General features: G+C 59.3%; 213 protein-coding genes, 5 tRNA genes, 1 pseudogene and 1 other annotated feature (1 of these 220 only partly in view). Of the genes and pseudogenes, 132 read left to right on the plus strand and 87 right to left on the minus strand.

What is annotated here, in order from left to right:
* The 3 genes and pseudogenes from ACQZ48_RS11140 to ACQZ48_RS11150 form a co-directional block, all read right to left on the minus strand.
* A pseudogene (locus ACQZ48_RS11140) lies at nt 1-651 on the minus strand (IS3 family transposase); the annotation flags it as partial.
* Nucleotides 251-367: a sequence feature (AL1L pseudoknot), on the minus strand. (Overlaps the previous pseudogene by 117 nt.)
* Nucleotides 652-759: 108 nt before the next feature.
* A complete protein-coding gene (locus ACQZ48_RS11145; RefSeq protein WP_448728823.1) occupies nt 760-2,139 on the minus strand; it encodes a tyrosine-type recombinase/integrase in 1,380 nt (459 codons plus the stop codon).
* A gap of 105 nt (nt 2,140-2,244) precedes the next feature.
* A tRNA-Asn gene (locus tag ACQZ48_RS11150) sits at nt 2,245-2,319 on the minus strand.
* Between the two features lie 176 nt (nt 2,320-2,495).
* On the opposite strand from ACQZ48_RS11150, the gene ACQZ48_RS11155 reads away from it, so the two are divergent.
* Nucleotides 2,496-2,774 (plus strand): hypothetical protein, encoded by a 279-nt coding sequence (locus ACQZ48_RS11155; RefSeq protein ID WP_173988834.1) that lies wholly within the window; start codon nt 2,496-2,498, stop codon nt 2,772-2,774.
* Between the two features lie 3 nt (nt 2,775-2,777).
* Here the strand turns inward: ACQZ48_RS11155 and ACQZ48_RS11160 are convergent, their stop codons facing one another.
* On the minus strand, nt 2,778-3,422 hold the full coding sequence (locus ACQZ48_RS11160; RefSeq protein ID WP_077982481.1) for an exopolysaccharide biosynthesis protein: 645 nt from the start codon (nt 3,420-3,422) through the stop codon (nt 2,778-2,780).
* Nucleotides 3,423-3,943: 521 nt separating this feature from the next.
* On the opposite strand from ACQZ48_RS11160, the gene ACQZ48_RS11165 reads away from it, so the two are divergent.
* Nucleotides 3,944-4,531, plus strand: coding sequence for a YqaA family protein (locus ACQZ48_RS11165; protein ID WP_077982480.1), 588 nt, complete (start codon nt 3,944-3,946; stop codon nt 4,529-4,531).
* Between the two features lie 138 nt (nt 4,532-4,669).
* Nucleotides 4,670-5,224, plus strand: a complete 555-nt coding sequence (locus ACQZ48_RS11170; protein WP_162520445.1) for a dual specificity protein phosphatase family protein — start codon at nt 4,670-4,672, stop codon at nt 5,222-5,224.
* Nucleotides 5,225-5,528: 304 nt separating this feature from the next.
* On the opposite strand, the gene ACQZ48_RS11175 is transcribed toward ACQZ48_RS11170, so the two are convergent.
* From ACQZ48_RS11175 to ACQZ48_RS11185, 3 genes are all read right to left on the minus strand, one after another.
* Nucleotides 5,529-5,732, minus strand: coding sequence for a hypothetical protein (locus tag ACQZ48_RS11175; RefSeq protein WP_191217787.1), 204 nt, complete (start codon nt 5,730-5,732; stop codon nt 5,529-5,531).
* A gap of 222 nt (nt 5,733-5,954) precedes the next feature.
* Entirely contained in the window at nt 5,955-6,215 is a 261-nt protein-coding gene (locus tag ACQZ48_RS11180) for a phosphopyruvate hydratase family protein (RefSeq protein ID WP_191217788.1), read from the minus strand.
* Nucleotides 6,216-6,353: 138 nt separating this feature from the next.
* Nucleotides 6,354-6,430, minus strand: a tRNA-Pro gene (locus ACQZ48_RS11185).
* Between the two features lie 218 nt (nt 6,431-6,648).
* Between ACQZ48_RS11185 and ACQZ48_RS11190 the strand changes: the two genes are divergently transcribed.
* Nucleotides 6,649-7,185 carry a DUF1269 domain-containing protein gene (locus ACQZ48_RS11190; RefSeq protein WP_077982476.1) on the plus strand — a complete coding sequence of 179 codons (537 nt, stop codon included), beginning with the start codon at nt 6,649-6,651 and terminating at the stop codon, nt 7,183-7,185.
* 59 nt (nt 7,186-7,244) lie between these two features.
* Here the strand turns inward: ACQZ48_RS11190 and ACQZ48_RS11195 are convergent, their stop codons facing one another.
* From ACQZ48_RS11195 to uppC, 6 genes are all read right to left on the minus strand, one after another.
* Nucleotides 7,245-7,898: a hypothetical protein gene (locus tag ACQZ48_RS11195; protein WP_191217792.1), complete on the minus strand. Its 654-nt coding sequence runs from the start codon at nt 7,896-7,898 to the stop codon at nt 7,245-7,247.
* A 172-nt stretch (nt 7,899-8,070) separates the two neighbouring features.
* Complete coding sequence (locus ACQZ48_RS11200) at nt 8,071-8,220, minus strand: hypothetical protein (protein WP_003521552.1); 150 nt, start codon at nt 8,218-8,220, stop codon at nt 8,071-8,073.
* Between the two features lie 77 nt (nt 8,221-8,297).
* Complete coding sequence (uppF, locus tag ACQZ48_RS11205) at nt 8,298-9,539, minus strand: polysaccharide biosynthesis O-antigen ligase family protein UppF (protein ID WP_077982473.1); 1,242 nt, start codon at nt 9,537-9,539, stop codon at nt 8,298-8,300.
* A complete protein-coding gene (uppE, locus tag ACQZ48_RS11210) occupies nt 9,536-11,089 on the minus strand; it encodes a polysaccharide biosynthesis glycosyltransferase UppE (RefSeq protein ID WP_137410175.1) in 1,554 nt (517 codons plus the stop codon). The genes uppF and uppE overlap by 4 nt, the downstream gene beginning before the upstream one ends.
* Nucleotides 11,090-11,312: 223 nt before the next feature.
* Complete coding sequence (gene uppD / locus ACQZ48_RS11215) at nt 11,313-12,455, minus strand: polysaccharide biosynthesis type 4 glycosyltransferase UppD (RefSeq protein WP_162520438.1); 1,143 nt, start codon at nt 12,453-12,455, stop codon at nt 11,313-11,315.
* Nucleotides 12,456-12,471: 16 nt separating this feature from the next.
* On the minus strand, nt 12,472-13,044 hold the full coding sequence (gene uppC, locus ACQZ48_RS11220) for a polysaccharide export protein UppC (protein WP_080790905.1): 573 nt from the start codon (nt 13,042-13,044) through the stop codon (nt 12,472-12,474).
* A 210-nt stretch (nt 13,045-13,254) separates the two neighbouring features.
* Here uppC and uppB point away from each other — a divergent pair, with 210 nt between their 5' ends.
* A complete protein-coding gene (gene uppB / locus ACQZ48_RS11225; RefSeq protein ID WP_191217670.1) occupies nt 13,255-15,522 on the plus strand; it encodes a polysaccharide biosynthesis protein UppB in 2,268 nt (755 codons plus the stop codon).
* A 28-nt stretch (nt 15,523-15,550) separates the two neighbouring features.
* Here the strand turns inward: uppB and uppA are convergent, their stop codons facing one another.
* Both uppA and ACQZ48_RS11235 read right to left on the minus strand, forming a co-directional pair.
* On the minus strand, nt 15,551-16,777 hold the full coding sequence (uppA, locus tag ACQZ48_RS11230) for a polysaccharide biosynthesis GNAT family N-acetyltransferase UppA (protein WP_077982467.1): 1,227 nt from the start codon (nt 16,775-16,777) through the stop codon (nt 15,551-15,553).
* Nucleotides 16,778-16,874: 97 nt separating this feature from the next.
* The gene (locus ACQZ48_RS11235) at nt 16,875-17,087 is read right to left on the minus strand and encodes a DUF2842 domain-containing protein (protein ID WP_020811154.1); all 213 of its coding nucleotides are present in this window, start codon (nt 17,085-17,087) and stop codon (nt 16,875-16,877) included.
* A 141-nt stretch (nt 17,088-17,228) separates the two neighbouring features.
* On the opposite strand from ACQZ48_RS11235, the gene ACQZ48_RS11240 reads away from it, so the two are divergent.
* The gene (locus ACQZ48_RS11240) at nt 17,229-18,332 is read left to right on the plus strand and encodes a COX15/CtaA family protein (RefSeq protein WP_165691202.1); all 1,104 of its coding nucleotides are present in this window, start codon (nt 17,229-17,231) and stop codon (nt 18,330-18,332) included.
* Between the two features lie 6 nt (nt 18,333-18,338).
* Here the strand turns inward: ACQZ48_RS11240 and ACQZ48_RS11245 are convergent, their stop codons facing one another.
* From ACQZ48_RS11245 to ACQZ48_RS11270, 6 genes are all read right to left on the minus strand, one after another.
* The gene (locus ACQZ48_RS11245; protein WP_448728824.1) at nt 18,339-19,181 is read right to left on the minus strand and encodes an aminoglycoside phosphotransferase family protein; all 843 of its coding nucleotides are present in this window, start codon (nt 19,179-19,181) and stop codon (nt 18,339-18,341) included.
* Nucleotides 19,182-19,191: 10 nt separating this feature from the next.
* Nucleotides 19,192-20,124, minus strand: coding sequence for an N-acetyl-gamma-glutamyl-phosphate reductase (gene argC / locus ACQZ48_RS11250; RefSeq protein WP_191217667.1), 933 nt, complete (start codon nt 20,122-20,124; stop codon nt 19,192-19,194).
* Nucleotides 20,125-20,194: 70 nt separating this feature from the next.
* Nucleotides 20,195-21,148, minus strand: coding sequence for an agmatinase (speB, locus tag ACQZ48_RS11255; RefSeq protein ID WP_077982463.1), 954 nt, complete (start codon nt 21,146-21,148; stop codon nt 20,195-20,197).
* 131 nt (nt 21,149-21,279) lie between these two features.
* A complete protein-coding gene (gene rpsI / locus ACQZ48_RS11260) occupies nt 21,280-21,747 on the minus strand; it encodes a 30S ribosomal protein S9 (RefSeq protein WP_003521540.1) in 468 nt (155 codons plus the stop codon).
* Nucleotides 21,748-21,749: 2 nt separating this feature from the next.
* The gene (rplM, locus tag ACQZ48_RS11265) at nt 21,750-22,214 is read right to left on the minus strand and encodes a 50S ribosomal protein L13 (RefSeq protein WP_077982462.1); all 465 of its coding nucleotides are present in this window, start codon (nt 22,212-22,214) and stop codon (nt 21,750-21,752) included.
* 252 nt (nt 22,215-22,466) lie between these two features.
* A complete protein-coding gene (locus ACQZ48_RS11270) occupies nt 22,467-23,303 on the minus strand; it encodes an EamA family transporter (RefSeq protein ID WP_191217666.1) in 837 nt (278 codons plus the stop codon).
* A gap of 905 nt (nt 23,304-24,208) precedes the next feature.
* On the opposite strand from ACQZ48_RS11270, the gene ACQZ48_RS11275 reads away from it, so the two are divergent.
* The 3 genes from ACQZ48_RS11275 to ACQZ48_RS11285 all read left to right on the plus strand — a co-directional run bounded on the left by ACQZ48_RS11275 (nt 24,209) and on the right by ACQZ48_RS11285 (nt 26,357).
* Nucleotides 24,209-24,643, plus strand: coding sequence for a CoA-binding protein (locus ACQZ48_RS11275; protein ID WP_173988916.1), 435 nt, complete (start codon nt 24,209-24,211; stop codon nt 24,641-24,643).
* A 73-nt stretch (nt 24,644-24,716) separates the two neighbouring features.
* A complete protein-coding gene (locus ACQZ48_RS11280; RefSeq protein ID WP_077982459.1) occupies nt 24,717-26,000 on the plus strand; it encodes an O-acetylhomoserine aminocarboxypropyltransferase in 1,284 nt (427 codons plus the stop codon).
* A 12-nt stretch (nt 26,001-26,012) separates the two neighbouring features.
* On the plus strand, nt 26,013-26,357 hold the full coding sequence (locus ACQZ48_RS11285; RefSeq protein ID WP_077982458.1) for a cupin domain-containing protein: 345 nt from the start codon (nt 26,013-26,015) through the stop codon (nt 26,355-26,357).
* Nucleotides 26,358-26,395: 38 nt separating this feature from the next.
* Here the strand turns inward: ACQZ48_RS11285 and ACQZ48_RS11290 are convergent, their stop codons facing one another.
* Together ACQZ48_RS11290 and ACQZ48_RS11295 are read right to left on the minus strand one after the other, a co-directional pair.
* Nucleotides 26,396-27,649, minus strand: coding sequence for a cytochrome P450 (locus tag ACQZ48_RS11290; RefSeq protein WP_173988918.1), 1,254 nt, complete (start codon nt 27,647-27,649; stop codon nt 26,396-26,398).
* 82 nt (nt 27,650-27,731) lie between these two features.
* Nucleotides 27,732-28,979: a GGDEF domain-containing protein gene (locus ACQZ48_RS11295; protein ID WP_137410187.1), complete on the minus strand. Its 1,248-nt coding sequence runs from the start codon at nt 28,977-28,979 to the stop codon at nt 27,732-27,734.
* Nucleotides 28,980-29,431: 452 nt separating this feature from the next.
* Here ACQZ48_RS11295 and clpP point away from each other — a divergent pair, with 452 nt between their 5' ends.
* From clpP to ACQZ48_RS11320, 5 genes are all read left to right on the plus strand, one after another.
* Nucleotides 29,432-30,064 carry an ATP-dependent Clp endopeptidase proteolytic subunit ClpP gene (gene clpP / locus ACQZ48_RS11300; protein ID WP_004441299.1) on the plus strand — a complete coding sequence of 211 codons (633 nt, stop codon included), beginning with the start codon at nt 29,432-29,434 and terminating at the stop codon, nt 30,062-30,064.
* Nucleotides 30,065-30,355: 291 nt separating this feature from the next.
* Entirely contained in the window at nt 30,356-31,633 is a 1,278-nt protein-coding gene (clpX, locus tag ACQZ48_RS11305) for an ATP-dependent Clp protease ATP-binding subunit ClpX (protein ID WP_063951205.1), read from the plus strand.
* A gap of 410 nt (nt 31,634-32,043) precedes the next feature.
* Nucleotides 32,044-34,461, plus strand: a complete 2,418-nt coding sequence (gene lon, locus ACQZ48_RS11310; protein ID WP_077982456.1) for an endopeptidase La — start codon at nt 32,044-32,046, stop codon at nt 34,459-34,461.
* A gap of 288 nt (nt 34,462-34,749) precedes the next feature.
* On the plus strand, nt 34,750-35,025 hold the full coding sequence (hupB, locus tag ACQZ48_RS11315) for a DNA-binding protein HupB (protein WP_003496481.1): 276 nt from the start codon (nt 34,750-34,752) through the stop codon (nt 35,023-35,025).
* 255 nt (nt 35,026-35,280) lie between these two features.
* Nucleotides 35,281-37,479, plus strand: coding sequence for an esterase-like activity of phytase family protein (locus tag ACQZ48_RS11320; RefSeq protein ID WP_191217663.1), 2,199 nt, complete (start codon nt 35,281-35,283; stop codon nt 37,477-37,479).
* A 204-nt stretch (nt 37,480-37,683) separates the two neighbouring features.
* Here ACQZ48_RS11320 and ACQZ48_RS11325 read toward each other — a convergent pair whose 3' ends face one another.
* Both ACQZ48_RS11325 and ACQZ48_RS11330 read right to left on the minus strand, forming a co-directional pair.
* Entirely contained in the window at nt 37,684-37,821 is a 138-nt protein-coding gene (locus ACQZ48_RS11325; protein ID WP_165691159.1) for a hypothetical protein, read from the minus strand.
* Between the two features lie 319 nt (nt 37,822-38,140).
* Nucleotides 38,141-38,216: transfer RNA gene (locus tag ACQZ48_RS11330), tRNA-Val, on the minus strand.
* Between the two features lie 208 nt (nt 38,217-38,424).
* On the opposite strand from ACQZ48_RS11330, the gene ACQZ48_RS11335 reads away from it, so the two are divergent.
* The 26 genes from ACQZ48_RS11335 (at nt 38,425) to dnaE (ending at nt 66,147) form a co-directional block, all read left to right on the plus strand.
* Entirely contained in the window at nt 38,425-38,574 is a 150-nt protein-coding gene (locus ACQZ48_RS11335; RefSeq protein ID WP_191217671.1) for a hypothetical protein, read from the plus strand.
* Between the two features lie 89 nt (nt 38,575-38,663).
* Nucleotides 38,664-38,740: transfer RNA gene (locus ACQZ48_RS11340), tRNA-Asp, on the plus strand.
* A 41-nt stretch (nt 38,741-38,781) separates the two neighbouring features.
* A tRNA-Asp gene (locus tag ACQZ48_RS11345) sits at nt 38,782-38,858 on the plus strand.
* A gap of 434 nt (nt 38,859-39,292) precedes the next feature.
* Entirely contained in the window at nt 39,293-39,658 is a 366-nt protein-coding gene (locus ACQZ48_RS11350; protein WP_003496469.1) for an NADH-quinone oxidoreductase subunit A, read from the plus strand.
* The gene (locus ACQZ48_RS11355) at nt 39,649-40,233 is read left to right on the plus strand and encodes a NuoB/complex I 20 kDa subunit family protein (protein ID WP_003496467.1); all 585 of its coding nucleotides are present in this window, start codon (nt 39,649-39,651) and stop codon (nt 40,231-40,233) included. Before ACQZ48_RS11350 ends, ACQZ48_RS11355 begins: the two co-directional genes overlap by 10 nt.
* Before the next feature lie 21 nt (nt 40,234-40,254).
* Nucleotides 40,255-40,857 carry an NADH-quinone oxidoreductase subunit C gene (locus ACQZ48_RS11360; protein ID WP_003496465.1) on the plus strand — a complete coding sequence of 201 codons (603 nt, stop codon included), beginning with the start codon at nt 40,255-40,257 and terminating at the stop codon, nt 40,855-40,857.
* Nucleotides 40,854-41,282, plus strand: a complete 429-nt coding sequence (locus tag ACQZ48_RS11365; protein ID WP_077982454.1) for a GFA family protein — start codon at nt 40,854-40,856, stop codon at nt 41,280-41,282. Before ACQZ48_RS11360 ends, ACQZ48_RS11365 begins: the two co-directional genes overlap by 4 nt.
* Before the next feature lies 1 nt (nt 41,283).
* Nucleotides 41,284-42,474: an NADH-quinone oxidoreductase subunit D gene (locus ACQZ48_RS11370; RefSeq protein ID WP_020012326.1), complete on the plus strand. Its 1,191-nt coding sequence runs from the start codon at nt 41,284-41,286 to the stop codon at nt 42,472-42,474.
* On the plus strand, nt 42,474-42,734 hold the full coding sequence (locus ACQZ48_RS11375; protein ID WP_077982452.1) for a hypothetical protein: 261 nt from the start codon (nt 42,474-42,476) through the stop codon (nt 42,732-42,734). The genes ACQZ48_RS11370 and ACQZ48_RS11375 overlap by 1 nt, the downstream gene beginning before the upstream one ends.
* Before the next feature lie 16 nt (nt 42,735-42,750).
* A complete protein-coding gene (locus ACQZ48_RS11380; protein ID WP_137410192.1) occupies nt 42,751-43,848 on the plus strand; it encodes an NADH-quinone oxidoreductase subunit E in 1,098 nt (365 codons plus the stop codon).
* Between the two features lie 10 nt (nt 43,849-43,858).
* Nucleotides 43,859-45,163, plus strand: coding sequence for an NADH-quinone oxidoreductase subunit NuoF (gene nuoF / locus ACQZ48_RS11385; RefSeq protein WP_077982450.1), 1,305 nt, complete (start codon nt 43,859-43,861; stop codon nt 45,161-45,163).
* A 149-nt stretch (nt 45,164-45,312) separates the two neighbouring features.
* Nucleotides 45,313-47,394, plus strand: coding sequence for an NADH-quinone oxidoreductase subunit NuoG (gene nuoG, locus ACQZ48_RS11390; RefSeq protein WP_448728825.1), 2,082 nt, complete (start codon nt 45,313-45,315; stop codon nt 47,392-47,394).
* Nucleotides 47,395-47,407: 13 nt separating this feature from the next.
* Nucleotides 47,408-48,454: an NADH-quinone oxidoreductase subunit NuoH gene (gene nuoH, locus ACQZ48_RS11395; RefSeq protein ID WP_077982448.1), complete on the plus strand. Its 1,047-nt coding sequence runs from the start codon at nt 47,408-47,410 to the stop codon at nt 48,452-48,454.
* Nucleotides 48,455-48,490: 36 nt separating this feature from the next.
* Complete coding sequence (gene nuoI / locus ACQZ48_RS11400) at nt 48,491-48,982, plus strand: NADH-quinone oxidoreductase subunit NuoI (RefSeq protein ID WP_077982447.1); 492 nt, start codon at nt 48,491-48,493, stop codon at nt 48,980-48,982.
* A gap of 136 nt (nt 48,983-49,118) precedes the next feature.
* Nucleotides 49,119-49,733 (plus strand): NADH-quinone oxidoreductase subunit J, encoded by a 615-nt coding sequence (locus ACQZ48_RS11405; RefSeq protein WP_448728826.1) that lies wholly within the window; start codon nt 49,119-49,121, stop codon nt 49,731-49,733.
* A gap of 27 nt (nt 49,734-49,760) precedes the next feature.
* Nucleotides 49,761-50,069, plus strand: a complete 309-nt coding sequence (gene nuoK, locus ACQZ48_RS11410; protein WP_448728827.1) for an NADH-quinone oxidoreductase subunit NuoK — start codon at nt 49,761-49,763, stop codon at nt 50,067-50,069.
* A 7-nt stretch (nt 50,070-50,076) separates the two neighbouring features.
* Nucleotides 50,077-52,074, plus strand: coding sequence for an NADH-quinone oxidoreductase subunit L (gene nuoL, locus ACQZ48_RS11415; RefSeq protein WP_077982446.1), 1,998 nt, complete (start codon nt 50,077-50,079; stop codon nt 52,072-52,074).
* Nucleotides 52,074-53,585, plus strand: coding sequence for an NADH-quinone oxidoreductase subunit M (locus ACQZ48_RS11420; protein ID WP_063951192.1), 1,512 nt, complete (start codon nt 52,074-52,076; stop codon nt 53,583-53,585). Before nuoL ends, ACQZ48_RS11420 begins: the two co-directional genes overlap by 1 nt.
* 18 nt (nt 53,586-53,603) lie before the next feature.
* Nucleotides 53,604-55,046 (plus strand): NADH-quinone oxidoreductase subunit NuoN, encoded by a 1,443-nt coding sequence (gene nuoN, locus ACQZ48_RS11425; RefSeq protein WP_142912117.1) that lies wholly within the window; start codon nt 53,604-53,606, stop codon nt 55,044-55,046.
* 26 nt (nt 55,047-55,072) lie between these two features.
* Entirely contained in the window at nt 55,073-55,813 is a 741-nt protein-coding gene (locus ACQZ48_RS11430) for a biotin--[acetyl-CoA-carboxylase] ligase (protein WP_165691158.1), read from the plus strand.
* A 204-nt stretch (nt 55,814-56,017) separates the two neighbouring features.
* Nucleotides 56,018-57,685, plus strand: a complete 1,668-nt coding sequence (locus tag ACQZ48_RS11435) for a ribonuclease J (RefSeq protein ID WP_191217654.1) — start codon at nt 56,018-56,020, stop codon at nt 57,683-57,685.
* A 131-nt stretch (nt 57,686-57,816) separates the two neighbouring features.
* Nucleotides 57,817-58,122: a DUF1467 family protein gene (locus ACQZ48_RS11440; RefSeq protein ID WP_162520361.1), complete on the plus strand. Its 306-nt coding sequence runs from the start codon at nt 57,817-57,819 to the stop codon at nt 58,120-58,122.
* A gap of 636 nt (nt 58,123-58,758) precedes the next feature.
* Nucleotides 58,759-60,081, plus strand: coding sequence for a proline--tRNA ligase (proS, locus tag ACQZ48_RS11445; RefSeq protein ID WP_137410197.1), 1,323 nt, complete (start codon nt 58,759-58,761; stop codon nt 60,079-60,081).
* A 125-nt stretch (nt 60,082-60,206) separates the two neighbouring features.
* The gene (locus tag ACQZ48_RS11450) at nt 60,207-61,514 is read left to right on the plus strand and encodes a lipoprotein-releasing ABC transporter permease subunit (RefSeq protein ID WP_077982442.1); all 1,308 of its coding nucleotides are present in this window, start codon (nt 60,207-60,209) and stop codon (nt 61,512-61,514) included.
* Nucleotides 61,515-61,529: 15 nt separating this feature from the next.
* Nucleotides 61,530-62,213, plus strand: coding sequence for an ABC transporter ATP-binding protein (locus ACQZ48_RS11455; protein WP_077982441.1), 684 nt, complete (start codon nt 61,530-61,532; stop codon nt 62,211-62,213).
* Between the two features lie 433 nt (nt 62,214-62,646).
* The gene (gene dnaE / locus ACQZ48_RS11460; RefSeq protein ID WP_173988928.1) at nt 62,647-66,147 is read left to right on the plus strand and encodes a DNA polymerase III subunit alpha; all 3,501 of its coding nucleotides are present in this window, start codon (nt 62,647-62,649) and stop codon (nt 66,145-66,147) included.
* 22 nt (nt 66,148-66,169) lie between these two features.
* Here dnaE and ACQZ48_RS11465 read toward each other — a convergent pair whose 3' ends face one another.
* The 3 genes from ACQZ48_RS11465 to ACQZ48_RS11475 all read right to left on the minus strand — a co-directional run bounded on the left by ACQZ48_RS11465 (nt 66,170) and on the right by ACQZ48_RS11475 (nt 69,236).
* A complete protein-coding gene (locus tag ACQZ48_RS11465; protein ID WP_137410199.1) occupies nt 66,170-67,408 on the minus strand; it encodes a L,D-transpeptidase family protein in 1,239 nt (412 codons plus the stop codon).
* A gap of 166 nt (nt 67,409-67,574) precedes the next feature.
* Nucleotides 67,575-68,858 carry a DNA polymerase IV gene (locus tag ACQZ48_RS11470; protein WP_142912123.1) on the minus strand — a complete coding sequence of 428 codons (1,284 nt, stop codon included), beginning with the start codon at nt 68,856-68,858 and terminating at the stop codon, nt 67,575-67,577.
* A gap of 69 nt (nt 68,859-68,927) precedes the next feature.
* Nucleotides 68,928-69,236 carry a DUF3572 domain-containing protein gene (locus ACQZ48_RS11475; RefSeq protein WP_077982437.1) on the minus strand — a complete coding sequence of 103 codons (309 nt, stop codon included), beginning with the start codon at nt 69,234-69,236 and terminating at the stop codon, nt 68,928-68,930.
* 131 nt (nt 69,237-69,367) lie between these two features.
* On the opposite strand from ACQZ48_RS11475, the gene ACQZ48_RS11480 reads away from it, so the two are divergent.
* Together ACQZ48_RS11480 and ACQZ48_RS11485 are read left to right on the plus strand one after the other, a co-directional pair.
* A complete protein-coding gene (locus ACQZ48_RS11480) occupies nt 69,368-69,739 on the plus strand; it encodes a response regulator (protein ID WP_003521498.1) in 372 nt (123 codons plus the stop codon).
* Nucleotides 69,740-69,757: 18 nt separating this feature from the next.
* Complete coding sequence (locus tag ACQZ48_RS11485) at nt 69,758-71,128, plus strand: PleD family two-component system response regulator (RefSeq protein WP_142912124.1); 1,371 nt, start codon at nt 69,758-69,760, stop codon at nt 71,126-71,128.
* Nucleotides 71,129-72,022: 894 nt separating this feature from the next.
* Here ACQZ48_RS11485 and rpmG read toward each other — a convergent pair.
* From rpmG to topA, 6 genes are all read right to left on the minus strand, one after another.
* A complete protein-coding gene (gene rpmG / locus ACQZ48_RS11490; protein ID WP_003496403.1) occupies nt 72,023-72,190 on the minus strand; it encodes a 50S ribosomal protein L33 in 168 nt (55 codons plus the stop codon).
* A gap of 89 nt (nt 72,191-72,279) precedes the next feature.
* Nucleotides 72,280-73,446, minus strand: a complete 1,167-nt coding sequence (locus ACQZ48_RS11495; RefSeq protein WP_162520391.1) for an MFS transporter — start codon at nt 73,444-73,446, stop codon at nt 72,280-72,282.
* A 17-nt stretch (nt 73,447-73,463) separates the two neighbouring features.
* Complete coding sequence (locus ACQZ48_RS11500; RefSeq protein ID WP_173988931.1) at nt 73,464-74,090, minus strand: NUDIX hydrolase; 627 nt, start codon at nt 74,088-74,090, stop codon at nt 73,464-73,466.
* A gap of 62 nt (nt 74,091-74,152) precedes the next feature.
* Nucleotides 74,153-74,596 carry a DUF983 domain-containing protein gene (locus ACQZ48_RS11505; RefSeq protein ID WP_142912126.1) on the minus strand — a complete coding sequence of 148 codons (444 nt, stop codon included), beginning with the start codon at nt 74,594-74,596 and terminating at the stop codon, nt 74,153-74,155.
* A gap of 42 nt (nt 74,597-74,638) precedes the next feature.
* On the minus strand, nt 74,639-76,993 hold the full coding sequence (gene rnr / locus ACQZ48_RS11510) for a ribonuclease R (RefSeq protein ID WP_173988932.1): 2,355 nt from the start codon (nt 76,991-76,993) through the stop codon (nt 74,639-74,641).
* Nucleotides 76,990-79,674 carry a type I DNA topoisomerase gene (gene topA / locus ACQZ48_RS11515; protein WP_448728828.1) on the minus strand — a complete coding sequence of 895 codons (2,685 nt, stop codon included), beginning with the start codon at nt 79,672-79,674 and terminating at the stop codon, nt 76,990-76,992. The genes rnr and topA overlap by 4 nt, the downstream gene beginning before the upstream one ends.
* 259 nt (nt 79,675-79,933) lie before the next feature.
* Between topA and ACQZ48_RS11520 the strand changes: the two genes are divergently transcribed.
* On the plus strand, nt 79,934-80,167 hold the full coding sequence (locus ACQZ48_RS11520) for a hypothetical protein (protein ID WP_142912129.1): 234 nt from the start codon (nt 79,934-79,936) through the stop codon (nt 80,165-80,167).
* Here the strand turns inward: ACQZ48_RS11520 and dprA are convergent.
* From dprA to ACQZ48_RS11545, 5 genes are all read right to left on the minus strand, one after another.
* Nucleotides 80,120-81,262: a DNA-processing protein DprA gene (gene dprA, locus ACQZ48_RS11525; RefSeq protein ID WP_191217650.1), complete on the minus strand. Its 1,143-nt coding sequence runs from the start codon at nt 81,260-81,262 to the stop codon at nt 80,120-80,122. The two genes, ACQZ48_RS11520 and dprA, sit on opposite strands and share 48 nt — an antisense overlap.
* A gap of 21 nt (nt 81,263-81,283) precedes the next feature.
* Nucleotides 81,284-81,901, minus strand: coding sequence for a glycerol-3-phosphate 1-O-acyltransferase PlsY (gene plsY / locus ACQZ48_RS11530; protein WP_170985485.1), 618 nt, complete (start codon nt 81,899-81,901; stop codon nt 81,284-81,286).
* A 48-nt stretch (nt 81,902-81,949) separates the two neighbouring features.
* Nucleotides 81,950-83,242 carry a dihydroorotase gene (locus ACQZ48_RS11535; protein WP_191217649.1) on the minus strand — a complete coding sequence of 431 codons (1,293 nt, stop codon included), beginning with the start codon at nt 83,240-83,242 and terminating at the stop codon, nt 81,950-81,952.
* On the minus strand, nt 83,239-84,180 hold the full coding sequence (locus ACQZ48_RS11540) for an aspartate carbamoyltransferase catalytic subunit (protein WP_173986855.1): 942 nt from the start codon (nt 84,178-84,180) through the stop codon (nt 83,239-83,241). The genes ACQZ48_RS11535 and ACQZ48_RS11540 overlap by 4 nt, the downstream gene beginning before the upstream one ends.
* Nucleotides 84,181-84,418: 238 nt before the next feature.
* A complete protein-coding gene (locus ACQZ48_RS11545; RefSeq protein WP_077982426.1) occupies nt 84,419-84,850 on the minus strand; it encodes a DUF4440 domain-containing protein in 432 nt (143 codons plus the stop codon).
* Nucleotides 84,851-85,186: 336 nt separating this feature from the next.
* Here ACQZ48_RS11545 and ACQZ48_RS11550 point away from each other — a divergent pair, with 336 nt between their 5' ends.
* The 7 genes from ACQZ48_RS11550 to ACQZ48_RS11580 all read left to right on the plus strand — a co-directional run bounded on the left by ACQZ48_RS11550 (nt 85,187) and on the right by ACQZ48_RS11580 (nt 89,818).
* Nucleotides 85,187-86,839 (plus strand): acyl-CoA dehydrogenase family protein, encoded by a 1,653-nt coding sequence (locus tag ACQZ48_RS11550; protein WP_077982425.1) that lies wholly within the window; start codon nt 85,187-85,189, stop codon nt 86,837-86,839.
* Between the two features lie 137 nt (nt 86,840-86,976).
* Complete coding sequence (locus tag ACQZ48_RS11555) at nt 86,977-87,588, plus strand: GNAT family N-acetyltransferase (protein ID WP_137410212.1); 612 nt, start codon at nt 86,977-86,979, stop codon at nt 87,586-87,588.
* Nucleotides 87,589-87,651: 63 nt separating this feature from the next.
* Nucleotides 87,652-87,948: a type II toxin-antitoxin system ParD family antitoxin gene (locus ACQZ48_RS11560; protein WP_077982950.1), complete on the plus strand. Its 297-nt coding sequence runs from the start codon at nt 87,652-87,654 to the stop codon at nt 87,946-87,948.
* Nucleotides 87,945-88,316 carry a type II toxin-antitoxin system RelE/ParE family toxin gene (locus ACQZ48_RS11565; RefSeq protein ID WP_173988945.1) on the plus strand — a complete coding sequence of 124 codons (372 nt, stop codon included), beginning with the start codon at nt 87,945-87,947 and terminating at the stop codon, nt 88,314-88,316. The genes ACQZ48_RS11560 and ACQZ48_RS11565 overlap by 4 nt, the downstream gene beginning before the upstream one ends.
* A gap of 154 nt (nt 88,317-88,470) precedes the next feature.
* Nucleotides 88,471-89,115, plus strand: coding sequence for a TetR/AcrR family transcriptional regulator (locus ACQZ48_RS11570; protein ID WP_191217647.1), 645 nt, complete (start codon nt 88,471-88,473; stop codon nt 89,113-89,115).
* Nucleotides 89,116-89,363: 248 nt separating this feature from the next.
* Nucleotides 89,364-89,525: a hypothetical protein gene (locus tag ACQZ48_RS11575; protein WP_170985418.1), complete on the plus strand. Its 162-nt coding sequence runs from the start codon at nt 89,364-89,366 to the stop codon at nt 89,523-89,525.
* The gene (locus tag ACQZ48_RS11580; protein ID WP_191217646.1) at nt 89,522-89,818 is read left to right on the plus strand and encodes a DUF6105 family protein; all 297 of its coding nucleotides are present in this window, start codon (nt 89,522-89,524) and stop codon (nt 89,816-89,818) included. Before ACQZ48_RS11575 ends, ACQZ48_RS11580 begins: the two co-directional genes overlap by 4 nt.
* Here the strand turns inward: ACQZ48_RS11580 and ruvX are convergent.
* Together ruvX and ACQZ48_RS11590 are read right to left on the minus strand one after the other, a co-directional pair.
* Nucleotides 89,791-90,270, minus strand: coding sequence for a Holliday junction resolvase RuvX (gene ruvX / locus ACQZ48_RS11585; RefSeq protein ID WP_191217645.1), 480 nt, complete (start codon nt 90,268-90,270; stop codon nt 89,791-89,793). The genes ACQZ48_RS11580 and ruvX overlap by 28 nt on opposite strands.
* A gap of 14 nt (nt 90,271-90,284) precedes the next feature.
* Nucleotides 90,285-90,587: an alkylphosphonate utilization protein gene (locus ACQZ48_RS11590; protein ID WP_165691157.1), complete on the minus strand. Its 303-nt coding sequence runs from the start codon at nt 90,585-90,587 to the stop codon at nt 90,285-90,287.
* An 84-nt stretch (nt 90,588-90,671) separates the two neighbouring features.
* Between ACQZ48_RS11590 and ACQZ48_RS11595 the strand changes: the two genes are divergently transcribed.
* The 3 genes from ACQZ48_RS11595 (at nt 90,672) to gatA (ending at nt 93,326) form a co-directional block, all read left to right on the plus strand.
* Nucleotides 90,672-91,376: a metal-dependent hydrolase gene (locus ACQZ48_RS11595; RefSeq protein WP_191217644.1), complete on the plus strand. Its 705-nt coding sequence runs from the start codon at nt 90,672-90,674 to the stop codon at nt 91,374-91,376.
* A 125-nt stretch (nt 91,377-91,501) separates the two neighbouring features.
* Nucleotides 91,502-91,789 carry an Asp-tRNA(Asn)/Glu-tRNA(Gln) amidotransferase subunit GatC gene (gene gatC, locus ACQZ48_RS11600; protein WP_077982421.1) on the plus strand — a complete coding sequence of 96 codons (288 nt, stop codon included), beginning with the start codon at nt 91,502-91,504 and terminating at the stop codon, nt 91,787-91,789.
* A 55-nt stretch (nt 91,790-91,844) separates the two neighbouring features.
* A complete protein-coding gene (gene gatA / locus ACQZ48_RS11605; protein ID WP_137410216.1) occupies nt 91,845-93,326 on the plus strand; it encodes an Asp-tRNA(Asn)/Glu-tRNA(Gln) amidotransferase subunit GatA in 1,482 nt (493 codons plus the stop codon).
* 58 nt (nt 93,327-93,384) lie between these two features.
* On the opposite strand, the gene ACQZ48_RS11610 is transcribed toward gatA, so the two are convergent.
* Complete coding sequence (locus ACQZ48_RS11610) at nt 93,385-93,642, minus strand: YjhX family toxin (protein ID WP_006698014.1); 258 nt, start codon at nt 93,640-93,642, stop codon at nt 93,385-93,387.
* 275 nt (nt 93,643-93,917) lie between these two features.
* On the opposite strand from ACQZ48_RS11610, the gene ACQZ48_RS11615 reads away from it, so the two are divergent.
* A complete protein-coding gene (locus ACQZ48_RS11615; protein ID WP_191217643.1) occupies nt 93,918-94,427 on the plus strand; it encodes a GNAT family N-acetyltransferase in 510 nt (169 codons plus the stop codon).
* Here the strand turns inward: ACQZ48_RS11615 and ACQZ48_RS11620 are convergent.
* The gene (locus ACQZ48_RS11620) at nt 94,409-94,741 is read right to left on the minus strand and encodes a DUF1294 domain-containing protein (RefSeq protein ID WP_077982417.1); all 333 of its coding nucleotides are present in this window, start codon (nt 94,739-94,741) and stop codon (nt 94,409-94,411) included. The two genes, ACQZ48_RS11615 and ACQZ48_RS11620, sit on opposite strands and share 19 nt — an antisense overlap.
* Before the next feature lie 151 nt (nt 94,742-94,892).
* Between ACQZ48_RS11620 and gatB the strand changes: the two genes are divergently transcribed.
* From gatB to ACQZ48_RS11645, 5 genes are all read left to right on the plus strand, one after another.
* Nucleotides 94,893-96,398 carry an Asp-tRNA(Asn)/Glu-tRNA(Gln) amidotransferase subunit GatB gene (gene gatB / locus ACQZ48_RS11625; protein WP_191217642.1) on the plus strand — a complete coding sequence of 502 codons (1,506 nt, stop codon included), beginning with the start codon at nt 94,893-94,895 and terminating at the stop codon, nt 96,396-96,398.
* 207 nt (nt 96,399-96,605) lie between these two features.
* A complete protein-coding gene (locus ACQZ48_RS11630; protein ID WP_077982415.1) occupies nt 96,606-97,103 on the plus strand; it encodes a GNAT family N-acetyltransferase in 498 nt (165 codons plus the stop codon).
* Nucleotides 97,100-97,573, plus strand: a complete 474-nt coding sequence (locus tag ACQZ48_RS11635; protein ID WP_191217641.1) for a GNAT family N-acetyltransferase — start codon at nt 97,100-97,102, stop codon at nt 97,571-97,573. Before ACQZ48_RS11630 ends, ACQZ48_RS11635 begins: the two co-directional genes overlap by 4 nt.
* Before the next feature lie 109 nt (nt 97,574-97,682).
* Nucleotides 97,683-98,081 (plus strand): NADH:ubiquinone oxidoreductase subunit NDUFA12, encoded by a 399-nt coding sequence (locus tag ACQZ48_RS11640; protein ID WP_077982413.1) that lies wholly within the window; start codon nt 97,683-97,685, stop codon nt 98,079-98,081.
* Nucleotides 98,082-98,213: 132 nt separating this feature from the next.
* Nucleotides 98,214-98,651 carry a DUF2155 domain-containing protein gene (locus tag ACQZ48_RS11645; RefSeq protein WP_077982412.1) on the plus strand — a complete coding sequence of 146 codons (438 nt, stop codon included), beginning with the start codon at nt 98,214-98,216 and terminating at the stop codon, nt 98,649-98,651.
* 15 nt (nt 98,652-98,666) lie between these two features.
* Here ACQZ48_RS11645 and aat read toward each other — a convergent pair whose 3' ends face one another.
* From aat to ACQZ48_RS11670, 5 genes are all read right to left on the minus strand, one after another.
* Entirely contained in the window at nt 98,667-99,281 is a 615-nt protein-coding gene (gene aat / locus ACQZ48_RS11650; protein ID WP_191217640.1) for a leucyl/phenylalanyl-tRNA--protein transferase, read from the minus strand.
* Nucleotides 99,282-99,287: 6 nt separating this feature from the next.
* Nucleotides 99,288-100,634, minus strand: coding sequence for an acetyl-CoA carboxylase biotin carboxylase subunit (gene accC / locus ACQZ48_RS11655; protein ID WP_191217639.1), 1,347 nt, complete (start codon nt 100,632-100,634; stop codon nt 99,288-99,290).
* Between the two features lie 12 nt (nt 100,635-100,646).
* Nucleotides 100,647-101,138, minus strand: a complete 492-nt coding sequence (gene accB / locus ACQZ48_RS11660) for an acetyl-CoA carboxylase biotin carboxyl carrier protein (protein ID WP_077982409.1) — start codon at nt 101,136-101,138, stop codon at nt 100,647-100,649.
* A gap of 25 nt (nt 101,139-101,163) precedes the next feature.
* Nucleotides 101,164-101,601, minus strand: a complete 438-nt coding sequence (gene aroQ / locus ACQZ48_RS11665) for a type II 3-dehydroquinate dehydratase (protein ID WP_077982408.1) — start codon at nt 101,599-101,601, stop codon at nt 101,164-101,166.
* 125 nt (nt 101,602-101,726) lie between these two features.
* Nucleotides 101,727-102,494: a DsbA family protein gene (locus tag ACQZ48_RS11670; RefSeq protein ID WP_173988970.1), complete on the minus strand. Its 768-nt coding sequence runs from the start codon at nt 102,492-102,494 to the stop codon at nt 101,727-101,729.
* 173 nt (nt 102,495-102,667) lie between these two features.
* On the opposite strand from ACQZ48_RS11670, the gene ACQZ48_RS11675 reads away from it, so the two are divergent.
* Nucleotides 102,668-103,825, plus strand: coding sequence for a pyridoxal phosphate-dependent aminotransferase (locus tag ACQZ48_RS11675; RefSeq protein WP_269834602.1), 1,158 nt, complete (start codon nt 102,668-102,670; stop codon nt 103,823-103,825).
* 24 nt (nt 103,826-103,849) lie between these two features.
* On the opposite strand, the gene ACQZ48_RS11680 is transcribed toward ACQZ48_RS11675, so the two are convergent.
* On the minus strand, nt 103,850-104,533 hold the full coding sequence (locus ACQZ48_RS11680) for an ArsR/SmtB family transcription factor (RefSeq protein WP_269834473.1): 684 nt from the start codon (nt 104,531-104,533) through the stop codon (nt 103,850-103,852).
* 74 nt (nt 104,534-104,607) lie between these two features.
* On the opposite strand from ACQZ48_RS11680, the gene ACQZ48_RS11685 reads away from it, so the two are divergent.
* The 3 genes from ACQZ48_RS11685 to ACQZ48_RS11695 all read left to right on the plus strand — a co-directional run bounded on the left by ACQZ48_RS11685 (nt 104,608) and on the right by ACQZ48_RS11695 (nt 106,126).
* Complete coding sequence (locus tag ACQZ48_RS11685; RefSeq protein ID WP_003521451.1) at nt 104,608-104,934, plus strand: NIPSNAP family protein; 327 nt, start codon at nt 104,608-104,610, stop codon at nt 104,932-104,934.
* Nucleotides 104,931-105,290 carry an antibiotic biosynthesis monooxygenase family protein gene (locus ACQZ48_RS11690; RefSeq protein WP_077982404.1) on the plus strand — a complete coding sequence of 120 codons (360 nt, stop codon included), beginning with the start codon at nt 104,931-104,933 and terminating at the stop codon, nt 105,288-105,290. Before ACQZ48_RS11685 ends, ACQZ48_RS11690 begins: the two co-directional genes overlap by 4 nt.
* Nucleotides 105,291-105,421: 131 nt before the next feature.
* On the plus strand, nt 105,422-106,126 hold the full coding sequence (locus ACQZ48_RS11695) for an SDR family oxidoreductase (RefSeq protein ID WP_374637710.1): 705 nt from the start codon (nt 105,422-105,424) through the stop codon (nt 106,124-106,126).
* Nucleotides 106,127-106,262: 136 nt separating this feature from the next.
* Here ACQZ48_RS11695 and ACQZ48_RS11700 read toward each other — a convergent pair whose 3' ends face one another.
* Nucleotides 106,263-109,151, minus strand: coding sequence for an Rne/Rng family ribonuclease (locus tag ACQZ48_RS11700; protein WP_374637708.1), 2,889 nt, complete (start codon nt 109,149-109,151; stop codon nt 106,263-106,265).
* 645 nt (nt 109,152-109,796) lie between these two features.
* Between ACQZ48_RS11700 and ACQZ48_RS11705 the strand changes: the two genes are divergently transcribed.
* The 4 genes from ACQZ48_RS11705 (at nt 109,797) to ACQZ48_RS11720 (ending at nt 115,606) form a co-directional block, all read left to right on the plus strand.
* A complete protein-coding gene (locus ACQZ48_RS11705) occupies nt 109,797-111,056 on the plus strand; it encodes an N-acetylmuramoyl-L-alanine amidase (protein WP_191217637.1) in 1,260 nt (419 codons plus the stop codon).
* A 327-nt stretch (nt 111,057-111,383) separates the two neighbouring features.
* On the plus strand, nt 111,384-113,831 hold the full coding sequence (locus ACQZ48_RS11710; protein WP_077982401.1) for a penicillin-binding protein 1A: 2,448 nt from the start codon (nt 111,384-111,386) through the stop codon (nt 113,829-113,831).
* Between the two features lie 98 nt (nt 113,832-113,929).
* Nucleotides 113,930-115,061, plus strand: a protein-coding gene (prfB, locus tag ACQZ48_RS11715) for a peptide chain release factor 2 (RefSeq protein WP_162520364.1) whose coding sequence is annotated in 2 segments (ribosomal slippage) — nt 113,930-113,998 and nt 114,000-115,061 — 1,131 coding nt in all. Because the reading frame shifts where the segments join, the coding sequence is not laid out codon by codon here.
* 74 nt (nt 115,062-115,135) lie between these two features.
* Nucleotides 115,136-115,606 (plus strand): hydrolase, encoded by a 471-nt coding sequence (locus ACQZ48_RS11720; protein WP_448728829.1) that lies wholly within the window; start codon nt 115,136-115,138, stop codon nt 115,604-115,606.
* A gap of 27 nt (nt 115,607-115,633) precedes the next feature.
* Here the strand turns inward: ACQZ48_RS11720 and ACQZ48_RS11725 are convergent, their stop codons facing one another.
* A complete protein-coding gene (locus tag ACQZ48_RS11725) occupies nt 115,634-116,134 on the minus strand; it encodes a hypothetical protein (RefSeq protein ID WP_137410228.1) in 501 nt (166 codons plus the stop codon).
* Between the two features lie 21 nt (nt 116,135-116,155).
* The gene (locus ACQZ48_RS11730; protein WP_077982398.1) at nt 116,156-116,929 is read right to left on the minus strand and encodes an NAD kinase; all 774 of its coding nucleotides are present in this window, start codon (nt 116,927-116,929) and stop codon (nt 116,156-116,158) included.
* A gap of 304 nt (nt 116,930-117,233) precedes the next feature.
* On the opposite strand from ACQZ48_RS11730, the gene ACQZ48_RS11735 reads away from it, so the two are divergent.
* Both ACQZ48_RS11735 and ACQZ48_RS11740 read left to right on the plus strand, forming a co-directional pair.
* Nucleotides 117,234-118,151 (plus strand): PhzF family phenazine biosynthesis protein, encoded by a 918-nt coding sequence (locus ACQZ48_RS11735; protein ID WP_077982947.1) that lies wholly within the window; start codon nt 117,234-117,236, stop codon nt 118,149-118,151.
* Nucleotides 118,152-118,400: 249 nt separating this feature from the next.
* Nucleotides 118,401-120,350 (plus strand): GTP-binding protein, encoded by a 1,950-nt coding sequence (locus tag ACQZ48_RS11740; RefSeq protein ID WP_448728830.1) that lies wholly within the window; start codon nt 118,401-118,403, stop codon nt 120,348-120,350.
* Nucleotides 120,351-120,536: 186 nt separating this feature from the next.
* Here the strand turns inward: ACQZ48_RS11740 and ACQZ48_RS11745 are convergent, their stop codons facing one another.
* Complete coding sequence (locus ACQZ48_RS11745; RefSeq protein WP_448728831.1) at nt 120,537-126,869, minus strand: apolipoprotein A-IV repeat region-like domain-containing protein; 6,333 nt, start codon at nt 126,867-126,869, stop codon at nt 120,537-120,539.
* A gap of 476 nt (nt 126,870-127,345) precedes the next feature.
* Between ACQZ48_RS11745 and ACQZ48_RS11750 the strand changes: the two genes are divergently transcribed.
* Together ACQZ48_RS11750 and ACQZ48_RS11755 are read left to right on the plus strand one after the other, a co-directional pair.
* Nucleotides 127,346-127,714 carry an Hpt domain-containing protein gene (locus tag ACQZ48_RS11750; protein WP_142912154.1) on the plus strand — a complete coding sequence of 123 codons (369 nt, stop codon included), beginning with the start codon at nt 127,346-127,348 and terminating at the stop codon, nt 127,712-127,714.
* A 130-nt stretch (nt 127,715-127,844) separates the two neighbouring features.
* Complete coding sequence (locus tag ACQZ48_RS11755; protein WP_003502527.1) at nt 127,845-128,165, plus strand: 2Fe-2S iron-sulfur cluster-binding protein; 321 nt, start codon at nt 127,845-127,847, stop codon at nt 128,163-128,165.
* Between the two features lie 302 nt (nt 128,166-128,467).
* Here the strand turns inward: ACQZ48_RS11755 and ACQZ48_RS11760 are convergent, their stop codons facing one another.
* Nucleotides 128,468-129,094, minus strand: a complete 627-nt coding sequence (locus tag ACQZ48_RS11760; RefSeq protein WP_137410232.1) for a DUF922 domain-containing Zn-dependent protease — start codon at nt 129,092-129,094, stop codon at nt 128,468-128,470.
* Nucleotides 129,095-129,273: 179 nt separating this feature from the next.
* Between ACQZ48_RS11760 and folP the strand changes: the two genes are divergently transcribed.
* From folP to folK, 3 genes are all read left to right on the plus strand, one after another.
* Nucleotides 129,274-130,059, plus strand: coding sequence for a dihydropteroate synthase (gene folP / locus ACQZ48_RS11765; RefSeq protein WP_448728832.1), 786 nt, complete (start codon nt 129,274-129,276; stop codon nt 130,057-130,059).
* Nucleotides 130,060-130,134: 75 nt separating this feature from the next.
* Entirely contained in the window at nt 130,135-130,500 is a 366-nt protein-coding gene (gene folB / locus ACQZ48_RS11770; protein ID WP_063951134.1) for a dihydroneopterin aldolase, read from the plus strand.
* Nucleotides 130,501-130,504: 4 nt separating this feature from the next.
* A complete protein-coding gene (folK, locus tag ACQZ48_RS11775) occupies nt 130,505-131,020 on the plus strand; it encodes a 2-amino-4-hydroxy-6-hydroxymethyldihydropteridine diphosphokinase (protein ID WP_170985571.1) in 516 nt (171 codons plus the stop codon).
* Nucleotides 131,021-131,034: 14 nt separating this feature from the next.
* On the opposite strand, the gene ACQZ48_RS11780 is transcribed toward folK, so the two are convergent.
* From ACQZ48_RS11780 to ACQZ48_RS11795, 4 genes are all read right to left on the minus strand, one after another.
* Entirely contained in the window at nt 131,035-131,595 is a 561-nt protein-coding gene (locus tag ACQZ48_RS11780; RefSeq protein ID WP_077982391.1) for a hypothetical protein, read from the minus strand.
* Between the two features lie 129 nt (nt 131,596-131,724).
* Nucleotides 131,725-132,804, minus strand: coding sequence for a TIGR01620 family protein (locus tag ACQZ48_RS11785; RefSeq protein ID WP_448728833.1), 1,080 nt, complete (start codon nt 132,802-132,804; stop codon nt 131,725-131,727).
* The gene (locus ACQZ48_RS11790; protein ID WP_448728834.1) at nt 132,801-134,279 is read right to left on the minus strand and encodes a YcjX family protein; all 1,479 of its coding nucleotides are present in this window, start codon (nt 134,277-134,279) and stop codon (nt 132,801-132,803) included. Before ACQZ48_RS11790 ends, ACQZ48_RS11785 begins: the two co-directional genes overlap by 4 nt.
* A 128-nt stretch (nt 134,280-134,407) precedes the next feature.
* Complete coding sequence (locus ACQZ48_RS11795; protein WP_244614236.1) at nt 134,408-134,884, minus strand: SixA phosphatase family protein; 477 nt, start codon at nt 134,882-134,884, stop codon at nt 134,408-134,410.
* Nucleotides 134,885-135,186: 302 nt separating this feature from the next.
* On the opposite strand from ACQZ48_RS11795, the gene dksA reads away from it, so the two are divergent.
* Nucleotides 135,187-135,606: an RNA polymerase-binding protein DksA gene (dksA, locus tag ACQZ48_RS11800; RefSeq protein WP_003496274.1), complete on the plus strand. Its 420-nt coding sequence runs from the start codon at nt 135,187-135,189 to the stop codon at nt 135,604-135,606.
* A 111-nt stretch (nt 135,607-135,717) separates the two neighbouring features.
* Here dksA and ACQZ48_RS11805 read toward each other — a convergent pair whose 3' ends face one another.
* Nucleotides 135,718-136,965 carry a flagellar biosynthetic protein FliO gene (locus ACQZ48_RS11805; RefSeq protein WP_191217629.1) on the minus strand — a complete coding sequence of 416 codons (1,248 nt, stop codon included), beginning with the start codon at nt 136,963-136,965 and terminating at the stop codon, nt 135,718-135,720.
* 234 nt (nt 136,966-137,199) lie between these two features.
* Between ACQZ48_RS11805 and ACQZ48_RS11810 the strand changes: the two genes are divergently transcribed.
* From ACQZ48_RS11810 to ACQZ48_RS11835, 6 genes are all read left to right on the plus strand, one after another.
* Nucleotides 137,200-137,478, plus strand: coding sequence for a hypothetical protein (locus tag ACQZ48_RS11810; protein ID WP_077982387.1), 279 nt, complete (start codon nt 137,200-137,202; stop codon nt 137,476-137,478).
* Nucleotides 137,479-137,652: 174 nt separating this feature from the next.
* On the plus strand, nt 137,653-140,241 hold the full coding sequence (gene cckA / locus ACQZ48_RS11815; RefSeq protein ID WP_191217627.1) for a cell cycle histidine kinase CckA: 2,589 nt from the start codon (nt 137,653-137,655) through the stop codon (nt 140,239-140,241).
* Between the two features lie 283 nt (nt 140,242-140,524).
* Nucleotides 140,525-140,881 (plus strand): ATP-dependent Clp protease adapter ClpS, encoded by a 357-nt coding sequence (gene clpS / locus ACQZ48_RS11820; RefSeq protein ID WP_003502541.1) that lies wholly within the window; start codon nt 140,525-140,527, stop codon nt 140,879-140,881.
* 10 nt (nt 140,882-140,891) lie between these two features.
* Nucleotides 140,892-143,405, plus strand: coding sequence for an ATP-dependent Clp protease ATP-binding subunit ClpA (gene clpA, locus ACQZ48_RS11825; protein WP_142912160.1), 2,514 nt, complete (start codon nt 140,892-140,894; stop codon nt 143,403-143,405).
* Between the two features lie 167 nt (nt 143,406-143,572).
* The gene (locus ACQZ48_RS11830; RefSeq protein ID WP_020810567.1) at nt 143,573-144,331 is read left to right on the plus strand and encodes an AzlC family ABC transporter permease; all 759 of its coding nucleotides are present in this window, start codon (nt 143,573-143,575) and stop codon (nt 144,329-144,331) included.
* Entirely contained in the window at nt 144,328-144,672 is a 345-nt protein-coding gene (locus ACQZ48_RS11835) for an AzlD domain-containing protein (RefSeq protein ID WP_020810566.1), read from the plus strand. Before ACQZ48_RS11830 ends, ACQZ48_RS11835 begins: the two co-directional genes overlap by 4 nt.
* A gap of 12 nt (nt 144,673-144,684) precedes the next feature.
* Here the strand turns inward: ACQZ48_RS11835 and ACQZ48_RS11840 are convergent, their stop codons facing one another.
* Nucleotides 144,685-145,548, minus strand: coding sequence for a LysR substrate-binding domain-containing protein (locus tag ACQZ48_RS11840; protein WP_443387061.1), 864 nt, complete (start codon nt 145,546-145,548; stop codon nt 144,685-144,687).
* Between the two features lie 110 nt (nt 145,549-145,658).
* Between ACQZ48_RS11840 and ACQZ48_RS11845 the strand changes: the two genes are divergently transcribed.
* Nucleotides 145,659-146,510 (plus strand): urea carboxylase-associated family protein, encoded by an 852-nt coding sequence (locus tag ACQZ48_RS11845; RefSeq protein WP_448728835.1) that lies wholly within the window; start codon nt 145,659-145,661, stop codon nt 146,508-146,510.
* Between the two features lie 122 nt (nt 146,511-146,632).
* On the opposite strand, the gene ACQZ48_RS11850 is transcribed toward ACQZ48_RS11845, so the two are convergent.
* From ACQZ48_RS11850 to ACQZ48_RS11865, 4 genes are read right to left on the minus strand one after another with little or no spacing between them, the layout of a single operon-like run.
* Nucleotides 146,633-147,064 carry an HIT family protein gene (locus ACQZ48_RS11850; protein WP_448728836.1) on the minus strand — a complete coding sequence of 144 codons (432 nt, stop codon included), beginning with the start codon at nt 147,062-147,064 and terminating at the stop codon, nt 146,633-146,635.
* 22 nt (nt 147,065-147,086) lie between these two features.
* Nucleotides 147,087-148,280 carry a GNAT family N-acetyltransferase gene (locus tag ACQZ48_RS11855; RefSeq protein ID WP_448728837.1) on the minus strand — a complete coding sequence of 398 codons (1,194 nt, stop codon included), beginning with the start codon at nt 148,278-148,280 and terminating at the stop codon, nt 147,087-147,089.
* Entirely contained in the window at nt 148,277-149,017 is a 741-nt protein-coding gene (locus ACQZ48_RS11860) for a glycerophosphodiester phosphodiesterase (protein ID WP_269823991.1), read from the minus strand. Before ACQZ48_RS11860 ends, ACQZ48_RS11855 begins: the two co-directional genes overlap by 4 nt.
* Nucleotides 149,014-149,484 carry a RidA family protein gene (locus tag ACQZ48_RS11865; RefSeq protein WP_137410241.1) on the minus strand — a complete coding sequence of 157 codons (471 nt, stop codon included), beginning with the start codon at nt 149,482-149,484 and terminating at the stop codon, nt 149,014-149,016. Before ACQZ48_RS11865 ends, ACQZ48_RS11860 begins: the two co-directional genes overlap by 4 nt.
* Nucleotides 149,485-149,600: 116 nt before the next feature.
* Between ACQZ48_RS11865 and ACQZ48_RS11870 the strand changes: the two genes are divergently transcribed.
* The 19 genes from ACQZ48_RS11870 to ACQZ48_RS11960 all read left to right on the plus strand — a co-directional run bounded on the left by ACQZ48_RS11870 (nt 149,601) and on the right by ACQZ48_RS11960 (nt 167,703).
* Nucleotides 149,601-150,443: a cell envelope integrity EipB family protein gene (locus tag ACQZ48_RS11870; RefSeq protein ID WP_191217625.1), complete on the plus strand. Its 843-nt coding sequence runs from the start codon at nt 149,601-149,603 to the stop codon at nt 150,441-150,443.
* A 193-nt stretch (nt 150,444-150,636) separates the two neighbouring features.
* Nucleotides 150,637-151,404 (plus strand): 30S ribosomal protein S2, encoded by a 768-nt coding sequence (gene rpsB / locus ACQZ48_RS11875; RefSeq protein WP_003496241.1) that lies wholly within the window; start codon nt 150,637-150,639, stop codon nt 151,402-151,404.
* Nucleotides 151,405-151,762: 358 nt separating this feature from the next.
* On the plus strand, nt 151,763-152,689 hold the full coding sequence (gene tsf, locus ACQZ48_RS11880) for a translation elongation factor Ts (protein WP_077982378.1): 927 nt from the start codon (nt 151,763-151,765) through the stop codon (nt 152,687-152,689).
* A gap of 97 nt (nt 152,690-152,786) precedes the next feature.
* On the plus strand, nt 152,787-153,509 hold the full coding sequence (pyrH, locus tag ACQZ48_RS11885; protein WP_077982942.1) for a UMP kinase: 723 nt from the start codon (nt 152,787-152,789) through the stop codon (nt 153,507-153,509).
* A gap of 61 nt (nt 153,510-153,570) precedes the next feature.
* Nucleotides 153,571-154,128: a ribosome recycling factor gene (gene frr, locus ACQZ48_RS11890; RefSeq protein WP_004441558.1), complete on the plus strand. Its 558-nt coding sequence runs from the start codon at nt 153,571-153,573 to the stop codon at nt 154,126-154,128.
* Between the two features lie 65 nt (nt 154,129-154,193).
* Entirely contained in the window at nt 154,194-154,937 is a 744-nt protein-coding gene (locus tag ACQZ48_RS11895; protein WP_077982377.1) for an isoprenyl transferase, read from the plus strand.
* Nucleotides 154,937-155,770, plus strand: a complete 834-nt coding sequence (locus ACQZ48_RS11900) for a phosphatidate cytidylyltransferase (protein ID WP_077982376.1) — start codon at nt 154,937-154,939, stop codon at nt 155,768-155,770. Before ACQZ48_RS11895 ends, ACQZ48_RS11900 begins: the two co-directional genes overlap by 1 nt.
* A gap of 49 nt (nt 155,771-155,819) precedes the next feature.
* A complete protein-coding gene (rseP, locus tag ACQZ48_RS11905) occupies nt 155,820-156,941 on the plus strand; it encodes an RIP metalloprotease RseP (protein ID WP_165691200.1) in 1,122 nt (373 codons plus the stop codon).
* A 199-nt stretch (nt 156,942-157,140) separates the two neighbouring features.
* Nucleotides 157,141-159,465 (plus strand): outer membrane protein assembly factor BamA, encoded by a 2,325-nt coding sequence (gene bamA, locus ACQZ48_RS11910; protein ID WP_077982374.1) that lies wholly within the window; start codon nt 157,141-157,143, stop codon nt 159,463-159,465.
* Between the two features lie 49 nt (nt 159,466-159,514).
* Nucleotides 159,515-160,582 carry a UDP-3-O-(3-hydroxymyristoyl)glucosamine N-acyltransferase gene (lpxD, locus tag ACQZ48_RS11915; RefSeq protein WP_173989004.1) on the plus strand — a complete coding sequence of 356 codons (1,068 nt, stop codon included), beginning with the start codon at nt 159,515-159,517 and terminating at the stop codon, nt 160,580-160,582.
* Nucleotides 160,575-161,042: a 3-hydroxyacyl-ACP dehydratase FabZ gene (gene fabZ, locus ACQZ48_RS11920; protein WP_065653924.1), complete on the plus strand. Its 468-nt coding sequence runs from the start codon at nt 160,575-160,577 to the stop codon at nt 161,040-161,042. The genes lpxD and fabZ overlap by 8 nt, the downstream gene beginning before the upstream one ends.
* Nucleotides 161,039-161,854: an acyl-ACP--UDP-N-acetylglucosamine O-acyltransferase gene (gene lpxA / locus ACQZ48_RS11925; protein WP_077982372.1), complete on the plus strand. Its 816-nt coding sequence runs from the start codon at nt 161,039-161,041 to the stop codon at nt 161,852-161,854. The genes fabZ and lpxA overlap by 4 nt, the downstream gene beginning before the upstream one ends.
* A gap of 3 nt (nt 161,855-161,857) precedes the next feature.
* Nucleotides 161,858-162,730: an LpxI family protein gene (locus tag ACQZ48_RS11930; protein WP_161596350.1), complete on the plus strand. Its 873-nt coding sequence runs from the start codon at nt 161,858-161,860 to the stop codon at nt 162,728-162,730.
* A gap of 4 nt (nt 162,731-162,734) precedes the next feature.
* On the plus strand, nt 162,735-163,919 hold the full coding sequence (lpxB, locus tag ACQZ48_RS11935; RefSeq protein WP_191217624.1) for a lipid-A-disaccharide synthase: 1,185 nt from the start codon (nt 162,735-162,737) through the stop codon (nt 163,917-163,919).
* A 161-nt stretch (nt 163,920-164,080) separates the two neighbouring features.
* On the plus strand, nt 164,081-164,791 hold the full coding sequence (locus tag ACQZ48_RS11940; RefSeq protein WP_448728838.1) for a GntR family transcriptional regulator: 711 nt from the start codon (nt 164,081-164,083) through the stop codon (nt 164,789-164,791).
* 6 nt (nt 164,792-164,797) lie between these two features.
* Entirely contained in the window at nt 164,798-165,583 is a 786-nt protein-coding gene (locus tag ACQZ48_RS11945) for a transporter substrate-binding domain-containing protein (RefSeq protein ID WP_191217623.1), read from the plus strand.
* A gap of 80 nt (nt 165,584-165,663) precedes the next feature.
* Entirely contained in the window at nt 165,664-166,335 is a 672-nt protein-coding gene (locus tag ACQZ48_RS11950) for an amino acid ABC transporter permease (RefSeq protein ID WP_077982368.1), read from the plus strand.
* The gene (locus tag ACQZ48_RS11955; RefSeq protein ID WP_142912170.1) at nt 166,332-166,991 is read left to right on the plus strand and encodes an amino acid ABC transporter permease; all 660 of its coding nucleotides are present in this window, start codon (nt 166,332-166,334) and stop codon (nt 166,989-166,991) included. Before ACQZ48_RS11950 ends, ACQZ48_RS11955 begins: the two co-directional genes overlap by 4 nt.
* On the plus strand, nt 166,969-167,703 hold the full coding sequence (locus tag ACQZ48_RS11960) for an amino acid ABC transporter ATP-binding protein (protein WP_080790806.1): 735 nt from the start codon (nt 166,969-166,971) through the stop codon (nt 167,701-167,703). Before ACQZ48_RS11955 ends, ACQZ48_RS11960 begins: the two co-directional genes overlap by 23 nt.
* Before the next feature lie 76 nt (nt 167,704-167,779).
* On the opposite strand, the gene gltA is transcribed toward ACQZ48_RS11960, so the two are convergent.
* Nucleotides 167,780-169,069 carry a citrate synthase gene (gene gltA / locus ACQZ48_RS11965; RefSeq protein ID WP_003502585.1) on the minus strand — a complete coding sequence of 430 codons (1,290 nt, stop codon included), beginning with the start codon at nt 169,067-169,069 and terminating at the stop codon, nt 167,780-167,782.
* 307 nt (nt 169,070-169,376) lie between these two features.
* Between gltA and ACQZ48_RS11970 the strand changes: the two genes are divergently transcribed.
* A complete protein-coding gene (locus tag ACQZ48_RS11970; protein ID WP_448728881.1) occupies nt 169,377-171,806 on the plus strand; it encodes a ComEC/Rec2 family competence protein in 2,430 nt (809 codons plus the stop codon).
* 19 nt (nt 171,807-171,825) lie between these two features.
* Here the strand turns inward: ACQZ48_RS11970 and ACQZ48_RS11975 are convergent, their stop codons facing one another.
* The 9 genes from ACQZ48_RS11975 to ACQZ48_RS12015 all read right to left on the minus strand — a co-directional run bounded on the left by ACQZ48_RS11975 (nt 171,826) and on the right by ACQZ48_RS12015 (nt 182,862).
* Nucleotides 171,826-172,503 (minus strand): glutathione S-transferase family protein, encoded by a 678-nt coding sequence (locus tag ACQZ48_RS11975; RefSeq protein ID WP_448728839.1) that lies wholly within the window; start codon nt 172,501-172,503, stop codon nt 171,826-171,828.
* A gap of 253 nt (nt 172,504-172,756) precedes the next feature.
* The gene (lexA, locus tag ACQZ48_RS11980; protein ID WP_077982364.1) at nt 172,757-173,479 is read right to left on the minus strand and encodes a transcriptional repressor LexA; all 723 of its coding nucleotides are present in this window, start codon (nt 173,477-173,479) and stop codon (nt 172,757-172,759) included.
* 298 nt (nt 173,480-173,777) lie between these two features.
* Nucleotides 173,778-174,500 (minus strand): ABC transporter ATP-binding protein, encoded by a 723-nt coding sequence (locus tag ACQZ48_RS11985; RefSeq protein ID WP_077982363.1) that lies wholly within the window; start codon nt 174,498-174,500, stop codon nt 173,778-173,780.
* A complete protein-coding gene (locus ACQZ48_RS11990) occupies nt 174,497-176,269 on the minus strand; it encodes a branched-chain amino acid ABC transporter ATP-binding protein/permease (protein ID WP_191217622.1) in 1,773 nt (590 codons plus the stop codon). Before ACQZ48_RS11990 ends, ACQZ48_RS11985 begins: the two co-directional genes overlap by 4 nt.
* Nucleotide 176,270: 1 nt before the next feature.
* Nucleotides 176,271-177,305, minus strand: a complete 1,035-nt coding sequence (locus ACQZ48_RS11995; RefSeq protein WP_191217621.1) for a branched-chain amino acid ABC transporter permease — start codon at nt 177,303-177,305, stop codon at nt 176,271-176,273.
* 150 nt (nt 177,306-177,455) lie between these two features.
* Nucleotides 177,456-178,604, minus strand: coding sequence for an ABC transporter substrate-binding protein (locus ACQZ48_RS12000; protein WP_191217620.1), 1,149 nt, complete (start codon nt 178,602-178,604; stop codon nt 177,456-177,458).
* Nucleotides 178,605-178,671: 67 nt separating this feature from the next.
* Complete coding sequence (locus tag ACQZ48_RS12005) at nt 178,672-180,264, minus strand: acyl-CoA dehydrogenase family protein (protein ID WP_269825705.1); 1,593 nt, start codon at nt 180,262-180,264, stop codon at nt 178,672-178,674.
* Between the two features lie 4 nt (nt 180,265-180,268).
* Nucleotides 180,269-181,030, minus strand: a complete 762-nt coding sequence (locus ACQZ48_RS12010; protein ID WP_191217618.1) for an SDR family oxidoreductase — start codon at nt 181,028-181,030, stop codon at nt 180,269-180,271.
* Nucleotides 181,027-182,862 carry a feruloyl-CoA synthase gene (locus ACQZ48_RS12015; RefSeq protein ID WP_191217617.1) on the minus strand — a complete coding sequence of 612 codons (1,836 nt, stop codon included), beginning with the start codon at nt 182,860-182,862 and terminating at the stop codon, nt 181,027-181,029. The genes ACQZ48_RS12010 and ACQZ48_RS12015 overlap by 4 nt, the downstream gene beginning before the upstream one ends.
* 143 nt (nt 182,863-183,005) lie before the next feature.
* Between ACQZ48_RS12015 and ACQZ48_RS12020 the strand changes: the two genes are divergently transcribed.
* A complete protein-coding gene (locus tag ACQZ48_RS12020) occupies nt 183,006-183,803 on the plus strand; it encodes a crotonase/enoyl-CoA hydratase family protein (RefSeq protein WP_191217616.1) in 798 nt (265 codons plus the stop codon).
* A gap of 58 nt (nt 183,804-183,861) precedes the next feature.
* Here the strand turns inward: ACQZ48_RS12020 and ACQZ48_RS12025 are convergent, their stop codons facing one another.
* On the minus strand, nt 183,862-184,782 hold the full coding sequence (locus tag ACQZ48_RS12025) for a methylenetetrahydrofolate reductase (RefSeq protein WP_191217615.1): 921 nt from the start codon (nt 184,780-184,782) through the stop codon (nt 183,862-183,864).
* Between the two features lie 284 nt (nt 184,783-185,066).
* Between ACQZ48_RS12025 and ACQZ48_RS12030 the strand changes: the two genes are divergently transcribed.
* Nucleotides 185,067-185,801, plus strand: a complete 735-nt coding sequence (locus ACQZ48_RS12030; protein WP_448728840.1) for a GntR family transcriptional regulator — start codon at nt 185,067-185,069, stop codon at nt 185,799-185,801.
* A gap of 155 nt (nt 185,802-185,956) precedes the next feature.
* The gene (gene ligM / locus ACQZ48_RS12035; protein ID WP_448728841.1) at nt 185,957-187,372 is read left to right on the plus strand and encodes a vanillate/3-O-methylgallate O-demethylase; all 1,416 of its coding nucleotides are present in this window, start codon (nt 185,957-185,959) and stop codon (nt 187,370-187,372) included.
* 287 nt (nt 187,373-187,659) lie between these two features.
* Here ligM and ACQZ48_RS12040 read toward each other — a convergent pair whose 3' ends face one another.
* Together ACQZ48_RS12040 and ACQZ48_RS12045 are read right to left on the minus strand one after the other, a co-directional pair.
* Nucleotides 187,660-188,535, minus strand: a complete 876-nt coding sequence (locus ACQZ48_RS12040; protein ID WP_077982354.1) for an amidohydrolase family protein — start codon at nt 188,533-188,535, stop codon at nt 187,660-187,662.
* Complete coding sequence (locus tag ACQZ48_RS12045; protein WP_077982353.1) at nt 188,525-189,004, minus strand: MarR family winged helix-turn-helix transcriptional regulator; 480 nt, start codon at nt 189,002-189,004, stop codon at nt 188,525-188,527. Before ACQZ48_RS12045 ends, ACQZ48_RS12040 begins: the two co-directional genes overlap by 11 nt.
* A gap of 242 nt (nt 189,005-189,246) precedes the next feature.
* On the opposite strand from ACQZ48_RS12045, the gene ACQZ48_RS12050 reads away from it, so the two are divergent.
* The 11 genes from ACQZ48_RS12050 (at nt 189,247) to lipA (ending at nt 200,626) form a co-directional block, all read left to right on the plus strand.
* Complete coding sequence (locus ACQZ48_RS12050) at nt 189,247-190,152, plus strand: VOC family protein (RefSeq protein ID WP_191217612.1); 906 nt, start codon at nt 189,247-189,249, stop codon at nt 190,150-190,152.
* On the plus strand, nt 190,152-190,997 hold the full coding sequence (kdsA, locus tag ACQZ48_RS12055) for a 3-deoxy-8-phosphooctulonate synthase (protein WP_269823975.1): 846 nt from the start codon (nt 190,152-190,154) through the stop codon (nt 190,995-190,997). The genes ACQZ48_RS12050 and kdsA overlap by 1 nt, the downstream gene beginning before the upstream one ends.
* Nucleotides 190,998-191,133: 136 nt before the next feature.
* Nucleotides 191,134-192,408, plus strand: a complete 1,275-nt coding sequence (gene eno, locus ACQZ48_RS12060; protein WP_077982352.1) for a phosphopyruvate hydratase — start codon at nt 191,134-191,136, stop codon at nt 192,406-192,408.
* Between the two features lie 313 nt (nt 192,409-192,721).
* Nucleotides 192,722-193,039 (plus strand): FtsB family cell division protein, encoded by a 318-nt coding sequence (locus ACQZ48_RS12065; protein WP_077982351.1) that lies wholly within the window; start codon nt 192,722-192,724, stop codon nt 193,037-193,039.
* A gap of 153 nt (nt 193,040-193,192) precedes the next feature.
* Nucleotides 193,193-194,236 (plus strand): pyruvate dehydrogenase (acetyl-transferring) E1 component subunit alpha, encoded by a 1,044-nt coding sequence (gene pdhA / locus ACQZ48_RS12070; RefSeq protein WP_077982350.1) that lies wholly within the window; start codon nt 193,193-193,195, stop codon nt 194,234-194,236.
* Nucleotides 194,237-194,253: 17 nt separating this feature from the next.
* The gene (locus tag ACQZ48_RS12075) at nt 194,254-195,675 is read left to right on the plus strand and encodes a pyruvate dehydrogenase complex E1 component subunit beta (protein WP_077982349.1); all 1,422 of its coding nucleotides are present in this window, start codon (nt 194,254-194,256) and stop codon (nt 195,673-195,675) included.
* 14 nt (nt 195,676-195,689) lie between these two features.
* Nucleotides 195,690-197,048 (plus strand): pyruvate dehydrogenase complex dihydrolipoamide acetyltransferase, encoded by a 1,359-nt coding sequence (locus ACQZ48_RS12080; RefSeq protein WP_077982348.1) that lies wholly within the window; start codon nt 195,690-195,692, stop codon nt 197,046-197,048.
* 12 nt (nt 197,049-197,060) lie between these two features.
* Nucleotides 197,061-197,705: an SGNH/GDSL hydrolase family protein gene (locus ACQZ48_RS12085; RefSeq protein ID WP_077982347.1), complete on the plus strand. Its 645-nt coding sequence runs from the start codon at nt 197,061-197,063 to the stop codon at nt 197,703-197,705.
* A 57-nt stretch (nt 197,706-197,762) separates the two neighbouring features.
* Entirely contained in the window at nt 197,763-199,208 is a 1,446-nt protein-coding gene (lpdA, locus tag ACQZ48_RS12090) for a dihydrolipoyl dehydrogenase (protein ID WP_077982346.1), read from the plus strand.
* Between the two features lie 95 nt (nt 199,209-199,303).
* Complete coding sequence (locus ACQZ48_RS12095; RefSeq protein WP_063949028.1) at nt 199,304-199,552, plus strand: GlsB/YeaQ/YmgE family stress response membrane protein; 249 nt, start codon at nt 199,304-199,306, stop codon at nt 199,550-199,552.
* Between the two features lie 102 nt (nt 199,553-199,654).
* Nucleotides 199,655-200,626 (plus strand): lipoyl synthase, encoded by a 972-nt coding sequence (gene lipA / locus ACQZ48_RS12100; protein WP_077982345.1) that lies wholly within the window; start codon nt 199,655-199,657, stop codon nt 200,624-200,626.
* A gap of 201 nt (nt 200,627-200,827) precedes the next feature.
* On the opposite strand, the gene ACQZ48_RS12105 is transcribed toward lipA, so the two are convergent.
* The 3 genes from ACQZ48_RS12105 to ACQZ48_RS12115 form a co-directional block, all read right to left on the minus strand.
* Nucleotides 200,828-201,757, minus strand: coding sequence for a DMT family transporter (locus tag ACQZ48_RS12105; RefSeq protein ID WP_077982344.1), 930 nt, complete (start codon nt 201,755-201,757; stop codon nt 200,828-200,830).
* 94 nt (nt 201,758-201,851) lie between these two features.
* Nucleotides 201,852-202,586, minus strand: a complete 735-nt coding sequence (locus ACQZ48_RS12110) for an AraC family transcriptional regulator (protein ID WP_448728842.1) — start codon at nt 202,584-202,586, stop codon at nt 201,852-201,854.
* Nucleotides 202,587-202,712: 126 nt separating this feature from the next.
* Entirely contained in the window at nt 202,713-202,889 is a 177-nt protein-coding gene (locus ACQZ48_RS12115; protein WP_003496171.1) for a hypothetical protein, read from the minus strand.
* 240 nt (nt 202,890-203,129) lie between these two features.
* Between ACQZ48_RS12115 and ACQZ48_RS12120 the strand changes: the two genes are divergently transcribed.
* The gene (locus ACQZ48_RS12120) at nt 203,130-203,699 is read left to right on the plus strand and encodes a P-loop NTPase family protein (protein WP_137410264.1); all 570 of its coding nucleotides are present in this window, start codon (nt 203,130-203,132) and stop codon (nt 203,697-203,699) included.
* A gap of 9 nt (nt 203,700-203,708) precedes the next feature.
* Nucleotides 203,709-204,164, plus strand: coding sequence for a type II toxin-antitoxin system RatA family toxin (locus ACQZ48_RS12125; RefSeq protein ID WP_191217606.1), 456 nt, complete (start codon nt 203,709-203,711; stop codon nt 204,162-204,164).
* Here the strand turns inward: ACQZ48_RS12125 and ACQZ48_RS12130 are convergent.
* A complete protein-coding gene (locus ACQZ48_RS12130; RefSeq protein WP_191217605.1) occupies nt 204,146-204,655 on the minus strand; it encodes a CinA family protein in 510 nt (169 codons plus the stop codon). The genes ACQZ48_RS12125 and ACQZ48_RS12130 overlap by 19 nt on opposite strands.
* The gene (locus ACQZ48_RS12135) at nt 204,652-205,839 is read right to left on the minus strand and encodes a bifunctional 2-C-methyl-D-erythritol 4-phosphate cytidylyltransferase/2-C-methyl-D-erythritol 2,4-cyclodiphosphate synthase (protein ID WP_077982341.1); all 1,188 of its coding nucleotides are present in this window, start codon (nt 205,837-205,839) and stop codon (nt 204,652-204,654) included. Before ACQZ48_RS12135 ends, ACQZ48_RS12130 begins: the two co-directional genes overlap by 4 nt.
* Before the next feature lie 276 nt (nt 205,840-206,115).
* Here ACQZ48_RS12135 and dusB point away from each other — a divergent pair, with 276 nt between their 5' ends.
* The 8 genes from dusB to hflX all read left to right on the plus strand — a co-directional run bounded on the left by dusB (nt 206,116) and on the right by hflX (nt 216,872).
* Nucleotides 206,116-207,132: a tRNA dihydrouridine synthase DusB gene (dusB, locus tag ACQZ48_RS12140; protein ID WP_173989048.1), complete on the plus strand. Its 1,017-nt coding sequence runs from the start codon at nt 206,116-206,118 to the stop codon at nt 207,130-207,132.
* Nucleotides 207,129-208,277, plus strand: a complete 1,149-nt coding sequence (locus ACQZ48_RS12145) for a two-component system sensor histidine kinase NtrB (protein ID WP_077982339.1) — start codon at nt 207,129-207,131, stop codon at nt 208,275-208,277. The genes dusB and ACQZ48_RS12145 overlap by 4 nt, the downstream gene beginning before the upstream one ends.
* Entirely contained in the window at nt 208,274-209,725 is a 1,452-nt protein-coding gene (ntrC, locus tag ACQZ48_RS12150) for a nitrogen regulation protein NR(I) (protein ID WP_077982338.1), read from the plus strand. The genes ACQZ48_RS12145 and ntrC overlap by 4 nt, the downstream gene beginning before the upstream one ends.
* Before the next feature lie 150 nt (nt 209,726-209,875).
* Nucleotides 209,876-212,137, plus strand: coding sequence for a sensor histidine kinase NtrY-like (locus ACQZ48_RS12155; protein ID WP_077982337.1), 2,262 nt, complete (start codon nt 209,876-209,878; stop codon nt 212,135-212,137).
* Nucleotides 212,127-213,491: a nitrogen assimilation response regulator NtrX gene (gene ntrX / locus ACQZ48_RS12160; RefSeq protein ID WP_003521348.1), complete on the plus strand. Its 1,365-nt coding sequence runs from the start codon at nt 212,127-212,129 to the stop codon at nt 213,489-213,491. Before ACQZ48_RS12155 ends, ntrX begins: the two co-directional genes overlap by 11 nt.
* A 48-nt stretch (nt 213,492-213,539) precedes the next feature.
* A complete protein-coding gene (trkA, locus tag ACQZ48_RS12165; protein ID WP_077982336.1) occupies nt 213,540-214,916 on the plus strand; it encodes a Trk system potassium transporter TrkA in 1,377 nt (458 codons plus the stop codon).
* Between the two features lie 184 nt (nt 214,917-215,100).
* Nucleotides 215,101-215,343, plus strand: coding sequence for an RNA chaperone Hfq (gene hfq / locus ACQZ48_RS12170; RefSeq protein WP_003496145.1), 243 nt, complete (start codon nt 215,101-215,103; stop codon nt 215,341-215,343).
* 92 nt (nt 215,344-215,435) lie between these two features.
* The gene (hflX, locus tag ACQZ48_RS12175; RefSeq protein ID WP_191217604.1) at nt 215,436-216,872 is read left to right on the plus strand and encodes a GTPase HflX; all 1,437 of its coding nucleotides are present in this window, start codon (nt 215,436-215,438) and stop codon (nt 216,870-216,872) included.
* Nucleotides 216,873-217,101: 229 nt separating this feature from the next.
* Here the strand turns inward: hflX and mazG are convergent, their stop codons facing one another.
* Both mazG and ACQZ48_RS12185 read right to left on the minus strand, forming a co-directional pair.
* Nucleotides 217,102-217,947 carry a nucleoside triphosphate pyrophosphohydrolase gene (mazG, locus tag ACQZ48_RS12180; protein WP_191217603.1) on the minus strand — a complete coding sequence of 282 codons (846 nt, stop codon included), beginning with the start codon at nt 217,945-217,947 and terminating at the stop codon, nt 217,102-217,104.
* A 77-nt stretch (nt 217,948-218,024) separates the two neighbouring features.
* On the minus strand, nt 218,025-218,657 hold the full coding sequence (locus ACQZ48_RS12185) for a deaminase (RefSeq protein WP_420836195.1): 633 nt from the start codon (nt 218,655-218,657) through the stop codon (nt 218,025-218,027).
* Between the two features lie 218 nt (nt 218,658-218,875).
* Here ACQZ48_RS12185 and cysG point away from each other — a divergent pair, with 218 nt between their 5' ends.
* From cysG to ACQZ48_RS12210, 5 genes are all read left to right on the plus strand, one after another.
* Nucleotides 218,876-220,339, plus strand: coding sequence for a siroheme synthase CysG (gene cysG, locus ACQZ48_RS12190; protein WP_077982931.1), 1,464 nt, complete (start codon nt 218,876-218,878; stop codon nt 220,337-220,339).
* Nucleotides 220,332-220,646 carry a DUF2849 domain-containing protein gene (locus tag ACQZ48_RS12195; protein ID WP_191217602.1) on the plus strand — a complete coding sequence of 105 codons (315 nt, stop codon included), beginning with the start codon at nt 220,332-220,334 and terminating at the stop codon, nt 220,644-220,646. The genes cysG and ACQZ48_RS12195 overlap by 8 nt, the downstream gene beginning before the upstream one ends.
* An 8-nt stretch (nt 220,647-220,654) precedes the next feature.
* Nucleotides 220,655-222,325: a nitrite/sulfite reductase gene (locus tag ACQZ48_RS12200; RefSeq protein ID WP_077982332.1), complete on the plus strand. Its 1,671-nt coding sequence runs from the start codon at nt 220,655-220,657 to the stop codon at nt 222,323-222,325.
* A gap of 10 nt (nt 222,326-222,335) precedes the next feature.
* Nucleotides 222,336-222,842, plus strand: coding sequence for a DUF934 domain-containing protein (locus ACQZ48_RS12205; RefSeq protein ID WP_077982933.1), 507 nt, complete (start codon nt 222,336-222,338; stop codon nt 222,840-222,842).
* 146 nt (nt 222,843-222,988) lie between these two features.
* On the plus strand, nt 222,989-223,801 hold the full coding sequence (locus tag ACQZ48_RS12210) for a ferredoxin--NADP reductase (RefSeq protein WP_077982331.1): 813 nt from the start codon (nt 222,989-222,991) through the stop codon (nt 223,799-223,801).
* Nucleotides 223,802-223,859: 58 nt separating this feature from the next.
* Here ACQZ48_RS12210 and ACQZ48_RS12215 read toward each other — a convergent pair whose 3' ends face one another.
* Nucleotides 223,860-224,024 carry a hypothetical protein gene (locus ACQZ48_RS12215; RefSeq protein WP_191217662.1) on the minus strand — a complete coding sequence of 55 codons (165 nt, stop codon included), beginning with the start codon at nt 224,022-224,024 and terminating at the stop codon, nt 223,860-223,862.
* Here ACQZ48_RS12215 and ACQZ48_RS12220 point away from each other — a divergent pair.
* Nucleotides 224,023-224,478: a hypothetical protein gene (locus ACQZ48_RS12220; RefSeq protein WP_321186469.1), complete on the plus strand. Its 456-nt coding sequence runs from the start codon at nt 224,023-224,025 to the stop codon at nt 224,476-224,478. The two genes, ACQZ48_RS12215 and ACQZ48_RS12220, sit on opposite strands and share 2 nt — an antisense overlap.
* Before the next feature lie 38 nt (nt 224,479-224,516).
* On the opposite strand, the gene ACQZ48_RS12225 is transcribed toward ACQZ48_RS12220, so the two are convergent.
* Complete coding sequence (locus tag ACQZ48_RS12225; RefSeq protein ID WP_448728843.1) at nt 224,517-225,323, minus strand: endonuclease/exonuclease/phosphatase family protein; 807 nt, start codon at nt 225,321-225,323, stop codon at nt 224,517-224,519.
* A gap of 154 nt (nt 225,324-225,477) precedes the next feature.
* On the minus strand, nt 225,478-226,443 hold the end of the coding sequence (gene gcvP, locus ACQZ48_RS12230; RefSeq protein ID WP_191217601.1) for an aminomethyl-transferring glycine dehydrogenase. Its footprint extends 1,899 nt past the window's final position; the window shows 966 of its 2,865 coding nt (coding positions 1,900-2,865); the start codon falls outside the window, past its right edge; it ends in the stop codon at nt 225,478-225,480.

Raw genomic sequence — 226,443 nt, forward strand, 5'->3', positions numbered from 1 at the left:
CGGTGGTTTTGACGGGCTTGCCGCGAATGATGCCTTGAAGACCCATCATTCTCATGAGCCGAGCGACGGTGCAGCGGGCGATGTCGTGACCCTCTCGCTGCAACTGTCGCCAGACCTTCCGCACGCCATAGACCTGGAAGTTCTCGTTGAACACCCGGCGTATCTCGACCTTCATCGCCATGTCGCGACGGGCGCGGGCCGACAGGCGGTCCACGTCCGTGCGCTTGGCAACGACCTCATAGTAGGTGGACGGGGCAATCGGCAGCAGCCTGCAGATCGGCTCGACCCCGAGCACCGTGCGGTGTTCGTCGATGAAGGAAATCATCGCTTCAGTGGGCGGTCGAGCTCCGCCTGGGCAAAATATGCCGAGGCTTTGCGCAAAATCTCGTTCGCCTGACGAAGCTCCCGGTTCTCCCGCTCCAGTGCCTTCATCTTCTCGGCCACGTCGCTCGGCAGGCCAGCCCGCTTGCCGCTGTCGACCTCGGCCTTCTTCACCCATTCATGGAGGGTATGCGCCGAGCAGCCGATCTTGGCCGCTATCGATGATACCGCTGCCCAGCGGGAGGGATGTTCGGCTTCATGCTCCGTCACCATACGCACGGCACGGGCGCGGACTTCAGGGGAGAATTTGTTCGTCGTCTTGCTTGTCATAGACCCTACTTCTCACGAGTTGGGGTCTCCGGTAAATCCGGTGCGGTTCATTGCGATTTGGTGGCGACATGCCAAAAACTCCATTAGCTCAGGTCTTTTCGGCGTCGTTCAACGGTCGAGTTCGAACACCTTTTTCATGGCATCAGTTGCAACCTTCAACCGGGCGTCATCTCCCCCATAGTTGTCCCCAATCTTCCCAGATGAGTGGCCTAGAACAAGTTCTCGGTCGGCTGCTGACACGCCAGATGCCCTGAGCCTATCAGCCATCAGGTGACGCAGTGAATGCACGGTTATCTTCTTGTCGGTCACGCAAGCGCGGACATGCTTCATTAGCGCCGCACTGGCTGCGTCCGGGCCTCTGTCGCGGCAGTATGCCGAGAATAGCAGTTTGTCGCTCCCAGCGGCAGCTATGGCCTCTCTAGCGGCATTCAGTGCATCCCCAAGCAACGGTACCTTGCGAATAGAGCCTTTGGTCTTCAATCTGCGGTGAGGGTGAAAGACTAGATTCAAATGCGGTAGCGCGCCTTCGGTCACGGTGTCTGCCACCATCAGGCCAGTAACCTCAGCAATGCGGCATCCAGTTCCCTCTAGAATGCGCCATATCCGTCTCAGGTCTTCGTTCCCACGCTCTAGGACGCGTTTGCGCACCTTAGATAGTTGGTCAGGTGAGAAGGGGAGCCTGTCGTCTTTCGCTGCTGTCTCCTTCGTCACCGTGAGACCAGCGAACCTATTAACGGTGTCTAACTCAAATTCTTTAATCGCGTGGTTTATCACGGCGTTGATTGTGTTGAGGTAGCGTTCGGCTGACGATGGCTTGACCCGGTCAAGAAGGGTGTCGCGTACTTCTCGCGCATCCTGTCGGGACAATGCAATAAGCTCAGGGTCGCGCTCTAATGTGTCAGTGATAAAGGCGAGGGCGCGCTTAGTCTCTAGCTCTTTTTTCTTCTCGTTGGGGCGACCTGAAATCTTTTCCGAAAGATAAAGCCGTTCCGCATCTTTGAGGGTGGGGTTAGGTCTAGGCAAACGCGCGCCGCCTAACAGGCTCCGTGCCAATGCTGCGTCCTGAGCAGACACCCCAATCGGGTAGCCTTCGTCATCCACCGTGTATTTGCTCATGATGGATTCGGCTATGACAGAGCGCGCCAACTCTTCAGAGCCATTTCCGTCCGGGTCTCCTTCACCTGCCCAGTTCCGATCAAGCTTGAATGAGCGAATCTTTATTGAGGCAGACTGCGCTAGTTCGAAAGGAGTCGGTTCCTCGGCGTATAACACGGCACTCTTAGCTTGCTTTGCAGTAGGTCTCTTTAGGGCGGCGGCTAGTTGGCGTTCGGCTTCTGCGTGGGCACGGTAATAATTTTTGATCGCCTCTGTCTCAGACGAGCCAAGCGGTATGACAATCTCAGTCTTGTCTAGAATTTCACGGAGATGAGCAGGGACTTTGCGGCGATAACGCCAGCCAGATTTTCCACGTTTCTGAACGTATTGCACTTCTAATCTCATTCTCAGGGTACCAATCGGTGTACCGCATGAGGTACCTCTAACGAAGCTGCTTTCCTTGCGAGGCAAGGCTTCTAGGCGCTGTCAGAAGAAAAATGGCTCCCCGGGCCGGATTCGAACCGGCGACCTGTCGATTAACAGTCGAATGCTCTACCGCTGAGCTACCAGGGAACGTCCACCGCTTGGCGCGGTGTGAGCGGGGTAATACAAATGCTTTTCCGATTTGCCAAGCGGTTTTTTCAAAAAAAACGCATTCCTCTTGTTTTATCTCGTCAGAGTGCCGATTTTCCGGGCTTATCGCCGATGAAAAAAATATCCACAGGCCAGATGTTAAAGGGCAGGATGGAATGAAATTCGGAATCGACCACAGAACGCAGCGCCTCCATGTCGGAAAATGGAGCCTTGCCATGCCGCGTTCCCGCGTTGGCAGGATTGCGACGGGCTCGGCGCTGGTGGTGGGCGGAACGCTGGGGTTCCTGCCCGTTCTCGGATTCTGGATGATACCGCTTGGGCTCATTGTGCTTTCGCACGATCTCCCTGCGGTTCGCCGCCGGCGGCGACGGATGGCGGTGTGGTGGGCGTCGCGACAGAACCGCCGCGACACTCGCAATAACGGTCGGCACTAGGTCTTATGCGCCGATGGAGCTGCTGATGCCTTGGCCGGCCCACAACGCCGCATAGGCGAGCGCGGCGAAATAAATCGATGTCAGTCCCAGGAAAAGATAGCCGCCAAGCACGGTGACGCCATCCCGCTGAATCATCCCGGCCGAAAAAAGCAGGATCGCAACGCCTGGAAGGGTGTTGGAGAAAGGAATGAAGCCAAGCGGCATCATCAGCAATACGCCCGCCGTCATCAGCGCAAGTCCGTTGATCCGGTTGGCGATGATGCCCGTCGTCAGCGCGGGAATGCGCGGGCGGATGAAAGCATCGAGCTTGGAGACAATGGCGATACCTTTTTGAAGTGCCGGGACGAGCTTTGCCGTCTCCATCTTCCGGTCAAGGATTTTCGCTGGCAGCCATGGCAGGCGGTTGAGGGTAATGGCCAGGCTGACAAGGATGATCGCCGCGCCAAAGACGGTGCTGACGCCGGGAATGGAAACCGGAATGAGAAAGGGCAGGGAAGCGATAGCGCAGATGAGCAACAGGCCCTGTTCGCCGATCGCTTCCATCAACTCGCGCAACGTAATCGTCTGGCCCTGCAATTTTCCTATCAGCTTCTCAAGCGTCGTGCTGAGCTTTTCAGACGTATCAGTGAATGCGAATTCGTTCGTCATGCGTCGTCCCGGAAGTTGATTTAACTCCGGGATTGATACCATTCATCCGGCCCGATGCCTATCGCTGATAGAAACGAGCCTCTTCACATTTGGTCGTGCGGTTTCGCCCTGTTTAGTGCGAAACCCAGCTGCTGTATGCGCCTGCAAGAAGAACGACCAGCAGAATGACAAGTATGACCGGATTGATCGATGTAACGAAGTTTACATAGTCCATGATAACTTCCTCCTCTTTCCGCCATTGCTATTCTACAGCAAAAAGGCGAGTTCATCTACCGTAGGATGAAATTTTGCATTGCAACAACCGGCCTTCGGAATAGGCCGGAAATGCGCGTCTTTATGATTTTTTGCGATGCAAAAATAAATCTTCCAACATTTGCCATTCTCTTGCGTTGTCTCTAATCCTCATTCAGGGTTCGGTTCTCCGCCCTCCGGTAGCTGTCGGTAAACCGCATGAATCACCGCCGATATGCCTTGGCTCCCGCCTGCCTTCACTCCGCAACACTCTTCCCCGGAGAAACCACATGCTGAAAAACATCTATGCCTGGACGATGGCGCTCGCCGCGCGCAAAACCGCCGTGTGGTGGCTGGCAATCGTAGCTTTCGTGGAAAGCTCCGTCTTCGTCGTGCCTGCGGATGTGCTTTTCCTGCCCATGGTGCTGGCAAAGCCGAAAAAGGCGATGTTTTATGCGCTCGTGGCAACTGTCGCCTCGGTTCTCGGCGGTATCGCCGGCTGGTTCCTCGGTCATTATGCCTTTGAGAGCATCGCCCGGCCCATTCTCGAATTTTACGGCAAGCTCGACAGCTTCGAGCATCTGAAGAACTCGGTGGACTACGAAACCATCGTTCTCCTGCTGGTGACATCAGGGCTCGCGCATCTGCCGCCGATCAAGGTCGTGACGATCCTTTCCGGCGCGGCCAATATCAGCCTTGGCCTGTTCATTCTTTCTGCCGTCGTCACGCGCGGCGCGCGTTTTTTCATCCTTGCCGGATTGCTGCAGAAATACGGGGAATCGGTACGTCATTTTATTGAGAAACGCCTTGGCGCCATCACTGCGGCGGCCGCCGCTGCACTCATCGCGGTCTATGCAGTTTACGTTTTCGTGCGTTGATCAAGCGCAATTTTTCTACTCTTACAATACTGTCGCAGAACTTTCAGCTTACTGTCAGAATCCACCTGTATCGGTTCTCTCGTCGAATAGGGGAACCGTTTTATTATGCGAAGATTCTGGAAGTGCTCGCTTTGGGGCATGGGTTTTGCTGTGCTTGCCGCAGGCTGTTATCTCTACGCCATTCAGCTTCTGGGCAATTTTCACGAGGTTGTCGCAGGGCAGCTTTATCGCTCCAATCAGCCGAGCAATGAGCAGCTCGTCCGCTATACCAAAGATCACGGTATCAGGACGGTCATCAATCTGCGCGGCGCGAACGAATCCAAGGCCTGGTATCGCGATGAGGTCGAAACCGCCCGCGATCTGGGACTTAATCATATCGATTTTGGCATGTCGGCAAGCCAGGAGCTCGATATGAACAGGGTCAACGAACTGGTCGCCATCATGCGCGATGCGCCGAAGCCCATTCTCATTCATTGCAAGGCCGGTGCGGACAGGACAGGCCTCGCCACCGCGCTCTATCTCAGCCGCGTGGCAAAGCTTGACGAGGAACAGGCGGAAAGCCAGCTTTCCTTCCGCTTCGGCCATATCGGCATTCCCTATCTCTCGCAAACCTATGCCATGGACCGGACCTGGGAAAACGCGGAAAAGATGCCCGTCGTCGACGATTTCGCCATCGCCTCTAACGAATATTGAATGTGTTATTGGCAGGCGACGCAGGCAAGGATGTCGGGCCGCCTGTTTCCGGTCTCCGGTCAGTTGTTAGGCAGCCTATGACTCATCCCTTCGCCTCGGCAGCATCGGGACAAAATGGCGGGGGCGCGACGCCTTAGGTCCAATCGTCCCCCAGAGCACGTCCGGTTTAAGCGGAATCTGTGGACGTGCTCTCCCTTTTTGTTTTCACGCATTTCCGGACGTAAAACCGCTTCGCACTTTTACGGGAAGTGCTCGAGCTCGCCGCATGTATCGTCGCGTCCAAAAAAGGCTGGCGAAGACGATTTTAATCGCGTCCGATATCCGGCGTCCATCCGCGCGTATATCCCTTTCCCATAATGGCGACCGCCAGGGAAAGCTGTTCCTGCAGATGCTCGATTTCGCCGAGAAGGGCTTCGACAGCCGCTTTCGCATCGCCGTCGTGACACTGGATGACATAGCCCGCTATGTCGTCAGGCCGTATGGGGGTGACTTTTCCAGCGTTGGACATATCGGATAACCTCTCTTTTGTTCACTAAATGTTCTAATTTTAGCGAGGAGTCAACAACGGAGAGTCGACAAAGCAGTAGGGATTGCCCTTCGGTGGTCGGCGACTTTACAGTGAAGACTGTATTTTCAAAAACTATGCGGAGAATGTTCTCCCTCACCACAATGGTCGCAGTACGGGATTTTGCCCCGGACCCCCAACGGTCCGGCGTCGAGCATTCGAACGTCAGTGGATGGACGGATCCTCGCCATCCAGAAAGCTGCGAATCCCGTCCTTCTCACACGTTGCCAGGAATTCTTCCCAGGCATCTTTATCGGTCGCGAAGGGTTCGTCCCAGGTGGTGACATCGTTATGCTCGCTGATGACTTCGAGCGTCCAATCCTGCTGGGTGCCGGCGGGCCGGTAGATATCAACCAAAACCGTGACGCCGTCGTCTTCAAACTCGCCCGAGAATTCCGAGTGTTCTATTTTCGTTTTTTTGGCCATCTCGGCGCACCTCATTCTCAGGCCTGGACAAATGTATAGCCGAATCCGGTCTTTTAAATTCGCGCATGGCGCGGGTTACCAGATGGCTGAAACAAATATAGCCAGCTCTGGGGGAACTGGCTATCTATCTGATTTTAATGGTCGGAGCGGCGGGATTCGAACCCACGACCCCTTGACCCCCAGTCAAGTGCGCTACCGGGCTGCGCTACGCTCCGAACCTGAAAGCCGTTTATATATAAGCCTGTTAGGGCGCAAGCGGAAAATGGTCTTTTCATAAAAAAAGGAGCAAAGGATGTGGATGGTGTAGAAGGCCTGAAGCAGTCCGGACGGGCGGTCGTCAAACGCATGACACATCCTCTTTCCATCATTGCCGGAACAAGCCGCCCGCTTCGGCGTTCAATCGCAGCGGAATTGAAACTCAGGGAGACGAACTATGTCTGAACTTGTCGTTGTTGGTTTTGACGGAACGGAAGTGGCCGACAGGGTGCTTCTGAAGCTTGCTGGCCTGAAAAAGGAATATCTGGTCGATCTGGAGGATGCCGTGGTTGTCGTTCGCGATGACGACGGCAAGGTGCATCTGAAGCAGAGCGTCAATCTGACTGCGATAGGTGCAAGCTCCGGTTTCCTGTCCGGCGGCCTCTGGGGCGGCCTTGTCGGCCTGCTGTTCCTCAACCCGCTGGCGGGATTTGCCATCGGCGGCGCGATCGGTGCGGGCACGGGCGCTCTTGCCGGTTCGCTGACGGATTTCGGTATCGATGACGATTTCATCAAATCGCTCGGCGAGACCATTCCCAATGGTTCTTCGGCGCTGTTCGTGCTGATCCGCAAGGTGCAGCCGGAAAAGGTACTGGCGGAATTCGAAGGCCTGCGCGGACGGGTCATCAAGACGTCGCTGTCGCCGGCGCAGGAAGCGCAGTTACAAAAGGCGCTTTCCGGCGGAGCCGAACCTGCTGCCGCGCCTGCCGCCTGAACGGGCGTTGAAAGCGAGGCTGCGGCATGTTCCATGTCGCAGCCATCCGGGAATGCGGCTTATACGGTCAAAGTGCCGTTTTTCGCCTGTGGCCAGGTGAGATAATAATAGCGGCTGCCGACGCTGCCGAAAAACGCGTTGTCGCCAGAGATGGTATCGACATAGGCGCCGGTTTCGCTTCTCGCATAGGTCGAGCCGTCGCGTTTGAGATGGTCTTTCAGAAAGTCGCTCCATCCCGTCACGGCGATAGTCATAGCAGGGCCGGAAGTGGTTTTTGTATCTGCGGCCACGTCCCAGGCTTTGACCTGCGCGCCTTCGGCGGGATCGGAGACGGTCAGCGTGCCGGCCGTCAAAGCCTCCAGCATGGCCTTGGCCTGCGAAGCCTTGTCCGGATCCGCGGTCAGTTCTTCCAGCGTCTCCTTCAGCGCCTTCATGAAATCGGCCTTGGTAATATCGCCGGAAGAAAGCCGGGTATCCGTGTCGTCGGTCTGCGTATCCTCGTTCGAGGTCTGGGCATATTGCGCCAGAAGCTGCGTGAGCCTGGTATTGGTGGACGAGGAGGAGTTGGTGGTGTCGAGCCCGTAGGAACCGAGCAGAGACGTCCGAGTGGAGGATGAGGACGTGACGGCGGGATTGTCTTCCTGCTCCTTGATGGCCTTGAGGGCCATTCTGGTTGCGGTGAGGCGTGTGGACAGGTCGATGGAGGAGACCATTGCGCTAGCTGTTTCCTTGATCGGGCGATACGCATCATTCGTACCGAACCGGCTCGGCGGGCATCGATCCCGCCTTTCGTCTCCTCTCATAAGAAGACCGGGCGAATCCCGGCCGCGTTCGGCTTGGGATGCACCCGGTCTTAATGGCCGGACTTTGCGCGACGCTTGCGGATCAGTTCTCCTGAACGGAGACGCCGTTCGGGCCGATGTTCATCTCGATTCCCTTCGGCTTGCTTTCCTCGTGCCAGACATAGATGCCGAGACCGGCAATGACCACGATGAGGGCGCCGATAATGAGATAGAGATTATTGGTCTGCGTCATAAGATGTCTCCCCGTTTGACAATCGGAATCGGGGGCTAAACGCATGAAATGGTGTAAGGTTCCGTAAGGGTAGGTCTTTACGCGGCGCGTGCGCGGCGGCGCAGGCTTTCACGTTTCTCCAGCGCCATGCACCCCCACAATATGCCGAGCAGCAGGAAGAAATGCCGCCAGTGGTCGGTATCGATGACGGCGCCGATCATCACATGTCCCACGAAAGTAACCCAGGAAATGATGAGGAACGGCTGCCAGGGGCGTGGCCGCAGCAGATGCCTGAAACCGGCGGCAACGGTCCAGCAGATCAACACGAGATAGATCACGAAACCGAACCAGCCATGCGTCGTCAGGCTCTTCAGCCAGATATTATGTTCGGCAGCGGGAAAGATATTGTCGAACACCATCGGGCCAATGCCGAGGGGATGATCCATTGCGAGCAGGAAGCCGAGATAGTGGCGGGCAAAACGGCCGAGATGCCCACCATCATAGGATTGCACCGCAGAGGCGCGGCTAAGGAACAGATCGGCCACCTGTTTGAACTGCAGCGCGATGATAATAGCCGCGACCATGAGGCCCGCGGCGACGAGAAACAACACGAGTATCTTCAGACGGAAGGCGGCCGTTCGTTCTTTCAGCAGCATGACGAAAACGAGGAGGATGGTGGAAAACAGAAACAAGCCCCAGGCCGCGCGCGAGAATGACAGAAAAATGCCGAGCGACAGGATGAGTAGCCCGACGATCCGTAAAGGCGCATGCATCGCCTTGCCGGTGAGGAGGCCGTAGATCAGATAAAGCGACGGGGTCACCAGAAAGGGACCGAAAACATTCGGGTCCTGAAATGCGCCCTTGGCGCGGTCGTAGAGGGTGAAGACCTCGAAACCCGGAATAGCGTGGAAATATCCGATGATGCCGAGCAGGGCGGTGATCAGCGCCGCGGCAAGCCAGGCCCGGAAAATCAAAAGCAGCCGCTGATATTTGTCCTCGATGATCGCCGCGTAAAAAACCGATGTCAGCGCCAGAAAGGTCGAGACGGCGAGATAAAGCGGTCCCTCATCCAGATCGGCCATGGTGGTGAGCGAAAGATAACCGCCGACATTGAAGGCAAGCAGCAGGCACAGAAGCAGGACGACGGTGCGCGAAAGGCGAAGGCCGAGTAGGAACCAGAGCGCCACCTGTCCCACCATCATCAACTCATAAGGCGCCGGCTCGGAGATGACGAAGCCGGAAAGGAACACGCCAAACGCGATGAAGAACGCACCGATGAGCCGCATGGTGGCCAAAGGTGCGTCAAAACCCGCCGCGTGCTGGTAACCGGTGTGGGTCAATAGGCGTTTTCCGATTTCAGCAGCCGTATCGGCGTGAGGAACAGAATCTTTAAATCGAGAAACAGCGACCAGTTCTCGATGTAATAGAGATCATATTCGGTCCGGAACTTGATCTTGTCGCCATGGTCGATCTCGCCGCGCCAGCCGTTGATCTGCGCCCAGCCGGTGACGCCGGGCTTTACCTTGTGGCGTGCGAAATAGTGCTCCACCACCTCGGTATATTTCAAGTCGCCCGTCTGGGCGTGAACGGCATGCGGGCGCGGCCCGACGAGCGAAAGATCGCCGTAAAGAACGTTGAAAAGCTGCGGCAATTCGTCCATCGAGGATTTGCGCAGGAAGCGGCCGACGGGCGTCACGCGCGGGTCGTTCTTTGTCACGGCCTTTTTCGCGGTCGGGTCGGCGAGCTCCGTATACATGGAACGGAACTTCCAGACATTGATCGTCTCATTGTTGAAGCCGTGGCGCTTCTGCTTGAAGAGGATCGGGCCTTTCGAGGTGGTTTTCACGGCAATTCCCGCCCCCACCATCACCGGCCATAAGAGGGCGATGCCGATGAGGCTGAAGGTGATGTCGAACACCCGTTTCGCCACCGAATCCCAGTCGCGGATCGGCTTGTCGAACACATCGAGCATCGGTACCTTGCCGACATGGGAATAGGCGCGGGGGCGGAAACGCAATTTATTGGCATGCGCCGCAATGCGGATATCGACCGGCAGCACCCAAAGTTTGCGCAGAAGCTGGAGAATGCGCGCCTCGGCGCTGAGCGGCAGGGCGATGATCAGCATGTCCAGCTTCGTCAGGCGGGCGAACTCCACCAGCTCCGCAAAGGTTCCGAGTTTGGGATAACCGGCGACAACTTCGGGGGAGCGGGCGCTTTTCCGGTCATCGAAGATGCCGCAGATGCGTATATCGTTGTCGGACTGCTGCTCCAGCGAGCGGATAAGGTCCTTGGCGGTATCGCCGCCGCCAACGATGACGGCGCGGCGTTCCATGACGCCGTTGCGGCCCCAATGACGAATGGCGAAACCGAGGATCAGCCGCCCGGCGAAGATCGCGACCGCAGCCGTTGCATACCAGACGCCAAAGGCTTGCCAGGAATGCAGCGCATCGGGAAAGAAAAGGAGAAGGAAACAGGCAATTCCCACGAAGGAGAGGCACACCGCGCCCTGAATGCGGGCGAACATCTTCAGCGGCGTGCGCAGCGTCGGAAGCTGATAGCAGTCACCGGCCTGCAACAGAAACACGCAGAGCGCCGCCCCCAATACGCCGCCGCCGAAAACCGACAGAAAGGTTTCGAGACCGCGATCGGCCGCGATGCCGTTGACGATGGCGGCGATGACGACGAGCATCGTGAATTCCAGAAGCCGCAATTGCCCGATCACCATATTGGGCGAATGGTTGCCGGCGCGAAGCTGGTTGGCGATCTGCCGTGCAAGCGGATTGAGAACGACCGTTTCGGACGCCGAAGACCCGCCGGCTTCATGGTCAGAGAGTTTCTTGCGCAATGACGCCAGATCGAATTGCATTCTGTCCTTGTCAGTCTTGGTCATTGCCTTGGTCCGCACCCTCCAGCACATCGGCCTGAAAATCGCATTGAATTTTCGAACGGAACGATGCGCAACCTCAAAGTGGCAGAGCGCCTTTTATGCATCCGAATGGGCGCACGCGCTCTACGAGCAGGAAACTAGCCGAAACATGCTAAGAAACGTTTATGATGATTTTCTACAGGATGGCCGGAATATACAATTAAAAATCGTGTTTTTGAAATGACTATCAGGTGGATAACAGGTCGCGATAGAGTTTCATCATCTCATCCGCCATGACCGGGGTTGAAAATTTCGCTTTGAAGCTGTCGGGACGAGGCATGATCCGCTGCGCCCAGTCGGCGTCCTCGGCATCCTTGACCATGATCCGCGCCAGCGCGTCGGCGTCACCAGCCGGTACGAGCGCTTCGCTGTCTTCTCCGAGGACTTCGGGAATGCCACCGACATGTGAGGCAATGACCGTCTTTCCCGATGCAAGCGCTTCCAGCACGATATAGGGCATGGCTTCGGCGCGCGAAGGCACCACCACCGTCGTCGCCAGTTCGAAGGCCTGTCTGGCGGGCATGGCCGCATGCATGGAAATGCGCCGGGAAAGCCCAGCCTTGTCGATCATCGCCGCATATTTGTCCCTGTCCGGTCCGTCGCCGACAATCACGCCGGACATGGGCTTGCCGAGACTGCGTTCCATCTTTGCAAATGCCGTGATGAAGACATCCGGCCCCTTGAGGTCGCGCAACATGCCGATATAGAGAAAACGGGCTGCGTCTTCGCGCGCGGGTACGGTTTCGAACTCGCTTTCCTGAACGCCGTTATAGATCATCGCGGTGCGGGTGCGCGGCCTGCCGACCTTGGCTTCATACGTCGCCTGCTCGAAATTGCAGACGAAACAGAGCGCATCGGTGAAATGTTCCTGGAACCGCTCCAGCCGCAGGAAGAGCTGCCCTTTGAGGCTGTTTCTGGCGTAATGCAGGCTGCCGCCATGCGGTGAATAGAGGCGGGCTACGCGATACCTGTTCGCCCGCAGGAGTGAGCCGATCAGCCGGGCAAGAGCGCCACCCTTGGCGCTGTGTCCGTGCAGAATGTCCGGCCGCAAACTTTTGATGTGCTTGTAGGATTTCCACAGCGCCATGAGGTCGCCGGGGCTGATGGACCGCCTGATGGGCAGGCGGGTGAGGCCGAGTTCCAGCATCGGGGTGATCTGTGCGAAAAGCCGCTCCTCATGCGCGCCGCCGGTGGAACTGTCGCAAACGATGCCAACCTTGTGGCCCTGCTTCACATGTTCTTCGATGAGGTCGCGCACATGGCGGAAAACACCGCCCACCGGGGAGCGGAAGCAATGAATGATACGCAGGGGAGGGCCGTCATCCGACACGTGCGCCACTCCGTTCTTAGAAGAAGCGTTCACGCACATAGACGGTATCACCCGCCAGAATGGGCGCGGTGATCCCGATCCGGCCGGTCATCACCTCGGCGTTGATCTTGCGGGTAATGTCGACATCGGCCTGATTGGCGCGCGGAGTAAAGCCGCCGGCAATGGCTATGGCGTTTTGCGCGGTCATGCCCGGCACATAGGAATATTGGCCGGGACGACCGACTTCGCCCATGATGAAGACCGGGCGATAACGGTCGATCTCGATCGTCACGTCTGGATCGCGAAGGTAACCCTGCCGCAATTTGGCGGCTATGGCGGCTTCGAGCTGCGGCAGCGTCTTGCCGCGTGCGGGAACCTGACCGACGAGCGGGAAGGCGACATAACCGGCCTGGTCGACCGTATAGGTGTTGGTCAGCCCGGCCTGCTCGAACACGTTGATGCGCAGCCTGTCGCCGCTATCGACATGATAGGGTTGCAGCGCAGCCTCGTTAAAGGACCTCGGCGCGGGTTGATATGCCGCGCAGCCGGAAAGGGCCGTCAAAACGGCGAGCGTCAGTGCGGTGACATGTCGTGATCCGGCGAGCGGCATCTCATCTGGCTCCGAGTCGATCTTTGATCATTCTTATCGTTCTGTTAGGGTTAATGTGCGGTAAACAGCCGGCGCGAGCGATGGTAATATCGGCTTTATTTCGTCGGATTCTCCGGGATTAACTGTTGTGTTACCCGCAAGACTTAAGCTTCGCGAAAATTGACCATCTATATTTGAACGCCCGAGGTTTGTCTCGGTTACGGAGCCTGCATGAACGGCGATCGCATTGACGACAGGGATGTGGATATCGATCTTGCGCAGCTTGTCGCAGCCATATGGCGGCGCAAGGGGCGGATCGCGGCGATCACGCTTCTGGCCGGAGGCGCCGCCTTCGTGATCTCAAGCATGATGTCGCCCGCCTATAAGGGCGAGGCGCGCGTGCTCATCGAATCTCGCACGGCCTCCTTCGGCGCCTCGCAGCAGTCCAATGCGCCCGCCGAGCCGGTTCTCGATGAATTGACCGTTTCCAGCCAGGTGCAGATCCTGCAATCGGTCGATCTCATCAAACAGGTCGCGAAAGACATGAAGCTTTATGAGCTTGATGAGTTCGATCCGGAGGCCCATCCTTCGCTCATCTCGCAGCTGCTGGTCGCCGTCGGCGTCAAGAAGGACCCGCTTCAGGTGTTGCCTGAAGAGCGGGTGCTGAAGGCCTTCCGGGAGAAGTTGCAGGTCTATCAGGTCGAAAGTTCGCGCGTCATCACTGTCGAGTTTTCCTCGCAGGACCCGAAGCTCGCCGCCGCCATCCCCAATGAGATGATGAAGGCCTATATCGCCCTGCAAAGCGGCGCAAAGCTGGATACAAGCACGGAAGCGGCGCGCTGGCTGGAGCCGGAAATCGCCAATCTGCGCGAAAAGGTGCGCGAGGCCGACAGGAAGGTCGCGGATTACCGCGCCTCCGCCGATCTTCTCTCGGCGGGGCAGGGCGAAACGCTTGCCACCCGCCAGCTCAGCGATATCTCCACCGAACTTGGCCGTATCCGTGGCGAGCGCGCCAATGCGGAAGCGCGGGCGGAAGGCGTGCGCAGCGCGCTTGCTAACGGCCGTCCGCTTGATACTTTCCCCGATGTCGTTGGTTCCCCGACGATCCAGAGGCTGAAGGAAAACGAGACGACGATCCGCAGCCAGATTTCCGATCTCTCGTCTTCGATGCTGGAAGGCCATCCGCGCATCCGTGCGCTGCGCAATCAGCTTGACGGCATACAGCGGCAGATTCAGGAAGAAACCCGCAAGGTGCTGGCAAGTCTCGAAAACGAGGCCAATGTTTCGCGTCTGCGGGAACGGCAACTGGTTCAGCAGCTGAACATGCTGAAATCGGAAAGCGTTCGTGCCGGCGAACAGCAGGTCGGTCTCAACGATCTGGAGCGGGAAGCTTCTGCGCAAAGGCAGCTTCTGGAAACCTATCTTGCCCGTTACCGCGAAGCGACTTCGCGCGCCGGTTCGGTGGATTCCACGCCGGCCGATGCGCGCGTCATCTCGACGGCGGTGGAGCCGCGCGAACCCTATTTCCCGAAGACCGGCGCCATCACCATCGTCGTGACGTTGGCGGCCTTTCTGCTGTCCTGCATCGTCGTCATGCTGGTGGAGCTCTTCACCGGCCGGGCCTTGAAGCCGTTGGGCAGGAACCAAGTTCCGCCGCTCTCCGATCCGCCTTCTCCTTCCCGTTCCCCAGCCGATCCGGACAAAACGACGGACGTGTCGGAACAGCCTGTAGTCGCGCGCCATGAAGCCATACAGCCTGCTGCGCGAGCCATGCCGGTCGCCGCATACCAGCCCGTTGCCGAAGAGGAAGAACGGCGTGTACCGGCCGCCGCTGCGGCCGCCATACCGGCCCTGCCGGTGGAGGATGTCACGGCTGCGAAAGAGGAGGCAGTGGAGGAGGAGGTCGACGCCAATGACGACTTCTCCATTAGCGCCGTTGCAGGTTTCCTGGCTACCCGCCTTGCCAAGCCGGTCGCCGCGATCGTGTCTCCGGCCGGTGATAGCGGTTCGACCACGACCGTCATGCTGGCGCGTGCTCTGTCCGAAATGGGTCGTTCGGTCGTTCTCGTCGACATGACGGCGTCAGCCTGTCCGACGCGATTGATGGCGCCGGAGGCTGGACTTCCCGGTGTGATGGACCTTCTGGCGGGCGCGGCCGCCTTTGGTGAAACCATTCACGGCGACCGCCTGTCCGACGCCCATATTGTGCCGCGTGGCAATGCGCAGCCGCGCGAGGCCATGCGTGCGATTGACCGTCTGACGATGATCCTCGGCGCGCTCTCCGACGCTTATGATACCGTCCTCGTCGAGTGCGGCGCGGTACAGATCTCGAGCCTCGGGAAAATGCTGCGCAACCTGCCGGCGGAAATTATCGTCTCGGTTCCGGGCAAGGATAGCGAATTGTTGGAAAAGACGCTCGGTGAACTGGTTGCCGAGGGTTATGGACAGGCGCTGCCGCTGACCGGCATGCGCAAGCCGGACCATCTGAGCGCGGCCTGAGGCGCCGCATACCTACAGCGCCGGCAACTCAGTCGGCGGCGCTGTCCATCTTCGGCCGTCCGGCGCGAAACCGCTGTATCAACGCATAAAGCGCCGGATTGGATTTGATCAGGCTCTTCGTCCGGGCGATGGCGACATAGGCCGAGGCCGCAACGCGACCCTTCAACGTCACCGGCAGGAATATATCGTGCTGCACGGTGAAAAGCGGGCACCAACTGCGCTTGTAGAGCTGGTCGCCGACGCCGAAATCGAAGATTGCCGCCTTTTCGCGGCAGGCCCTTTCGATCATCAACCAGAACAGCAATTCACCGGGGCTGAGTTCCGAAACGGATTCATCGATCGAACCGAACTGGCAGATGATGTGATCCTGCTTGCGTGAAAGGCCGGCTATCGCGGCGATGACGCCCTCGTTTTCGCCATGCAGGCGAATGGCGTGCAGCTCCAGCAGGCTGTCCGTGCCTGTCTGTGGGAAATTGGCGAGATCGTAGAAGAAATCCTTCACCGATTGATCGCGAAACACATCCGGAATGCCCTGCGAGGCGAAACGGGCGGCCTTTTGGCGGAAAAACGCCTGCAACATTTCGCATTTTTCCTGTGGCGATTGAGCGATCACATGGCTGTAGCCGCCCATTTCCTCGGCCCTTCGGCTCTGGATACGGAATTTCTTCCGTCGCCTCTTGGCATTGACCTGCCGAAGCGTGGCCTCGAAACTTTCGAGCAGGGGAAGCTGGAAGGCCGGATTCTGGTTCTCGACGGAAGCAAGATGCGAGAGGGGATTGGTCCTGTCGCGCCACCTCAGCGGTATGTTCTGCAAAGCCAAAATATCGACTCGACCATGCAACAGCTTCCGCGCCTCCCGGGCAATCGCCGCCGCGATTTCCTGTCCGGCCTGTCCGGCAAAGGAGGGGTCGAAAAGCCCCGTATTGATATTGTTGAAACGGCCGCCGGGAAAACGCGCCTTGCGAACGCCGCCTTCCATTACGATTTCGAGAGGCAGCAGAAAGATCGTCTTGCCGCGTTGCCGGCCGCGAAGCGTCAGGAGCGCGCTATCCTGCGTTTGTGCCCAAATGGAGCACCAGCCGAAACTCTGATGCAGCGAATTGAGCGGATCGTTTTCCAGCCGCTCCCAGTCGACGCGGATGGTGGAGGCGTCATCGACCAGATCAATCAACAGACGATCAGCACCCCGCCGCTCGTTTTGCACGGCGGTCGGCGCTTGCTCGTCGCTGATAAAGACCGGCCCCTCAGCCGCCATCCACTCTCTCCGGTTGTTTCGGTCGGACTATATCGCTGAGCGGCAAACAATCGGTTTATAAAATTGCGACCTCAGGGTGTCATGCAATGGCCGGCGCTTAACCCTGTTTTTTGGGTCCGGCCATCCATTTGATGATCAGCATCGCCGGCAGAACCCACAGGATTCCGGTCAGCACGAAATAAGCGAGATGCACCCACCAGGGCGATTGCGCCAGCGCCGCCGATGCAATGGCCGTCGCCACCACGGCGTAAACGACGACGAGGCAGATGATGACGATAGTGCCGATGAGCGATCTGAGGCGAGGGTGCATGAAATCTTCCGTGATTGAACAACTGGCCGACTATACCGCCGCGACCGGATGCCGCAAACCCTGAGGCCTTGTTTTGTGGTGCCGGTTGGGGCTAATCAACATGACTGTATGAGGGAGACCTGAAAGATGCGTTCGAGCGGCATGACGATGGCAAATGGTTCTGCGGACATGGTGGTGGAGGCTGCCCTGCAGAAACAGGAGAAGGACCGCCGCCTGCTGCGCATCTGGCTTCGCGTCGTGCTCTTCACGCTCTTCTGTCTGGTCCTCGTCGGCGGCGCCACGCGGCTTACCGAATCCGGCCTGTCGATTACCGAATGGAAGCCGATCCATGGCGCCATTCCGCCGCTTTCCGTGGCCGAATGGGAAGAGGAATTCCAGCTCTACAAGCGCATTCCCCAATATCAGGAAATCAACAAGGGTATGTCGCTCGACGAGTTCAAGACGATTTTCTGGTGGGAATGGGCGCATCGCCTGCTTGCCCGCACCATCGGCCTCATCTTCGCTTTGCCGCTCGCCTTTTTCTGGCTGACCGGCCGCGTCGAAAAGCGCCTGCGCCTGCCGCTCGTTGGCCTTCTGGCGCTTGGCGGTTTTCAGGGCTTCATCGGCTGGTGGATGGTATCGTCAGGCCTCGTCAACCGCACGGATGTCTCGCAATATCGGCTTGCTACGCATCTGACCATTGCCTGCCTCATCTTTGCGGGCTGCATGTGGATATTGCGCGGCCTGTCGCACCACTCGCCCGACGCCGCCGACGAAAAGACGGGCAGGGGCTTTGCCGCGCTGCTGACTGTGCTCTGTCTCTTCCAGATCTATCTCGGCGCATTGGTGGCGGGGCTGAATGCCGGCCTTTCCTACAATACCTGGCCGCTAATGGACGGCTCACTGGTGCCGGGCGACCTCTTCCTGCAACAACCCTGGTGGATCAACCTCTTCGAGAACCCCAAGACGGTGCAATTCGTCCACCGCCTCGGCGCCTATACGCTGTTTGCCGCCACGCTTTGGCATATGGTGTCGATGGCCCGCGCCTTGCCCAGTACGCCACACGCCCGCCGGGCGGTGCTGTTCTTCGTGCTCGTCTCCATTCAGGCGGGGCTCGGCATCACCACGCTGCTCATGCATGTGGATATTCACGTCGCGCTCGCTCATCAGGGCATGGCGCTGATCGTGCTTGGTTTCGCCGTCGCCCACTGGCGCGGGTTCATCGGCGAATATCCGGCGCCCGTTGCCGTGGAAGTCAGGGACTGAAGCGGCTTAGAACTGCCCGAGTACCGTTTTGATGGTGGCCGCGACGGCGAGTTCGTTGTCGCGTTCCTCCGCATTGCCGTCCTCTTCATGCCACGCGGCAGAAAGGCAGCCATAGGCAAAGGCGTATTGCAGCAATAGCCGTTCGTCCCGTTGCAGAGCCTTTGCAAAGATCGCCGCCATGGAGGCGATGCGCGCCTCGCTGCGGGTAAGGTCGAAACGGTCGAGCGGATTGGAGAACATATTGGCGACATCGAGCGCCGCATCGCCGATCAGGCCAGCCGGATCGATGATGATCCAGCCGCGTTCACTGCGCATGATGTTCTCGTGATGCAGATCGCCGTGCAGCGGCTTCACATCCCGCTGCCGGTCGATCAGCGCCTGCGCCAGCGTGGCCGCCTCGATATAGCGGCTGTCCATGCCGTCGGTGCGATCCAGCTCGGCCTTGCGAAACAGGCTCTCGAAATAGAGCGGCAGCGTCAGCAGGCTCGAAGGCGGCTTCTGCTGCGATGGCTGATGATATTTTAGCAGGACATCGGCGGCGATTTCCGTCGTGGCGTCGTCGCCGTCGCGAAACAGCAGGTCGCGCAGGGTCTCCGTACCGGCGTGTTCCATCAGCAGAATATCGTCGGAGCGGTCGAGCAGTTCCACACAGCCGATGCCGGCGCGCCATGCGATGAAATCCGCGCCGCGAAGGCTGTCCTTCAGGACTTTCTTTTTCAGAACCTTGGCAACAGCGAGGGAACCATCGCCGCGCGTAAGCTCGTACACCACCCCGGCCGGCGTATCGGCAATAGACTTCGCGGCCTCGATATTCCACGAGGCCGGAAAAGAGGGCGGGGCAATCTTCATGAGAAAAGTCTCATGCAGAGAGCATCAGCTCCATGTTCTGTACCGCTGCGCCAGACGCGCCCTTGCCGAGATTGTCGAGCAGCGCCACGAGGTTGATATGCTCACCGCCGGGCGTACCGAAGACGAAAAGCTTCATCGTATCCTTGCCCGCCAGTTCCTCCGCATCGATGCGGGAGAGCCCCTTGCTTTCAGCAAGCGGCACCACACTGACGATGTCCTGGCCCGCATAATGGGCGGTCAGCGCCGCGTGGATCGTTTCGATGGTCGCGCCTTCCTTCAGGTCAGCGGCAAAAAGCGGCACCTGCACGATCATCCCCTGCGGGAAACGACCGACGGAGGGCGAAAACAGCGGTGCACGGTCGAGCTGACCATGAATGGTCATCTCCGGCACATGCTTGTGCTTGAGCGTCAGGCCATAAAGGAAATTATTGGCGCTGATGGCGTCATCGCGGCTCTGGTCTTCCATCTGGGCAATCATCTGCTTGCCGCCGCCAGTGTAACCGGAAACCGCATTGACGCTGACCGGATAACCGTCAGGCAGAACGCCGGCGGCGCGCAGCGGGCGCAGAAGGGCGATCGCGCCGGTCGGATAGCAGCCCGGATTGGCGACGAGGCGGGCGGAACGAACCTTCTCGCCCTGTTCCTTATCCATTTCGGCAAACCCATAGGCCCAGTCCTGATGGACACGATAGGCGGTCGAGGTATCGATAATGCGGACATTGTTATTGCCGGCCACCATCGAGACCGCTTCCCGGGAAGCATCGTCCGGCAGGCAGAGGATCGAAATGTCGGCATTGTTGAGCATATCCTCGCGCATCGCCGCATTGCGGCGCTCGGCCTCGGGAATGGACAGCAGCTCGATATCGCGGCGACCGGCAAGGCGCGTGCGGATCTGCAGACCCGTGGTGCCGTGTTCGCCATCGATGAAGATCTTCGCTGTCATGTCCTTGTCCTGACTTTTCAGAGTGTTGCGAGGGTATTCGGAATCAGTTTGGCAAGCGCCGTTATCTTTGTCAGCCAGCCTTCGCCAGCCGTTCGGCACGCAGGCCAAGCATATACATTGCAACGGTCGCTCCGGCAATGGCGGTAATATCCGCATGGTCGTAGGCGGGCGCGACCTCCACCACGTCCGAGCCGCGAATATCGAGCTGTCCAAGCCCGCGCAAAACGGAGAGAATTTTCGCACTGGTCGGCCCGCCAGCGACTGGCGTGCCTGTTCCCGGCGCAAATGCGGGATCGAGGCAATCGATATCGAAGGTCAGATAAGCGGGCATGCCGGCCGTGTGCTTGACGATCAGCGAGGCGATATCGCTTGCCCGCATTTCCTCCACCTCGTAACCATGGAGAATGCGAATGCCGAAATCGTCGGGCGCATGGGTGCGGATACCGATCTGGATCGAGCGGTCGGGGTCGATCAGCCCGTCGCGCACGGCGCGCGCCACGAAGGAGCCGTGGTCGATGCGCTTGCCGTCGTCGAACCAGGTGTCCTGATGTGCGTCGAACTGCACCAGCGCCAGCGGGCCGTGCTTCGCGACATGCGCCTTCAAAAGCGGCCAGGTAATGAAATGATCGCCGCCGAGCGTCAGCAGATAATCTGTCTTGGAGATGATCTTTCGCGCTTCCTTTTCGATCGTATCAGGTGTCTTCCAGTGATTGCCGTAATCGAGCAGACAGTCGCCGTAATCTATGGTCGGCATTTGGGCAAAAAGATCACGCGCGAAAGGATATTGCGGATCGTTGTCGAAGATCGCTGAAGCCCGGCGGATCGCCTGCGGCCCGAAACGGGCGCCCGGCCGATTGGAGGTGGCAGCGTCGAAAGGAATGCCCCAGATGGCCGTCGATACACCCTTGAGGTTCTTGGTATATTTGCGCCGCATGAAGGAGAGGACGCCCGCATGGGTCGGGTCGGTGGCGGCCGATGTCAGGGTCGTTGCGGTGAAGGCATGGTCGATGGTTTTGGACGGCATTGATCACCCCATTGCGATTTGCGCCGAGGTTGCTGTCTTCCTGCTAAAAAAACAAGGGAGGAGAGCCATGAAAAAAAGCGGAGCCGAAGCCCCGCCTTTCGAAGTTCTGAACGAACAGTTCTGAGAAGCGATTAGCGCTTGGAGAACTGGAACGAACGGCGGGCCTTGGCCTTACCGTACTTCTTACGCTCGACAACGCGGCTGTCGCGGGTCAGGAAGCCACCCTTCTTCAGAACGGAGCGCAGGCCCGGTTCGAAGTAGGTGAGGGCCTTGGACAGACCGTGACGAACGGCGCCGGCCTGACCGGACAGACCACCACCGGCAACGGTGGCGATGATGTCGAACTGACCCGTGCGGGCAGCGGCGACGATCGGCTGCTGAAGGATCATCTGCAGAACCGGACGGGCGAAATACGTGGTGAAATCGCGGCCGTTGATGATGATCTTGCCAGAACCGGCCTTGACCCATACGCGGGCTACGGCGTTCTTGCGCTTGCCGGTCGCGTAGGAGCGGCCGAGGGTGTCAACCTTGCGGACATGCACGGGAGCCGAAGCTTCCGATGCCGGGGCGAGGTCTTTCAGAGAGGAAAGATCGGCCATTATCAGGCGCTCCTTACGTTCTTCTTGTTAAGCGCGGCCACGTCGAGAACGGTGGGCTGCTGTGCTTCGTGCGGATGGTTCGAGCCGGCGTAAACGCGCAGGTTCTTCATCTGGCGACGGCCGAGCGGGCCGCGCGGGATCATGCGCTCGACGGCCTTTTCAACGACGCGCTCCGGGAAGCGGCCTTCGATGATCTGGCGAGCCGTACGCTCCTTGATGCCACCCGGATGACCGGTGTGCCAGTAGTACTTCTTGTCGGAATACTTCTTGCCGGTGAGGGCAACCTTTTCCGCATTGATAACGATGACGTTGTCGCCATCATCAACGTGGGGGGTGTAGGTAGCCTTGTGCTTGCCGCGCAGGCGGGTTGCAACGATGGTGGCGAGGCGACCAACAACGAGGCCTTCGGCGTCGATGATGACCCACTTCTTCTCCACCTCAGCGGGCTTCTGAACGAAAGTAGACATGAATTTCACTTTCTAACGTGGACCCGTCATCCTCTTGCATGAAGAGCATACGGGCGTTTCTTGTTGCTTGGTTTGGTTGCCGTGAAAGACAACCGCAAATGACCCAATTCCGGCTGGAATCCGATCTGGCGCGCTTATACGGTGCGCGAACGAAAGCGTCAATATGACGGATTTTGGAGGCCATAAAAATAAGATAGAAAAAACAATGACTTGATAATGGGGTATTATTTTACCCCATCAAGCGGGCCCGTTTTATCCCAGTCGCATCACCAGAACGCCTGCTGCAATGATGCCTCCGGCAAGATAACGCCAGACGCTGGCGCGTTCCTTCAGGATCACCACGGAGATCACCAGTGCAAAGAGAATAGAGGTTTCCCGGAGCGCCGCGACGACCGCGACAGGCGCCTTGGTCATGGCGTAGAGCGCCAGCCCGTAAGAGAGAATGGAGCCGCCGCCGCCGATCAGTCCGCGCCGCCAGTTGCGCCGGGCATGGTTTGCGACCGGGCCCACACCGCGCCGGTAAAGGGCAAAGCCGAAAAGCAGCACGGGCGGCAGAAGCGACATCCACAGCGTATAGGAGATGGCGTTGCCGGAAAGCCTTGCGCCGACACCGTCGACGAAGGTGTAGGATGCGATCACGAAGGCGTTGAGCAGGGCGACCATGATCGCCTTTCCGCCGCCGCGCCGCGCCTCGAAAGCGAGCGTCAGGATGCCGACTGAGATGACGGCGATACCGGCAAGCGCCACCGGGCTCAAAATCTCGCTCAGGAACAGACTGCTCGTCGCAGCGACGATCAGGGGCGCCACGCCGCGCATGACGGGGTAGACAAGGCCGATGTCGCCGATCGTATAGGCGGCGGCGACAAGCCGGAAATAGGCGAATTGCAGAACGGCCGAGGCGATCAGGAAAGGAATGGCGACCGGAGCTGGAAATGGCAGGAAAGGCAGAAACGGCAGCGAACAGGCCGCAGCGCCCGCCGCGATCAGCGAGGCGTCCAGCGATTTGTCGGATCCGGCTTTGACCAGCGCATTCCATCCGGCATGCAGCATCGCGCCCATGAGCACCAGAAGAAGAATGTCAAATGTCACAATAGAGACTCGCTCGCGGGCTACTTTGGGCAACCTACAGCATCGGTTTGAAAACCGGAATCGATTTTCGCTACACCCGGCAAGCCTTTCCCAATTGTTCGCGTACACGTTTTGCGCGGTGGAGCCGCCCGCAAATAGCCTGTGATTGCGGCGGATACTGCAACGCGCGTAAACTTTATGCTTTGTGCATGTCACGGATCAGTGGAATGATTTTGCGTCGGGGCGATATGGCCTTCTGCTCACAATTTCATCCGCCAGATGGAGGTAGGAGCGTCGCATGCACAGCTTCTAGTTTCGCGTCGGGATCAATTTTCGCTTAAAATACTACCTGTTTTGTCAAATACCCTGATGGATATCCGACGGCTCCTCGGGCTCTAACTGTATCAATCGGGGAGAAGCGCGCATGAAAAAAAATTTCAAATCCCTCCTGAATCAGGCTCTGTAACGTTGCAGTTTCATATAAGGATTGATTTACTGAATAACTTTTTGAAAATTAGACATGTCTAATTTTCCTGCGAACGGAATGAAAACAAACAGGAGACGAAGGGCGCATGAATTTCACGCTAATGTTGTTTAAGCCCGCATTTGCGACAATTCGCGTCATTTCGAAAACTGGGCAAGAATAGTCAATAAAACTGGCGTTCTGGCGTTTGGTGAAATCATTTTGCGTGAACGAAAAAAGCGCCTCTTCGCGACATGGAGTCTGCGGTAATGGCGGTCAAACAGATCGGCAGGGGTTCAAGAAAGCAAAGAACCTACCTAAATGGAAAGGACGGGCGCAACCGGCAGCGTCAGGAATGCGTCGGTGGAATTATGCATGAGGCGCCATGCTCGGGCGCTTTTAAATGGCGCACCTGCATTGTTATTCTTCAAACCATGCGATGCTCCAGAAGGGATAAGTTGACATGCAGCATGATAGTTATGAACCCGAGTACCTCAGAAAAATTCTGACTGACGTCAAAACCATCGCCCTGCTGGGTGCTTCTCCCAATCCCGACAGGCCCAGCCACGGCGTGATGCGCTTTCTGTTGTCCAAGGGGTATCGCGTGTTTCCGGTCAATCCTGGCCAGGCGGGCAAGGAGATATTGGGGCAGAAGGTCTATGCCAAACTCGCCGATATTCCCGAGCCGGTGGACATGGTCGACGTTTTCCGGGCGCCGGAATATTTGTTGGCCATTGTCGAAGAGGCGATATTGCTGCCTGACCGCCCTTCGGTGATCTGGGGCCAGCTCTCCGTTCGCGATGACAATGCCGCCGCCAAGGCGGAAGCCTATGGCATGGACGTGGTGATGGACCGTTGTCCCGCAATTGAGTATCCGCGTCTCAATATTGCGCGATAGTTGGTACGGATTGCACTTATCATTTGGCGCCAAGGCATTATGATCCCTCCAAAATTCCAATGGAGGAAACATCATGCCGAGCAACAATCCCGGTTTTTCGACGCTGGCCGTTCACGCAGGCGCGCAGCCTGATCCGACCACCGGCGCGCGCGCCACGCCCATTTATCAGACCACGGCCTATGCTTTCCGCGATGCCGATCACGCCGCCGCCCTGTTCGGATTGAAAGAGTTCGGCAATATCTACACCCGCATCATGAATCCCACCCAGGCGGTTCTGGAGGAGCGCGTGGCGGCGCTCGAAGGTGGCACGGCGGCGCTTGCCGTTGCTTCCGGCCACGCGGCGCAATTGCTGGTGTTCCACACGCTCATGCAATCCGGCGATAATTTCGTCGCGGCCCGCCAGCTTTATGGCGGCTCGATTAACCAGTTCGGCCACGCCTTCAAGGGTTTCGACTGGCAGGTGCGCTGGGCGGATGCCGCGGACCCGGCAAGCTTCGAGGCGCAGATCGATGATCGTACCCGTGCCGTCTTCATCGAAAGCCTCGCCAATCCGGGCGGTACTTTCGTGGATGTCGCCGCAATCGCCGATGTCGCCCATCGTCACGGCCTGCCGCTCATCGTCGACAACACCATGGCGAGCCCCTATCTGCTGCGGCCGCTGGAACACGGCGCAGATATCGTGCTACATTCGCTGACGAAATTCCTTGGCGGACACGGCAATTCCATGGGCGGCATCATTGTCGATGGCGGCACCTTCGATTGGTCGGCGACCGATAAGTTCCCGGCGCTGTCGCAGCCGCGGCCGGAATATTCCGGCGTCGTGCTGCACCAGACCTTCGGCAATTTCGCCTTTGCCATCGCCTGCCGCGTTCTGGGATTACGGGATCTCGGCCCGGCAATTTCGCCCTTCAACGCCTTCCTGATCCTGACCGGAATAGAGACGCTGCCGCTGCGCGTTCAGCGCCATTCCGACAATGCGCTCGCCGTCGCGAAATGGCTGAAGGCACATCCCAAAGTCGGCTGGGTGCATTATGCGGGTCTGGAGGACAGCGACAACCATGCCATCCAGCAGCATTATTCGCCGAAGGGGGCGGGCTCCGTCTTCACCTTCGGCGTCAAGGGCGGTTATGCGGCCGGCAAGGCATTGGTGGAAGGGCTGCAGCTTTTTTCGCATCTCGCCAATATCGGCGATACACGCTCGCTCGTCATCCACCCGGCCTCCACCACTCATGCGCAGTTGACGCCGGAACAGCAAACGGCCGCCGGCGCCGGGCCGGATGTGGTGCGCTTGTCGATCGGCATTGAGGACGTCAAGGACATCATCGCCGATCTCGAACAGTCCTTTGAAAAAATCTGAGGACCTGCCGCGATGACAAATCTTGTGTCTTTTGAAAGCAGCGCCGTTGAGGTGGAGCACGGCGCGCCCGTGCCGGAAAGACTGATATCAGGTGATCCCAAATTCACGACATGGAATCTCGAAGAGGCTCCCGGCGGCATCTATGCCGGCATCTGGCAGTCTACGCCGGGCAAATGGCGGGTGGTCTATGATGAATGGGAATATTTCAGCATTCTCGAAGGCCATTCCATCCTGACCGAAGACGGCGGCACACCGCGCGATCTGAGGCCGGGTGACAGGATTGTCCTGCGCCCGGGCTTCACCGGCACCTGGGAGGTCGTGGAAACCACGCGGAAGGATTACGTTATCCGGCTGTGAGGCCGGATGCCCCGTTCGAATACTTTAACAGTCAGATTTCACCACGCCAGGTCGAGCCGCTCCAGACCATGGAAATGATAGACGTCCTTCACCTTGGGCGGCTCGGCGATCTTCAGGCCCGGCAGACGTTTGAAAAGCAGGGGCAGGGCGAGATTGAGTTCCAGTCTTGCAAGTGGTGCGCCGATGCAGAAATGGATGCCGGCGCCGAAGGAGACGTTGGCGCCTTCGTTGCGGTCCGGCTGGAAGGCCAGAGGATCGGAAAATTTCGCCGGATCGAGGTTGGCGGCGGCCAGGATAAGGCTGACCTTGTCGCCACGCCTGAACTGCACGCCATCGATCTCGACCGGTTCGAGAACCCAGCGTTGGAAAATATGCACCGGTGCACAGATGCGCAGCGTCTCCTCCACTGTCCGCTCGGTTGCCGTCTCGTCGCGGAACAGGACCTCGGGGGAGATGCCGCTTTCAAGAATGATGCGCACGGAATTGCCGATCTGGTGTACGGTCGCCTCGTGCCCGGCATTCAACAGCACGATGGTGGTGGAGACGAGCTCATCGTCGGTCAGATACTGGCCCTTGTGCTGCGTATGGATCATGTGGCTCAGCAGATCGTCTTTCGGCTCCGCCCGACGCTCTGCGATCACGCTGCGTACATAGTCTGAAAATTCATGCGCGGCCCTGTCGGCCAGAAGCTCGTCCTCGGGCGTGCGCTTGAACATGTACATGCCGACATAGGCATGCGACCATTTCAGAAGCTGCGGCCCCATTTCCTCGGGAATTCCGATCATACGGGCGATCATCGTCACCGGGATGATATCGGCATAAGACGAGAGCAGTTCCGTTTCGCCCTTGCTTTCGAAGGCGTCGATGAGGCGGTTGGCGAGTTCCTCTATTTCCGGCTTCATCTTGTCGACGTGCCGCGACACGAAGGCGCGGTTGATGAGCGTGCGCAGCCGTGTGTGCTCCGGCGGCTCGAGCTCCAGAAGCGAATGCTGCTCGGCGGCGTCGAAATGCTTCACATGTTCCAGCGGCTGCGGCAGGCCGATTTCCTCGCGGCTAGCCACATGCAGTATCTGCCGTCCGAAGCGGCGGTCGCGCAGAAGGGCGCTGACATGGTCGTAACCGGTGAAGAACCATTGCCGCTGCTCTTCCCAGTAGAAAGTGGGACATTGCGCGTGCAGGGCCGCATAAACCGGGTTCGGATCGTTGTAGAAGGCCGGGTCGCGGGCATCGAGGGAGATGCGGCGGGTGGCGTGGTCGATTTTGAGAAAGGGAAATGTCGCTGTCATGCCCATGGTCTATTCCGCGCGCGGCGCTTTGGGAAGGGAGACAAATCCATTGCGATAACTCTATGCATGTCACTGAATGGTTACATCATCACCGGCCGGCGATGGCGGATATCCGGTTCAGCGCCGCCACCTGGCGGTCGGCATTGTTGTCCATCGGATTTTCGTCGCGGTCCGAAGCTGGCACGACGACATTGGCCGAATTGACATGGATGACGGTCCGGTTGCGCCCGGCCTTCTTGGCGGCATAAAGCGCGCGGTCGGCTTCTGTCATCATCGTATTCAGGTCGGCATCCTTGATCATGGCTTCCGATATGCCGACGCTGGTGGTCACCTCGATACCTTCACCGCGCGAACTGATCTTCGAAAGGCGCAGATTGCTGCGGATGGCTTCCGCAAGCGCCGCGGTGCTGGAAGAGCTTTCCACTTCGGCAACCAGGGCGAATTCTTCGCCGCCCATCCTGACGAAAAGCCCGCGATCGCCGATCGTACGCTGTGCGATATTACAGAAATGCACGAGGACCGCATCGCCGGACTGGTGGCCGTATCTGTCGTTTATCTTCTTGAAATGGTCGATATCGAACAGCACCAGCGCCACGTAACGGCTGGAGGCCGGCGACCTCTTCTTGATGCGCTCAAACTCCTCCAGCAGGCCGCGACGGTTAAGAACGCCGGTCAGATGATCGGTCATGGCGAGCCGGTGAAGGCGCGTTTCTGTGTCTTCCATGATGATCTTGGCACTGATCATGATGATGGCCGTGAAGCCGAGCATGCCGGAAAAGGCGAGCGCCGATGTCAGCGGAATAGCGTTGGGGGCCGCGGCATTGGCCGGTATGACGATGGATGCGACAAACGCCCCGGCAAAAGCCTGCAGGATCAGAATTGCGGCTAAAACCCGGCGGCTGCGTGAGGCGCGCGCCTTGCTGGCCAGAAGGACGCCGGCGAGCATGAAATAACCGGTGGCGGCACTGGCGTGATAGAGCAGGATGCGGGGCACCATATTTTCACGCACGGGCGGCAGAAACATTCCCGCGATCCACAGCAGAGCCGGAATGGCGACCCAGCCGCCGATTTTTCGCTGCTCGAAGCACAGCAGGCCCGCAAGCCAGAACCCGAAGGCGGAAAGTGCGAGCGTATTGCCGACCTGGATGGACAAAAAACTGGAAATATCCCCACGAAGCGCCACCATTACCGTGCCGATGCCCGTGGCGAGGAAACCGGCCGCGAAATAGAGATTATGCCGGCGGGAAGGGCGGTGCAGCCACAGCGTTCCCAAAAGCACGGCAAGGGTGAGCGTCTCCGCCGCCCACAGTAGCGTGCTCGTCTTTGCATCCAGCATTGCAAAATCCTATCTGCGCCATAATGCGGTAAAAGCGGGCCCTTCCGCACGAGGTGCGTTATGCCCGCTGGAATTGTTGAGCTGCCATTTCGCCCGGATGGGCCCATTCCCCAACGGGAACCGGAAATTCGCTGGCCAGTATCAGCAGCAAATACTAACGAGTTCTTGCCGGTGAGAAGTTATATCTGTGCATGGCGGGCGATTTTTGCCGTCGTCGCGCGCCATAGTAAAAAAATGGTGGCAGCGTGGGAAAGAGGCCCGGCTGGCGCCGCCCGGTCCGAAAGCCCTGTCAACCTCGGCCTGAAAGGCCTGCAAACGCTGTTGAGCCGTTAAGGATATGCGGCTTCGTGTCTTGAAGTACGGGGCAGGGACACTCTATGTAGGGAGTATGAAGGTTAGAAGTGATTCCGGAGCGGCTTTCCGCGAAGGGCAGAGTTTGACAAAGGACGGACATGAAAAATCCAGTTGATACCGCCATGGCTCTGGTGCCGATGGTCGTTGAGCAGACCAATCGCGGCGAACGCTCCTACGACATATTTTCCCGTCTTCTCAAGGAACGCATCATTTTCCTCACCGGCCCGGTGGAGGACCAGATGGCGTCGCTCGTCTGCGCGCAGCTGCTTTTCCTCGAGGCTGAAAACCCCAAGAAGGAAATTGCGCTCTACATCAACTCGCCGGGTGGCGTCGTGACCGCCGGCATGGCGATCTACGATACGATGCAGTTCATTCGCCCTGCGGTCTCGACGCTCTGCGTCGGCCAGGCCGCGTCCATGGGCTCGCTGCTTCTCGCCGCCGGTGAAAAGGGAATGCGTTTTGCGACCCCGAACGCCCGCATCATGGTTCACCAGCCTTCCGGCGGTTTCCAGGGGCAGGCATCGGACATCGAGCGCCACGCCCGCGACATCATCAAGATGAAGCGCCGTCTCAATGAAGTCTACGTGAAGCACACCGGCCGTACGCTCGAAGAGGTTGAAAAAACCCTTGATCGCGACCATTTCATGGATGCAGACGAGGCGAAGGACTGGGGCGTGATCGACAAGATCCTGACCTCGCGCCAGGAAATCGAAGGCGCCGTCGCGAATTGAGGCGCGCCGCTTTTGACGTTTGTTTGAAGCCGCAAAAGTAATTTCGGGGCTTTCAACCGCAACAGAAAGCGATATTAGTATATATAAAGGCTATGTTGAGTTTTTATGACGTAGCTAGGTTTGATGGGGAATTCGTTGCAGCCGGGTATCAGCTCATGTATCTGATACCGGTTAGTACCCCGGGGAAACGAGGCGGATACGGCGATGCACCCCAAGGGCTGCCGTATCGGCGGGCGGTAAGTTGACCGCGATCCGTTTGGCGGACCTGCGGCGTGCTGGAAGGAAAGAGATATGAGCAAAGTCAGCGGCAGCAACGGCGGCGACTCTAAGAATACACTCTATTGTTCATTCTGCGGCAAGAGCCAGCACGAAGTCCGGAAACTCATTGCCGGACCGACGGTGTTCATCTGTGATGAATGCGTCGAATTGTGCATGGACATCATCCGCGAGGAGAACAAGACGTCTATGGTGAAGTCGCGCGAGGGTGTGCCCACCCCGCAGGACATCATCAAGATCCTCGATGAATATGTCATCGGCCAGAAGCAGGCGAAGAAAATCCTGTCCGTGGCCGTTCACAACCACTACAAGCGCCTTGCGCACGCCTCCAAGAACGGCGATGTCGAGCTGGCGAAGTCGAACATAATGCTCGTCGGTCCGACGGGTTGCGGCAAGACCTATCTTGCCCAGACGCTCGCTCGCATCATCGACGTTCCCTTCACCATGGCGGACGCAACGACGCTGACCGAAGCCGGTTATGTCGGCGAGGACGTGGAAAACATCATCCTGAAGCTGTTGCAGGCTGCGGATTACAATGTCGAGCGCGCCCAGCGCGGCATCGTCTATATCGACGAAGTCGACAAGATTTCCCGCAAGTCGGACAACCCGTCCATCACGCGCGACGTGTCGGGCGAGGGCGTTCAGCAGGCGCTTCTGAAGATCATGGAAGGCACGGTCGCTTCCGTTCCGCCGCAGGGCGGCCGCAAGCATCCGCAGCAGGAGTTCCTGCAGGTGGATACGACCAATATCCTGTTCATCTGCGGCGGCGCATTCGCCGGCCTCGACAAGATCATCTCGGCCAGAGGCGAAAAGACCTCGATCGGCTTCGGTGCGACCGTCAAGGCGGAAGACGATCGTCGTGTGGGCGAAGTGCTGCGCGAGCTGGAGCCGGAAGATCTGGTGAAGTTCGGCCTCATTCCGGAATTCATCGGCCGTCTGCCCGTTCTGGCGACGCTGGAAGACCTGGACGAGGATGCGCTGATCCAGATCCTGTCCGAGCCGAAGAACGCGCTGGTCAAGCAGTATCAGCGCCTGTTCGAGATGGAAGATGTCGAGCTGACCTTCCACGAGGACGCGCTGCGCGAAATCGCCCGCAAGGCGATCACCCGCAAGACCGGTGCCCGCGGCCTGCGCTCGATCATGGAAAAGATCCTGCTGGACACCATGTTCGAACTGCCGACGCTGGAAGGCGTGCGCGAGGTCGTCATTTCCGACGAGGTCGTCAGCGGTGTCGCCCGTCCGCTCTACATCTATGCGGACCGCCAGGAAGAAAAGACCAACGTTTCGGCCTGATCGGCTGATGCAATGTTGGAAAAGATCAGGGCCCGCATCCGTGCGGGCCTTTTCTATTAGAGCGACCTCACGAAACTTGCGTCTAACTTGACGAAGCCCGATTTTGCGTTTGGAGCGGATTGCGCTTTGCTGATAAAGTCTTACAACTGATTTGCAGCGCGTTATGACGGAAATGTGAATTCCGTCGGCGACCCGGTTCCTGGCCCTTGAGGATAACCGGAATGTCGGGAGTATGAGCCAGCGCTGGGTTTTGTTGAATTTCACGGTCTTGCCGCTTTGCTGGACCGTCTGTTCCGGCGACTTGAAATCGGTGTTTCGAAACTCCACTTTCAGTCTCGAGAAATGAATGCGCCGGATGCCCCAAGCTGTCCGGCAAAGTGTCCCGAAAGGGACCATGGAAAGGAAATGATATGACGAACATCACGTCTGCGGCATCTGGCGGTACCTATCCGGTACTTCCCCTGCGCGACATTGTCGTTTTCCCGCATATGATCGTTCCCCTGTTCGTCGGGCGGGAAAAATCCATCCGTGCGCTCGAGGAAGTCATGGGTTCGGACAAGCAGATCATGCTTGTCACCCAGATCAACGCCAGCGACGACGATCCGGCACCGGAAGCCATCCATAAGGTCGGCACGGTCGCCAATGTCCTGCAGCTCCTGAAGCTTCCCGACGGCACCGTAAAGGTGCTGGTGGAAGGCAAGGGCCGCGCCCAGATCGACAATTACACTGGCCGCGAGGATTTCTATGAAGCCTCCGCGACGCCTTTGCAGGAGCCTGCCGAAGATCCGGTCGAGATCGAAGCGCTTTCGCGTTCGGTCGTGTCCGAATTTGAAAGCTACGTGAAGCTCAACAAGAAGATTTCGCCCGAGGTTGTCGGCGCTGCCGGCCAGATCGACGATTATTCGAAGCTTGCCGATACGGTCGCTTCGCACCTGTCGATCAAGATCACCGAAAAGCAGGAAATGCTGGAAACCGTCAGCGTGAAGCAGCGGCTTGAAAAGGCGCTCGGCTTCATGGAAGGCGAAATTTCCGTGCTGCAGGTCGAGAAGCGCATCCGTTCGCGCGTCAAGCGCCAGATGGAAAAGACCCAGCGCGAATATTACCTGAACGAGCAGATGAAGGCGATCCAGAAGGAACTCGGCGACGGCGAAGACGGTCGTGACGAAATGGCCGAACTGGAAGAGCGCATCGCCAAGACCAAGCTTTCCAAGGAGGCCAAGGAAAAGGCCGAGGCGGAAATGAAGAAGCTTCGCCAGATGAGCCCGATGTCGGCGGAAGCCACAGTCGTGCGCAACTATCTGGACTGGCTGCTGGGTCTGCCGTGGGGCAAGAAGTCGAAGATCAAGACCGACCTCAATGCCGCCGAGACGATCCTTGATCAGGATCACTTCGGTCTGGACAAGGTCAAGGAGCGCATTGTCGAATATCTGGCCGTACAGGCCCGTGCTTCCAAAATCCGCGGTCCTATCCTGTGCCTCGTCGGTCCTCCCGGCGTCGGCAAGACCTCGCTTGCCAAGTCGATCGCCAAGGCGACCGGCCGCGAGTATGTCCGCATGGCGCTGGGCGGCGTTCGTGACGAAGCGGAAATCCGCGGTCACCGCCGTACCTATATCGGCTCCATGCCCGGCAAGATCGTCCAGTCGATGAAGAAGGCCAAGAAGGCGAACCCGCTCTTCCTGCTCGACGAAATCGACAAGATGGGCATGGATTTCCGTGGCGATCCGTCGTCGGCACTGCTGGAGGTTCTCGATCCGGAACAGAACTCCACCTTCATGGATCATTACCTGGAAGTGGAATACGACCTGTCCGACGTGATGTTCGTGACCACGGCCAACACGTTGAACATTCCCGGCCCGCTGATGGACCGCATGGAAGTGATCCGCATCGCCGGTTACACGGAAGACGAAAAGCGCGAAATCGCAAAGCGTCACCTGTTGCCCAAGGCGATCAAGGAGCATGCCCTGCGTCCAGAAGAGTTCTCGGTCACCGATGATGCCCTGATGGTCGTCATCCAGCAATACACCCGCGAAGCGGGCGTGCGCAGCTTCGAACGCGAGCTGATGAAGCTGGCGCGCAAGGCTGTCACCGAGATCATCAAGGGCAAGGTCAAGTCCGTGGAAGTCACCGCTGCAAACGTTCCCGACTATCTGGGCGTGCCGCGGTTCCGCCATGGCGAAGCCGAGCGCGAGGATCAGGTCGGTGTCGTCACCGGTCTAGCCTGGACGGAAGTCGGCGGTGAGTTGCTCACCATCGAAGGCGTGATGATGCCGGGCAAGGGCCGCATGACGGTTACTGGCAACCTCAAGGAAGTGATGAAGGAATCCATTTCGGCGGCGGCATCCTATGTCCGCTCGCGCGCCGTGGATTTCGGCATCGAACCGCCGCGCTTCGACAAGAGTGACATCCACGTTCACGTTCCTGAAGGGGCAACTCCGAAGGACGGACCGTCTGCCGGTGTTGCCATGGCAACTGCCATCGTCTCCATCATGACCGGTATTCCGGTCTCGAAGGATGTGGCGATGACGGGCGAGATCACGCTTCGTGGTCGCGTGTTGCCGATCGGCGGCCTGAAGGAAAAGCTGCTTGCGGCTCTGCGCGGCGGCATCAAGAAGGTGCTGATCCCGGAAGAAAACGCCAAGGATCTGGCGGAGATTCCGGATAACGTGAAGAACGAGATGGAAATCATTCCGGTGTCGCGTATGGGCGAGGTTATCAAGCACGCTCTTATCCGCCAGCCGGAACCCATCGAGTGGGACGGCAGCATCGAGACGCCGGTGATCGCAACCGTCGAAGGTGTTGATGACGGCAACCAGACGATCGCCCATTGATACATGCATCGTCGCGAAGGCGGGAATCGCCTTTCGCGGCGGGCAGCGCATAGAATCAATGCGTTAGGTGTCGGAGTGCTTGCGCGGTGCTCAGCTCTGCGCAACTGATGCCAAATTGGCACGAATATGTGGAAGGCCGGCAGAAATGTCGGCCTTTTTTGTGAAAAAAACTCCAGACCCCTTGTTTTTCAGGCGATTCCAGCGCTTTTGAGTTGCTGCGCGCGGATGTGAATGTATTCTGCGCCGGCTTAATTTTAGTCGTTTCAAACCATTGAAAGGGGTGGAAACATGAACAAGAACGAGCTCGTCTCTGCTGTTGCCGAAAAGGCTGGTCTCACGAAGGCAGATGCTGCTTCCGCTGTTGATGCCGTATTCGAAACCGTACAGAACGAACTGAAGAGCGGTGGCGACATCCGTCTCGCTGGCTTCGGCAGCTTCTCCGTTAGCCGTCGTGAAGCCTCCAAGGGTCGTAACCCTTCCACGGGTGCTGAAGTCGATATCCCGGCTCGCAACGTACCGAAGTTTTCCGCAGGCAAGGGCCTGAAGGACGCCGTCAACTCGTAAGGTTTCCGGAAAGCTGCAACGCCCGGCGGCGGGCGGGCGGCTTTTCAGGTTCACGAGGAAACATGTTTTGATGCCCTGACGCCGTCACATCGACGCTAAAGCGGGTGGTGTTTCGAAACGCGGAATGTGCGCATAAACGCGAAAGCCCGGCTCCAGCAGTCGGGCTTTTTGATTCTCCCGCAAGGAAATGTCATGCCACTGTCATGTCTTTGACGCAGAAGCCATGGGGTATTTCTGGACCCAAGGGGGATTAAAATGGCGTTCCGATTTTCTCAAATGGCTTTGACTGCAGCTCTGCTTGCGTCCGCGGCCATCCCGGCCGCTGCCGAGCCGGTTTTCAACCGCATTGCATCGTTCCCGGTGGCAAAAAACCTTCCCGCGGACAAGGACGCCAAGTCTGTCACTTCGGCTGAAATCATCACCGCCAGCGAAGACGGCAAGACGCTGATTTATTCGGACAGCCCGCTTGGCGGCATCGGTTTCATCGACATCACAGACGCCAAGGCTCCAAAGGCCGGCGGCGCATTGTTGCTGGAAGGCGAGCCGACCTCCGTTGCCGTTGCCGGTCTCAAGGTACTGGCTGGCGTCAATACGTCGGAAAGTCGTGCCAAGCCTTCCGGCAAGCTGGTGACGGTCGATCTCGCCACGAAGAAGGTTGAGGCAAGCTGCGACCTCGGCGGCCAACCCGATTCCGTCGCCGTTTCCCCGGACAAGACCTTTGCCGCCATCGCGATCGAAAACGAGCGCGATGAAGAGGTGAACGAAGGCGCCCTGCCGCAGATGCCAGCCGGTTACCTCGTCACCGTCGGCCTGAAGGATGGTGTTGCCGACTGCGCGACGCTGAAGAAGATCGACGTTACCGGTCTCGCTGAAATTTCCCCGGAGGATCCGGAACCGGAATTTGTTTCCATCAACGCCAATGGCGAGATCGCGCTGACGCTGCAGGAAAACAACCATATCGTCATCATCGACGGCAAGACCGGCACCGTGAAGACGCATTTCTCCGCCGGCACCGTCAATCTGGAAGGCATCGATACCAAAACCGATGGACAGCTGAAGTTCACCGACAAGCAGGAAGGCCGCAAGCGCGAGCCGGATGCCGTGAAGTGGCTGGACAATGACCGTATCGTCATCGCCAATGAGGGCGACTGGCAGGGCGGCTCGCGCGGCTTCACCATCTTCGACAAGACCGGCAAGCTTCTTTATGAGGCCGGCACCTCGCTCGAGTACGCGGTTGCCGCCATCGGCCACTATCCGGAAAAGCGTTCCAAGGCCAAGGGGATCGAGCCCGAGGGTCTGGAGGCGGCGACCTTCGATGGTCAGAAGTATTTCTTCGTGCTTGCCGAGCGCGCCTCCGTTGCCGCTGTTTACAAGGATACCGGCGCAGAGCCGCAACTGACCCAGCTCCTGCCTTCGGGAATTTCGCCGGAAGGCGCAGTCGCCATCCCGTCGCGCAACCTCCTAGCCACGGCCAATGAGGTTGATCTGATCGAAGACGGCGGCGTCCGCTCGCATGTCATGCTTTATGAGCGTGCTGAAGGCGAAGCAGCCTATCCGCAGCTCGTCTCCGCGACAGTCGATGGTGCGCCGATCGGTTGGGGTGCGCTCTCGGGTCTGGTCGGCGATGCCGAAAAGCCCGGCATTCTCTATGCCGTGTCCGATTCGGTCTATGGCAATCAGCCGTCGATCTTTACCATTGATGCGACGAAAAAGCCTGCTGTCATCACCAGCGTGCTGCGCGTCAAGCGTGACGGCGTCGCCGCCCAGAAGCTTGATATCGAAGGCATCACGCTGGACGGCAAGGGCGGTTTCTGGCTGGCCTCTGAAGGCGATAGCGCCAAGCTCGTTCCGCATGCGCTTTATAACGTTAACGCCAAGGGTGAAATCAAGGCCGAGATCGCGCTGCCGAAGGAGCTGCTCGCCAGCGATACCCGCTTCGGTTTCGAAGGCGTGACGATGATCGGTAAAGGCGACGATGCGACGCTGTGGATGGCCGTGCAGCGTGAATGGGGCACGGACGAGAAGGGCTTCGTCAAGCTCGTCTCCTATAATCCGAAGTCCAAGGAGTGGGGCGCTGTGCGTTACCCGCTCGACAAGACTGAGGCAGGCTGGGTCGGCCTTTCTGAAATCACCGCGCAGGGCGACTATGTCTATATCATCGAGCGCGACAACCAGATCGGCGACAAGGCCAAGATCAAGAAGCTCTACCGCGTTGCTATCGCCGACCTGAAGCCGGGCAAGATCCGCGGCGAGCTGCCGCTGGTGACCAAGCAGGAAGCCCACGACTTCCTGCCCGACCTCAAGGCCCAGACCAACGGCTACGTCGTCGACAAGCTGGAAGGCTTCACCTTTGACAAGGCTGGAGCCGCCTATGCCGTGACAGACAATGACGGCGTCGATGATTCCTCCGGCGAGACGCTGTTCTTCAAGGTTGAGATGAAGGCGATCAACTGATTGCGCCGAACTGTATCGAAAAAAGAGAAAAGCCGGGCGATGCCCGGCTTTTTATTTGGCGAAGAGAACCACCAGGGCTATCGCCACTCCTGAACGATCTGTCATGAGGCAAGCCGCAACATCGGTATCGCTCTCTCAGTATCGAATCTTGGTAAATTTCGTCCAGAGTCGTCCCTAAAAATGTCGCGGACCGATCCTGACGGATCAGCGTCCCATGGACTTTGGACTTTTGGGAGTGTCTTGTTTTTCCGAATCCTGCTGGACCCAGCGGAAAAAAATATAAACAGGCAGCGCAATAAGCGCGAGTGTTACAAACGCGTCGATCGACATGGCTTCATCCATCAGTTCAACCGTTCATCATGAAACGGTGCGCAAACAATGCCTGAAATCTCTTTAGAAAGTCTGAATCTTCCTTATTTTCCGGTATGTTGCGGGGTGATACAAGGGGCAGCCGAGCTGTCGGAATATGGAACAGCAGTGCCGATTTGGCATGGTGTAACTGGAGAAAAGCGATTCCAGCGGTTGGGAATCATGACAACGCTTCACCGCCCGCAGTAAGGGCAGGGGGCGATAATTCCGAATACTCGAGGGCTTATCGCATCGCGAACGCAAACACGAAGAATTTCGGTTTCACGGGTGATATTTAAATCTTCTGGAAAAATGGTGGGCGATGAGAGACTCGAACTCCCGACATCCTCGGTGTAAACGAGGCGCTCTACCAACTGAGCTAATCGCCCTTCGCGTCTTGCGGATCATGTCCGCCGCGTCGGTGGCCGTGATGTATTCGGATCGGAAAAAAACCGCAAGGGCTTTTGTGAAGTTTTTTTGTTTTTTTTAGGCGAGGTTTTTCCCTCCGCCGAAGAGGAGGGGTAAAAAGCCTGGAACTGCGGGCTTTTTGCCAAAACCAGAAGCCGACGACGCCTTTCTGGCCTTGGGGAAATGCCGTTGCAGAAGCCGCCGGCTGTGGACAAGTTTTTTGTTTTCGTTGGGAAAAGCCCGCAAAACAGGGCGTTTGCAGCAATCGCGTTCACAGCCCGTCCGGTTTTTCATGATCAAAATGAAGAAGCTTATTCTTTTGTCGTGAAACCTGCTTGACACCCCCGCACGAACGCCGTAGTTAGCCGCTCAACGAACAGCCGAGGCTGGTTCGTACGGCGGAACCAAGGTTCTGTCGGTCAGGATAAGCGGGTGTAGCTCAGTTGGTTAGAGTGCCGGCCTGTCACGCCGGAGGTCGCGGGTTCGAGCCCCGTCACTCGCGCCATCCTGTTCCTCGGAAAATACGCAGGCGAATGTCTGTGGAGCGCGGGTGTAGCTCAGTCGGTTAGAGTGCCGGCCTGTCACGCCGGAGGTCGCGGGTTCGAGCCCCGTCACTCGCGCCATTTCTTCTTCATGAAATGTCTCTTAAAAGAAAAGAAAGCGCTCGTCGCGCGTCTCTGTTTTTGACCGTTCCGGCGTCTGATTCCGGGCTCTCCAGTCATGATTTTTCCTGCCTTTTTTTATCAAGTTTCGATTTCCCGATATCGTCACTTCGCCGCCTTCCGGACGTAAAATTCGTGTGACTTTTTTGCGGGTGCGTCGTTCAATCGATTATTATTGTATTTGAGGGGCTTAGGCCGGAATTGTGGCCCAAATTTGCGTCAATTCCGGCAATATTGTTGCCAATCAATGCGGCAGGTGTCTTGAAATGGAGGCTAAACTCTTGCAGAGAGGGCGCGGCTGCGCTAACCACTTTGGCGTTGCAACATATTTGTCCGTTCTTTGAGACTTGGGTCGCAAAGGCAGGCCCGGCGCCCGGCCGGGCAAGGAAGAGACCATGACTGAACTCCTCAGTTCCTACATTCCGATCGCAATCTTCATCGGTATCGCTCTCGTCATCGGCCTGGCGCTTCTTATCGCGCCTTTCGCTGTCGCCTATAAGGCGCCGGACCCGGAAAAGCTTTCGGCTTTCGAGTGCGGTTTTAACGCCTTCGACGACGCCCGCATGAAGTTCGATATCCGTTTTTATCTGGTTTCGATTCTTTTCATCATCTTTGACCTGGAAGTCGCCTTCCTGTTTCCTTGGGCGGTGTCTTTCGGCGAGATGGGCTGGTTCGGTTTCTGGTCGATGATGGTATTCCTTCTCGTTCTCACCATCGGCTTTATCTATGAGTGGAAGAAGGGAGCGCTGGAATGGGCATGAGCCAGAACAACAGCACGCTCGTTGCGCCGCAGCCGAAGGGGATCATCGATCCCTCGACCGGCAAGCCGGTTGGCAGCAACGATGCCTACTTCACGGAAATCAACGACGAGTTGGCCGATAAGGGCTTCCTCGTGACATCGACCGACGAGCTGATCACCTGGGCGCGCACAGGCTCGCTGATGTGGATGCAGTTCGGTCTTGCCTGCTGCGCCGTCGAAGGCCTGATGCAGGCTTCCGGCCCGCGTTACGACATGGAGCGCTTCGGCGTTGCTCCGCGCGCTTCACCGCGCCAGTCGGACGTGATGATCGTTGCCGGCACGCTGACCAACAAGATGGCGCCCGCTCTGCGCAAGGTCTATGACCAGATGCCTGAGCCGCGTTACGTCATCTCCATGGGTTCCTGCGCCAATGGTGGCGGTTATTACCACTATTCCTACGCCGTGGTGCGCGGTTGCGACCGCGTCGTGCCGGTGGATATCTACGTTCCGGGCTGTCCACCCACGGCGGAGGCGCTGCTTTACGGCGTGCTTCTGCTGCAGAAGAAAATCCGGCGTACCGGTACGATCGAGCGCTAAGGGCAAAGGACGGATTAAGTAATGAGCGAAGCTCTCAACGATCTTGCTGCTTACGTTAAGGAAGCGCGCGGTTCCCTCGTGGTGTCTGCTGATATCGCCTATGGCGAACTGACGCTGAACACGACGCCTGAAAGCGTGATCGCGCTTTTGACCTTCCTGCGTGACGACGTGCAGTGCGGTTTCGTCAATATCATCGATATTTGCGGCGTTGACTGGCCGCAGCGCGAAAAGCGTTTCGATGTCGTCTACCATCTGCTGTCGCCGCGCCAGAATCTGCGCGTGCGCGTCAAGCTGCAGGTGGCGGAAGACGAAGGCGTTCCTTCATCGACCTCCGTCTACATGGGCGCGGAGTGGTTCGAGCGCGAAGCCTGGGACATGTATGGCATTCCTTTCGAGGGCCATAAGGACCTGCGCCGCATCCTCACGGACTATGGTTTCGAAGGCCATCCGCTGCGCAAGGATTTTCCGGTTACCGGCTTTGTGGAAGTGCGTTACGATGACGTTCTGAAACGGGTTCTTTATGAACCGGTCGAACTGAAGCAGGAATTCCGCAATTTCGATTTCCTTTCCCCTTGGGAAGGAACGGAATATGTTCTCCCGGGTGACGAAAAGGCCAAGCAATGAGCGAAGCCCCCGCGACAGAGCATGGACAATGTCTTTGCGGCGCCGTCGGCTTCACAGCCACGCTCGGTGCCCGCGAATTCGGCGTCTGCCATTGCTCCATGTGCCGCCGCTGGTCCGGCGGAGCGTTTATGGCTGTCGAATGCATTGATATCGCCTTTGAAAACGAGCAGAGCCTCGGCGTTTATTCTTCGTCGGAGTGGGGTGAGCGTTGTTTCTGCAAGAATTGTGGCAGCACGCTGTTGTGGCGTTCCAAGGATGGCAAACATTTTGCCGTTTCGCTGCAGGCGTTCGACAAGCCGTCCAGCTTCACCTTCGCGCAGCAGATTTTCACGGATGAGAAGCCCTCGAGCTATTCTTTCGCTGAGACCACGCAGAACATGACCGGCCCCGAATTCATCGCCATGATCACCTCGGCGGAGCACTAGAATGACTGAGCATAACGTCCGCAATTTCACGATCAACTTCGGTCCGGAACATCCCTCCGCGCACGGCGTGCTGCGTCTGGTTCTGGAACTGGACGGCGAAATCGTCGAGCGCGTCGATCCGCATATCGGTCTTCTGCATCGCGGCACCGAAAAGCTGATCGAGACCAAGACCTATCTGCAGGCCGTTCCTTATTTCGACCGCCTCGACTACGTCGCGCCGATGAACCAGGAACATGCTTTCGCGCTCGCCGTCGAAAAGCTGCTCGGTCTCGAAATTCCAATGCGCGGCCAGTTGATCCGCGTTCTCTATTCGGAAATCGGCCGCATCCTGTCGCACATCATGAACGTCACCACGCAGGCCATGGACGTCGGCGCGATGACGCCGCCGGTCTGGGGCTTTGAAGAACGCGAAAAGCTGATGGTGTTCTATGAGCGCGCCTGTGGCGCCCGCATGCACTCGGCTTACGTTCGTCCGGGCGGCGTCCATCAGGACCTGCCGCCGGAACTGGTTGATGATATCGGCAAGTGGTGCGATCCGTTCCTGACCGTTCTCGACAATATCGAAGGTCTTCTGACGGACAACCGCATCTACAAGCAGCGTAACGTCGATATCGGCGTCGTGTCGCTGGAAGATGCGTTTGCCTGGGGCTTCACGGGTGTGATGGTGCGTGGATCCGGCGCTGCCTGGGATTTGCGCCGTTCGCAACCTTATGAGTGCTATTCCGATCTCGAATTCGACATTCCGGTCGGCAAGAACGGCGACTGCTACGACCGTTACCTGATCCGCATGCAGGAAATGCGAGAATCGGTAAAGATCATGAAGCAATGCGTCGATCTTCTCTCCGGCAAGCATCGCATCGGCCCGGTCTCCTCGCTGGATGGCAAGGTTGTTCCGCCCAAGCGTGGCGAGATGAAGCGTTCGATGGAAGCTCTGATCCATCACTTCAAGCTCTATACCGAAGGTTATCACGTTCCCGCCGGCGAAGTTTACGCCGCCGTCGAAGCGCCGAAGGGCGAATTCGGCGTTTACGTTGTCGCCGATGGCTCGAACAAGCCCTACCGCTGCAAGATCCGCGCGCCGGGTTACGCCCATTTGCAGGCGATGGATTTCCTGTGCAAGGGCCATCAGCTTGCCGACGTTACAGCCGTACTCGGCTCTCTCGACATCGTGTTCGGGGAGGTCGACCGCTGATGCGTCTGCCGCTGGCCATTCCGGCTTTTCTCGCTGCGATGTCTACTCCCGTTTTCGCCCAGACGGCGACGGACGAGGGCGGAGTATCGCTGTCGAGCGGCGGCTCTTCGACCATCAAGCAGCTTCTGTCTTCGGGATACGAGATCAAGGCCTCGGTTCCCAATGGCAGCAAGTTCATCGTGTTCATGCAAAAAGACAAGGCGGCTTATGCCTGCGAATTCGTCACGGTGGCGAGATCGCGGTGTGAGACGTTAAACTGAAAAGGCGTGAGGAAGTATGTCCGTTCGTCGACTAGCCGAAGATCAGTTCCAGCCCGTGGCTTTTGCCTTCAATGCGGAAAACACCGCATGGGCTGAAAAGACGATCAAGAAATATCCCGAGGGACGCCAGCAATCGGCGGTCATCCCGCTGCTCATGCGTGCGCAGGAGCAGGACGGCTGGGTTACCCGCGCCGCCATCGAGAAAATCGCCGACATGCTGGATATGGCCTATATCCGTGTTCTCGAGGTGGCGACCTTCTACACCCAGTTTCAGCTGAAGCCGGTCGGCACGCGTGCCCACGTTCAGGTTTGCGGCACCACGCCTTGCATGCTGCGCGGCTCGGAAGCGCTGATGGATGTCTGCCGCAAGAAGATCCACCACGATCCGCTGCACACCAACGAGAGCGGAACGCTCTCCTGGGAAGAAGTGGAATGTCAGGGCGCCTGCGTCAACGCGCCAATGGTCATCATTTTCAAGGATGCCTATGAGGACCTGACGCCCGAGCGTCTGGAAGAGATCATCGACACGTTCGAGGCAGGCAAGGGCGACACGGTCAAGACCGGCCCTCAGATCGACCGCCACCAGTCGGTCCCGGTCGGCGGCCTGACGACGCTGACGGAAGAGATCAAGCCGGACCGTTCCAATCTCGACAAGCCGGCCGAAGCGCCTGCGGACGCCGCGTCGGTTCCGCCGTCCAATGCCGCCAAGCCGAAGACGGACGCCCCGGAAACCGATCCGAAGCTGAAGACGCCTGCGACCGCACCGAAGGCTGCCGAAGCGAATGCAAAGACGGCCGAAAAGGAAGCTTCGGGATCTGCGAAGCCGTCGCTCGATTCCAAGGATCGTCCGGCCGCTATCGAAAAGCCCGCAACGCCCGACGACCTGAAGCTCATTTCCGGCGTCGGTCCGAAGATCGAAGGCACGCTGCACGAGCTCGGCATCTTCACCTATGCGCAGATCGCCGGCTGGAAAAAGGCCGAATGCGACTGGGTCGACGGTTATCTGAATTTCAAGGGCCGCATCGAACGCGATGAGTGGATCAAGCAGGCCGAGGCGCTCGCCAAGGGTGGCGAAGCCGAGTATATCAGGGTCTTCGGCAAGAAGCCGCGGTAAGAGGTGAAGCATGTTAAAAGATCAGGATCGCATCTTTACCAATCTCTACGGCCTCAAGGACAAGTCCCTGAAGGGTGTGCTTGCGCGCGGCCACTGGGACGGCACCAAGCAGATCATCGAAAAGGGCCGTGACTGGATCATCAACGAGATGAAGGCTTCCGGCCTTCGCGGTCGCGGCGGCGCTGGCTTCCCGACGGGTCTCAAGTGGTCCTTCATGCCGAAGGAGAATGACGGCCGTCCACATTATCTCGTCGTTAACGCCGACGAATCCGAGCCCGGCACCTGCAAGGACCGCGAAATTCTGCGCAACGATCCGCATACGCTGATCGAAGGCTGCGTGATCGCCGGTTTCGCCATGGGCGCGCATACCGCCTATATCTACGTGCGCGGCGAATATATGCGTGAGCGTGAAGCGCTGCAGGCGGCCATCGACGAGTGCTACGATGCCGGCCTGCTTGGCAAGAACAACAAGAACGGTTGGGATTTCGACATCTATGTCCATCACGGCGCCGGTGCCTATATCTGCGGCGAAGAGACGGCTCTGCTCGAAAGCCTTGAAGGCAAGAAGGGGCAGCCGCGCCTTAAGCCGCCGTTCCCGGCCAATATGGGTCTTTACGGCTGCCCGACGACCGTCAACAACGTTGAATCGATCGCCGTTGCGCCGACCATCCTGCGACGTGGCGCTGCATGGTTCTCGTCCATCGGCCGTCCGAACAATGTCGGCACCAAGCTGTTCATGGTGTCAGGCCATGTCGAGCGTCCGTGCACCTTCGAAGATGCGCTGGGCCTGTCCTTCCGTGAGCTGATCGAACACCATTGCGGTGGCATTCGCGGCGGTTGGGACAATCTGCTCGGCGTTATTCCCGGCGGCGCATCCTGCCCCATCGTGCGCGGTGAGGACATGAAGGACGCCATCATGGACTTTGACGGCATGCGCGAAGTGAAGTCCTCCTTCGGCACCGGCGGCATGATCGTCATGGACAAGTCCACCGACGTCATCAAGGCGATTGCCCGCATCGCGGCCTTCTTCAAGCATGAAAGCTGCGGCCAGTGCACGCCGTGCCGCGAAGGCACGGGCTGGATGTGGCGCGTGCTGGAACGCATGGTCAAGGGCAACGCGCAGAAGCGCGAAATCGACATGCTGTTCGAGGTGACGAAGCAGATCGAAGGCCATACCATCTGTGCGCTCGGCGACGCCGCCGCATGGCCGGTACAGGCGCTGATCCGCAATTTCCGTCCGGAAATCGAAAAGCGCATCGACCAATATACCTACAGGGCCATGGATGATGGCGCTGTTCTGGAAGCCGCTGAGTAAGCATCAAAGGCTTCGAGCGGAGCCGGAATTTCCGGCCTCGCGACACCATGAAGCGTCTGGCATACGACACGAGTGCCGGGTGTGATTAAGGATTTGTTGCGGACCGTGTGAGACATGGGACGAACAGGCAACAGGACGTAAGTAGAACCATGGCAAAGCTCAAGGTTGACGGTAAAGAGATCGAGGTTCCGGATCATTTCACGCTGTTGCAGGCGTGCGAGGAGGCTGGCGCCGAAGTTCCGCGCTTTTGTTTTCATGAGCGCTTGTCGGTCGCGGGTAACTGCCGCATGTGTCTCATCGAGGTGAAGGGCGGACCGCCCAAGCCGGCCGCTTCCTGCGCCATGGGCGTGCGCGACGTTCGCGGCGGCCCGAACGGCGAATTGCCTGAAGTTTTCACCAACACGCCGATGGTCAAGAAGGCCCGCGAAGGTGTGATGGAATTCCTGCTGATCAATCACCCCCTGGATTGCCCGATCTGCGACCAGGGCGGCGAGTGCGACCTGCAGGACCAGGCTATGGCCTTCGGTATCGCCGGATCGCGCTACGCGGAAAACAAGCGCGCGGTTGAAGACAAATATATTGGCCCGCTCGTCAAGACGGTGATGAACCGCTGCATCCACTGCACGCGCTGCGTCCGTTTCACGACCGAAGTGGCCGGCATTGCCGAACTCGGCCTCATCGGCCGCGGCGAGGATGCCGAAATCACCACCTATCTCGAGCAGGCCATGACCTCGGAGCTGCAGGGCAACGTCGTTGACCTCTGCCCGGTCGGCGCTCTCACCTCCAAGCCTTTCGCTTTCACTGCCCGTCCGTGGGAACTGAACAAGACCGAAACCGTCGACGTGATGGACGCTCTCGGTTCGGCCATCCGCGTCGATACCCGTGGGCGCGAAGTCATGCGTGTCATGCCGCGCGTTAACGAGGCGATCAACGAAGAGTGGATCTCCGACAAGAGCCGCTTCATCTGGGACGGCCTGAAGACCCAGCGCCTCGACCGGCCTTACGTCCGCAAGGACGGCCGTTTGCAGCCCGCAACCTGGGGCGAAGCTTTTGGCGCGATCAAGAACGCAGTGGCTGCGACATCCGGTTCCAAGATCGGCGCGATCGCCGGCGATCTGTCTTCCGTTGAAGAAATGTTCGCGCTGAAGTCGCTTCTCGCGTCGCTCGGCTCCGCCAATGTCGATTGCCGCCAGGATGGCGCAGCGCTTGATCCGTCACTTGGCCGCGCCAGCTACATCTTCAATTCCACCATTGAAGGCATCGAACAGGCCGACGCTCTGCTGATCGTTGGTTCCAACCCGCGTTTCGAAGCGGCCGTGCTCAACGCCCGCATCCGCAAGCGCTGGCGTCGTGGCGGTTTCCCGATCGGTGTGATCGGGGAGGCCGGTGAACTGCGCTACAATTACGAATATCTCGGCTCCGGCGCGGAAACGCTCTCCGATCTGGCCAATGGTTCGCACAGCTTCATCGACAAGCTGAAGTCCGCCAAGAACCCGCTGATCATCATCGGTCAGGGCGCATTGTCCCGTGCGGATGGTGCTGCCGTACTGGCCGCCGCTGCCAAGCTGGCTACGTCGGTCGGCGCTGTCACCGAGGAGTGGAATGGCTTCTCGGTTCTGCACACTGCCGCTGCCCGCGTTGGCGGTCTCGATATCGGTTTCGTGCCGGGCGAGGGCGGTGTTGCAGCAGCCGAGATGGTCGCGTCCATGGACGTTCTCTTCCTGCTCGGCGCCGATGAACTTGACCTGTCGAACAAGGGTGCGAAGTTCACCGTTTATATCGGCAGCCATGGCGATCAGGGCGCGATGAACGCCGACGTCATCCTTCCGGGTGCGGCCTATACCGAAAAATCCGGTATCTGGGTCAACACCGAAGGCCGCGTTCAGGTGGGCAACCGCGCCGGTTTCGCACCGGGCGAAGCCCGCGAAGACTGGGCGATCCTGCGTGCGCTGTCCGACGTTCTCGGCAAGAAGCTGCCGTTCGATTCGCTGTCTGCCCTGCGCGGCCAGCTTTATGTCGCGTATCCGCATCTGGCGGAAACCGACGAGATCGTTGCCGGCAAGGCTACTGATATCGAGGCGCTGGCTGGTAAAAGCGGCTCGCTCACCAAGTCGGCGTTTGCCTCGCCGGTAAAAGACTTTTATTTGACGAACCCGATTGCGCGCGCATCCGCCGTCATGGCCGAGTGCTCCGCATTGGCCCGCAACAATTTCCAGGCTGCGGCAGAGTAAGGGTAGGGGATTTATGGAACAGTTTTTCTGGAGCTACGTCTGGCCCGCGCTGATCATGGTCGGCCAGTCCCTGCTGCTTCTCGTTTGCCTTCTGGTATCCATCGCGTTCCTGCTGCTAGCCGACCGTAAGGTCTGGGCGGCCGTGCAGCTGCGCCGTGGTCCGAACGTCGTTGGTCCCTTCGGTCTCTTCCAGTCTTTCGCCGACCTGTTGAAGTTCATCCTGAAGGAACCGGTCATTCCGGCCGGCGCCAATAAGGCCGTTTTCCTTCTGGCGCCGCTGGTTGCGGTGACGCTGGCGCTTTCCACCTACGCGGTCATTCCCTTCGCCGATGGCTGGGTTGTCGCCAATATCAATGTCGGCATTCTCTACATCTTCGCGATTTCGTCGCTTGAAGTGTACGGCATCATCATGGGCGGCTGGGCTTCGAACTCGAAATATCCTTTCCTCGGCGCGCTGCGTTCCGCTGCGCAGATGGTGTCCTATGAAGTCTCGATCGGCCTCGTCATCGTCACCGTTCTGCTATGCGTCGGCTCGCTGAACCTGACGGACATCGTGCTTGCCCAGAAGACCGGCCTCGGCACCATGCTCGGCCTGCCGCCATCGTTCCTCGACTGGCACTGGCTGTCGCTGTTCCCGATGTTCATCGTGTTCTTCATTTCGGGCCTTGCCGAAACCAACCGTCCGCCCTTCGACCTTCCGGAAGCGGAATCGGAACTGGTTGCCGGTCACATGGTCGAATACGGCTCCACGCCCTACATGATGTTCATGCTCGGCGAATATGCTGCGATCGTCCTGATCTGCTGCCTGACGACGATCCTGTTCATGGGCGGCTGGCTGCCGATCGTGGATGTATGGTTCCTGAACTGGGTTCCGGGCATCGTCTGGTTCGCGCTGAAGGGCTGCATGGTCTTCTTCATGATCGCTCTCACCAAGGCATTCGTTCCGCGTTACCGTTATGACCAGCTCATGCGTCTTGGCTGGAAGGTGTTCCTGCCGCTGTCGCTCGCCATGGTCGTTATTGTTGCATTCGTATTGAAGCTGACGGGGTGGGCCGGTTGATGTCTGAACTCCTCGCTCAAAGATCTGGAGACTGAGATGGCAAGCCTCTCCCAAGCCGTCAACTCGCTGTTCCTCAAGGAATTCGTTGGCGCGATCCTGCTGACGATGCGCCACTTCTTCAAACAGAAGGCGACGATCAATTATCCTTTCGAAAAGGGTCCGGTCTCGCCGCGCTTCCGTGGTGAACACGCGTTGCGCCGTTATCCGAACGGTGAAGAACGCTGCATCGCCTGCAAGCTGTGTGAAGCTATCTGTCCTGCCCAGGCGATCACCATCGAAGCCGGTCCGCGCCGCAATGACGGCACCCGCCGCACGGTGCGTTACGATATCGACATGGTGAAGTGCATTTATTGCGGTTTCTGCCAGGAAGCCTGCCCGGTCGATGCCATCGTCGAAGGCCCGAACTTCGAATTCGCGACGGAAACCCGCGAGGAGCTTTATTTCGACAAGCAGAAGCTTCTCGACAATGGCGACCGCTGGGAGCGTGAAATCGCACGCAACCTCGCACTGGATGCGCCTTACCGTTAAGGTGCAACCGTCTTTCCGGGGGCGACCCCGGAGAGCGATGAAAAGTAAAATGCCTGCGCGGTTTTCGCCGGCGGGGACGAAACGGGTGAGGGGCCTTCGAGCCATCTTTGCCCGATGAGGACAAGAAGGCACCAACATGGGTCTGCACGCTGTATTCTTTTATATATTCGCTTTCGTCGCCGTGGCGTCTGCGTTCATGGTCATCGCATCGAAGAACCCTGTTCATTCGGTGCTGTTTCTGATTTTGACCTTCTTCAACGCGGCCGCGCTGTTCCTGCTGACGGGCGCCGAATTCCTCGGCATGATCCTGCTGGTGGTTTATGTCGGCGCGGTGGCGGTGCTGTTCCTCTTCGTCGTGATGATGCTGGACGTGGATTTTGCCGAGCTGCGCTCCGGGGTGCTGCAATATGCACCTGTCGGCGCGCTGATCGGCGTCATCCTGGCTGCGGAACTGATTGTTGTGGTCGGCGGCAGCATGCTGAACCCGATTGCGGCAACGTCCATCACTATGCCCATCCCGCCTGTGACCGAACGCACCAATACGGCCGCACTCGGCGATGTGCTCTATACCAATTATGTCTACTTCTTCCAGCTCGCCGGTCTCGTGCTGCTGGTGGCCATGATCGGCGCCATCGTGCTGACCCTGCGTCATCGCACCGACATCAAGCGGCAGGATATCTCCACGCAGGTTGGCCGCGACCCGAAGACCGCCGTTACCACGGTCAAGGTCAAGCCGGGTCAGGGCATCTGAAGGCGAACGGATCCAAGGAAACAGAATATGGAAATCGGTCTTTCCCACTACCTGACGGTCAGCGCCATCCTCTTCACGATCGGCGTCTTCGGCATCTTCCTCAACCGGAAGAACGTCATCGTCATCCTGATGTCGATCGAGCTTATCCTGCTGGCGGTCAACATCAACATGGTGGCGTTCTCGGCGTTACTGAACGATATCGTCGGCCAGGTCTTCGCTTTGTTCATTCTGACCGTTGCGGCCGCCGAAGCGGCCATAGGTCTTGCAATACTCGTTGTCTTCTACCGCAACCGCGGATCGATCGCCGTCGAAGACGTCAATATGATGAAGGGCTGATAAGGCTATGATCTACAAGGCTATCGTCTTTCTTCCCCTGATCGGCTTCCTGATCGCCGGCCTGTTCGGCCGCTCCATCGGCGCCAAGGCTTCGGAATATGTCACCACCGGTCTGATGATCGTGGTCGCCATCCTGTCGTGGATCGTCTTCTTCTCCGTCGCGCTTGCCCATGGCGAGCCGGGCGAGGTGATCAAGGTCACCGTGCTGCGCTGGATCCAGTCCGGCGGCATTGATGTCGAATGGGCATTCCGCATCGATACGCTGACGGCCGTCATGTTCGTCGTGGTCAACACAGTCTCGACGCTCGTGCACCTCTATTCGATCGGATACATGCACCACGATCCGCATCGTCCGCGCTTCTTCGCCTATCTGTCGCTCTTCACCTTCGCCATGCTGATGCTGGTGACCTCCGACAACCTGCTGCAGATGTTCTTCGGCTGGGAAGGCGTGGGTCTGGCGTCCTATCTGCTGATCGGTTTCTGGTTCAAGAAGCCGTCCGCATCGGCCGCCGCCATGAAGGCTTTCATCGTCAACCGCGTTGGCGACTTCGGCTTCATTCTCGGCATTGGCGGCGTATTCGTGTTGTTCGGCTCGATCAATTTCGAAACGATCTTCGCTGCCGCCGCGACCTATCTGCCGGCTGAGGGTGCTGCTTCCACTGATACGGTCATCAACCTGTTCGGTATGCATCTGGACAAGGCCAATGCGATGACCGGCGTCTGCCTGCTGCTCTTCATGGGCGCGATGGGTAAGTCGGCGCAGTTCCTGCTGCACACCTGGCTTCCGGACGCGATGGAAGGCCCGACCCCGGTGTCTGCCCTCATTCACGCCGCAACCATGGTCACCGCCGGTGTCTTCCTCGTCGCTCGCATGTCGCCGCTGTTCGAACTGTCGCATGATGCCTTGACCGTCGTGACGCTGATTGGCGCGATCACCGCCTTCTTTGCGGCAACCGTCGGCCTCGTGCAGAACGACATCAAGCGCGTGATTGCCTACTCGACCTGCTCGCAGCTCGGTTACATGTTCGTGGCGCTCGGCGTCGGTGCTTATGGCGCTGCCGTGTTCCACCTCTTCACGCACGCCTTCTTCAAGGCGCTCTTGTTCCTGTGCGCCGGCTCGGTCATCCATGCCGTCGATGGTGAGCAGGACATGCGTTACATGGGCGGCCTGCGCAAGCATATCCCCATCACCTTCTGGACCATGACTGTCGGCACTCTGGCGCTGACCGGCGTTGGTATCCCGGGAACGATGATCGGTTTTGCCGGCTTCTTCTCGAAGGACGTCATCATTGAATCCGCTTATGCTTCGCATTCGGTTCTGTCCGGTTTCGCCTTCACGCTGCTGGTCATCGCCGCGCTGTTCACCAGCTTCTATTCCTGGCGTCTGGCCTTCATGACCTTCTTCGGCAAGCCACGCGCTTCTGCCGACGTCATGCACCATGTGCATGAATCGCCGATGGTCATGCTGATCCCGCTCTTCATCCTCACCGTCGGCGCGATCTTTGCCGGTGTTGCCTTCGAAGGTTATTTCTTCGGCCACGAATATGCCGAGTTCTGGAAGGGCGCTCTGTTCACGCTTCCGGAAAACGAGATCCTCGAAGAGTTCCACCACGTTCCGCTTTGGGTGAAGTGGAGCCCGTTCGTCGCAATGACGCTTGGTTTCGTGACCGCCTGGTACATGTACATCAAGTCGCCCGAGACGCCGAAGCGTCTGGCAGCGACCCATCGTGGCCTCTACCAGTTCCTTCTGAACAAGTGGTATTTCGACGAACTCTATGACTTCCTCTTCGTTCGTTCCGCAAAGGCGCTCGGCCGCTTCCTGTGGAAGAAGGGCGACGTCGCCGTCATCGACCACTACGGACCGAACGGCATTGCAGCGCGTGTGGTTGACGTGACCAACCGCATGGTCCGCCTGCAATCCGGTTACCTCTATCACTATGCCTTTGCGATGCTGATCGGCATCGCGGCGCTTGTCACCTGGATGATGCTCGGGAGTGCCCTCTGATGACCGATTGGCCCATTCTTTCAACGGTCACCTTTCTGCCGCTCGTCGGCGTGGTGCTCCTGCTTCTGACGAATGAGAACGGCCCCTATGGTCGCCGTAACATTCTCAACGTCTCGCTGCTGACAACGGTCTTCACCTTCATCGTGTCGCTGTTCATCTGGATCGGGTTCGACAATTCGAACCCCGGTTTCCAGATGGTCGAAAAGCATCAATGGTTCGGCAACATCGCCGCCTATCATCTGGGCGTTGACGGCATCTCCATGCTCTTCGTCATCCTCACCACCTTCCTCATGCCTTTCTGCGTGCTTGCAAGCTGGGATTCGATCGAGAAGCGCATCAAGGAATACATGATCGCCTTCCTGCTTCTGGAAGTCGTCATGATAGGCGTCTTTGTCGCGCTGGATACCGTTCTCTTCTACGTCTTCTTCGAAGCGACGCTGATCCCGATGTTCATCATCATCGGCGTGTGGGGCGGCAAGGATCGCGTTTATGCCTCCTACAAGTTCTTCCTCTACACGCTGCTCGGCTCGGTTCTGACCATGCTCGCCATCATGGCCATGTATTGGCAGGCCGGCACGACCGACATGACGGAACTGCTGAAATACGGCTTCCCGGCCGGCATGCAGACCTGGCTTTGGCTCGCCTGTTTCGCCGCCTTCTCGGTCAAGATGCCGATGTGGCCGGTGCATACCTGGCTGCCGGATGCCCACGTTCAGGCTCCGACCGCGGGTTCGGTCATTCTGGCCGGCGTCATGCTGAAGCTCGGCGGTTACGGTTTCATCCGCTTCTCGCTGTCGATGTTCCCCTTGGCGTCGGATTATTTCGCTCCCTTCGTCTTCACTCTGTCGGTTCTTGCCATCATCTACACCTCGCTGGTCGCGATGATGCAGGACGACATCAAGAAGTTGATCGCCTATTCCTCCGTTGCCCACATGGGTTACGTGACCATGGGCATCTTTGCCGCCAACGTTCAGGGCGTGCAGGGCGCGATCTTCCAGATGCTGTCGCACGGTATCGTGTCGGGCGCGCTCTTCCTCTGCGTCGGCGTTGTTTATGACCGTCTCCATACCCGCGAGATCGCGGCCTATGGCGGCCTCGTCAACAACATGCCGAAATATGCCGTGGCCTTCATGATCTTCACCATGGCCAATGTCGGTCTGCCCGGCACGTCCGGCTTCATCGGTGAATTCCTGACGTTGATCGGTGTCTTCCGCGCCAACACGCTGGTCGCACTCTTTGCCGCCACCGGTGTTATCCTCTCGGCCGCCTATGCGCTGTGGCTCTATCGCCGCGTGATCTTCGGTGCGCTGGAAAAGGAAAGCCTGAAGAGCCTGCTCGATCTGTCGACCCGCGAGAAGGTCATCCTTTATCCGCTGGTCGTGCTGACGATCTTCTTCGGTGTCTATCCGGCACCGGTGTTCGATGCGACAGCCGCATCGGTCGATCTTCTGGTAAACAACTATTCGGCTGCACTGCAGGCGGCGCAAAATGTTGCGCTCTCTATGAATTGACGACAGGACCCGTTGGACATGACCGCTGAAATCCTTTTTGCCAGTCTGCACATTGCGACGCCCGAGCTGATCCTTGCGGTCGGCGCGCTGGCGCTGCTCATGATTGGCGTCTTCTCGGGCGACAAGTCGACAACGACGGTCACCGGCCTTGCCGTTGCCCTCCTGCTCGTCGTCGGTCTCTGGATCATCTTTGCCCCCGCTTCGGGCGTGGCCTTCGGCGGTGTCTACATCGCCGATGCCTTCGGTAATTTCATGAAGGTGCTGGCGCTGATCGGCTCCATCACCGCCATGATCTTGGCCGTCGGCCAGGGCCGTTTCGAACCCATCGGCCGTTTCGAATATCCGGTGCTGCTGGTGCTCGCAACGCTCGGCATCCTGCTGATGATCTCGGCCAATAACCTGATCTCGCTCTACATGGCGCTGGAACTGCAGTCGCTGGCGCTTTACGTCGTCTGCGCCATCAACCGTGAGAGCCTGCGCTCCACGGAAGCAGGCCTGAAGTATTTCGTGCTCGGCGCGCTGTCTTCCGGCATGCTGCTTTACGGCATGTCGCTGGTCTACGGTTTCACCGGCAATACCGGCTTCACCGAAATCGCGCAGGTTCTGGCATCGGAAACCCGTTCGCTCGGCCTCGTCTTCGGTCTGGTCTTCGTTCTCGCCGGTCTGGCGTTTAAGATTTCCGCCGTGCCTTTCCACATGTGGACGCCTGATGTTTATGAAGGCGCGCCGACCCCGGTAACGGCCTTCCTGTCGGCTGCTCCGAAAATCGGCGCCATGGCGATCCTCGTTCGCATTGTCATCGAGGCGTTCCAGCCGGTCTTCGCCGACTGGCAGCAGATCGTCGTGTTCATCTCCATCGCCTCCATGTTGCTCGGCTCTTTTGCCGCGATCGGTCAGAAGAACATCAAGCGCCTGATGGCTTATTCTTCGATCGGTCACATGGGTTATGCGCTGGTCGGTCTTGCTGCGGGCACCGAAGCCGGTGTTGCTGGCGTCATTCTCTACATGACCATCTACATGGTCATGACGCTCGGCACCTTCGCCTGCATTCTCTCCATGCGCCGCAAGGAGATCGGCAATGTCGAAACCGTCGAGGATTTGGCCGGTCTGTCGTCTTCCAACCCCTTCATGGCGGTTGTTCTGACCATCCTGATGTTCTCGCTTGCCGGTATTCCGCCGCTCGCCGGCTTCTTCGGCAAGTACTACGTCTTCCTGGCCGCCATCGAAGCGAAGCTCTATCCGCTCGCCATCATCGGTGTGATCGGCTCGGTCGTCGGCGCTTATTATTATATCCGCGTCGTCAAGGTCATGTGGTTCGATGAGGCCAAGGACAAATTTGAGCGTCCGTCGGGTGAATTGAAGGTGGTTTACGCGCTTTCGGCTCTCTTCACCGTCGCCTTCATCGTCTTCGGCGGTGCGCTTGGCAACGCCGTCACTGCCGCGGCGAAGACCTTCTTTTGAGCAATACACAAAGGAATACGGGCCGGATGTCCATCGATGATATCAGGCACGAGGCGATGGCGGAAACGCCATCGACCAATCTGGAATGTTTCGCCCGGGCGCGGGCGGGTGATGGCGGCAACCTGTGGGTTACCGCCATCCGCCAGACCGGCGGCCGCGGCCGCCGTGGCAGGCCCTGGGTTTCGGAACCCGGAAATCTTTACGCTTCGCTTCTTCTGATCGATCCCGCACCGATGGAACGCATCGGCTCCCTGCCGCTCGCTTTTGCGCTGGCTGTCTATCGCGCCATTCGCGCGGTGCTGCCGCCGGGCGGTGAAGCGCTTGAAATCAAATGGCCGAACGATGTGCTGATCGGCCGCCGCAAGACCTGCGGCATTCTGATGGAAGCGGAGCTTTTGCCTGACGGCCGGCGCGCCATCGTCATCGGTATCGGCATCAATATCGCCCATAAGCCGGACAATCCACTTTATCCCGTCACCATGCTCTCCGAGCACGGTGCGTCTTGCTCGCCCGATGAACTGTTTGCACATCTCTTCCGTGAGACGGCCGAGGTTCTGCGCGAATGGGATGAGGGCAGGGGCGTATCTGGCATCATTGCCAGCTGGCGGGCAGCGGCCTGCGGTATTGGTGAACATATCACCGTCAATTTCCCTGACCGTTCGATTGGCGGGCGTTTTGTTGGAATTGATGATAATGGTTATCTGCTGCTGGATGAGGACGAGGGCGCAAGACGCTCGATCGCCGCCGGCGATGTGTTTTTCGGATGAGGTGAACGGTGATGGCTAAAAGGCCGCGCCGAACCCTGTCCCAGAGGTTGGAGCTTTCCTGCGGCTCATGAAATGCGGGGTGACAAACCGGTTCCGCATCGGCCCGGTCGATCAGATGGTTCAACAGGTCCGATGCTTGAGAGAGCGGCGGGCACGGCCAATTGCCGTTGCCTGCACGCTTTCGTGAATGGATAAGAAAAAATAATGGCTAAACAGGACGAACTGGTCTTTGTGCCGCTCGGCGGCGTGGGTGAAATCGGGATGAATCTGGCGCTTTACGGCTACGGGCCGGCAAGCAAGCGCGAATGGATCATGGTGGATTGCGGCGTGACCTTTGCCGGTCTCGATCTTCCTGGTGTCGATCTCGTGCTGCCCGATATCAGTTACATCGCCGAGCAGAAAAAGAACCTCAAGGGCATCATCATCACCCACGCCCATGAGGATCATTATGGCGCGCTGAACGATCTGTGGCCCGGCCTCAATGTGCCGGTCTATGCCTCGCCATTCACGGCCGGCATGCTGGAGGCGAAGCGCGCCTATGAGGGCACGCGCGCTGAAATTCCGGTGACGATCTTCAAGGCTGGTGACCGGATCAACGTTGGCCCCTTTGAAATCGAAGCCGTTGGCGTCAACCATTCTATACCGGAGCCGATGTCGCTGGTCATCCGCACACCGCTCGGCAATGTCATCCACACCGGTGACTGGAAGATCGACGAAGCGCCGTCGCTTGGGCCGTTGACGGATGAAACCCGCTTCCGCGCCATCGGTGAAGAGGGCGTGCTGGCACTGATGTGCGACAGCACCAATTCACTGCGCGATGGCGTGTCGCCCTCCGAACACGAGGTGTCCGAAGGCCTGCGTCAGATCATCGAAAGTGCTGAAGGCCGCGTTGCCGTTACCACCTTCTCCTCGAATGTCGGGCGCATCCGCTCGATTGCGCAGGCTGCGGAAGCTGCCGGCCGCGAGGTGCTGCTGCTCGGCTCGTCGCTGAAGCGCGTCGTCAACGTCTCGCAGGATCTCGGCATCATGGAAGGCATCAAGCCGTTCCTCGCTGAAGATGAATTCGGCTATATTCCGCGTGATCGTGTGGTGCTGATCCTGACCGGTTCGCAGGGCGAACCGCGTGCAGCGCTCGCCAAGCTTTCCCGCGACGAGATGCGCAATGTGGCGCTTGCGTCGGGAGATACTGTCGTCTTTTCCTCACGCGCCATTCCCGGCAACGAAAAGGCGATTATCGAGATCAAGAACGGCCTGATCGAACAGGGCGTGCACATTGTCACGGACAATGAGGCGCTGGTGCATGTGTCCGGCCATCCGCGCCGCAACGAGCTTCTGAGGATGTATGAATGGACGAAGCCACAGATCGTCGTGCCCGTCCATGGCGAGGCGGCGCATCTGGTGGCGCAGAAGGAACTGGCCGAACAAGCCGGTATTTCGCAGGTGCCGAAGGTGCGCAACGGCAACGTTCTGCGCCTTGCGCCGGGTCCTGCGGAAGTCATCGATGACGTGCCGCACGGCCGCGTCTTCAAGGACGGCAATCTCGTCGGTGACATGGACGAAATGGGCATCAGCAACCGCCGCAAGCTGTCCTTTGCCGGCCATGTCGCCGTCAACGTCGTGCTGGATAGTCGTTACGACTTCCTCGGCGATCCCGACGTCGTGCCTTTCGGCCTGCCGGAATTCGACGACGAGGATGAGGCGATGGAAGACACGCTTTATGATGCTGTACTCGGCGCCGTCGAGAGCATTCCGCGCGCCCGTCGCAAGGACCTCGCACTGCTGCGCGAATCGGTGCGCCGCGCCGTGCGCGCCGCTGCCAATCAGAGCTGGGGTAAGAAGCCGATCGTGACGGTTTTCGTGACCAAGGTCTGAGCGGGTAGCTTCCCGGCAATCGGCCTGGGCGTCTGCCTCTTCTCCATCGATTTCAGGGCCGCGCCGCAAAGCGCGGCTCTTCTTTTTTCTTTCGGCTTTCTTGCGGAGAAGTGATTCCGATCTGCGGATGAATGCGTTACAAGAACCCCATTGTGCAGGAGGATCACATGCCGCTTCTTTCGGTCTTCGCCGTTTATTTCATCGTCTGGTGGACGGTGCTCTTCATCGTGCTGCCGATTGGCCTACGTACTCAGGATGAGGAGGGCGATGTGGCGCTGGGCACGGTCGCCAGTGCGCCATCAAGGTTCAGAGGTGGGCGGATCGTTTTGTGGACCACCCTGATCTCGGCCCTGATCTGTGGGCTCTGGTACGGTGGAACCTGGTGGTTCGGCGTCAGCCTTGATGATCTTCCGAGAATTATTCCTGTTTTCGATTGAAAAGTTGCACAGATAATCGCCATTCCGCGCGCATCCGTACGCTCAGACTAACGGCGATTTGCCGCGGATATGACCGATGTTCTGTCATATGGATGTCATATCCGTCGTGCAAACAGCAGGAACATTCCGGTGCCTGATTCAACGCCATAATTTTACCGGAATATCGCTATGAGCGTGCTTCTTTGTGCAGAAGCAAAAAAAAACAAGGCCTTTCAGCCTTGTTTTCCAGGTTTCGCGTGATCTGTAACCGTTGCCGGGGCTGCGAACGAGCGCGCCTAAGATCTGATCCTCCCAAGACTGACCGCGAAAATGACAAGAATTTAAACTTCCTGCCTCTTTTGTAAGCTAAGGCTAGCTCAAACCCCCATGCTTGTCATCTCATTTTTTGCATATTTGTTACAGTCGGCAAAAAATTCTCTGTGGTGCAATTTGTCGCACCGGATCAAGAATATTATTCCGATCAAAGCGTTTTGACGCGAATTAGCTATCGCGAAAATACCTTGAAATGGCCTTTATAGCTCTTTTCATGGCGGGTTTTCATCTGGGTCGGAAACGGCTATATCCGGCGCCAATATCCCTCTATTCGGGGCGATTCCCGCGCCTGTGGCGCTGTCGTCCGCATCAATGGAAGCCGTCATGCGTCTCAGCCGTTACTTTTTGCCCATCCTGAAGGAAAATCCCAAGGAAGCGGAGATCGTTTCTCACCGCCTCATGCTGCGCGCCGGCATGATCCGGCAGCAATCGGCTGGCATCTATTCCTGGCTGCCGCTCGGTAAGCGTGTGCTGGACAAGGTGAACAGGATCATCCGCCAGGAGCAGGATCGTTCCGGCGCCATCGAGCTTCTGATGCCGACGCTGCAGACCGCCGAGCTCTGGCAGGAGAGCGGTCGTTACGATGACTACGGCAAGGAAATGCTGCGCATCAAGGACCGCCAGGACCGCCAGATGCTCTATGGCCCCACCAATGAGGAGATGATCACCGACATCTTTCGTTCCTATGTGAAGTCCTACAAGAACCTGCCGCTGAACCTCTATCATATCCAGCTTAAGTTCCGCGACGAGGTGCGTCCGCGTTTCGGCACCATGCGTTCGCGCGAGTTCCTGATGAAGGACGCCTATTCCTTCGACCTTACCAAGGAAGACGCGATCCATTCCTATAACAAGATGTTCGTGGCTTACCTGCGCACCTTCGAGCGCCTTGGCCTTCGCGCTATTCCCATGCGCGCCGATACCGGCCCGATCGGCGGCAACCACAGCCATGAATTCATCATTCTGGCCGATACCGGCGAATCCGAAGTCTTCTGCCACAAGAGCTTCCTCGACCGCGCGATTCCCGCTGAAAACACCAATTTCGACGATGTCACAGCCTTGCAGGGCGTATTCGACGAGTGGACGGCCGATTATGCCGCCACGTCCGAAATGCATGACGAAGCGGCATATAACGCCATTCCCGAAGGCGAGCGCCTTTCTGCGCGCGGCATTGAAGTTGGTCACATCTTCTATTTCGGCACCAAATATTCCGAGCCGATGGGCGCGAAAGTGCAGGGTAAGGATGGCAAGGAACACCCTGTCCACATGGGTTCTTATGGTATCGGACCGACACGCCTTGTTCCCGCCATCATTGAAGCATCGCATGACGAGAATGGAATCATCTGGCCGGCCTCGGTCGCTCCTTTCGACGTCGTGATCATCAATATGAAGGCTGGAGATGCGGCCTGCGATGCGGCTTGTGAAAAGCTGTATTATCAGCTCTCCAACGCCGGCAAGGATGTTCTCTACGACGATACGGACGACCGTGCTGGCCAGAAATTCGCGACTGCCGATCTGATTGGCGTGCCTTTGCAGATCATAGTTGGACCGCGTTCGGTCGCGAATGGCGAAGTCGAAGTCAAGGATCGCAAGACCGGCGAGCGGGAAACCGTGACGATCGAGGCGGCGATGAACAGGGTGCTCGGCTAAGAGCGAGCGGAAGACGGAGCGGCTTCACGCGAAGTCCGCTCCGGTTTTCGTAAGACACATGCCGTGGAAATGTAGGCCGGTTTTCGGAAAAGACCGGCCTTATAGTTTTAGATCAGGGAGACGACATGGCACAAGCCGAGGCTGACAAGGGTGCGGCTGTTTCAGCCGGGGCAAAGACCGCTCGGCCGTTTTCTGCTTTTGAACGTATGGTGGCATGGCGTTATCTGCGGTCGCGGCGCAAGGAAGCCTTCATCTCCGTCATCGCCGGTTTCTCTTTCGTCGGCATTATGCTGGGTGTGGCGACGCTGATCATCGTCATGGCCGTCATGAACGGGTTCCGCACGGAGCTGATTTCCCGCATTCTCGGCATCAACGGACATATGATCGTTCAGCCGATCGACCAGCCCTTCAATAATTATGATGAGCTGGCGAAGAAATTCGCAGCCGTTCCGGGCGTCACCATGGCTCTGCCGCTGGTGGAGGGCCAGACATTGGCCTCCGGGCGCGGCGGTGCGGGTTCCGGCGCTCTGGTGCGCGGTGTGCGCCAGGAGGATATCGACAAGGTCAAGGAAGTCGCCACCAACATCAAGACCGGCGACCTCGTCGGCTTCATGGCGGGTGACGGCGTTCTCGTCGGCTCCAGGCTCGCCGCCCAGCTGGGTGTTACGGCGGGTGACGATATCACCCTCATATCACCGGAAGGTGACGTGACCCCGATGGGCGTCAATCCGCGCGTCAAATCTTACAAGATTTCCGGCGTCTTCGAGATCGGCATGTCGGAATATGACGCGTCGATGATCTATATGCCTCTGTCCGAAGCCCAGCTTTATTTCAATGCCGAAGGCCTCGTGCAGTCTATCGAGCTTTATGTGAGCCGCCCGGATGATGTCGATGGCATCCGGCCGCTGGTGGAGCAGGCGGCCGAAAGGCAGGTCTACATTACCGACTGGAGACAGCGGAACCAGACTTTCTTCTCCGCCCTGCAGGTGGAAAGAAACGTGATGTTCATGATCCTCACCCTCATCGTTCTGGTGGCGGCGCTCAACATCATCTCCGGCCTCATCATGCTGGTGAAGGACAAGGGCAGCGATATCGCCATCCTGCGCACCATGGGCGCCAGCTCTGGCGCGGTCATGCGCATCTTCTTCATGACGGGGGCTGCCATCGGCACGGTCGGCACCTTTGCCGGCGTGGCGCTCGGTGTCATCGTCTGCCTGAACGTGGAATCGATCCGGCAGTTCTTCTCATGGGTATCGGGCACAGTGCTGTTTGACCCGCAGCTTTATTTCCTGAGCCAGCTACCGGCCGAAATGGATTTGAGCGAGACCATCACCGTCGTCATCATGGCGCTGACCCTTTCTTTCCTGGCAACGATCTTTCCAGCCTGGCGGGCTTCCAAGCTCGATCCGGTGCAGGCCCTGCGTTACGAATAAGGACCGCTTCGCAATATGGCAAAAAAAACAGTGCTGCGGCTCACCGGCGTCGAGAGAACCTATGGTCAGGGCGAGACGTCGCTTTCCATTCTGCGCAAGGCCGATTTTGAATTGAAAAGCGGTGAGATGGTGGCGTTGGTCGCCCCTTCGGGTACTGGTAAATCGACGCTGCTGCATCTTGCAGGGTTGCTGGAACATCCCGATGCAGGCGAGGTCTATATTAACGGCGCGCCCTGCAACGGCCTGCCGGATGAAACGCGCACCGCGATCCGCCGCAGCGACATCGGTTTCGTCTATCAGTTCCATCACCTCCTGCCGGAATTCTCGGCAGTGGAAAATGTGATGATGCCGCAGCTCATTGCCGGTCTCACCCAGGTGGAGGCCCGCAAGCGTGCAAGCGCGCTGCTAGACTATATGCGCGTGGGGCATCGCGGCGAACACCGTCCAGCCGAACTCTCGGGCGGTGAACAGCAGCGTGTCGCCATTGCCCGCGCTGTCGCCAACGCGCCGCTCCTGCTGCTCGCCGACGAGCCGACCGGCAATCTCGATCCGGAAACCGCGCATTACGTATTCGACGCGCTGGAGGCATTGGTGCGACAATCCGGCCTCGCGGCGCTGATTGCCACCCACAATCATGAACTTGCCGCCCGCATGGACAGACGCGTGACGCTGGCCGACGGCAAGATCGTCGATTTCTGAACTGGCAAGCCGATCCATCCGGTGCTTTCCAGAGAACACCGGTTCTCCCCATTTGAATTTTTTCCGAACCCGGCGGTGTTTTACCTCCGGGTTTTTTCGTTTTGGAGTCAGTGGCTTGCTGTTCCCCACGCGGGAACCGAAGGCGATTCTGCCGCATTGACAAGAGGAATATCGCCAGAACCCTGTTGACAATCGAACAAAATGAGAACAAAATTGGAACATAACGAGTAAGGAGAGACCAATGACTGATTTCATCCGTGACGTTGCTGCTTTCGCTTCCATCGCTGTCTTTGTTGCCAGCTTTTCGGTGATCCTCACCGCCCTGTGAAGAAGACACCGGCGCAGAAGCCTGTATGGACGCCGCAAAGCGGTGGACATTAAGCGCCGGAAATCGGAAAATCGCCCTCGTGATTCAGAGTGACAGGATGATGATATGGGCGATGCGGTTATGCGTGGAGAGATCTCTGGCGAAACGTTGAAGACGCCCGGTTTTGTCCATCTTCGGGTTCATTCCGCTTATTCCCTGCTTGAGGGGGCCTTGCCCCTCAAGAAAATCATGTCCAAGGCCGTCGCGGACGGTCAACCGGCCATTGCCATTACCGATACCAACAATCTTTTCGTCGCGCTGGAATTTTCCGAAAAGGCGCGGGACGAGGGTCTGCAGCCGATCATCGGCTGCCAGCTGTCCATCGACATGCAGGATGCGGCGGAGGATCGCCGCAACCACAACAGCCATCTTCAGAAACTTCCCGCCATCGTTCTCCTTGCCGCCAATGCGGAAGGCTATGAGCGGCTGGTGGATCTCGTCAGCCGCGCCTATCTGGACGGTGAGGGCGGCAGCCATTCCGTGCATATTACCCGCGCATGGCTGGAGGAGGCCTCCAATGCCGGCCTCATAGCGCTCACCGGCGCATCCGGCGGCCCCGTCGATATGGCCCTGAAGGAAGGCCATGCAGCGCAGGCGAAAGAGCGGCTGCTGACGCTGAAGTCACTCTTTGGTGATAGGCTTTATATCGAATTGCAGCGCCAGTCCGGTTACGACCGCTCCCATGAGCGGCGCCTGATTGGTCTGGCTTACGAACACGATATTCCACTCGTTGCCACCAACGAGGCGTTCTTCCCCTCCAAGGCCGACTACGAGGCGCATGATGCGTTGATGGCAGTGGCGCATAACGCCATCGTGTCCGATGACAGCCGGTTCCGCCTGACACCCGATCACTACCTCAAAAGCCGTGACGAGATGACGGCGCTGTTTGCCGATCTTCCCGAGGCGCTGGAGAACACCGTCGAGATCGCGCTCCGATGCTCCTATGTCCTGAAGAAGCGCGGGCCGATCCTGCCGCGTTTCACCGGCGCCAGCGACGATCCGGAAGCAGCCGAGCTGGCCGAAACCGAGGAACTGCGCCGACAGGCGGTGGAGGGGCTGGATCAGCGGCTTGCCGCGCTTGGCATGGCGCCCGGTTATACGGAACAGGATTATCGCGAAAGGCTGGATTTCGAACTCGGCGTCATCTCGCGCATGAAGTTCCCCGGTTACTTCCTGATCGTTGCCGACTTCATCAAATGGGCAAAGCAGCATGATATTCCGGTCGGCCCGGGCCGCGGTTCGGGTGCGGGCTCGCTCGTCGCTTATGCGCTGACCATTACCGATGTCGATCCGCTGCGCTTCTCGTTGCTGTTCGAACGCTTTCTCAATCCCGAACGCGTTTCGATGCCCGACTTCGATATCGACTTCTGCCAGGACCGCCGTGAAGAGGTGATCCGTTACGTGCAGGCCAAATATGGCCGGGAGCAGGTGGCGCAGATCATCACCTTCGGTTCGCTACAGGCGCGCGCGGCCCTGCGCGACGTTGGCCGCGTGCTGGAGATGCCCTATGGGCAGGTGGACAAGATTTGCAAGCTGGTGCCCAACAACCCGGCCAATCCGACACCCCTGTCGAAAGCGATCGAGGAAGAGCCGCGCCTGCAGGAGGAGGCGGACAAGGAGCCGGTCGTCGCCCGCCTCCTGGATATCGCCCAGAAGATCGAAGGACTTTACCGCCACGCCTCCACCCATGCCGCCGGTATTGTCATCGGTGACCGACCGCTGTCGAAGCTGGTGCCGATGTATCGCGATCCGCGATCCGATATGCCGGTTACGCAGTTCAACATGAAATGGGTGGAAAGCGCGGGCCTCGTCAAATTCGACTTTCTCGGCTTGAAGACTCTGACGGTGCTGAAGGTCGCCGTCGATTTTGTCGCCAAGCGCGGCATCGCGGTCGATCTCGCGGCCATTCCGCTGGACGACGCCAAAACCTACGAGATGTTGTCGCGCGGCGAAACCATCGGCGTGTTCCAGGTGGAAAGTGCGGGCATGCGCAAGGCGCTGATCGGCATGCGACCGGACTGCATCGAGGACATCATCGCGCTGGTGGCGCTTTATCGCCCCGGACCGATGGAAAACATCCCGGTCTACAACGCCCGCAAACATGGCGAGGAGGAGCTGGAATCGATCCACCCGACCATCGACCATCTGCTCAAGGAAACGCAGGGCGTTATCGTCTATCAGGAACAGGTGATGCAGATCGCCCAGGTCCTCTCCGGTTATTCGCTCGGCGAAGCCGATCTTCTGCGCCGCGCCATGGGCAAGAAGATCAAGGAGGAGATGGACAAGCAGCGCGAGCGTTTCGTCGACGGAGCCATCAAGAACGGCGTCTCGAAGCCGCAGGCCAACACCATCTTCGACCTGCTGGCGAAATTCGCCAATTACGGCTTTAACAAGAGCCACGCCGCGGCCTACGCGATCGTGTCCTACCAGACCGCCTATATGAAGGCGCATTATCCGGTGGAGTTCCTGGCGGCTTCCATGACGCTCGATATGGCGAACACGGAAAAGCTCAACGATTTCCGTCAGGATGCGGGCCGCCTTGGCATCGAGGTCGTCGCGCCTTCGGTGCAGACGTCGTTCCGGCAATTCGAAACGGGTGAGAACCGCATCTATTATTCGCTCGCCGCCATCAAGGGCGTGGGCGAGGGGGCGGTGGAGCACATCGTCCAGGTACGCGACGGCAAGCCGTTCACGAGCCTTGAGGATTTCTGCCTGCGCATCGATCCCAAGCAGATCAACCGGCGTGTGCTGGAAAGCCTGATTAATGCGGGCGCCTTCGACTGTTTCGGCCGCGACCGCGCGGAACTGATCGGCGGGCTGGACCGCATTATCGGTTATGCGCAGATGGCACAGAATAACCGCACCATTGGACAATCGGACATGTTCGGCTCCGGTAGCGGAAGCGGGCCGGAAAAACTGGTTCTTCCGGCCTTCCAGCCCTGGCTTGCCTCCGAAAAGCTGCTGCGCGAGTATCAGGTGCTCGGTTTTTACCTCACCGCCCATCCGCTCGATACCTATCGCCCCGTGCTGGAAAAGCTGCGGGTGCAGAATTTCGCCGATTTTTCCGCCGCGGTGAAACAGGGCGCGACTGCCGGGCGTCTGGCCGGCACCGTGACCGGCAAGCAGGAGCGCAAAACCCGCACCGGCAACAAGATGGGCATCGTCACCTTCTCGGACGCGTCGGGCCAATATGAGGCGGTGCTGTTTTCCGAAGGACTCGGCCAGTTCCGCGATCTGCTCGAAGTCGGCAAATCGCTGGTCATCACCGTGCAGGCGGAAGAACGCCCCGAAGGTATCGGCCTGCGTATCCAGACGGCGCAGTCGCTGGAAGAAAAATCTGTGCAGATGCAGAAGGCGTTGCGTGTTTATGTGCGCGATTCCGGCCCGCTGAAGACCGTTGCCCGCCACCTCAACACAAAGGGTGATGGCTCGGTCTATTTCATCGTCATCAAGGATGAGGGCAGCCGTGAGATCGAGGTGGAGCTGACGGAGAAATACCGCATTTCCCCGGAAATCGCCGCTGCGCTGCGGTCCGCGCCCGGTGTCGTAGATGTGGAACTGGTGTGAGGCTTGAGGCCTCACACGTCGCTCATACCGGCCCTTCTTTGGTCACGGTGATGAAGTCCGTTCCAGTGCCTGTCTCCAACTGGTGACTGATATCCGAAACGGTGATCGAGCTGCCGCTTGAAAGCTCCTGCTCGATCCGGCTGCGTATTTCCGCGGGAATTTCGAGGCGGCCGAGCACGGCGCTCAGTTGATCGAAACCGCCCGGCGGTTCGGTAACGGAGATGCCAAGCCGCTTGCGGGCAGCCGCCGGCAGATGGTTTTCCAGCGTCACACCGTTCCATTCGGCGTTTCCGGCGGCGCGATCCACGGACACGGCTTCGAAGAAATGGGTTCCGAGCGCCACTTCCGGGTCCTTGATGTCGATGGCCGCTTCAAACAGCGGCTTGAAATCCTGCCGCACCATGATCTGGCCGCTCAGTGGGTGGTCTTCACCAGCGGAGGCATAAAGCGCCGTCACGAAGGCGTCTGTCAGAAGCGGCCCGGTGGTTTTCAGCCCTTTCCAGCGCTTGAAACCATTGATGGCGCTGATCGTCATCTCCCCGGCATAACCATCGGCTGCACCCGCTTCGAAACCGAGGCGGCTCAGCATGGTCTGGATATCCATCACCTTTTCCCGTTCGCCGCGCCGGGTGATGAGAATGCGCAGGGGCGAGGGCTCCCTGGTCTTTACCGCCGGCTTGAGCGCCTGGGTCTTTTCATTGACGGCAACTTCGACCGTCCCCAAGGCTGCATCGAACGTTGCCGGGCGCAATTCCACATCCGACAGAAGAAGCTTGCCGTCATCGGCATCGTCGCGCGGCTGAAACAACGCCGGATGCTGCACAAAGCGCAGCGAGACCGGCTGGTCGGTGATGATGACATGCACGCCGGTCCGGGTGTCGCCGAAAAGGGACTTGGCGAATTTGGACGGCAAGCGCACGCAGCCATGCGAGGCCGGATAGTTCGGCACCTTGCCTTCGTGCAGCGCGATGCCGGACCAGGTCAGCCGCTGCATGAAGGGCATGGGTGCGGCCGAGTAGATATTCGACTCGTGGTATTTCCGCTTTTCCAGAATTGAGAATATGCCGCTCGGTGTCTCATGTCCGGCCTTGCCGGTGGAGACTTTCGAGGTGGCGACGATTTCGCCGTTCTCATAAAGCGAGAGCGACTGATCGCTTTTCGATACCAGTATCTGCAGAGACCTGCTGTCAGCGGCAAGCGCCGGAAAGGCAAGAATGCTGGCCGACAGCATGCCGGCCATAAGACGGAGGCGAAGGGACATGACGCAATACACCACATGTACAAAACTTGCCTCACTCAATCATGCGAAGTTTAATGAAGCTTAAGGACCGCTCCTTCGCAACATCACTAATTTGTGTAAAATCTAAAATATATCCGGAGCGAGGCGGTAGGATAGGATTGCGACCTGTCGCACAATCCCGCCACTGTTATTTGCGTGTTCCGAACGTATAGCCGGTCTCGACGCTGCCCTTGCCGAACTTGTCGCGCAGCTTGTCCATCGCCGCTTCCGCCGCGGCCCGACGGCCGGCCTCTCTGTCAACGAGATCGGGAGGATCGGCCAGCCCCGCATCGTGCAAATCGCTGACGCCGATGCCGATGAGACGGAACCTGGTGCCGTCCGTTTCTTTTTCCAGCAGCGAAAGGCCGGTGCGGAAAATCCGGTCGGCGAGCTGCGTCGGATCGTCCAGCTTGCGGTTGCGGGTGCGGAGCTTGAAGTCTGCTGTCTTCATCTTCAGCACCACCGTCTGGCCGGCGATGCCGCTCTTCTTCAACCGCCAGGCAACCTTTTCGGAAAGCGAGCGCAGGATCGGTACGAGATCTTCATGGCGGGAAATATCGTTGAAGAAGGTGGTTTCGGAAGACACGCTTTTGACGGGGTCGTTATTGTGCACATGCCTCTCATCAATGCCGCGCGAAAGCCGGAAGAGGCGTTGCCCCATCACGCCATAGCGGCGCATCAACTCGCTTTCCTCCATCTCTTGCAGCTGCGCGATCATGCGGATACCGTCCGCCTCCAGCGTCGCCGCAAAGGCCTTGCCGACGCCCCAGATGGTAGTGACGGGCCTTGCTGCCAGAAAGGACAGCGCCTCTGCTTCACCGACAACTGAAAAACCGCGCGGTTTTTGCAGGTCGGACGCGACCTTGGCGAGAAACTTGCAATAGGAAAGCCCGGCGGAAACAGTCACCCCCACTTCCTTTTCCACCCGCCGGGCGAATTTCGCCAGCACACGGGCCGGTGGATCGTGATGCAGCCTCTCGGTGCCCGAAAGATCGAGAAACGCTTCGTCTATGGAAATCGGCTGCACGAGCGGCGTCAGTTCCTGCATCATCGCGCGGATTTCGCGCCCGACACGGCTGTATTTTTCCATATCCGGCTTGATGACGACAGCATCGGGACAGGCTTCCAGCGCCTTGAACATGGGCATGGCGGAACGCACCCCGTGAATACGGGCGATATAACAGGCGGTGGAAACCACCCCGCGCTTGCCGCCGCCCACGATCACTGGTTTGTCGGCCAGTTCCGGATTGTCGCGCTTTTCGACCGAGGCGTAAAAGGCGTCACAATCGATATGGGCGATGCTCAGATCATAGAGTTCGGAATGATAGAGAAGACGCGGGCTGCCGCAGGCGCGACAACGCCTTAGCCCTTCTGGCTGGCCGGCCAGACAGTCACGGCAAAAACCGGGATCATAGCGGTGCGACGTGGACATGGGTCGAAAACAAAACCAGAACGTTGCCGACCATACTCCGGCTGCGATGGCCACTCAAGGGGCGTCTCGTCAATACACACCTGAATCCAGCCCCGGTCCGGAAAAATGGTTCCAGGCAGCGGCCACGGTTTCGGGGGATGTATCGGTGGCGGCGCAGAAGGCCATCAGGTCCGGCTCGTGACTCATCAGGAAATCCGTCAGCCCTGCCAGAAAGCCGGGATCGTTGACAGCCTGGCGCAGCATGTTGGCCTGCAGCCCGCTCAGCGCCAGAAAACGCGCCAGCATGTCCGGTTCGTTTGCCAGCCAGCCAAGTATGGCGGCCGCCGTTTCTTGCGGGTCCTGACCGACATTGCCTTTGTTTTTTGTATCGCGCAGCATTTCTTCCCCGAAGTTACCTATTTTGAAACCAAATCCCTCTAGCCTTGCGCAACAAATGGACGATGGAATCGGCTCTCTGACAACTTATATGTCTGGGTGAAGGTTTCAAAGCGAAACGGGGACTGCTCACCATGCCCAAGCAGGTCATGATAGTCGAAGACAACGAGCTGAACATGAAGCTCTTTCGCGACTTGATCGAGGCGTCTGGTTATACGACGATCCAGACGCGCAACGGTATGGAAGCGCTCGATCTTGCCCGCAAGCACCGCCCGGACCTCATCCTCATGGATATCCAGCTGCCGGAAGTTTCAGGGCTTGAGGTGACGAAGTGGCTGAAGGAAGATGACGAGCTGCATGTCATTCCGGTCATCGCGGTCACGGCTTTCGCCATGAAGGGCGACGAGGAACGCATTCGCCAGGGCGGATGCGAGGCCTATGTGTCTAAGCCGATTTCCGTTCCAAAATTCATCGAAGTCATCAAGACTTATCTGGGCGATGCTTGAGGCGACTGGGGAACGGTTATGACGGCGAGAGTTCTGGTTGTTGACGATATTCCGGCCAATGTGAAGCTTCTCGAAGCCCGTCTTCTGGCGGAATATTTCGATGTCGTCACCGCCGAGGATGGTTTCAAGGCGCTGGCGATCTGCGACAAGGAGCAGGTCGATATCATCCTGCTCGATATCATGATGCCGGGCATGGACGGTTTCGAGGTCTGCGAAAGGCTGAAGGCCAATCCGAATACCGCCCATATTCCGGTGGTCATGGTCACCGCACTCGATCAACCGTCTGACCGCGTGCGTGGCCTCAAGGCCGGCGCTGACGATTTTCTCACCAAGCCGGTCAACGACCTTCAACTCATCGCCCGCGTCAAAAGCCTCGTGCGGCTCAAGGCCGTCAGCGATGAATTGCGGCTGCGCGCCGAAACCGCACGTCAGATCGGCATCGAGGAGATGCTGCGTAGCGACGGGCTGATGCAGACGCCGGGCCGCGTGCTGGTTGCGGATGGCCGCGCCAGCTCGCAGGAACGTATTGTGCGGGCGCTGAAGCCGGTTGCCGAGGTCGACGCCGTCACGGAACCGCAGGCGGCGCTGCTCAAGGCCGCGAGCAATCCTTTCGAGCTCGTCATCGTCAATTCCAATTTCGAGGATTACGATCCGCTGCGGCTGTGTTCACAGCTTCGCTCGCTGGAACGCACCCGTTTCCTGCCGCTGCTTCTGGTGGCGGAGCAGGGGGCGGACGATATGGTGGCGCGGGCGCTCGATCTTGGCGTGAATGATTACATTCTCCGTCCGATCGATCCGAACGAACTCGTCGCCCGGACGCTGACGCAGATCAGGCGCAAGCGCTATAACGAGCATCTGCGGCTCAATCTCCAGCACACGATGGAACTTGCCATTGTCGACGGGCTGACCGGCCTCAACAATCGCCGTTACCTCGACAGTCACCTGAAGATACTCTTCGACCGCGCCGCCGTTCGTGGCCGCCCGATCTCCATCTGCATGACCGATATAGACCGCTTCAAGCTGGTCAACGATACCTATGGCCACGATGTGGGCGATGAGGTGCTGCGGGAATTTGCAGCGCGCATCCGCAGCACCGTGCGCGGTGCCGATCTCGCCTGCCGTTATGGCGGGGAGGAGTTCGTCGTGGTCATGCCCGATACGCCGATGGAGCTTGCGGCAAGCGTCGCCGAGCGCCTGCGGGCGATCGTGGAAGACAAGCCTTTTTATGTTCGTTCCATCGACCGGGAATTGAGCATTACCGCTTCCCTCGGCATCGCCACCAGCAGCGGCGCCTTCGGCGCTCCGGACGAAATCCTGAAGCAGGCGGACAAAGCGCTTTACGAGGCGAAACACGCCGGACGCAACCGCGTCGTCGCTGCCGCTGCCTGAACCCTAATGGCCGATTAACTAAAATATTGCGGCAATCTTGCCGCCGTGTTCCGGCGAAGTAATTATTCACGAAGCAAGTTGATCGTCGTAAGGCTGCAAGCCATTGACCTTGTAGGTATTTTATCACTTTGCAATGAATAGATGCAGATCGACGATATAAATAGAGTTCAAGTTGAAAAATACGTTGAATTCAATCTCTCCGGCAACTATAGTGTGTCAGCTTCGTATACTTAACCATGTTTCCCAGGTGATGTGTCCCTGGCTTAAGAATTTGTTGATTTTTATTTCACTTCTGCGCACACTCCTTATTGAGAGTAACAGTTCTTCCGGCGGCTTATCCGTCTTTTGATGATGAATGATAGCGGCTTTAGCCGTCGCGATTTCGTTCTTCAGGGGCTGGTATTGCGTAGTTTGAATGCCCCATGATGCTCAGGTCCGCCGCATCTCCTGAATCGTGGGGTCGGTCGGCTGACGATGTTCGAATCGGTTCCTCGTGCCGTAGTCACATCGTTGGCCGACCGCCTTCTTCCTGAAAATTGCCGTTTCGTGGTGTGCGCGTCGCGGCTTCGCGACGCATGCAATCCGTCTTTGTTAACGTCACGTGCGAAGCTGCGATACGGGGCAGGGGCGGACGGAGCCTTGGGGATGTGTCTTCAGAGCACCTGAATGATTGCTGCATCGGCCGGGGCGTCAAACCATGTGGTCGGACTTACCCATGGCTGCTCTCGTGCTTTGTTATTGACGGCTACAATTCCCCGGACAGCAGGGTAGACGGGCCTTGCTTGCCCTTTGGAAGGCGTCTGGGCGCGAAGAGGCTGGCGGCAGCATCTTCCCTTCGGCGCAAACAAAAAACGCGCCCGTTGGGCGCGCTTTTGTCGGAGACAGATCAAGAAATTACTTGATCTTGGTTTCCTTGAATTCAACGTGCTTGCGTACAACCGGGTCGTACTTCGTCTTCGTCATCTTGTCCGTGAACGTACGGCTGTTCTTGGTGGTGACGTAGAAAGTGCCGGTGTCGGCTGTCGACAGCAGCTTGATCTTGATTGTTGTAGCTTTCGCCATGGTCGTCCTGCCTTTAAACAAAAGAGAAGCCGCAGGCGCTTCTGACCTCGGCTAAATCTGGCGCGAAACTACGTATCGCGCCCGAAAAGTCAAGCCTGTTTCGCCCGGAAAACAAAACGGACGATATAAAGCACCACGTAAAGCCCAAAAAATACCGCCAGCGACCAGGCAAACCCGTCGGTTCCGGCAATGTCCATGGAAATGCCCACGGCCTGCGGCCCCGCAATCGTGCCGATCGCGTAACAGAAGATGAAGGCGGCATTGGCGGCGACCAGATCGGCGCCTTTCAGGCGCGATCCGAGATGGGTGAGGCCGACAGTATACATTCCCGAGACCAGGCCGCCCCAGAACAGCAACAGGGCCGCCACCAGAAGCCAGTTTTCCACCAGGAAAGGCAGCGCCAGCGTGCCGCAGACGCCGGCAAAGGCCATCAGCCCCAGCATCGTCCGCCGGTCCTTCATCCGGTCCGAGAGCAGGCCGATCGGTATCTGGAAGACCATGTTGCCGATGCCCATCACGGTAAGGAGAAGCGCTGCCTGCGATTCGTTGAAGCCTTCCCGCGTCGCATAGATCGGAAACAGCGAAAGGCCGCCGGCCTGCACCGAACCGAAGACGAAGGCCGCCGCGGACGCCATGGGCACCAGCCAGACATAACGGACGAAATGGTGGTTGGGCCGCTCGTCCAGCTCCGGGCTTTCGCCGCGCGCCATAAAGATCGGGATCGCGGCGAGCAGGATGATCGCCGCGCCGACCAGAAACGGCAATATGCCTTCGCTGCCCACCACGGAAAACAGCAGCGGACCAACCGCGAATCCGACCGCAAGGCCGGTGGCGTAGATGCCGAGAACCATGCCGCGCTTCCTGGGGGGCGCCGTCATGTTGATCCAGTATTCGGAAAGAATGAACAGCGTGGTGGTGGCGCCGTGGAAAACGATTCGCAGCGGAAACCACATCCAGAAGGCTTCGGCGAAATAAAAACCGAGCGCGCTCAGTGCCGAAACGACGACTGCGAACAGCATGGTTCGCGCCACGCCGAAATCATGGGCGATCTTGGTGGTCACGGGGGCCGCCATCATCGCCGCGACGCCGGCCATAGCCGAATTCACCCCGATCATGGTGGAAGAGATGCCGCGCTTCTCAAGGATGATCGACAGGAGCGGAAGGCCGAGGCCGATGGCGACGCCGACCGCACTGATGGCGGAAATGGCGGCGATCAGTGAGGGCCAGTGGATGGCGTCCGCTTCTTCGCATTTCATTTGTGACATGACGGCCTTTATACAAAGTCTCGAATGAACCGGCCGTGGCGCGTGACATAGAGCCGCGCGGGGCTTTCAAAGGGCAATGAGGGATCACCTATCATGAGCTTTGTGACATCTTCGAGAACCGTGCGCGTGATTTTCGGCATGTTCAGACTGGAAAGGTCTGTCATGTCAAGCCATTGCACGTCGGAGAGTTCGTCGGAATCGCGTGTGAGGCTAATATCGAGGTGCAGTTCATCTGCATAGCAGCAGAAGAATCGCGTGTCGTAGCGCCGCACATTGCCGGGCGGGGTGATGGCACGGGCCACATATCGGAAACGGGAAAGATCGGGACCCCTGGTGTTCAAGCCAAGATCCACGCCAGTTTCCTCGAAAAGCTCGCGCGCAGCGGCAAGCGCCAGCGCTCTTGCGCCGGCGGCGCTGAGCCGCCGTGCCGAGGAGGCAGTGAGACTGTGGAGAACGGTGGGATGCAGATCGCTCGAAAAGGGCAGCGCATGGTCGCGCGGATCGCGTTTGCCGCCTGGAAACACATAAGCGCCCGGCATGAAAACATGGGCGCTGCTGCGCCGGCCCATCAACACCCTGAGTTGCGAGCCGGATCGGTCGAACAAAATCATGGAGGCGGCGTCGCGCGGCCGCATGGGCGTGTTCGTCGTTTCGGCGCGCCGGGGAGGCGGAGGCACGTGCAAGGTCCCGTCCGCCGTCAGTGAGAAGAGCCGTCGATCTGCACTTTCTGTTGTTTTCGGTCGAATCCGTGCATCTTCAGCGCCCATTGCAAGCCGATGACACCGCCCTTGATCGGTTGCAGCGTCAGAAGCGCTGCCAGAATGGTGATCGGCACCCAGATGGCGAAATGGGCCCACATGGGAATGTTGAGGACCATGTCGGTCATCATGAAGCCGCCGACCGCGATATGGCCGATGATGACGATGGAGATATAGGGTGGCAGGTCGTCCGAGCGGTGATGGTGCATTTCCTCGCCGCAGGCCGCGCAGGCATCCACCGGCTTTAGCCAGGCACGGAAGAGGCGACCGCTGCCACAGGCCGGGCAACGGTTTGCCATGCCGCGCATGATGGACCGGCCAAGCGGCCGTTCGGCGCTGTCGTCTCCGAAGGTAACGGTCTCCGAGCCCCGATGTGCACTCATCCTTAAGTCCTTCCCGTCCGTTCAACCGCCGAGGCGGCCTTGTTATCGTCGCCTTCTCGGCGGCCGTGTTCCGGGCTTGGCGGCAGCCCATGCTGTCCGCCGTCCGGCCTTATGGAACGAGCGTACGCCCATCGGCATCTTGCGCCCCGGACTCAGCATATCGAATCTCAGCGCACCCGCCAGCGGCACCGCTTCCGCGAGCCTCACCTGCACCGTGTCACCAAGCTGATAACCGAGACCGGTCTTTTCCCCCGTGAGGGCCTGATGGGCTTCGTCGTACAGGAAATAATCGGTTCCAAGCGTAGATATAGGAACGAATCCATCAGCGCCAAACTGCGGAAGCGCGACAAATAGTCCCGCCTTGGTGACACCGCCGACCCGGCCCTCGAATTCCTCGCCGACCCTTTCGGAAAGGTGATGCGCGATGAGGCGATTGACCGTATCTCGCTCCGCCGCCATGGCGCGGCGCTCGAAGGTCGAGATTTCGGCGGCGATATCGTCCAGTGTCGCCTCTTCCTGCGGCGTGATGCCGCCTTCACCGAGGCCAAGCGAGCCCACCAGCGCGCGATGCACGATGAGGTCGGCATAACGGCGGATCGGTGAGGTGAAATGGGCGTATTTCATCAGGTTGAGGCCGAAATGGCCGATATTTTCGGGGCTGTAGATCGCCTGGCTCTGGCTGCGCAGCACCATCTCGTTGACCATGATCTGGTGCGGCGTATCGATGGCGCGCGCCAGAATGCCGTTGAAGGAATTGGCGCGCATGGCCGCACCCTTGGCCATGGAAATGCCGATGGTGCCGAGGAATTCGCGCAGCACTTCCTGCTTGGAAAGTGTGGGCGCATCGTGGACGCGATAGACCAGCGGCTGCTTCTTCTTTTCGAGCGTCTCGGCGGCGGCGACATTCGCCTGGATCATCATTTCCTCGATCAGCTTGTGCGCATCGAGGCGTTCGGGAATGACGACCTTGTCTACCGTGCCGTCGGGCCTGAGCTGGATTTTGCGCTCTGGCATATCGAGTTCCAGCGGTTGGCGGCGGTCGCGCCCGCGCTTCATCACCTCATAGGCGTGCCACAGCGGCTTCAGGATCGGTTCCAGCAGCGGGCCGGTCTTGTCGTCAGGCGTACCGTCGATTGCGGCTTGCGCCTGCTGGTAAGACAGCTTGGCGGCACTTTTCATCATGATGCGATGGAAAGTGTGGCTCGCCTTGCGGCCTTCCTTTGAAAACGTCATCCGCACGGCAAGGGCAGGGCGATCGACGCCTTCCTTCAGCGAGCAGAGATCGTTGGAAATGCGCTCCGGCAGCATCGGCACGACACGGTCGGGGAAATAGACGGAGTTGCCGCGCTTCAGCGCCTCGCGGTCGAGTGGCGCGCCGGGCCGCACATACCAGGAGACATCGGCAATGGCGACGGTGACGATGACACCGTCAGGATTGTCGGGCGAGTGGTCAGGTTCGGCATAAACTGCGTCGTCATGGTCCTTGGCGTCGGCCGGATCGATGGTGATGAGCGGCAGGTCGCGCCAGTCCTCGCGGTGCGACATGGTCGCTGCCTTGGCGGCATCCGCTTCCGCCAGAACATTCGGCGGGAAGATATGCGGGATGCCGTGCGCATGGATCGCGATCATCGAGATCGCCTTTTCCGAGGCCACCGAGCCGATGACCGACAGCACCTTGGCGCGGGTCAGGCCATAACGGCCGCTGTTGCGCGAGGTTTCAACCTCGATCAGATCGCCATCCTTGGCATCGCCGACGCCATCGGGATCGATCACCATTTCTTCGCCGCGGCGATCGATCGGCATCAGCCGTCCACCGCCACCGGGCGCTTCCTTGAAGACGCCGAGCAGCGCGTTCTGGCGACGGTCGATGAGCTTCACGACGCGGGCCGTATAGGCCGGGCCGGAGTTTTCCTTGGAGGGGAAGATTTTCGCCAGAATACGGTCACCGAGACCCGCTGCCGGAGCCTTTTTGCCGCGGTCCTGCGAGGACTGGCGGATGAGCACGGCCGGCGCTGCGCCCAGATCCTCGGGCCATTCCGCCGGGCGTCCGATCAATTCGCCGTCTTTGTCGCGGGTGGTGATGTCGAGAACCGTCACGGGCGGCAGGCCGCCCGGTCGCGTCAGCGACTTGCGGCTCTTGTGCACCATGCCGTCGACTTCGAGTTCCTTCAGCAGGGCTTTCAGAACGATGCGGTTTTCGCCCTTCAGCCCGAAAGCCTTGGCGATTTCGCGTTTGGAGGCCTGCTGCGGATGGTCCGCGATGAATTTCAGCAGCACTTCGCGGGAAGGCACCTCGCCATGGATGATGCCTTCACCTTCGCTCACCCGCTTGCCGCGCCCGGTGCGTCCGAAACCGTCACTGGCGGAACCCTGTCTCTGACGTGGCGCCTTGCTCACTCTGCTGCCTTCTTGGGTTTGGCCGCTGCCTTCGGCTTGGCGGCCGCCTTGCTCTTGGTTGCCGCCTTGGCCTTGGTCGCCTTCGGCTTGGCCGCGGCGTCACCATCGGCCTTCTTGGCAGCCGTCTTCCTGCCCTTGGCGGGCTTGCCGCCTGTGCCGGTCTTGGCAATGCGCTCGGCAATCAGCACCAGCGCCTCGTCCAGCGTCACGGAAGCCGGATCCTGCCCCTTCGGAATGGTGGCATTGACCTTGCCCCAGTTGACGTAAGCGCCATACCGCCCGTCGCGGACGGTGATGGCGCCGCCATCGGGATGGTCGCCCAGTTCCTTGAGAGCAGCCGGCGTGCCGCTGCGGCCGCGTCCTGGTCCCTTGCTCTGCTTTTCGGCAATAACGGTCACGGCTCGGTTGAGACCGATCGAGAACACGTCCTCGATGCTTTCAAGGTTCGCATAGGAACCATCATGCAGCAGGAACGGCCCATAGCGGCCGAGGCCGGCGGAGATCATCTTGGCCGTCTCCGGGTGCTTGCCGATATCGCGGGGCAGATTGATGAGCGCCAAGGCCTTTTCGTGGTCGATATCTTCAGGCTTCCAGCCCTTGGGCAGCGAGGAGCGCTTGGCCTCCTTACCGTCACCGCGCTGGATGTAAGGCCCGAAACGGCCAGAGCGCAGCGTCAGCTCCTCGCCGGTCATAGGATCGGCGCCCAACGCCTTCGGCTCGTTCGAAGCTGCAGCTTCGGCTTCCGAACCGTCCGAGGTCAGCTGGCGGGTGTAGTTGCATTCCGGATAGTTGGAGCAACCGACGAAAGCGCCGTATTTGCCGAGCTTCAGCGAAAGATTGCCGGTGCCGCAAACCTGACAGATGCGCGGATCGGAGCCATCCTCGCGCTTGGGGAAGACCAGCGGCGCCAGAACCTCGTTCAGCGCATCCAGAACGTTGGTGACACGCAGTTCCTTGGTGTCTTCGATCTGGGCGAAGAAATCCTTCCAGAAATCACGCAGAACCTGCTTCCAGTCCAACTCGCCGGCGGAGATGCGGTCGAGCTTTTCTTCAAGGGCGGCGGTGAAATCATATTCGACGTATTTGGTAAAGAAGCTTTCGAGGAAAGCCGTCACAAGCCGGCCGCGCGAATGCGGGATCAGCTTGCGCTTGTCGACGACGATATATTCGCGGTCGCTCAGCGTCTTCAGCGTTGCCGCATAGGTGGAAGGACGGCCGATGCCGAGTTCTTCCATCTTCTTGATAAGCGAGGCTTCCGAATAACGCGGCGGCGGTTCGGTGAAGTGCTGGCTGGCGTTGATCTTCTGCTTGGCGAGGTTCTCGCGCTCATTGATCGGCGGCAGACGGCCTTCATCGTCACCATCGTCGCTCTGCTCGCCATCTTCCTTCTGGTCGGTATAGGCGGCGATAAAGCCGTCGAAGCGGATGACAGAGCCAACGGCGCGCAGGCCAGCCTTCTCGCCGCCATTGGTGGCAAGGATTTCCACTGTGGTACGCTCGATTTCTGCCGACGCCATCTGGCTGGCGATACCGCGCTTCCAGATCAGATCGTAAAGACGCAACTGATCGGCATCGAGGTAACGCTTCACCTGATCCGGCGTGCGGTTGAAATCGGTCGGGCGGATTGCTTCGTGCGCTTCCTGGGCGTTCTTGGCCTTGGTGGAGTAAAAGCGCGCCTTTTCCGGCACATAACGGTCGCCGAACTGCTCGCCAATGGCCTTTCGGGCGGCATCGATCGCCTCCGGGGCCATCTGTACGCCGTCGGTACGCATATAGGTGATCAGACCGACGGTCTCGCCGCCGATATCGATACCTTCATAAAGCTTCTGCGCCACCTGCATGGTGCGCGAGGCGCCAAAGCCCATGCGCGAAGACGCGGCCTGCTGCAGCGTCGAGGTGGTGAAGGGCGGGCCGGGATTGCGCTTGACGGGTTTCGCCTCGACCGTATCCACGACATAGGTCGCGCCTTCCAGCAGCGCCTTCAGCCGGTTCGCATCGTCTCCGGTCTTGATCGAGCGGTTTTGCAGGCGCTTGCCATCGGCCGAAACCAGCTTGGCTTCGAACTCGTCACCGCGCGGTGTCTTCAGAAGCGCGCTGATGTTCCAGTATTCTTCGGAAATGAAACGCTCAATCTCGGATTCGCGGTCGCAGACGAGGCGCAGCGCCACCGACTGGACGCGGCCGGCGGAACGCGCGCCGGGCAGCTTGCGCCACAGGACCGGGGAGAGGTTGAAACCGACGAGATAATCCAGCGCACGGCGGGCGAGATAGGCGTCGACCAGCGGCACATCGATGTCGCGCGGGTTGGCCATGGCGTCCAGAACCGCCTTCTTGGTGATGGCGTTGAAGACCACGCGCTTCACCGGCTTGTCGCCAAGCACACGCTTCTTCTTCAGGAGATCGAGAACGTGCCAGGAAATGGCTTCGCCTTCGCGATCCGGGTCGGTTGCGAGAAAAAGGCCGTCGGAGGATTTTACCGCATCGGCAATATCCTTCATGCGTTTGGCGGACGCGCTATCGACCTCCCAGGACATTTCGAAATCCTGATCGGGCAGCACCGATCCGTCCTTGGCAGGAAGGTCTCTGACGTGGCCAAAGGATGCAAGAACCTTATAGCCCGAGCCAAGATACTTATTGATCGTCTTGGCTTTGGCAGGAGATTCTACGACGACGACATTCATATTGTTCTTCTCTGGAACTGGTCCGTTAACGTGGCCCCGGTTGCAGCGTGGTGCCGCAATTGGCCTTCTTTATAATTCGACATGGACAGGTAATGCCCGCTGGTCAAGAGGCAAGCCCGATTTTCTCGCTTCAAGATGAGTGCAACCTATGGATAATCTATTGTTGTATTGCAATCTTTGGTAAATTGGTTATGATGGGCAACATCATTTGAACAGACTTAATGCTTCCCGTTTCAGGCTGAATTTCCAGGATAAATATATGGTCCCGAACGCGACAAACAATAATGCCGAAAATGAAGGGACCAGAGAGAGCTTGGCATACATCCGCCAGATGCTGGCGGAACTGCGGCAGGTAGCGCACCGGGAAGGCGCCGACATGCTGTGTTATCTGATCGAGATGGCCTATGTCGAAGTCGGCGATATCCAGAGCGGACGGCGCAAGCTGTCAATCCGCGATGAAGAGCGAAACACGCCCCCCGGCATGCCGGTTTAGACGTCCGGCAATATCAAGCTCCAGCAGCACCAGGTGAACGGTGGCAGCGGAGAAACCCGTGTGACGGATGATATCGTCCGTTTCCACAGGCGAGGGACCGAGAGCGGCGGCGATGATGCTACGCTCGTCGTCCCCCGGTGGTGACATCTCGGTGTCGGATCTCGGTTCCTCGATCTTGCGGTCATAGGGCAATTGCGGCTCCATCAGCGGTCGCAGTGCGTCGAGGATATCGGCTGCACCCGTGGTCAGCATGGCGCCTTCCTTGATCAGCCGGTTGGTGCCTTCACAGCGCGCGTCGAGCGGCGAGCCGGGCACGGCAAACACCAGTCGTCCGGCTTCACCTGCAAGCCGCGCCGTAATCAATGAACCCGAACGTTCCGCCGCTTCCACGATGACGACGCCGAGCGAGACGCCCGCGATCAGCCGATTGCGGCGCGGGAAATCCCGCGCGCGAGGCTCCCAGCCAAACGGCATTTCGCTGATTGTCGCGCCGCCCTGATCGTATATTTCCTGCAAAAGTCCGAAATTTTCCTGCGGGTAGGGGCGGTCGAGACCGCCGGCCAGCATAGCCACTGTGCCGGTTGCAAGACTTGCCCTGTGCGCGGCCGCATCGATGCCCCGCGCCAGTCCCGATGCAATCGTATAACCGGCCCGCCCACAGTCGCGTGCCAGCATGGCGGCGAATTTCGCGCCGTTGATGGAGGCGTTGCGTGAACCGACGATGCCGACGCAGGCTCTTGTCGCCGCATCCGCCGATCCCTTCATGGCGATCAGCGGCGGCGCCCCATCCATCTGCCGCAGGGCTGGCGGATAATCCGGTTCGCCAATGCCGACGAAACGCGCGCCGAATTTATCGGCGGTTTCGATCTCGCTTTCCGCTTCCGCCTGGGTGGCAATGCGCGGACTGCGCGAAGAACCGCCACGGCGCGACAGTTCGGGCAGGGCATCGAGCGCCTTTTCAGCACTGCCGAAATGATTGATAAGTTCGCGAAAGGTCACGGGACCGATATTATCGCTGCGGATCAACCGTAGCCACGCCACCCGCTGCCGCGCGGAAAGCTCTATGCCCTGCCGTGTAGTTTCCGTATTCGGCATGACATGTCCCCAAGGTGAACCTTAGCTCTTCTGTCCGATCCTGCTTTCCGTGCCCGCAATCAGACGTCTGATATTTTCGTGGTGTTTCAACCAGGAAATCACACTGAGCAGCGTCACGAGAAGCGCCGTCTTCTCGGGTCCGAGCACCCAAAGCGCTACGGGGACGATCACCATTGCCACCAGCGCCGAGAGCGACGAATAACGGGTGATAAAGGCGGTCGCGATCCAGATGAGCGCAAAGGCAAGCATCATGAGGGGAGCCGCGCCTAGAAGAACGCCGATATAGGTGGCCACACCCTTGCCGCCCTTGAAGCCCAGCCACACGGGAAACAGGTGGCCGAGAAATGCGAAGAAACCGGCGACCAGCGAGGCTTCGTAACCCCAGAGCGCATTGGCGACCAGAACCGCCGCCGTGCCCTTCAGCGCGTCGAGCAAAAGGGTTGCGGCGGCGAGCTTCTTGTTGCCGGTACGCAGCACGTTGGTGGCGCCGATATTGCCGGAGCCGATCTTGCGCACGTCGCCCAGACCGGCCATGCGGGTAAGAAGGAGGCCGAACGGAATGGAGCCCAATAGATAGCCGATCAGCGCCGCCAGCGCGAGAAGGGCAGGCGCGGTCTGCCACTCAGTCAAAGCACTCATTCCAATGTCCCCTCTGTCCCGCCGTCAGCGTGATCTCTGTTCGTGATCTTATGCCAAGGAATGAACGGCTTTGCCAGCCACATAAGTGGCGACAGCACGGCCGCTGAAACGGGCATCCTCGAACGGCGTGTTCTTGGATTTCGAGACCAGCTGGTCCTTCGCCACGAGCCACGGCTCATCGAGGTCGATCAGCGTGATATCTGCCTTCGCACCGGCTTTGAGCGTTCCTGCATCCAGTCCGAAAATCTTGGCTGGGCGGGTGGAGAGCGCATCGATCAGCCGCATCAGCGGAACGTCGCCACTGTGATGGAGGCGCAACGCCGCCGCCAGCATGGTTTCGAGCCCCACCGCGCCGCTCGCCGCATCAGAAAACGGCAGGCGCTTGGTGTCGACATCCTGCGGATCATGCGATGAGACGATGATATCGATCGTGCCGTCCTTCAGCGCTTCCACCATCGCCTTGCGGTCGTCTTCAGCGCGCAGCGGTGGCGAGAGCTTGAAGAAGGTGCGGTATTCGCCGATATCGTTCTCATTGAGCGTGAGGTGATTGATCGAGATGCCGCAGGTGGCCTTCACGCCCCGCTGCCGCGCAACGCGGATCGCTTCTGCCGATTCCGGAACGGAAATCTTGGCGGCGTGGTAGATCGCCTGCGTCAGTCCAGCAATGCGCAGGTCGCGCTCAAGCGGAATGATCTCGGCTTCCTTGGGAACGCCTGACAGGCCGAGCCAGCTCGCGAAAAGCCCCTCGTTCATGTCGCCGCCACCGATATATTTGTCGCGCGTCTCGAGCGCGATCACCGCGCCGAGTTCACGGGCGTAGGTCATGGCGCGGCGCAGCACCAGCGTGTCGGAAAGCGCCTTGCGGCCATTGGTGAAGGCCACCGCACCGGCTTCCTTCAACATGCCGAACTCGGTCATTTCCTCGCCCCGCAGGCCCTTGGTCAAAGCGGCTGCGGGATGGACATTGACGATTGCCTTGTCGCGCGCCGTCTTCTTCACATATTCGACAAGCGCGATGTCATCGATCACAGGATCGGTATCCGGCATCATGATGATGCTGGTGACGCCACCGGCCGCTGCCGCGCGTGAGGCGGATTCGATGGTTTCGCGGTGCTCGGCGCCGGGTTCGCCGACAAAGACGCGGGCATCCACCAAACCGGGAACGGCCAGCATACCCTTGTAGTCGCGAACCGTCGCCCCTTCCGGAGCGCCCTGATTATGTGCGTCCTTGCCAGCCGCCAGAATGGTGCCATCGGCGCCGATGACGATGCTGCCGGTCTCATCGAGATTGCGGGAAGGATCAACGATGCGGAGGTTCTTGAGAACGGTCGCGGCACTCATACGCGCTCACCTTGATTTTGCGAAACAAGCAGGGTTTCCATGACGGCCATGCGCACGGCAACCCCCATTTCCACCTGGCTTTCAATGACGCTCTGCGGACCATCTGCCACTTCGGAGGCGATTTCCACGCCACGGTTCATCGGGCCGGGATGCATGACCAGCGCATCTTCCTTCGCTGCCTTCAGCTTCTCGGCATCCAGACCGTAATAGTGGAAATATTCGCGCACCGAAGGCACGAAGGAGCCGGACATACGCTCACGCTGAAGGCGCAGCATCATCACCACATCGGCGTCCTTCAATCCTTCCTTCATGTCGTGGAAAACCTCCACGCTCATGTCGCGAATGCCGGAGGGAAGAAGCGTGGCGGGAGCGACGACGCGCACACGCGCACCCATCTGGTTGAGCAGGATGATGTTGGAGCGGGCAACGCGCGAATGCAGCACATCGCCGCAGATTGCCACTGTGATACCCGAAAGCTCGCCCTTGGCGCGGCGGATGGTCAGCGCGTCGAGAAGCGCCTGTGTCGGGTGCTCATGCTGGCCGTCTCCGGCATTGACCACGGAGCAGGCGACCTTTTGCGCGAGAAGCGCGGCCGCACCGGCCGACGAATGGCGAACCACCAGCACATCCGGGCGCATGGCGTTCAGCGTCATTGCCGTATCGATCAGCGTTTCGCCCTTCTTTACCGAGGAATTGCCGACCGACATGTTCATCACATCGGCGCCGAGGCGCTTTCCGGCCAGCTCGAAGGAAGATTGTGTCCGCGTCGAGGCTTCGAAGAACAGGTTGATCTGCGTCAGCCCCCGGAGCGTCGAGGTCTTTTTCTCGCGCTGGCGGCTGATTTTTACCGCCTCGTCGGCCTTGTCGAGAAGCAGGGTGATATCCTGATGGGAAAGCCCCTTGATGCCGAGGAGATGGCGATGGGGGAAGAAGACCATGCGGTTTGCCTCCTGACGGGCGTCGCATTTTCCCGTGAAAATGCCCGGAACGCCCGAATGCTGATCCGCGCGCTCCCCTTCGCTGTGAACACGCCTCAGGAGTGCGGCGGAATTCGGTCCTGCGCTCTATAGAGACTGCATGGTCGCGGGGCAAGCGCCCGCAACTCCTGAAATGAAAACATGGCGATGTTTCCCCAATCCTCGAGGGCAAAGGGTCCTAAGACGGAAGGAACAGACATCAGACGATGCCGTGTTCTTTCAAAAGAGCCTGTTCGTCGCCTGACGCCCAACCGAAAACCTTCGGTGTTCCATCCAGCCTCTGGACGAAGTAGTGAACATCGAAATCGATTGCGACATCCGGTTGCCGCTTACGGGCAAAGGTCGCAGTCCAGGCGACATGTGCCACACAATGATGTTCATCGATGGGCGAGATACGGAGATTGCGTATCCGCATCTCCTTCGTTCCGATCATCCGATAGCGCTCGTAACCCTTCATCATGACCTGCTTTAAGTGGTCATCGTTCTTTCCGGTCATCACCCCGGCGGGGGATGCGGCGATGAAGTCGGAGGCGTAGAGCTCGGCTATCTCCTCCACATCCATGTCACCCTCAAGAGACTTGTTGAAAAATCGCTCATATCGCTCGAAAAGCTTTCTTGCGCTGGCCTCCATGGTTCCCTCCCTGTGCAGCCGTTCATCAAGTCGCCAACCGAAAAAGCCCGTCGTGGGTTCCACATCTGGCTGCGGATTTTGGGGAATGCTTTATCTGTCATGCCACGTCAGTCGTGGCCGCAATCTCTGCGCGCCGCCGCTCAGGGCTGTTTCGGACGTTGCCGCCGGTCTTGCCGGAAACGTGTCTGGCATTCGCCGGGTCGGATACCTAGATCAGGGTCATTCCCGAAAATTGCTGATAGCGGCGGTTTAATCGTCCCAATCGCTTCCTGCGGGTGGAATTATGCAATATCACCCCACTATGCAACGCCAGTACAAAACAGCTAGAAGCAGCGGATGACCCAGAATTCCCGGATAGAAGAAACGCTCGCCGAACTGAACCAGCCAAACCTCTGGTCCGGTATCAACGCCTATCGTTCCGATCCGCTGATCGTCGACCTCACCTCCGGCCTGTCGCGCAATCTGAGGGACGAGTACGACCAGCTCGGCCGCTATGTCACGTCGCATGAGGCGCAGGAACTGGCGCGCATGGCCAATCAGGGCGTGCCGCAGCTGCATACACACGGTCCGCGCGGCGAGCGTCTGGATCAGGTGGAATTCCACCCCGCCTGGCACGCGCTGATGCGCCGTTCCATGTCGTCCGGCCTGCATTCCAGCGTCTGGGAAAATTCTCCCGATACGCGCGGCAATGAGCACAAGGCCCGCGCCACGAAATTCTATCTGACCTCGCAGCTGGAAGCGGGGCATCTCTGCCCGCTGACCATGACCAGCGCCTCCGTCGCCGCCATCATGGCCTCGCCGCGCGTGCAGAAGGAATGGGCGCCGAAGATACTCTCGCGCAAATATGACAGCTCGCAGAAGCCGGCTTTGCAGAAAACCGCCGTCACCATTGGCATGGGCATGACGGAAAAGCAGGGCGGCACGGATGTGCGCGCCAACCGCACCACGGCGGAGCGGGTGGGCGAGGGAATCTATCGCCTGTCCGGTCACAAATGGTTCCTTTCTGCGCCGATGAGCGACGGTTTCGTCATGCTCGCCCAGATGGGCGACGGCATGGGCTGCTTCCTCGTGCCGCGTTATCTGGAAGACGGTTCGAAGAACGGCCTGCATTTCCAGCGCCTGAAGGACAAGCTCGGCAACCGCTCCAACGCCTCCGCCGAAGTCGAATTCACCGATGCCTTCGGTTATCTGCTGGGCGATCCCGGCAGTGGTATTCGCACCATTCTCGACATGGTGACGCTGACGCGGCTCGACTGCGCGCTCGCATCGGCCGGCATGATGCGCGCCTCGCTTGCCGAAGCCGTGCACTATGCCCGCGGCCGTTCTGTTTTCGGCAAGATGCTGGTCACGCAACCGATCATGACGCGCGTTCTCGCCGACATGGCGCTGGATGTGGCGGCGGCCACTGCTCTCTCCTTCAGGCTGGCGACGGCATTCGACGCCGCCCGTAACAATCCGGCTGAGGCCGCCTATGCGCGGGTGATGACGCCCATCGTGAAATACTGGTGCTGCAAGATCGCGCCGGCGCTTATCTATGAGGCCATGGAGTGCCTTGGCGGCAATGGTTACGTGGAAGAGCGGCCGATTGCCCGCCACTACCGCGAAGCGCCCGTCAACGCCATCTGGGAAGGTTCCGGCAACGTCATGGCGCTGGATGTGCTGCGGGTTCTCCAGCGCGGCAAGGACCTGTTCGATCTCGTCTTCCAGACGCTGGAGCGCGATCTCGGAGCGGCCGGCAAAAAGACCACCGACGTGCTGCGCGCCGCGATCGCTCTTGCCGAGCGTGACGAGGGTGCGGCCCGCCTGCTGGTGGAGCAGTTTGCACTCGCGGCGGCTGCCGCCGAGCTTTGCCGCCTTGGCGCCGGCAAGATCGCCGATGCCTTCCTCGAGACCCGCCTGGCTGGCGGCTGGCGGCACACTTACGGCATGCTCGATTCCCGCTTCGATCCGAATTATATAATCGATCTTCTTTATCCGCCTGCATCTTGACCGATGCATGCGGATGAAGGTTTTGCAGTCCCGGCGGGAGGGGTCTCGGATTTGAAAAATAGCAATGGCGTGAGGCGTGTTCTTATCTGTCATGATGTCCTCGCGCGTCGATGCGCGGCAAGGGAAGGCGGCTGCCAATGCTGACCTTCCGTTCCGCCCGCGCCGAGGATGAAGACGCGCTCTACGCCATAAGCCTCGCCACCGGCGATGCCGGGCAGGACGCCGCCGCCCTTTACCAGGATGGCCGCATGGTCGGGCATATCTACTCCGTGCCCTATCTGCATCTCTGGCCCGATGCCGTTTTCGTGGCGGAGGATGAGGAAGGTGTGTGCGGTTATATCGTCGGCGCACTCGATACGGCGGTGCACGAAGAGCGGCTGGAGCGGGAATGGTGGCCGCATCTGCGCAGCCTTTACCCCGATCCCGGCGGTGACCAGCGGACATGGGACGCCGACCAGCGTCGCGCCCAGTTCATCCACCATCCGCGCCGCACGCCAGCCTGGCTCACCGATCCGTTTCCGGCGCATATCCACATGAACCTCCTGCCGCGTACACAGGGCAAGGGCGGCGGCACCCGGCTTCTGTCGCGCTGGCTCGATATGGCTAGACAGAACAACGTCTACGGCATCCACCTCGGCGCCAGCGAACGCAACCATGCGGGCATGCGCTTCTGGGAAACCCGCGGGTTCAAACGCCTCGAAAGCCACGAAACGCCGGGTAGTGTCTGGTTTGGGATGGCGCTGGAGTGAGATTGGCAGATTATGCCAATCGATGGTATGGATAGGCATAAATGAAGTCCGATGGAGTCTCCGATGCCAACGCGTAACGTCGTCCTGACACAGCATCACGAAGAGATTATAGACGAGCTCGTCAAATCCGGCCGCTATCAAAACGCCAGTGAAGTGCTACGTGAAGGCTTGCGGTTAATTGAGAGGCGGGAGCGCCTCGAGGCAGCCAGAGTGGAGGCCTTGAAGGTAGCGGCGCAACAGGGATTCGCCGACCTCGACCAGGGACGTTATACTGATGTTTCGGATGATGACCTTGACGATTTCATTTCCGCTTTTGGGCGCGAGGCTGAAGTGCAGCTCGGCAAGTCCGGCGACAAATGACGACATATCGTCTGTCCGACGCCGCACAATCGGACATCATCGAAATCCTTGGATGGACCCACGCGACATTTGGAGCAGCAGCGAGAAAACGCTACGAAAAGTTGCTAGCAACTGCGTTACGTGATGTTGCTCGCGATCCCCTGCGTGCCGGCACGACTATTCGCGCTGAACTTGGTGATGACGTGCGCAGTTATCACCTTCGTTATAGTCTTGAGCGGGCAAAAAGCGAAACAGGTCTCGTTAAAACCCCGAGACATTTGTTACTTTATCGTGCACTACGACCCGGTTTGGTGGGCGTCGGTCGCGTTCTTCATGATTCGATGGAAATCGAACGTCATCTTCCGGCCGACTATGGTGATACTTCCTAAGAATGTCTGGAGGCGTCCCTGTCCTGTGCCGAAAACGGTATGGCGGACTCGTCATCCACAGGAACCTTCTCACCATCCATCCCGCCACGTTGTTCTTCCGCACACGCTTTGTTAACCCGTTGAGGAAGGCCTTTCAGAAAACGGGTAGGGAATCATGCTGGCGACCGCAGAGGCGATTTCAGCCGACAGACCGGAAAAGCGCATCAAGGATCGCGCTCAGACCGAGAAGGCGATTTTTAATGCGGCACGGTCGCTGCTTGCCGAAGAGGGGTTTCAAGGTTTCGGCATCAACGCCGTTGCCCGCCGCGCCGGCTGCGACAAGCAGCTCATCTATCGGTATTTCGGCGGCCTTGATGGTCTGATCGAGACGATCGGCGAGAATCTCGGTTCCTGGGTGAAAGATCGCATTCCCGAAGACACTGGCGGCATGTTTCTGCTGACCTATGGCGATCTCATGGAAAAGCTGGCGCTTTATTTCATGGATGCGCTGCGCAGCGATCCTCTCGTTTGCAAGATCATCGCCTGGGAAGTGTCTGACGGGTCACCGCAGGTGCGTCAACTGGCCGAAGCCCGCGCCAAGTCGCTGGGCAAATGGCTGGAGCGCATGCGAGGCTCGCTCGCTGCGCCGAAGGGTGTGGATACCGCCGCCGTCAATGCTGTCCTGTTCGCCGCAATTCAGCACCTCGTCATTTCTGCTGCCACCAGCGGTCAGTTCGCTGGCGTGCCGCTCAAATCAGACCGGGACTGGGACAAGATCACCACCGCCGTCAAAAGACTGGTGCGCGGCGTTTACGGCTGACACGCGTTGCCGGAGCTGATGGGAACAGCCGAGGCAAGCCCGAATTAACGAAAAATCAGCCATGTTTTCACCGGGCGCGCAACCGCCCGGTGCTTCCGTCCGTTCACAGGAACACATTCTTTTCCACAACTCGCCCGACCGCCATTAACCATAATAACAGCTTTCATTTGCCTCGCCCTGGCTGCCGGTCCAGTGTGGATTAACGAAATGTTAACCATGCGCAATGACTGCGCATAAGGGAGCCGCAAGTGAGCCGCTGGACAGCTTTAGGCGTCATGATGACGTTTTTTGTGATGCTGCCGTTGGATATCGACGCGCCGGCGCTGAACCTCTGCCTGATGGCTGCGGTGCGCTGGGCGGTGCTTGCCGGCTTTCCCGATACGATGTTTGTACGGGGGCAGGCGGCATGAAGTGGTTTCTTATCCTATGGGCCGGTCCCGTCGCATTGCTGGGCAGCTGGTACTGGCTCTCCTATTACGACATGAGCTTCGGCTTCTACATGCTGACGCGTCAGACCCATGATCTCGTCTTCGAGATTTACGGCAATATTCTCGGTCTTCCGCCGGAAAGCCTGCCGCCGCTGGTGGCGCGCGCCATCGCGGTCGACAGCCTGATCGTTTTTGCAATTCTCGGTTTCCGCAAGCGCAAGCAGATTTATGCGTGGTGGCAGGCCCGTCAGTCCGCCGCGCGGGTGAGTGCGTAAAGCCTGTCCAGCGCACCCTGAAGAATGAAGCTCGCCGCCGCCGAATCGATGCGTTCGGCGCGTTTGGCACGAGAGACATCCATTTCCAGCAAAGCGCGTTCTGCGGCGACGGTTGAAAGCCGCTCATCCCAATAAATGAAGGGCAGGTCGGTTTTTTCTCCCATAGTGCGCACGAAGGCGCGCGTGGCCTGCACGCGTGGCCCTGCGGAACCGTCCATGTTCATGGGAAGGCCTATGACGAAAGCCGCTACTTTTTCCTTTTCCGCAAAAGCCAGAAGCACCTGCGCATCCTGCGTGAATTTCACCCTCTTGATCACCGGACGCGGCGTCGCGAAACGCCGCGACAGATCAGACATGGCAAGCCCTATTGTCTTCGTACCGAGGTCTAGGCCGGCAATAGCCTGGCCGGGCTGAAGCACCTGCGCCAGTTCCTCAATGGTGAGTGTCGCCATGTCTCGCGCTGTCCTTACCGCTTCCGGACGAATTCGGTGCGCAGCACCAGACCCTTGACCGCATCATGCCTGCAATCGATCTCTTCGGGATTGTCGGTCAGGCGGATCGACTTGATGACGGTACCCTGCTTGATGACCGTACTGGTGCCCTTGACCTTCAAATCCTTGATCAGGGTGACGGAATCGCCATCTTCAAGCACATTGCCCGCCGCATCGCGTACTTCATTCGCACGCGCCGCTTCTGCAGCCAGTTCCGAAGCCGGCCGCCATTCGCCGCTCGCTTCGTCATACACGTAATCGTCATTATCCGCGGCCATTGTCGCCTCTCTTAATTATCGGTAGTGCGGTTGTTCAGGCCGTCCTATGTCATACTATACCGGCAATACAAAGGAGAACTTCCCATGAAAATCACCTGGCTCGGCCATTCCGCCTTCCGCCTTGAAAACGGCAGCGCGAAGATCCTCATCGATCCTTTCTTCACCGGCAATCCCGGTTTTGCCGGGCAGGATGCGAAGTCGGCGGCCGAAGGCATCACCCATATTCTCCTCACGCATGGCCATGGCGACCATGTCGGCGATACCGTGCAGCTCGCCCGCGAAACGGGCGCGACCGTGCTGGCCAATGCCGATCTTGCCGCTTGGCTGTCCGCCAAGGGTGTCGCGAAAGTCGATATGGGCAATACCGGCGGGACCGTGCATTTCGACGGTTTTTCCGTCACCTTCACCAATGCACTGCATTCCTCCGCCCAGATCACCGAAGATGGCGTCTCCCATTCGCTCGGCAATGCCAATGGCCTGATGCTGCATTTCGAGGACGGCCCGGCCGTCTATCACATGGGCGACACCGACATCTTCTCCGACATGAAACTGATCAACGAACTGCACCAGCCGGATATCGGCCTGGTGCCGATCGGTGACCGCTTCACCATGGGCGGAGCTGTCGCGGCGCTCGCCTGCCAGCGCTTCTTCAATTTCGGCAATGTCATTCCCTGCCACTACGGTTCCTTCCCGATCATCGACCAGACACCGGATAAGTTCGTGGCCGGCATGGAAGGGGCGCAAGCGCGTGTCCAAACGCCGAAGGCCGGCGATACGCTGTCCTTCTGAAGCTGCGTGAGAGCATGTCGTTGCCGCAAAACCGCTCTGCAGTTTGACACGACATGCTTTCTACCGTTGCGAAGGACGGACATGGTGATTATAGCGGGTAGGAAAATTCCTACCGGAGTAAAACCATGTCCGTCGATCTCGCCACCGTAAAGCGCGTTGCGCGCCTTGCCCGTATCGCTGTCACCGAAGATGAAGCGCAGAATATGCTCGGCCAGTTGAACGGCATACTCGGTTTCGTGGAGCAGCTTTCGGAAGTGAATGTCGACGGCGTCGAGCCGATGACGTCAGTCACCCCGGTGGAGATGAAAAAGCGCGCCGACGTGGTGACCGACGGCAACAAGGCGGAAGACATTGTCGCCAATGCGCCTGCGACCGACCGGGACTTCTTTATGGTCCCGAAAGTGGTCGAATAAGCGATCGCCGTTTGCCGCCTGATTTTACCGAGATTTTCGAAAGCCGTTGCCGACCATGACCGATCTGACGAGCCTGACCATTGCCGAAGCCCGCGCAAAGCTGAAAGGCAAAGAATTCTCCGCCCTAGAGCTGACCGACGCCTATCTCTCCGCCATCGATGCGGCCAACGGCGCGCTGAACGCCTATGTGGCAACGACGCCGGAAAAGGCGCGCGACATGGCAAAGGCCTCTGATGGCCGTATCGCCTCCGGTGCCGCGGGCGAGCTGGAAGGCGTTCCGCTCGGCGTGAAGGACCTTTTTGCCACGCGCGACATTCACACGCAGGCCTGCTCGCACATCCTCGACGGCTTCAAGCCGAAGTATGAATCCACCGTCACCCAGAACCTCTGGGATCAGGGCGCCGTCATGCTCGGCAAGCTCAACATGGACGAATTCGCCATGGGCTCGTCGAACGAAAGTTCCTGGTACGGCCCCGCCATCAACCCCTGGCGCGCCAATGGCTCCGAGCAGAAGCTGGTGCCCGGCGGCTCTTCTGGCGGTTCCGCCGCAGCCGTGGCCGCGCATCTGTGCGCCGGCGCAACCGCAACCGACACCGGCGGCTCCATCCGCCAGCCAGCGGCCTTCACCGGCACCGTCGGCATCAAGCCCACTTACGGCCGTTGCTCGCGTTACGGCATTGTCGCTTATGCTTCCTCGCTCGACCAGGCAGGACCGATTGCCCGTGACGTGCGTGACGCCGCAATCCTGCTCAAGACCATGGCAAGCGTTGACGCCAAGGACACGACTTCTGTTGACCTTCCTGTGCCGGATTACGAAAAGGCCATCGGTCAATCGCTGAAGGGCCTGAAGATCGGTATCCCCCGGGAATACCGTGTTGACGGCATGCCGGACGAAATCGAAAAGCTCTGGGCCAAGGGCGTGGAATGGCTGCGTGATGCCGGTGCCGAGGTGGTCGATATCTCGCTGCCGCACACCAAATACGCGCTTCCCGCCTATTACATCGTCGCACCGGCGGAAGCCTCGTCCAACCTTGCCCGTTATGACGGTGTCCGCTACGGCCTGCGCGTCGATGGCAAGGACATTGCCGACATGTACGAAAAAAGCCGCGCTGCCGGTTTCGGCAAGGAAGTGCAGCGCCGCATCATGGTCGGCACCTATGTGCTGTCGGCCGGTTATTACGACGCCTATTACCTGAAGGCGCAGAAGGTCCGCACGCTCATCAAGCGCGACTTCGAAAACGTCTTCCATGAGGGCGTTGACGCGATCCTAGCGCCCATCACCCCATCTTCTGCTTTCGCAGTGGGTGACGAGGAACTCGCCTCCGATCCGGTGAAGATGTACCTGCAGGACGTTTTCACCATCACGGTCAATATGGCTGGTCTCCCGGGCCTCTCGGTGCCTGCCGGTCTCGACGGCAAGGGCCTGCCGCTCGGCCTGCAACTCATCGGCAAGCCTTTCGAGGAAGAGACATTGTTCAAGACGGCCCATGCCATCGAGCAGGCTGCCGGCAAGTTTACCCCCGCCAAGTGGTGGTGAATCCATCCACCAAGTTTTGTACAAGAACGGGCGGCATCAAGTGCCGCCCGTTTTGTTTTCAGCGATTGTCCAACTCACCCCGCACGAGCTCCAGCCCGCGCGTGGTGATGCGGTAGGGCTTGCCGCCGGAAGAGGCGATCGCTCTCTTCCGTTTCAGCTTGCGGAAGGTGAGGAGATCGAGGCCGCTGAAAATCCAGCCCTCGCGCGTAAAAAGCGAGAGTTTTTCGATTTTGCGGGCATCGTCTCGAACGAGTTCAATTCTGCCGCCCTGGGCGAGCAGGTGAAGAATGCGCTGTTCGGCGCGGGAAATGTCCATTTTTTGGAAGTCCGGTCGGCGTCACATGGACGCGTGAAAGCAAACCCGGGTGCCGTTAAGGCAGCCGGCTCGGTTTCATCTGGCCCGGCGCGCAAGAAACTTGCGGGCAGGGCCTTTACCGGGACTCCGATTGAGCGAACATAAAAACTCCGTTCTTGCTTCTTTTGGATAGCGGGCAAGTCCAGCAGGGTCAAGCCGGTGGCTTGCCCAGCAAAAGCACGCTGGCCGAATCGCACTCGCAATGGTTTAATTTTTACGGCCAAGGAGGGCGCGGTTTGATCGTCATTCGCAATGCGCATGAGCGGGAAGCGGAAGTCCTTGCGGCCATCGGCATCAGGGCATGGCGGCGGGCAACTGCGGCTCTTGGCATAACACCCACGCTTTACGACAATGCGGCCAGCGCCTTTTCCAATTTCACCCGCTCATCATGGCTTGCCATCCGCGTCGCGGAACTTGGAGGCTCGGTTGCGGGGTGGGCCGCGCGGGAGCATTTTGACGAGGTTATTACCGACTTCTGGATCGATCCCGATTTTCAACGGAGGGGCGTCGGCAGCCGTCTGCTTGCAGATATTGAAAGACTGATAGAGGACAAGGGCTTCGAGACAATCCGGCTTGAGACACATGCCCAGAACGAACCGGCAGTCGCCTTTTTCCGCCACCATGGCTATAGCGTGCGCTGGCTTTCCGTTTCTTATGCGCCGAAGCTGGACCGCGAGGTGCAATCGGTGGGGCTGCAAAAACAGTTGGCCGAGATCGAGAGTGGCCTTTACGGACCCGGGTTCTGAAACAGCGTTTTCAGCGCAACCGCCAACCGCACCGGCCAGTCCGGCATGATGGCGAGCGATGCGAGAAGGCCACTCTGCAATATCACGATGGACAGCAGGATACTGCGGAACGGCTCCTTGCGTGTTTTGTGCCGTAACAGATGTTGGGCCGACACGGCCCCCAGGCTGCCGCCGACGAGAGCAAGCAGGAGCAGCGTGCTTTCCCGGATACGCCATCCGCCCTGTCGTGCGGCTTCCTTGTCCCACCAATAGACAAGGAAAACGAAGAGATTGAAGCCGATATAGGCGATGAGGCAGAAGGTCATCGTGTCCATAGCGTGATTTGAAACCGGCAAGCGTAAAAAAGGCGTGTCCGGCATTGGCGAAAATCGTAGGCCAGTGGCGAGAGGGCGCAACATGTCTTGCGCCCGCGCTGCATTTGTTCTACCCACCAAGGCCAAAGAACCCGTATATCGTGAGCTTCAGATGACCCTTGTAGACGTGCGCACCCCCGACCCGAAACGCTTCATTCCCGGCGCCACCGGCGATTGGGAAATCGTGATCGGCATGGAGGTGCATGCGCAGGTTCTCTCCAATTCCAAGCTGTTCTCCGGTGCCTCCACCACCTTCGGCAATGCGCCGAACTCCAACGTGTCGCTGGTCGATGCCGCCATGCCCGGCATGCTGCCCGTCATCAACGAGGAGTGCGTCAAGCAGGCGGTACGTACCGGTCTCGGCCTGAAGGCAAAGATCAACAACCGTTCGATCTTCGACCGCAAGAATTACTTCTATCCGGATTTGCCGCAGGGCTACCAGATTTCGCAGTTCAAGGACCCGATCGTCGGTGAAGGCACCATCACCATTTCGCTCGGTCCAGACCGTCAGGGCAATTTCGAGGACATCGAGATCGGCATCGAGCGCCTGCATCTGGAGCAGGACGCTGGCAAGTCGATGCACGACCAGCACCCGACCATGTCTTTCGTGGACCTCAACCGTTCGGGCGTGGCGCTGATGGAAATCGTCTCCAAGCCCGATATGCGCTCTTCGGATGAGGCCAAGGGTTACCTCACCAAGCTGCGCTCCATCGTGCGTTATCTCGGCACCTGCGACGGCAACATGGATGAAGGCTCCATGCGCGCCGACGTCAACGTTTCCGTGCGCCGTCCCGGCGAAGGTTTCGGCACGCGCTGCGAAATCAAGAACGTCAACTCCATCCGCTTCGTCGGTCAGGCCATTGAATATGAGGCGCGTCGCCAGATCGCCATTCTGGAAGATGGCGGCGTGATCGATCAGGAAACCCGCCTGTTCGATCCCGGCAAGGGCGAGACGCGGTCCATGCGCTCCAAGGAAGACGCGCATGATTACCGCTATTTCCCGGACCCTGATCTGCTGCCGCTTGAATTCGACGATGCTTTCGTTGAGGCGCTGAAGGTCGATCTGCCGGAACTGCCTGATGACAAAAAGGCACGTTTCGTGGCCGATCTCGGCCTGTCGGTCTATGACGCCTCGATCCTCGTTTCGGAAAAGGCAATTGCCGATTATTACGAGGCGGTTGCTGCCGGTCGCGATGCGAAGGCCGCTGCCAACTGGGTCATCAACGATCTGCTCGGTGCACTGAACAAATCGGGCAAGGATATCGAGACGACCCCGGTTTCGCCAGAACAGCTCGGCGGTATCATCGATCTCATCAAGGCCGAGACCATTTCCGGCAAGATCGCCAAGGACCTGTTCGAAATCGTCTGGAACGAGGGCGGCAATCCGGCTGAGATCGTCGAAGCCCGCGGCATGAAGCAGGTGACTGATACCGGCGCCATCGAAAAGGCCGTCGATGAAATCATCGCCGCCAACCCGGACCAGGTCGAGAAGGTCAAGGCGAAGCCAACGCTCGCCGGCTGGTTCGTCGGTCAGGTCATGAAGGCGACGGGCGGCAAGGCCAACCCGCAGGCGGTGCAGGCGCTGGTCAAGGCCAAGCTTGGCATTGAGGACGAGTAAGCGGAGGCTGCCTCTGCCGTAGAAGCATTGAGGCCGACAGCTCTCATCCGTCATCCTCGGGCTTGTCCCGAGGATCTAACGACCCACAAGGTCAAACGTGCTCAGATCCTCGGGACAAGCCCGAGGATGACGTCGAGTACGAAGGACTGACATCACTTCTGCCGGGATCAACGCCCGGCTTTTTCTATTCTGAGACGGAGCCAAATCATGTTTTTCATCCGCACCGCAGGTCTGCGAGATATCGAGCCCGTACGCACGTTGCTGGCCACGACATGGCACGCCACCTATGACGCGATCTACGGCGCAGACAAGGTGAACCAGTTGATCCTCGCATGGCATTCGCCGCAGGCCATGAAGGACCGGGTCGAGAAAAAGGGCGGCGAGTTTCTGGTGGCCGATGACGGCAAGCGGATCGGCGGCATGGCCTATGGCTCGATGTCCACCAAGATGGCGAAGACCGCCCTGCTGCACCAGCTTTATGTGGCGCCCGATCTTCAGCGGCAGGGTGTAGGCCGCGATCTCTTCGCGGAACTCGAAACCTGCTTTCCGGATGCGGAAATCATGCGGCTTGAAGTCGAGCCTAAAAATACTGTCGCAATCGCCTTTTATGAAGGCGTCGGATTTGTCGAGGTGGACCGAATCGAGCGCATGGCTGGCATCGAGGGGCTGCCCGGCATCGTTATGGAAAAGAGCCTGACCCGATGAATGCGACCTTGGAAAATCTTCTAATTCGAACGGCGAGCGAAAACGATGTGCCGGCGCTTGCCGCCATATTTGCCGCCGACGAGATCGGGGGCCACGGCGATACGGCAGACGAATCGGCGCAGCCCGATTATCTCGCCGCCTTCCGGGCCATCGACGCATCGCCCAGCGAAACGCTTTATGTCGCCGAACTGGATGGCGAGGTGGTCGGCACCTTCCAGACGGCGATCCTCACCAAGCTCGTCGGGCGAGGGGCGAAGTCCATGGTGATCGAGGCAGTGCAGACGCGGGCCGATATGCGCGGTCGCGGCATCGGTGCGGTGATGATCAATTTTTGCCTGGAAGAAGCCCGCCGTCAGGGTCTGAAAGCCGCGCAGCTCACCTCCAACATGGCCCGGCTAGACGCGCATCGCTTTTACGAGCGGCTCGGTTTCGAGAAGCGGCATCTGGGCTTCAGGATGAAGCTGAAATAGCGCGGATATATCTCGAAATGCTGGACAATTGCCGTGAGGGGCGGCATAAGCATGTCTTGTGCCGTGCACGGAAAATCGCTGCGGCGCATTCAAGCCCGAGGAACGTAGAATGAAGACTCTCCTGACGCAAATCTTCACCTGGTGGAACGGCCAGACGATCGGAACGCGGTTTCACACCTGGCGCTTCGGCAAGAAGGTAGGACAGGACGAGTTGGGCAATACCTATTACGAAGGCGGCACCACATCCTGGGGCATGCCGCGCCGTTGGGTGATCTACAATGGTTATGCTGAGGCCTCGGCCATTCCGCCCGGCTGGCATGGCTGGATGCATTACCGCACCGACGTGCCGCCGAGCCAGGAAAGCTACGTTGCGCGTGACTGGCAAAAGCCGCACCAGCCCAACCTCACCGGTTCGTCCAATGCCTATCGCCCGCAGGGGTCGCTGGCTGTGGCCGGCGAGCGCCCGCGCGTAACCGGCGACTACGACGCCTGGACCCCCGGCAACTAAGCATCTTGTGATGCGCGGTGTTGTGCAAAACACCGCGCTTGTATCCGCCCTCACCGGTTTTTGCCACATTCCGCCCTTAGGCGTTGATCCGGTCGGCGGTTCGACACAGGCAAATATTTGGAGACATATCGTATGAGGAAAATCACGCGGGATCGTTCTTTGCGTGCGCTGACAGTCTCGCTGTTTGCAGCGGTCTCAGCTGTTCTCCTCGTATCACCCGTCTCCGCCGCCCGTCTCGAAAACCGTGTGGCGGTGTTTTCCGGCATCGACAAGATCACCGGCCGTATCACGTCTTTCGATGTCTATATCGATGAGACCGTGCAGTTCGGCGCGCTTCAGGTGACGCCGAAAGTCTGTTATTCCCGCGACCAGACGGAAGCCCAGAAGATCGACGCTTTTGTCGAGGTCGATGAAATCACGCTCGACCGCAAGATCAAGCGAATTTTCACGGGCTGGATGTTCGCCGACAGTCCCGGCCTCAACGCTGTGGAACACCCGATCTACGACGTGTGGCTGACGGGCTGCAAGCAGGATTCTGACGTTCCTGCTCCCTCTACGGCAAGCAAATAACCTTACGTAAAGTCTTCAAAATGGCAGACTGGGCCGGTTGACGGCAAGGTCGAGCATTTTCGTATATTCCTGCTTCGGTACGTCAATCGCGCCGAACGTCTTGAGGTGCTCTGTCGTAAATTGCGTGTCGAGCAGGGTGAAACCCTGCTGTCGCAAGCGCTCCACCAGATGCACGAGGCAAATCTTCGATGCATTGGTGCGGCGGGAAAACATGCTCTCGCCGAAGAAGGCGGCGCCCAGCGAGACGCCGTAAAGCCCGCCGACAAGTTCCTCGCCTTCCCACGCTTCGACACTATGGGCGTGGCCGATCTGGTGCAACTCGCTATAGAGCCTGCGGATGACGGCGTTGATCCAGGTGCTCGGTCTGTCCGGCGCTTCCGCCGCGCATCCAGCCATCACCGCTTCGAAAGCGGTGTTAAAGCGAATCTCGAACGGCTTCCTGCGCATCGCTTTGGCGAGGCTTTTGGAAACGTGAAAACTATTGAGGGGAATGATGCCGCGAATTTCCGGCTCGACCCAGAACAGTTCCGGATCATCGGCCGAATCGGCCATGGGAAACAGGCCGGCTGAATAGGCGCGCAGCAGAATATCGACCGTTATGTCGTTATTTCTGCTGCGCCGCCCAGCCATATCGTCTTAGTGAGACGCGTCACCGGCCAGATATTTTTCCAGCCAGTGAATATCGTAATCGCCGTTCAGAATATCTTCGTTCTGGAGAAGATCCTGGAAAAGCGGCAGTGTTGTCTTGATGCCGTCAACGACGAACTCATCCAGCGCGCGACGCAGGCGGCGAATGCACTCCTCACGGTCGCGGCCGTGAACGATGAGCTTGCCGATCATGCTGTCGTAATAGGGCGGGATCTTGTAGCCCTGATAGGCACCGGAATCGACGCGCACACCAAGACCGCCCGGCGTGTGGAAATAGGTCAGCGTGCCCGGCGAGGGAACGAAGGTGCGCGGGTCTTCGGCATTGATTCGGCATTCGATGGCGTGGCCATGGAATTCGATATCCGCCTGCGTGACCGACAGGCCCTGGCCTGAAGCGACCCTGATCTGTTCCTGCACGAGATCCATGCCGGTAATCGCTTCCGTTACCGGATGCTCCACCTGCAGACGGGTATTCATTTCGATGAAATAGAACTCGCCGTTTTCATACAGGAACTCGATGGTGCCGGCGCCGCGATATTTCAGCTTGCGCATGGCGCTCGCGCAAATTTCGCCGATCTTCATGCGCTGTTCGACGGTCAGAGCCGGCGAATTGGCTTCTTCCAGCACCTTCTGGTGACGGCGCTGCAACGAGCAATCGCGTTCGCCAAGGTGAACGGCATTGCCTTCGCCATCGCCGAACACCTGCACTTCGATATGGCGCGGCTTGCCGAGGTATTTTTCCATGTAGACCGCGTCGTTGCCGAAGGCTGCCGCCGCTTCGGAGCGGGCCGTCGCAACGGCCTCTTCCAGATCGGCTTCGGTCTTCGCCACCTTCATGCCGCGACCGCCGCCGCCCGCCGTCGCCTTGATGAGGACGGGAAAGCCGATTTCGCGGGCGATCTCAAGCGCGTTTTCAGGCTTCACTTCGCCGTCGGAGCCGGGAACAACGGGAATACCAAGCTCCATCGCCGTCTGCTTGGCGGTGATCTTGTCGCCCATGATGCGGATATGTTCGGCGGTCGGTCCGATGAAGGTAATGCCGTGCGCGTCGAGAATATCGGCGAACTTTGCATTTTCCGACAGGAAGCCGTAACCGGGATGAACGGCGTCCGCCCCGGTGATTTCGCAGGCCGCAACGATCTGGTGGATGTTGAGGTAGCTGTCACGCGAAGGCGGCGGGCCGATGCAGACGCTCTCGTCGGCAAGGCGCACATGCATGGCATCCGCGTCGGCCGTGGAATGCACGGCCACCGTCGGAATGCCAAGCTCCTTGGCGGCGCGCAGGACACGTAGCGCAATCTCGCCGCGGTTGGCTATGAGGATCTTCGAAACCATGCTGAACCGCCTTTATTCGATGACCACGAGGGCTTCGCCATACTCCACGGGCTGAGCGTCGTTGACGATGATTTCCACGACCTTGCCGGACTTGGGAGCCGGAATCTGGTTCATGGTCTTCATGGCTTCGACGATGAGGATGGTCTGGCCTTCCTTGACCGTTGCACCCACTTCGATGAAGGGACGTGCGCCCGGGGCAGGCGAAAGATAGACCGTGCCGACCATCGGCGAGGACACGGTGTTGGCCGGGTTGCGGGCAGGTGCTGCGGAGGACGCAGAGGCTGCCGGCGCGGCTGCGGCCGGCGCAGCAACGGGGGCTGCCGCCGGTGCGGGCGCATAAGGAGCAGGCGCTGCGGCATAGACCGTGGCGGCGGGAGCGGCGCGGGAAACGCGGATGCGCAGGTCGTCCTGCTCCACTTCGATTTCCGAAAGGTCGGTATCGTTGAGGATATTCGCGAGTTCGCGGATCAGTTCCTTGTCGATACCCTGTTTCTTTTCAGACATGACAAACCCTATTCTTTGTTTCTTTTTATGCCGTGATGTTTTTCAGCGCGTGAAGCGCCATGATGTATCCATATGGTCCGAAACCGCAGACCATGCCCTTAGCCGCGGGTGATACCATCGATTTGTGACGGAACTCTTCGCGGGCGTGGATGTTGGAAATGTGCACTTCCACGACGGGCGTGGAAATCGCGCGAATGGCGTCATGCAACGCGATGGATGTGTGGCTGTAGGCGCCGGGATTGATCACGACGCCAGCCGCCCGCTCACCCGCCTCCTGCAACCAGTCCACCAGCACGCCTTCGTGGTTGGACTGGCGGAATTCCACTGCGAAACCGAGATCGGCACCGGCTTGAAGGCAATCATTCTCGATGTCCTTCAGCGTCTTGCCACCATAGATACCCGGTTCCCTTTTTCCCAGCATGTTGAGATTGGGGCCGTTGATGACGATGATGATGTTGCTCATTCACGTTTCCATAAGAAAATCAGCGACACCTATAGACTGCGCAGCCGTCAAGGAAAAGCCCCCGCAAGCCCTAAACCGGCCGCTTGGCAGGCATCTCACAGGGAATGCAGTGGCTTTTTTAGCAATCAGGAGCAGGTGGCTTTTCCACAGCTGCGCATATTGGCGATTTTTTCCTTCAGAGGGTCGGCGCCAACCGCACCGAAAACCGCCTCGTCGCCGACGATATAGGACGGCGTTCCGGTGATGCCGAGGCTGTTGGCCAGCTTGTAGGTTTCCTGCACCTGCGCATCATTCGGGTTTTCCGCCATCGACTTGCGGATGTCTGCTTCCTTGAGGCCGAGCGAGGTCGCGACTTCCATGGCGCTGTCCTCATTCGCCCGTCCGCGACCACCAAGCAGGGTGCGCTGGAATTCTGCGTATTTGGCCGGAGCAAGCAGCTTCACGGCGTTGGAGACTCGGTGGGCCGCAACCGATTCCGGTCCGAGGATCGGGAATTCCTTGAGGACGACGCGCACCTTCTTGTCGCCCTCCAAAATCGCGTCCATATCGCCCATGGCGCGTTTGCAGTAACCGCAATTATAGTCGAAGAACTCGACCAGCGTCACATCGCCATCCGGGTTGCCGAGCGCCAGATCGTATTTTGATTCGAAGATGGTCGTCTTGTTGTCGGCAACGGCCTCCGCCGCCTTGGCGTTGCGCGCCGCATATTGTTTGCGCTCAAGCGCATCCTGAACCTCGAGCATGATTTCCGGGTTCTCGATCAGATATTGTTTGATGAACTCGCCCATTTCCTTCTTCTGCTGCTCGTCGAGCGCATGGGCGGGCAGGGAGGCGAATACCGTCGAAAGGGCCGTCACGCTGGCAAGAAGGGTGGAACGGAGAAAATGCGCCATATCGGTCCTCATTCTGTGCGGCCGGAGCCTCTTGAAATCTTATGAAGGCAATTACCTTACTTTAAGCCAAATGCCATACGGCAAAAATACTTGTCCGCATTATGATCGCATGATTGTGAAGATTGTGATTCTGCGGCAAGTCTGCGAAATACGGTTCAGGAAAGAGCATGCCCTTGATAACGATCTCGAAGCGGAGCGCCGTCGAACCCTTTCACGCCATGGACATTCTGGCGGAAGCGAACAGGCGCAGGCAGGCGGGCCGCCCCGTCATTTCCATGGCGGTCGGTCAGCCCTCCCATCCTGCACCGAAAGCCTCGCTTGCGGCGGCTGAGGCTGCGCTGAAGCATGGGCGGATCGGTTATACCGATGCGCTCGGCCTGCGTGAGTTGCGGGAGGCGATCGCCGGCCATTATCGGCTGCGCCACCAGGTCGCCATTGATCCCGCCCGCATCGCCGTGACAACGGGCTCATCTGCCGCCTTCAACCTCGCCTTTTTGAGCCTTTTTGATGCGGGCGATTATGTCGCTATCGCAAGACCCGGCTATCCTGCCTATCGCAATATTCTGAAAGCGCTCGGCCTCCACGTCGTGGAAGTGCCGGTCACGGCCGAAACGGGTTATACGCTGACGCCGGCAAGTCTGGAGCGGGCGGAGACAAAGGCCGGCTGCAAGCTGAAGGGCGTGCTTCTGGCAAGCCCGGCCAATCCGACCGGCACGGTGACCGGCCGCGAGGCTTTGAAGCGGCTGGCCAGCTATTGCGAAAGCCGCGACATGGCTTTCATTTCCGACGAGATCTATCACGGCCTTACCTTTGTCGGGGAAGAGACGAGTGCGCTCGAAATCACCGACAATGCCGTGATCATCAACTCCTTCTCCAAATATTATTGCATGACCGGCTGGCGCATCGGGTGGATGGTGCTGCCCGAGAATCTGGTCCGTCCCGTCGAATGTCTGGCCCAGAGCCTCTATATTTCCGCGCCTGAACTGTCGCAGCTTGCGGCGACGGCAGCCTTTTCGGCGGCGGAGGAACTGGATGTCTACCGGGAAAGCTATCGCACCAACCGCGATTTCCTGATGGCGCGCCTGCCGGAGATAGGCCTGCCGCTGGCGTCCCCGATGGATGGCGCTTTTTACGCCTATGTCGATACCAGCCGCTTTTCCAACGACAGTATGGATTTCGCCAGGCGCATGCTGGCGGAAATCGATGTGGCGACGACTCCAGGCATGGATTTTGATCCAGAGGAAGGCCACAGGGCGCTGCGCATTTCCTATGCGGGTTCCGTGTCTGACATTGCCGAGGCCGTTGGACGTATTGCCGGCTGGTTGAAATAAGCTGGGATCATCGGTTCGTGGTGCTCAGGTGGGCGTGCAGCTGAAGGTGCTGTTGAAAGCCTTTTCGCCCTTTGTCGTGAAGGTCAGCACCCTTCCGTTTCCGCGCCGCAGCCAGTCCCGTTGCTGCATGGCTTCAAGCAGCGATGCGCCGAGCCCACCGCCGAGATGATGGCGGCGCTCACTCCAGTCCAGGCAATGCAGGCAGACCGGGCGACGGGCCTTCTCGAGCGGTGAAAGGTCTATGCCGAAGCTTGAGAAGAAGTCGCGTCCGCTCTCCGTCAAGGCAGGATCGTCACCTAACGTCACGAGCCCCTTTGCGGTGATGGCGGCTAGCAGCGCCACGCCGCTTTCCCCGGCCAGATGATCGTAGCAGATGCGCGCTTCCCGCAGCGCCTTGTCCTTCGGTCCCGTGCGGACGCGGACTGCGCCCGTGCGCTGGGCAAGACCCATCAACGCTTCCAGAACATGCGCCACATCCTCGTCGGAAAGACGGAAATAGCGGTGACGTCCCTGTTTTTCCGCTTTCAAGAGTTGCGCCTCGGAGAGCTTCGACAGATGACCGCTGGCGGTCTGCAGGGTCACGCCGGCGGCTTCGGCAAGCTCGCTTGCGGTCAGCGCACGTCCGTCCATCAGCGCCGTCAGGATGTTGGCGCGGGCAGGGTCGCCGATCAGCGCGGCGACATTGGCGATCAGAGGTCCGTCTTTCATGCTTCGATGCTAGCCGAAGCATTAATGCAAAGCAATGGCGTAAAAGAGAGAGGCAAAATACGAGGAGACAAACGATGCTGACCTGTTTCATCCGCTACGAGATCGATCCTTTCAAGGTCGATGCTTTTGAGCGATATGCCCGCACATGGGGTGAGGCGATACCGCGCTGCGGGGCCGATCTGATCGGTTATTATGCGCCGAAGGAGGGATCGAGCACCATTGCCTACGGTGTCTACAACATCGAAAATCTGGCCGCCTACGAAGCCTACCGGGCTCGGCTCGCCGCCGATCCCGCGGGGCGGGAAAACTACGAATTCGCCCGCCGCGAACAGTTCATTCGCAGAGAGGACCGGCTTTTCCTGCGTCTCGCCTCCGCTCCGCACGCCGGAGGAGGACAATGATTGCCGTTATTTTCGAGGTCTGGCCGGCTGAAGGCGAGAAGCAGCATTATCTCGACATCGCGGCAGGCCTGCGGGCTGAACTGGAGACCGTCGACGGTTTTCTGTCCGTCGAGCGGTTTCAAAGTATCGGCAATCCGGACAAGATGCTCTCGCTGTCCTTCTTCCGGGATGAGGAGGCGGTGAGGGCGTGGCGCAACACCCTGCCGCATCGCGCCGCGCAGTCGCTTGGCCGGTCCGGCGTTTTTTCCGATTACCGGCTGCGTATCGCGCAGGTGATCCGCGACTACGGCCTGGAGGAACGGGAGGAAGCGCCAGCCGACAGCCGGGAAGTCCATCCGGCAGGGGGAAATGGCTAGGCTGACTTTTTCAGCATCAGTTTTTCTGCATGCCGCTGCAAGGCTTTCTGGTTCGAACTCGCCTTTGAAACCCGTTATAGATGGGCCAATATGGTGCGGGGCACCCTTGGAATTGGACAAGGAGAATAGCGATGTCGGCGGAGAAGGTAGCGATTGTAACGGCAGGTGGCAGCGGCATGGGAGCTGCCGTGGCGAAACGTCTGGCCGCGGATGGCTACAAACTCGCGATCCTGTCCTCTTCCGGCAAGGGAGAGGCGCTGGCGCAGGAACTGGGCGGCATCGGCGTCACCGGCTCCAACCAGTCCAATGACGATCTCCAGCGGCTAACGGATTTGACGCTCCAAAAATTCGGCCGCATCGATGTGCTGGTCAACAGCGCCGGCCATGGTCCGCGCGCCTCCATCCTCGAGATCACCGACGAGCAATGGCATATCGGCCTCGATGTCTACCTCATGAACGTCATCCGCCCGACACGGATCGTCGCCCCCATCATGGTGAAACAGAAAGCGGGCGCCATCGTCAACATCTCGACTGCCTGGGCTTTCGAACCGAGCAGCATGTTCCCGACATCCGCCGTGTTCCGCGCCGGCCTTGCCTCCTATACCAAGATTTTCGCCGATACCTATGCGGCCGACAATGTGCGCATGAACAATGTGCTGCCCGGCTGGATCGACAGCCTGCCGGCAACGGAGGAGCGCCGAGAGAGCGTGCCGATGCAGCGTTACGGCAAGAGCGAGGAAATCGCCGCCACCGTGGCATTCCTTGCCTCTGAGGGGGCGGGATATATTACCGGTCAGAATATCCGCGTTGATGGCGGGTTGACGCGGTCCGTTTGACGGGCTGACCTTTCCCATTCCTCATCCCGCGCCTGTCGCAGGAATTGTGAGCGGTTCGAAAAAAGTTCTTTGCACCGATAAAAGAAAACGCCCGCAACATCGTTACGGGCGTCTTTTATCCAAGATGTGGCTTCTCTCAGAAGAAGCCTTTGCGCTGCCACCAGCCGCCCTTGCGCGGCTTTGGTTCATCGCCTTCAGGCGTTGCGGGTGAGCCGGAAGAGGTCACCACCGGCTCGGAATGCGAGACATTACTGCCTCGGTTCGCGCGGACCTTTTCTTCGTTCGCCGTTGTTTCCGCTTCCGGAGCGAGATCGGCCGAGGCTTCACCTGCTTCTTCGATGGCGACGTCGACAACGGTTTCCTTGACGATCACCGGCTCTACCGTTTCAACGGCTTCTGCCTTCGGTGCTTCTTCGGTTTCAGTCTTTACTTTCGCCTTGCGGGTGCGGCGCGGCTTTTTCGGTGCTTCAACCTCAACGACGTCGGCAACCACACCTTCCACCACTTCGGCGGCGGTCGGTTCTTCATTCACGGATGCTTCGGCGGAAACCTCTTCGCTTTCGCCTTCCTCGCCGGCTTCGGCGTCCGCGGCGTCGAGTGCCTCGTCTTCCGCACGGTTGCGGCGGCCGCCACGCTTGCCGCGACGGCGGCGCTTGCGCTTGCCATCCTCATCGGACGTCAGTGCTTCCGCTGTACCATTTTCGTTTTCAGCATCGGCCTCATCGGTTTCGACGCCGTCGTCGTCACCTTCGGCATCGTCGCCTTCGGACTGGGCGTCAAGCGCGCCGTTCTGGTCGTTCTGACCGCCCTTACCGCGACGACGGCGGCGGCGCTTGCGCTTGCGCTTGCCTTCCTCGCCATTGTCGCCCTGCTGCTGGCGCGGCTCGGAGGGCTGGGCCTTGACGATTTCTTCCTCGTCTTCGTCCTCTTCCACCTCTGCGACGAAATCGTCTTCCTCTTCCACGAAGTTCGGCAGCATCTGGATGAGGCTTTCGATCTTCACCGGATTTTCGACGGCTTCACCGCGATCAATGGCGAAATGCTGCGCACCGACACCGGCGTCGGCAGCGATGATGATGGACACACCGAAGCGGCCTTCATAATCGACGATCGTGCCGCGCTTGTGGTTGAGCAGGTAAAGCGCCGTTTCCGGCGTGCAGCGCACGGTGATGTTGTGGGTGGTGTTGCGCAGCAGATATTCCTCGACGCCGCGCAGAACATGCAGCGCGATGGAAGATTCGGAGCGCACGTGGCCCGTGCCGCCGCAATGCTGGCAGACCTGCGTGGTCGATTCCAGCACCGAAGCGCGGATGCGCTGGCGCGACATTTCCAGAAGGCCGAAATGCGAGATGCGGCCGACCTGGATGCGTGCCCGGTCGTTCTTCAGGCAATCCTTGAGCTTCTTCTCGACAGCGCGGTTGTTGCGCTTTTCTTCCATGTCGATGAAGTCGATGACGACAAGACCGGCAAGGTCGCGCAGGCGCAGCTGGCGCGCCACTTCTTCCGCCGCCTCGAGGTTCGTCGTCAGCGCGGTTTCTTCGATGGAATGCTCGCGGGTCGAACGGCCCGAGTTGACGTCGATGGAAACCAGCGCTTCCGTCTGGTTGATGATGAGATAGCCGCCCGACTTCAGCGTCACCTGCGGCTGCAGCATGCGGTCGAGCTGGGCCTCGATACCGGAGCGCGAGAAGATCGGGTGAATGTCGCGGTAAGGCTGAACCACCTTGGCGTGGCTCGGCATCAGCATCTTCATGAAGTCTTTGGCTTCACGATAGCCGTCTTCGCCCGAAACGATGATCTCGCCGATATCCTTGTTGTAGAGATCGCGGATCGAACGCTTGATGAGCGAGCCTTCCTCGTAAACGAGGCAGGGGGCCGTGGAATTCAGCGTCAGCGTGCGGACATTTTCCCACAGGCGCATCAGATATTCGAAGTCGCGCTTGATTTCGACGCGGGTGCGGTTGGCGCCGGCGGTGCGCAGAATGACGCCCATGCCCTGCGGCACTTCCAGATCGCGCGCGATTTCCTTCAGGCGCTTGCGGTCGGCCGGCTGGGTAATCTTGCGGGAAATACCGCCGCCACGCGCCGTATTCGGCATCAGAACGGAGTAACGGCCGGCAAGCGACAGGTAAGTGGTCAGCGCCGCACCCTTGTTGCCGCGTTCTTCCTTGGCAACCTGCACAAGAAGAATCTGACGGCGCTTGATGACTTCCTGGATGCGATACTGCTTGCGCGGCTTGCGGGCGACGCGGTCCGGAACCTCTTCCATGGCGTCTTCGGCGCCGACGGATTCGATCACTTCCTTCTCGTGATGATCGTCATCGTCGTCGTCATCGTCGTCATTGCCGCGGCGAAGACCCTCGACTTCCTCGGAAATCGTGTCGGTATCGACCATGGCGGCCATTTCACCGCCGGTGCTGCCCTCGTCTTCGGAAGACGCTTCGGCGACCTCGGCCGTAGCGGCTTCTTCTTCCGCCGTCTTCTTCTTAGCGCGGGGGCGGCGGGTGCGTTTCTTCGGCTTTTCTTCCTCAGCGGGTGCTTCTTCCGCGACGACCTCGACGGCTGCTTCTTCGGTAACCGCTTCCACAACGGGTGCAGCTTCTTCCGTGACAACGGTCTCGGTGGTTTCGCTTGCGGAAACAATGCCGACATCCGGCTGATCCACCTGCGAAAGGTCGATCATGGGCGCACCGGGCTCGGGGGCGTCTGCAGATTCGAAATCGTCGCTGCGGCGATGATCCTCGGCTTCTGCTTTCAGCAGGGCCTGTCGGTCAGCGAGCGGGATCTGGTAATAATCCGGGTGTATTTCCGCAAAGGCGAGAAAGCCGTGGCGATTTCCACCGTAATCGACGAAGGCCGCCTGAAGCGAGGGCTCAACGCGGGTGACCTTGGCAAGATAGATATTGCCGCGGATCTGTTTCTTGTGCTCCGATTCGAAATCGAATTCTTCGATCCGGTTCCCACGGACAACGACTACGCGTGTCTCCTCTTCGTGGGAGGCGTCGATAAGCATTTTGTCTGCCATGTAAGCTGTGCTCCTCGGCGCAGCCTTGTTTTATACGAGAACAGGCCCGCCACACGGACGAGCCTTTCATATGAGTGCAAGGATGTGCCGGAAATGAAGTCTCCTGCCGGGCGTCTGTAAACTGGCAGCATCCGGACCGACGGCGAGGCGCTTGGCCTGCTCCTGGTATCCGGTTCATGTGAAAACTGCTGCGACATCATTGGCCAGGCGGAACGACAATAATATATAGACCCCTTGGGATCCGATGAATTTGCTCTCCTCAGAGCGGCGGTGGCAGCGCCACCGGGTAGGTCTCCGGCCACGGCCGGAATTGATCGAGTTTCAGGATAAATGTAACGACGGCAGATGATTGCCCGATTTGCAGCGCCAGCGTCTTTTTCGATTGGCAGCCGGCGGGCATCTATCCCGTCAACACTTTTAACCCTCATCCGTGTTGTATGTTTTCTCTGTCACAATAGCAATAGGCTGGCTAAATATGCCATATTATTGGTGGAATTTCCGGGTTAACAATTGGTTCACCAAGGCCTGCGATTGTGGGGCGCAAACGCGCAAACTATCGTACGGCGTGGTTGAAATGGCGCTGTTACCGGCGTTTTTCCTCGCCGTTTATCGAAAATGACTGAAATACGGAATTTCTTGAAGGCCATGAATTTCACGCGCAACGCAGCGATATTCTGTGGGAGAGGGCGGCTTGGCGCGCGAATCGCGCGGCTTGCGTCGGCTCTGGCATTTTCCGTCGCCGCTTCTTTCTCCGTCGCGCAGTCGGCCCATGCCGTGGAGCCGCTCGTTGTCCATCAGGCGCGGATCATCGGCGATGAGGCGCGCACGCGCATCGTTCTAGACTTCGCCGAGGAGCCGGAATTCGATGTTCACTATCTCGATTCGCCCGCCCGCATCGTTGTGGACTTTCCGGCGGTGAATTTCAGCTTCCCCACATCCGACCTGAAGCCGACCGGTCTTTTTTCGGATATCCGTTTCGGCACCATGGGGCAGAACAGCGCCCGGATCGTGCTGACGGCGAAAAAGCCGGTTCAGGTGGCGGTTGCCGAAACCAAGAAAGCTGATGGCGGCCAATCTTTCCATTTCGTGCTCGACACGGAAATCACCACCAAGGGCAAGTTCGCGGAGCTGGTGAAGCATCAGCAGTGGCGGACACCAGCGCCGGTGACAACTGCAGCGATCACGCCCGACGGCAAGACGTCGCGGCCGGCGGAATTCGTCATCGCGGTCGATGCCGGCCATGGCGGCATCGATGCGGGTGCCAGCGGCGGCACTACCGGTACCGAGGAAAAGGTCATCACGCTGACTTTCGCCAAGGAACTTGCCGAGCGGTTGAACCGCGAACCTGGTATAAAGGCGTTCCTCACGCGCGATTCCGATACTTTTCTCGCCTTGTCCGAACGGGTGACCATCGCCCGTCAGAACAACGCCAATCTCTTTATTTCCCTTCATGCGGATACGTTGAGACAAAAGGGCATCCGTGGCGCGACGGTCTATACGTTGTCGGACCGGGCGTCGGACCGGCAGGCGCAGGAACTGGCGGAGCGCGAAAACAAGTCCGACCAGATCGCGGGTGTTGCCGCCTCCAGCGAGCCGCCTGAGGTCGCCGATATTCTTCTCGATTTCACCCGCCGCGAAACCCAGGCCTTTTCTGTGACGCTGGCCGAAAACATCGTCTCCTCCTTCGAGGGGCAGGTGGGGCTCATCAACAACCCGCACCGTTACGCCGGTTTCATGGTGTTGCGCGCCCATGATGTGCCGTCGGTGCTGCTGGAACTCGGTTTCCTCTCCAATCCGGAAGACGAAAAGCTGCTTCTCGATGGGGAGTGGCGCAAGAAGGTGGCCGATACGCTCGCAACCGCCATTGGGCGATACCGCGCCAAGGCCATGGCAAATGGCGGCTGAGAGGGCTGCCTGCGAAGCGGCAATGCTGTTGCAGACCTGCCATTGACCGCTGAAAACCTGTTCAATTCTTGGGTCTTGCGGACGATTGCGAAGGCGAAGCCCTATTTTACTCACATTCGCCGCGTTACTCGGAATGCGGATTCGGTGGCAATCGGCAAAGCGTCCTGAGCGCGATTGCGGACTGCCGCCCGGTAACATATCAGCGAATGCTGCCGTATCCGGCTTGTCATAGAAGGTATGGTGTGCAAAACGGCACGCGATATGCAAGGATGCGCCCGTATATCGTCGGGCGTTGATGGTTACGATTCGAATTATCGGTAGCTTAGTATGATCAGACTGATTGGATATTTTTTCGGCTTGGCCAGCGTGCTTTTTCTGTGCGCAGCCGCCGCCGGTGCAATTTATTTGCACGGCGTGACAAAGGACCTGCCGGATTACGCAGTTCTGAGCACCTATGAGCCGCCGGTGACGACCCGCGTGCATGCCGGCAACGGCGCGCTGATGGCGGAATATGCGCATGAAAAACGCCTTTTCCTGCCGATTCAGGCCATTCCCGACCGCGTGAAGGCCGCTTTCCTTTCGGCGGAAGACAAGAATTTCTACAATCATCCGGGTGTGGATGTCTTCGGCCTCGGCCGCGCCATTCTCGTCAACATCCAGAATCTCGGCTCCGGCCGCCGTCCGGTCGGCGCCTCCACCATCACCCAACAGGTGGCGAAGAACTTCCTTCTGACCAACGACCAGACCATCGACCGCAAGCTCAAGGAAGCCATTCTGTCCTTCCGCATCGAGCAGACCTATTCCAAGGACAAGATTCTCGAGCTTTATCTCAACGAGATTTTCTTCGGCCTGAACTCCTACGGCATTGCCGGTGCGGCGCTCACCTATTTCAACAAGTCCGTGACGGAACTGACGATTGCGGAAACTGCCTATCTCGCGTCGCTGCCGAAGGGCCCGGCCAACTACCACCCGATCCGTCGCGAAAAGGCTGCTCTCGAGCGTCGTAACTGGGTGATCGACCGTATGGCCGAGAATGGCTATATCACTGTGGACGACGCGACGGACGCCAAAAAGCAGCCGCTTGGCGTCAATCTGCGTCGCGGCGGCGCCCACATTTTCGCATCCGATTATTTTGCCGAGGAAGTCCGCCGCCAAATCGTCGAGAAATACGGCGAGGAAGCGCTTCTCGAAGGCGGGCTATCGGTCCGTACCTCGTTCGATCCGCAGATCCAGATGGAGGCGCGTAAGGCTCTCCAGGACGGTCTGGTTCAATATGATGAGCGTCGCGGTTTTCGCGGCCCCGTAGAGCAGATCGATACAACGGGCGACTGGACGGCGGCGCTCGCCAAGGTCAAGGGTTTGCGCGACGTTCCGGAGTGGAAAATCGCCGTGGTCCTCGCTGTTGCGGCCGATGGAGTCGATATAGGCGTGCAGGCGGATGCGGAAACGGAAGAGGGCGACAAGCGTACGCGTGGCCATATCGCCGCAGAAAATATGCGCTGGGCCTTTCGCGACGCGACGGGTAAAAAGGCGACCACCAAGTCCCCGGTCGGCGTTCTGGCCGTCGGCGACGTGATTTATGCGCAGCCGCTTGCCAAGTCCGGTAATGAATATCGCCTGCGCCAACCGCCGAAAGTGCAGGGCGGCATGGTGGTGATGGATCCGCATACCGGACGTGTTCTGGCCATGGTCGGCGGCTTCTCCTATGCGCAGTCGGAATTTAACCGCTCGACGCAGGCGATGCGCCAGCCGGGTTCCTCCTTCAAGCCGTTCATCTATGCGGCGGCGCTCGACAATGGTTATACGCCGGCATCGGTCATACTCGATGCGCCGATTGAGGTCGTTTCCGGCGGTCAGGTCTGGAAGCCGCAGAATTACGGCGGAGGATCTGCGGGTCCGTCGACCCTGCGTCTCGGCATCGAGAAATCCCGCAATCTCATGACCGTGCGTCTGGCGCAGGACATGGGCATGAATCTGGTCGCGGAATATGCGGAACGTTTCGGCATCTACGACAAGATGCCGCCGCTTCTGGCCATGTCGCTCGGTTCCGGTGAAACGACCGTCATGCGTATGGTCTCTGCCTATTCGGTTCTCGCCAATGGCGGCAAGCAGATCAAACCGACGCTGATCGACCGTATTCAGGACCGCTACGGCAAGACGATCTTCCGGCATGAGGAACGCGCCTGCGAAGGCTGCAACGCGACAAGCTGGCAGAACCAGGACGAGCCTGTGATCGTCGACAATCGCGAACAGGTTCTCGACCCGATGACCGCCTATCAGACGACCTCAATGCTGGAAGGCGTCGTGCAGCGCGGCACGGCGGCCGGCAAGATCAAGGTCGATCTGCCGGTTGCCGGCAAGACGGGCACGACAAACGATGAAAAGGACGCCTGGTTCGTCGGTTATACGCCGGACATGGTCGCCGGCCTCTATATCGGCTTCGATTCGCCGGCGCCTCTCGGCCGCGGCGGCACGGGCGGCTCGTTGTCGGCGCCGATCTTCGGCGAATTCATCGCCGATGCGGCCAAGCACATGGAGCCGAGCAAGTTCATCGTGCCTGCTGGCATGAACTTCGTCGCCGTTAACCGCAAGACCGGCATGGCGGCGGTCGAGGGCGAGCCGGACACCATCATGGAAGCCTTCAAGCCTGGCACCGGTCCCGCTTCCACCTTCTCTGTCATCGGCGATGACGGATACATGTCGCAGGAAGACATTCTGAAGACCTCGCCGCAGGCGCAGCAGGCCATCACCGGCGGTGGCGGCGGTCTTTATTGATATCACTCCTGACGTTTGGCAGGGGCGCGGGTCTTTACATCCGCGCCCCCCGCATTTATTTGAGCAACGAGTTTCAATGAAGGTGAAGAACCAGCGAAATGCGCAATGAAATCGTGAACGTAGTCGACGAAATCAAGCAGGCCATAAGCCTGCTGAGGAGGCATCTTTGACTGGGACCAGGCGATAAGACGACTGGACTGGTTGAATAACAAGGCAGAGGATCCGACCCTCTGGAACGATGCCGCTGAGGCTCAGAAGCTGATGCGCGAGCGCCAGCAGCTGGATGACAGCATCAATGGCGTCAGGGCGCTCGAGCAGCAGCTCAAGGACAATATCGAGCTGATCGAACTCGGCGAGATGGAAGGCGACGACGAGATCGTCAAGGATGCCGAAGACGCGTTGAAGGCACTGAGAAGCGAAGCGAACCGCCGTCAGGTGGAAGCCATGCTGTCAGGCGAAGCCGATGCCAACGATACCTATCTCGAAGTGCATTCCGGCGCCGGTGGTACCGAAAGCCAGGATTGGGCCAACATGCTGCTGCGCATGTATACCCGCTGGGCCGACCGTGAAGGTTTCAAGGTCGAGGTGCTCGAAGTTCACGACGGCGAAGAAGCCGGCATCAAGTCCGCGACGATCCTCGTCAAGGGCCACAATGCCTTCGGCTGGCTGAAGACGGAATCGGGCGTGCATCGTCTCGTTCGTATTTCGCCCTATGACAGCAATGCGCGTCGCCATACGTCGTTCTCTTCCGTCTGGGTTTACCCGGTGGTCGACGATTCGATCCAGATCGACGTCAACGAAAGCGATTGCCGCATCGACACCTATCGTTCATCCGGCGCAGGCGGCCAGCACGTCAACACCACCGACTCGGCCGTGCGGATCACGCACATTCCGACCGGTATTGCCGTTGCCTGCCAGCAGGAGCGCTCCCAGCACAAGAACCGCGCCAAGGCGTGGGACATGCTGCGCGCCCGCCTCTACGAGGTGGAGTTGCAGAAGCGGGAAGAGGCAGCCAATGCGCAGGCCGCTTCCAAGACCGATATCGGCTGGGGCCACCAGATCCGTTCCTATGTTCTGCAGCCTTACCAGCTGGTCAAGGATCTGCGCACTGGTGTGGAAAGCACTGCACCCGGCAACGTGCTGGACGGCGATCTGAACGAGTTCATGGAAGCCGCTCTCGCGCACCGCATCAGCGGCGGCGCGGATGTGGAAGTCGCGGATATCGACTGACGCTTCAAGTGCGTCGATTGAAGAAGCTTACCCTCGCAAACCCATTGCGAGGGTTTTTTCGTTGGAGAACAAGCATGAAACAGGCGCTCTATATCGTCGACGTCCAGTCGAGCTTCAATCCGCCGGCTGCGCTGGTGGCGGAAATATCCGCTCTCGCCCTGACAATGCCCAGTATCGCCACCGTCGAGCGCCATGACGAAAGCATAACACCCTTTGAGCGGCAACTCGGCTGGAAACCGGGCAGGGACGACGAGTCGCTTGTTGCGGCAGATCGCATATTCATCAAACACGGTTATGCGCCACCCCGGGAGGTCATCGACCATCTTCTGTCGCTGAAACTCGACAGGGTGCTGGTCTGCGGCATTCAGGCCGATACCTGCGTGCTGGCCGCCGGTTTTGCCCTCTTCGATGCGGGGCTGCATCCCACGCTGTTGCCGTGGCTTACGGTGGGCTCCAGTCTCGATCGCAGCGGTGAACTCGGGGAGAGATTATGGAAACATCATTTCGGTGCGGTTCTTGGCGGCCCGGAGGCGCTGCAAGCGTAATCTTTCCCGGCCCGCGCATCGGGCCGATCAGTTTGACGCTTTCTCGACCTTCATCTCGCCCAGCTCGTCGATCAGGATCGTCCAGCTTTCAGCTTCCTTGCTCATCGGGTCCGTTTTCAGGTAGACAGTCACGAACAAGCCGGGCGAGGCGGGCGCGCCATTCGAACTTTCGGGACGAATATCCGTGACATAGGATTTCATCTGGCTGAATTCTTCCAGTTCGATATTTTCCAGAAGATTCGGCCCTTCTGCGGTAAAGACGATTCGCTGCAGGTAGATTTTTGCCGTGCCGTCGCCCTGCCGGATGGCGATGACCTTGTAGTAGCCGCGCGTGGGCGAGGCAGGCGGCGGCCGCAATTGCCCGTCGGGGCCTTTCACCGGCTCAAGATTGCGGTCTTCCCACATGCCGCTGCTGACGACGAAGATTGCCGAAACCGGCAGCGCGTCGATCGCTTCCGTCTGCGCGCGCGCGGGAAGCACGGCGGCGGCGAAAAGGAGGGCAGCGAGGATTGGTCTTGTCAGTTGCATGGCCATTGTCGATTGCGAGCGTCAATTGTTGAACTGTTCCGCGAGAACGCGGTCCGACCATGAACGGTCCGGATCCGAGAGAATCCTTGCCGTCCGGTCCTGCGATTGTGCAATCCGAACATGACGAACGGATTTCACCTCGGTGTGGTCGGCCACCGCGTTCACCGGGCGCTTGTCGCGTTCCAGAACATGAATATCGACCGTCACTTTATTCGGCAAAAGCGCGCCGCGCCAGCGCCGTGGGCGGAAAGCACTGACGGGTGTGAGCGCCAGCAGCGGCGATTCCAGCGGCAGTATCGGTCCATGGGCGGAGAAATTGTAGGCTGTGGAGCCTGCCGGCGTCGCAACCATCATGCCGTCGCAGATCAATTCTTCCAACCGCACCTTGCCGTCCACCTCCACACGCAGCTTGGCGGCCTGGTGGGACTGGCGAAACAGGCTGACCTCGTTCATGGCAAGCGCCGTAAACTCGTCGCCGTCGGAATCCGTCGTCGTCATGCGCAGGGGATGGAAATCATTGCCGCTCGCCACCGCGATACGCTCCAGCAGGCCGTCCACCCGGTAGTCATTCATCAGGAAACCGACTGACCCCCGGTTCATGCCATAGACCCGCTTGCCCGAATTCATCGTCTCGTTGAGAATTTGCAGCATGAAGCCGTCGCCGCCGAGCGCGACGATCACTTCAGCCTCTTCGAAAGGTGTATCGCCGTAAATGCCTTTCAGCTCTTTCAGCGCGGCCTGCGCCTCTTCGGTTGCGGAGGCGACGAAGGACAGTGAATAGGTAGAATGCGACATCCGCTTCCCTCGACAAGGCGCAGACCGGAAACCGTCCACGCAAGGCGCTGTAAACCGTTGAAGCGGCTCGAAATCTTGAAACCTCGACAGGGAGGTCGATGACAAACCGCCAGACGCACCCTTGGTACATGAAGACGGCGGCTGGCGACAAGGCCTTTCACAGGCGCAGGCGTTCCCGGACGGCGGACCGCACCGATCCGGTCCACAGCTTCTTGATTTCCACTCACGGACAAGGGTTGCGATGCGGGGCGGCCTGATGCAGTTTGCCTAAGGCAGTCGGAATGACGAGTGGCAGGAGATGGATGTGGCGCTGAACTACGATATCTACGATGTCTTTACCGAAACGAAAATGGCGGGGAACCCGCTGGCGGTCATGTATGACGCCGATGATCTTCCCCAGGCCACGATGCAGGCGATCGCGCGGGAAATGAACCTTTCCGAAACGGTTTTCGTCAACCGGTCCAGCAATCCGGCCCATGCGGCCTCGCTGCGCATCTTCACGCCCTCGGGCGAGTTACCCTTTGCCGGCCATCCGACAGTCGGCGCGGCGGTGGCCATCGCCGAGCGAAATCGCGGCGAGGGCGATGACGACATCGATATGGTCTGCGTACTGGAAGAGCAGGTGGGTCCGGTGCGTTGTGCGGTGAAGATGCGCCCCGGTGCGGTCAGCTTCGCCGAATTCGACCTGCCGCGCAAATCGTCCCGCGTCGAGTTGCCGCTCGATCACACGGCGCTTGCCGATGCGTTGGGCGTTAGCGAAGGACATCTCGGCTTTGAGAATCACGTGCCGTCGATCTGGACCGCCGGTGTGCCGTTCCTGCTCGTACCCCTGCACAATATCGCCGCCATCAGGGAGATGGATTTCGATGCTAATCTGTGGTTGCGCACCGCGCCGCTGGTGGAAGGACGCCTGACGGCGGCCTATATCTACTGTCGCGGCGGCGTCAATCACGCGGCAAAGTTCCACGCCCGCATGTTCTCTCCGGATATGGGCATTTCGGAAGACCCTGCCACCGGTTCAGCCGCGGCCGCTCTCTCCGGCGCCATCCACCATTTCGACGGCCTGACCGACGGCCATTATCCGCTGCTCATCGAACAGGGCGTGGAGATGGAACGACCGTCTCATATCCATTTGCGTATGGACATCAAGGACGGCGAAATCGCCCGCGCCCGTATCGGCGGCCACGCGGTGCGGGTGGCATCGGGCACGTTCGAGATTTGACATCGGCATAATGGCGCAGCATTCCGGGGGTCGCGGAATTTTACGGTGGCCTCACCCTGTTTGCGCCGGTAGAGGTGCCGATCCTGTCATGCTTGACATCTATCGCGACCCAGGTTCTAAATTCCTCAGCCTCTCCGCAAACTGTTGGAGATGCGCTTAATAACTCACGGTTTCCGCACATAGAGGTCCCAATGCGCCGAGTCCCTTCTCAAAAAAATCACCTTGGAGTTTTTGAGAAGTTGAGGGTTCATGCGCACTTTGAATCTGGGCATCCTCGCCCATGTGGACGCAGGTAAGACTAGCCTTACGGAGCGTCTCCTTTTTGACGCCGGTGTGATCGACAAGCTGGGCAGCGTCGATACCGGCAATACGCAGACAGACAGTCTCGAACTGGAACGGCAACGCGGCATCACGATTAGGGCCGCCGTCGTCTCTTTCCTGATCGGCGATACTAACGTCAATCTCATTGATACGCCCGGCCACCCCGACTTTATCGCGGAGGTGGAGCGGGTGCTGGGTCTGCTCGATGCAGCCGTGGTCGTCGTTTCCGCCGTGGAGGGCGTGCAGGCCCAGACGCGTGTATTGGTGCGGGCGCTGCAACGTCTTGGCCTGCCGTTCCTGTTCTTCATCAACAAGGTCGACCGAGTCGGTGCGCGTTATGACGAGGTTGTGAACGACCTCGCCAGTCAGTTGCGGGTGCGCCCGGTCGCTATGTCGACAGTCACCGATGCGGGCGGAAAGCGCGCGCGGGTGGCGGCAACCGATATGGGGAGCGAACCATTTTTCACCGGTCTCTGTGAAACGCTTGCGGACAACGATGAAGAGTTGCTGCATGACTATCTTTTGACGCCAGACTGGGCGGACCTCGAAAAACTTTCGCGATCGCTCAGGCAGCAGACTGCCCGCGGGTTGGTGCATCCGGCTTTTGCCGGTGCGGCAATGACGGGGGCCGGTTTGCCGGCTGTGATTTCGGCTATTACCGACATGCTGCCCGCTCGTAACCCCGATCCCGACGGTGAGGTCGTAGGAAAAATCTTCAAGATCGAGCGCGGGTGGGGCGGTGAAAAACTGTCCTATCTGTACCTTGAATCGGGAACGATCCGGCTTCGGCATTATCTGCCTATGCCGCGAGGGTTGGCGAGGATCACGGGAATACAACTCTTCAAGGACGGTCGCGTTCAAAATACGACAAGTCTCTGCGCTGGGCGAATTGCCCGCGTCACCGGTCTCGCCGGAGCGAGGGTTGGCGACCGGGTGGGTGTGAACGTCGTTGCCGGTGGCGCATTTCATTTTGCGCCGCCTACACTCGAGACGCGCGTCGTTTCTCGGCAGCCGTCCGGACACGCGGCCCTGTGGCTGGCGCTCAACCAATTGGCCGAGCAGGATCCGCTGATAGGTTTGCGAAGGAACGATGAGACAAACGATGTTTTCGTATCGCTCTACGGTGAGGTGCAAAAGGAGATCATTCAGTCTGAGTTGTCGACAGGTTTCGGTATCAAGGCCGATTTTGAAGACAGCACGGTTATCTGCGTGGAAAGGCTTTCCGGCATCGGGCAGGGGCTTCAAATCCTGTTTAAGGAACCCAACCCGTTTCTCGCAACCGTGGGGCTTCGCGTCGAGCCCCGCGCGGCTGGCACCGGCAACAGCTTTGCATTGGAGGTGGAAATCGGCCAGATGCCGGCAAGCTTCTATCGTGCGGTGGAGGAAACCGTATTCGAAACGCTGAAACAGGGTGTCTTCGGCTGGCAGGTGCAGGATTGTCACGTCGCAATGACGGCTGCGCGGCATACCTCTCCATCGAGCACTGCTGCGGATTTCCGGCAACTGACGCCGTGGGTGTTGGCAACGGCGCTCAAGGAAGCGCAAACCTTCGTTTGCGAGCCGTTCGACCACTTTCATCTCGAAGCACCCGCCGCAGCCATGACGCGGTTGATCGCCCTGCTTGCCAAGGCAGGGGCGGCCCCTGGAAACTCTGTTATCTCCGGGGGCGTGGCAAGGCTTGAGGGGACAATTGCGTCTGCGGCGGTTCGGGGTATCCAACAGCGGCTGCCGGAACTGACCAGCGGCATGGGCGTGATGGAAACATCGTTCGACCACTATGCGCGAACTGACAATCCCCCACCTCCGCGCCGGCGCTCAGGTTCCGATCCGTTCAACGAGCGGGACTATCTACTGCGCATAGGCCGAAATGCAGAATGACCGCCGCTTAGTCCGCGACGGTCATTTATTAAAGCATATCTCCCAAAAGCGTGCAGCGTTTTCGGGAGCAAGACATGCTTAAAAACAAAAATCCAAAGCGTGTCGCATGAATCGGATTAAACGCGCCACGCTTTAGTAAGGCTGTATAGGCACGCGGAGAGGTATCCATCTCCGCGTTCCCCTTCGTCAATTGAACCGGCCCGCCGCGTGGGCAAGCATCGTATAGACCTTGCCGGTATCGGAGGTGAGGTAGGACTGCGTGACTGTACGGTCGCGGTCTGTGCGAGCCACGTCGGCGAGCAGCTTCTCGAAATCGGTAATGTAGCGGTCCACGGCGGTGCGGAATTCCGCTTCCCGCTCATATTTGCGTTTGATTTCGTCGAAGGTCGTCTGACCCTTCAGTGTGTAGAGGCGACGGGTGAAGACGTCACGCTCGCCGCGCTGGTAGCGACGCCACAGCTCCACGGAGGCGTCGTGATCGATGGCGCGGGCGATGTCGACCGAGAGCGAGTTCAGCGATTCCACCATGTGGCGCGGATTGCGGGTGTCGGCCGCACGGGTGGGTTGCTGTTCCGCGCCGGCGCGAGGTGCGGACGCCGCTGGCGTTTCCTGTGATGCGCCGCGCAACAAATCGCTGATCCAGCCGCCGCCTTCTTCACGGCGTCCGGCGGGGTTAGTTGCGACCGGCTGCGCCGGTGCAGGCGCCTGGCGGTTCTCGAGCGGCAGCGCGCCACGCAAGGTGGGGGCCGGTTGCGGCTGGGCCGGGCGCTGCTGAACCGGAGCCGGGGCTGCCGGTTGCGGACGGGTCTCGACACGGCGCTCGGTTCCCGGCTGGGTCGCAGCAATGGCGCGGGCGACCGGTTCGGAGACTTCCATCTGGTGGGTCGAACGACCGACGAGCTGCGAAATATCCTGAAGCGCCTTGATCTGTTCGGAAACCGCGCGGCGCATGGCTGCCGCACTTTCCTTGGCTTCTTCCGGCAGGTCGAAAGCGCCACGCTTCAGTTCGGCGCGGGTCGCATCGAGCTCGCGGCGGATATCGTGGCTGGAGCGGCGGATTTCGTCCGTCGCGCCGGCAAAGCGGCTGACAGCGTCCTCGACGGCCTGACGCAATGTTTCCTTGAGGTTGGCTGCGGCGGCATTCGATTTTTCCGAAGCGGTGCCCAGAAGATTGTCGACTTCCGACAGCGAGGATTCGACACCACCACGCAGGCGGTTGACCAGCTCGTCGGAATATTTCTGCGCGTCGGAGAGCGTGCTTTCGATCGAACGGCTGGCATCCTGACCGGCCGACAGCAGGGCGCCCCGCATTGTCTGGGCCGCCGAACGGGCGCGCTGTTCCGTTTCATCAAGCGAACGGCCGATATCGGAGAAGGACGCCTGCAGATTGTCACGCAGATTGCCGGCGACATTCTGCGAACGCTCCTCGGCCTCGTTGAGGGTGTTTTCCACCACGCCGACGACGTTACGCATGGCGCTTTCGATTTCCTCGGAGCGCTTGACGAGGCCGACGGACAGGCTGCGAAGCGCATCCTGACGTTCTTCCAGCGTGCCGACGAGGCTCGACTGTGCCGCATTGAGAAGCTCGGAAGCCTGGCTCAGCACCTTCGAATGTTCCTCGAAGCGGCCGACGATGCCGGCGACTTGCGCCAGTGTCTGGCCGGAAATATTCGACAGGCGGTCGATTTTTCCTTCGAGCAGACGGCTGGAGCTGGACACCATGTCGGCGGCCTGCGAGGCGGATTCAGAGAAGCGGGTCGCTGAGGCGTTCAGCGCTTCATCTGCCGCGCCGAAGCCCTGTGCGGCGCGCTCGACAGCGGAGTTGAAGTTGCTTGCCGACTGTTCGACGATTTCCGCCATGCTGTTATGGGTCTGCGACAGCATATCCGTGCTCTGGCGGGTGGCGGCAACCAGCTTGTTGGCCGCATCGCTGCCGGCGCGGGCATATTTGTCGATGCCCTGTTCGACGGCGTCCGCCATGGCCGTATGAGTTTCCGACAGCATGTCGGTGCTCTGGCGGGTGGCGGCGACCAGCTTGCTGGCCGCATCCGTTCCGGCAGCGGCGTAATCGCTGATCGCCTGTTCCACCATGCCGACCATGCCGCTGTTGCTCTGCGACAGAAGATCTGCGCTTTGCTGGGCTGCGGAAACGATCTTCTCGGCGGCTTCGCGACCGATGGTGGCATATTCGTCGACGACGGGCTTCGCCTTCTCTTCGATCAGGCGCGAAAGTTCGGCGGAGCGGCTGGCCAGCATCGAGTTGAGTTCGCGGGTGCGGTTATCAAGCGCCGAGCGAATGGATTCGCCACGCGCGTCGAGGGCGGATTCGACGCCCGTCAGCGTTTCGGAGATGACGCCGACCTGAGAGCGGACGACGGCTTCAGCCTCGGCAACCTTGTTGACGATGATGTTGCCCGCTTCGGAGAAGGTCTGGGCGACGGCGGCGGCCTGGCCAGAGAGACGGGTCTGCGCATCGGAAATGCGGTTGACGATCTCCCCGGAGCGCTCTTCGATGGCCTTGGTGAAGGCTTCGTTCTGCGCCTGCACCTGTTCTGCAAACTCCGAGCCGGATTTCGAGAGCAGGGCGGAGGAGCGGGCCGCTTCGTCGCCGATGCTTTGGGTGGCCGAGGTGACCGCGCCGCGCAGGCTCAGCGCTAGATCAGTCGCCTTGCCTTCAATGGTGCGGTTGACATTTTCGAGACCGATGGTCAGCGCCCGGTCCATGGTGCCGAGGCGCTCATCGATGCGGGCCGTGCCGCTATCGAAGGTTTCCGCCAGACGGCTGGTGCGGCTTTCGAACGTGTCTGCGACGCGCGTGGTCTGCTCGTCCAGAATGCCGGTGATGCGCTCGGCTGCCTCGTCGCTGGTGCGGGCGAACACGGCCGTCTTGTCTTCCAGCGCTTCGGCAAAGCGGCGGCCGGAATCCTCGATTGAGGTGTTCACATTGGCCAGATCGCCACCGATGCGTGCCTGCAACGTATCGAGCGAGGTCTCGATGCGTGCGCCGGTCTCGTCGAGACGGGTGTTGACATTGCCGATTGAGGTTTCGATGCGGTTGGAGAGGGCGTCGGTGGCCCCGCCGATTTCGCGGGCTGCTTCGCCGATCTTGACGGCGATATCGCCGGCGCTGTTGCGAAGACGTTCTTCCAGCGTCGCAGCACTGCCGTCAATCGTCTTCTGCAGCGCTTCCTGCTGGGTTTCGAGCGACAGTTCCAGCATGCTGGCGCTGGAGGCGACAGTGGTGCCGATCATCATCGCCTGCTCGGAAAGCATGTCGCCCATCTGGGCCGTGGCGGAGTTGAGCGTCGCGGCAAGGTCCGCCTGACGCTGGTCGAGCGCGGTGCGAATATTCTCATGCGATTGCGACAGATTGCTTTCGAGACGCGAGACGCCTTCTTCCACCGTCTGGGCAAAGCGGCTGCTGCCGTCTTCGACGACACTTTCGATGCGGTCGGCCGCGCCCGAGACGCTCTGTTCGATCAGGCCGCTATTGCGCTCCAGCGAACCGGCAATGCGCTCGGCCTGCGAGCCGAGCATGGTTTCCAGGCGATCGTGGCCGCTGGCCAGCGCGTTTTCAAGCGTGAATGCGGTGGCTTCCAGACGCTGGCCGACGCCGGCCGCCGCAAGCGAGAGCGACGACGCTCTCGCATCCATGGCTTCGGCGATCCGCTCTTCGACACCGGAAATCGTCATGTCGAGCGCCATGGTACGGCTGTCGAGCGCATCGGCGATGCGTTCCTCGGCACCGGAAACAATGCCGGAAAGTGCAGCAGTACGCGTGTCCAGAGCGCCGGCGATGCGGTCCTCAACACCGGCAACGGCGTTATTGAGAGCGGCTGTGCGACCGTCGAGAATATCGGCGATCTTTTCTTCGACACCGGAGAAGCTCATATCGAGCGCCATGGTGCGGCTGTCGAGCACATCTGTGATCCGCTCTTCGGCGCCGGATACGACGGTCTTCAGCGACTCTGTGCGGCTGTCGAGCGCGCCGGCAATCCGGATCTCGGCACCGGCCACGAGTTCGCCAAGGGCCGCGGTGCGCGTGTCGAGCGCTTCGGTGATTTTTTCTTCCGCGCCGGAGAATGTCATGTCAAGAGCCATGGTACGGCTGTCGAGCGCATCGGCGATGCGTTCCTCGGCACCCGAAACAACGGCGTTGAGAGCGGCGGTGCGGCCGTCCAGCGTTTCCGCGATACGGGTTTCCGCACCCGCTACCACGTCTCCGAAGGTAGCCGTGCGGCTGTCGAGCGCGCCGGCAATTTTTTCCTCAGCGCTCGCGACAATGCCTGTCAGGGCGGAGGTGCGGTTGTCGAGCGTCTCCGAAAGCCGTTCCTCGACATTGGCGAAGGTCATGTCGAGAGACAGCGTGCGGCTGTCCATGGTGTCGGCGATGCGCTCCTCGACGCCGGAAATGGTACTGGAAAGCGCGGCAGTGCGGCCGTCGAGCGTCTCGGCGATACGGCTCTCCGCACCGGAGACGACGTCATGCAGCGCAGCTGTGCGGCTTTCCAGCGTGTCGGAGATGCGGTCTTCTATACCGGAAACCGCGCCGGTGATGGCTGCTGCCCGGGTTTCGAGCGTTTCGGCAAGACGGCGTTCCACATCGGCAACAACGCTGTTGATCGCAGCGGCGCGTTCGTCGAGCATCGCGGCGAGGTGTTCGGCCGTGCCGGAAACCGCGCCGGTAATGGCGAGGGAGCGGCTGGCGAGCGCTTCGTCGAAACGGTCCTGGCTGGCCGAAAGCGCGCCGAACAGGGCGTTGCTGCGTTCCGCCAGAACGGTGTCGATCTTCGCATGCGAATTGGCGAAGGCATCGGTGATTTCGGCAGTGCGCTGGCCGATGGCATCGCTGAAGGCCTGGGTCCGGCTGTCAAGCGCGCTTTCCAGCATTTCCTGACCCGTGCCCAGCGCGGTTGCCAGCGCCAGCGACTGGTCGGTCATCGTGGTGCCGATCCGCTCAAGACCGACATTCAGCATGGTGTCAAGCGCTTCGGAGCCGCCTGCAACGGTTTCGTTGATGCGGGCGAGGCTTTCCATCAACTTGCTGTCGAGGCTGCCGGCGCGCTGGTCGAAGGCGCTGGCGAACTGCGCCACATGCTCGTCGAAGGCCGAATTGACCTGGCCGACCGTCGCCTGCATGCGCTCTTCATAGAGGCCGGAACGAAGATCGAGATCCATGATCGCATCGTCGGCGGTGCTCTGCAGGCTCTGGCGGAAGGACAGGCCCTTTTCCTCAAGCGTCGTGGACAGCTTGTCGAGAACCGTATCCAGCGAGCCGCCGATGACCTGCTGGCCGCGTTCGATATTGCGGTTGAGTTCCAGTGTGCGCGTCGACAGCGTCTCGTTGAGCTGACGGGTGCGCTCCTCAAGCGCGCTGTTGAGGCTTTCCACGCCGCTATCCAGCGTCGATGCATGGATCGCGAAACGCTCCAGCAGCACTTCACCGCGCTCGTCCAGCGTCGAGGTGAGGTTATGAAGACGCATGTCGAATTCGTTTGATATCGTCGAGCCGGAGGAGTTCAACGCCTGCAACAGATTTTCGGTCTTGGCGGCGATCAGGCTGCCCATCGCTTCGGTCGAAGCGCGCGATTTTTCGAGCAGCGCGGCCGAGCGCGTGTCGATCATCGAGGCAAAGGCCTCGCCGGTCGTGGCGATCCGCATCGAAAGCTCTTCGCCGACGATGGACAATTCTTCCTTGATCTGTTCCTGCGCGCCGACGATGGAGGAGCGGATGCGCTCGGCATGGTTGACGATAGCGTCGCGCTCGGCGGTCAGTTCCTGGACGAGGCTGCGCACGCGCAGTTCGTTGTCGGCGTAGCTGCGCTCAAGCGCATTGACTTCGGAATGAACGAGGGTTTCGAGTTCCGTCGCTCGCGCAATGGTGCGCTCGATACCGTCATTCATGGCCGAAACTTCGCGGCGAACCGCCTGGCCGACGGACATGATGCGGTCGGACGCGACCGTTTCCGGTTCCGCGAGGCGAAGGGCGACTTCGGCCATGGATCGGGCGGCATTTCGCAGATCGCGGGCGCGCGCCATCATGATCGCAAAGGCAAAGAACAGCATGACGGGAACGAGAATGCCGACGACGATCGCCATCAGTCCGGGGATCGCGGTGAGATCGGCGACCGATCCGATGTTCCAAAGCGCATTGCCGTAAAGAAGATGGGCGATGCCAAGGCCGCCAAGCGCCCAGATGACCGACATGATCGTAGCGTTGCGCAATGCGCCGCCGATGGAGCCGCCTTCCAGCGATTTCAGGATCATCGCCGGGCTGCGCTTGGAGCCGTCATTGGCGGCTTCGAGATTGGGGGATCTGGGCGTCTGTTCGGCAGGCGCGCGGGCGGCCTCGGGAGCAGGGGTCTGTCTGCTTGCTTCCTTCACTCTGGCCTCCGGCTGCTTCGGCTTTGCAGTTTTCCGCGTCTCCGGCTTTTCTTCGAAAGCGCCAAGCTGCAAGGCATCTTCCAATGCCTGAAATGCAGTCTCGTCGACAGAGTCGCTGATCTTGTTATTCGCCATGCGGTTACGCCTCGTTACACATACGCCCGGCTTCATGCCGTTGACCACTTGCGTTCCGCAAGCGGACTGCCGCCATCATGCCAGCGAAACTTTCCCTCAAGAGAGAGCAGTTCCGCCATTTACCAAATCCCGAATTGCTGGTGGTCCAGCTTTCGGGCGAAATTACATCACTGTGCCGTAATAACAAAGCTTGAGCTTAAGCCCTGCGAGAACGGCAGTACCGTAGTGACACATTTAGGTGTTCGAAACAATTAATGCGGATTTGCGACGGCGGCGAAGTGTCGGCTTTTTAACAGTTTTTAAACCTGAGTTTCACGCTGAACGCCTTGTTTCGCATAAGTTTAACATAAATTAACCATAGCAGAAGATTTTCGCCTGCGTCACGCCGTAATTTAAGCCGATAGCAGCGGTCCGGATGCGTGAATACGACACAGATGTGACACGAAACAGGAAACGGCGAGACAGGAATTTCATTCATGGCAGCGGTCAGTATTGCTTTCGAAGCTCCCGACAATTGCGGCGGCGCACCCGCCGCCGGTAAAAAACCTATCGATTTCGATCATCTTGCCCGCCAGACAATGGGCGACAAGGATCTGGAGATCGAGGTGCTGCAACTTTTCAGCCGCAACGCCCGCGCCGCCCTGCATGACATGGCGGACGCCGATGACAAGGCCGTCATGGCAACAGCGCACCGTCTTAAAGGGTCGGCGCAGGCCGTCGGCGCTTCCGCCGTTTCCGCGGCCGCGGCCGTGGTGGAGGACAAGGGCAATGACAGCGCGGCGATTGCAAAACTTGCGGCGGCCATTGTCGAAGCTGAAAATTTCATCCTCAAGCTTTGCCGCTGAGGCGTAACACATCAAATTTGTCATTTTGCAAGGCCGGTTGCGTCTGCGCGCCCTTGAAGCGGGTTGCCAAGGCGGACCGGCCTTTCTATGTGTTTAGAACAGTTCTTAGATCACATTTTGGATTTCCGGCATGACAAAACTGACCATCGTTGCCTTTGACGGCACGCCCCATGAACTCGACGTGAGCAACGGCTCCACCGTCATGGAGAATGCGGTGCGCAACTCCATTCCCGGCATCGATGCGGAATGCGGCGGTGCCTGCGCTTGTGCGACCTGTCATGTCTATGTCGACGACGCCTGGGCTGAGCGCGTCGGCGGACCGGAACCGATGGAAGAGGACATGCTGGACTTTGCTTTCGACGTGCGCCCAACCTCGCGCCTTTCCTGTCAGATCAAGATGAACGACGAGCTTGATGGTCTCGTCGTCCATGTTCCCGAACGTCAGGGCTGATATCTTTCGTCATTGCTAAACGCAGAAAAAGCCCCGCTCACCTGGTAGCGGGGAGCGGGGCGAGGCGGGTACGCAGCATGCAGGCGAGGGAGGAAACACCTGCGAGCCCTCAAGTGCGCACCGGGAGAACCGGAGACGGCTGGAGCCTCAAGCCGCTTGGCCGAATGATCCCATACCGTACGAAGAACGTACAATGAGTCTTGGCGACGGCACCATGACGAGAATTCACGGGTGATATCGGACATGACGTAACGTCATGTCCGTGCTCGATGTGGAGCGAATGGCATAGGCTGTGAGACCGATCAGCGGCGGTTCTGACCCTGTTCGAGCCGGTTCTTCAAAAGCCGGGTCATGCGGGCATCGAAATTTTTCGATTCCACCACATCGAAGCGCAACTGATCGCGGTCGTGTTCGTCCATCACCGTCTGGGTGATCTTACCGACCATTTTCTGCAGCGTCTCGCAGCTTTTCTGCGGCCGAAGCCCCGTCAGCTGCCTTTCAAGCGAGCGGGCATGGGTGCGGGCGATTTCCGCGTGGCGCTCCTCGTGGCGCTTGATATCGGCAAGCAGCGTATCCCAGATGAAGGCCAGTTCCGCCGTGGTGCGGCGGCGGTTTTTCCATTTCGGCAGGAGAATGCGAGTGTTCAACACTACTTTGGCGGTTCCGACGCTGCAAAGGCCGTTTTTTTCCACATAAGTGAGCTCGCCGCCGAATTTGATTTCGGTGGCGCCAGGATGGCGCGCGCCGGTATTGCGCGTCAGCGGACCATGTCTGGAAAGCTGCTGGTCGAGATCGGCGGCGGTTTTGCCGCTGATCGAAAAATAGGAATAGGTCTTGCGGACGATTGTTTCGGAAGAAGCCGATCCGGGCAGGGAAAGCGCCAGTGCGGCCGCTAAAGCGGCGCAAAGAGCACGTGATGATTTGGTCATGACCCGGCCTTCCGGTTGAACTCGAAAAAGGTTTGCTGCATAGGCGGAGCGGAACTTATAACAATTGGCATAACACTCCGTTATTCCCGAAAGGCGCGTGTTACGTGATAACAGTCGGCAGCAACGCGTGGCAAGCGGCCCATGGTCGCTCCCTGAAACTTGATGGGCGTGGCCGTATTATGGCCATCGTCAACGCAACGCCTGATTCCTTTTCCGATGGCGGCCGTCATCTCGCCGTCGATGCGGCTTTTTCCCATGCGCTGACCTGCGTGGAAGAGGGGGCTGGCATCATCGATATCGGCGGCGAATCCACGCGGCCGGGTGCTGCCGCTGTCACGGAGGCAGAGGAACAGGACCGGGTGCTGCCGGTCATCGAGAAATTGCGCCGCGAGACCGATGTGCTGATTTCCGTCGATACCTACCGTGCGTCGACGGCAAGGCTGGCGATTGGAGCGGGCGCACATATCGTCAATGACGTCTTCGGCCTGCAGAAGGACCCGGAGATGGCGGGCGTGGTTGCTGCCACCCGCGCCGGTGTCTGCATCATGCATACCGGCCGCGACCGGCAGAAGCTTGCCGATGTCATCGCCGACCAGTTCGAATTCCTCAATCGCTCGCTCGAGATCGCCGAGGATGCAGGCATTGCCCGCGACGCCGTGGTGCTCGATCCCGGTTTTGGTTTCGCCAAGGACGAGCGGGAAAATGTCGAGCTGATGGCACGTTTCGGCGAGCTTGCAGCTTTCGGCCTGCCGATTCTTGCCGGCACGTCGCGCAAGCGTTTCATCGGGTCGCTGACGGGCAGGGATGTGGCGGAAGAACGCGATATCGGAACGGCTGCGACCACCGCGATCCTGAGGCTTGCGGGTGCTTCGATTTTTCGCGTGCATAATGTCGCCGCGACCCGCGATGCACTGGCTATTGCCGATGCGGTTCTTGCCAAATCGTCGGCAAAGGCCGATGCGTAGATTTATGAGTGCCGGAATGCCGTGTCCGAAGATGCGCGGCTTTCAGGTGAACAATCCTGCCATGGAGGCGATGCGATGAGCCGCTATACCATCATCCTGAAAAACTGTTCCTTTTTCGCCCGTCATGGCCTTCTCGAGCAGGAGGAGGTGCTGGGCCAGCGCTTTTTCGTCGATGCCGAGATGGAAGTCGAAGCAGGTGATGCGCTGGAAACCGATGATATCGAAAATACCGTCGATTATGGGGTGGCCTTCGCCGTCATCGAAAAAATCGTCGTCGGGCAGCGTCGTTATCTCATCGAGGCGCTGGCGAACGATATCGCCAAGGCGCTGCGCGCCCGTTATCCGCAGATCGTCTGGCTCAAGATCACGGTGCGTAAACCCTCGGCGCCGGTTCCCGGAATTCTCGACTATGCGCAGGTGAGTGTTGAACACCGTGCCTGAAAAGATGACCGTCGCCGCACTGGGCCTCGGCGGCAATATCGGTGATCCAGCCGCTGCCATGGCGCGCGCACTGCGCGAACTTGACGCACATGATGGATGCCGGGTGCAAGCTGTTTCCGGCCTCTACCGCACGCCGCCCTGGGGAAAGACCGATCAGGCCGATTTCTTCAACTGCTGCGCGCTGGTCGAGACCTCGCTGAGCGCGCCCGCGCTGCTGCAACTCTGCCTCGATATCGAAAGGGGCATGAAGCGGGTGCGCACGGAGCGCTGGGGTCCGCGCATCATCGATATCGATGTGTTGACCTATGGGAATGATACTATCGTTACAGAGAGCATCGAAGTGCCGCATCCGCGCATGGCGGAGCGCGCTTTCGTGCTGATGCCGCTTGCCGATATCGCGCCCGACCTCGAGGTAAAAGGTAAGCCCGTGCGGGAATGGCTTCAGCAGGCGGACAAGACCGGCATTGTCAGCGCAAACGAAAAACGGGAGTGGTGGACACTCCCGCTTGGCGATGGCTGAGAAGAGTAGGGCTTTTACGGCTTGATCGAACCGACGGCGAGCTGGTCTATATCGCGCGCCAGCGTCACACCGATGACCGGGATCATCTGATCGGCGACCTTGACGGAAATTGTGATATTCATCGAATTGTCTTTGGAGACGCGTGCGACCATCGCGCCATTCAGCTTGGCGCGATTGATGCCGACGACAACCTTGTCGCCGCTGACCTGTCCTGAGGTGATGTCCAGTCCCTTGCCTTCGGCGCCGTCGAGGAACTTGCCCTCGTAAGAATTGCCCTTCTGGCTGATGACGGCCGACATGGGCTGGCTGAAGACGCCGACGCGGCAGGTGCCGCCGAGCTTGATGCCGGTCTGCTTGTCGTCGAGCGGTTCGCCCGTCAGATCGCAGGTGAACTTCGTCCCCTTGTATTTGCCGGCGACGATTTCGCCCGGGCCTTTCCAGACACCGGCGACCGAGCGGAAGAACACGTCGTCGCGATCGCGCGATGCTGCCTGCACATCAGACATGCCGAAACCGCCGCTGACGGACAAAATGGCGGCAAGCCCGCCCACAAGCGAAAAGAAGCGCGAATACATGATACTTTCCCCGGCGAAGAAGCCTGTTCGATAGGCTGCAATCTACCGGTGGAATGGTTAACGCTTGGTTTATTTCGCTCTCATTTACGGCTTCATCCGTAACCTTTTGAACCGCGAATGCCCTGCGGATCAGGCTCTTTCAGTGTTTTTTCCACCGCTTAAATCAGGTGTAAGGTCGGACATGAAATCGCCGATGCCCGGCCGCTTCACCGCCCTGAACGGAAGCGGACGGCAAAGGTCCATGGCGGCAATACCGATTCGCGCCGTCATCAGGCCATTGATGACGCCTTCGCCGAGGCGGGCGTAGAGTTTCGAGGCAAGGCCATGGCCGAGAACCTGCTGGGCAAGCCCGTCGCCAACGGCGATCGAGCCGGTGACGGCAAGATGGGCGACGACATCGCGCAGGAGCTTCAACATGCCGAGCGTGCCGGGACGGCCGCCATAAAGCTCCGCCATGGCGCGCACCAGCCGCGTCACTTCAAACAGCACATAAGCGAGATCGACCACCGCGCGCGGGCTGACGGCGGTGACGACGGAGACGCGCTTGGACGAATTGAGGATGAGGGCGCGGGCCTGCCGGTCGAGCGGAACGAGCAATTCACGTTCGGCAAGCTCGATCAGATGCGGACCGTCGATCACGTCGTTTTCCGTTTCCTTCAGCGCCGCACGCCCCTTGGCCGTTTCGGCTCGGTGCGAAAGGACCGCGTTCAGGCGGGTGACGATGGCGCGTGCGGGTTTCGGGCTCTTGTCGAGTGTCGCCGCCTCGGCATCGGCCTTCAAGGATTGCACGGCGTTGAGCCGCATGATGCCGAAGACCTCGCGGCCGACAAGGGCGAGAACGGCGAAAAGCGCCACAATAAGAGCGATAGTGGCTGTGTAACCCAGCCAGTCGGAACGGGAGAACAAGTTGCGGATGAGTTGATCCGCCCACAGCCCGAAGGCAAGCGAGAACAGGACGCCAAGCGCGCCGAGCGCAAGCTTGCCGAAGGACAATCGGCTTTTCTTCGGAGACGCCACCGGCAGCGTGGCCGCATCAATCTCCTCAGGCGCCAGAAACGGATCGTCCTCGTCGGGCGTCAGCGAAATCTCGGCGTCGAAGCTGCGCGGCGCGCGTTTTTGTGTGGCGGCCGGCCGTGCCGTCTCCTCGGTCTCGAGCGAGAAAGCGGTGGGACGGCGTGTCTGCGGATCGTTTGGTGTGGAAGCCTTCATGCGAGCTTGTCTCCGAACAGGAACTGCATGGCGCGATCTAGCCTGATATGGGGAACGGAAAGCCGGATGCCGCCACTGCCCGGCTCGTCAATGTTGGGCGGGCGAAAACGCACGACATTGACGTCAGGCAGTGTCGCCTTGTCGCCATCCTGGTCGATGCTGCGGAACAGCGGTTCCGGATCGTCGGGCAGGTCGCCCGGGAAGATCGCCGTCTTGCGATTGCCGTCGAACGTCTCGCCATTGATGGTTTCACCCGCCATCGGCGTGCCGACGATGACGGGAAGCTCGTGGCCGTCCTGCCGCACGCTTGCCTCACGGGTGGCGCGCACGGAGGCAAGCGCCATGACCTCGATGCCGGCGCCATTCATTCCTATAGTGGTGATGGCGCGGTCCACCAGACGTCGGGTCAGGCGCTCCAACCGGTCATGGCTTTCGTGATGCAGGTGATCGGCTTTGGTGGCGGCGATCAGCACCTTGTCGATGCGTCGGCTGATCAGCGATGACAGCAGGCTGTTGGTGCCGGGGCGGAAACAGGCAAGAACATCGCCGAGCGCCCGTTCCAGATCCTGAACAGCTTCCGGTCCGCGATTGACGGCCTGCAGCGTGTCGATCAACACGATCTGCCGGTCGAGGCGGGCGAAATGCTCGCGGAAGAAGGGTTTGACCACAATCGACTTATAGGCATCGTAGCGCCGTTCCATCATGGCGCGCAGCGAGCCCTTGGGCGCTTTTTCGTCTGTCAGGCCCGGAAGCGGTGCGAAGGTCAGCGCCGGCGATCCCTCGAGATCGCCCGGCATCAGGAAACGACCGGGCGGCAAGGTGGAAAGCGACCTCTCGTCGGATTTGCAGGCCTTCAGATAGGCCGCGAAGCTTTCGGCCAGACGACGGGCCGTCATTTCATCGGCGGGCGCGTTGATGTCGAGCGAGGAGGCGATAGCCAGCCATTCTTGCGCCAGTTCGGCGCGGATGCCGCTCCCGGCAAGGGCGACCGTCGCGTCGCTGAACTGTTTATAGTCTTGCGACAGAAGCGGTAGATCGAGCAGCCATTCGCCGGGATAATCGACGATATCGATGGAGAGCTTGCCGGCCGAAAACCATCGGCCCCAACCGCTGGCGCTCTGATAATCCAGCGTTATCCGCAATTCCGAGATCGCCCGTGTCGAATCCGGCCAGAGCCTGTCGCGTACCAGCGCCTGGATGTGGTCTTCATACTGGAAGCGGGGTATGGCGTCGTCCGGTTGCGGCTCGAGGCGAACATTCGAGACGCGCCCGGATCGCATGGCCTCGAACAGCGGCAACCGGCCGCCATTCAGGAGGTTATGGACGAGGGAGGATATGAAAACCGTCTTGCCCGCCCGCGAAAGGCCGGTGACACCAAGCCGCAATGTCGGATGGGTGAGGTTACTCGCACGGTCGGCCAGATTGTCGAAAGCGATCAACGCGCTGTCTGTCAGGGACGTAAGGGAAGGCGGCAATGGCAGTTTCCTGGCTGTGTTTCACGGTCACGGCTTCATATAGGAAGTGGCGGCTGGCCAAAAAAGAAGCGCTCCAGCAGGTTTTCGGCAGCGATGCCTGCCGGCGCCGCTGTTGCCCGCGGCGGCAGCTATTTACCCGGTGCGAGGAAATCGATCAGCCGCCAGCGATTTTTACCGCTTGCGGCGCTGTCGTCCTGATCCAGAACCGCAAGACCCGATGTGGGAAAACCCGAGGGCAGGGCGGCATGCAGCAGATCCTCGCCGATCATGGCTTCCAGCGTTGCTTCCATGGTGGGGTTGTGCCCCACCAGCATCACCGACTGCACCTCCGTCTGCGCGGCGATGAGCGACAGATAGGTCTCGCTGCGGGCATTATACATCTCATCGACGTAGAAGATGTTTACGGCTTCGTTGAAGGCACGCTGCCAGGCCTGCGTAGTCTGCCGGCAGCGCGCGGCGGTGGATGACAGAAGCAGATCGGGACGGTAGCGCCGGTCGGCGGCAAGGTCGGCGATGACCTCCGCCTCGGCAAAACCCGCTTCGTTCAATCCCCGGTCGAAATCCCGCTCTCCCGGCGCCGCCCAAGCGGCCTTGGCGTGACGCAGAAGGTAAACTCGGCTCGGGGAAGATGCTGTCAAGGGCGGGGACCGGCGTTCGAATGTCAGGGCACGGGTTGAATGCTACAGGATAGGGTTGCAGGACCGCAAGTCCTCTTTCCTGTTGGTAAGTCGCGTTGAAGTGATTGAAGAAGAGTTCGCTTCAATACGAATAAAGGATAAAAAATAGTCATTTAGATGATTTTTGTGTCAGTTTTAAAAATGCCTGAAAACTGATCTGCAGACTTGAATCGTTGACTATCATTGGAGTATACACCGCCGCATTGAGATGTTCTTCGAGGAGAATCGCGTTGAGTGAGAAGATCGATCTTAGCAAATATGTGCTCTCGGAAGACGATGAGTTCATGAATGCCAGCCAGCGGGCTTACTTCCGCGCGAAGCTGGTCGCCTGGAAAAATGACATCCTGAGAGAAGCGCGTGAGACCCTCGGACATCTCGCCGAAGAAAGCGCCAACCACCCTGATCTCGCCGATCGGGCTTCTTCCGAAACGGACCGTGCAATTGAACTTCGCGCCCGTGACCGTCAGCGCAAGCTGATTTCCAAGATCGATGCGGCTCTTCAGCGGATCGAAGACGGCACTTACGGTTACTGCGAGGAAACGGGTGAGCCTATCGGCCTCAAGCGTCTGGACGCCCGCCCGATTGCAACGCTTTCCATCGAGGCGCAGGAGCGTCACGAGCGTCGCGAAAAAGTCTATCGCGACGAATAAGGCGCTGCGGCCGGCAGGTCGGCGAATCGCATGACAAATAAATTAAGGGCACGGAAATCGCTTCCGTGCCCTTTTTCTATTTCAAATTTCTGACCGGAAGACCTGCGCCCGTCAGCGGTCGCGGGTCACGGAAAGTTCCCCGAAGATACGCGCCATTTCCTTCTGCATGTCTCCATCCGGTGAAGCGCCGGTGACAGGCGGGGAAGCTGGCTGCGGCTTGATCTGCTTTTCCCCGACAGGGGCGATGGACGGTTCGTTATCCGCCTTGCTCTTGGCGATCTCCGCCTCGAGGAAGCTTTCGAAATCGCTGGCGAGCTCATCGGAAAATTTCGGCTCGGCGTCGTTCGAAGCCACTGCCGGATTTTCAGGCTTGGGCGGGAAAGGTGCGGGCGGCGTCGTCTGTCCCGGCTTCAGGTCTGGAAGGACGCGCTCCCGCGCAGCGTCGAGAAAATCGGCGGCGATGGACTGGTCGATCACCGGCTCTCGCGCGGCAAAGACCGGCGGGGCGAATTCCGCAGTCCGTTCTTCCGCCTTTGCCTCGACGGGCGCCGGTGCAGGGATCGGCGGTGCGACCGGCGCCGGAGCCTGCACGACGGGCTCGGCACGCCTTGGTTCCGTTCGGGCCGCCGCCATGTCGAGCGATGCCGCCGCCATCGGCAAGACGGCAGCGACCGGAGCCGTTGCAACCGGTATCGGCGGCGGTGTGGCGCGCGCGGTCTCCCGCTCGGGTGCCGCCTGTCGTGCCGGCGGCGCGGTTTCGCGCGCCGGTGCAGGCGTGCGTACGGGCTGCGGCTGGGTCGATGGGCGTGGAGGAAGCTGAGCGGCGGCCGCCGCAACGGGTGCTGGACGCGGGGACGGCGCAGGTGCCAACTGCTCCGGCCGCTGTGCTTGCTTCACGGGTTCCTCAGGCACGGAAACGGGAGCCGCAGCCGCAACGGGCTGCTGTTGCGGCAGGGCGGGGCGACGTTCCGGCTGGATCGCCGGCTCGGCTCTCTTCTGCTCGCTTTCCTGGCGCGGGAGCGCCTTCAATTCCGGCTCCTGCACGTCCCTGACAATGGGGATCGCGCCTATACCGCTCTCGATGACGATATCTGTCGGGCCGCCGATCATGACGAGATGCTCGACATTGTCACGGCGCACCAGCACCAGACGGCGGCGTGCGTCCACGGCTGTCGCATCGAGGACCTGCAGGCGCGGCTGCCGGTTGCGGCCGCCTCGAATGAAAGGGGCCGAACCGCTGCGTCTGCGCAGAAGCCACAGCGCAATCGCCAGAATGAGCAGGGCCACACCCACTCCAACAACGGCGACGATGAGACGGTTTCCATAAGCGCCGATAAAATCTTCCATCATGGAGATCATCCCTTCAGATTTTTTGGCTTTTTCGTTTCTTGGGCAATTAATATTGCCGTGGTTCTTATAATGTGAACATCAAGCAGGAAAAGACGATTTTTTTAGGCGCGATACAAGGTTTATTGATTTCGCCCACAGGATTGCCGCCTCAACCGTAACGACGCCACCAACGCGCCAGCTCTCGTCCTTCAATGCTGAAAGACAGTGAAAGTTGCAATTCTTTTGCCGAAGGAGCGTTCCGGGATGTCCCAGTCATTACGCATCGATAGCTCCCTAGCGCTGCGTTTGATGCGTATTGTTTTTCTGTTGCCATCGTTTTACGCGTTTCTATCTTCGATGGCGTGGGCCGAAGACAAGGCGCCGGATAGCGCAGCGACCATGGCGGAGTTCGTGCGCGACAATCCTTCCTGTGTCGACTTCACGGACGGATGCTCGGTTTGCACCGTCACCGATGGCAAGATCGTCTGTTCCGCGCCACGCATTCAATGTCAGGTAAAGGCGTTGACCTGTACCAGGCCGTAGTCTTTTAAGGCTTTTATACACCTTTCAGGCCGTTTTCGCTGTGCGTTTTTAAGCCTTTGTGTCCTGGCGGAGCTTTTTGCCGGTCAAGCGAGTTGCTACAAGAAATTTTAGTGTCCGATTCCGTCAAGGGAATAGGGCTGACCGAATGACGACCTGCACGACTGCGAGGCCAAGATGACACGGGTGCGCGATACAAGCGACAACGACCTTCCGCTGGTGGACAGGCGCGCCCGTTCCGGCACCGTCTTGCGCATTCTGCTTCTGGCGCTGGTTCTGATCGCCGCCGCCGCCGCCTTCGTCTATTTCAGGGATCAGCTGGAAAACGAAATCGTGCTCGGCATACTCGGCGTGCTGGCCATGATGGGCATTTTCTTCCTGGTCTCGTCAATCATCGGTTTCATCGAGGTCATGCCGCAGTCGCAATCGGACGGCCTTGCCCGCCGGTTTCTCTCGGCGCACCCGGAAGGCACGCTCATCACCGACGCCAAGGGGCATATGGTCTACGCCAACGCCACCTATTGCCGGATGAGCGGCACCACCAAGGCGAGCGATATCCAGAGTCTCGAAACGCTCCTGTCGCGCAGCCGGGAATCGACCGAAGCGCTCTACCGGCTCATCAACGTGCTGCGCGAAGGCCGCGAAGGCTACGAAGAGTTCCGGTTGCTGAAGCCGCTGGGCGAGGAATCCAATGCGGGTCCGCACTGGTACAGGCTGAAGGGCCGGGTGCTGAAGGATGCGGGCGGCGAGGGGCTGCACGTCTTCCAGATCGCCGATATCACGCCGGAGCGCGAGGATCAGGAGCGCTTTTTCCGCGAATTGCAGAACGCCATCGATTACCTCGATCACGCCCCGGCCGGTTTCTTTTCCGCCGGACGCAAGGGCGAGATCGTTTATCTGAACGCCACCCTGTCGGAATGGCTCGGCATCGATCTCGCACAGTTTTCACCCGGTTCCATGACCGTTTCCGATATCGTCGCCGGCGAGGGCATGGCGCTTATCGAATCGGTGCATCCGCAGGGCACGGCGAAGCGCACTGAAATCCTAGACCTCGACATGCGCCGGGTGAACGGGCAGAGCATGCCGGCTCGCCTCGTGCATCAGGTCACCTCTAAGGATGGCGCGCCCGGTGAGAGCCGCACCATCGTCCTGAAGCGCCCCAAGGGGCAGGAGGATACGGAATCCTCCTCCGCCATGCGTTTCACCCGCTTTTTCAACAATACGCCGATGGCGATCGCCTCGCTCGACGGCGAAGGCCGCATCCTGCGGATCAACGCGCCCTTCCTGAAATTGTTTTCCGGCGTCGTCGGACGCGATGATATCGACCGCGGCGTGGCGCTTGAGACCATTCTTCACGACAATGAGAAGCCGAGGCTTGAGCAGGCGCTGGCCGAGGCAAAGGACCGCCAGGGCGATATTGCCCCCTTCGATTCCCGTCACCCGAGCGACGAAGGCCGGCATTTCCGATTCTACGTCAACGCTGTCATCGATCAGGACGATGAAGCGCCGGAAGAAGTGGCGATCGTCTATGCCATCGAGGTGACGGAGCAGAAGGCGCTCGAGACCCAGATGGCGCAGACCCAGAAGATGAATGCGGTCGGTACGCTGGCGGGCGGCATCGCCCACGATTTCAACAATGTGCTCACCGCCATTCTGCTGTCGTCCGATCATCTGCTGCTGCAGGCGCGGCCCGCCGATCCGAGCTTCGCCGACCTCATGGAGATCAAGCGCAACGCCAACCGCGCGGCCGTGCTGGTGCGCCAGCTTCTGGCGTTCTCGCGCAAGCAGACCATGCGTCCGGCCATCCTCAACCTGACGGATGTGATCGGCGATCTGCGCATGCTGGTGGACAGGCTTATTTCCGGCACGAATGTCAAGCTGGAGGTCGATTACGGCCGCGATCTCTGGCCCGTGAAGACGGATCTCTCGCAATTTGAGCAGGTGCTCATCAATCTCTGCGTTAATGCGCGCGACGCCATGCCCGACGGCGGCAAGATCACCATCCGGACGCGTAACGTCGACGCGAAGGAAATAGCAGCGCTTGGCCGTCCGGAATTCCCGGCCGAGGACATGGTGATGGTGGAAGTCGCCGATAACGGTACGGGCATTCCGCCTGAAATCATGGACAAGATTTTCGAGCCCTTCTTCACCACCAAGGAAGTCGGCAAAGGCACCGGCCTTGGCCTGTCCATGGTCTATGGCATCGTCAAACAGTCGGGCGGTTACATCTATCCCGAATCGGAGGTGGGCAAGGGCACCGCCTTCCGCATCTACCTGCCGCGCCATGTGGTGGAGGCCGTTCAGAACAACGGGCAGCAGCCCGGCGCAGCGGCGCTTGCTCCGGCCATCGCAGCCGAGCCGGTGAAGGAAGAGCCGCTGGACCTCACCGGCAAATCCGCCGTCGTGCTTCTGGTGGAGGATGAGGAAGCGGTGCGGCGCGGCGGCAAGCGCATGCTGGAAACCCGCGGCTATACCGTGCACGAGGCCGGCTCCGGCACCGAAGCTCTGGAGGTGATGGAGGAGTTGGAAGGCAAGGTCGATATCGTCGTTTCCGACGTCGTGATGCCGGAAATGGACGGTCCGTCGCTGTTGCGAGAACTGCGCAAATCCTACCCGGACCTAAAATTCATCTTTGTTTCGGGTTATGCCGAAGATGCCTTCGCAAAGAACCTGCCTGCCGACGCCAAGTTCGGTTTCCTGCCGAAGCCCTTCTCGCTCAAGCAGCTGGCCATCGCCGTTCGAGAAATGCTCGACGAAAAGGAATAAGGTCCGCGGCGGCGAACCGGATTCGGCTGCGCCGCGACCTGTCGCATCCATTGGCATCGGGCTAGAAAAATGCACCTCGACGACAGGTTCGTTTTTTCCTGCGTCCTCGCTGCCCCCATATTCGCACTTTTCCCGAGGTTTGCCTCTTTGCAAACGCAATAGTGATTGCACCCTTGCGCAAGGGGCTTAAAATCGCATCTCAACGACCTAGATATGGAGAGGCGAAGTTCTCCCTCCTGGCAATCAGCTGTCGGTTTGAGAACAGTTTGGAGAATGATGAAAGATGATCGCTAAGCCGATCTACATGCAGGGCGAGGGCGAAGGGGAAGACGGCGGCGGCACCAACCGCGGAACGTCTGTTATCACCCGCGTCAAGCCGAAAACGAAAAGACCGAATTTGTACCGTGTTCTTTTACTGAATGACGATTACACTCCCATGGAATTCGTCATCCATATTCTGGAACGGTTTTTCCAGAAGGATCGCGAGGCGGCAACCCGCATCATGCTGCACGTGCACCAGCACGGCGTGGGCGAATGTGGGGTGTTTACATATGAGGTCGCAGAGACGAAAGTAAGCCAGGTCATGGATTTCGCCCGACAGCACCAGCACCCGCTGCAGTGCGTCATGGAAAAGAAATGAGGATCGCAACGTGCCAACTTTTTCCCCGAGTCTCGAGAAGGCGCTGCACCAGGCACTGACCTTTGCAAATGAGCGTCACCACGAATATGCGACGCTCGAACATCTCCTTCTGGCGCTGATCGACGACGCGGATGCCGCAGCCGTCATGGGCGCCTGCAATGTCGATCTGGATGCTCTTCGCAAGACTGTCAGCGATTACGTCGACAATGAATTGACCAACCTCGTCACCGGTTATGACGAGGATTCCAAGCCCACATCCGGCTTCCAGCGTGTCATCCAGCGGGCCGTCATCCATGTTCAATCGTCCGGCCGCGAGGAAGTGACGGGCGCGAACGTGCTTGTGGCCATTTTTGCCGAGCGCGAAAGCCATGCCGCCTATTTCCTGCAGGAACAGGAAATGACCCGTTACGACGCGGTCAACTACATCTCCCACGGCATTGGTAAGCGCCCCGGCACGTCGCAGACGCGCCCGCCGCGCGGCGCCGATGAGCCGGAAAGCGAGAACAAGCCGAACCGAAGCAATCCGGAAGAGGACGGTTCGTCCGCCAAAAAGCAGCAGGATGCTCTGAAGGCTTATTGCGTCAATCTCAACGAGAAGGCCAAGAACGGCAAGATCGACCCGTTGATCGGCCGACACGACGAGGTCAACCGCACGATCCAGATCCTCTGCCGCCGCTCCAAGAACAACCCGCTTTATGTGGGTGATCCGGGCGTGGGCAAGACGGCGATTGCCGAAGGCTTGGCCAAGCGTATCGTCGAAGGCAAGGTGCCGGAAGCGCTTGCCAATGACACCATCTTCTCTCTCGACATGGGCACGCTGCTGGCCGGCACCCGCTATCGCGGTGATTTCGAGGAGCGGCTGAAGCAGGTCGTCAAGGAACTCGAGGAGTTTCCGGGCGCGGTTCTGTTCATCGATGAAATCCACACCGTCATCGGTGCCGGCGCCACTTCCGGCGGCGCGATGGATGCATCGAACCTCTTGAAGCCTGCTTTGTCTTCTGGCGCGATCCGCTGCATCGGTTCGACCACTTATAAGGAATATCGCCAGTTCTTCGAAAAGGACCGTGCGCTCGTTCGTCGTTTTCAGAAAATCGACGTCAACGAGCCGTCGATCGATGACGCAATCGCCATCATGAAGGGCCTGAAACCCTATTTCGAGGACTACCACCACCTGAGATATTCCAACGAGGCGATCAAGGCTGCCGTCGAATTGTCGGCCCGCTATATTTCGGACCGCAAGCTGCCGGACAAGGCGATTGACGTGATCGACGAGACCGGTGCCGCACAGATGTTGCTGCCTGTTTCCAAGCGTCGCAAGCTGATCACCGAACGGGAAATCGAGGCCACCATCGCGACGATGGCCCGTATTCCCGCGAAGACGGTTTCCAAGGATGACGAGATGGTCCTCGCCAATCTTGAAAAAGAACTGCGCTCGGTCGTTTATGGTCAGGACATCGCCATTGAGGCGCTCGCCACGGCCATCAAGCTGGCGCGTGCGGGCCTGCGCGAACCGAACAAGCCAATCGGCTCCTATGTCTTTTCCGGCCCGACGGGCGTGGGCAAGACGGAAGTGGCCAAGCAGCTTGCCGCTTCGCTCGGCGTCGAGATGCTGCGCTTCGACATGTCGGAGTACATGGAGCGTCATACCGTTTCGCGACTGCTCGGTGCGCCTCCCGGTTATGTCGGCTTCGATCAGGGCGGTCTTCTGACCGATGGCGTCGATCAGCATCCGCATTCCGTGGTGCTGCTGGACGAAATCGAAAAGGCGCATCCTGATATCTACAACATCCTGTTGCAGGTGATGGACCATGGCTCGCTGACCGACCATAACGGCAAGAAGATCGACTTCCGCAACGTCATCCTGATCATGACGACCAATGCGGGTGCATCCGAGATGGCGAAATCGGCGATCGGTTTCGGCTCTTCGCGCCGCACGGGAGAGGACGAAGAGGCGATCAACCGCCTGTTCACGCCGGAGTTCCGCAACCGTCTGGATGCGATCATTCCGTTCTCGCCGCTGCCGACCGCCGTTATCCACAAGGTCGTGCAGAAGTTCGTCATGCAGCTGGAAACCCAGCTGTCTGAGCGCAACGTCACCTTCGATCTGCATGAAGATGCGATCTCCTGGCTGGCGGAGAAGGGTTACGACGAGAAGATGGGCGCCCGCCCGCTGTCGCGCGTGATCCAGGAAAACATCAAGAAGCCGCTTGCCAATGAAATCCTCTTCGGCAAGCTCAAGAAGGGCGGCGTCGTCAGCGTCACCGTCGGTAAGAAGGATGACGGCTCCGAAGGTCTCATACTCGAGGTTCTGCCGGAGACCGCACCCGTGAAGCCGCAGCCGGAGGCCGAGTTGAAGGCGGCCAAATCGCCCGGCAAGGCAAAGGCCAAGACGAAACCTGCTTCCAAGGCGGCTAAGGCCAATGAAGAGGCGGATGTTCTTGTTGCCGAGGCCGACAAGTCGGACGATGACAGCAAGCCGCGGCGCAAGACCAATGCGGTGCCGAAAGTGCCGAAGAAGAAATGATCGAGGTCTTCGACCGATAAACCGATGCCGGGCGAAAGCCCGGCATTTTCATGTATGAAGCGCGTCGCGTTTTTCCCTGATGCCTGCGACGCTCTTTTTTATTTTATGCATGACGTTACCCCGAAGCTGCGGCACAGTTTCGGGTGATATGCACAAGTGGGTCAGCAATGCAGACTGCCGACAGCGATACCATCCCCCTGAGTGGCTGGTTTTTCCGGGGAATGCGGGGCATATTTTCGCTGCCCTCGCTCATTCTTATGACATCTTTCGTCGGTTTCAGCGCCTTCGCGCTGGAATCGGGTGTTGCGCGCGGCGAAGCCGTCTTCATGACGCTGATGATCTGGGCCCTGCCGGCCAAGATGATCCTGATCGGCTCCATGGTCGGCGGCGCCAATCTTGCTGCCTGCTTTCTGGCGGTGACGCTGTCGTCGGTCCGGATGATGCCGATGGTCGCCTCCATCGTTCCGGAAATGCGCGGCGCGAAGACGCCGACATGGATTTTGCTGTTTCTGTCGCATTTCGTTGCGATCACGGCCTGGGTCTTTGCCACGCAGAACCTCTCCAGGGTGCCGCGTGAAGCCCGCGCCGCCTGGTTCGCTGGTTTTGGCATGACGCTCACCGTGGTCAATGCCATCATCGTCGGCCTGTGTTACGGCGTCGTCGCCGCTTTTCCACCACTCGTCGCCGGCGTGCTGTTTTTTCTCACACCGGTCTATTTCGTGGCATCGATCTGGGCTTCGGCCCGTCATTCCGTCGTCAAGGTCGCCTTCGTCATCGGCGTCATCGCCGGGCCGGCCTTCGCGGTCATCGCACCGGAATTCGATATTCTCTATGCCGGGATAGGCGGGGGCACGGCTGCCTATCTGATCGACCGCCTCGTGTTCCGCCGCCGGATAAAACCCGTCTCACCGGAGAGCGAACCATGATGACCGAACATTGGTGGGCGCCCTATCTCTTCATCGCGATTGCCGGCTGGCTGGCGACCGATCTCTGGCGGTGGCTCGGCGTTCTCGCCGGTAACCGCCTGAAGGAGGATTCCGAAGCGCTGCACTGGGTGAGGGCGGTCGCCACGGCGCTCGTCATGGCCGTCACCGCCAAGCTGATCGTCTTTCCAACCGGAACGCTGGAAGCATCCCCCCTGTGGCTGCGCATCGGCGCTGCCGCACTCGGTTTCATCGCATTTCTGATGGCAGGCCAGCGGGTCATCGTCGGTGTGGCGGTGCCGATCCTGCTTCTGGCGGGTGGGTTGTTCGCGCTCGGTTTCTGAGATTGGTTTACGTCAGAGACCGCTCCGTCGGGCTTCCGCAACAAGCCAATCCGCAAGAAGTCTAGCCGGTGCGGTCATCTCGTCTGCTTCCATCAGCCAGTAATATTTCTCCGTATCCGTCGCCCGATCGAAGAGCACGATCAGTTGACCTTCGGCGATCTCTTTGTGAAACAGCGCCGTCGGGCAGAGGCCAATGCCTTGACCGGCTTTGAGCGCGGTCACGAGCAGATTGAAATCCGCAAAAACCGGACCGGCGTTATCGGGCAGGGATATTCCCCCGGCTGCGAACCAGTTCTGCCAAGCCGCCTCGGTGTCGTCATGCAGCAATTCCGCTCCTAAGAGGCTGTCAATATTGTCGAAAGGACCGAATTTAGCGACATAGCCCGGCGCGCCTGTCGGTCGCGTCTCTGCGCTGAAAAGCGCGACCGCATTTTCCCCGGACGCGACGCCATGCCCTATGGTGAGATCGGCCGGTATTGCGTGATGCGCACCTGAATAGCTGATGGATACCTGTATATCGGGGTAAAGCGCCCGAAAGCGAGGCAGGCGGGGCGTCAGAAAATGCGCGACGACTGAGGGCAGGCTGGCAAGGCGAACGGTCATGCGGTCACGGCCCTGACGGATCCGCGCGGCGCCAGAGGCAATCTGGCGTAGGGCAGTCGAAACCGTCGTGCCGAATTCTTTTCCGGCCGGGGTAAGCCTCACACCCCTCGCATGCCGCTCGAACAGCGCTACACCGAGCCATGCCTCCAGATTGCGCACATGCTGGCTGACGGCAGTTGCCGTCATGCCGAGTTCCTGCGCAGCCAGAGAAAAACTCGTTCTTCTGGCTGCGGCTTCGAATGCCCGGAGGGTGGTGAGCGGCGGTAATTTCATGGTGTCTCAAGGGTAAGTAAGACTTGGCCTGAGCGCAAGAAGAACCCGTCTTGTCAGGCGCGCGCACATGGCGCAATTTCGCCTCTAGATTTTGATTGCCTGAGGATTTCATGACCCCCTTGACCGCCACCGAACCCGTCGACGCCGCTGAACGCCGCGCCGTCCGTCCTGTTGTCGTTTATCCGAACGGGACGCTTGAAATGCCGGACCTTGCACGTCTGGAAGAAGCCAAACGAAGCATGGAAAAGATCGATGAGGTCATCGTGCCGCCGCGTGACGGCCGCACCTTCAACGTTCCGAAGGGGCATTTTTTTCGCATTGTAAGCGTTGAAGGTCCGCAGGTCGGAGACCTGAACCTCTGGAACGCCCATGATCTGACCGAGCGGTTTTTCAGCGGCAAGACCCGCGCCCTGCACGCCACCCATGTTTCGGTCGGCAACCGGCTGTGGAGCAACCTGCCGTCCCTGCGGCCGATGGCGACGATCACCCATGACACGCTATCGTGGTACGGTTTCGATGAAGACGGCGGCGGTGTGCATGACGTAATCGGCACACGCTGCGATCCCTATACCAACAAGCTCCTGAGCGGCGGCGATTACCACCATTGCTGCCATTCCAATCTGACCAATGCGCTGGCCTCCGCGAGGGGCCTGTCATTCCGGCAGGCGGAACCGCATGTGCATGACGTCCTCAATGTCTTCATGTGCACGGGTTTCACCCGCGACACCCACCAATATTTCATGAAGGCGAGCCCGGTGCGTCCGGGTGATTATCTGGAGCTTTTCGCCGAGATCGATCTTATCGGTGCGCTTTCCGCCTGTCCGGGCGGTGATTGCAGCGCCACGCATTCGAGCGATACGGCGGCCTGTTATCCGCTGAAGGTGGAAATATTCCGGCCCGATATGACGGCGCTTGAAGGCTGGCCGTGGCCGGAGAGGAATGCTTACCGCTCTCCGGAATGATCAGTCCGAAAACCGCTCCTGCGTCTTGCTCGGGCCTGTCCCGAGCATTTGCAACCGATTGATTTCCGATACGAGGTTGGGTCCTCGGCGCAAGGCCGAGGATAAAGTCGACCAGGCAACCATCACGAAGCAAGCGCGGCCTTTATCTTCTCCGCGTGGGCCTTCAATATGTCGCCATCGGCCATCACGCCGGAATGCGGCTTCAGCGGCTCGCCTTCCTTGCGCGGAATGACGTGGAAATGCAGATGGAAAACGGTCTGGCCAGCCGCCGGCTCGTTGAACTGCGCGATGAAGACGCCATCGGCATCGAAGGCTTCCTTTGCCGCCACCGCCAGTTTCTGCACGACGGGAATGGTCCTCGCCAGCACTTCCGGGTCGGCATCGAGCAAGTTGCGGGAGCCGGTCTTGGGAACAACGAGCAGATGGCCGGGGGCCTGCGGCATCACATCCATGAAGGCTAGCGTATGCTCATCCTCATAAAGCTTGTGGCTCGGAATTTCGCCGCGCAGGATTTTTGCGAAGATATTGTTGTCGTCATAGGCGCTGGCCGTCATCGTGATCTCTCCTCATGGCGGACTATATGTCCGGTTCCTGTCTCTCGCCCCTGCGGAAGGGCGTGTGTTCATCAAGATAATCGCCGATATGCTCGACCTCTTCGCGCTCCCGCTGAAGATAATCGGCAATGGCGCGGCGCAGGCCCGGATGGGCGATGAAATGCGCCGAATGGGTGGTGACGGGCACGTAACCGCGCGCCAACTTGTGTTCGCCTTGGGCGCCGGCCTCCACGCGTTTCAATCCCTTCGCCAGCGCGAAATCGATCGCCTGATGATAACAGACCTCGAAATGCAGAAAGGGGTGATCCTCGATGCAGCCCCAGTGGCGGCCATAAAGCGCGTCCGAGCCGATGAAATTGATCGCACCGGCAATATAACGTCCCTCGCGTTTCGCCATCACCAGCAGCACATCATCGGCCATGCGTTCGCCGATCAGCGAATAAAACTCCCGGGTCAGATATGGCCGGCCCCATTTGCGGCTGCCGGTATCCATATAGAAGGCGAAGAACTGGTCCCAGATATCCTCGGTCAGGTCGCTCCCAGTCAGCCAGTCGATCTCGATGCCGCTTTCCAGCGCCGCGCGGCGTTCCTTTTTCAACCCCTTGCGCTTGCGTGAGGAAAGGGCGTCAAGAAAATCATCATGGTCGCGATAACCGTCATTGATGAAGTGGAACTGCTGGTCAGTCCTGTGCAGGAAATCGCGCGGCAGAAGGGCGGACAGATCGCCCTCTTCCAGAAATGTGACATGTGCCGAGGAGACGCCGATCTTCTCCGTCACCTGGGCAAGACCGGAGGCCAGTAACGCCTTGAATCGGGTCTCGTCCTCGATTTCTGAAACGAGCAGACGTGGCCCGGTTGCGGGTGTGAAGGGCACTGAACATTGCAGTTTAGGGTAATAATGCCCGCCCGCCCGTTCGAAAGCATCCGCCCAGCCGTGGTCAAAGACATATTCGCCCTTGCTGTGGTTCTTCAGATAGGCCGGCACCGCGCCGACGAGAACACCGGAGGCGTTTTCGAGAAGCAGATGATGCCCGAGCCAGCCGGTTTTGGCTGTCGCCGATCCCGATTCTTCCATGGATGATAAAAATTCATGGGAAATAAAGGGGTTGTATATTTTTCCTGACATATTGCGCGAGGTTCCGGAAAGCCGTTTCCAGCTTTCCGGATCGATATCCCTGAAGGATTGCGCAATGCTGATGGAATAGTCTTCTGTCATGCCGTAGCGGATGGGTTCTCTCTCGGGTCGAAACCTTCGAATGTCATCTGGTCCGCATATTTATAAGTAGTCTTGCGCGCATTTTCATCCCTGACCGTCCAGGTAATCACCGGAAGGCCAAGTTTTCTTTGCGCCTCGATGAAGCTGTTGGGCAGATGACCCCAATGATAGGAGATAAAATCGAGCCCCATCTGCATCGCTTCGTCATGTTTAAAGAAGTCCTCCGGCTTGTCGCCTTCGGCCGTGAGCCCGAGCGGCCAGGGCGAGCCGGCCGCCTTCAGATCTCTCAGCAGATGGTGGTCGAAGCTCATCAGCGCGACGTGGCCCTTATAGCCCTCGAGGTCTTCCAGCACCGCCTCGGCAAAACCGTCGTCGACGCCTTCGCCTTCGCGGCCCTTCAGCTCGATGACGAGCGGCACCTTGCCGGCGCAGAGCACCAGAAGTTGCTTGAGGGTAGGGACGCGATCTTTGGTTTGCCCAACGGAAAGCATCGCCAGCTCCGCCGAGGTGCGTTCACGCACATCGCCTTTGATGCCGGTCAGCCTCTCCAGGTCGTGGTCATGGAAAACCACCGGCACGCTGTCCGCTGCCAGCTGAACGTCGCATTCGATGGCGAAACCGGCTTCGATGGCGCGGGAAAACGCGGAAAGCGTGTTTTCCCAGACCGCCTTGTTGAGATCATGATAACCGCGATGGGCGACGGGCTGAGCCGTCAACCAGGAGAGTTTCAGCGTCATACGTCGATTTCCACGATGGCGTCGATTTCGACAGCGGCATTGAAGGGCAGGCAAGCCATGCCGACGGCGGCGCGGGCGTGTTTGCCGGGCTCACCGAGAACATTGGCAATGAGATTGGAAGCGCCGTTGATGACAAGGTGCTGCTCCACGAACTCCGGAACCGACGCGACAAAGCCATTCAGCTTGATGACACGACGGATTTTCGAGAGATCGCCATTCAAAGCGGCCTTGACCTGTGCGAGAATGTTGACGGCGCATAATTCTGCCGCGCGCTGGGCGCTGGCAACGTCGACATCACGGCCAACAAGGCCCGTCACCGCAATCTTGCCCGATTCCATCGGCAGTTGACCTGATACATAAAGAAGATTGCCGCTGATGGTGAACGGAACGTAGTTTGCGGCTGGTGCTGCGGCGACAGGAAGCGTAAAGCCGAGTTCCTTGAGGCGGCCTTCGATGACGTCAGACATTTTCGTCTCCGGTTTTGTTGTAAATCCTTCAAGAATCCGGCATTCAGAAGATGTTGATCCAAAAGCCGGGTGGTTGCTTGTACAATATGAGCAGCGAGTCCAACAGGAGATATTGCATGTTTGTCAGGACGCTGGGTTTCGTTGCCGCAACAGGGCTTATGACCGGCCTGTCAAACGCTGCCAATGCCTTGCCCGTCGCGGTTCCTGATCTCGTATCGCACCGCGCCGTCTACGATCTCGAACTCAAGGATGCGTCTGACCGTTCCGGCATCGAGGGCATGACCGGCCGCATGGTCTATGAATTCACCGGCTCTGCCTGTCAGGGTTACAAGACGGATTTCCGTTTCGTGACGCAGATCAACACTGGCGACGCCGTGCGCATGACCGACCAGCAGACCACCACCTTCGAAGATCTCGCGGCCAAGAAATTCACCTTCGAGACCAAGTCCTACACCGACGACAAGCTGGACAAGGAAGTGCAGGGGGCGGCGATCGACGGCACTGACGGCGTGAAGGTCGATCTGACCCGGCCGGATGCCCGCCAGGTCAGCCTCGTCGCCAGCGAATTCCCGACGCAGCATATGTTTCAGGTCATCGAACATGCAAAGCAGGGAAAACGCATCTTCGAATCCCGCATTTTCGACGGTTCCGATGATGGCGATGAAAGCCTGATCACGTCCACCCTGGTCGGCAAGTCGCAGATGCCGAAGGATGGCGATGCCGACGCCGGCAAGGCTGGCGAATTCGCCAAAGCGGCATTCTGGCCGGTGACCATCGCCTATTATAACGACAAGACCGGCACCGACGCCCTGCCGATTTACCGCATGTCGTTCAAGCTTTACGAAAACGGAATCACCCGCGATCTGACGATGGATTACGGCGATTTCGTTCTGACGGGAAAGCTCGCCAAGCTCGATATTCTCAAGCCAGAAACCTGCGAAAACAAGCCGGTTCGCTGAAACGCGGGCCGTTCTCGCGGTTTTTTCGCATAAATGCTTGCATTTTCATGCGGGCAACTGTATGCGGCTCACCATTCCACACGCGAAGCTTGGGATGTTCCGGGAGAAATCCGGTTCGTTCCGCCCGGTGGTGTCGATGAAAATTGGCGCTGTTCGCTTCGCGGGGGTTAAACCGGAAAAGGAGTAACAAGGCATGGCATTGCCCGATTTTTCTATGCGCCAGCTTCTGGAAGCTGGTGTTCACTTCGGCCACCAGACGCACCGCTGGAACCCGAAGATGAAGCCGTACATCTTCGGCGACCGTAACAACATCCACATCATCGACCTGGCTCAGACCGTTCCGATGCTGTCGCGCGCCCTTCAGGTCGTGTCCGACACCGTCGCTCGTGGCGGCCGCGTTCTGTTCGTCGGCACCAAGCGTCAGGCGTCCGAAATCATTGCCGACAGCGCAAAGCGTTCGGCCCAGTACTACGTCAACTCCCGCTGGCTCGGCGGCATGATGACCAACTGGAAGACCATCTCCAACTCGATCCAGCGCCTGCGCAAGGTCGACGAGATCCTGAACTCGGAAGCTTCCGGCTACTCCAAGAAGGAACGCCTGAACCTTGAGCGCGAGCGCGAAAAGCTCGAAAAGGCTCTCGGCGGTATCCGCGATATGGGCGGCGTACCTGACCTGATGTTCATCATCGACACCAACAAGGAAAAGATCGCGATCGAAGAAGCCAAGCGTCTTGGCATTCCGGTCGTTGCGATCATCGACAGCAACTGCGACCCGGATCACATCGACTACCCGATCCCGGGTAACGACGATGCTTCGCGCGCCATCTCGCTTTACTGCGACCTGATCGCCCGCGCCGCCATCGACGGTATCGCACGTCAGCAGGGCGCTTCCGGCCGCGACATCGGCGCTTCCGAAGAAGCTCCGATCGAGCCCGCTCTCGAAGACGAGGCTGGCGCCTGATCTAGGCCCTGTCTGGCGGCGATTTCTTAATCGCCGTCTCCTCGACCAGGATATGACAAGGCCGTCAAAGACCTTCAATGGGTTGACGGCCTTGTTCGTTTCTAACCGCTCCGCCATGGGTTTTTAAAAACCGCAGGCGTCCGATGTGGTTGGAACGGTAGGCAGTCTTCATAACGCTGTCACACTAGAGCGGCACCCATCATTTCGATGTATGGCGACGCCGCAGCACTTGGGAATGCGCATGCCCCTTGCCGGACCTCCGGGTTTCAAAGGGTGTGCGGCCGGGTACAGTCATCACCCAGAACTTCGGCACGGCGAATTCAGCCGGCTGACCGATCGAACCGATAAGAGGCACACAATGACCGAAATCACAGCCGCAATGGTGAAGGAACTGCGCGAAAAGTCTGGCGCAGGCATGATGGACTGCAAGAAGGCTCTTGCTGAGACCAATGGCGACATGGAAGCGGCAATCGACTGGCTGCGCGCCAAGGGCATCGCAAAGGCCGACAAGAAGTCCGGCCGCACGGCTGCCGAAGGTCTGGTCGGTGTCGCCACCATGGGTCACAAGGCTGTTGTCGTTGAGCTGAACTCCGAAACCGACTTCGTTGCCCGCAACGATGCGTTTCAGGACCTCATCCGCGGTATCGCCCAGGTCGCCCTCACCACCGATGGCACCGTTGACGCCGTTTCCGCCGCCACCTACCCGGCAACCGGCAAGTCCGTTGCCGACAGCATCAAGGACGCAATCGCCACCATCGGTGAGAACATGACGCTGCGCCGCTCGGCTGCACTCGAAGTGCCGCACGGCGTTGTTGCGACCTACATTCACAACGCTGCCGGCGACGGTATCGGCAAGCTCGGCGTTCTCGTTGCCCTGAAGTCGGAAGGCGACAAGGCCGTTCTGAACTCCATCGGCCGTCAGGTTGCCATGCACATCGCTGCGACCAACCCGCTCGCCATCCGCGCTGAAGAAGTTGACGCCGCTGTTGCCGAGCGCGAGCGCAACGTCTTCATCGAACAGGCCCGCGAATCCGGCAAGCCGGAAGCCATCATCGAAAAGATGGTCGATGGCCGCATGCGCAAGTTCTTCGAAGAAGTCGCCCTTCTGTCGCAGGCTTTCGTCATCAACCCTGACCTGACCGTCGGCGACGCCGTCAAGGCAGCCGAAAAGGAAGCCGGCGCTTCCATCGAAGTGACGGGTATGGTTCGCCTGCTGCTCGGCGAAGGCGTCGAGAAGGAAGAAAGCGATTTCGCAGCAGAAGTCGCAGCCGTCGCCAAGGGCTGATTATATTTACCCAATCTTGGGAAAACGGGAGGGCATCGCGTGACAACGCGGTGCCCTTCGTGTATCCGCGTTTCGGTTACATTTCCGAGGAGTCATGATGTCTTCCAAGCCGATCTACAAACGTGTTCTTCTCAAGGCTTCCGGTGAAGCCCTTATGGGTGATCAGGGTTTCGGTATCGATGTGGCGGTGGCTGACCGCATCGCTTCCGATATCGCGCAGGCGAGGGCGATGGGCGTCGAAGTCGGTGTTGTCGTCGGCGGCGGCAATATTTTCCGCGGTGTCGCCGTGGCCTCCAAGGGCGGCGACCGCGTTACCGGCGACCATATGGGCATGCTGGCGACCGTCATCAACGCGCTGGCGCTCGCAACCTCGCTACGCAAGCTCAGCATCGATACCGTCGTTCTTTCCGCAATCGCCATGCCTGAAATCTGTGAAAGCTTCTCGCAACGTGCGGCGCTCCATCATCTCGCGCAGGGGCGCGTGGTGATTTTCGCCGGCGGTACGGGCAACCCGTTCTTCACCACTGATTCCGCTGCTGCACTGCGCGCGGCCGAAATGGGCGCCGAAGCGATCTTCAAGGGCACGCAGGTGGACGGCATCTATTCCGCCGATCCGAAGAAGGACCCGACGGCGACCCGTTTCGACGAACTGACCCACAGTGAAGTGCTCGGCAAGGGGCTGGCGGTTATGGATGTCGCCGCCGTTGCGCTGGCCCGCGAAAACCACATTCCGATCATTGTTTTCTCTATCCACGAGAAGGGCGGTTTTGCGCAGATATTGACCGGCGGCGGCCGCAAGACCATCGTGCACGACAAATAATCAAAACGATGCCGCCTCAAGGGGCGATTACGGCCGCTGGCCGACAAGATGGAGTATCAAGATGAGTGGTGTTGACCTCAACGATATCAAGCGCCGTATGGATGGCGCCATCAATGCGTTCAAGAGCGATATCGCGTCGCTGCGCACCGGCCGCGCCTCGGCCAATATTCTCGATCCGGTCACCGTCGACGCCTATGGCTCGCGTGTGCCGCTCAACCAGGTGGCCAACATCACAGTTCCGGAGCCGCGCATGCTCGGCGTCAACATCTGGGACAAGTCGATGGTCAACGCTGTCGACCGTGCGATCCGCGAATCCAATCTCGGCCTCAACCCCATCGTCGACGGCCAGAACCTGCGCATTCCTCTGCCTGAACTCAACGAGGAGCGCCGCAAATCGCTCGTGAAGGTCGCCCATGATTATGCCGAAAAGTCCAAGGTGGCGATTCGCCATGTGCGTCGTGATGGCATGGATGGTCTGAAAAAAGCCGAAAAGGACGGTGACATCGGTCAGGACGAAAGCCGTGGACAGTCGGAAAAGGTTCAGAAAATGACCGATGACACGATTTCGGAAATTGACCGCTTGCTTGCCGAGAAGGAAAAGGAAATCATGCAGGTCTGACATCGTTCGCGATAGACCTGTATTTTATTCGTTTTAATTCCGCGCTGCCCTGTTACTGGATCGATATGCCGACGACGACACGTTCCTCCATTCCCGAGCACGTTGCCATCATCATGGATGGCAATGGACGCTGGGCAAAGCAGCGCGGTCTTCCGCGCGTGATGGGGCATCGCCGCGGTGTGGAGGCCGTGCGCGAGACCGTTCGCGCGGCCGGCGACTGCGGAATACGCTATCTCACGCTCTTTGCCTTCTCCTCGGAAAACTGGCGTAGACCCGAATCCGAGGTGAGCGATCTGATGGGGCTTTTGAAAGCCTTCATCCGGCGTGATCTTGCGGAACTGCACCGCGAAAATGTCCGCGTGCGGATCATCGGCGACCGGCAAGGGCTGAAGCACGACATACGCGCGCTCCTCGAAGAGGCGGAGCAGATGACGGCGGACAATACCAAGCTGACGCTGGTGATCGCTTTCAATTACGGCAGTCGCGACGAGATTGCGCGTGCGACAGCGGCGATTGCGCGCGATGTCGCCGAAGGCAGGATTAATGCCGAATCCATTACGCCGGAGATGATTTCGGCCAGACTAGACACGTCCGGTATGCCCGATCCGGATCTCATTATCCGCACCAGCGGCGAAGAGCGCCTGTCGAACTTCCTGCTCTGGCAGGCTGCTTATTCCGAGTTTCTGTTCGTTCCCGAATATTGGCCGGACTTCGACCGCCAGCGATTCTTCTCCGCAATCGAGCAATATGCAACGCGTGACCGCCGCTTCGGCGCACTCACCGAGCAGGTTGCCGTGGCAGGCGCCTGATGAGCCGTGAACTCAGACTGCGGATTGTGTCCGCAATCGTCATGGCGGCGGTCATTCTGGCCGCGACCTGGTATGGCGGCATTCTGTTCCGCATCGTTGCGGGCCTTCTGGCGATCCTCATCTATTATGAATGGTCGACGATTAGCCGGCTGTCGGAGTCGAACCCGACAGGCAACGCCTGGGGCTGGTTCGCGGTTGCCGTCATCGCCGGTAACACGATCTTCGGCGAATCCTCGCTCGATCTGCCTCTATTATCCGGCTTCACGCTGACCGCTGCGCTGTTTCCGATCCTGCGCGGCAAAAACTGGTGGCTGGTGGGTGGTATTTTTTATGCGGGCCTGAGCGGCATATCGCTCTCGGCCATCCGTGGTGACGAGCTGACGGGCTTCGTGTCCATCCTGTTCATCTTCGCCGTCGTCTGGTCGACGGATATTCTTGCCTATTTCGTAGGGCGCGCCATTGGCGGGCCGAAGCTCGCACCTTCGATCTCGCCCGGCAAGACCTGGTCTGGCGCCATCGGCGGGGCGGTGGCGGCCGTGATCGGCGGCGGCGCGGTGTCTATGGCCTATCACGGCAGGATCAGCGTGCTGGTGCTGGTGCTCGCTCTTATTCTTTCGGTATTCAGCCAGATAGGCGATCTCTTCGAATCCTTCGTGAAACGGCGTTTCCAGGTCAAGGATTCCAGCCATCTCATTCCAGGCCATGGCGGCTTCATGGACCGAGTTGACGGTCTTGTTTTCGCCTGCTTTGCGGTATTCCTCATAGCTTTCGTGCATGCGGCGGCAACCGGCGACGTGCCCGGATCGGGCGGCGGTCTGTTGCCGGGTTTCTGAGCGGCGCGAAAGGTCACGACACAAAGGGCAGATTGTCATGAACACAGTAATGGCGGCGACCGGTTTTCTGACCGGCTATATCGTGCCCTTCATCCTGGTGCTGTCGCTGCTCGTTTTTGTGCATGAGATGGGCCACTATCTTGTTGGTCGCTGGTGCGGAATCCGCTCCACCGCGTTTTCCATCGGTTTCGGCCCGGAGCTGATCGGTTTCACCGACAAGCGCGGCACGCGATGGAAAATTTCGGCGATTCCGCTCGGCGGTTACGTCAAGTTCTTCGGCGATGAGGACGCGGCGAGCAAGCCGGATAGTTCCGGCCTGTCGCATATGTCGCTGGAGGAGAGGGCGCAGACGCTTTCCGGTGCTAAGCTGTGGAAGAGGGCGGCCACGGTTGCCGCAGGCCCGATCGCGAATTTCATTCTCGCCATTCTCATCTTTGCGGTGCTCTTTGGCATTTATGGCCGGATGATCGCCGATCCGGTCGTGGCGGAAGTCCGCGAAAACAGTGCTGCTGCCGCAGCCGGCGTTCAACCCGGTGACAGGCTGGTGGCGATCGATGGCGAAAAAGTGATGACCTTCGAGGATGTCCGCCGTTATGTCGGCATCCGCCCGGGCACGCCGATCACCGTAACGGTTGAAAGGGCGGGCGAGGAGCTGAAGCTGCCGATGGTTCCGACCCGCACGGAGACAACGGACCAGTTCGGCAACAAGTTGGAGATGGGTATTATCGGCATCGTCACCGACCAGACCAGCGGTAACTTTCGCCATATTGAATATTCACCGTCTGAGGCGCTGGCTGAAGGTGTGCGCGAAACCGGCCACGTTATCACCGGCACCTTCAATTATATCGGCAATCTCGTGACTGGGCGCATGAATGCCGATCAGCTTGGCGGTCCGGTCCGGGTGGCGCAGGCGTCCGGCCAGATGGCGACACTCGGTATTTCCGCCGTTATCCAGCTTGCCGCCGTTCTTTCCGTCTCCATCGGTCTTTTGAACCTGATGCCTGTGCCGGTTCTGGACGGCGGGCACCTTGTGTTCTACGCCATCGAGGCCATTCGCGGCAGGCCGCTCGGTGCGGGCGCGCAGGAAGTCGCGTTCCGTATCGGAATGATGATGATTTTGGGCCTGATGGTTTTTGCAACATGGAACGATATCAGCAGCTTGATCGGCTGATGATTGTGTTTTAACGGTTTTGTTAGTGACTTGTTTACCGTGTTTATATGCCGAAGTGGCGAATGAGCCACTCTGAAGCACGAAGTAAACAGAATTTAACGTTCACGCTTGCTTGTAGGGGAAAAGCAGGTAAAACGACGCACATGGCCGGAGTCGGGTTCCGCCCGCTGAGGGACAACGTAAAAAGGTAAGAATTGAAATGAAGGCTGGTTCAAGATTTTTGAACGCTGTGTCGGCGGTTGCTCTGTCTGCCGGTGTTTCTTCGGTTGCGGGCCTTGGTGTGCTTGCCTCTGTTGGCGTTGCACATGCAGCCGTCATCAGCAGGATCGATGTTCGCGGGGCCGAAAGGTCGGGCGCGGACTCCGTGCGTTCCAACATCACCATTGCGCCGGGTAAGAACTTTTCCAATTCGGACATCGATGAATCGGTGAAGCGTCTTTACGCCACAGGTTATTTCTCGAATGTCTCCATGCGCGTTTCCGGCAGCACGCTGGTCGTGACGGTCGACGAGAACCAGCTCGTCAATCAGGTGGTCTTCAACGGCAACCGCAAGATCAAGGACGACAAGCTCGCCGGCATCGTGCAGACCCAGTCGATGGGTCCGTTCAATCAGGCAATCGTGACGGCGGATATCGCTCGTATCAAGGAAGCTTACGCAGCCATTGGCCGCAGCGATGTCGAGATCACCACGCAGACCGTTTCCGTCGGTCAGGGCCGGGTGAACATTGCTTTCGTCATCAATGAAGGCGAGCGCACGAAGATCGGTCGCATCGATTTCGTCGGCAACAATGCCTATAGCGATGGTCGTCTGGCCGCCGTCATCAATACCAAGAAGTCCAACATGCTGTCGTTCCTGACGCGTAAGGACGTTTATAACGAGGACAAGCTGCGCGCCGACGAAGAGGCGCTGCGCCAGTTCTACTATAACCGCGGTTATGCCGACTTCCGGGTCGTATCGTCTGACGCGGTGCTGGACGAATCCAAGAACGAATACACCATCTCGATCACGGTCGATGAAGGCAAGAAATACGATTTCGGCAACGTCGTTGTCGAATCGACCGTTCCGGGTGTTGATGGTGCGGAATTGCAGGGTCTCGTTGAAACCCGCCAGGGTGCAAGCTACAGCGCCAAGGAAGTTCAGCAGAGCATGGAGGCGATTTCCAAGCGCGTGGCCGGCGAGGGTTATCCCTTTGCCCGCGTAACGCCGCGCGGTGACCGCGACATGGCGGGCAACACCATCGGTGTGACCTATATCGTCGACCAGGGTGAGCGCGCTTACGTCGAACGTATCGAAATCCGTGGCAACACCCGCACGCGTGACTATGTCATCCGTCGCGAATTCGATATTTCCGAAGGCGATGCGTTCAACCAGACAGTCATCACCGCTGCGAAGCGTCGTCTCGAAGCGCTGGGTTACTTCTCCAAAGTCAATATTTCGACCGCCGGCGGCAGCGCGCCTGACCGTGTCGTGATCGTGGTTGACGTTGAAGATCAGTCGACGGGTTCGTTTGGTATCGGCGCGGGCTACTCGCAGAACGACGGCGTTCTGCTCGAAGCTTCCATCGAAGAAAAGAACTTCCTCGGTCGCGGCCAATACATCCGTCTCGCCGCCGGTGCGGGTGAAGATGATGCACGCAGCTATACGCTGTCCTTCACGGAGCCTTATTTCCTCGGCTACCGTCTGGCAGCAGGTTTCGACCTGTTCAAGAGCCAGAGCCGCAGCGAAGACTATTATGACTACGACGAGCAGGGCTTCTCGCTGCGCGTGACCGCGCCGATTACCGAGGACCTCTCAACGACGTTCAAGTACACCTACAAGCAGCTCAATTATGACGGCGAAGGCGACTGGGAAACCGGCAGCAACCTTGCCGCTCCCTACAAGGACCTGATCCGTGGCGGTGACTGGACACAGTCCATCATTTCGAACACGCTGAACTACAATACGCTCGACGACCGCAACATGCCGCGCGAAGGCTGGCAGGCTGCTCTGACGAACGAATTTGCAGGTCTCGGCGGCGATTCCGAATATTACAAGATTTACGCCAAGGCTCGCTTCTTCTACACGCTTTCCGATGAGTACGATGTCATCGGCTCTCTGACCGGCCAGGCCGGTCACGTGGTGCCGACAGGCGACAATCTGCTTGTGTTCGATCAGTTCAAGTTCGGCGGCCGTCAGGTTCGGGGCTTCAAGAACGATGGTATCGGTCCGCGCATCGGCTCCGACTCCATCGGCGGCACGACCTATTTCGCCGCTTCTGCTGAAGTCTCAGCTCCGATGCCTGGGGTTCCGGAAGATTTCGGCCTGCGCCTTGCTGGCTTCGTGGATGCAGGCACGCTGTATGGCAACAAGGTTGCCAACAGCGCCGGTGTGAAGGACGACAACTCCATCCGCGCATCCGCCGGTGTGGGTGTGATGTGGGCGTCGCCTTTCGGTCCGATCCGTGTCGACTACGCCGTGCCTTTCGCCAAGGAAGACTACGACGAGGAACAGCGTTTCCGGTTTGGCATGTCCAACACTTTCTGATATCGGCAGTCCAGAACTGCAACTTTGAACGTTCTGGAGTTTCCGGCTGATGGAATACAACGCCTTTTTTCCGCCCCACGAGGGACTGCGATTGAAAGATATCGCAGACCGTCTTGGGGCGGAACTGTCTGATGACGCAGCGGGAGAGCGGATCATTCGCTCCGTCGCGCCGGTCTACCGGGCAAAACCCGATCAGCTCTGCTACATTCTTTCGCGCAAGAACCGCGACGAGCTGCAGACCTGCGACGCTGGCGCCGTCATTTGTGACACCGCACTTGTGGACATGCTTCCGTCTCACACCCCTGCGCTGATATCGAAAAACCCGCACACGCTGTTTGCGCAGGTTGGTGCCTTGCTGCATCCTTCCGCCATGCGTCCTGGTCCGATTGCGCGTATGGACGCTGAAATTTCCCATGCTGCGCATGTCGATCCCTCTGCGAAGCTGGAGGCTGGCGTCATCGTCGAAGCGCTCGCTGTGATCGGAGCTGGCGCCCATATCGGTGCTGGAACGCGGATCGGTCCCGGCGTCATCATCGGGCAGGATGTGCAGATCGGGCGCGATTGCACCATTGCCGGCGGCGCAAGCGTTCTTGCGGCCCTCATCGGTAATAATGTGATTATCCATAACGGCGCGCGCATCGGTCAGGATGGTTTCGGTTATGCGCCCGGTCCGCGCGGCATGCTGAAGATCGTGCAGATCGGCCGGGTCATTATTCAGGACAATGTCGAGATTGGCGCCAACACTACGATCGATCGCGGCACCATGGATGACACGGTCATCGGCGAAGGCACCAAGATCGACAATCAGGTCCAGATCGGCCACAACGTGCGCATCGGCCGCCATTGCGGCATCGTCAGCAAGGTTGGCATCGCGGGCAGCACCCGCATAGGCGACGGTGTGATGATTGGCGGTGCGGCCGGAATCAATGGCCATATCAACATTGGCGACGGCGTACAGATCGCGGCGATGAGCGGTGTTGTGGCGGACGTGCCGGCAGGCGCCCGTTATGGCGGCACGCCTGCGCGTCCGATGAAATATTTCCTGCGCGACATGGCCGAAATTCTGGCGCGCGCTGAAGGGCGTGATAAAAAAACAGGAGAGAAAAAAAATGACTGAAGAAACGAAGACGGCGCTCGGCGCGGCTGACATTCTGGAAGTCATGAAGCTTCTGCCGCATCGTTACCCGTTCCTGCTGATCGACAAGATCATTGAGATCGATGGTAACAATTCGGCGATCGGCATCAAGAACGTCACTGTCAACGAACCGCATTTCACCGGTCATTTCCCGGACCGGCCGATCATGCCCGGCGTTCTGATTGTTGAGGCCATGGCCCAGACGGCGGGTGCGATCTGTGCTCGCAGCCAGGGTGAGGGCGGTCACCTAGTCTATTTCATGACAATCGACAATGCGCGTTTCCGCAAACCCGTGGTCCCCGGTGATCGTCTGGAAATTCACGTCGTCAAGCAGCGCCAGCGCGGCAATGTCTTCAAATTCCATTGCGAAGCGAAGGTGGACGGCGCGCTGGTGGCGGAGGCTGATGTCGGCGCCATGATGATCCCCGAGGATCAGCAATGAGCACGATCGCCGCCTCGGCCAGAATTCATCCGAGCGCCGTGATCGAAGACGGTGCGGTGATCGGTGAAAACGTCGTCATCGGTGCGCTGAGCTATGTCGGTGCAAAAGTCACGCTGCATGACGATGTCCAGCTGCACAATCACGCCGTTGTTTCCGGCCTGACCGTGATCGGCCGTGGCTCGGTTGTCCATCCCATGGCGGTCATCGGCGGCGCGCCGCAGGCGGTTCGCCACGACGGTTCGGAAACGACGCTCGAGATCGGTGAGCGCTGCATCATGCGTGAGGGCGTAACGATGAACGCCGGCAGTTCCGATGGCAGCGGCAAGACCGTTATCGGCGACGATAATCTTTTCCTCGCCAATTCGCATGTGGCGCATGATTGCCGCCTCGGTAGCCATATCATCCTGTCGAACAATGTGATGCTGGCGGGCCATGTCACCATCGAGGACCGCGCGATTCTGGGCGGCGGCTGCGCCGTGCACCAGTTCACGCGCATCGGCCGCCAGGCCTTCATCGGCGGGCTGTCGGCGGTTAATTACGATGTCATTCCTTATGGCATGCTGAATGGCAATCCCGGCATTCTTGGCGGTCTGAACGTCGTCGGCATGACCCGTGCCGGCATTGAGCGCGCCGATATCCACAAGGTCAGACGCGTCTACAAGGCGATTTTCGAGGCCGAAGGCACGATCCGCGGGAATGCCGCAGCCATTGACCGTAACGACTATCTGGATTGCCCGCAGGCGCTTGAAGTCATCGATTTCATCGGTGCGGATAGCGACCGCGCAATATCCTCGCCCAACCGGGGCAAGTGAGCCGTGACAGGCGGCGGGCGTCTCGCCATTGTGGCCGGCAGCGGCCAGCTGCCGCTATATGTGGCGGCCGCCGCCCGTGAGATGGGCGAGAACCCGTTCATTGTGCGCCTGCGCGATGATTCCCGTTTCGACTGGAGCGGTTTCGACAATGCCGTGATCAGTGTCGGCGATGTCGCCGGGCTTGGCCGTCTGCTGCGTGAAAACCGGGTAGACCGTGTCGTGCTATCCGGCGCCGTGGCGCGGCGTCCGGAATGGCGCGAGATCCGACCCACAGTCGGCATCCTGCTCAAACTGCCGTCCATTGTCAGGACGCTGCTGTCGAGCGGCGACGACGCCGTTCTTCAGATGGTTATCAAGATCATCGGCACGCTCGGCGCAAAAGTCATCGGTGCCCACGAAATCGCACCCGGCCTGCTGGCCGCGATAGGCCCTTTCGGTACGCAAAAACCTGCCGAGGATGATCTGCGAGATATACGCAAGGCGGCTGAGGCTGCGCTCGCGCTTGGCAAGCTCGATGTGGGGCAGGGCGCGGTCGCCGTCGGTGGCCGTATCGTCGCGCTGGAAGGCGTTGAGGGAACGGATGCCATGCTGGCGCGCGTCGCGGCATTGCGTGCGGAGGGACGGATATCCCCGCGCCGCAAGGGCGTGCTCGTAAAGCTGTGCAAGCCGCAGCAGGATGTGCGCGCTGACCTGCCGACAATCGGTGTGGAAACGGTTGAGAATGCGCGAAAGGCCGGGCTGGCAGGTATCGCCGTCGAAGCCGGGCGGGCGCTGGTACTCGATCGCGAGGCGATGTTGAAAGCGGCCGATGAGGCGGGCATATTCGTCTGCGGCATCGATACGTCACTTGGCGGAGATATGATGGGGGAGGCCTGATCGGATGACGGCGGCATTAAAAGTGGCGGTCATAGCCGGGGAGGTATCCGGCGATCTTTTAGGCGCGGATCTGATTCGCTCGCTCAAGGCCCAATATGCGGGGCCTGTCGAGCTGGTGGGTGTGGGCGGCGAAACGCTGGAAGCGCAGGGACTGCTTTCCCTGTTCGACTATTCCGAGCTCTCCATCATGGGCTTCACGCAGGTTCTGAAAAAACTGCCGAAGCTCATTGCGCGGATCAACCAGACCGCTCAGGCAATCGCCGCCGCAAAGCCCGATATTCTGCTGATCATCGACAGCCCGGATTTCACCCATCGCGTTGCGAAAAAAGTCCGTAAGCAATTGCCGCAGCTGCCGGTCGTCAATTACGTCTGCCCCAGTGTCTGGGCCTGGAAGGAATATCGCGCCACCGCGATGCTCTCTTATGTCGATCATGTGCTGGCTCTTCTGCCCTTCGAGCCGGAAGCCATGCGCCGTCTCGGCGGCCCGCCGACAAGTTTTGTCGGTCATCGACTGAGCGTCGACCCCGATGTGCTGTCAGTGCGACAGAAGCGGGCGGAACGCTCTCTGCCGGCGGATGGCGAACCGAAGGCCATTCTTCTCCTGCCAGGGTCTCGTTCCACTGAAACGACGCGGCTGATGGAGCCGTTTCAGGCGGCGGCGAGAGCTTTTGTCGAGCGCAACGGTCCGACGCGGTTCCTGTTGCCCACTGTACCGCGTCAGGAAAAACGCATTCGCGAACTGGCAGCGTCGTGGCCGGAGGATATCAGGCCCGAAATCGGTATCGATTCCGCCTTCAAATGGAATGCGTTTGCTGAAGCCGATGCGGCCATAGCCGCTTCCGGCACGGTCATTCTGGAACTCGCGCTCGCGGGCGTGCCGACCATCTCGGTCTACAAGACCGACTGGATTTTCACCATGCTGAGCAAGCGTGTCAAGACGTGGACGGGCGCGCTGCCGAACCTGATTGCCGATTACGCCGTCGTGCCGGAATATTTCAACGAGGTGGTAAGGGCAGGTTCGATGCTGCGCTGGGCAGAGCGTCTGTCTTCCGACACCACCGAGCGGCAGGCGATGCTCGAAGGTTATGCACTTGTACAGCAACGCTTGCACACGGATGTGCCGCCGGGGGAAACCGGCGCGCGCATTCTTCTGGATGTCCTGAAGAGCAAAACTCGTCCCTCACAATAATCATAGCCCTCTCGCTCCACCGGCTTATGTCCTGCCGCCGATGCAGGCAGGAGAGGGGGCGATTTTACTGCATTTGATCGTTAGGACGGCAAACGGCTGACCACCGGAGGTCTCCCGGCCCATAAATTTCCATCTGGCACACCTCTTGCTTTCAATCTTGTATGCAAGATAGCCAAACATCAGAAAGCGCCCAGAGCGCGGTGGAAGACGCCATCATCTCCGGCATTCTTTCCGCGCGCATCCGCCCGGGCACCCGCCTCAGCGAGAACCAGCTCGCCAGCCTTTTCGGCGTGTCACGCACGCGCATCCGCGAGGCGATGATGCGGCTGGAAACGCGTGGCATCGTCACCGTCAGTCCGCGCCGCGGCTGGTTCGTGGTGGAGCCTTCTGCCGAAGAATCCATCAAGGTCTATGAGGCGCGGCGAATCATAGAATACGGACTGTTGCGCAATCTTTCCGGCGTCAGCGCGCAAGGCATCGCAATCCTCGCCAATCATCTCGATGAGGAGAAGGCAGCGATTGCCAAAGGCGATCGCCAGCGCCTGACCTGCCTGATGGGTGATTTTCACATCCGTATCGCCGAAATCGCCGGAAACGATATCATCGTCGAAACGCTGCGCGACCTGACCGCCAGAACCATCCTCATCTCCATGCTCTACCAGTCCGATTTCCATGCGCAGCAGTCGCACGACGGACATTGCCGTATCTTCGAAGCGATCAAGGCAGCCGATTTTCATGGCGCCGCCGAACTCGCCATCCGCCATCTCGACGAAGTTGAAACGGGTCTCGATCTCACCCGCAGGCCGGACCCGCTCTACGAGCTTCGCAATTCCCTTTCAATGCAGCCCCTTTCCTCAAGCCTCAAGGAGTAATTCCCAATGTTTTCCAGACGTTCATTGCTTGCCATCGCCGCAATTTCCGCAACACTCGGTTTTTCGCCGGCAGCCTTTGCCGATGCGCTCGGTGATATCACGTCCCGGGGCACGATCCGCGTTGCGGTTCCGCAGGATTTCCCGCCCTTCGGCAGCGTCGGCACGGATATGGCGCCGCAGGGTTACGATATTGATGTCGCCAATCTGATCGGCGAGAAGCTCGGCGTGAAGGTTGAACTCGTGCCGGTGACAAGTGCCAACCGCGTCCCCTATCTTCAGACCAACAAGGTCGATCTCGTCATCTCGAGCCTCGGTAAGAACCCGGACCGTGAAAAGGTCATCGACTTCTCGACCGCCTATGCGCCCTTCTTCAACGGCGTCTTTGCACCGGATTCGGTTGCCGTCACCAAGGCGGAAGATTTGGCCGGTAAGACCGTTGGCGTCACCCGTGGCGCGGTCGAGGATCTGGAGCTGACCAAGGTTGCGCCGGCCGACACCACCATCAAGCGTTATGAGGACAATAACGGCACGATCTCCGCCTTCCTCGCGGGCCAGGTGGAAGCCGTGGCCACCGGCAATGTCGTCGCCGCCGCCATTCTTGCGAAGAATCCACCTAAGCGCCCCGAACTGAAGTTCCTGATCAAGAATTCCCCCTGCTATATCGGCCTGAACAAGGAACAGCCGGCCCTTCTTGAAAAGGTCAATGCCATTCTCGCCACCGCAAAGACCGATGGTTCGCTGAACACGATCGCGCAGAAGTGGCTGAAAACCGATCTTCCGAAGGATCTCTGACCAACCTGGCAAATCCAGGCGCCGGCCGTGCCTGATCGCGGCCCGGCGCATGGTTTGTCCTCCCCGAAAGGAAATATCGGGTGAAATATACATTCGATTTTGGATGGCTTCTCGATTATTACCCGCAGATCGCCAAGGGCATTGCCATCACGCTGGAATTGATCGCCGTCGGCGGCGTTCTTGGCATCGCGCTCGGCATATTCTGCGCCTGGGTACGCGCGCTTGGCCCCAAATGGCTGAGGCCGCCGGTTGCGACCTATGTAGAGCTCATTCGCAATACGCCATTTCTCATACAATTGTTTTTTATCTTCTTCGGCCTGCCGTCGCTTGGCCTGCAACTGTCGGAATTGAGCGCGGCCAATATCGCCATGGTGGTCAATCTCGGAGCCTATAGCTGCGAGATCATCCGTGCCGGCATTCAGGCGACGCCCAAGGGCCAGTTCGAGGCCGGGGCAAGCCTTGCCATGACCCGTTTCGAAACCTTCCGGCATGTGGTGCTGGTGCCCTCACTGCAACGCATCTGGCCAGCGCTATCTTCGCAGGTGGTAATCGTCATGCTCGGCTCGTCGGTCGTGTCGCAGATCGCCGCCGAGGACCTGACTTTTGCGGCCAACTTCATTCAGTCGCGCACTTTCCGCGCCTTTGAAGCCTACATGGTCTCCACCGTCATTTATCTCGTGCTGGCCATTCTGTTGAGGCAGGTGCTTGTCATGGGCGGCAACCTCATCTTTCCCCGCAGGAGTGTCCGATGATTGAATTCTCCACCTGGGATATTCTCAGAAACCTGCTGCTCGCCACGCGCTGGACCGTGCTGCTGTCGCTCGTCTCCTTTGCCGGCGGTGGTCTGGTGGCGCTGCTTCTGCTGTTCATGCGCATTTCCCGCAAAAAATCGATGCGGGCTTTCGCACGCTATTATGTCGAGCTTTTTCAGGGAACGCCGCTTTTGATGCAGCTTTTCATCGCCTTTTTCGGCCTCGGCCTGGTCGGCATCGATGTGCCGGCCTGGTTGGCGGCGGGCTTGACGCTGATCCTGTGGGCGGCTGCATTTCTCACCGAAATCTGGCGTGGCTGCGTCGAATCCGTCGCGAAAGGCCAATGGGAAGCGTCGGCAAGCCTTGCCATGGGACGCCTGCAACAGATGCGCTACGTCATCCTGCCGCAGGCCATGCGGGTCGCCATTCCGCCAACCGTCGGTTTCTTCGTGCAGGTCATCAAGGGAACGGCCGTGACCTCAATCATCGGCTTCGTAGAACTGTCCAAGGCCGGCACGGTCGTCACCAACGCCACCTTCCAGCCCTTCACCGTTTATGGCCTCGTCGCCCTTATCTATTTCGCGCTGTGCTGGCCTCTGTCGAAGAGCAGCCAGATCCTCGAAAGGAAGCTCAATGTCGCTCATCGAAATCACTGAAGTCCGCAAAAGTTATGGCAGCAACGAGGTTCTGAAAGGCATCAACCTCGATGTGGAGCCCGGTGAGGTCATCGCCATCATCGGCAAGAGCGGATCGGGCAAATCCACCCTGCTTCGCTGCATCAACGGGCTGGAGACGATTTCGGCCGGCTCCATATCGGTTGCCGGCGCGCAGCTTCTCGATGATGATCTGCATCTGAAAGCCCTGCGGCTGAAGGTCGGCATGATCTTCCAGCAGTTCAATCTCTTTCCGCACCAGACCGTTGGCGGCAACGTCATGCTGTCGCAGACCGTAGTGAAGAAGACACCCAAACCGGAAGCGGAAGCCGTTGCCCGCAAGATGCTGGAACGGGTGGGTCTGGCGCATAAATTCGATGCCTATCCCGATGAACTATCAGGCGGTCAGCAGCAGCGCGTCGCCATTGCCCGGGCACTCGCGATGCAGCCGATCGCGCTTCTTTGCGACGAGATCACCTCGGCGCTCGATCCCGAGCTGGTCTCGGAGGTGCTGGCGGTGGTGCGGGAACTCGCCGGCGAAGGCATGACGCTGTTGATGGTGACGCATGAAATGAAATTTGCGCGCGACGTCTGCTCCCGCGTTGTTTTCATGCATGAGGGCAGGGTGCATGAAATCGGCCCACCGGAGGAGGTGTTCTCTAATCCCTCCACACCCGAGCTCAAGCAGTTTCTGGGCGTTGCGGCGCGCCACTAAGAACCATCAGGACCAACAACAAAAAAGGCCGGCGGGTGAAAACCTGCCGGCCTTTGATCTTACAGGGTTTCGCGGTTTAACGCTTGGAAACCGGGACGTAGTCGCGCTTGCCGGCGCCCGTATAGAGCTGGCGCGGACGGCCGATGCGCTGCTGCGGATCTTCGATCATTTCGTTCCACTGTGCGATCCAGCCGACGGTGCGGGCAAGAGCGAAGAGAACGGTAAACATGGTCGTGGGGAAGCCCAGCGCCTTCAGCGTGATGCCGGAATAGAAGTCGACATTCGGGTAAAGCTTCTTTTCGACGAAGTATGGGTCGGAAAGAGCGATCTTTTCCAGTTCCAGCGCGACCTGCATGATAGGATCGTCGGAATTGCCGGTGGCTTCCAGCACTTCGTACATCGTCTTCTGCATGATCTTGGCGCGCGGGTCGTAGTTCTTGTAGACGCGGTGGCCGAAGCCCATCAGGCGGAACGGATCGTTCTTGTCCTTGGCGCGGGCGATATATTCCGGAATACGGTCAACCGTGCCGATTTCGTTGAGCATGTTGAGCGCCGCTTCGTTGGCGCCGCCGTGAGCCGGGCCCCAGAGGCAGGCGATGCCAGCCGCGATACAGGCGAACGGATTTGCACCTGACGAACCGGCAAGACGCACCGTGGAGGTGGAGGCGTTCTGCTCGTGATCGGCATGCAGGATGAAGATGCGATCCATGGCGCGGGCCAGAACCGGATCCACCTTGTAGTCCTCGCAAGGCACGGCAAAGCACATGTGCAGGAAGTTGGAGGCGTAATCCAGATCGTTCTTCGGATAAACGAAGGGCTGGCCGATATGGTACTTGTAGGCCATGGCGGCAATCGTCGGCATCTTCGCGATCATGCGCAGCGAAGCGACCATGCGCTGGTGCGGATCGGTGATGTCGGTCGAGTCGTGGTAGAAGGCCGAGAGAGCGCCGACCGTGCCGCACATGACAGCCATCGGATGCGCATCGCGACGGTAGCCGGTGAAGAAGCGGCTCATCTGTTCATGCACCATGGTGTGGCGCGTGACGCGGGTGTCGAAATCCTTCTTCTGCGCAGCCGTCGGCAATTCGCCGTAGAGCAGCAGATAGCAGGTTTCCAGGAAGTCGCCCTGTTCGGCGAGCTGCTCGATGGGGAAACCACGATGCAGGAGAACGCCCTCGTCACCGTCGATATAGGTGATCTTGGATTCGCAGGAGGCCGTCGACGTGAAACCCGGGTCGTAGGTGAAGGAGCCCGTGTGCTTATAGAGCGTGGCGATATCGACGACGCTTGGTCCAATCGTGCCTTCCCTGACCGGGAGTTCCACCTGCTTTTCGCCAAGTGTCACTGTAGCGCTTTTTTCCGTCATACTGATCCTCCGAAAACATGCGGGTGGGGGCGTTGAGACACACCCCGCGGTTAAGCGTCTACCGATTAGCTATATGATCCTTGCGCAGATGCCAAGCTATCCAAAGGTCAAATTGTGCATTGCGGCAAACGCAATTGCGTTGCTTTTCGCTTTATCGATCATGGCAACTCAATCTCGGTCAACGCAGGGTTAAAGGAAAGCATTGCAATCCCGCGCGTCCACCTGCAAACCTGTTTCCGGTGCGGCAGGGGCGCGGCGCAGAGTGCTTGATCAAGGGGAAAAACAGCATTTCGGATATGCCGAAACGATGCAGGGCGGATTGCCCCGCACGGCGGAAATGCTGTCTCCGCAGCGCCGGACCGGCGAGATCGCGACGTATGGTCTGCCGGCCCTTGTCAGCAGGCCGAAACCGCAAATGGCCATTATCCGTAAAATCACCAACTGCCTCGCCGAAGAACGCGCATTCGGTCATGATTTTCTTTTCGTGCCGGTCTTCATCGGCTGTGGGGCGATCCTCTGGTTTTCCCTTGATGCAGCACCCTCATTGCCGCTTCTTGTTGTTCTATTTTTGCTCGCCGCCGGCCTGGCATTCGCCACCCGATATCACGCGACTCTGGTGGCCACGGCGTGCAGCCTCGTCGCACTGCTGTTGCTGGGCATGCTTTTCGCCGAATTTGAAACGCGGAGGGCAGGGACGGTGGTGCTGGATACGCCCGTCACCACCACCATATCAGGCACGGTATTGCGCCGGGAGGTCGATGCCCGCGGCGACTGGCGGTATGTGGTGCAACTGGCTGCGACAGAAGCGCCGGCATTGTCACGCCTGCCTGGAATGGTTTCGCTGCTGGCCCGCGGCGGCGGAAAGCCGGTGGCACTCAGTGCGGTCATTCGCGGCAAGGCGCGGCTTTCGCCGCCATCCGGTCCGGCGTTGCCTGGTCTCAATGATTTCGCCTTCGCCTCCTATTTCAGGGGCATAGGCGCGACCGGCTTTTTCTATAAGCCGCCGCAGACGATCACTGCCCCTGATATCGACGCAAAAGAGGACTGGCTGGAATGGGCCGATATGCGGCTTTACGGCCTGCGCACCGCCATTGCCGAGCGCATCCGCAGCACCATCGGCGGTGACGCCGGCGCTTTTGCCGCCTCCATCGTCACCGATGAGAGACAGGCCATATCGGCGGAAACAATGGAAGCCCTGCGGCTTTCCGGCCTCGCCCATATCGTTGCCATATCCGGGCTCAACATGGCGCTGGCGTCAGGCATATTCTTCGTCGGGCTGAGGCTTGCCTTCAGCCTGTTTCCGGCCTTTGCCCAGCGCTGGCCGGTGAAGAAAATATCCGCTTTTGCGGCACTGCTGATGACGCTTGCCTATTACCTGATATCAGGGTTTGCCGTCTCTGCCGAACGCGCCTGGCTGATGATGTCGGTGATGCTGATTGCGGTACTGTTCGATCAGCCCTCGCTCAGCCTCAGAAATGTTGCGCTGTCCGCTCTCGTTATCCTCGCGCTGTCTCCTTCGGAAATCATGGGACCGAGCTTCCAGATGTCCTTCGCCGCAACGATCGCGCTCGTTGCGGCCTATGCCGCCTGGAGCCGATGGCGCACCGACCGGGAGCGTCTGTTCATCGGGCGCAAACCGGCGTGGATGACGGTGGCGGGAACGGCAGGCGCCGTCATCGGCGGTGTCGTCACCACATCGCTGATCGGCGGGCTCTCGACGGCGATCTATTCCGCCGAGCATTTCCAGCGTGTCACCACCTATGGACTTTTCGCCAATCTGGCAGCCATGCCGCTGATGTCGCTGATCGTCATGCCCTTCGGCCTCATCGCCATGCTGTTGATGCCCTTCGGGCTCGATGCGCCGTTCCTGAAGGTCATGGGTTACGGCATGGCGCTTGTCATCGAGGTTGCGGACGAGGTCGCGTCCTGGGGCGGCAGCGCGGCGACCGGGAGACCGCATGGCGCTTTCATCGGCATTGCCTCTGTGGGTTTTCTGCTGCTGGCATTGCTGCGCACCCGTTTGGCGCTACTCGGCTTGCCCACTCTGATATTGGCCTTCGGCCTCTCTGGAGCCGTCGCCCAACGCGGTCTGCCTGATCTGCTTGTCCATGAGGAAGGCAAGCTGGTGGCGCTTCTGGACGAGGGCAGGGTCTACACCACAAAAACGCGGCCGCAGGGCTTCATCTATGAGCAATGGCAGAGGGCGCTGCTGTTGCCTGAAAAACCGCTCCCACCGGTCTTTCTCAAGACGGGGGCTCCGACAACAACCGTTGCTCTCACCACAAAATCCAAGCTTGCGCCGGAGGACATGAAGGTCGTGGCCCGAGAGATGATAACGACGCTGAGAGATGCCGCGCCCGGTGTCTTCACCTGCAGGACAGGCATCTGGTGTGCGGCGCGCGCGAAAAGCGGCGAGTTTATCATCGTGCTGGAAGACGGTCGGTTTGCCGGGAAAGCCTGTGACATCGCCGATATCGTCATCGTCTCCCGCAGAACCTCGTTTACGCAATGCCGCTCGGGTGCCCTACTGCTCAATCGCGACATATTAAGGCGCATCGACTCGGTAGAGATAAATTTCGCCGGCAGCGATCAGGCGGGGGTGGTGGGGCGGATGCGCGCTGCAACCGCCAGCACCAACAGGCCGTGGAGCGAACATCGCTTCTACGACTGGAAAAGCGGGCGCTTTGACCGTGATGTGCCTGAAGCCGTCACCCGGTTGCTGACGGCATCGCAGTGAGTGCTGCCAGCATGATTTGTCAGGCCGTGGCGCGCAAATCCGCGGTCAATTCGCCAATGCTGCCGATCTCTTCTTCATGCGGCAGATCGCGCCAGATTTCCTTCAGTCCGGCCTCATACCATTCGCGCATGGCGGGCAGGGAGAGCAGCCTGTCACAATAGGCCTTCGCCGCTGGCGAAAGATCGGCGCCATAGGTCTGGAAACGGAACGCCACCGGGCAGAAGAAGGCGTCGACCGCCGTGAATTTCTGACCGGCGAGAAACGGTCCGCCGAATTTTGCGAGGCCTTCGCTCCACAGCGCATCAATGCGTTTTATGTCGGCGGCAAGCCCGGCATCGCCGCCCTTCGGTTTTACGCGGATACCGACCGACATTGGATAGAGATTGCGCAGCGAAGAGAAGCCCGCATGCATTTCACTTGCCGCCGAGCGTGACCAGGCCCGTGCCTGCTTGTCACTTGCCCAGACACCCTGATGTCTCTCGGCCAGATATTCGGCAATCGACAGCGATTCCCAAACCGTCACGCCCTCATCAACAAGGCACGGCACCTTGCCCGTCGGCGAAAAGCTGGAGAAGGCAACACCTTCGCCAAAGGGAACGAGTTTTTCATTAAAGGCGATGCCGAGCGTGCGCATCAAAACCCAGGGCCGCAGCGACCATGAGGAATAGTTCTTGTTGGCAATATAAAGATCGTACATGGCGTTTTTCCCCAGATAGGATGCGCATTTCTATATCTGCGAATGGTCTTGGAATATCGCAAAGAATCCATGGCTCCCATAACGCCAATTGATGGATGGGCCGTCGTGCACAACCGCATTTTCGCAACGACGAGCGCGTTTGCCATTTAAAAAAGAAAAGGCGCATCAATTCAACGAAATGACGCGCCCTTCATCTTGCAGGCCAGATATGCCGCCGTTCAACCGTTTCGGCTTATCCAAACCGGCGGCGGCATCAATGATATCTGCGGATCAACCCAACCAGCTTGCCCTGTATCTTCACCCGATCAGGCCCGAAAATGCGGGTCTCATAGGCCGGGTTCGCAGCTTCCAGCGCGATGGAGGCTCCCTTGCGGCGGAAACGCTTCAGGGTCGCTTCTTCATCATCCACCAGCGCGACGATGATATCACCCGGATTGGCCGTATTGCCGTTGCGGATGATAACGGTATCGCCATCAAAAATGCCGGCCTCGATCATCGAATCGCCTTTGACCTCAAGCGCGTAATGTTCGCCCGAACCCAGCATATCCACTGGTACGGCCACATCATGGGTGTTGTTCTGGATGGCGGAAATCGGCACACCGGCGGCGATGCGGCCCATGACCGGCACGGTGACGGCACCGCCGAGATCATTGGCAGGCGCCTTGGGGGTCGCGGCCGGCTCCGGCGCCTTCGGCTTGCCCAGGCTGCCTTCGATGACGCTCGGTGAGAAACCACGCTGCGGCCTTGCGCCCGGCGTATAGGCCTCAGGTAATTTTATCACTTCCAGCGCTCGCGCCCTGTTGGGTAGCCGGCGAATAAACCCGCGCTCTTCGAGTGCGGTAATCAGCCGGTGAATGCCGGATTTGGAAGCAAGATCGAGTGCGTCCTTCATTTCATCGAAGGAGGGCGGCACGCCGGACTCTTTCATTCTTTCATGAATGAAGAGAAGCAATTCCTGCTGTTTGCGCGTGAGCATGAGGAAAACACCCTTGAGAATCGTCGTTGAAGTCGCGAAACAAATACAGAACGAACACTATATGTTCCATATGTGTTCCGCAATCCCCTAAAATTTCGTGAAGGGTGCATCTCAGATGGTGATTTGATATTCGAAAGCCTGAACTGCCGAGAGCCGGTAGGGTTGGTGACTATTTTGATAATCGGAGGAACTGCCGTCTGAAGTGGGCAATTGAAGGCAGCTCTGTGTTTCAGGCATCCGGTACGACGATCCGTCCGTCTAAGACGGCAAATCGCTCATATCCGTTACGAGGATTTTCTTAGAGGGCGTGTTCGCCCGGTCCGAGATAGCTCGCCATCAGTGCCGGATCGACGGCGAGTTCGGCGGCCGGGCCTGAGCGGCGGACCTCGCCGAGTTCGACGAGGTAGGCCTCGTCGGCGATTTCAAGCGCGGCGCGGGCGTTCTGTTCGACCAGCAGGATGGAGACACCGGTACGACGCAGTTCGGCAACGATGCGCAGGATTTCGGCGACGATCAACGGCGCAAGCCCGAGACTAGGCTCATCCAGCAGCAAAAGCCTCGGCCGGCTCATTAGTGCCCGGGCGAGCGCCAGCATCTGCCTTTCGCCGCCGGAAAGCGTTCCGGCAAGCTGCTTGCTGCGCTCGCGAAGGCGTGGAAAGAGTGCGTGTATTTCCTCACGGGTTTCGTTGCGCTCCTGGCGTGAGCGCAGGAATCCGCCGAGCTCGATATTATCCTCGACGGTCATCGACCCGAACAATTCGCGCCTTTCCGGCACGAGGCAAAGGCCAGCGGCAACCCGGGCCTCGATGGTATCGGGCACTGGCGCGCCGTCGTAAAGAATGGTCCCGCGCGAAGGCACGACGCCCATGATGGCGTTGAGCAGCGTGGTCTTGCCCGCCCCGTTTGCTCCGATGACCGTGACGATGCTGCCGGATGTCATGGAAAGCGAGATGCCATGCACCACCTCCGCCCGGCCATAGGCAACGTGGATGTCTTTGATGTCGAGTAGATGTCCGCTCACGCTGCACCCCCAAGATAAGCCGCGATCACGGCTGGATGTTGCCTGATTTCAGCCGGCTTGCCTTCGGCGATCAGGGTGCCGAAATCGAGGACGACGATGTGATCGACCAGCCCCATGACGAAACCCATGTCATGCTCGACGAGCAGCACGCTCACGCCCTCGGCCCGCAGTTTTTTCAGCAGTGTGGCGAGCTCCTGCTTTTCGCCGTGGCGCAGACCGGCCGCCGGTTCGTCGAGCAGCAGAAGCGTCGGGTTGAGGCAGAGCGCGCGAGCAATTTCCAGAATTCGGATCTGCCCGAGAGCGAGGTCGCCGGCGGGACGGTCGCGATGAGCACCGAGACCGACGCGATCGAGCTGATGGGCGGCTTCGGCAAGCAGCGCCTGCTCCTGTTTTCGCTCCAGCCGTAAGAAGCTCCGGAAAACGCCGGCATTGCCACGCAGATGCGCGCCGAGAGCGACATTTTCGAGCACCGACATGGTTGGAAGGACCTTGGCATGCTGAAAGGTTCTGGCGATGCCGCGTTTGGCGATCAGCCGGGGATTGAGGCCTGAAAGCTTCTGTCCCTGATAGGTGACGTTGCCGCCGGAAAGGCCGAGGATGCCGGTGATGAGATTGAAAGTCGTGCTCTTGCCGGCGCCGTTCGGGCCGATCAGGCCGACGATCTGCCCGGCCTTGATATCGAAGCTGACATCGTTGACCGCCGTCAGTCCGCCAAATGTCTTCCGCACCCGATCGACCCCGACCAGCGGACTGCCGGGCGCAGGCATGTCCCGCGATTCAAGACTGGCGCCGTCGCGGCGGATGGCGCGCGGCGGCCGGGCCGGCAGGTATTTTTCCAGAAGTGGCCAAAGACCGTCGCGCGAGAGCTGTAGGATCAGGACGAGCAGCACGCCGAACACGATCATTTCTACATTCACCGAGGTGCCGACAAGGCCGGGCAGGACCCGTTGCAGCACCTCTTTTAACACCAGCACCACGGCTGCGCCGAAGATGGCGCCCACAACCCGGCCCGAACCACCGACGACGGCCATCAGCATATAGGTGATGCCCATGTCGAGCCCGAAAGGCGTCGGGTTTATCGACCGCTGCATATGGGCGTAAAGCCAGCCGGACAGCGCTGCTACAACGGCTGCGAAGACGAAGACGGTCAGTTTGGCCCGCTCGATATTCACGCCGAACGCCTCCGCTGCCTGCGAGCCGCCACGCAGGGCGCGAATGCCGCGCCCGACACGGCTGTCGAGCAGGTTCTGCGCGCCGATCGCCACGGCAACGACGAATATCCAGATCACGTAATAGATCGAGCTGCTGCTCATCAGCGGTTCGTTGCCGACCGAGAGTGGTGGAATGCCGGAGATCCCGTCATACCGGCCGAGGAGTTCGATGCGACCGAAAAGGTAATAGATCGCAAGCCCCCAGGCGATGGTGCCGAGCGGCAGGTAATGTCCGGAAAGCCTGACTGTCATCAGCCCTAGCGGCAGGGCCACGATGACGCCGACAACGAGAGACACCGGTAGCGTGAGCCAGGGTGAAAAGCCGTAGGCCGTGGTCAGAACCGCCGTCGTATAGGCGCCGAAACCGCAAAAGGCCGCCTGACCGAAGGAGGTCATGCCACCAACGCCGGTCAACAGCACGAGCCCGATGGCGACCAGAGATGCAAGCCCGATATTGTTGGCGAGCGTCACCCAGAATGGTGGAACCGGCAGCAGCGGGAAGGCGGCGACGAGAAGAAGCGCGGCAATGGCGGGATAGAGGTGTCTGCCGAGGGTCATATCACTCTTCCTCATGATGGCTGGCGCCGAAGGAAAGCCAGATCAGCACCGGCACGATGAGACCGAACACGATGATTTCCTTGAAATCGCTGGCGAAGAAGGACGCAAAGGCCTCAATCAGCCCGACACCGATCGCGGCAATGGCAGTAACGGGGAAGCTTGCCATGCCGCCGAGAATGGCAGCAACGAAGCCCTTGAGGCCGATCAGGAAGCCCGTGTCGTAGAAGATGGTGGTGATTGGACCGATCAGCACGCCTGATATGGCCGCGATTGCGGCGGCAAGCACAAAGGCGGTGACACCGGTCAGTTCCGTTCGAACACCGACAAGTCGCGCGCCGAGCCGGTTGATGGCCGTTGCTTTCAGGGCCTTGCCAAGCAACGTCTTTTCGAAGAAGAAGTAGAGGCCGACCATCACGAGGATCGTCGCGAGATAGATGAAGATGCTTTGCGCGCTGACGAGCATCGGCCCGAGCGTGAAGCCCGCGTCGCTCAACGGCGCTGCGCGCAGGCCCTCCGGGCCGAAAAAGGCAAGCCCGAGCCCCATCAGTGCCAGATGCACGCCAACGGAAGCAATGAGAAGCACAAGCACGGAGGCGTCGGCAAGCGGTCGGTAGGCGATACGATAGACGTAATATCCCATCGGGGCGATGATGGCGATGGTGATGAGGGCGCGCAGGAACGATGGCAGCTGCATGGGTGCCAGAATGGCGACCAGCCCATAGATCAGACCCGGGAGCGCAACGTTGATGGCCATCGCGCGCAGCAGCGGCGAAAGGCGCATGCCCCGCCGCATTCCCCAAAGGTCGAGAACGAGGGCCACAGCGCTCATGCACAACAGCAGCTTCAGCGTGCCAGGCACGCGCCCGGCATCGAGCAGCGCCAGCGTCAGCGCGCCATGGGCGACAAACTCACCTTGCGGAATGAAGATCACCCGGGTGACGGCGAAGACCAGAACGATAGCGAGCCCCAGCAGCGCGTAGATCGCGCCATTGGTGACGCCGTCCTGGATCAGGAATGTGGCAATAGTCGCGTCCAAAATGCACCCTTTGGTTTGGCTCTCGGTAAGGCGTGACGAATAGTTCAAGTGCAGGCGATCCGGGGCCGGTTTCGCCACGGCACGCGGCGTTTTCCCTCGTGGGGTAGGCCGGGGAGACAGGCTCCCCGACGGTGTTTCCAGTCCCGCGGATTATTTATCGTCGGGCAGCAGTACGAACTTTCCGTCTTTCGCCGTCAGCAGCACGACGCCCCGCTGGTCGAGGCCATAATGATCGTCGGCCGTGAATTCGTAGACACCGTGCGTGGCGTTATATGGCCCGTTTGTTTCGATGGCATCGCGCAGTGCCATGCGGAATTCGGGCGTGCCGGGCTTTGCCTTCTTGAGCGCAACCGGAACGGCCTTGTTCAGAATCACCATCACATCCCAGACATGCGAGCCGAACTGGGTTCGGGCGTTTGCGCCGAACTTGGCCTCGAGAGCCTTGAGATAGGCAAGGCCCTGTTCCTTGGTGGGCGAGCTATCCGGTTGATCTTCCGCGACCATGACCGGGCCGGAGGAAAACACGGTGTTCTCAACGGCCTTGCCGGCGATCCGCAGGAAATCGAAGGTGACTGCACCCGAAACGACATAAATCTTGCCCTTGAAGCCGCGTTCGCGCACGCCGATCTGGGGCAGGGCGGCACCCGTGCCCGATGCGCCGATGAAGACGGCATCCGGACGTGCGGCAAGCGACTTCAGTACCTGGCCGGAAACAGAGGTGTCGGCGCGGGCATAACGCTCCTCCGCAACCAGTTCGAGACCATAGTCCTTACCCGTGGTCTTCAGCGCATCGACCCACTGCTGGCCGTAGGAATCGGCAAAACCAATAAAGGCGACACGTTTGGTACCGTCCTTCTGCATGCGGGCGAACATGCTCTTCACCAGGACGGTTGAGAACTGCGGCATGACGAAGTTCCATTTCTTCGCGGCCGTTGGCGGAATTGGCGAGAGCGCGAAATGCGGCACTTCCGTCTCATTCGCCACGCCTGCGACAGCAATCGCGGCCGGCGTGAGGGCAGAACCGACGATGACATCCACCTTGTCGTCACTGGCAAAGCGACGCGCATTGGTGGTTGCAACCGAGGGATCACCGGCATCGTCGAGCAGGATGACCTTCAGCTTTTCACCGTCGATTTCGGACGGCCACAATTCGATCGACTGTTTGAGCGGTATACCCAGCGCAGCGCCCGGTCCGGTCGTGGGTATGGTCACACCAATGGTGATATCGGCGAAAGCCGAGCCTGCCGTCATCGTCAGGGCAACAGCCGTTGCCATCCATGTCATTATACGCTTTTTCATTGTCTCTCCTCCCAATGAGCGGACGTTCACGAACGCCCGGAAAATGCATTTCAATATATCGTCGAGATCAGGCCGCTTCTCCCGCCGTCGATTGCTGCAGCGCGGAAACGGCCTCCACCCGAACAGCCAGCCAGGCGGCGAAAGCGTCCCATGCGGCGTTCAGATAGGCGTTGGCCTGCCAGAGGCCCGCCTCAGGCTGATCCACGAGTGCGGCCATGCGCTGGCTCTCGGCCTCGAACGCGTTAAGAGTTGCCTCCGCGGCTCTTGCTGTTGCAGCCGGACAATTGGCGAGATCCTCGCGGGCGCGTTTCAGAAAAACGTCGAGGCCTTTTCCGCCTTCTCGCCACAGCCGGCGGGTCAGAAGGTCGATGGCCTGCATGCCGGTGGTGCCTTCGTAAATGGTCATCACGCGCGCATCGCGCAGATATTGCTCCAGTGGCCATTCCCGCGTGTAACCCGCCCCGCCCAAGATCTGTATGGCCTGATTGGAGACTGTGAAGCCGGCATCCGCGCCGAAATTCTTGACGAGCGGCAAGAGCCAGCGCGACAGCGCCTGCAAATCGTCGCGCAAATTCTCGTCCGGCTCAAGGCGCGCGAGGTCCATGACGGTGGCAAGTTCGAGCGTTGCAGCACGCAGGGTTTCCGTGCGCAGCCGTGCCTCTTCGAGCTGGCGGCGGACATCGGGATGGTGTGCGATCGGGATGGCCGGTTTTGCCGGATCGCCACCCTGGTGACGCTCCTGCGCGTAGGTTTCCGCAATGTCGATGGCGGCCGAGGCGAGTCCCAGCCCCTGACATCCCGTTTGCAGGCGCATCAACTCGATCATTGCAAACAGCTGGGCAAGACCGCGTCCCTCCTCGCCGAGTAAAATGCCGCGCGCAGCTTCAAAGCGCAGGGCGCAGGTGGGCGAGCCGTGCAGGCCCATCTTTTCCTCGATGCGGTCAACGCTGATGCCGTTACGTTGCCCGTCGATTTCATCGGGCACAAGAAACAGGCTGAGGCCGCGTGTCCCGGTTTCCTCACCTGTACGGGCAAGCAGACAGTGGCAGATACGGGTCGCCATGTCGTGATCGCCGAAAGATATCCAGATTTTCGAACCGGTGATGCGCCACGCACCGTCTCTCAAGGCAGCGCGGCTGCGCAGCCGCGCGAGATCAGAACCGGCATCCGGCTCGGAGATGCAGATGGTCGCCGCCCATTCGCCGCGTGCAAGATACGGAACCCATTCCTTCGCAACGGCATAATCCGCCACCTCGGCGATCAAATGGCAGGCCGCACGGGTAGACCCGGAGGCCATCATCAACGCCACACAGCCGCGTTCGAAAAGCGGTGCACAGGCGGTCTGGATCGAAAGCGGCAGGCCCTGGCCACCGAAGCGTTCCGGCACGTCCATGGCGAGCCAGCCATTGCCTGCATGCTGGCTGAAAGCATCACCGAAACCGTCGGGAACAAGAACGCGGCCATCGACGACAGTACAGCCCTGACGATCAGCCGCTGTGTTCAGCGGCGCAAGAACGGTTTCAGCAAAGCGCGCCGCTTCATCGAGAACGGCCTCTACGAGAGCATCGTCACAATCGCCGCGAATCGACTGGATACGACGCCAGCCCGGCGTTGCTTTCAGAAGCTCTAATGTGCTTGTCGCCTGCGTTGAAAAACTCATCGCATCACCGCGGCTGCATGCGGATCGCGCCATCCAGACGGATGACTTCGCCGTTCATGTAATCGTTTTCGATAAGAAACCGGACCGCGTCGGCGAATTCGGCGGGATCGCCGAGCCGGGACGGATGGGGTATCTGGCTCGCAAGGCTTTCCTGAACTTCCTGTGGCAAACCCTGAAGCAGGGGCGTCATGAAAATGCCCGGCGCGACGGTGTTGACCCGAATGCGGAAGCGGGCAAGTTCACGCGCCGCGGGCAAGGCCAGTGAAACGATGCCGCCTTTCGATGCCGCATAGGCTGCCTGTCCGACCTGACCTTCGAAGGCGGCAACCGAGGCGGTATTGACGATCACGCCGTTGTCTGCGCCGTCCATCGGCTCCGCCTCAGCCATACGGGCGGCGGCAAGCCGCATCATATTGAACGTACCGATCAGGTTGACGCGGATAACCTTTTCGAAATCACCAAGCGTCTGAGGGCCTTCGCGCCCGAGAATGCGGCCGGCCGTGCCCACCCCCGCACAATTGACGAGAATGCGAAGCCCGCCCTTGGCGGAGGCTGCCGCGTCGATCGCGAGCTGCGCATCGGCATCGCTTGCCACATCGCCCTGAACGGCCGTAGCGCCGATTTCCGTCGCCAGTTTCTGGCCGGCTTCGCCGTTACGGTCAAAGATGGTGACGGCAGCCCCACGCGCCGCGAGCATTCTGGCCACTGCCGCGCCAAGGCCCGATGCCGCGCCTGTCACAAGAGCGCCTGCGCCTTCGATGTTCATGCTGCCACCTCTTTGCTGACCGTGATGACCTGGGGCGTATCGCCGTAGAGTGCGTCGACCAAATCCCTGCGATGCAGAAGCACGGCACGCTGGTTGATCGACCCCTTGTCGGTCACCTCACCCTTTTCGAAGCGAAGCGGGTCTTCGATGACCAGAAGGCGCATGATGCGACTTGCCGAACCGCTTGCCTGTTTCTGGTGAGCGGAAAGCCTTGCGGCAATCTGGACCCTGACATTGGGATGCTGGATGATCTCTGCATCGGACAGCTGATGCGAGCCCGGAACAAGCTCGCGCAAGGCCGGCATGAAGGGAACGACGAGCGCCCCCAGTTCAGAGCGGTTTTCGCCGGTTATGACGGCGTCACGGATGAGGCCCGAAAACATGTTGACGAATTGAGCACGCAAAGGCCCGACCGCAACCCAGGTGCCTGTCTGTAGCTTGAAATTCTCGGCCATGCGGCCATCGAAATAAAACCCCCGGCGCGGATCGTCAGAAACTGCGAACTTCACGGTATCGCCGATGCGGTAGAAGCCCTCCTTATCAAAAGCGGCTGCCGTCAGTTCGGAGTTTCGCCAGTAACCCGGCGTGATATTGGGGCCTTTCAGCCTCAGCTCATATCGATCATCGACCGGCACGAGCTTCATTGTCACGCCCTGCGCCGGGATGCCGATATTGCCGGGTTTATCCTGCGGTTCGGTGCAGAACAGCGAGAAGGGGGCGGTTTCCGTCGAGCCGAGGCCGGCACCCATCGGAACCGCATGGCCGACCGTCGCAACCGAAAGCTCGATCAGCGCATCCCAGGTGTGCTGGGCCATGCCGGCGCCGGCATACATCAGCAATTTCAAGTCACGAAAGAAGGTGCGGCACAGCGCCTCGTCCTTACGCATCGCCTGAACCAGCATCTCGTGGCCAGCGGGAACGTTGAAATACCAGGTAGGAGAAACGTCGCGCAGATTATCGATGGTCTGGCCGATCAGGGCAGGGCTCGGCTTGCCGCGGTCGATGTAATAGGTGCCGCCATTATAGATGACGAGGTTGAAAACCTTGTTGCCGGCCGCCGTATGGTTCCACGGCGCCCAGTCAACGACAACGGGCGGCTCATCGCGAAAATAGGCATAACAGTCGGCAATCATCTCCTGATTGGAGCACAGCATCCGCTGTGTCTGGATGACGGCTTTGGGCGAACCGGTGGTGCCTGATGTGAAAAGGAATTTGGCGACGGTATCCGGGCCGACCGAATCGAAGGCGTGATCCACCGTCTGCGTGGGTACGGTGTCGAGCAACGCGTCGAACCGAAATGTGTTGGGACGATCTTCCGGCAGATTGCTGAGGCCGACGAGCGGCGTGCCGTCATCGAACACCTCTTGCAGCGCGCGGTGGAACGGTGCCGCATCCTCGGCAAAAACCATTCCGGGTGTGATCTGCCTGCGGATATCGTGAAGCTTGCCGAGATCGGACGAGGTTGCATAGGCCGGAGTGATCGCCGCTGAGGCAATGCCGACATGCTGGGCCGCAAGCACCATCAGCGCATGCTCGATGGAGTTTTCCGAAAGCACCAGAAGCGGCTTTTCGACCGAGAGATCCTTGTCGAGCAGGAACTGGGCGATACGGCGGACCTTGTCGAGGGCCTGCGCATAGCTGACCTCGCGCCACGGCTCACGCCCCTGTCGATCCGCCATCCAGGTGCGATCAGGCGTTGTCACCGCCCAGTGAATGAGGCGCTCATTGAGTTTGCGCGGGTAGGGGCCAAGCGGATCGTTCCGCCAGATCATGATCTCGCCGTTCGGCCGCTTCTCCCATGCGACATCGGGCGACCAAAGCTTCACCTTCATCGTCACGACCTCCTCCCAGACGTCATTCACGCGACCATGCAAATAATCTTTTGTCAAAAAAATGATTACAAGAAAATAATATCCTTGTAAACAAAATGCGGAAAGTTAATTGTACATTTGCCTGGACTATCGGAGACGTCGCCATGAGCGAAAAAACGACAGACGAACTCGTCACCTACGAACTGCGCGGCGACATCGCCTTTGTGGGGCTGAACCGGCCGCAAAAACGCAACGCCATCAGCGACCGTTTCGTTGAAGCCATTGCGGGTGCCGCGGCGAGGGCGGAAAATGAAGCGCGCGCTGCCGTTATCTTCGGGCATGGTGATCATTTTTGCGCCGGGCTCGATCTTGGCGAGCATATTTCCAAGACGCCGATTGAAGGTGTGCGCGGCTCGCGCCGCTGGCATGCCGTCTTCTCGCAGATCGAGCATGGCACCATTCCCTGGGTGTCGGCGCTGCACGGCGCCGTGGTCGGCGGCGGACTGGAGCTTGCGGCCTCCACCCATCTGCGCGTTGCCGATGAGAGCGCCTTTTTTGCCCTTCCAGAGGGGCAGCGCGGCATTTTCGTCGGAGGCGGCGGGTCGGTGCGCATCGCCCGACTGATGGGCGTTGCCCGCATGAGCGACATGATGCTGACGGGCCGCGTTGCCTCGCCTGTCGAAGCCGAGCGATGGAACCTCGTGCAATATGTGGTGCCGCGCGGTGAGGCATTAGTCAGGGCGCACCAGCTGGCCACCGCGGCCGCGTCCAATGCGCCGCTGTCGAACTATGCGGTAATCAATGCGCTTCCCCGTATCCAGGATATGGCCAAGGAAGACGGATTGTTCGTGGAATCCTTCATTTCCTCTTTCACGGCAGCCAGCCCCGAAGCCGAGGAGCGCCTGCGCGCCTTCCTTGAAAAGCGTGCTACGAGGCTGAAAGCGCCGGATGCGACGGCCTGATCTGTTCGAAAGGGCGATCACGTCGCAACAGGGCAATGTCGCCTGAAGAGATGTTTTCTCAGGCGACATGGGCGAAAGTCCTTGATGATGTATGCTTCTTCATCCACTCAGCGGCAGGTGTAATGCCACCCAGCGGGAAGATATGAACCTGCTCGATCAGGCTGTCCGGATGAGCCGCCTTATGGGCAACGAGCCCCGCGATGACATCGGTCGGCTCATAGGGAACGAAAAGCCTCGAAAGATCGAGCGCTCGCTTCTGCAGCACCTTCAGGGACGGCCCAACACCGCAGGCGACGGCGAATTTGATCAACGTCTGCAGCTTGGTCGGGCCGGCAACGCCGACATGGATCGGGATCGTGACGCCCATCGCGCGGATCCGCGTCGCCCATTCCGTGACGACATCGGCATCGAAGGCAAACTGGGTCGTCAAAGCGAGCCGGGCGTCTGTTCGGTCGGCAAAATTCTGCTTCCACAGCAGGGCTTGATCGACAGCGCGGGATGAGCCGTCGGGATCAATGTCGCGATTGCCCTCGGGATGACCGGCCAGATGAAGGTGCGTGAAGCCCATCTCGTCAAAAAGGCCGGTTTCGATCATGTCGATCGAGCTCGAGAAGCTTCCGATCGCTTCTTTCTGGCCGCCGCCGAGCAGCAGGGCCTGCGTCACGCCGGCCTCGCCCCGATAGCGCTTCAGCCATTCCTCCAGATCGCTTTTCCCCCCGATGCCCCGGGCCGGAATGTGCGGCATGACCGGAAAGCCTTCATGGTGCAGGCGTTTTGCGGTCGATATCATGTCGGCAATCGGCGTGCCCTCTATGTGGGCGATATAAACCCGCGTTCCCTCAGGCAGAATATCTCTGAAGTTGCCGATCTTTGCAGCCGTGCGTGGCATGACCTCGATTGACCAGCCGCTCACTATGTCGCCGGCCGTAACCGTGTGTTCCACCGAAGCCTGATTCTCCCAGAAACTTGACCATCCCATCGCTTTCTCCCTTAGCGAGGTCTGATTATGTATACATGAGGTTTGCTGTTTCAATCGAAAATTTGCCAAATACCCAAAATATTGATCTTCTCCGCTTCGTTGATTAGTGTAAATGAATACACTGATCGGGTCTGTAGCGGGATTCCAATCGCTTAATGAAAACCTTGTGCTGTCCTGTTTGATTGAGACCCATGGCGAAGATTGTGTCTCGCAACGATCGGGAGGCGGTGTATACATCGCAGAACAGGTGCTGCGACGCGATGGCGGCAGGTTGGAGGGGTGGCATGAAGCAGGGCGATGCGGCAACACATGGCGGTCGGGCGGTGATCGAACTCAGGGAGAAGATTCTGAGTGGCGAGCTTCCAGGAGGTATGCGGCTCTTTGAGGTGCCGACCGCCGAACTTCTGGATATTTCCCGCACGCCCGTACGCGAAGCGCTTTCACGCCTGACGGAGGAAGGGTTGCTCAACCGTCTGCCGGGCGGCGGGTTTGTCGTGCGTCGGTTCGGTTTTGCGGACGTCGTGGATGCCATTGAAATTCGAGGTGTTATGGAGGGCACGGCGGCCCGGCTGGCTGCGGAACGTGGCGCCTCCAGGGGGGCACTTGAGGAGATTGGTCACACGATACGCGAGCTGGATCTATGCTTCGGCGACCGTGTCGATGACGTCGATTTCGATCGCTATTCCGCGCTCAATCAGGTGTTTCACCATCAGCTTGCGACGCTCTGCGGCAGCGAGATGATTCGCCGTGAGGTGGAACGGGCAAGTTCGCTGCCTTTTGCTTCCCCCTCCGCTTTTCTCCCCGACAAGGCGAATATCGGCGCGTTTCGCCGTTCGCTAAGGGGTGCGCAGGAGCAGCACAAGGCAATCGTGGCGGCCATTGCTGCGCGGGAGGGCGCACGTGCGGAGGCGATCGCGCGGGAGCATTCCCGCACAGCGCGCACCAATCTTGAATACATGATCCGCGAAGCGCCTGAATTGATCGCGCAGATGCCGGGTCTGGCGCTGATCAGCGACTGAGCCCCGGAGAACGCGGGAATTATAAGGGCGGCCCCTTGCGTAGCCGCCTTTATTTTTGCCGATGCGCTCGTAAAGGACGAAATTTTCCGCTTGCAATTTATCAATGCCCGGCGCTTCATGTATACATCGACGCGATTTCCAGGGAGGAGATTAGAATGGCGAATTCCAGTCTGACCGAGGTTTTGAAGCAATATCCGAACCCGGTTGAAATGCTTCGAAACTCAAAAATTGGCATGTATGTATACCCTGTCGTTGCCGGAGAGTTCAGCAACTGGCGCTCCGAGCAGGCTGCCTGGCGCGATGGCGCAGTCCTGTTTGACCAGTCCCATCATATGGATGAGCTGATCGTCGAAGGCCCCGATGCCGAAAAATTTCTCGCCCATCACGGCATCAACTCTTTCTCGAATTTCGATCTCAATCGCGCCAAGCACTTCGTGCCGGTCACGCCTGATGGCCACGTCATCGGCGACCACATCATTTTCCGTGAGCGCCAGGATAAGTTCATTCTCGTCGGCCGTGCGCCGACCTCCAGCTGGCTGATGTTCTGCGCGGCCTATGGCAAGTGGAACGTTCGCATCAAACACGATCCTAGGTCCCCGTCGCGGCCGGAAGGCGAGCGCGTGCTGCGCACCCATTACCGCTATCAGATCCAAGGCCCCGATGCGCCGAAGATCTTTGAGAAATTGAACCGCGGCCCAATACCTGACATCAAGTTCTTCCATGTCGACTGGATCAATATTGGCTCCAAGAAGGTCCAGGCGCTCCGCCACGGCATGTCTGGCGCGCCGGGCCTTGAGGTCTGGGGACCCTATGAGGACAAGAGCTACATCCTCTCCTGCATTCTGGCCGCGGGCAACGAAGCCGGCGTCAATCTCGTGCGTTGCGGCAGCCGCGCCTATTCCACCAACACGCTCGAATCGGGCTGGATACCGTCGCCACTGCCGGGCATCTACACCGGCGACGGGATGTTGAAGGACTATCGCGACTGGCTGGGCGCCGACAGCTATGAGGCAACGGGTGCGATCGGCGGCAGCTTCGTTTCCGATAATATCGAGGATTATTACGTTAACCCGTTCGAGCTGGGTTACGACTTCTATATTGGTTGGAAAAAAGACGACTTCATCGGCAAGTCGGCGCTGGAGGTCATGAAAGGTAAGACGCAGCGAAAGAAGGTCACCTTCGAGTGGAACGCCGAAGATGTGGTGGATGTCATCGCATCCGCGTTCCGTCCGGGCGAAGACCATTACAAATGGATCGACTTCCCGCAGGCCAATTACGCTTCGACCGGAGCAGATATCATCTTGAAGGGGGGCAAGCAGGTCGGCATGTCGATGTTCACCGGCTACTCGTATAATGAGCGCTGCATGCTCTCGCTTGGTATCGTCGATAACGATATTCAGGTCGGCGACGTTCTCACCCTTGTCTGGGGAGAGCCGAACGGCGGTTCTGGCAAGACCTCGACGGAGCGCCACAAGCAGAAAGAAATCCGTGTCCGCGTCTCGCCGACGCCTTATGCGGCCGAAGCACGTGACAATTACGCGGACAGCTGGCGTACCAAAAAAGCGTCCTGACAGGTTCGGGTAGCGCCGTGCAGATGACGCGGCGGGACCCGGCGAAGGGCCGGTAAACGCGCGTCAGTGGGTTTTGCAGCCCGAGGACGCGGACAACGAGATGGAGCCGGAGCCGTGAGGCTTCCAGTTTTTTCGTTAGAAACGCTTGAGCTCATGAAGAAGGCCTGCCGGAAACGGTGGGCCTTTGTCTTTTGGTGATGATTGCCGACGCCTTCCGAGCGCTTATTCGTGCAAACGATAGCCCCGGTTCAAAACCGAGGCCCATAAAATGACAGTAGTCCTTAGGTTCAGAGCTTCAGCAGCCTTTTTGCGTTTTCCTTGAGGATCAGCGGACGAACCTCGTCTTTTATCGGAATATTGGCGAAATCGTTGAGCCAGCGCTCCGGCGTCATCGCCGGCCAGTCCGATCCGAACAGCATCTTATGTTTCAGCAGCGAATTGGCATATTGCACCAGGATCGGCGGGAAATACTTTGGCGACCAGCCCGACATGTCGATGTAGACATTCGGCTTATGGGTGGCGACGGAGAGCGCTTCTTCCTGCCAGGGGAAGGAGGGGTGTGCGAGAATGATCGGCATGTCGGGGAAATCGACCGCGACGTCATCGAGATGGATGGGATTTGAAAACTTCAGCCGCATTGCCATGCCGCCGCGCAAGCCCGCGCCGACGCCCGTCTGCCCGGTATGGAAAAGCGTGATTGCGCCTTCCTCGGCGATGGCTTCATAAAGCGGGTAGGCCATGCGGTCGTTGGGGTAAAAGCCCTGCATCGTCGGGTGAAACTTGAAGCCTTTCACCCCGAAGTCACGCACCAGACGCCTCGCTTCGCGCGCTCCGGCCTTTCCCTTGGCGGGGTCGATCGACGCGAAAGGGATCATGATGTCGCTGTTGTCGGCAGCGATCTTCGCCACCTCTTCATTTTCATATCGGCGAAAACCGGTTTCCCGTTCCGCATCGACCGGAAAAATCACGCAGCCGATTTTACGCTCGCGATAATAGGCGGCTGTTTCCTGCACGGTCGGCAACATGCCCTTGTGGCCGGCGGGGTTCTTGAAATATTTCGCCATACCCGCCTGAAATTCATCATAACCGTCGTCGCGGGGGCCGCAGCACGGCTCCTCGGCATGGGTATGCACATCTATAGCGACGAGTTCATCAATATTCACGGCCTGTTTCTCCCAAGTTCATGCCCAGAAATTTATGTAGCAGGGCGATGAACTGATCGCGCTCGGCCGCGGTCAGGCCCGCACCGAGCGTCGCCTCGTGCGAAAAGAACCACTCGCTCTCCTTGCGCACATGCGCCACGCCTTCCGCCGAAAGCGTCAGTTCGATGGCCCGGCGATCGTCATCGGGAACACGGCGGGTTACCAGGCCCCTGTCTTCGAAAGCACGGATCAGTTTGGTCATGTGCGCGCGCTTGATCATCAGTCGCTGGCCGAGCGCCGTCTGACGAATGCCGGGGTTATGCATGATGACGAAAAGCACCGAGAATTCCCCCGGCCGCATGCCCGAATCCCCGAGCGCCGTGAAGAAATCGTCATAGGTCTTGAGCTGGGCGAGGCGGATGAGGAAACCAAGCGCTGTCTCCAGCCGGTCGATATTGACGTCAGTCGCCCTGCGGGGGAGTTGATCCATGTTATTCCCGTTTCATGCTTTGCCAGAGGTAAACCGTTTCTCTCAAATGGAGCACGGCCGCCCGCATCATATCCCCCACATGAAGCCTCTTCAAACCCAGTAAGTCGACGATAAAGTCTATATATAGATTGTTTACAAGTCAACAATTATGCCTGATGCGCACATGGAAGGAGTTCGAGATAACGTCTATTGTTCCGAGCCGACCATTTGCCTCTTCATCCTCGCCGTGCTTTTCTGGCCCGATGGATTTCCCAGCTGCGGAGGCCGTTCAGTTGAACCCTTATCCCGTCGATCATCTTGTCCTGCCCGTTGCCCACATTGATGTCGCCACGGCGCGCCTGGCAAACCTCGGTTTCACAGTTGCGCCTCAGGCGATCCATCCGTTCGGCACGATGAATGCGTGCGTCTTCTTCGCGGACGGCACCTATCTTGAACCGCTTGCTGTTCATGATCCGGCTAAGTATCGTGAATCCGTGGGGAATGGCGATGTATTCACCCGCCGGGATCGCGACTTCAGGGCAAGCCACGGAGAAGGTTTCTCCGCCCTTGTCGCTGGAACGAAAGACGCCTTTGACGATCATCAGCGGTTTATCTCCGCAAACTTATCCGCCGGCGATATTTTCGAATTTTCGCGACCCGTGCAGATGCCCGACGGATCGAGAAGCGAAGCCTCGTTTCGATTGGCGTTTGCGGCAAGCGGATCTGCTGCGGATTTTTTTATGTTCAGTTGCCAACGGATCAAGGCCCTGCCGGGTGACCGGTCAGCGTTGGAGCGCCATGCTAACGGCGTCACAGGGCTTTCAGAAATCATCCTGATCCCAGGCGCGGATGCGAGGGCAGGGGCGCTGGCCGAGGCGGTGTTTGGTTTTTCATCCACCTTGTCCCCCAGCGGCGACAGAACGTTTGCGACGGCAAATGCCGCAATAAGATTGACGGAAAAACCTGCCTTCGGCGACGCATCCATAGATGCGTCCAGCCAAAGCGCAGGCGGATTGCGCGGCGCGGGCATCGTCTTTTCCGTTCGCGATCTTGCCGTGACAGCGGCGGTGCTTGCTGCTAATGGCGTCTCCAGCATGGAAGCGGGCGGTCGTCTGGTGGCGCCCGTAGCACCGGGTCAGGGCGTTGCCTTCGCCTTCGAGGAAAAATGATGAGCGTTACGAACAATCTCAAAGTCACCGCCGGCGATGGCGACAGCAAGGTCTCCTTCTGCAACAGCGAACGTTTTTCGCTGATTGCCGGCCCCTGCCAGATGGAAAGCCGCGACCATGCCTTCATGATCGCCGGTGTACTCAAGGAACTCTGCGATAAGCTGGGTATAGGCCTTGTCTACAAGTCCTCCTTCGACAAGGCGAACCGCACCTCGCTTTCCGGCAAGCGCGGCATCGGCCTTGATAGCGCGATGCAGGTTTTCGCCGATCTCAAGAAGGAGTTCGGTTTTCCCGTTCTGACCGACATCCACACGGAAGAGCAATGCGCCATCGTTTCCGAAGTGGTTGATGTGCTGCAGATCCCGGCCTTCCTCAGCCGCCAGACCGATCTTCTCGTCGCTGCCGCCAAGACCGGCCGCGTCATCAATGTCAAGAAAGGTCAGTTCCTTGCCCCCTGGGACATGAAGAACGTGCTGGCCAAGCTGAATGAAAGCGGCAACCCGAATGTGATGTTGTGCGAGCGCGGCGCGTCCTTCGGTTACAACACGCTGGTTTCCGACATGCGCTCGCTGCCGATCATGGCTTCGCTCGGTGCACCTGTCATCTTTGATGCAACCCATTCGGTCCAGCAGCCGGGCGGGCAGGGCGGCTCCACGGGCGGCCAACGCGAATTCGTCGAGACTTTGGCGCGGGCGGCGGTTGCTGTCGGCGTAGCAGGCCTCTTCATCGAAACCCATGAGGACCCGGACAACGCGCCGTCCGACGGCCCCAACATGGTGCATTTGAAGGACATGCCGAAACTGCTTGAAAAGCTCCTCGCCTTCGACGCCATCACCAAAGCCTGAGATTGTGCGTTTGGTTTGTGCCAATCGATTTTAATGGCGGGCGCTCCGTTTCTGCCGCCCGTCGTCATTGTAATTTCTTCGTCATCGTCTAAGACAGGCGACGGAAAATATCTGTTCCATTCCCAAGGGAGAGACCATGACTGCCATTACCGATATCATCGCGCGCGAAATCCTCGACAGCCGCGGCAATCCGACCGTTGAAGTCGATGTTTACCTCGAAGACGGCTCCATGGGCCGTGCCGCCGTTCCCTCCGGCGCCTCCACCGGCGCGCATGAGGCGGTTGAGCTGCGCGATGGCGGCAAGCGTTATCTCGGCAAGGGCGTGGAAAAGGCTGTTGAAGCCGTCAACACGGAAATCTTCGACGCCATCGGCGGCTTCGATGCTGAGAACCAGATCCAGATCGATCAGATGATGATCGCGCTTGACGGCACGCCGAACAAGTCGCGCATAGGCGCCAACGCCATCCTCGGCGTTTCGCTCGCCATTGCCAAGGCTGCCGCTGAAGCCTCCGGCCTGCCGCTTTATCGTTATGTCGGCGGCCCGAACGCGCATCTGCTGCCGGTTCCGATGATGAACATCATCAACGGCGGCGCCCATGCCGATAACCCCATCGATTTCCAGGAATTCATGATCCTGCCGGTTGGTGCGGAAAACATCCGCGAAGCCGTGCGCATGGGTTCTGAAGTGTTTCATACGCTGAAGAAAGAATTGGCTGCCCAGGGTCACAACACCAATGTCGGCGACGAGGGCGGTTTCGCACCGGGTCTCGAAAGTGCACCGGCCGCGCTCGATTTCATCATGAAGTCGATTGAAAAGGCCGGTTACCGTCCGGGCGACGACATGTTCGTCGGTCTTGACTGTGCCTCGACCGAATTCTTCAAGGACGGAAAATACGTTCTCGAAGGTGAAGGCCGCACTCTGGAGCCAGGCGCTATGGCGGAATATCTGGCGGAACTCGTCGCCAAATATCCGATCATTTCCATTGAAGACGGCATGGCCGAAGACGATTGGGAAGGCTGGAAGACGCTGACCGATCTCATCGGCAACAAGTGCCAGCTCGTCGGCGACGATCTCTTCGTCACCAACTCTGCGCGTCTTCGTGACGGTATCAAGATGGGCGTTGCAAACTCCATCCTCGTCAAGGTCAACCAGATCGGTTCGCTCTCCGAGACGCTGGATGCGGTCGAAACCGCACACAAAGCCGGTTACACCGCCGTTATGTCGCACCGTTCGGGCGAAACCGAAGATTCCACCATCGCCGATCTCGCGGTCGCCACCAATTGCGGTCAGATCAAGACCGGCTCGCTTGCCCGTTCCGACCGGCTCGCAAAGTACAACCAGCTGATCCGCATCGAGGAAATGCTGGGCCCGCAGGCTGCTTACGCCGGTCGTTCCATCCTGCGCGGTTAATTCGCCCTCATTTTGAGGGAGGTCGTTACTGCCCGTGACGGGATTGGTATCAGGCCTGGCAACATATTCGACGTCATCCTCGGCCTTGTGCCGAGGATCTGCCAATGTCTCGTCAATTCGATACGTTGCAGATGCTCGGGACAGGCCCGAACATGACGAAGGAGAGTTTGACGGTCTCATCTCCCTCTTAAGCCCGCCCTCCGTTGGGCTTTTTTGCGTCAATTTGCCGTTCGCTATTTAAGGTCAACGGATAGTTAAACAATCCGCTTTAGTCTTGAGACTCACGTTATGCGTTTTAAGGCTTCTCTCCGGCATGTGGACCAGACATCATAAAAAGAGACGATTCGGCCGTTTGATCGTTCCGGCCATCACGATCGCTTTTCTTTCCTACTTCGGATATCATTCCATCCACGGTGACTTCGGCCTGCAGGCGACGGAGCGGCTGGAGCGGCAGCGTATTACTCGTACTGCCGAGCTTCAAAAGCTTACGCAGGCGCGTGTGGCACTGGAGCGGCAGGTGGAATTGCTGAGTGACGGTTCGCTGGAACGGGATATGATCGACGAGATTTCGCGTTACCAGCTGAATATGTCCCGAACGGACGAAATCGTCATCATGAACGCATATTTCTGATTAACCGAAATCGAGTTAATTTAACATTTGTGATTTATTCACAGCATCTTAGCGTGAATATGTGCCATGCGTTTAAAGCATTGCTGCATGGCATTTTCTTGCATATGGTACGCGCCACTCTATCCATTCAAATGGCAACTCAGGGAGGGATGAATGGCGCCGCGAAAACCAGCGACCGTATCCGGCCGCAAGACCACGGCAAAGGCTGCAACCGAATTCACCGGCAAGAACAGCCCCGACTTCTCCAAGGAAGACGAACTTCACGCCTACCGTGAAATGCTGCTCATCCGCCGCTTCGAGGAAAAGGCCGGCCAGCTCTACGGCATGGGCTTTATCGGTGGTTTCTGTCACCTCTACATCGGCCAGGAAGCCGTTGTCGTCGGCATGCAGATGTCGCAGAAGGAAGGCGATCAGGTCATCACCGCTTATCGCGACCATGGCCACATGCTGGCTCTGGGCATGAGCGCACGTGGCGTCATGGCCGAATTGACCGGCCGTCGCGGCGGCCTGTCGAAGGGCAAGGGCGGCTCGATGCATATGTTCTCGAAAGAGAAACATTTTTACGGCGGCCATGGCATCGTTGGTGCGCAGGTTTCGCTTGGAACCGGTCTCGCATTCGCCAACAAATATCGTGGCAACGACAACGTCTCCGTGACCTATTTCGGTGACGGTGCGGCCAACCAGGGTCAGGTCTACGAGAGCTTCAACATGGCGGCCCTCTGGAAACTGCCGATCATCTATATCGTCGAGAACAACCGTTACGCCATGGGCACCTCGACCGCCCGCGCTACCGCCCAGTCGAACTATTCGCTGCGTGGCCAGTCGTTCGGTATCCCCGGCGTTCAGGTGGATGGCATGGATGTGCGTGCCGTCAAGGCCGCCGCCGATCAGGCGCTGGAACATTGCCGTTCCGGCAAGGGCCCGATCATTCTGGAAATGCTGACCTACCGTTACCGTGGTCACTCCATGTCCGACCCGGCGAAATATCGTTCCAAGGATGAAGTGCAGAAGATGCGCTCCGAACATGACCCGATCGAGCAGGTCAAGGCACGGCTTCTGGAGCAGGGCTGGGCAAGCGAAGATGAATTGAAGGCCATCGACAAGGATGTCCGTGATATCGTTGCCGACAGCGCCGACTTCGCCCAGAACGACCCCGAGCCGGATGTATCCGAGCTCTACACCGACATTCTGCTCTGATCGGGAAAGGGAAACCCATGCCTGTAGAAATTCTTATGCCCGCCCTTTCCCCGACCATGGAGGAAGGCACGCTTTCCAAGTGGCTTAAAAAGGAAGGCGACAAGGTAACCTCCGGCGACGTGATCGCGGAAATCGAGACCGACAAGGCGACCATGGAAGTGGAAGCCGTCGATGAAGGCGTTATCGGCAAGCTGCTGATCGACGCCGGCACCGAAGGCGTCAAGGTCAATACGCCGATCGCTGTTCTGATCCAGGAAGGCGAGAGCGCCGACGACATCTCTTCCTCTGCCAAGAAGGAAGAACCGAAGGCTGAAGCTGCAAATTCCGGGTCTGATGCCGCCGGCGGCAAGACCCGCGAAGCGGTCGAAGAGCCGAGCGCTGCCAAGGAAGCCGCCAAGGTTCCGGCAGCCCCGAAGATCGAAGTCGCTGCCGATCCGGATATTCCTGCCGGTACGGAAATGGTGATGACGACCGTGCGTGAAGCGCTGCGCGACGCCATGGCCGAAGAAATGCGCGCCGACGAAAAAGTCTTCGTCATGGGTGAAGAAGTCGCCGAATATCAGGGTGCCTACAAGATTACCCAAGGCCTGTTGCAGGAATTCGGCGAGCGCCGCGTCATCGACACCCCGATCACCGAGCACGGTTTTGCCGGTATCGGTGTCGGCGCTGCGATGACAGGGCTGCGCCCCATCGTCGAATTCATGACCTTCAACTTCGCCATGCAGGCGATCGACCAGATCGTCAACTCGGCTGCGAAGACGCTTTATATGTCGGGCGGCCAGATGGGCGCGCCGATGGTATTTCGTGGTCCGTCCGGTGCTGCTGCCCGCGTTGGCGCGCAGCACTCGCAATGTTACGCCGCATGGTACAGCCATATTCCGGGTCTCAAGGTCGTCATGCCTTACACGGCAGCCGACGCCAAGGGTCTCCTGAAGGCAGCTATCCGCGATCCGAACCCGGTCATCTTCCTTGAGAATGAAATTCTCTACGGTCAGAGCTTCGAAGTGCCGAAGCTCGATGATTTCGTGCTGCCGATCGGCAAGGCGCGTATTCACCGCAAGGGCAAGGATGCGACCATCGTTTCCTTCGGCATCGGCATGACCTATGCCATCAAGGCGGTTGCGGAACTCGAAAAGCTCGGCATCGATGTCGAACTGATCGACCTGCGCACCATTCGCCCGATGGACCTGCCCACCGTCATCGAATCGGTCAAGAAGACCGGTCGCCTGGTCACGGTCGAGGAAGGTTTCCCGCAGTCATCGGTCGGTGACTTCATCGCCAACCAGGTCATGCGCGCCGCTTTCGATTATCTCGATGCGCCGATCCTGACGATCGCCGGCAAGGATGTTCCGATGCCTTACGCGGCAAACCTCGAAAAGCTGGCTCTGCCGAACGTCGATGAAGTCGTTCAGGCCGTCAAAACCGTCTGCTACAAGTAAGGGGAGGCGTTTCGATGCCGATAAACATCACCATGCCTGCCCTTTCTCCGACGATGGAAGAGGGCAATCTGGCCAAGTGGCTGGTCAAGGAAGGCGACAAGGTCGCTCCCGGTGACGTGATCGCCGAGATCGAGACCGACAAGGCGACCATGGAAGTGGAAGCCGTCGACGAGGGCACCGTTGCCAAGCTGGTCGTTCCGGCCGGCACCGAAGCGGTCAAGGTCAACGCCCTGATCGCCATCCTCGCCGCTGATGGCGAGGATGTGGCCGAGGCGGCAAAGGGCGGCGATGCCGCGCCTGCCAAGGCGGAAGCTCCGAAGCAGGAAGCTGCCAAGGCCGAAGCGCCGAAGGAAGAAGCTGCGCCGGCCAAGGCTGAAAAGCCGGCGGCCGATCAGGCGCCCGCGTCCTCTACGCCGGCACCGGTTGCGAAGTCCGGCGAGCGCATCTTCGCTTCGCCGCTTGCGCGCCGTCTCGCCAAGGAAGCCGGTCTCGACCTCACGGCCGTTTCCGGTTCCGGTCCGCATGGCCGTATCGTCAAGACCGACGTGGAAAAGGCTGCCGCTTCCGGCGGTGCGAAGGCTGCTCCTGCCGCCGCAGCATCGCCAAGTGCACCGGCTCCGGCGCTCGCCAAGGGCCAGTCGGACGAAGCCGTTCTCAAGCTGTTCGAAGAAGGCTCCTACGAGCTTGTGCCGCATGACGGCATGCGCAAGGTCATCGCCAAGCGTCTGGTCGAATCCAAGCAGACGGTTCCGCATTTCTACGTTTCCGTGGATTGCGAACTCGACACGCTTCTGGCACTGCGCGCTCAGCTCAACGCCGCTGCTCCTGAAAAGGACGGCAAGCCGGTCTACAAGCTGTCGGTCAACGACATGGTCATCAAGGCGCTGGCCCTTGCGCTGCGTGACGTGCCTGATGCCAACGTCTCCTGGACCGAAAGCGCCATGGTCAAGCACAAGCACTCGGATGTCGGCGTTGCCGTTTCCATTCCGGGTGGCCTGATCACGCCGATCATCCGCAAGGCGGAAGAGAAGTCGCTCTCCACCATCTCTAACGAGATGAAGGACTACGGCAAGCGCGCCAAGGAGCGCAAGCTGAAGCCCGAGGAGTATCAGGGCGGCACGACCGCCGTGTCCAACATGGGCATGATGGGCGTCAAGAGCTTCTCCGCCGTCATCAACCCGCCGCATGCCACCATTCTGGCGGTTGGCGCGGGCGAACAGCGGGCAGTCGTGAAGAACGGCGAGATCAAGATCGCCAATGTCATGACGGTCACGCTTTCCACCGACCACCGCTGCGTCGATGGCGCGCTCGGAGCCGAGCTGATCGGTGCGTTCAAGCGCTACATCGAAAACCCGATGGGTATGCTGGTTTGATCGGAGAGTAAGATGGTGAAATCGGTCCTCTGCTTTGGCGATTCCCTTACCTGGGGATCAAATGCGGAAACGGGTGGCCGGCACAGCCATGACGATCTTTGGCCGAGCGTCCTGCAAAAGGCGCTCGGTCCTGATGTGCATGTGATCCACGAAGGTCTAGGCGGTCGCACCACGGCTTATGACGATTTGACCGCCGATTGCGACCGCAACGGCGCGCGGATTCTTCCGACATTGTTGCACAGCCATGCGCCGCTGGATCTCGTGATTATCATGCTTGGCACAAACGATATGAAGCCGGCGATCCATGGGTCGGCGATTGTTGCCATGAAGGGTGTGGAGCGGCTTGTGAAACTCACGCGCAACCACATCTGGCAGGTGGCCGATTGGGAGGCGCCTGATGTGCTGGTCGTCGCGCCGCCGCAGCTTTGCGAAACGGCCAACCCCGTGATGGGCGCGATCTTTCGCGATGCGATCGATGAATCAGCAATGCTCGCGTCCGTTTACCGCGATCTCGCCGACGAGCTCGATTGCGGCTTCTTCGATGCGGGTTCCGTGGCCCGGACGACGCCGGTGGATGGCGTCCATCTCGATGCTGAAAATACGCGGGCCATCGGGCGAGGGCTGGAGCCCGTCGTCCGCATGATGCTCGGACTTTAGGAACAATTCCCGGTCGTGGCGCTGTTCGCGACCCGATAGGACAAGGCAGGATTTCCAATGGCTCAATCTTATGACGTCATCATCATCGGTTCGGGACCGGGCGGTTACATTGCTGCGATCCGCGCAGCCCAGCTCGGCATGAAGGTTGCCGTCGTGGAGCGTGAGCATCTGGCCGGCATCTGCTCCAACTGGGGCTGCATTCCCACCAAGGCGTTGCTGCGCACCGCCGATGTCATGCACACCGCCACCCACGCCAAAGATTACGGCCTGACGCTGGAGGGCTCGATCAAGCCTGACGTGAAGGCCATCGTGGCGCGCTCGCGTGGCATTGCCGCTCGCATGAACAACGGCGTCGGTTTCCTGTTCAAGAAGAACAAGGTCGATATCATCTGGGGTGAAGCCAAGATCACCAAGCCGGGCGAAATCGTCGTCGGCAAGTCCGCCAAGCCGGTGGTTCAGCCGCAGGGTCCGGTTCCGAAGAACACGCTGGGCGAGGGCACTTACACTGCCAAGCACATCATCGTCGCCACAGGTGCGCGCCCGCGCGCGCTGCCCGGCATCGAGCCCGATGGCAAGCTGATCTGGACCTATTTCGAGGCGATGAAGCCGGAAGAAATGCCGAAGTCGCTGCTCGTCATGGGCTCGGGCGCCATCGGCATCGAGTTCGCCAGCTTCTACCGCACCATGGGCGTCGACGTGACCGTCGTTGAAATCATGAGCCAGGTCATGCCGGTTGAAGATGCGGAAATCTCCACCTTCGCCAAGAAGCAGCTTGAAAAGCAGGGCATGAAAATTCATCTGGAAACCAAGGTTTCCAAAGTCGAGAAGGGCGCGAACTCTGTCACCGCGACGCTCGAGAAGAAGGACGGCTCTTCCGAGAAGATCACCGCCGACCGGATGATTTCCGCCGTTGGCGTCGTCGCCAATATCGAAGGCATCGGCCTTGAGGCCGCCGGCGTGAAGACAGATCGCGGTTTCATCGTCATCGATGGTTACGGCAAGACCAATGTTCCCGGCATCTACGCCATCGGCGACGTCGCCGGCCCGCCGCTGCTCGCCCACAAGGCGGAGCACGAGGCTGTCATCTGCGTCGAAAAGATCGCCGGTCTGCCGAATGTCCACCCGATGGACAAGCTGAAGATCCCCGGCTGCACCTATTGCAACCCGCAGGTTGCCTCGGTTGGTCTCACCGAAGCCAAGGCAAAGGAACAGGGCCGCGATGTCCGCGTCGGCCGTTTCTCCTTTGCGGCGAACGGCAAGGCTGTCGCGCTCGGCGAAGATCAGGGCATGGTCAAGACCATCTTCGACAAGAAGACCGGCGAGCTGCTCGGCGCGCATATGGTGGGCGCGGAAGTCACCGAACTCATCCAGGGCTTCGTCGTCGCCATGAATCTGGAGACGACAGAAGAAGATTTGATGCACACGATCTTCCCGCATCCGACCATTTCGGAGTCGATGAAGGAAAGCGTGCTCGACGCCTATGGGCGTGTGCTCAACGCATAAGTGCCGCGTGATGCCCGGCATTGTCTAACCTTGCCGGGTGTCCCATATGTCTCGATGCAGCCTTAAGGCGGGCTGTTGTTTCAGGGAGCGTGGGAATGGAAAGTGTAGGCTGGATTGCAGCAATCATCATCGGCGGTCTCGCCGGCTGGCTTGCGGGCAAGCTCATGGACATGCGTTTCGGCATTTTCATGAACATCGTGCTTGGTATTGTCGGTTCGGTCGTCGCTGTCGCCGTGCTGCGAACCTTCGATGTGTTCGTGCAGGATAGCAGGCTCGGTTATTTCGTGACGTCGTTCCTTGGCGCAAGCCTGTTGCTGTTCATGGCAAAGCTCGTGCGGCGCTGACAAGGCTTCGTGACCGGAAGGGGCTTACGCTTTTTCTGGAATTGTTCTAAAGCATCGCACCAAAGATGTCTGGATCGCCAAGGGCGATGGAAGCAGGTTTTTATGGTCACTATTCTCGACAGGACGTCGTCCGACGAAAAGCGTATCCGCCACCCGGAAAAGGCGCACAAGCCCGATACCGAGGTCATGCGCAAGCCGGAATGGATTCGCGTCAAGGCGCCGACCTCCAAGGGCTATCACGAGACGCGCGAGCTGGTGCGTAGCCACAAGCTGGTAACAGTGTGCGAGGAAGCCGGCTGTCCGAATATCGGCGAATGCTGGGACAAGAAACACGCAACCTTCATGATCATGGGTGAGATTTGCACCCGTGCCTGCGCCTTCTGCAACGTCGCCACCGGCAAGCCCAATCCGCTCGATATGAATGAGCCGGAAAATGTCGCCAAGGCCGTCAAGCAGATGGGCCTGTCCCACGTCGTCATCACTTCTGTTGACCGTGACGATCTCGCCGATGGCGGTGCTGAACATTTCGAGAAGGTCATCTGGGCGATCCGCGCCGCCTCTCCGACGACGACCATCGAAATCCTCACGCCCGACTTCCTGAAGAAGCCCGGTGCGCTGGAGCGTGTCGTCGCCGCCAAGCCTGACGTCTTCAACCACAATATGGAAACCGTTCCGGGCAATTACCTTACTGTTCGCCCCGGCGCGCGTTATTTCCACTCCGTGCGCCTGTTGCAGCGGGTCAAGGAACTGGACCCCACCATGTTCACCAAGTCCGGCATCATGGTCGGCCTCGGTGAAGAGCGTAACGAAGTGCTGCAGCTGATGGACGACCTGCGCAGCGCCGACGTGGATTTCCTGACCATCGGTCAATATCTGCAGCCGACCCGCAAGCACCACAAGGTCGAGGCATATGTTACGCCGGAGGAATTCAAGTCCTACGAGACGGTGGCTTATACCAAGGGCTTCCTGATGGTCTCTTCCAGCCCGCTGACCCGCTCTTCCCACCATGCCGGCGACGATTTCGAACGCCTGCGCGCGGCCCGCGAGAAAAAGCTGCTGGCTGCCGCGGAGTAAGGGACAAAGGTTCGGCAACATAGGTTGCTGCATCGGGCGATATACACTCTCTCCACCGTCATGCTCGGGCTTGTCCCGAGCATCTGCAACCTATCGATTGTACGATACGTGATTGGATCCTCGGGACGGGCCCGAGGATGACGTGAGTAGGAGGCGAGGCTTGTGAAATGGCTCTGCCGCCTGTTCCCGGCCTTCAACCGATCACACCACAACCTTCTCCGGCCGATGCGCCCGCATGCAAAGCACGACACTCAGCACCACCGAACATATTGCCACGACCTCAATCAGTGTCGGGCCACGCCCTTCCCAGAGAAAACCGTAAAGCAGCGCAAACAGCGTTTCGAACAGGATCATCTGCCCGACCATGGTGAGCGGCAGAAGGCGGCTCATGCGGTTCCATAGGGCATTGCCGAGAATGGAGGCGGTGAAACCCAGCCCGGCTGCAACAGCCACAAAATGCAGCCAGTCGCCCGAATTATGGCTTTCGCCGCCAAAGCCAAAGGCGGGAACAGCGAGCACGAGCGCAAGAGCGCCGGTCACCACACCCGTCATCATGTTCCAGTCGTCGGCGCTGACGTCATGGAGGCGGGAGAGCCAGCGGGCATTGCCAACAGCGAAAGCCGTCCACGACGCCAGCGCACCCAGCGCACAGGCAAGGCCGATGATACGTGACATGTCCAGCCCAGCGTCGTTTTCCGTCAGCGACTGCCAGGAAATGCCGACAATGCCGATTGCGCCGAAAACGAGCGATGGCCATAGCCGCTTCAGCGACACCGCGCCGTGATCACGGCTGCCGATGATGGTGACGGCGACCGGCAGGAAGCCGATAATGATCGACGTGAAGGCGACACCGCTCAGCTTCACTGCCGTCGATATGAAGACATAATAGGCGATGTTGCCAATCATGCTCAGCCAGCCGAGCGCGATCCATTCCCGCGTACCGAAATGGGCCGATACCCTTTTCAGTCGCGGCCCGATGATGATGAGGGAAATCAGCCCGTAGGTGAGGTAACGCGCCGTCGAGAGTTGCAGCGCGGAAAAATCCGGCACGAGTTTCGGCGCGAGGAATATACCGCCCCAGAGCGCACCCGCCAGCATGCCGTAAAAAACACCGAGACCTGTTCTGTTCATGTCATGTCACATCCGCATTCGTATTTTCCTGCGATGTGCCACAGCCCTCTGCGGCTGTCTTGACAAAAACTCCTGACCTGATGCGCTGGCGGTTTTAATGAATCCCGTAGGTTCGACGGTAGGCTGCGGGCGTTTCACCCACTGCGTTGCGCATGGCCCGCGTCAGTGCAGTCTGGTCGGAAAAGCCGGCCCGCAAAGCGATCTCGGCAATAGGCAGGGTGGAATTGGTGAGCAATGCACAGACCTTGTCCATGCGCAGCCCGGCCAGCCAACGGTGAGGAGGGAGGCCGAATTCCTCGAGAAACAGCGCATGCAGGCGACTGTCGCTGATCGTCACGCAGGAGGCGAGCATCTCGATAGTCCAGGGGAAGAACGGCTCAGCCCTGACCAGTGCAACGAGCCTGTGCAAGCGTTGGCGGATGTCGACTTTCTCGTTGGCAAGGCTGTCGACCAGAAGTGGCGTCCACAGGCCGGCGATATCGTCGCGTCGCCCCTCTCTTCCGATGACGCCGCGCATATAGGCGATCAACTGCCGCGTATCCTGCGCTATGTCGACGAACGGCGAGCGGACGAATTTCTCGAGTGTTTGCTCGGGAAGGGCGCCTTCATCGATATCGACCACCAGCGAGTGGTTGCTTGCCGTCGCTTCCTGCGTATGCGGCGCGTCGCGATGGATGAACACGCCGCGTCCGGTCGACAATTCGTCCTGCCGTCCGGCCACATCGATCAGCAGACGCCCGGAGACAGGAAGAACGATCTGAACGAAGCCATGACGTTCCTTCGGTCTTTCTTCCCTGTAGATTCTGATGTCGGCGGATGCGGCTGTCATGACGCTGTCGTTTCCATTTGCAAAGAAATGGCCGCCTCGAAAAAGCGGCCAGTTCATCACTTGATTATGACATCGTCTTGAAGAATGGGCCAGTCGGCTTTATCGGTCGGCTCTGCGCGCCGGCAATTAACAGTCTTCCTTGGCGGTCGATTCGCCGCGTTTGCGCTTGCGCAGAACCGGCTTGTTCTCTCTCGCTTCGCATTTCGCGACGTCGATCAGATAGGCAAGCACCGGCATGCCGTTCATCGATGCGAGTTGCTTGGCGGATTCGAGAAGGTTGATGATGTTGGAAAAATCGTCCATCGGCTCACTCAGTGGCTCAAAGCGGTTATATGTCGGGTCTGAACCCAAGGATGAATACGCTGGGTGAAATCGGGAGCTTCCAGCGTCGTTACATCCAATGGGTGTAATATTAGTCGCAAATAAATAGCAATCCCTGCGACGGGGTTACAATAGTCAATTTTCCGTAACTGTCATGCGCGGTGACGATATCGCTGCGAGGAGATGGCAGAAAATATCCGGCAGTCAGATGAGGTGTCAGAAATGCCAAATTATCTTCACAGGGTGGAGGATGCTGCTGCGATCATCGCCGGGGCGCAGCGAATCATGGTCGTGGGCTGTTCCGGCGGCGGCAAATCGACGCTTTCGCAGAAGCTCGCGCACAATTTCGGGCTTCGCTACATCTCCATGGATCGGGATGTTTTCTGGCTGCCCGGCTGGCGGGCGCGCCCGCGCGAAGAGCAGCGAGAAAGGATAGCCGCCATCATTACCGAAGAGCGCTGGCTGATGGACGGCAGCAATCCGTCGTCTTTCGATATGCGGCTGCCGCGATCCCATATCGTTTTGTGGGTGCGCATGCCGCGCTGGCTCTGCCTGTGGGGCGCCGTCAGCCGGGCGATCAAGGGTTATGGCAAGGCCCGCCCGGAAATGGCGGAGGGGTGCCCTGAAAGAATAGACGTCGAATTCCTGCGCTACATCTGGAATTTCGAGCGGCGCCATACGCCGATCTTCGAGCGGAATTTCGCGTTGTATGGTCCTGATGTGCCGGTATTCCAGCTGAAAAGCCGAAAACAGTTTCGCCGCCTTCTTGATCTTCTGCGTATCGAGGATTAACTGCCGCTCATGCCACAGTTCGAAACGCATCGCCACGTCAAACACTCGCCCGACCGCATGTACGACCTCGTCGCCGATGTGGAGAAATATCCGCAGTTTCTGCCCCTTTGCGAAGCGCTTGCCGTCCGCTCGCGCAAGGAGCGCGATGGCAAGGTGCTACTGGTGGCGGATATGACAGTGGGTTACAAGGCCATTCGCGAAACCTTCACCACGCAGGTGCTGTTGAACCCGGCAGAACGCGCCATCGACGTGAAATATATCGACGGCCCGTTCAAATATCTCGACAATCGCTGGCGTTTCGAGGCCTCGGACGAGGGCGGCTCAGCCATTCATTTCTTCATCGATTACGAATTCAAGAACCGCCTGCTCGGCGCGGTGATGGGCTCGATGTTCGACCGGGCCTTCCGTATGTTCGCGGAAGCCTTCGAAACGCGTGCCGACAAAATTTACACCGAACCCGCCTGATTGAGGGCGATCAGCATCTCAAGCGCCGTCCTGACGGTCGCAAGCCGGATTTCGGTTCGGCCGATATCTCCGTAGCGCATTTCGTGATGCAGGAGGTTGCCGTTGCGCGCCTTGGCGGCCAGATGCACAAGCCCCACCGGTTTTTCGGCTGAGCCGCCACCCGGGCCGGCAATGCCGGTTACCGCCACGGCGAAATTCGCGCGTGAACGGAAGAGGGCGCCCTGCGCCATCTGCAGCGCCGTCTGACGGGACACCGCGCCGAAATTCGCCAGCGTCTCGGCGCCAACGCCCAGCATGTCCATCTTGGCTTCATTGGTATAGGTCACAAAACCGCGATCCACGACAGCAGAGGAGCCGGCAATCTCCGTCAGCGCGCCGGCAATCAGGCCGCCGGTGCAGCTTTCCGCGGTCGAGACCATGAAACCATGCGCGGTGAAATCGGCAATGATCCGCCGCGCCAACTCTTCTATGTCCGCGGGAAAAAGGCTCATAACGGTCTGCCCCTGTAGACGACCGTAGCTGTGGCGATTGCAGCAATGCCTTCCCGGCGGCCGACGAAACCGATCGTCTCATTGGTCGTCGCCTTGACCGAGCAGCGCTCCAGCGCGATGCCGAGCATGTCCGAAAGCGCTTCCCGCATGGCCTGGCGGTGCGGACCGATGCGCGGTGCTTCGGCGATCAGCGAAACATCGGCATTCATGATCGTGCCGCCATTGTCCCGCACGACCTTTGCCGCATGCTCCAGGAAGATGCGCGAGGCAGCACCCTTCCATTGTGGATCGGAAGGCGGGAAGTGATCGCCGATATCGCCGGCACCGCAGGTGGCGAGCAGGGCGTCCGTCAGCGCATGCAGCGCCACATCGGCATCCGAATGGCCTTTCAGTCTCTGGTCATGCTCGATGAAGATGCCGCAGAGCGTCACGCCATCGCCGGCCTCCAGCTGATGCACGTCGTAACCATTGCCGGTGCGCACGTCTGGTAATCCGTTGGAGAGCTTTTCATCGGCCATGGCGATATCCCGCTTGAGAGTGAGTTTTACATTATCGACCGAACCTTCTGTCAGCGTCACCGTCAGTCCTGCCCACTCGGCAATCGATGCATCATCGGTGAAATCGGTTTTGCCAGATGCGGAAGCGGCGCGATGTGCTCCAAGAATATCGCCGAAGGTGAAACTCTGTGGCGTCTGCGCAGCATAAAGTCCCTGGCGTGAAACAGTCTCTGCAACAACGTTACCCGCACCGCGCTTCAGCGTGTCGGTGACGGGGAGGGCGGGCAGGACGCTGCTGGCGCCGGCCCGGTGCAGGGCGACGATCCGTTCCAGCATGTCCACGGGGACGAAAGGCCGCACGGCATCATGGATCATCACATGCGTCAACTCTTCCGAGGCAAGCGCTTCCAGCCCGGCAAGCACTGATTGCTGGCGTGTTGAGCCGCCCGTGACGGTGACGATCCGCCCGCCGGAATCAAGCCGCTGGAGGATTGGCGACAGCAGTGCTGCATCGTCTGCATGACTGACGATCACGATGGCGGAGGCGTGATCCCAATCGAGGAAGGTGGACAATGTATGCTCGATCACGGCCCGGCCTCCGATCGGGCGATATTGTTTCGGCCCTTCCTCGGGAGAGCCCGCTCTTTCTCCACGTCCGGCGGCGACGATGACGATGCCGAGTTTCATAGTACTTTCCTGCATTGGTCTTATGCTTTGCGCGCAACCCTTAGCGGTTGACAGTCCTGCTCTAGCGTTTCAAAACCCGGATGGCCAGCCCGATATGACGCGCATTCGCCCCTGCATGCCGCAGGATCAGCAGCCATTGCGCGTTCAAACCTGCACAAATTGCTGCCGACAGCAAAACAGGCAGGCAATCGCCCAGCAAATAAAAGGTGCAACCCTCTAAAAGTGCTTGGCAACCGCACAAACACTGTCTAAAAATAATGCAAATAAACCTTCTGCATGAAAGATCATCAATTGCATCTTCCGGAGTTGTCAGAACCGTTCAGCATCGGCTCAGTCACGATCCGTAATCGTGCCGTGCTGGCGCCCATGTCGGGCGTGACGGATCTGCCGTTTCGGCAACTTGCCTGGCGTTATGGCGCAGGCCTTGTCGTGACGGAAATGGTGGCAAGCCGTGAACTCGTCGCTAACAGAGGCGAATCCTGGGCGCGCCTGAAAAACGCCGGCATGTTTCCGCATATGGTGCAGCTTGCCGGGCGCGAGGCGCATTACATGGCTGAGGCAGCGAAGATCGCTGCCGATAACGGCGCTGGCATCATCGACATCAATATGGGTTGTCCTGCCAAGAAGGTGACAGGTGGCTATTCCGGCTCGGCTTTGATGCGCGATCCCGATCATGCACTCTCGCTCATCGAGGCAACTGTCAATGCAGTCGACGTGCCTGTGACGCTGAAGATGCGGCTTGGCTGGGACGAGAACACCATCAATGCGCCGGAGATCGCCCGCCGTGCCGAAGCCGCTGGTGTTCAGCTCATCACCATTCACGGCCGCACCCGTATGCAGTTTTACGAGGGACGGGCAGACTGGGATGCCATCCGCGCCGTGCGTGAGGTGATTTCCGTGCCGTTGATCGCCAATGGCGATGTGGAAACGGCCGATGATGCACGCGAAATCCTGCGCCGTTCGGGTGCGGATGCCGTCATGGTCGGTCGCGGCGCGCAGGGGCAGCCATGGCTGCCGGCGGTGCTCGCCGGACATTCAGCCCCGCACCGCGACGATATTCCCGCCATCGCCATCGAACATTACGAGATGATGCTGGAATTCTACGGAAGGGAAGCCGGTCTTAGGCACGCCCGCAAACATCTGGGCTGGTATCTCGACCGTTTTGCACTTGAGTTCGCCACCTCCGACAAGGCTCAAATCATGACATCGCGTGACACGGGAGAGGTGGCGGATCTGCTGCGCACCGCCCTTTGCGCAAATGCGGGCGAAGACGCCGCAAGGAAGGCCGCATGAGCGCTGACAAACATAGCCCGGCAGATGGAAACCCGCTTGCCATGGCGGTTTTGAACGCGGTGCAGAACCCCGTCATCCTGGTGGATGCCGAAGGTTTCATCGCCTTCGCCAATTGGGAAGCCGAAGCCTTTTTCGGGGCGAGCGCCTCCCATCTCGCGCGCTACCGTGTTTCTACCTTCATTCCCTTCGGCAGCCCGCTGCTTGCGCTGATCGATCAGGTGCGCGAGCGCCGCGCGCCGGTCAACGAATATCGCGTCGATCTGAGTTCGCCGCGTCTCGGCCAGGACAAGCTGGTCGATCTTTACGTTGCGCCTGTTGTCAGCGAACCGGGATCGGTGGTCGTCGTCTTCCAGGAAAGGTCGATGGCCGACAAGATCGACCGGCAACTGACGCATCGCGCTGCGGCACGCTCCGTTACCGGCCTTGCCTCCATGCTCGCGCATGAGATCAAGAACCCGCTCTCCGGCATTCGCGGCGCTGCCCAGTTGCTGGAGACCTCGGTTGCCGATGAGGACCGGGCGCTGACGCGGCTGATCTGCGATGAGACCGACCGCATCGTCTCGCTGGTTGACCGCATGGAGGTGTTTTCCGACGAGCGGCCGGTGGATCGCGTGCCAGTCAACATCCATTCCGTGCTGGATCATGTGAAGGCCATCGCCAAGGCCGGCTTTGCCCGCAATATCAAGATTTCCGAGAACTACGACCCGTCGCTGCCGCCGGTTTATGCCAATCGCGACCAGCTGGTGCAGGTCTTTCTCAATCTCGTGAAGAATGCGGCGGAAGCCGTGGGCAATCAGCCGGATGGCGAAATCGTGCTGACGACCGCCTATCGCCCCGGCATCCGTCTTTCGGTTGCCGGCAGCCGCGAACGCATCTCGCTGCCGCTCGAATTCTGCGTACATGACAATGGCCCCGGCGTCCCGGCCGACCTTCTGCCGCACCTCTTCGATCCTTTCATCACCACCAAGACGAATGGTTCCGGCCTCGGGCTGGCGCTGGTCGCGAAGTTGATCGGCGCCCATGGTGGCATCGTCGAATGCGACAGCCAGAACCACCGCACGACCTTCCGCGTATTGATGCCCGTCTCGCCGGAAGTGGCGCTCGACGACAGCTCTTTGCCGAACTCGACAGGAAATGACAGATGACAGCTACGATCCTCGTCGCCGATGATGATGCCGCAATCCGCACCGTTTTGAATCAGGCGCTGAGCCGCGCCGGTTATGACGTGCGCATCACCTCCAATGCTGCAACGCTCTGGCGCTGGGTGTCGGCGGGTGAGGGTGATCTTGTCGTAACCGATGTCGTGATGCCGGATGAAAATGCCTTTGACCTGCTGCCGCGCATCAAGAAGGCCCGCCCGGATCTGCCCGTTTTGGTCATGAGTGCGCAGAACACCTTCATGACAGCCATCAAGGCCTCGGAAAAAGGCGCTTACGATTACCTGCCGAAGCCCTTCGACCTCACGGAACTGATCGCCATCATCGGCCGCGCTTTGTCTGAGCCGAAGCGCAAGCCGGCGAAGCTCGATGACGACATGCAGGACGGCATGCCGCTCGTTGGCCGCTCGGCGGCGATGCAGGAAATCTACCGCGTTCTTGCGCGCCTGATGCAGACCGACCTGACGCTGATGATCACCGGCGAATCCGGCACGGGTAAGGAACTGGTGGCGCGCGCGCTGCATGATTACGGCAAGCGTCGCAACGGACCCTTCGTCGCGATCAACATGGCGGCCATCCCGCGCGACCTCATTGAATCCGAACTCTTCGGCCATGAGAAGGGCGCCTTCACCGGCGCGCAGAACCGCTCGACCGGCCGTTTCGAACAGGCCGAGGGCGGCACGCTGTTCCTCGACGAAATCGGCGACATGCCGATGGACGCCCAAACGCGGCTGCTGCGCGTGTTGCAACAGGGCGAATATACGACGGTAGGCGGTCGCACGCCGATCCGCACCGATGTCCGCATCGTCGCGGCCACCAACAAGGACCTGAAGCAGTCGATCAATCAAGGCCTTTTCCGCGAAGACCTGTATTACCGCCTGAACGTCGTGCCGCTGCGGCTGCCGCCGCTGCGTGACCGCGCCGAGGATATTCCCGATCTGGTGCGCCATTTCATCCAGCATGGCGAGAAGGAAGGGCTGGAAGGCAAGCGTTTCGAGAGCGAGGCGCTGGAGGTCATGAAGGCCTATGCCTGGCCAGGCAACGTGCGCGAGCTGGAAAACCTGATCCGCCGCCTGATGGCGCTTTATCCGCAGGAAGTCATCACCCGCGAGATCATCGAGCAGGAATTGCAGTCGGATGTCCCGGACAGCCCGCTCGACAAGATGGCGGTCCGCACAGGTTCTCTCACCATTTCACAGGCGGTGGAGGAAAATATGCGGGATTATTTCGCCAGTTTCGGCGATGGCCTGCCGCCGCCCGGTCTTTATGACCGCGTTCTGCGGGAACTCGAATATCCGTTGATTCTCGCCGCCTTGACTGCGACGCGCGGCAACCAGATCAAGGCCGCCGATCTTCTTGGCCTGAACCGCAATACACTGCGCAAGAAAATCCGCGAGCTTGGCGTTTCCGTTTATCGTAGTTCCCGTCCTACCTGAGAATGTTGACAAGGCCGCCTTTATCGTTGCACTTTCGCCACATTGTGTTGCTTGAAAAACACTAGGAAGGGAAGAGATTCGCCGGTCTGAGGCGCGTCTCGCCTGACTTCAGAAATGTGGTGCTGGCTTGCCAGCGATTGGGAGTAGTGCATGCGGAAACCCGCCGCCGAAAACGCCGTTGCCGACGAAGCAGCGGGCATGGTGGTTGCCGATCGCAGGATGTCTTTCGCTCTGCCGGGTTTGGTGCTCGCCGGCGTCGCTCTCGTTTGCGCCATCATCACCCTGTTCGTACTTCTGGGCGTCACGCCAATCGCACCGACATCGAACGTCGTCATCGCCTCTGTCGTCATCAATTCGATCTTCGTGATCGGCTTGATGTTCCTTATCGGGCGCGAAATCAACCGGCTGCTGAAAGCGCGCAAAAAGGGCAGGGCGGCGGCGCGCCTGCACGTCCGCATCGTCGTGCTTTTCTCCATCGTGGCGATTACGCCCGCGGTCCTCGTCGCCATCTTCGCCAGCTTGACGTTGAATGTGGGCCTCGACCGCTGGTTTTCGCTGCGCACGCAGTCGATTGTCGATTCATCGAGCAATATCGCCCAAGCCTATATGATGGAGAATGCCGGTTATCTTCAGGGGCAGACCCTGTCGATGGCGACCGACCTCGACCGCAACCGTGCGCTTTTTTATCTGGATCGCACCGGCTTCGTCGATCTGATGACCCGTCAGGCCAAGGGGCGCGGTCTTCTTGGCGCGTTTCTGGTGCAGGAGGACGGTGATGCTGTCGCCCAGGCCGACATCAAGACCGAAAAACCGCTTCCCGCCATACCGCACGACGCGCTTGAAAAAGCAGCCGCCGGCCAACCGACGCTGATCCCGCCCGGTATCACCAACCTCGTTGGCGCAATCATCAAGCTTGAAGGCATCAGCGGCACCTTCCTTTACACAGTGCGCGCCGTCGATCCCAAGGTGATGGGCGCCATGCGGCTGATGGAGGAGAACCGCGCCGAATACAAGGCTATGGAGGCGGGCCGTGCGCCGCTGCAGATCGCTTTTGCGATCCTCTATCTCGGTTTTGCGCTGATCGTTCTTCTGGCGGCCATCTGGACGGCGATCGCGGTGGCTGACCGTATCGTGCGGCCCATCCGCCTGCTCATCAGTGCTGCAGACAGCGTCGCTACCGGCAACATGCATGTGCTGGTTCCCGTTCGCGCTGTCGATGGCGACGTCGGGCGTCTGTCGCGCACCTTCAACAAGATGGTTTCTGAACTGCGCAGTCAGCAGGAACAGATCATTGAGGCCAAGGACGATATCGACGACCGTCGCCGCTTCATCGAAGCCGTGCTGTCGGGCGTCACCGCCGCCGTCATCGGTGTCGATGAGAGCCGCAGGATCACCATCGTCAATCCGTCGGGCGAAGAGTTTCTGGCGCAGACCTCCGAACAGCTTATCGGCGCGCAACTGTCGGAGATCGCGCCTGAAATCGAACAGGTCGTCAACGAGGCCAATACCTGGTCTCGCGGCAACTTCCGCAAGCAGATCAATATCATGCGGCGCGGCAAGGAGCGGACGCTGAATGTGCAGGTGACCCGTGAGGATGCTCGCGACAGCCGTGACAGCTACGTCATCACACTTGACGACATCACCGATCTCGTCATCGCCCAGCGTTCGACCGCATGGTCGGATGTGGCGCGTCGCATCGCGCATGAGATCAAGAACCCGCTGACGCCGATCCAGCTTTCTGCAGAGCGGATTAAGCGCCGTTTCGGCAAGCAGATCGATGAAAACGACCGCGCCATCTTCGATCAGTGTACCGACACCATAGTCAGGCAGGTAGGCGATATCGGCCGTATGGTCGATGAATTCTCGGCCTTTGCGCGCATGCCAAAGCCGACGAAGGAGAAATCGGACCTGCGGGCGATTTTGAAGGATGCGGCATTCCTGCGCGAAATCAGCGCGGCCGATACGAAGTTCTCGACCGAGCTCGGCGATGTCCCGCTGGAGGGCATGTTTGATGCCCGCATGCTGGGTCAGGCCTTCGGCAATCTCATCAAGAATGCGACGGAGGCGATTGAGGCGGTAGAAGGCGAAAAACGGCCGGGGAAAATCCTGGTGCGCGCATCCTTCGACGAGGCCAATTCGCGTTTCGTGGCGGATATCATCGACAATGGCCGTGGTCTGCCCGTCGAGAACCGTCACCGCATTCTCGAACCCTATATGACGATGCGGGACAAGGGCACGGGCCTCGGTCTGGCCATCGTCAAGAAAATCATCGAAGAGCATGGCGGGTATCTGGAACTCCACGATGCCCCGCCGGAGTTCGATCACGGCCACGGCGCCATGATCAGAGTGCTGCTGCCCTATATCGAGGCGGTCGGCGGCGAAAATAACAAGGAAGCAGCATATGGCGTCTGATATTTTGGTCGTGGATGACGAGGCGGACATTCGCGAAATCGTAGCAGGCATTCTTTCCGACGAAGGCCACGAGACCCGCATGGCGTTTGACAGCGACAGCGCGCTGGCCGCCATTTCGGAGCGGGTGCCGCGCCTGATATTTCTCGACATCTGGATGCAGGGTTCGAAGCTCGACGGTCTGGCGCTGCTGGACGAAATCAAGAGCCGTCACCCCGAAATTCCTGTCGTCATGATCTCCGGTCACGGCAATATCGAAACCGCTGTCAACGCCATCAAGCGCGGCGCTTTCGACTTCATCGAAAAGCCCTTCAAGGCCGACCGCCTCATCCTGATCGCCGAGCGGGCGCTGGAAAACTCCAAGCTCAAGCGTGAGGTTCAGGAACTCAAGAAGCGCACCGGTGACGCGGTTGAACTCGTCGGCGCGTCGCTTGCGGTGTCGCAGCTTCGCCAGACTATCGACCGGGTTGCTCCCACCAACAGCCGCATAATGATCCTCGGTCCTTCCGGTTCCGGCAAAGAGCTCGTGGCGCGCATGGTGCACAAGAAGTCCTCGCGTGCGAGCGGACCCTTCGTCGCCCTTAACGCCGCGACGATCACGCCGGACCGCATGGAAATCGCGCTTTTTGGCACGGAAGGACTTCCCGGGCAGCCGCGCAAGGTCGGCGCTCTGGAAGAAGCCCATCGCGGCGTGCTGTATCTTGATGAAGTCGGCGAAATGCCGCGCGAAACGCAGAACAAGATCCTGCGGGTGCTGGTCGACCAACAGTTCGAGCGCGTCGGCGGCGGCAAGCGGGTGAAGGTGGATGTGCGCATCATTTCCTCAACCGCCCATCACCTCGAAAGCCTGATCGCCGAAGGCCAGTTCCGCGAAGACCTTTATCATCGACTCGCTGTCGTGCCGGTGAAGGTCCCGGCGCTCTCCGAACGACGCGAGGATATTCCTTTCCTCGTGGACATGTTCATGCGCCAGATTTCCGAGCAGGCCGGCATCCGCCCGCGCAAGATCGGTGACGACGCCATGGCCGTTCTCCAGACACATGACTGGCCGGGTAACATCCGGCAGTTGCGCAACAATATCGAACGGCTGATGATTCTTGCCCGTCCCGAAGGCGGCGAAGCGCCGATCTCGGCCGACATGCTCCCCTCGGATATTGGCGACATGCTGCCGAAGATTTCGGCGCAGGGCGATCAGCACATCATGACCCTGCCGCTGCGCGAGGCCCGTGAGATGTTCGAGCGTGACTATCTGATGGCGCAGATCAACCGCTTCGGCGGCAATATTTCGCGAACGGCGGAATTTGTCGGCATGGAACGGTCTGCATTGCATCGCAAACTGAAATCTCTCGGCGTATAAGGGAAGAAGGCGCTTCGGCGTAACCGATTATTCCGTCAGAGAGACAGCATGAAAGTTATCATTTGCGGCGCAGGGCAGGTGGGTTACGGCATCGCCGAACAATTGTCTCGAGAGGACAACGAAGTATCGGTGATCGATACCGCCGCGCCGCTCATCACCGCCATTACCGAGACGCTGGATGTGCGCGGTTACGTCGGTCATGGCGCCCATCCCGACATGCTGGCCAAGGCCGGCGCCGATCAGGCCGACATGATCATCGCCGTGACGTTGCATGACGAGATCAACATCGTCGCCTGCGAGGTGGCGCATGCCCTGTTCAGCGTGCCGACCAAAATCGCCCGCATCCGCGACCAGAGCTATCTGAAGCCGGAATATGCCGATCTCTTCAGCCGCGAGAACATGTCCATCGATGTAACGATTTCCCCCGAAGTCGAAGTTGGCAAGATGGTGCTGCGGCGCATCGCCTTTCCGGGCGCGACCGATGTGGTTCGGTTTGCAGACGATACGATCTCCATGCTGGCAATCGAGTGCATGGAGGATTGTCCGGTCATCAACACGCCGCTGCACCAGCTTTCCAGCCTCTTTCCCGACCTCATCGCCACGGTAGTGGGCGTCTACCGGGGCGGCGTTCTCAAGGTTGCGCATTCCTCTGAGCAATTGCGGGTGGGCGACCTTGCCTATGTCATTTGCCAGCGCCATCACGCCCGCCGCACCTTAAGTCTTTTCGGCCATGAGGAGCAGGAAGCGCAGCGAATCGTGATTGCGGGCGCCGGCAATATCGGACACTTCGTCGCGCGCAAGATCGAGGAACTGCAGCCGAAAACGCGGGTGAAGATCATCGAGGCGGACCGCGACAGGGCGGTTGCCGCATCTGAACACTTAAGCCACACCATCGTCATGCATGGCTCGGCGCTTGACCAGAAAATCCTCATGCAGGCCGATATTCAGGATGCCGATCTTATTGTGACGCTCACCAATAACGACCAGACCAATATTCTGGCTGCGGTGATCGCCAAACAACTCGGCTGCAAATCGAATCTGGCGCTGTTGAACAGTACGTCGTTCCACGATGTCTCCCGCTCTCTGGGCCTCGATGCCTATATCAACCCGCGGGCCGTTACGATCTCCCGCGTGCTTCAGCACGTGCGCAAGGGGCGCATCCGCTCAGTCTATGCCGTCCAGCGCGGCTCGGCAGAGGTGATCGAAGCGGAAGCGTTGGAAACGTCGCCGCTGGTCGGCCAGTCCTTCCGCGACATCGACATGCCGGAGGGTGTGCGCATCGGGGCGATCTATCGCGACGGGGTGGTGATCCGCCCGGATGGCAGCACGAAAATCAAGGCGAAGGACCGCGTCGTGCTGTTTGCATCCGCCGATGCGGTGCGCGATGTTGAACAACTCTTCCGTGTGTCGATACAATATTTTTGACTGTCCCGAATTGAAAATGTGGGTCAATACTCGTACTCATTCGGCTGTTTTGACCGTTGCGGAACGGAACACGATTTGATACCAGAGTTTGAGGTCGGCCAAGCGGGGGACAAGACTCGGCCGGCTTATTATTGATTGATTATTTTCCGGTATCCCTGCCGGCAAAAAAGAAAGAAGCGGCGCCATGGCGGAACGTTCTCAAAACCTTCAGGATCTTTTCCTCAATACCGTTCGTAAGCAAAAGATTTCGCTCACGATTTTCCTGATCAACGGCGTCAAGCTGACGGGCGTTGTCACCTCCTTCGACAATTTCTGCGTGCTTCTGCGCCGTGACGGTCATTCGCAGCTTGTTTACAAGCATGCGATCTCCACCATCATGCCCGGCCAGCCGATGCAGATGTTCGAAAGCGAAGAAGGCGCTGCCTGATCGGGCTCCCTCGACGAATATTCGACATAGACTGACCCGGACCGGGAACATTTCCCGTGCCGTCAGGTTAATTCCCATGGCCGCCCGCGCGGATGCGGTCGGCCGCAATCCTCTTTCTGGACAAGGCTGAACCCATTTCAACGCGCGACACCTCGAACGAATCGATTATTCCGGAGCAGGAAAAGCGCCGCGACGACATGCGTGCGGTCGTCCTCGTGCCGGTCCTCAAGCAGCGCGAAACCCGCGATGCGGCTGCCGGCCCGGCTACCCCCGGCCGTTCGGTCGAAGCCAAGCTTGACGAAGCAAAGGGACTGGCGCTCGCCATCGATCTGGAAGTGACGCAGGGTCTCATCGTTCCGGTGAACCAGCCGCGCCCGGCCACGCTGTTCGGAACCGGCAAGATCGAAGAAATCGGTCATCTTCTCGATGAGACCGATTCCGGCCTGGTGATCGTCGATCATCCGTTGACCCCGGTGCAGCAGCGCAATCTCGAAAAGCAGTGGAATTGCAAGGTCATCGACCGCACGGGTCTGATCCTTGAAATCTTCGGCCGCCGCGCCTCCACGAAGGAAGGCACGCTGCAGGTCGATCTTGCGCATCTGAACTACCAGAAGGGCCGCCTCGTCCGAAGCTGGACCCACCTTGAGCGCCAGCGCGGCGGTGCGGGCTTCATGGGCGGTCCGGGTGAAACCCAGATCGAGGCCGACCGCCGGCTTTTGCAGGAACGCATCGTCAAGCTGGAGCGCGAGCTGGAGCAGGTGGTGCGCACGCGGCAGCTACACCGCGCCAAGCGCCGCAAGGTGCCGCATCCGATCGTCGCGCTGGTCGGTTACACCAATGCAGGCAAATCCACGCTGTTCAACCGCATCACCGGCGCTGGCGTTCTGGCGGAGGATATGCTGTTCGCCACGCTCGACCCGACCTTGCGCCGCATGAAGCTGCCACATGGCCGCACCGTTATCCTGTCCGATACGGTCGGTTTCATTTCCGATCTCCCAACGCATCTGGTCGCCGCTTTCCGCGCCACTCTGGAAGAGGTGCTGGAAGCCGATCTCGTTCTGCATGTGCGCGATATGTCCGATCCGGACAATGCTGCCCAGTCTGCGGATGTGTTGCGTATTCTCGGTGACCTCGGCATTGACGAGAAGGAAGCGGAAAAGCGCATCATCGAGGTCTGGAACAAGGTCGACCGTCTCGAGCCGGAAGCGCATGACGCCATCATGCAGCGCGCCGAAGGTCGTTCCGATATCCGCGCCGTTTCGGCCATCACGGGTGAGGGCGTCGATGCCCTGATGGACGAGATTTCTAAGCGTCTTTCCGGTGTTCTGACGGAAACCACCGTGGTTCTTTCCGTTGAGCAGTTGCCGCTGATATCCTGGGTCTACAGCAATTCCATCGTCGACAATCGTGAAGATCACGAGGACGGATCAGTCGCGCTCGATGTGCGCTTGTCGGAAGCGCAAGCGGCCGAACTGGAACGGAAGCTTGGAAAAGCGACGGTTCGCGAGCGGGAAGACTGGGAGCGCTGAGCGCTCCCTGCATTGTGCCAAACTCTCTCCGTCGTTCCGGCCTTGAGCCGGAATACAGCCTTATCGCGTCTGCGCCGTGAGAAGAGTCTTTTGCGATCAAAGACCTGGTCGCGCTGGACCTCGCACTAAATCAGGGGTGACGGTTGCGGATGCTGCGCTGCTGCCAGATGCATTCGGCAGTCATAGTGGAAAAGCTGTACCTTGCCGGATCCACCGCATATCCCTGCGATCACGATGAAACCGTATCAAGCGAACGTTCGATGCGTTTCGCCGCCTGCCAGAGATCTTCCATTCTCTCGAGACTCGCTTCTTCCAGCGTTTCGCCATTTTGGGTGAGCGACGTTTCGATGTGATTGAAACGTCTGCGGAATTTCGTATTCGTGCCGCGCAGCGCATCTTCCGGATCGGCTTTGACATGCCGGCCGATATTGACGAGGGCAAAGATGAGATCGCCGAGCTCGTCCGAGACCTTTTCCGGTTTTCCTTCCGCCAGCGCCTCACGCAGTTCCGCGATTTCCTCCTCGATCTTGTCGAGAATGGGAGCGGGGTTCGACCAGTCGAAACCGGCACGCGCTGCCTGTTCCTGCAGCTTCAGGGCCTCGGTCAGCGCCGGCTGGCTACGCTGTACACCGCCCAGAAAGCCTGCCTTGAAATCCTCGGTGATGCCCCGTCGCGCGCGTCGCTCTGCACGCTCGCGTTTCTCTTCCGCCTTGATGCGATCCCATTGCAGTTTGACGCCGTCCGGCGTGTCGGCGTCGGATACGGCGAAGACATGGGGATGACGGCGGATCATCTTCGCGGTGACGGCCTGCACCACATCGCCGAAGGCGAATTCGCCCATCTCTTCGGCAATACGGGCATGGAAAACCACCTGTAACAGCAGGTCGCCCAGCTCCTCGCAAAGATCGTCCATATCCTTGCGCTCAATGGCGTCGGCAACTTCATAAGCCTCTTCGATCGTATAGGGCTTGATTGTCTCGAAGGTCTGCACGACGTCCCAGGGGCAGCCGGTTTCCGGCTGACGCAGCGCTTCCATGATCTCGATCAGGCGGGAAATATCCTTCGAGGCTTCCATAATGTCTCAAACCTTCGTTCTTTGTTTCCGCGCATCGCCCGGACGGAAAACCGCCACGCACGTCCGCCGGAAATGCTTTAGTTCAATGGAATATCGTTGCCGCTCTTGGACGACTGGTAGCTGGTGGAAAGATCGTCATAGGCGGTCTTGATACGGGCCGTCTGCGTTTTCAACGCGGTTTTCAACGGGTCCTCTTCACGCTCCACCAGATCGGCGATGAAATACGAATTCCAGAACGCATTGTTGCGGCGATAGCCGCCCGGTTCCAGTCCGAAGACCTCCTTGAGGATTTTCAGGTCATGCGGGATCGCGAAAGCGTCGCGGGAATCTTCGTGGCTGAAGAAGGAATAGAAATTGTCGAAACCGGCCCAGGTGATGGCGGACATGCACATGGTGCAGGGTTCGTGGGTGGAGAGAAAAATCAGTTCCTTCGTGTTCGGCTTTTCGCCCAACTCGTAAAACCGCTTCAGCGTGTGCACTTCACCATGCCAGAGCGGATTTTCCAGCTCGTTATTGGTCTCGGCGATAACCAGCGACAGGTCCGATTTTCGCAGGATCGCCGCACCGAAAACCTTGTTGCCAAGGCTGACGCCCCTCGACGTCAAGGGCAGAATATCGTGTTCGATGACATCGAGAAGGCGGGCGGCGAGGGTGGGGTTGGTCAAGGGTCTGGTCCTTCGTGCCGCTTTAAGAAAAAGCGGTCTTCGCATGGGGAAATCGACAGTCGATTGTCGCTCCTTGTTCGGCGTGGGGACCCGCTTTGTCAAGAGATTGCGAGGGGATTCTCAGGGCTAGCGCGGGTGTGGAAAAGCATCGCCGGTTTGTTTTCCTCCAAAACCGGGGTCTTCGAGAAATAAAAATCCAGGTGCCGGAAAGGCTTGAATTTCTGTTTCTTCAATCTTGCACCGCAATGCGGGATATATATCCAATGCACAACGAACATGATTTTTCCGCTGCTGGCGACCGCCTTTCAACCTTCCCCGCTTTCTTCCGGGTCGAGGGGCAGCAGGTCGCTGTTTTCGGAAATGGCGATGAAGCCTTCGCGAAGGTAAGGCTTCTCGCCAATACCAGCGCGCATATCATTGCCTATGCCGACCAGCCGGAAGCCGATTTTGCCCGTTATATCAGCGAAAACAGCATTGATCATCGGGCTTTGGCTTTCGCCGGCGAATTGGTCGAAGGCGCCACGCTGGTCTTCGCCGCTACCGGCGACGAGGCGCTGGACCGTGAGATCGTCACCGTCGCGCGCGCCGCGAAAATCCCTGCCAATGCGGTGGATCAGCCGGAATTCTGCGATTTCTTTACCCCCGCGCTCGTCGCCCGCGCGCCCGTCGCCGTGGCTATCGGCACGGAAGGGGCAGGGCCTGTTCTCGCCCAGATGATCCGCGCCCGCATTGACCAGATGCTGTCGCCGTCGCTCGGCAAGCTTGCGCGCCTTGCCGTGCAGTATCGTGATGCGGCCGAGGAGAACGTGCCGAAGGGCGCCTTGCGGCGCAATTTTTGGCGACGGTTCTTTTCAGGTGCGGTGGCGGATGCCGTCGCTGTTGGCGACACGTTCTCCGCTCGTCAGGCCGTCGGCCGCCTGCTGCAATCGCCCGAACGCAGCGAAGGCCGTATCTGGCTCGTCGGCGCGGGGCCGGGCGCTGAAGATCTGCTGACGCTGCGCGCGCAGCGCGTACTGATGGAAGCCGATGTGATCGTTTACGACGCGCTTGTGCCGCGGGCGATTGTCGATATGGGTCGCCGCGACGCCGAGCGCCTCTCCGTTGGCAAGCGCAAGGGCTGCCACAGCAAATCGCAGGATGAGATCAACCGCCTGCTGGTGCGCCTCGGCAAAGATGGCAAGCGCGTCGTGCGCCTCAAATCCGGCGATCCGCTGGTCTATGGCCGGGCGGGCGAAGAAATGGCGGCGCTGCGCGAGGCCGGTATTGCCTATGAGATCGTGCCCGGCATCACCTCGGCCTTTGCCGCGGCTGCGGATTTCGAATTGCCGCTGACTCTGCGCGGTGTCGCTTCATCTCTGATTTTCACCACCGGCCACGATCTGGCGGGCGATGTTCTGCCCGATTGGGCACGACTTGCCGTCTCCGGCGCGACCATTGCCGTCTACATGGGCCGCAGCGTTGCTGCTTCGGTCGCGAAGCGGCTGATCGATGCAGGGCTTGGTGTGGAAACCACCGTCGCCGTCATCGAAAACGCCAGCCGCGCGGATCGCCGCCTGCTGCATGGCACACTGAACGATCTGCCCGAACTCGAATATCACGATGAACTGACCGGCCCGGTCATGGTCATCATTGGCGATGCGGTGGCGGGCGCTAATTTTGACAGGTCCGAGGCGCTTGCATCGTCAGTGCGGCCGGCGGATTTCAAACGGGAGTATGCAAATGGCTGATAAGGTGTTGACCGCCAACCGGCTGAGCGATGGCATCGCCGTCTGGCTCGATGCCAACGGGGAGTGGACGGAGAACCTGCAGGGCGCAATCGTTGCCCGCCATGCGGAGGCGGTCGCCTCGCTCGAGGAAATCGGCAAGCGGGATTTTTCCGCCAACAAGGTCGTTGATGTGGCCATCATCGACGTCGTCGACGAGAATGGCAAGCTTTGGCCGACGCGTCTTCGCGAACGCATCCGCGCCGCCGGCCCGACCATGCACTATGCCGCCGGTTACAAGCCGGCCGATGCAGCATTCATCGCAGTCTGAGGAAGAATATGTACCGTTACGACGAGTTCGATCACGCATTTGTTGAAGGCCGCGTGGCGCAGTTTCGCGACCAGGTCGAACGCCGGTTGTCCGGCGAACTGGCCGAAGATGCGTTCAAGCCGCTGCGCCTGATGAACGGCGTCTATCTTCAGCTGCACGCCTATATGCTGCGCGTCGCCATTCCCTACGGCACGCTGAATTCGAAGCAGATGCGGATGCTGGCCCATATCGCCCGCAAATATGACCGGGGTTACGGCCACTTCACTACCCGTCAGAACATCCAGTACAACTGGCCGCGCCTTTCCGATACGCCGGACATCTTGTCCGAACTGGCGGGCGTGGAGATGCATGCGCTCCAGACCTCCGGCAACTGCATTCGCAACGTCACCGCCGATCATTTCGCTGGCGCGGCTGCCGATGAGGTCGCCGATCCGCGCCCCTATGCGGAAATCCTGCGTCAGTGGTCTTCCGTGCACCCGGAATTCTCCTTCCTGCCGCGCAAGTTCAAGATCGCTGTCACCGGCGCCGAACGCGACCGTGCGGCCATTCAGGTTCACGATATCGGCCTGCATCTCAAGAAGAACGACAAGGGTGAGATCGGGTTCGCCGTCTATGTCGGCGGCGGACAGGGCCGCACGCCGATGATCGCCAAGAAAATCCGCGACTTCCTGCCGGAAGAGGACCTGTTGTCCTACACCACGGCGATCATGCGCGTTTATAACCTGCATGGCCGTCGCGACAACAAATACAAGGCGCGCATAAAGATCCTCGTGCACGAGACCGGTGCGGAAGAATTGGCCCGCCAGGTCGAGGTCGAATTCGCCGAACTCAAGAACACCGAGTTGAAGCTTCCGGATGCCGATATCGCGGCAATCACCGCTTATTTCGCGCCGCCGGCACTGAAGGACCGGCCGGAAGGCTGGGAGAGCCTGGCGCGCTGGAAGCGGGCAGATGAAGGCTTTGCCCGTTTTGTCGAGCAGAACGTCGCGCCGCACAAGCATCCCGATTACGGCATGGTGACGATCTCACTGAAGCCGATCGGCGGGATTCCGGGGGATGCGACCGACGAGCAGATGGAACTCGTCGCCGATATCGCCGCGGAATATGCCTTCGACGAAATCCGTATCAGCCATGAGCAGAACATCATACTGCCGCATGTGGCGCTGGCCGATCTCGAGCCGGTTTATCGCGCGCTGGTAGGCGCTGGCCTTGCGACCGCCAATGCCGGGCTCATCACCGATATCATTGCCTGTCCCGGGCTGGATTATTGCGCGCTCGCCAATGCGCGCTCCATTCCGGTGGCGCAGGAAATTTCCACCCGTTTCGGTTCGCCGGAGCGTCAGGCGGAAATCGGTGAGCTGAAGATCAAGATTTCCGGATGCATCAATGCCTGCGGTCACCACCATGTCGGCCATATCGGCCTTCTGGGTGTTGAGAAGAAGGGTGCGGAACTCTACCAGATCACGCTTGGCGGATCGGGTGATGAAAACACCTCGATCGGTGAAATCATCGGCCGCGGCTTCGAGCCGGAAAAAGTCACCGACGCCATCGAAACCATCGTTGACACCTATCTCGGGCTTCGCCTTTCGAAGGAAGAAAACTTCCTTGAAGCCTATCGCCGCGTTGGACCGCAGCCGTTCAAGCACGCGCTTTACGGTTCCGCCGCAGAAGCCGCCTGAGGAGAATGCCATGACAAAAATCTGGAACCGCGACGGCTTCGTGGAAAACGATCCCTGGGTGATTGAAACGGAAGAAGTGAAAGCGACAGCGGAGCAGAAGCCGGTGCTGCCGCTTGCCGATTTTCTGGTTCGTGCCGCCGAAAGCAACGATATCGGTCTCGGTGTTCTGATCACGCCCGCCGACGATGTGACGCGGCTCGGACCCTATCTCGACCGTATCGACCTTGTCGCCGTAAGCTTCCCGGCCTTCAATGACGGTCGCGGATTCAGCCACGCCTCGTTGCTGCGCAGCCGTCTTAATTTTGCGGGCGAGGTGAGGGCGGTTGGCGACGTCCTGATCGATCAGGTGCCGCTGATGCTTCGCACCGGATTCACCAGCTTTGCGGTGACGAACGGCACGGCCATCAGCCGTTTGTCCGAAAATCGCCTGCCGGAAATTCCGGTTTATTATCAGCCGACAGCCAAGCCGGCGAGTGGCGGCGAGGCCTATAGCTGGCGTCGTCGTGCGTCTCTATGACACGTTGCGTGGAAATATGAGTATTATATACATATTTCCTACGCACATGGCAGTATTGACGTTCTCATGCCTTCAAACCGGAGCAAAAATGGTATAATTGCCCGGTTGGAGAATGTCGCATCCAATAAGAATGGACGGAACCTTAAATGAACGCGCCAGCCAAGACGGAAGATTTCGCGATCAAGATACCTGACGGTGTTTACGCCGAGACGGTTTTATCGGTGGAGCATTATACGGATCACCTGTTCCGTTTCCGCATGACGCGTCCGGCGGGTTTTCGTTTCCGTTCCGGCGAATTCGCCATGATCGGCTTGATGGTCGGAGAAAAACCGATCTACCGCGCCTATTCCATCGCCAGCCCCGCCTGGGACGAGGAACTGGAATTCTTCTCGATCAAGGTTCCGGATGGCCCGCTGACATCGCATCTTCAGGCGATCAAGCCCGGCGATACCGTCCTGATGCGCAAGAAGCCGACAGGCACGCTGGTTCTGGATGCGCTGACGCCCGGAAGACGGCTTTACATGTTCTCCACCGGCACCGGCATCGCGCCTTTTGCGAGCCTGATCCGTGACCCGGAGACCTATGAGAAGTTCGAGGAAGTCATCCTCACCCATACCTGCCGTGACGTGGCCGAGCTGAAATACGGCTTCGATCTGGTTGAGGAAATCCGCAACCACGAATTCCTGAACGAGATCGTCGGCGACAAGCTGAAGCATTATGCGACCGTCACCCGCGAAGATTACCCCTTCAAGGGCCGCATCACCACGCTGATCGAGAACGGCAAGCTGTTTGCTGATCTTGGTGTGCCGACGCTCGATCCCGACGTCGATCGCGGCATGATCTGCGGTTCTTCGGCGATGCTCAAGGACACCAAGGAATTGCTTGAAAAGGCCGGCCTTAACGAAGGCGCCAACAACAAGCCGGCCGAATTCGTGATCGAGCGGGCATTCGTCGGTTGACGCCGGATTTCCATACAATTGAATAAAGACCAGGGGGCCTTTGGGCCTCCTTTTTTGTTTATAAAGCCGATTGGGTGACCTGTGCGGCATCATCGCGATGGAACATCCGGGCGCGATGGCGCGTTAGCGTTTGAACGAAACCAAACCAACGTAACCGCTCCATGATGAGAACAGGAACAATCAGCGCCACGATCATTGCCATTACGGCAGGTTTTTTTGCCATGCGGCCAGCCGCCGCCGATGAAAGCACCTTTTTGTCGTCGCTTCAGGGCACGTGGATCGGGAAGGGGACGGTGATAACCCGCATAGGCAGGCCGGCAATCAACGTGAATTGCACGCTGAATTCCAACGCTCGGCAAACGGCGCTGCGCATGTCCGGAACCTGCCGCGGACTCCTCGTGGTAAAACGCACCATCGCCGCCGATCTGGCAGCAAGCGGTGCGCGTTACAGCGGCACTTACACGGGACCTTCCGGCCGCCCTTCCGCGCTCGCTGGTAATCGCCGGGGAAATGCGATCAATCTCACTGTCCGCTGGCAACGCGACATCAATGGTGACCGTACCGCCGCCATGACCATAGAGAAAATCGGCGATAACGGCCTGCGGCTGCGCACCACGGACAAGGATGGGAAGACAGGCAAGACGGTGGTAACGAGCGATATAAGGCTGGTGCGTTGATCGAGCAAATGACAATGTCGGGAAAGGCAACCCAATTGTCAGTGGAATTCCAGGAGCAGGGGGCAGTGGTCCGATACTTCCGGCCTTCTCACCACGTCAAAGCAGTCGATTTTCACGGCCTCATTGACCAACATGTAATCCGCATAGCGGTTCTGTTTGGGGTAGTGTGACGTCCGAGTATCGGTAAAGCCGCGTGTGGTGACAAGCTCGACGAGGTCCAACTCCTTGAGTATGGCAAAGGTTTGGCTCTCTGGCAGGACATTAAAGTCGCCGCAGACGACGATCCTGTCGCCATCCTCCGCAATGTTTTTTACAAGTTGGACGAGACGTTTTGCCTGCGCCAGACGGTCGGAGGTGTCGTGCTTGCCGTTGTTGGGATCTCGCAGGCCGTGCATGTGGGCGATAACGGCGGGCTGACGGGTCGTGAAGTCAAAAATCCTGATGGCATGGCCCGTGCGTGAACGTGGATGATCGCCATATCCATCCGCGGAGAAGGCTCCATGCACAAACCCCTGCGCCTGCGCAACGATGGCTATGGACTTGCGTACGAATGTCGCCAGTCCCCATTGGGAAGAATATCGAGTCTCGCCCTGCCAGATATCGCCCTGCGCCGCAGGGCAAAATATCGCCACATGATCCGGCAAGGCCTCGGCGACATCACGCAGGAAATTCGCCCTCTGCGGTAGTTCGATGCCGTGATCACGGTAACTCAGCCAGTCCTGTGTGGCGACCGGTGTGTGCACCACTTCCTGCAGACATAAGATATCGGGGTCGGACGAGACAATATAAGGGACAAGTTCATCGTGGAGCTTTCCGCCCCAACCGTTCAGGCAAATCAGACGCATTCCAACTCCATCCCCATGTCGCAGCGTCATCTGTTTAACACGGGACATACCGGGATCAACCATGCGGAAGCGTGAGCCAGATAGCGAAAATGTCGCCTTGACGGAAAAGGCCCGGATTGCTCCGGGCCTTCGCGTGTCGGCTTGCACCGTTGCCTTATTCCGCCGCTTCGGCGTAGGCCTCCATTGGCGGGCAGGTGCAGATGAGGTTGCGGTCGCCATAGACATTGTCAATGCGGTTGACCGGCGACCAGTATTTGTCGATGCGGAAGGCTCCGGGCGGGAAGCAGCCCTTTTCTCGGCTATAGGGACGATCCCATTCGCCGACGAGGTCTTCCACCGTGTGCGGCGCGTTCTTCAGCGGATTGTTGCTCTTGTCCGCACGGCCTTCCTCGATGTCGCGGGCTTCCTCACGGATCGCCAGCATAGCATCGCAGAAACGGTCGATTTCCGCCTTGGTCTCGGATTCGGTCGGCTCGATCATCAGCGTACCGGCAACCGGCCAGCTCATGGTCGGCGCATGGAAACCGCAATCGATGAGACGCTTTGCGACATCGTCCACCGTCACGCCGCAGCTGTCCGCTAAGGGCCGGGTATCGATGATGCACTCATGCGCCACACGTCCGGTTTCGGACTTGTAGAGCACGTCGTAAGCGCCCTTCAGCCGTTCGGCGATGTAGTTGGCGTTGAGGATCGCCACCTTGGTCGCCTGCGTCAGCCCTTCGCCGCCCATCATCAGGCAATAGCTCCAGGAAATCGGCAGGATCGACGGCGAGCCGAACGGGGCGGCAGACACCGCACCTTCACGACCGTCCGTCGTCGGATGGCCGGGAAGATAGGGAGCCAGATGCGCCTTGACGCCGATCGGCCCCATGCCCGGACCGCCGCCGCCATGCGGAATGCAGAAGGTCTTGTGCAGGTTGAGGTGCGAAACGTCAGAGCCGATATCGCCGGGACGGGCGAGGCCGACCATGGCGTTCATGTTGGCCCCGTCGAGATAGACCTGTCCACCATGCTTGTGGGTGATCTCGCAAATCTCGCGAACAGTCTCCTCAAACACGCCGTGGGTGGACGGGTAGGTGATCATGCAGCACGAGAGGTTTTCTGCATACTGCTCTGCTTT

It is taken from the genome of Agrobacterium sp. 22-209-1 (assembly GCF_053522485.1).

Bases quoted from the DNA above. Each gene is read 5' to 3' on its own strand.
- ACQZ48_RS11505 (WP_142912126.1), bottom strand. From the start codon at position 74,596: ATGAGTGCACATCGGGGCTCGGAGACCGTTACCTTCGGAGACGACAGC.
- ACQZ48_RS11465 (WP_137410199.1), bottom strand. From the start codon at position 67,408: ATGTCCCTTCGCCTCCGTCTTATGGCCGGCATGCTGTCGGCCAGCATT.
- ACQZ48_RS11750 (WP_142912154.1), top strand. From the start codon at position 127,346: ATGGCAGCGGTCAGTATTGCTTTCGAAGCTCCCGACAATTGCGGCGGC.
- eno (WP_077982352.1), top strand. From the start codon at position 191,134: ATGACTGCCATTACCGATATCATCGCGCGCGAAATCCTCGACAGCCGC.
- plsY (WP_170985485.1), bottom strand. From the start codon at position 81,901: ATGAGTGCTTTGACTGAGTGGCAGACCGCGCCTGCCCTTCTCGCGCTG.
- ACQZ48_RS11685 (WP_003521451.1), top strand. From the start codon at position 104,608: ATGCTGACCTGTTTCATCCGCTACGAGATCGATCCTTTCAAGGTCGAT.
- gatB (WP_191217642.1), top strand. From the start codon at position 94,893: ATGACCCTTGTAGACGTGCGCACCCCCGACCCGAAACGCTTCATTCCC.
- nuoF (WP_077982450.1), top strand. From the start codon at position 43,859: ATGTTAAAAGATCAGGATCGCATCTTTACCAATCTCTACGGCCTCAAG.
- proS (WP_137410197.1), top strand. From the start codon at position 58,759: ATGCGTCTCAGCCGTTACTTTTTGCCCATCCTGAAGGAAAATCCCAAG.
- ACQZ48_RS12080 (WP_077982348.1), top strand. From the start codon at position 195,690: ATGCCGATAAACATCACCATGCCTGCCCTTTCTCCGACGATGGAAGAG.
- aat (WP_191217640.1), bottom strand. From the start codon at position 99,281: ATGGCTGGGCGGCGCAGCAGAAATAACGACATAACGGTCGATATTCTG.
- ACQZ48_RS11450 (WP_077982442.1), top strand. From the start codon at position 60,207: ATGGCACAAGCCGAGGCTGACAAGGGTGCGGCTGTTTCAGCCGGGGCA.
- ACQZ48_RS11960 (WP_080790806.1), top strand. From the start codon at position 166,969: ATGTCGCTCATCGAAATCACTGAAGTCCGCAAAAGTTATGGCAGCAAC.
- ACQZ48_RS11480 (WP_003521498.1), top strand. From the start codon at position 69,368: ATGCCCAAGCAGGTCATGATAGTCGAAGACAACGAGCTGAACATGAAG.
- ACQZ48_RS11785 (WP_448728833.1), bottom strand. From the start codon at position 132,804: ATGAAGGCTTCCACACCAAACGATCCGCAGACACGCCGTCCCACCGCT.
- ACQZ48_RS11545 (WP_077982426.1), bottom strand. From the start codon at position 84,850: ATGGAGGCCAGCGCAAGAAAGCTTTTCGAGCGATATGAGCGATTTTTC.
- ACQZ48_RS12075 (WP_077982349.1), top strand. From the start codon at position 194,254: ATGCCTGTAGAAATTCTTATGCCCGCCCTTTCCCCGACCATGGAGGAA.
- ACQZ48_RS11520 (WP_142912129.1), top strand. From the start codon at position 79,934: ATGGTCCCGAACGCGACAAACAATAATGCCGAAAATGAAGGGACCAGA.
- ACQZ48_RS11640 (WP_077982413.1), top strand. From the start codon at position 97,683: ATGAAGACTCTCCTGACGCAAATCTTCACCTGGTGGAACGGCCAGACG.
- ACQZ48_RS11500 (WP_173988931.1), bottom strand. From the start codon at position 74,090: ATGCGGCCGCGCGACGCCGCCTCCATGATTTTGTTCGACCGATCCGGC.
- ACQZ48_RS12215 (WP_191217662.1), bottom strand. From the start codon at position 224,024: ATGGCAAAAAAACCTGCCGTAATGGCAATGATCGTGGCGCTGATTGTT.
- trkA (WP_077982336.1), top strand. From the start codon at position 213,540: ATGAAAGTTATCATTTGCGGCGCAGGGCAGGTGGGTTACGGCATCGCC.
- uppB (WP_191217670.1), top strand. From the start codon at position 13,255: ATGAACGGCGATCGCATTGACGACAGGGATGTGGATATCGATCTTGCG.
- ACQZ48_RS11830 (WP_020810567.1), top strand. From the start codon at position 143,573: ATGCAGACTGCCGACAGCGATACCATCCCCCTGAGTGGCTGGTTTTTC.
- ACQZ48_RS11180 (WP_191217788.1), bottom strand. From the start codon at position 6,215: ATGGCCAAAAAAACGAAAATAGAACACTCGGAATTCTCGGGCGAGTTT.
- clpP (WP_004441299.1), top strand. From the start codon at position 29,432: ATGAAAAATCCAGTTGATACCGCCATGGCTCTGGTGCCGATGGTCGTT.
- ACQZ48_RS12125 (WP_191217606.1), top strand. From the start codon at position 203,709: ATGCCACAGTTCGAAACGCATCGCCACGTCAAACACTCGCCCGACCGC.
- ACQZ48_RS11360 (WP_003496465.1), top strand. From the start codon at position 40,255: ATGAGCGAAGCTCTCAACGATCTTGCTGCTTACGTTAAGGAAGCGCGC.
- ACQZ48_RS12020 (WP_191217616.1), top strand. From the start codon at position 183,006: ATGAGCGAAAAAACGACAGACGAACTCGTCACCTACGAACTGCGCGGC.
- ACQZ48_RS11235 (WP_020811154.1), bottom strand. From the start codon at position 17,087: ATGCACCCTCGCCTCAGATCGCTCATCGGCACTATCGTCATCATCTGC.
- gatC (WP_077982421.1), top strand. From the start codon at position 91,502: ATGTCCGTCGATCTCGCCACCGTAAAGCGCGTTGCGCGCCTTGCCCGT.
- ruvX (WP_191217645.1), bottom strand. From the start codon at position 90,270: ATGGCGACACTCACCATTGAGGAACTGGCGCAGGTGCTTCAGCCCGGC.
- ACQZ48_RS12120 (WP_137410264.1), top strand. From the start codon at position 203,130: ATGCCAAATTATCTTCACAGGGTGGAGGATGCTGCTGCGATCATCGCC.
- ACQZ48_RS11580 (WP_191217646.1), top strand. From the start codon at position 89,522: ATGAAGTGGTTTCTTATCCTATGGGCCGGTCCCGTCGCATTGCTGGGC.
- lipA (WP_077982345.1), top strand. From the start codon at position 199,655: ATGGTCACTATTCTCGACAGGACGTCGTCCGACGAAAAGCGTATCCGC.
- ACQZ48_RS11730 (WP_077982398.1), bottom strand. From the start codon at position 116,929: ATGTCGCATTCTACCTATTCACTGTCCTTCGTCGCCTCCGCAACCGAA.
- folP (WP_448728832.1), top strand. From the start codon at position 129,274: ATGGCCATCGTCAACGCAACGCCTGATTCCTTTTCCGATGGCGGCCGT.
- ACQZ48_RS12030 (WP_448728840.1), top strand. From the start codon at position 185,067: ATGAAGCAGGGCGATGCGGCAACACATGGCGGTCGGGCGGTGATCGAA.
- bamA (WP_077982374.1), top strand. From the start codon at position 157,141: ATGAAGGCTGGTTCAAGATTTTTGAACGCTGTGTCGGCGGTTGCTCTG.
- lpdA (WP_077982346.1), top strand. From the start codon at position 197,763: ATGGCTCAATCTTATGACGTCATCATCATCGGTTCGGGACCGGGCGGT.
- ACQZ48_RS11380 (WP_137410192.1), top strand. From the start codon at position 42,751: ATGTCCGTTCGTCGACTAGCCGAAGATCAGTTCCAGCCCGTGGCTTTT.
- ACQZ48_RS12130 (WP_191217605.1), bottom strand. From the start codon at position 204,655: ATGAGCCTTTTTCCCGCGGACATAGAAGAGTTGGCGCGGCGGATCATT.
- ACQZ48_RS11695 (WP_374637710.1), top strand. From the start codon at position 105,422: ATGTCGGCGGAGAAGGTAGCGATTGTAACGGCAGGTGGCAGCGGCATG.
- ACQZ48_RS11990 (WP_191217622.1), bottom strand. From the start codon at position 176,269: ATGACCCTCGGCAGACACCTCTATCCCGCCATTGCCGCGCTTCTTCTC.
- ACQZ48_RS11470 (WP_142912123.1), bottom strand. From the start codon at position 68,858: ATGTCCACGTCGCACCGCTATGATCCCGGTTTTTGCCGTGACTGTCTG.
- ACQZ48_RS11850 (WP_448728836.1), bottom strand. From the start codon at position 147,064: ATGACGGCCAGCGCCTATGACGACAACAATATCTTCGCAAAAATCCTG.
- ACQZ48_RS11245 (WP_448728824.1), bottom strand. From the start codon at position 19,181: ATGAAGATTGCCCCGCCCTCTTTTCCGGCCTCGTGGAATATCGAGGCC.
- ACQZ48_RS11370 (WP_020012326.1), top strand. From the start codon at position 41,284: ATGACTGAGCATAACGTCCGCAATTTCACGATCAACTTCGGTCCGGAA.
- ACQZ48_RS11275 (WP_173988916.1), top strand. From the start codon at position 24,209: ATGCAGCATGATAGTTATGAACCCGAGTACCTCAGAAAAATTCTGACT.
- pdhA (WP_077982350.1), top strand. From the start codon at position 193,193: ATGGCGCCGCGAAAACCAGCGACCGTATCCGGCCGCAAGACCACGGCA.
- ACQZ48_RS11285 (WP_077982458.1), top strand. From the start codon at position 26,013: ATGACAAATCTTGTGTCTTTTGAAAGCAGCGCCGTTGAGGTGGAGCAC.
- ACQZ48_RS11680 (WP_269834473.1), bottom strand. From the start codon at position 104,533: ATGAAAGACGGACCTCTGATCGCCAATGTCGCCGCGCTGATCGGCGAC.
- ligM (WP_448728841.1), top strand. From the start codon at position 185,957: ATGGCGAATTCCAGTCTGACCGAGGTTTTGAAGCAATATCCGAACCCG.
- ACQZ48_RS11195 (WP_191217792.1), bottom strand. From the start codon at position 7,898: ATGGTCTCCTCCATCGACCTGTCCACACGCCTCACCGCAACCAGAATG.
- speB (WP_077982463.1), bottom strand. From the start codon at position 21,148: ATGCCGTCCAAAACCATCGACCATGCCTTCACCGCAACGACCCTGACA.
- ACQZ48_RS11495 (WP_162520391.1), bottom strand. From the start codon at position 73,446: ATGAAATGCGAAGAAGCGGACGCCATCCACTGGCCCTCACTGATCGCC.
- ACQZ48_RS11165 (WP_077982480.1), top strand. From the start codon at position 3,944: ATGCTGAAAAACATCTATGCCTGGACGATGGCGCTCGCCGCGCGCAAA.
- ACQZ48_RS11365 (WP_077982454.1), top strand. From the start codon at position 40,854: ATGAGCGAAGCCCCCGCGACAGAGCATGGACAATGTCTTTGCGGCGCC.
- ACQZ48_RS11705 (WP_191217637.1), top strand. From the start codon at position 109,797: ATGAATTTCACGCGCAACGCAGCGATATTCTGTGGGAGAGGGCGGCTT.
- ACQZ48_RS11560 (WP_077982950.1), top strand. From the start codon at position 87,652: ATGCCAACGCGTAACGTCGTCCTGACACAGCATCACGAAGAGATTATA.
- rseP (WP_165691200.1), top strand. From the start codon at position 155,820: ATGGCGGCGACCGGTTTTCTGACCGGCTATATCGTGCCCTTCATCCTG.
- ACQZ48_RS11725 (WP_137410228.1), bottom strand. From the start codon at position 116,134: ATGCAACTGACAAGACCAATCCTCGCTGCCCTCCTTTTCGCCGCCGCC.
- ACQZ48_RS11170 (WP_162520445.1), top strand. From the start codon at position 4,670: ATGGGTTTTGCTGTGCTTGCCGCAGGCTGTTATCTCTACGCCATTCAG.
- ACQZ48_RS11535 (WP_191217649.1), bottom strand. From the start codon at position 83,242: ATGAGTGCCGCGACCGTTCTCAAGAACCTCCGCATCGTTGATCCTTCC.
- ACQZ48_RS11860 (WP_269823991.1), bottom strand. From the start codon at position 149,017: ATGACGCTGAAACTCTCCTGGTTGACGGCTCAGCCCGTCGCCCATCGC.
- ACQZ48_RS11325 (WP_165691159.1), bottom strand. From the start codon at position 37,821: ATGGATGAAGCCATGTCGATCGACGCGTTTGTAACACTCGCGCTTATT.
- ACQZ48_RS11550 (WP_077982425.1), top strand. From the start codon at position 85,187: ATGACCCAGAATTCCCGGATAGAAGAAACGCTCGCCGAACTGAACCAG.
- rpsI (WP_003521540.1), bottom strand. From the start codon at position 21,747: ATGGCCGATCTTTCCTCTCTGAAAGACCTCGCCCCGGCATCGGAAGCT.
- ACQZ48_RS11895 (WP_077982377.1), top strand. From the start codon at position 154,194: ATGCCGACGACGACACGTTCCTCCATTCCCGAGCACGTTGCCATCATC.
- topA (WP_448728828.1), bottom strand. From the start codon at position 79,674: ATGAATGTCGTCGTCGTAGAATCTCCTGCCAAAGCCAAGACGATCAAT.
- ACQZ48_RS11555 (WP_137410212.1), top strand. From the start codon at position 86,977: ATGCTGACCTTCCGTTCCGCCCGCGCCGAGGATGAAGACGCGCTCTAC.
- hupB (WP_003496481.1), top strand. From the start codon at position 34,750: ATGAACAAGAACGAGCTCGTCTCTGCTGTTGCCGAAAAGGCTGGTCTC.
- ACQZ48_RS11475 (WP_077982437.1), bottom strand. From the start codon at position 69,236: ATGCTGCGCGATACAAAAAACAAAGGCAATGTCGGTCAGGACCCGCAA.
- ACQZ48_RS12005 (WP_269825705.1), bottom strand. From the start codon at position 180,264: ATGAGTTTTTCAACGCAGGCGACAAGCACATTAGAGCTTCTGAAAGCA.
- aroQ (WP_077982408.1), bottom strand. From the start codon at position 101,601: ATGAGCAACATCATCATCGTCATCAACGGCCCCAATCTCAACATGCTG.
- lpxB (WP_191217624.1), top strand. From the start codon at position 162,735: ATGACGGCGGCATTAAAAGTGGCGGTCATAGCCGGGGAGGTATCCGGC.
- ACQZ48_RS11540 (WP_173986855.1), bottom strand. From the start codon at position 84,180: ATGGTCTTCTTCCCCCATCGCCATCTCCTCGGCATCAAGGGGCTTTCC.
- lexA (WP_077982364.1), bottom strand. From the start codon at position 173,479: ATGCTCACGCGCAAACAGCAGGAATTGCTTCTCTTCATTCATGAAAGA.
- ACQZ48_RS11975 (WP_448728839.1), bottom strand. From the start codon at position 172,503: ATGTACGATCTTTATATTGCCAACAAGAACTATTCCTCATGGTCGCTG.
- ACQZ48_RS11565 (WP_173988945.1), top strand. From the start codon at position 87,945: ATGACGACATATCGTCTGTCCGACGCCGCACAATCGGACATCATCGAA.
- ACQZ48_RS11295 (WP_137410187.1), bottom strand. From the start codon at position 28,979: ATGCTGGATGCAAAGACGAGCACGCTACTGTGGGCGGCGGAGACGCTC.
- ACQZ48_RS11570 (WP_191217647.1), top strand. From the start codon at position 88,471: ATGCTGGCGACCGCAGAGGCGATTTCAGCCGACAGACCGGAAAAGCGC.
- uppC (WP_080790905.1), bottom strand. From the start codon at position 13,044: ATGCCGCTCGCCGGATCACGACATGTCACCGCACTGACGCTCGCCGTT.
- lpxD (WP_173989004.1), top strand. From the start codon at position 159,515: ATGGAATACAACGCCTTTTTTCCGCCCCACGAGGGACTGCGATTGAAA.
- ACQZ48_RS12195 (WP_191217602.1), top strand. From the start codon at position 220,332: ATGGCTGATAAGGTGTTGACCGCCAACCGGCTGAGCGATGGCATCGCC.
- ACQZ48_RS11405 (WP_448728826.1), top strand. From the start codon at position 49,119: ATGGGTCTGCACGCTGTATTCTTTTATATATTCGCTTTCGTCGCCGTG.
- ACQZ48_RS11280 (WP_077982459.1), top strand. From the start codon at position 24,717: ATGCCGAGCAACAATCCCGGTTTTTCGACGCTGGCCGTTCACGCAGGC.
- nuoG (WP_448728825.1), top strand. From the start codon at position 45,313: ATGGCAAAGCTCAAGGTTGACGGTAAAGAGATCGAGGTTCCGGATCAT.
- ACQZ48_RS11805 (WP_191217629.1), bottom strand. From the start codon at position 136,965: ATGATCTCCATGATGGAAGATTTTATCGGCGCTTATGGAAACCGTCTC.
- ACQZ48_RS11375 (WP_077982452.1), top strand. From the start codon at position 42,474: ATGCGTCTGCCGCTGGCCATTCCGGCTTTTCTCGCTGCGATGTCTACT.
- ACQZ48_RS11350 (WP_003496469.1), top strand. From the start codon at position 39,293: ATGACTGAACTCCTCAGTTCCTACATTCCGATCGCAATCTTCATCGGT.
- nuoL (WP_077982446.1), top strand. From the start codon at position 50,077: ATGATCTACAAGGCTATCGTCTTTCTTCCCCTGATCGGCTTCCTGATC.
- accB (WP_077982409.1), bottom strand. From the start codon at position 101,138: ATGTCTGAAAAGAAACAGGGTATCGACAAGGAACTGATCCGCGAACTC.
- dusB (WP_173989048.1), top strand. From the start codon at position 206,116: ATGAAAGATCATCAATTGCATCTTCCGGAGTTGTCAGAACCGTTCAGC.
- ACQZ48_RS11190 (WP_077982476.1), top strand. From the start codon at position 6,649: ATGTCTGAACTTGTCGTTGTTGGTTTTGACGGAACGGAAGTGGCCGAC.
- ACQZ48_RS11945 (WP_191217623.1), top strand. From the start codon at position 164,798: ATGTTTTCCAGACGTTCATTGCTTGCCATCGCCGCAATTTCCGCAACA.
- gatA (WP_137410216.1), top strand. From the start codon at position 91,845: ATGACCGATCTGACGAGCCTGACCATTGCCGAAGCCCGCGCAAAGCTG.
- tsf (WP_077982378.1), top strand. From the start codon at position 151,763: ATGACCGAAATCACAGCCGCAATGGTGAAGGAACTGCGCGAAAAGTCT.
- ACQZ48_RS11670 (WP_173988970.1), bottom strand. From the start codon at position 102,494: ATGGCGCATTTTCTCCGTTCCACCCTTCTTGCCAGCGTGACGGCCCTT.
- ACQZ48_RS11955 (WP_142912170.1), top strand. From the start codon at position 166,332: ATGATTGAATTCTCCACCTGGGATATTCTCAGAAACCTGCTGCTCGCC.
- ACQZ48_RS12065 (WP_077982351.1), top strand. From the start codon at position 192,722: ATGTGGACCAGACATCATAAAAAGAGACGATTCGGCCGTTTGATCGTT.
- ACQZ48_RS11430 (WP_165691158.1), top strand. From the start codon at position 55,073: ATGTCCATCGATGATATCAGGCACGAGGCGATGGCGGAAACGCCATCG.
- ACQZ48_RS11810 (WP_077982387.1), top strand. From the start codon at position 137,200: ATGTCCCAGTCATTACGCATCGATAGCTCCCTAGCGCTGCGTTTGATG.
- ACQZ48_RS11240 (WP_165691202.1), top strand. From the start codon at position 17,229: ATGACGATGGCAAATGGTTCTGCGGACATGGTGGTGGAGGCTGCCCTG.
- ACQZ48_RS11840 (WP_443387061.1), bottom strand. From the start codon at position 145,548: ATGAAATTACCGCCGCTCACCACCCTCCGGGCATTCGAAGCCGCAGCC.
- lpxA (WP_077982372.1), top strand. From the start codon at position 161,039: ATGAGCACGATCGCCGCCTCGGCCAGAATTCATCCGAGCGCCGTGATC.
- ntrX (WP_003521348.1), top strand. From the start codon at position 212,127: ATGGCGTCTGATATTTTGGTCGTGGATGACGAGGCGGACATTCGCGAA.
- ACQZ48_RS12110 (WP_448728842.1), bottom strand. From the start codon at position 202,586: ATGACAGCCGCATCCGCCGACATCAGAATCTACAGGGAAGAAAGACCG.
- folK (WP_170985571.1), top strand. From the start codon at position 130,505: ATGACCGTCGCCGCACTGGGCCTCGGCGGCAATATCGGTGATCCAGCC.
- ACQZ48_RS11760 (WP_137410232.1), bottom strand. From the start codon at position 129,094: ATGACCAAATCATCACGTGCTCTTTGCGCCGCTTTAGCGGCCGCACTG.
- ACQZ48_RS12145 (WP_077982339.1), top strand. From the start codon at position 207,129: ATGAGCGCTGACAAACATAGCCCGGCAGATGGAAACCCGCTTGCCATG.
- ACQZ48_RS11485 (WP_142912124.1), top strand. From the start codon at position 69,758: ATGACGGCGAGAGTTCTGGTTGTTGACGATATTCCGGCCAATGTGAAG.
- ACQZ48_RS11755 (WP_003502527.1), top strand. From the start codon at position 127,845: ATGACAAAACTGACCATCGTTGCCTTTGACGGCACGCCCCATGAACTC.
- uppA (WP_077982467.1), bottom strand. From the start codon at position 16,777: ATGGCGGCTGAGGGGCCGGTCTTTATCAGCGACGAGCAAGCGCCGACC.
- ACQZ48_RS11435 (WP_191217654.1), top strand. From the start codon at position 56,018: ATGGCTAAACAGGACGAACTGGTCTTTGTGCCGCTCGGCGGCGTGGGT.
- accC (WP_191217639.1), bottom strand. From the start codon at position 100,634: ATGGTTTCGAAGATCCTCATAGCCAACCGCGGCGAGATTGCGCTACGT.
- gltA (WP_003502585.1), bottom strand. From the start codon at position 169,069: ATGACGGAAAAAAGCGCTACAGTGACACTTGGCGAAAAGCAGGTGGAA.
- ACQZ48_RS12225 (WP_448728843.1), bottom strand. From the start codon at position 225,323: ATGCGTCTGATTTGCCTGAACGGTTGGGGCGGAAAGCTCCACGATGAA.
- ACQZ48_RS11745 (WP_448728831.1), bottom strand. From the start codon at position 126,869: ATGGCGAATAACAAGATCAGCGACTCTGTCGACGAGACTGCATTTCAG.
- ACQZ48_RS11455 (WP_077982441.1), top strand. From the start codon at position 61,530: ATGGCAAAAAAAACAGTGCTGCGGCTCACCGGCGTCGAGAGAACCTAT.
- hfq (WP_003496145.1), top strand. From the start codon at position 215,101: ATGGCGGAACGTTCTCAAAACCTTCAGGATCTTTTCCTCAATACCGTT.
- dprA (WP_191217650.1), bottom strand. From the start codon at position 81,262: ATGCCGAATACGGAAACTACACGGCAGGGCATAGAGCTTTCCGCGCGG.
- lon (WP_077982456.1), top strand. From the start codon at position 32,044: ATGACGAACATCACGTCTGCGGCATCTGGCGGTACCTATCCGGTACTT.
- ACQZ48_RS12200 (WP_077982332.1), top strand. From the start codon at position 220,655: ATGTACCGTTACGACGAGTTCGATCACGCATTTGTTGAAGGCCGCGTG.
- mazG (WP_191217603.1), bottom strand. From the start codon at position 217,947: ATGGAAGCCTCGAAGGATATTTCCCGCCTGATCGAGATCATGGAAGCG.
- ACQZ48_RS12050 (WP_191217612.1), top strand. From the start codon at position 189,247: ATGGATTTCCCAGCTGCGGAGGCCGTTCAGTTGAACCCTTATCCCGTC.
- ACQZ48_RS11645 (WP_077982412.1), top strand. From the start codon at position 98,214: ATGAGGAAAATCACGCGGGATCGTTCTTTGCGTGCGCTGACAGTCTCG.
- ACQZ48_RS12105 (WP_077982344.1), bottom strand. From the start codon at position 201,757: ATGAACAGAACAGGTCTCGGTGTTTTTTACGGCATGCTGGCGGGTGCG.
- nuoK (WP_448728827.1), top strand. From the start codon at position 49,761: ATGGAAATCGGTCTTTCCCACTACCTGACGGTCAGCGCCATCCTCTTC.
- ACQZ48_RS11970 (WP_448728881.1), top strand. From the start codon at position 169,377: ATGCAGGGCGGATTGCCCCGCACGGCGGAAATGCTGTCTCCGCAGCGC.
- ACQZ48_RS12155 (WP_077982337.1), top strand. From the start codon at position 209,876: ATGCGGAAACCCGCCGCCGAAAACGCCGTTGCCGACGAAGCAGCGGGC.
- nuoH (WP_077982448.1), top strand. From the start codon at position 47,408: ATGGAACAGTTTTTCTGGAGCTACGTCTGGCCCGCGCTGATCATGGTC.
- ACQZ48_RS11630 (WP_077982415.1), top strand. From the start codon at position 96,606: ATGTTTTTCATCCGCACCGCAGGTCTGCGAGATATCGAGCCCGTACGC.
- ACQZ48_RS11420 (WP_063951192.1), top strand. From the start codon at position 52,074: ATGACCGATTGGCCCATTCTTTCAACGGTCACCTTTCTGCCGCTCGTC.
- rplM (WP_077982462.1), bottom strand. From the start codon at position 22,214: ATGTCTACTTTCGTTCAGAAGCCCGCTGAGGTGGAGAAGAAGTGGGTC.
- ACQZ48_RS11440 (WP_162520361.1), top strand. From the start codon at position 57,817: ATGCGTTACAAGAACCCCATTGTGCAGGAGGATCACATGCCGCTTCTT.
- ACQZ48_RS11320 (WP_191217663.1), top strand. From the start codon at position 35,281: ATGGCGTTCCGATTTTCTCAAATGGCTTTGACTGCAGCTCTGCTTGCG.
- ACQZ48_RS11635 (WP_191217641.1), top strand. From the start codon at position 97,100: ATGAATGCGACCTTGGAAAATCTTCTAATTCGAACGGCGAGCGAAAAC.
- ntrC (WP_077982338.1), top strand. From the start codon at position 208,274: ATGACAGCTACGATCCTCGTCGCCGATGATGATGCCGCAATCCGCACC.
- ACQZ48_RS11200 (WP_003521552.1), bottom strand. From the start codon at position 8,220: ATGACGCAGACCAATAATCTCTATCTCATTATCGGCGCCCTCATCGTG.
- nuoN (WP_142912117.1), top strand. From the start codon at position 53,604: ATGACCGCTGAAATCCTTTTTGCCAGTCTGCACATTGCGACGCCCGAG.
- clpS (WP_003502541.1), top strand. From the start codon at position 140,525: ATGATCGCTAAGCCGATCTACATGCAGGGCGAGGGCGAAGGGGAAGAC.
- ACQZ48_RS11355 (WP_003496467.1), top strand. From the start codon at position 39,649: ATGGGCATGAGCCAGAACAACAGCACGCTCGTTGCGCCGCAGCCGAAG.
- cysG (WP_077982931.1), top strand. From the start codon at position 218,876: ATGCACAACGAACATGATTTTTCCGCTGCTGGCGACCGCCTTTCAACC.
- ACQZ48_RS11855 (WP_448728837.1), bottom strand. From the start codon at position 148,280: ATGACAGAAGACTATTCCATCAGCATTGCGCAATCCTTCAGGGATATC.
- kdsA (WP_269823975.1), top strand. From the start codon at position 190,152: ATGAGCGTTACGAACAATCTCAAAGTCACCGCCGGCGATGGCGACAGC.
- ACQZ48_RS11900 (WP_077982376.1), top strand. From the start codon at position 154,937: ATGAGCCGTGAACTCAGACTGCGGATTGTGTCCGCAATCGTCATGGCG.
- ACQZ48_RS11845 (WP_448728835.1), top strand. From the start codon at position 145,659: ATGACCCCCTTGACCGCCACCGAACCCGTCGACGCCGCTGAACGCCGC.
- fabZ (WP_065653924.1), top strand. From the start codon at position 160,575: ATGACTGAAGAAACGAAGACGGCGCTCGGCGCGGCTGACATTCTGGAA.
- ACQZ48_RS11175 (WP_191217787.1), bottom strand. From the start codon at position 5,732: ATGTCCAACGCTGGAAAAGTCACCCCCATACGGCCTGACGACATAGCG.
- ACQZ48_RS11870 (WP_191217625.1), top strand. From the start codon at position 149,601: ATGTTTGTCAGGACGCTGGGTTTCGTTGCCGCAACAGGGCTTATGACC.
- ACQZ48_RS11620 (WP_077982417.1), bottom strand. From the start codon at position 94,741: ATGGACACGATGACCTTCTGCCTCATCGCCTATATCGGCTTCAATCTC.
- ACQZ48_RS11865 (WP_137410241.1), bottom strand. From the start codon at position 149,484: ATGTCTGACGTCATCGAAGGCCGCCTCAAGGAACTCGGCTTTACGCTT.
- ACQZ48_RS11940 (WP_448728838.1), top strand. From the start codon at position 164,081: ATGCAAGATAGCCAAACATCAGAAAGCGCCCAGAGCGCGGTGGAAGAC.
- ACQZ48_RS12045 (WP_077982353.1), bottom strand. From the start codon at position 189,004: ATGGATCAACTCCCCCGCAGGGCGACTGACGTCAATATCGACCGGCTG.
- ACQZ48_RS11160 (WP_077982481.1), bottom strand. From the start codon at position 3,422: ATGACGAACGAATTCGCATTCACTGATACGTCTGAAAAGCTCAGCACG.
- ACQZ48_RS12135 (WP_077982341.1), bottom strand. From the start codon at position 205,839: ATGAAACTCGGCATCGTCATCGTCGCCGCCGGACGTGGAGAAAGAGCG.
- pyrH (WP_077982942.1), top strand. From the start codon at position 152,787: ATGTCTTCCAAGCCGATCTACAAACGTGTTCTTCTCAAGGCTTCCGGT.
- ACQZ48_RS12185 (WP_420836195.1), bottom strand. From the start codon at position 218,657: ATGCGAAGACCGCTTTTTCTTAAAGCGGCACGAAGGACCAGACCCTTG.
- ACQZ48_RS12205 (WP_077982933.1), top strand. From the start codon at position 222,336: ATGACAAAAATCTGGAACCGCGACGGCTTCGTGGAAAACGATCCCTGG.
- ACQZ48_RS11610 (WP_006698014.1), bottom strand. From the start codon at position 93,642: ATGGACATTTCCCGCGCCGAACAGCGCATTCTTCACCTGCTCGCCCAG.
- ACQZ48_RS11780 (WP_077982391.1), bottom strand. From the start codon at position 131,595: ATGTATTCGCGCTTCTTTTCGCTTGTGGGCGGGCTTGCCGCCATTTTG.
- uppE (WP_137410175.1), bottom strand. From the start codon at position 11,089: ATGACCAAGACTGACAAGGACAGAATGCAATTCGATCTGGCGTCATTG.
- ACQZ48_RS11720 (WP_448728829.1), top strand. From the start codon at position 115,136: ATGAAACAGGCGCTCTATATCGTCGACGTCCAGTCGAGCTTCAATCCG.
- ACQZ48_RS11835 (WP_020810566.1), top strand. From the start codon at position 144,328: ATGATGACCGAACATTGGTGGGCGCCCTATCTCTTCATCGCGATTGCC.
- ACQZ48_RS11710 (WP_077982401.1), top strand. From the start codon at position 111,384: ATGATCAGACTGATTGGATATTTTTTCGGCTTGGCCAGCGTGCTTTTT.
- rpsB (WP_003496241.1), top strand. From the start codon at position 150,637: ATGGCATTGCCCGATTTTTCTATGCGCCAGCTTCTGGAAGCTGGTGTT.
- rpmG (WP_003496403.1), bottom strand. From the start codon at position 72,190: ATGGCGAAAGCTACAACAATCAAGATCAAGCTGCTGTCGACAGCCGAC.
- frr (WP_004441558.1), top strand. From the start codon at position 153,571: ATGAGTGGTGTTGACCTCAACGATATCAAGCGCCGTATGGATGGCGCC.
- ACQZ48_RS12115 (WP_003496171.1), bottom strand. From the start codon at position 202,889: ATGGACGATTTTTCCAACATCATCAACCTTCTCGAATCCGCCAAGCAA.
- folB (WP_063951134.1), top strand. From the start codon at position 130,135: ATGAGCCGCTATACCATCATCCTGAAAAACTGTTCCTTTTTCGCCCGT.
- ACQZ48_RS12095 (WP_063949028.1), top strand. From the start codon at position 199,304: ATGGAAAGTGTAGGCTGGATTGCAGCAATCATCATCGGCGGTCTCGCC.
- ACQZ48_RS11690 (WP_077982404.1), top strand. From the start codon at position 104,931: ATGATTGCCGTTATTTTCGAGGTCTGGCCGGCTGAAGGCGAGAAGCAG.
- ACQZ48_RS12220 (WP_321186469.1), top strand. From the start codon at position 224,023: ATGCGGCCAGCCGCCGCCGATGAAAGCACCTTTTTGTCGTCGCTTCAG.
- ACQZ48_RS12010 (WP_191217618.1), bottom strand. From the start codon at position 181,030: ATGAACATCGAAGGCGCAGGCGCTCTTGTGACAGGCGCGGCATCGGGC.
- nuoI (WP_077982447.1), top strand. From the start codon at position 48,491: ATGGCAAGCCTCTCCCAAGCCGTCAACTCGCTGTTCCTCAAGGAATTC.
- ACQZ48_RS11700 (WP_374637708.1), bottom strand. From the start codon at position 109,151: ATGGCAGACAAAATGCTTATCGACGCCTCCCACGAAGAGGAGACACGC.
- ACQZ48_RS11740 (WP_448728830.1), top strand. From the start codon at position 118,401: ATGCGCACTTTGAATCTGGGCATCCTCGCCCATGTGGACGCAGGTAAG.
- argC (WP_191217667.1), bottom strand. From the start codon at position 20,124: ATGACAGCGAAGATCTTCATCGATGGCGAACACGGCACCACGGGTCTG.
- ACQZ48_RS11590 (WP_165691157.1), bottom strand. From the start codon at position 90,587: ATGGCCGCGGATAATGACGATTACGTGTATGACGAAGCGAGCGGCGAA.
- ACQZ48_RS12025 (WP_191217615.1), bottom strand. From the start codon at position 184,782: ATGGGATGGTCAAGTTTCTGGGAGAATCAGGCTTCGGTGGAACACACG.
- clpX (WP_063951205.1), top strand. From the start codon at position 30,356: ATGAGCAAAGTCAGCGGCAGCAACGGCGGCGACTCTAAGAATACACTC.
- ACQZ48_RS11290 (WP_173988918.1), bottom strand. From the start codon at position 27,649: ATGGGCATGACAGCGACATTTCCCTTTCTCAAAATCGACCACGCCACC.
- ACQZ48_RS12000 (WP_191217620.1), bottom strand. From the start codon at position 178,604: ATGAAAAAGCGTATAATGACATGGATGGCAACGGCTGTTGCCCTGACG.
- dnaE (WP_173988928.1), top strand. From the start codon at position 62,647: ATGGGCGATGCGGTTATGCGTGGAGAGATCTCTGGCGAAACGTTGAAG.
- ACQZ48_RS11595 (WP_191217644.1), top strand. From the start codon at position 90,672: ATGAAAATCACCTGGCTCGGCCATTCCGCCTTCCGCCTTGAAAACGGC.
- hflX (WP_191217604.1), top strand. From the start codon at position 215,436: ATGCGGTCGGCCGCAATCCTCTTTCTGGACAAGGCTGAACCCATTTCA.
- ACQZ48_RS12015 (WP_191217617.1), bottom strand. From the start codon at position 182,862: ATGAAGGTGAAGCTTTGGTCGCCCGATGTCGCATGGGAGAAGCGGCCG.
- ACQZ48_RS11155 (WP_173988834.1), top strand. From the start codon at position 2,496: ATGAAATTCGGAATCGACCACAGAACGCAGCGCCTCCATGTCGGAAAA.
- ACQZ48_RS12210 (WP_077982331.1), top strand. From the start codon at position 222,989: ATGAACGCGCCAGCCAAGACGGAAGATTTCGCGATCAAGATACCTGAC.
- ACQZ48_RS12085 (WP_077982347.1), top strand. From the start codon at position 197,061: ATGGTGAAATCGGTCCTCTGCTTTGGCGATTCCCTTACCTGGGGATCA.
- cckA (WP_191217627.1), top strand. From the start codon at position 137,653: ATGACACGGGTGCGCGATACAAGCGACAACGACCTTCCGCTGGTGGAC.